Origin of the sequence: Bartonella raoultii (assembly GCF_019659805.1) — a bacterium.
Taxonomy (GTDB): domain Bacteria; phylum Pseudomonadota; class Alphaproteobacteria; order Rhizobiales; family Rhizobiaceae; genus Bartonella; species Bartonella raoultii.
In genome coordinates this window covers 1-174,123 of sequence record NZ_JAIFRO010000003.1, presented here as the reverse complement: position 1 = coordinate 174,123, position 174,123 = coordinate 1, and the positions used below count along the sequence as shown (strand labels likewise).

Annotated in this window: 160 protein-coding genes, 6 tRNA genes and 3 pseudogenes; 70 read left to right on the top strand and 99 right to left on the bottom strand. The window is 37.2% G+C overall.

The window, feature by feature from the left end:
* Positions 1-197, bottom strand: a pseudogene (locus tag K3248_RS08640) (PBSX family phage terminase large subunit); the annotation flags it as partial.
* On the bottom strand, positions 178-510 hold the full coding sequence (locus K3248_RS03555; RefSeq protein WP_220716903.1) for a hypothetical protein: 333 nt from the start codon (positions 508-510) through the stop codon (positions 178-180). The gene K3248_RS03555 and the pseudogene K3248_RS08640, both read right to left, overlap by 20 nt.
* A 202-nt stretch (positions 511-712) precedes the next feature.
* Between K3248_RS03555 and K3248_RS03550 the strand changes: the two genes are divergently transcribed.
* Entirely contained in the window at positions 713-1,219 is a 507-nt protein-coding gene (locus K3248_RS03550) for a hypothetical protein (protein WP_220716981.1), read from the top strand.
* A gap of 3 nt (positions 1,220-1,222) precedes the next feature.
* On the opposite strand, the gene K3248_RS03545 is transcribed toward K3248_RS03550, so the two are convergent.
* The 11 genes from K3248_RS03545 to K3248_RS03495 all read right to left on the bottom strand — a co-directional run bounded on the left by K3248_RS03545 (position 1,223) and on the right by K3248_RS03495 (position 8,324).
* A complete protein-coding gene (locus K3248_RS03545; protein WP_220716979.1) occupies positions 1,223-1,756 on the bottom strand; it encodes a hypothetical protein in 534 nt (177 codons plus the stop codon).
* 13 nt (positions 1,757-1,769) lie between these two features.
* Positions 1,770-2,207: a single-stranded DNA-binding protein gene (gene ssb, locus K3248_RS03540; RefSeq protein ID WP_220716900.1), complete on the bottom strand. Its 438-nt coding sequence runs from the start codon at positions 2,205-2,207 to the stop codon at positions 1,770-1,772.
* An 808-nt stretch (positions 2,208-3,015) separates the two neighbouring features.
* On the bottom strand, positions 3,016-3,681 hold the full coding sequence (locus K3248_RS03535; protein WP_220716977.1) for a hypothetical protein: 666 nt from the start codon (positions 3,679-3,681) through the stop codon (positions 3,016-3,018).
* 83 nt (positions 3,682-3,764) lie between these two features.
* Positions 3,765-4,475 (bottom strand): bactofilin family protein, encoded by a 711-nt coding sequence (locus tag K3248_RS03530; protein ID WP_246588257.1) that lies wholly within the window; start codon positions 4,473-4,475, stop codon positions 3,765-3,767.
* Between the two features lie 287 nt (positions 4,476-4,762).
* Complete coding sequence (locus K3248_RS03525) at positions 4,763-5,224, bottom strand: hypothetical protein (RefSeq protein WP_220716896.1); 462 nt, start codon at positions 5,222-5,224, stop codon at positions 4,763-4,765.
* A 186-nt stretch (positions 5,225-5,410) separates the two neighbouring features.
* Positions 5,411-5,905 (bottom strand): hypothetical protein, encoded by a 495-nt coding sequence (locus tag K3248_RS03520; RefSeq protein WP_220716975.1) that lies wholly within the window; start codon positions 5,903-5,905, stop codon positions 5,411-5,413.
* Positions 5,847-6,899 (bottom strand): DUF1376 domain-containing protein, encoded by a 1,053-nt coding sequence (locus K3248_RS03515; RefSeq protein ID WP_220716973.1) that lies wholly within the window; start codon positions 6,897-6,899, stop codon positions 5,847-5,849. The genes K3248_RS03520 and K3248_RS03515 overlap by 59 nt, the downstream gene beginning before the upstream one ends.
* Positions 6,889-7,254 (bottom strand): DUF1376 domain-containing protein, encoded by a 366-nt coding sequence (locus K3248_RS03510; RefSeq protein ID WP_220716893.1) that lies wholly within the window; start codon positions 7,252-7,254, stop codon positions 6,889-6,891. The genes K3248_RS03515 and K3248_RS03510 overlap by 11 nt, the downstream gene beginning before the upstream one ends.
* Entirely contained in the window at positions 7,236-7,721 is a 486-nt protein-coding gene (locus tag K3248_RS03505) for a crossover junction endodeoxyribonuclease RuvC (protein ID WP_220717144.1), read from the bottom strand. Before K3248_RS03505 ends, K3248_RS03510 begins: the two co-directional genes overlap by 19 nt.
* Positions 7,722-7,741: 20 nt before the next feature.
* Positions 7,742-8,062 (bottom strand): dATP/dGTP diphosphohydrolase domain-containing protein, encoded by a 321-nt coding sequence (locus tag K3248_RS03500; RefSeq protein ID WP_220716971.1) that lies wholly within the window; start codon positions 8,060-8,062, stop codon positions 7,742-7,744.
* 10 nt (positions 8,063-8,072) lie between these two features.
* The gene (locus tag K3248_RS03495; protein WP_220716969.1) at positions 8,073-8,324 is read right to left on the bottom strand and encodes a helix-turn-helix domain-containing protein; all 252 of its coding nucleotides are present in this window, start codon (positions 8,322-8,324) and stop codon (positions 8,073-8,075) included.
* Between the two features lie 91 nt (positions 8,325-8,415).
* On the opposite strand from K3248_RS03495, the gene K3248_RS03490 reads away from it, so the two are divergent.
* From K3248_RS03490 to K3248_RS03470, 5 genes are all read left to right on the top strand, one after another.
* Positions 8,416-8,718 (top strand): helix-turn-helix domain-containing protein, encoded by a 303-nt coding sequence (locus K3248_RS03490; RefSeq protein WP_220716967.1) that lies wholly within the window; start codon positions 8,416-8,418, stop codon positions 8,716-8,718.
* Positions 8,719-8,924: 206 nt separating this feature from the next.
* Positions 8,925-9,335 carry a hypothetical protein gene (locus tag K3248_RS03485; protein WP_220716965.1) on the top strand — a complete coding sequence of 137 codons (411 nt, stop codon included), beginning with the start codon at positions 8,925-8,927 and terminating at the stop codon, positions 9,333-9,335.
* A 96-nt stretch (positions 9,336-9,431) separates the two neighbouring features.
* Positions 9,432-10,253 carry a phage recombination protein Bet gene (gene bet / locus K3248_RS03480; RefSeq protein ID WP_220716888.1) on the top strand — a complete coding sequence of 274 codons (822 nt, stop codon included), beginning with the start codon at positions 9,432-9,434 and terminating at the stop codon, positions 10,251-10,253.
* A gap of 1 nt (position 10,254) precedes the next feature.
* The gene (locus tag K3248_RS03475) at positions 10,255-10,878 is read left to right on the top strand and encodes a lambda exonuclease family protein (RefSeq protein WP_220717142.1); all 624 of its coding nucleotides are present in this window, start codon (positions 10,255-10,257) and stop codon (positions 10,876-10,878) included.
* A gap of 82 nt (positions 10,879-10,960) precedes the next feature.
* Positions 10,961-11,236: a helix-turn-helix transcriptional regulator gene (locus tag K3248_RS03470; protein ID WP_220716963.1), complete on the top strand. Its 276-nt coding sequence runs from the start codon at positions 10,961-10,963 to the stop codon at positions 11,234-11,236.
* Between the two features lie 3 nt (positions 11,237-11,239).
* On the opposite strand, the gene K3248_RS03465 is transcribed toward K3248_RS03470, so the two are convergent.
* The 3 genes from K3248_RS03465 to folE all read right to left on the bottom strand — a co-directional run bounded on the left by K3248_RS03465 (position 11,240) and on the right by folE (position 13,416).
* Positions 11,240-12,412, bottom strand: a complete 1,173-nt coding sequence (locus tag K3248_RS03465; protein WP_220716961.1) for a tyrosine-type recombinase/integrase — start codon at positions 12,410-12,412, stop codon at positions 11,240-11,242.
* Between the two features lie 161 nt (positions 12,413-12,573).
* Positions 12,574-12,658, bottom strand: a tRNA-Leu gene (locus K3248_RS03460).
* A 137-nt stretch (positions 12,659-12,795) separates the two neighbouring features.
* Entirely contained in the window at positions 12,796-13,416 is a 621-nt protein-coding gene (gene folE / locus K3248_RS03455; protein ID WP_220716960.1) for a GTP cyclohydrolase I FolE, read from the bottom strand.
* 124 nt (positions 13,417-13,540) lie between these two features.
* Between folE and K3248_RS03450 the strand changes: the two genes are divergently transcribed.
* The 3 genes from K3248_RS03450 (at position 13,541) to thrS (ending at position 16,420) form a co-directional block, all read left to right on the top strand.
* Positions 13,541-13,969: an iron-sulfur cluster assembly scaffold protein gene (locus tag K3248_RS03450; protein WP_220716957.1), complete on the top strand. Its 429-nt coding sequence runs from the start codon at positions 13,541-13,543 to the stop codon at positions 13,967-13,969.
* Entirely contained in the window at positions 13,970-14,323 is a 354-nt protein-coding gene (gene yidD, locus K3248_RS03445; protein WP_220716956.1) for a membrane protein insertion efficiency factor YidD, read from the top strand. It begins immediately after the preceding gene.
* 120 nt (positions 14,324-14,443) lie between these two features.
* The gene (thrS, locus tag K3248_RS03440; protein ID WP_220716955.1) at positions 14,444-16,420 is read left to right on the top strand and encodes a threonine--tRNA ligase; all 1,977 of its coding nucleotides are present in this window, start codon (positions 14,444-14,446) and stop codon (positions 16,418-16,420) included.
* 43 nt (positions 16,421-16,463) lie between these two features.
* Here the strand turns inward: thrS and K3248_RS03435 are convergent, their stop codons facing one another.
* The 5 genes from K3248_RS03435 to K3248_RS03415 form a co-directional block, all read right to left on the bottom strand.
* Complete coding sequence (locus K3248_RS03435) at positions 16,464-16,967, bottom strand: MerR family transcriptional regulator (RefSeq protein WP_220716954.1); 504 nt, start codon at positions 16,965-16,967, stop codon at positions 16,464-16,466.
* Positions 16,968-17,138: 171 nt separating this feature from the next.
* Positions 17,139-17,462: an integration host factor subunit alpha gene (locus K3248_RS03430; protein ID WP_220716953.1), complete on the bottom strand. Its 324-nt coding sequence runs from the start codon at positions 17,460-17,462 to the stop codon at positions 17,139-17,141.
* A 77-nt stretch (positions 17,463-17,539) separates the two neighbouring features.
* Positions 17,540-18,514 (bottom strand): beta-ketoacyl-ACP synthase III, encoded by a 975-nt coding sequence (locus K3248_RS03425; RefSeq protein WP_220716952.1) that lies wholly within the window; start codon positions 18,512-18,514, stop codon positions 17,540-17,542.
* A 49-nt stretch (positions 18,515-18,563) separates the two neighbouring features.
* Positions 18,564-19,634, bottom strand: a complete 1,071-nt coding sequence (gene plsX, locus K3248_RS03420; protein ID WP_220717155.1) for a phosphate acyltransferase PlsX — start codon at positions 19,632-19,634, stop codon at positions 18,564-18,566.
* A gap of 150 nt (positions 19,635-19,784) precedes the next feature.
* A complete protein-coding gene (locus K3248_RS03415) occupies positions 19,785-20,342 on the bottom strand; it encodes a YceD family protein (protein WP_220716951.1) in 558 nt (185 codons plus the stop codon).
* Between the two features lie 281 nt (positions 20,343-20,623).
* Here K3248_RS03415 and K3248_RS03410 point away from each other — a divergent pair, with 281 nt between their 5' ends.
* Positions 20,624-21,043, top strand: coding sequence for an outer membrane protein assembly factor BamE (locus K3248_RS03410; protein WP_220717153.1), 420 nt, complete (start codon positions 20,624-20,626; stop codon positions 21,041-21,043).
* Positions 21,044-21,116: 73 nt separating this feature from the next.
* Here the strand turns inward: K3248_RS03410 and nusB are convergent, their stop codons facing one another.
* The 6 genes from nusB to glyA all read right to left on the bottom strand — a co-directional run bounded on the left by nusB (position 21,117) and on the right by glyA (position 25,644).
* On the bottom strand, positions 21,117-21,587 hold the full coding sequence (gene nusB / locus K3248_RS03405; RefSeq protein ID WP_220716950.1) for a transcription antitermination factor NusB: 471 nt from the start codon (positions 21,585-21,587) through the stop codon (positions 21,117-21,119).
* Positions 21,588-21,589: 2 nt separating this feature from the next.
* Complete coding sequence (locus K3248_RS03400; RefSeq protein ID WP_220716949.1) at positions 21,590-22,048, bottom strand: 6,7-dimethyl-8-ribityllumazine synthase; 459 nt, start codon at positions 22,046-22,048, stop codon at positions 21,590-21,592.
* 66 nt (positions 22,049-22,114) lie between these two features.
* The gene (locus K3248_RS03395) at positions 22,115-22,732 is read right to left on the bottom strand and encodes a riboflavin synthase (protein WP_220716948.1); all 618 of its coding nucleotides are present in this window, start codon (positions 22,730-22,732) and stop codon (positions 22,115-22,117) included.
* Positions 22,714-23,841, bottom strand: a complete 1,128-nt coding sequence (gene ribD, locus K3248_RS03390; RefSeq protein ID WP_220716947.1) for a bifunctional diaminohydroxyphosphoribosylaminopyrimidine deaminase/5-amino-6-(5-phosphoribosylamino)uracil reductase RibD — start codon at positions 23,839-23,841, stop codon at positions 22,714-22,716. The genes K3248_RS03395 and ribD overlap by 19 nt, the downstream gene beginning before the upstream one ends.
* Positions 23,834-24,316, bottom strand: coding sequence for a transcriptional regulator NrdR (gene nrdR / locus K3248_RS03385; RefSeq protein WP_220716946.1), 483 nt, complete (start codon positions 24,314-24,316; stop codon positions 23,834-23,836). Before nrdR ends, ribD begins: the two co-directional genes overlap by 8 nt.
* A gap of 14 nt (positions 24,317-24,330) precedes the next feature.
* On the bottom strand, positions 24,331-25,644 hold the full coding sequence (glyA, locus tag K3248_RS03380) for a serine hydroxymethyltransferase (RefSeq protein ID WP_220716945.1): 1,314 nt from the start codon (positions 25,642-25,644) through the stop codon (positions 24,331-24,333).
* A gap of 353 nt (positions 25,645-25,997) precedes the next feature.
* On the opposite strand from glyA, the gene argC reads away from it, so the two are divergent.
* Positions 25,998-26,933 carry an N-acetyl-gamma-glutamyl-phosphate reductase gene (gene argC / locus K3248_RS03375; RefSeq protein WP_220716944.1) on the top strand — a complete coding sequence of 312 codons (936 nt, stop codon included), beginning with the start codon at positions 25,998-26,000 and terminating at the stop codon, positions 26,931-26,933.
* A gap of 18 nt (positions 26,934-26,951) precedes the next feature.
* Here the strand turns inward: argC and K3248_RS03370 are convergent, their stop codons facing one another.
* The 4 genes from K3248_RS03370 to hfq all read right to left on the bottom strand — a co-directional run bounded on the left by K3248_RS03370 (position 26,952) and on the right by hfq (position 31,721).
* Positions 26,952-28,043 carry a COX15/CtaA family protein gene (locus K3248_RS03370; protein WP_220716943.1) on the bottom strand — a complete coding sequence of 364 codons (1,092 nt, stop codon included), beginning with the start codon at positions 28,041-28,043 and terminating at the stop codon, positions 26,952-26,954.
* Between the two features lie 110 nt (positions 28,044-28,153).
* On the bottom strand, positions 28,154-29,941 hold the full coding sequence (locus K3248_RS03365) for a hypothetical protein (protein WP_220716942.1): 1,788 nt from the start codon (positions 29,939-29,941) through the stop codon (positions 28,154-28,156).
* A 140-nt stretch (positions 29,942-30,081) separates the two neighbouring features.
* Complete coding sequence (gene hflX / locus K3248_RS03360; protein ID WP_220716941.1) at positions 30,082-31,428, bottom strand: GTPase HflX; 1,347 nt, start codon at positions 31,426-31,428, stop codon at positions 30,082-30,084.
* 53 nt (positions 31,429-31,481) lie between these two features.
* Positions 31,482-31,721, bottom strand: a complete 240-nt coding sequence (hfq, locus tag K3248_RS03355; protein ID WP_006589562.1) for an RNA chaperone Hfq — start codon at positions 31,719-31,721, stop codon at positions 31,482-31,484.
* Positions 31,722-32,383: 662 nt separating this feature from the next.
* Between hfq and K3248_RS03350 the strand changes: the two genes are divergently transcribed.
* From K3248_RS03350 to mazG, 8 genes are all read left to right on the top strand, one after another.
* The gene (locus K3248_RS03350; protein ID WP_220716940.1) at positions 32,384-36,934 is read left to right on the top strand and encodes a hypothetical protein; all 4,551 of its coding nucleotides are present in this window, start codon (positions 32,384-32,386) and stop codon (positions 36,932-36,934) included.
* Between the two features lie 855 nt (positions 36,935-37,789).
* Positions 37,790-40,123 (top strand): NADP-dependent malic enzyme, encoded by a 2,334-nt coding sequence (locus K3248_RS03345; RefSeq protein WP_220716939.1) that lies wholly within the window; start codon positions 37,790-37,792, stop codon positions 40,121-40,123.
* Positions 40,124-40,302: 179 nt separating this feature from the next.
* On the top strand, positions 40,303-40,587 hold the full coding sequence (locus K3248_RS03340; RefSeq protein ID WP_220716938.1) for an acyl carrier protein: 285 nt from the start codon (positions 40,303-40,305) through the stop codon (positions 40,585-40,587).
* A 10-nt stretch (positions 40,588-40,597) separates the two neighbouring features.
* On the top strand, positions 40,598-41,773 hold the full coding sequence (locus K3248_RS03335; protein WP_220716937.1) for a beta-ketoacyl-ACP synthase: 1,176 nt from the start codon (positions 40,598-40,600) through the stop codon (positions 41,771-41,773).
* 15 nt (positions 41,774-41,788) lie between these two features.
* Positions 41,789-43,063 (top strand): beta-ketoacyl-ACP synthase, encoded by a 1,275-nt coding sequence (locus K3248_RS03330; RefSeq protein ID WP_220716936.1) that lies wholly within the window; start codon positions 41,789-41,791, stop codon positions 43,061-43,063.
* 48 nt (positions 43,064-43,111) lie between these two features.
* Complete coding sequence (locus K3248_RS03325) at positions 43,112-44,140, top strand: zinc-binding dehydrogenase (RefSeq protein WP_220716935.1); 1,029 nt, start codon at positions 43,112-43,114, stop codon at positions 44,138-44,140.
* A 6-nt stretch (positions 44,141-44,146) separates the two neighbouring features.
* Positions 44,147-45,076, top strand: a complete 930-nt coding sequence (locus K3248_RS03320) for a lipid A biosynthesis lauroyl acyltransferase (RefSeq protein WP_220717151.1) — start codon at positions 44,147-44,149, stop codon at positions 45,074-45,076.
* A gap of 30 nt (positions 45,077-45,106) precedes the next feature.
* Positions 45,107-45,931, top strand: a complete 825-nt coding sequence (gene mazG, locus K3248_RS03315) for a nucleoside triphosphate pyrophosphohydrolase (RefSeq protein WP_220716934.1) — start codon at positions 45,107-45,109, stop codon at positions 45,929-45,931.
* Positions 45,932-45,989: 58 nt separating this feature from the next.
* Here mazG and K3248_RS03310 read toward each other — a convergent pair whose 3' ends face one another.
* The gene (locus K3248_RS03310) at positions 45,990-46,367 is read right to left on the bottom strand and encodes an iron-sulfur cluster assembly accessory protein (RefSeq protein WP_220716933.1); all 378 of its coding nucleotides are present in this window, start codon (positions 46,365-46,367) and stop codon (positions 45,990-45,992) included.
* A gap of 340 nt (positions 46,368-46,707) precedes the next feature.
* On the opposite strand from K3248_RS03310, the gene K3248_RS03305 reads away from it, so the two are divergent.
* Positions 46,708-46,784 (top strand) — tRNA-Pro (locus tag K3248_RS03305).
* A gap of 228 nt (positions 46,785-47,012) precedes the next feature.
* Here K3248_RS03305 and K3248_RS03300 read toward each other — a convergent pair.
* Complete coding sequence (locus K3248_RS03300) at positions 47,013-47,501, bottom strand: Hsp20 family protein (protein WP_220716932.1); 489 nt, start codon at positions 47,499-47,501, stop codon at positions 47,013-47,015.
* A 270-nt stretch (positions 47,502-47,771) separates the two neighbouring features.
* Here K3248_RS03300 and K3248_RS03295 point away from each other — a divergent pair, with 270 nt between their 5' ends.
* From K3248_RS03295 to K3248_RS03285, 3 genes are all read left to right on the top strand, one after another.
* Complete coding sequence (locus K3248_RS03295; protein ID WP_220716931.1) at positions 47,772-48,689, top strand: serine aminopeptidase domain-containing protein; 918 nt, start codon at positions 47,772-47,774, stop codon at positions 48,687-48,689.
* 360 nt (positions 48,690-49,049) lie between these two features.
* Positions 49,050-49,412 (top strand): cell cycle two-component system response regulator CpdR, encoded by a 363-nt coding sequence (gene cpdR, locus K3248_RS03290; protein ID WP_220716930.1) that lies wholly within the window; start codon positions 49,050-49,052, stop codon positions 49,410-49,412.
* Between the two features lie 97 nt (positions 49,413-49,509).
* Positions 49,510-49,584, top strand: a tRNA-Val gene (locus K3248_RS03285).
* Between the two features lie 100 nt (positions 49,585-49,684).
* Here K3248_RS03285 and K3248_RS03280 read toward each other — a convergent pair.
* Entirely contained in the window at positions 49,685-50,053 is a 369-nt protein-coding gene (locus K3248_RS03280) for a helix-turn-helix domain-containing protein (RefSeq protein WP_220716929.1), read from the bottom strand.
* Between the two features lie 206 nt (positions 50,054-50,259).
* Here K3248_RS03280 and K3248_RS03275 point away from each other — a divergent pair, with 206 nt between their 5' ends.
* Together K3248_RS03275 and K3248_RS03270 are read left to right on the top strand one after the other, a co-directional pair.
* The gene (locus K3248_RS03275) at positions 50,260-50,517 is read left to right on the top strand and encodes a type II toxin-antitoxin system RelB/DinJ family antitoxin (protein ID WP_220716928.1); all 258 of its coding nucleotides are present in this window, start codon (positions 50,260-50,262) and stop codon (positions 50,515-50,517) included.
* A gap of 1 nt (position 50,518) precedes the next feature.
* Entirely contained in the window at positions 50,519-50,791 is a 273-nt protein-coding gene (locus K3248_RS03270) for a type II toxin-antitoxin system YafQ family toxin (protein WP_220716927.1), read from the top strand.
* A 23-nt stretch (positions 50,792-50,814) separates the two neighbouring features.
* Here the strand turns inward: K3248_RS03270 and K3248_RS03265 are convergent, their stop codons facing one another.
* From K3248_RS03265 to K3248_RS03195, 15 genes are all read right to left on the bottom strand, one after another.
* The gene (locus tag K3248_RS03265) at positions 50,815-51,045 is read right to left on the bottom strand and encodes a hypothetical protein (RefSeq protein ID WP_220716844.1); all 231 of its coding nucleotides are present in this window, start codon (positions 51,043-51,045) and stop codon (positions 50,815-50,817) included.
* A gap of 116 nt (positions 51,046-51,161) precedes the next feature.
* Complete coding sequence (locus K3248_RS03260; RefSeq protein WP_220716843.1) at positions 51,162-51,389, bottom strand: hypothetical protein; 228 nt, start codon at positions 51,387-51,389, stop codon at positions 51,162-51,164.
* Positions 51,386-52,048: a gene transfer agent endolysin BgtA gene (gene bgtA / locus K3248_RS03255; protein ID WP_220716842.1), complete on the bottom strand. Its 663-nt coding sequence runs from the start codon at positions 52,046-52,048 to the stop codon at positions 51,386-51,388. Before bgtA (K3248_RS03255) ends, K3248_RS03260 begins: the two co-directional genes overlap by 4 nt.
* 74 nt (positions 52,049-52,122) lie before the next feature.
* The gene (locus K3248_RS08630) at positions 52,123-57,630 is read right to left on the bottom strand and encodes a phage major tropism determinant (RefSeq protein WP_246588254.1); all 5,508 of its coding nucleotides are present in this window, start codon (positions 57,628-57,630) and stop codon (positions 52,123-52,125) included.
* A gap of 34 nt (positions 57,631-57,664) precedes the next feature.
* A complete protein-coding gene (locus K3248_RS03245; protein ID WP_220716841.1) occupies positions 57,665-57,886 on the bottom strand; it encodes a hypothetical protein in 222 nt (73 codons plus the stop codon).
* 9 nt (positions 57,887-57,895) lie between these two features.
* Positions 57,896-59,035, bottom strand: coding sequence for a gene transfer agent tail collar protein BgtC (gene bgtC, locus K3248_RS03240; protein WP_220716840.1), 1,140 nt, complete (start codon positions 59,033-59,035; stop codon positions 57,896-57,898).
* A gap of 8 nt (positions 59,036-59,043) precedes the next feature.
* Positions 59,044-60,057 carry a gene transfer agent tail collar protein BgtC gene (gene bgtC, locus K3248_RS03235; RefSeq protein ID WP_220716926.1) on the bottom strand — a complete coding sequence of 338 codons (1,014 nt, stop codon included), beginning with the start codon at positions 60,055-60,057 and terminating at the stop codon, positions 59,044-59,046.
* Between the two features lie 7 nt (positions 60,058-60,064).
* Positions 60,065-61,072 (bottom strand): gene transfer agent tail collar protein BgtC, encoded by a 1,008-nt coding sequence (bgtC, locus tag K3248_RS03230; protein ID WP_220716925.1) that lies wholly within the window; start codon positions 61,070-61,072, stop codon positions 60,065-60,067.
* Between the two features lie 11 nt (positions 61,073-61,083).
* Complete coding sequence (locus tag K3248_RS03225; RefSeq protein WP_220716924.1) at positions 61,084-61,740, bottom strand: transglycosylase SLT domain-containing protein; 657 nt, start codon at positions 61,738-61,740, stop codon at positions 61,084-61,086.
* The gene (locus K3248_RS03220; RefSeq protein WP_220716923.1) at positions 61,724-63,841 is read right to left on the bottom strand and encodes a glycine zipper family protein; all 2,118 of its coding nucleotides are present in this window, start codon (positions 63,839-63,841) and stop codon (positions 61,724-61,726) included. Before K3248_RS03220 ends, K3248_RS03225 begins: the two co-directional genes overlap by 17 nt.
* 5 nt (positions 63,842-63,846) lie before the next feature.
* Positions 63,847-65,298, bottom strand: a complete 1,452-nt coding sequence (locus K3248_RS03215) for a hypothetical protein (protein ID WP_220716922.1) — start codon at positions 65,296-65,298, stop codon at positions 63,847-63,849.
* A gap of 59 nt (positions 65,299-65,357) precedes the next feature.
* Positions 65,358-66,203: a BaGTA-type gene transfer agent maturation protease BgtD gene (gene bgtD / locus K3248_RS03210; protein WP_220716921.1), complete on the bottom strand. Its 846-nt coding sequence runs from the start codon at positions 66,201-66,203 to the stop codon at positions 65,358-65,360.
* On the bottom strand, positions 66,193-66,630 hold the full coding sequence (locus K3248_RS03205) for a hypothetical protein (RefSeq protein WP_220716920.1): 438 nt from the start codon (positions 66,628-66,630) through the stop codon (positions 66,193-66,195). Before K3248_RS03205 ends, bgtD begins: the two co-directional genes overlap by 11 nt.
* Complete coding sequence (bgtE, locus tag K3248_RS03200; protein WP_220716919.1) at positions 66,630-68,090, bottom strand: gene transfer agent protein BgtE; 1,461 nt, start codon at positions 68,088-68,090, stop codon at positions 66,630-66,632. Before bgtE ends, K3248_RS03205 begins: the two co-directional genes overlap by 1 nt.
* Position 68,091: 1 nt before the next feature.
* Positions 68,092-68,799, bottom strand: a complete 708-nt coding sequence (locus tag K3248_RS03195; RefSeq protein WP_220716918.1) for a phage adaptor protein — start codon at positions 68,797-68,799, stop codon at positions 68,092-68,094.
* Between the two features lie 105 nt (positions 68,800-68,904).
* Here K3248_RS03195 and K3248_RS03190 point away from each other — a divergent pair, with 105 nt between their 5' ends.
* Together K3248_RS03190 and K3248_RS03185 are read left to right on the top strand one after the other, a co-directional pair.
* Positions 68,905-69,156: a type II toxin-antitoxin system prevent-host-death family antitoxin gene (locus K3248_RS03190; protein WP_220716917.1), complete on the top strand. Its 252-nt coding sequence runs from the start codon at positions 68,905-68,907 to the stop codon at positions 69,154-69,156.
* Positions 69,149-69,535, top strand: a complete 387-nt coding sequence (locus tag K3248_RS03185) for a hypothetical protein (protein WP_220716916.1) — start codon at positions 69,149-69,151, stop codon at positions 69,533-69,535. The genes K3248_RS03190 and K3248_RS03185 overlap by 8 nt, the downstream gene beginning before the upstream one ends.
* A gap of 11 nt (positions 69,536-69,546) precedes the next feature.
* Here K3248_RS03185 and K3248_RS03180 read toward each other — a convergent pair whose 3' ends face one another.
* The 5 genes and pseudogenes from K3248_RS03180 to K3248_RS03160 form a co-directional block, all read right to left on the bottom strand.
* Positions 69,547-69,927: a hypothetical protein gene (locus K3248_RS03180; RefSeq protein WP_220716915.1), complete on the bottom strand. Its 381-nt coding sequence runs from the start codon at positions 69,925-69,927 to the stop codon at positions 69,547-69,549.
* A 21-nt stretch (positions 69,928-69,948) separates the two neighbouring features.
* Positions 69,949-71,073, bottom strand: coding sequence for a BaGTA-type gene transfer agent major capsid protein (gene bgtG / locus K3248_RS03175; RefSeq protein WP_220716914.1), 1,125 nt, complete (start codon positions 71,071-71,073; stop codon positions 69,949-69,951).
* Between the two features lie 96 nt (positions 71,074-71,169).
* Positions 71,170-72,063 (bottom strand): hypothetical protein, encoded by an 894-nt coding sequence (locus tag K3248_RS03170; RefSeq protein WP_220716913.1) that lies wholly within the window; start codon positions 72,061-72,063, stop codon positions 71,170-71,172.
* A 13-nt stretch (positions 72,064-72,076) separates the two neighbouring features.
* A complete protein-coding gene (bgtI, locus tag K3248_RS03165; RefSeq protein WP_220716912.1) occupies positions 72,077-74,095 on the bottom strand; it encodes a BaGTA-type gene transfer agent portal protein BgtI in 2,019 nt (672 codons plus the stop codon).
* Positions 74,080-74,316, bottom strand: a pseudogene (locus K3248_RS03160) (PBSX family phage terminase large subunit); the annotation flags it as partial. The pseudogene K3248_RS03160 and the gene bgtI, both read right to left, overlap by 16 nt.
* Positions 74,317-74,481: 165 nt before the next feature.
* Between K3248_RS03160 and K3248_RS03155 the strand changes: the two are divergent.
* The 8 genes from K3248_RS03155 to K3248_RS03120 all read left to right on the top strand — a co-directional run bounded on the left by K3248_RS03155 (position 74,482) and on the right by K3248_RS03120 (position 88,119).
* Positions 74,482-75,648 carry a tyrosine-type recombinase/integrase gene (locus K3248_RS03155; RefSeq protein ID WP_220716911.1) on the top strand — a complete coding sequence of 389 codons (1,167 nt, stop codon included), beginning with the start codon at positions 74,482-74,484 and terminating at the stop codon, positions 75,646-75,648.
* Positions 75,649-75,857: 209 nt separating this feature from the next.
* Positions 75,858-76,058 (top strand): helix-turn-helix transcriptional regulator, encoded by a 201-nt coding sequence (locus K3248_RS03150; RefSeq protein WP_007347430.1) that lies wholly within the window; start codon positions 75,858-75,860, stop codon positions 76,056-76,058.
* 99 nt (positions 76,059-76,157) lie between these two features.
* Positions 76,158-77,051 carry a DUF7146 domain-containing protein gene (locus K3248_RS03145; protein WP_220716910.1) on the top strand — a complete coding sequence of 298 codons (894 nt, stop codon included), beginning with the start codon at positions 76,158-76,160 and terminating at the stop codon, positions 77,049-77,051.
* Positions 77,048-78,628 (top strand): YfjI family protein, encoded by a 1,581-nt coding sequence (locus tag K3248_RS03140; RefSeq protein ID WP_220716909.1) that lies wholly within the window; start codon positions 77,048-77,050, stop codon positions 78,626-78,628. The genes K3248_RS03145 and K3248_RS03140 overlap by 4 nt, the downstream gene beginning before the upstream one ends.
* Before the next feature lie 567 nt (positions 78,629-79,195).
* Positions 79,196-84,172, top strand: a complete 4,977-nt coding sequence (locus tag K3248_RS03135; protein ID WP_220716908.1) for a DEAD/DEAH box helicase — start codon at positions 79,196-79,198, stop codon at positions 84,170-84,172.
* Positions 84,173-85,727: 1,555 nt separating this feature from the next.
* A complete protein-coding gene (locus K3248_RS03130) occupies positions 85,728-86,465 on the top strand; it encodes an LbetaH domain-containing protein (RefSeq protein ID WP_220716907.1) in 738 nt (245 codons plus the stop codon).
* An 86-nt stretch (positions 86,466-86,551) separates the two neighbouring features.
* Positions 86,552-87,241, top strand: coding sequence for a hypothetical protein (locus tag K3248_RS03125; protein WP_220716906.1), 690 nt, complete (start codon positions 86,552-86,554; stop codon positions 87,239-87,241).
* 95 nt (positions 87,242-87,336) lie between these two features.
* Positions 87,337-88,119: a hypothetical protein gene (locus tag K3248_RS03120; protein WP_220716905.1), complete on the top strand. Its 783-nt coding sequence runs from the start codon at positions 87,337-87,339 to the stop codon at positions 88,117-88,119.
* A 1,411-nt stretch (positions 88,120-89,530) separates the two neighbouring features.
* Here the strand turns inward: K3248_RS03120 and K3248_RS03115 are convergent.
* Together K3248_RS03115 and K3248_RS03110 are read right to left on the bottom strand one after the other, a co-directional pair.
* A complete protein-coding gene (locus K3248_RS03115) occupies positions 89,531-90,703 on the bottom strand; it encodes a PBSX family phage terminase large subunit (protein ID WP_220716904.1) in 1,173 nt (390 codons plus the stop codon).
* Positions 90,684-91,016: a hypothetical protein gene (locus tag K3248_RS03110; protein WP_220716903.1), complete on the bottom strand. Its 333-nt coding sequence runs from the start codon at positions 91,014-91,016 to the stop codon at positions 90,684-90,686. The genes K3248_RS03115 and K3248_RS03110 overlap by 20 nt, the downstream gene beginning before the upstream one ends.
* 205 nt (positions 91,017-91,221) lie before the next feature.
* On the opposite strand from K3248_RS03110, the gene K3248_RS03105 reads away from it, so the two are divergent.
* Both K3248_RS03105 and K3248_RS03100 read left to right on the top strand, forming a co-directional pair.
* Positions 91,222-91,845 carry a hypothetical protein gene (locus K3248_RS03105; RefSeq protein WP_220717146.1) on the top strand — a complete coding sequence of 208 codons (624 nt, stop codon included), beginning with the start codon at positions 91,222-91,224 and terminating at the stop codon, positions 91,843-91,845.
* A gap of 111 nt (positions 91,846-91,956) precedes the next feature.
* The gene (locus K3248_RS03100) at positions 91,957-92,418 is read left to right on the top strand and encodes a hypothetical protein (RefSeq protein ID WP_220716902.1); all 462 of its coding nucleotides are present in this window, start codon (positions 91,957-91,959) and stop codon (positions 92,416-92,418) included.
* On the opposite strand, the gene K3248_RS03095 is transcribed toward K3248_RS03100, so the two are convergent.
* From K3248_RS03095 to K3248_RS03040, 12 genes are all read right to left on the bottom strand, one after another.
* Complete coding sequence (locus K3248_RS03095; RefSeq protein ID WP_220716901.1) at positions 92,409-92,936, bottom strand: hypothetical protein; 528 nt, start codon at positions 92,934-92,936, stop codon at positions 92,409-92,411. The two genes, K3248_RS03100 and K3248_RS03095, sit on opposite strands and share 10 nt — an antisense overlap.
* A gap of 13 nt (positions 92,937-92,949) precedes the next feature.
* Complete coding sequence (gene ssb, locus K3248_RS03090; protein ID WP_220716900.1) at positions 92,950-93,387, bottom strand: single-stranded DNA-binding protein; 438 nt, start codon at positions 93,385-93,387, stop codon at positions 92,950-92,952.
* Positions 93,388-94,195: 808 nt separating this feature from the next.
* Entirely contained in the window at positions 94,196-94,861 is a 666-nt protein-coding gene (locus tag K3248_RS03085) for a hypothetical protein (RefSeq protein ID WP_220716899.1), read from the bottom strand.
* A 104-nt stretch (positions 94,862-94,965) separates the two neighbouring features.
* Positions 94,966-95,697 carry a phage antirepressor KilAC domain-containing protein gene (locus tag K3248_RS03080; protein WP_220716898.1) on the bottom strand — a complete coding sequence of 244 codons (732 nt, stop codon included), beginning with the start codon at positions 95,695-95,697 and terminating at the stop codon, positions 94,966-94,968.
* 378 nt (positions 95,698-96,075) lie between these two features.
* On the bottom strand, positions 96,076-96,375 hold the full coding sequence (locus K3248_RS03075; protein WP_220716897.1) for a hypothetical protein: 300 nt from the start codon (positions 96,373-96,375) through the stop codon (positions 96,076-96,078).
* 287 nt (positions 96,376-96,662) lie between these two features.
* Entirely contained in the window at positions 96,663-97,124 is a 462-nt protein-coding gene (locus tag K3248_RS03070) for a hypothetical protein (protein WP_220716896.1), read from the bottom strand.
* A gap of 186 nt (positions 97,125-97,310) precedes the next feature.
* Complete coding sequence (locus tag K3248_RS03065; protein WP_220716895.1) at positions 97,311-97,805, bottom strand: hypothetical protein; 495 nt, start codon at positions 97,803-97,805, stop codon at positions 97,311-97,313.
* Positions 97,747-98,808, bottom strand: a complete 1,062-nt coding sequence (locus K3248_RS03060; RefSeq protein ID WP_220716894.1) for a DUF1376 domain-containing protein — start codon at positions 98,806-98,808, stop codon at positions 97,747-97,749. Before K3248_RS03060 ends, K3248_RS03065 begins: the two co-directional genes overlap by 59 nt.
* Positions 98,798-99,163 (bottom strand): DUF1376 domain-containing protein, encoded by a 366-nt coding sequence (locus K3248_RS03055; protein ID WP_220716893.1) that lies wholly within the window; start codon positions 99,161-99,163, stop codon positions 98,798-98,800. Before K3248_RS03055 ends, K3248_RS03060 begins: the two co-directional genes overlap by 11 nt.
* Positions 99,145-99,630, bottom strand: a complete 486-nt coding sequence (locus tag K3248_RS03050) for a crossover junction endodeoxyribonuclease RuvC (RefSeq protein ID WP_220717144.1) — start codon at positions 99,628-99,630, stop codon at positions 99,145-99,147. Before K3248_RS03050 ends, K3248_RS03055 begins: the two co-directional genes overlap by 19 nt.
* 20 nt (positions 99,631-99,650) lie before the next feature.
* Entirely contained in the window at positions 99,651-99,971 is a 321-nt protein-coding gene (locus K3248_RS03045) for a dATP/dGTP diphosphohydrolase domain-containing protein (RefSeq protein WP_220716892.1), read from the bottom strand.
* 10 nt (positions 99,972-99,981) lie between these two features.
* Positions 99,982-100,302 (bottom strand): hypothetical protein, encoded by a 321-nt coding sequence (locus tag K3248_RS03040; protein WP_220716891.1) that lies wholly within the window; start codon positions 100,300-100,302, stop codon positions 99,982-99,984.
* Positions 100,303-100,395: 93 nt separating this feature from the next.
* Here K3248_RS03040 and K3248_RS03035 point away from each other — a divergent pair, with 93 nt between their 5' ends.
* The 6 genes from K3248_RS03035 to K3248_RS03010 all read left to right on the top strand — a co-directional run bounded on the left by K3248_RS03035 (position 100,396) and on the right by K3248_RS03010 (position 104,228).
* Positions 100,396-100,707 carry an XRE family transcriptional regulator gene (locus K3248_RS03035; protein ID WP_220716890.1) on the top strand — a complete coding sequence of 104 codons (312 nt, stop codon included), beginning with the start codon at positions 100,396-100,398 and terminating at the stop codon, positions 100,705-100,707.
* A gap of 189 nt (positions 100,708-100,896) precedes the next feature.
* Positions 100,897-101,307: a hypothetical protein gene (locus K3248_RS03030; protein WP_220716889.1), complete on the top strand. Its 411-nt coding sequence runs from the start codon at positions 100,897-100,899 to the stop codon at positions 101,305-101,307.
* A gap of 96 nt (positions 101,308-101,403) precedes the next feature.
* The gene (gene bet / locus K3248_RS03025; protein ID WP_220716888.1) at positions 101,404-102,225 is read left to right on the top strand and encodes a phage recombination protein Bet; all 822 of its coding nucleotides are present in this window, start codon (positions 101,404-101,406) and stop codon (positions 102,223-102,225) included.
* A 1-nt stretch (position 102,226) separates the two neighbouring features.
* A complete protein-coding gene (locus K3248_RS03020; protein WP_220717142.1) occupies positions 102,227-102,850 on the top strand; it encodes a lambda exonuclease family protein in 624 nt (207 codons plus the stop codon).
* Positions 102,851-102,974: 124 nt separating this feature from the next.
* Positions 102,975-103,181: a hypothetical protein gene (locus K3248_RS03015; RefSeq protein ID WP_220716887.1), complete on the top strand. Its 207-nt coding sequence runs from the start codon at positions 102,975-102,977 to the stop codon at positions 103,179-103,181.
* A gap of 9 nt (positions 103,182-103,190) precedes the next feature.
* On the top strand, positions 103,191-104,228 hold the full coding sequence (locus K3248_RS03010) for a tyrosine-type recombinase/integrase (RefSeq protein ID WP_220716886.1): 1,038 nt from the start codon (positions 103,191-103,193) through the stop codon (positions 104,226-104,228).
* An 849-nt stretch (positions 104,229-105,077) separates the two neighbouring features.
* On the opposite strand, the gene K3248_RS03005 is transcribed toward K3248_RS03010, so the two are convergent.
* The 5 genes from K3248_RS03005 to K3248_RS02985 form a co-directional block, all read right to left on the bottom strand.
* A tRNA-Arg gene (locus K3248_RS03005) sits at positions 105,078-105,154 on the bottom strand.
* Between the two features lie 37 nt (positions 105,155-105,191).
* A complete protein-coding gene (locus K3248_RS03000; protein ID WP_220716885.1) occupies positions 105,192-105,497 on the bottom strand; it encodes an ETC complex I subunit in 306 nt (101 codons plus the stop codon).
* A 90-nt stretch (positions 105,498-105,587) separates the two neighbouring features.
* Positions 105,588-105,664: transfer RNA gene (locus tag K3248_RS02995), tRNA-Pro, on the bottom strand.
* A gap of 305 nt (positions 105,665-105,969) precedes the next feature.
* Positions 105,970-106,659 (bottom strand): DnaA regulatory inactivator HdaA, encoded by a 690-nt coding sequence (hdaA, locus tag K3248_RS02990; protein WP_220716884.1) that lies wholly within the window; start codon positions 106,657-106,659, stop codon positions 105,970-105,972.
* Entirely contained in the window at positions 106,656-107,867 is a 1,212-nt protein-coding gene (locus K3248_RS02985; RefSeq protein ID WP_220716883.1) for an AI-2E family transporter, read from the bottom strand. The genes hdaA and K3248_RS02985 overlap by 4 nt, the downstream gene beginning before the upstream one ends.
* A 164-nt stretch (positions 107,868-108,031) precedes the next feature.
* Here K3248_RS02985 and purM point away from each other — a divergent pair, with 164 nt between their 5' ends.
* Both purM and purN read left to right on the top strand, forming a co-directional pair.
* Positions 108,032-109,123 carry a phosphoribosylformylglycinamidine cyclo-ligase gene (gene purM, locus K3248_RS02980; protein ID WP_220716882.1) on the top strand — a complete coding sequence of 364 codons (1,092 nt, stop codon included), beginning with the start codon at positions 108,032-108,034 and terminating at the stop codon, positions 109,121-109,123.
* Positions 109,120-109,731 carry a phosphoribosylglycinamide formyltransferase gene (gene purN / locus K3248_RS02975; protein ID WP_220716881.1) on the top strand — a complete coding sequence of 204 codons (612 nt, stop codon included), beginning with the start codon at positions 109,120-109,122 and terminating at the stop codon, positions 109,729-109,731. The genes purM and purN overlap by 4 nt, the downstream gene beginning before the upstream one ends.
* A 281-nt stretch (positions 109,732-110,012) precedes the next feature.
* On the opposite strand, the gene K3248_RS02970 is transcribed toward purN, so the two are convergent.
* Positions 110,013-112,550 (bottom strand): ATP-binding protein, encoded by a 2,538-nt coding sequence (locus tag K3248_RS02970; protein ID WP_220716880.1) that lies wholly within the window; start codon positions 112,548-112,550, stop codon positions 110,013-110,015.
* 210 nt (positions 112,551-112,760) lie between these two features.
* Between K3248_RS02970 and K3248_RS02965 the strand changes: the two genes are divergently transcribed.
* A complete protein-coding gene (locus K3248_RS02965; RefSeq protein WP_220716879.1) occupies positions 112,761-113,300 on the top strand; it encodes a flagellar biosynthetic protein FliO in 540 nt (179 codons plus the stop codon).
* Positions 113,301-113,347: 47 nt separating this feature from the next.
* On the opposite strand, the gene dksA is transcribed toward K3248_RS02965, so the two are convergent.
* Together dksA and K3248_RS02955 are read right to left on the bottom strand one after the other, a co-directional pair.
* Positions 113,348-113,764 (bottom strand): RNA polymerase-binding protein DksA, encoded by a 417-nt coding sequence (dksA, locus tag K3248_RS02960; protein WP_220716878.1) that lies wholly within the window; start codon positions 113,762-113,764, stop codon positions 113,348-113,350.
* Positions 113,765-114,086: 322 nt separating this feature from the next.
* Positions 114,087-114,623 (bottom strand): flavin reductase family protein, encoded by a 537-nt coding sequence (locus K3248_RS02955; RefSeq protein WP_220716877.1) that lies wholly within the window; start codon positions 114,621-114,623, stop codon positions 114,087-114,089.
* 145 nt (positions 114,624-114,768) lie between these two features.
* On the opposite strand from K3248_RS02955, the gene rpe reads away from it, so the two are divergent.
* From rpe to K3248_RS02905, 10 genes are all read left to right on the top strand, one after another.
* Entirely contained in the window at positions 114,769-115,443 is a 675-nt protein-coding gene (rpe, locus tag K3248_RS02950) for a ribulose-phosphate 3-epimerase (RefSeq protein WP_220716876.1), read from the top strand.
* Between the two features lie 10 nt (positions 115,444-115,453).
* Positions 115,454-116,758, top strand: coding sequence for an adenylosuccinate lyase (purB, locus tag K3248_RS02945; RefSeq protein WP_220716875.1), 1,305 nt, complete (start codon positions 115,454-115,456; stop codon positions 116,756-116,758).
* Positions 116,759-116,837: 79 nt separating this feature from the next.
* Positions 116,838-117,386 carry an RBBP9/YdeN family alpha/beta hydrolase gene (locus K3248_RS02940; protein WP_220716874.1) on the top strand — a complete coding sequence of 183 codons (549 nt, stop codon included), beginning with the start codon at positions 116,838-116,840 and terminating at the stop codon, positions 117,384-117,386.
* A gap of 174 nt (positions 117,387-117,560) precedes the next feature.
* Positions 117,561-118,325 carry a phosphoribosylaminoimidazolesuccinocarboxamide synthase gene (gene purC / locus K3248_RS02935; protein ID WP_220716873.1) on the top strand — a complete coding sequence of 255 codons (765 nt, stop codon included), beginning with the start codon at positions 117,561-117,563 and terminating at the stop codon, positions 118,323-118,325.
* 77 nt (positions 118,326-118,402) lie between these two features.
* Positions 118,403-118,642 carry a phosphoribosylformylglycinamidine synthase subunit PurS gene (purS, locus tag K3248_RS02930; RefSeq protein ID WP_220716872.1) on the top strand — a complete coding sequence of 80 codons (240 nt, stop codon included), beginning with the start codon at positions 118,403-118,405 and terminating at the stop codon, positions 118,640-118,642.
* 11 nt (positions 118,643-118,653) lie between these two features.
* Positions 118,654-119,325, top strand: coding sequence for a phosphoribosylformylglycinamidine synthase subunit PurQ (gene purQ, locus K3248_RS02925; RefSeq protein WP_220716871.1), 672 nt, complete (start codon positions 118,654-118,656; stop codon positions 119,323-119,325).
* A 299-nt stretch (positions 119,326-119,624) separates the two neighbouring features.
* The gene (gene purL / locus K3248_RS02920) at positions 119,625-121,835 is read left to right on the top strand and encodes a phosphoribosylformylglycinamidine synthase subunit PurL (RefSeq protein WP_220716870.1); all 2,211 of its coding nucleotides are present in this window, start codon (positions 119,625-119,627) and stop codon (positions 121,833-121,835) included.
* Between the two features lie 37 nt (positions 121,836-121,872).
* Positions 121,873-122,106 carry a BolA/IbaG family iron-sulfur metabolism protein gene (locus K3248_RS02915; RefSeq protein WP_220716869.1) on the top strand — a complete coding sequence of 78 codons (234 nt, stop codon included), beginning with the start codon at positions 121,873-121,875 and terminating at the stop codon, positions 122,104-122,106.
* Positions 122,107-122,202: 96 nt separating this feature from the next.
* A complete protein-coding gene (gene grxD / locus K3248_RS02910) occupies positions 122,203-122,535 on the top strand; it encodes a Grx4 family monothiol glutaredoxin (RefSeq protein ID WP_220716868.1) in 333 nt (110 codons plus the stop codon).
* Between the two features lie 85 nt (positions 122,536-122,620).
* Positions 122,621-123,877 (top strand): multidrug effflux MFS transporter, encoded by a 1,257-nt coding sequence (locus tag K3248_RS02905; protein WP_220716867.1) that lies wholly within the window; start codon positions 122,621-122,623, stop codon positions 123,875-123,877.
* A 406-nt stretch (positions 123,878-124,283) separates the two neighbouring features.
* Here K3248_RS02905 and parC read toward each other — a convergent pair whose 3' ends face one another.
* A complete protein-coding gene (gene parC, locus K3248_RS02900) occupies positions 124,284-126,533 on the bottom strand; it encodes a DNA topoisomerase IV subunit A (protein WP_220716866.1) in 2,250 nt (749 codons plus the stop codon).
* A gap of 590 nt (positions 126,534-127,123) precedes the next feature.
* Positions 127,124-128,920 carry an aspartate--tRNA ligase gene (aspS, locus tag K3248_RS02895; protein WP_220716865.1) on the bottom strand — a complete coding sequence of 599 codons (1,797 nt, stop codon included), beginning with the start codon at positions 128,918-128,920 and terminating at the stop codon, positions 127,124-127,126.
* Positions 128,921-129,049: 129 nt separating this feature from the next.
* Between aspS and rnd the strand changes: the two genes are divergently transcribed.
* Positions 129,050-130,204 (top strand): ribonuclease D, encoded by a 1,155-nt coding sequence (rnd, locus tag K3248_RS02890; protein WP_220717140.1) that lies wholly within the window; start codon positions 129,050-129,052, stop codon positions 130,202-130,204.
* Between the two features lie 1,440 nt (positions 130,205-131,644).
* Here rnd and ppx read toward each other — a convergent pair.
* Together ppx and K3248_RS02880 are read right to left on the bottom strand one after the other, a co-directional pair.
* A complete protein-coding gene (ppx, locus tag K3248_RS02885; RefSeq protein WP_220716864.1) occupies positions 131,645-133,156 on the bottom strand; it encodes an exopolyphosphatase in 1,512 nt (503 codons plus the stop codon).
* Between the two features lie 6 nt (positions 133,157-133,162).
* Entirely contained in the window at positions 133,163-135,331 is a 2,169-nt protein-coding gene (locus tag K3248_RS02880) for an RNA degradosome polyphosphate kinase (protein ID WP_371875511.1), read from the bottom strand.
* Positions 135,332-135,666: 335 nt separating this feature from the next.
* On the opposite strand from K3248_RS02880, the gene K3248_RS02875 reads away from it, so the two are divergent.
* Positions 135,667-135,915, top strand: coding sequence for a zinc-finger domain-containing protein (locus tag K3248_RS02875; RefSeq protein ID WP_220716863.1), 249 nt, complete (start codon positions 135,667-135,669; stop codon positions 135,913-135,915).
* Positions 135,916-135,948: 33 nt separating this feature from the next.
* The gene (locus K3248_RS02870) at positions 135,949-137,190 is read left to right on the top strand and encodes an FAD-binding protein (RefSeq protein WP_220716862.1); all 1,242 of its coding nucleotides are present in this window, start codon (positions 135,949-135,951) and stop codon (positions 137,188-137,190) included.
* Between the two features lie 202 nt (positions 137,191-137,392).
* Here K3248_RS02870 and dnaE read toward each other — a convergent pair whose 3' ends face one another.
* Positions 137,393-140,881 carry a DNA polymerase III subunit alpha gene (dnaE, locus tag K3248_RS02865; protein WP_220716861.1) on the bottom strand — a complete coding sequence of 1,163 codons (3,489 nt, stop codon included), beginning with the start codon at positions 140,879-140,881 and terminating at the stop codon, positions 137,393-137,395.
* Between the two features lie 378 nt (positions 140,882-141,259).
* Here dnaE and recG point away from each other — a divergent pair, with 378 nt between their 5' ends.
* On the top strand, positions 141,260-143,368 hold the full coding sequence (recG, locus tag K3248_RS02860) for an ATP-dependent DNA helicase RecG (RefSeq protein WP_220716860.1): 2,109 nt from the start codon (positions 141,260-141,262) through the stop codon (positions 143,366-143,368).
* 524 nt (positions 143,369-143,892) lie between these two features.
* Here the strand turns inward: recG and glmS are convergent.
* The 5 genes from glmS to K3248_RS02835 form a co-directional block, all read right to left on the bottom strand.
* Entirely contained in the window at positions 143,893-145,716 is a 1,824-nt protein-coding gene (glmS, locus tag K3248_RS02855; protein ID WP_220716859.1) for a glutamine--fructose-6-phosphate transaminase (isomerizing), read from the bottom strand.
* Positions 145,717-145,893: 177 nt separating this feature from the next.
* The gene (gene glmU / locus K3248_RS02850) at positions 145,894-147,243 is read right to left on the bottom strand and encodes a bifunctional UDP-N-acetylglucosamine diphosphorylase/glucosamine-1-phosphate N-acetyltransferase GlmU (RefSeq protein ID WP_220716858.1); all 1,350 of its coding nucleotides are present in this window, start codon (positions 147,241-147,243) and stop codon (positions 145,894-145,896) included.
* Between the two features lie 14 nt (positions 147,244-147,257).
* Positions 147,258-148,046, bottom strand: a complete 789-nt coding sequence (locus K3248_RS02845; protein WP_220716857.1) for a cytochrome c biogenesis CcdA family protein — start codon at positions 148,044-148,046, stop codon at positions 147,258-147,260.
* A gap of 41 nt (positions 148,047-148,087) precedes the next feature.
* Positions 148,088-149,119 (bottom strand): RgsD C-terminal domain-containing protein, encoded by a 1,032-nt coding sequence (locus K3248_RS02840; RefSeq protein ID WP_220716856.1) that lies wholly within the window; start codon positions 149,117-149,119, stop codon positions 148,088-148,090.
* A gap of 1 nt (position 149,120) precedes the next feature.
* Complete coding sequence (locus K3248_RS02835; protein WP_220716855.1) at positions 149,121-149,444, bottom strand: HesB/IscA family protein; 324 nt, start codon at positions 149,442-149,444, stop codon at positions 149,121-149,123.
* Positions 149,445-149,556: 112 nt separating this feature from the next.
* Here K3248_RS02835 and K3248_RS02830 point away from each other — a divergent pair, with 112 nt between their 5' ends.
* From K3248_RS02830 to K3248_RS02820, 3 genes are all read left to right on the top strand, one after another.
* Positions 149,557-150,759, top strand: a complete 1,203-nt coding sequence (locus K3248_RS02830; protein ID WP_220716854.1) for a deoxyguanosinetriphosphate triphosphohydrolase — start codon at positions 149,557-149,559, stop codon at positions 150,757-150,759.
* Between the two features lie 30 nt (positions 150,760-150,789).
* Positions 150,790-152,547, top strand: a complete 1,758-nt coding sequence (gene argS, locus K3248_RS02825) for an arginine--tRNA ligase (protein ID WP_220716853.1) — start codon at positions 150,790-150,792, stop codon at positions 152,545-152,547.
* A gap of 158 nt (positions 152,548-152,705) precedes the next feature.
* Entirely contained in the window at positions 152,706-155,153 is a 2,448-nt protein-coding gene (locus K3248_RS02820) for an SPOR domain-containing protein (RefSeq protein ID WP_220716852.1), read from the top strand.
* 133 nt (positions 155,154-155,286) lie between these two features.
* On the opposite strand, the gene K3248_RS02815 is transcribed toward K3248_RS02820, so the two are convergent.
* Positions 155,287-155,619 carry a hypothetical protein gene (locus K3248_RS02815; RefSeq protein WP_220716851.1) on the bottom strand — a complete coding sequence of 111 codons (333 nt, stop codon included), beginning with the start codon at positions 155,617-155,619 and terminating at the stop codon, positions 155,287-155,289.
* A 299-nt stretch (positions 155,620-155,918) separates the two neighbouring features.
* Between K3248_RS02815 and K3248_RS02810 the strand changes: the two genes are divergently transcribed.
* Positions 155,919-157,025 (top strand): branched-chain amino acid aminotransferase, encoded by a 1,107-nt coding sequence (locus K3248_RS02810; RefSeq protein ID WP_220716850.1) that lies wholly within the window; start codon positions 155,919-155,921, stop codon positions 157,023-157,025.
* Between the two features lie 131 nt (positions 157,026-157,156).
* Here the strand turns inward: K3248_RS02810 and glpX are convergent, their stop codons facing one another.
* Entirely contained in the window at positions 157,157-158,143 is a 987-nt protein-coding gene (gene glpX / locus K3248_RS02805) for a class II fructose-bisphosphatase (RefSeq protein WP_220716849.1), read from the bottom strand.
* A gap of 114 nt (positions 158,144-158,257) precedes the next feature.
* Positions 158,258-159,568: a homoserine dehydrogenase gene (locus K3248_RS02800; protein ID WP_220716848.1), complete on the bottom strand. Its 1,311-nt coding sequence runs from the start codon at positions 159,566-159,568 to the stop codon at positions 158,258-158,260.
* A gap of 686 nt (positions 159,569-160,254) precedes the next feature.
* On the opposite strand from K3248_RS02800, the gene K3248_RS02795 reads away from it, so the two are divergent.
* Positions 160,255-160,329: transfer RNA gene (locus tag K3248_RS02795), tRNA-Glu, on the top strand.
* A gap of 100 nt (positions 160,330-160,429) precedes the next feature.
* Here the strand turns inward: K3248_RS02795 and K3248_RS02790 are convergent.
* The 10 genes from K3248_RS02790 to K3248_RS02745 form a co-directional block, all read right to left on the bottom strand.
* Complete coding sequence (locus K3248_RS02790; protein ID WP_220716847.1) at positions 160,430-160,798, bottom strand: helix-turn-helix domain-containing protein; 369 nt, start codon at positions 160,796-160,798, stop codon at positions 160,430-160,432.
* A gap of 111 nt (positions 160,799-160,909) precedes the next feature.
* Positions 160,910-161,179, bottom strand: coding sequence for a type II toxin-antitoxin system RelE/ParE family toxin (locus K3248_RS02785; RefSeq protein WP_220716846.1), 270 nt, complete (start codon positions 161,177-161,179; stop codon positions 160,910-160,912).
* Between the two features lie 2 nt (positions 161,180-161,181).
* Positions 161,182-161,427: a ribbon-helix-helix domain-containing protein gene (locus K3248_RS02780; RefSeq protein WP_220716845.1), complete on the bottom strand. Its 246-nt coding sequence runs from the start codon at positions 161,425-161,427 to the stop codon at positions 161,182-161,184.
* A 102-nt stretch (positions 161,428-161,529) separates the two neighbouring features.
* On the bottom strand, positions 161,530-161,760 hold the full coding sequence (locus K3248_RS02775) for a hypothetical protein (protein ID WP_220716844.1): 231 nt from the start codon (positions 161,758-161,760) through the stop codon (positions 161,530-161,532).
* A gap of 116 nt (positions 161,761-161,876) precedes the next feature.
* Positions 161,877-162,104, bottom strand: a complete 228-nt coding sequence (locus K3248_RS02770; protein WP_220716843.1) for a hypothetical protein — start codon at positions 162,102-162,104, stop codon at positions 161,877-161,879.
* The gene (gene bgtA, locus K3248_RS02765) at positions 162,101-162,763 is read right to left on the bottom strand and encodes a gene transfer agent endolysin BgtA (protein ID WP_220716842.1); all 663 of its coding nucleotides are present in this window, start codon (positions 162,761-162,763) and stop codon (positions 162,101-162,103) included. The genes K3248_RS02770 and bgtA (K3248_RS02765) overlap by 4 nt, the downstream gene beginning before the upstream one ends.
* A gap of 74 nt (positions 162,764-162,837) precedes the next feature.
* Positions 162,838-168,339 (bottom strand): phage major tropism determinant, encoded by a 5,502-nt coding sequence (locus K3248_RS08620; protein WP_246588251.1) that lies wholly within the window; start codon positions 168,337-168,339, stop codon positions 162,838-162,840.
* A gap of 34 nt (positions 168,340-168,373) precedes the next feature.
* Positions 168,374-168,595, bottom strand: a complete 222-nt coding sequence (locus tag K3248_RS02755) for a hypothetical protein (protein WP_220716841.1) — start codon at positions 168,593-168,595, stop codon at positions 168,374-168,376.
* A 9-nt stretch (positions 168,596-168,604) separates the two neighbouring features.
* Positions 168,605-169,744: a gene transfer agent tail collar protein BgtC gene (gene bgtC / locus K3248_RS02750; protein WP_220716840.1), complete on the bottom strand. Its 1,140-nt coding sequence runs from the start codon at positions 169,742-169,744 to the stop codon at positions 168,605-168,607.
* Positions 169,745-169,752: 8 nt separating this feature from the next.
* Entirely contained in the window at positions 169,753-170,040 is a 288-nt protein-coding gene (locus K3248_RS02745) for a hypothetical protein (RefSeq protein ID WP_246588250.1), read from the bottom strand.
* 204 nt (positions 170,041-170,244) lie between these two features.
* On the opposite strand from K3248_RS02745, the gene K3248_RS02740 reads away from it, so the two are divergent.
* The 5 genes and pseudogenes from K3248_RS02740 to K3248_RS02720 all read left to right on the top strand — a co-directional run.
* A complete protein-coding gene (locus K3248_RS02740) occupies positions 170,245-171,411 on the top strand; it encodes a tyrosine-type recombinase/integrase (RefSeq protein ID WP_220716839.1) in 1,167 nt (388 codons plus the stop codon).
* A 210-nt stretch (positions 171,412-171,621) separates the two neighbouring features.
* Positions 171,622-171,822 (top strand): helix-turn-helix transcriptional regulator, encoded by a 201-nt coding sequence (locus K3248_RS02735; protein WP_220716838.1) that lies wholly within the window; start codon positions 171,622-171,624, stop codon positions 171,820-171,822.
* A gap of 100 nt (positions 171,823-171,922) precedes the next feature.
* Complete coding sequence (locus K3248_RS02730) at positions 171,923-172,714, top strand: DUF7146 domain-containing protein (protein ID WP_220716837.1); 792 nt, start codon at positions 171,923-171,925, stop codon at positions 172,712-172,714.
* A gap of 251 nt (positions 172,715-172,965) precedes the next feature.
* Positions 172,966-173,358, top strand: a complete 393-nt coding sequence (locus K3248_RS02725; protein WP_220716836.1) for a hypothetical protein — start codon at positions 172,966-172,968, stop codon at positions 173,356-173,358.
* 427 nt (positions 173,359-173,785) lie between these two features.
* Positions 173,786-174,123 (top strand): annotated as a pseudogene (locus K3248_RS02720) (YfjI family protein); the annotation flags it as partial.

Sequence of the window (174,123 nt, the reverse complement as noted above, 5' to 3'; positions counted from 1 at the left end):
GAATTTTGAAACTGACGTGCACAAAGAATGGTCCCCGATATCCCTCCTATACCAAATTGATACCCCTTTAACGCTGCCATCAAAGCAAAAGATCTTGTCTTTCCAGACCCGCGTCCACCCCAAGCCGCTCTGACCAAAGCATCCCCTGCAAAAAGAGAAATAAGCTTTGGAACAATCTTAATCTGTCTTGTCGTCATTTAATAAAGGAGCTATTTCTACACGCCCTATGATCTTCACGGCTCCCCCATTCTCTCCTGTCACTTGCAAGGGCAAAATCTTCCCAAGCAGTGCTAAATAAGCCGCGGGGCAATCCATTGCCTGCTTTTCTAAATAAGACACCAAACCCTCATTGCCTATTCTATTACCAGCATTTTCTGCTGCCTTCAGTACTGCTTCTTTAAGAACACGCGTGATTTTATTAGGGACACCTTTTACACGCCCTATGCCTGCTCTTGGTGGAATACGTTTTTTTATGGGCTGTAAAACCTGCTCTGTGTTTTCGGATGTCATAAATTCCTCCCTCCAGATAATAAAAAACCCCGCATTTGCGGGGATTTAAACTGTACATCACCCTCATTTAGATACAATACACCTAAGTACAGTAATGTCATTAAATACAATTCGTTACAACTTGTCAACACAAAAATAACACATATTGATAACTTCAAGAGGAATCTGTTAGGTAGTTAAGATGTAAATTAAGGTAGAAACAATGTTTATAAAAAAAACTCTCTTTAGAAGCATATTAATTATCACACTTTTTACAACGTATTTTATATCCCCTTCAAATGGATACGCTAATCCCAATGAATTATTCTGTTCAAAAGAAATTATAGAACGAGAGAGAGCGCTCCGTAAATACATGTTTGATGTAGATAACTGGTGGGAAAGCGCTTTCCGCAACTCTTTATGGTTCGCAAATACTTCACGTATAGCAAAGCATAAACTTGAACAACATGCCAACATGATGCAACAATGGCACGATATAATTATAAAACGAATGCGTTTATCGCGTGTTTTAACCGAAGATATGACAAATGAAATAACGGAAATGAAAAATTTAATTAAGGCAAAACAATCTAAAAACTATATAGAAATATCAGAAATTTTGGAACGTCTTTCCGGAATTCGAAATTTTATGGATAGTAATAGGAAAGAACTTGAAAAACTAGACTATCAAATGGAAATACTATATAAACTTCTAAGGGATATCCGTTAATAATTACATGATTTTTTGAAAATACTTATGAAGCGCATTAAGAGCAACCTTTAGTGAGCTTACAAGATGTGGTAATTCTTGATCTTCACTAACAAGATACTGTAGCGCAGCGTAAAGATTGTGCTGTCTATAGAGATGTTGCGCTTCTTTTATTGCCTCTTGCATGTTTGCAAACTTCTCTGTTGCAAATTCTACCCATTTGTCCCTTGCCTTGTCATCTGCTGACGATGGCATTTCATCATAAATCGCGCTTGGCAAGCCTTTTGCACAAAGGTAATTATTTCGTATCTGTAAATATTTTTGAGCAGCATCATATTGCTCTTGAGTAAGCACGCCTTGCAAACAAAGCCGCCCTATGTAAGTACCAGAAAGTGGATTTTTCGCATCTTGTAAGCTTAAACCAAAGCGCTTTGCACGTATTTCTATTGCTAATTTATCAATAGCTTCACGAGGTGTTTTTGACCGTGATAGACGTCCATTGGCTTCTCTTATATGCCCTGTGATTTTAGGGCGTCCCCTCTTTTTATTTTTTTTCACTTATACCCTCTGTTTAAAAAGAAACGCCATCATTTGCTACTGTAGGCATATCAAGAGGTCTGTAAATGCTTCTCTCATAAGAAGAGGACTGCTCTTGATTATCATCATTTTTGCTATCTAAGAGCTTTAAATCCCCTTTGTATTTTGGTAAAATAACCTCTGTTATATAACGATCAACACCGTTTTTATCTTGCCATTTACGGGTTTGCAATTGCCCCTCTAGATACACTTTAGAGCCTTTGTGAAAATACTGAAGCGCTATTTTTACCAATTGTGAATTAAAAATAACAATGGAATGCCATTCTATTTTGTCTATTTTCTTATTACTTGCCTTATCGGTATAGCTTTCGGTGGTAGCTAAACGAAAACTCACCATTTCGCTACCAGTAGACATTATTTTACTTTCAGGATGAGAGCCAATATAGCCAATTAAAATCACTTTATTAAGCATTCGCTTTAGATCCATTAATAGGAATAACACATAACAATACAAAGAACGTATAACCAGCCATTATTATAACACATTATAGGCTATAGTTACAAACGAAATTATTATTATAAGCTATTGAATCTAAAGAATGAATCCCATTTTTAGTTTGCTTGATTTATTGCTTTTTTATACAAATTATGTATTATAGAGATATTCGTCTCATTAGGATGTCAAAAGGACATCACGCATTACAAAACAGAAGCCGTGTCAAAAGCAATTGATACGGCTTTGTTGCATTTGCATATAATTAAGAAAATCAAGATTTAAGATTATGATGATGTTAGATAAAAAGAAAACCCTTTCACGTAATACATGAGCAAGGGCTTTCCACTTTTTAAATCTGTATGTTGTATAGCAGATTATGAATAAATTGGCAATATTGAATTCACAATGATATCTTAAAACGAAGATTTGTTTTTTACTAAAAGGAAAACACTTAGAATAACGTCGCTATTAAAAGCAAGCATCATTTACTTTAAGAGCAATTTGATAAAAATTGTATTGCGTTTATACATAAAATATGTAATTTAGAACCATATCACTAAAGTGATATCTCCTTTATTGTTAGTTAGTTTTTCATATTTCTCTAGATTCAAAGCCGTATCATTTCATTTTGATACGGTTTTTTCTTAATCATGCTTGCCATTATACACAAAATGTGTAATATAGATTTGATGTTGATTAAATATTGTGTATTGCGTAAAAAGCCGCGTTCATTAAGGACACGGCTTTCTTTTTTCTGTTTAAGACCAGACCCCAAACCCCTTATTTATGCTGTTTTTTCTAAAGTTTCTTCACTAACATCAGTATCTTTATAAACTCTTTTATTGCCTTTAATAACGGCATTCCCAAAAACTTTTACAGAGAAATAAACCTTCACTTTTCCTTGAATGCACGCATTATCATAAATCTCCGCCTCGGGATAAATACAAGCCGACCCCGATATTTTTGCATTCCCATAAATAAAGCCACCAACACAAGCGCTATTCAAAATTTTTGCATTGTCATAAACCTTTGCTTCTGGAGATACCATGGCTTTATTACAAACAATGGCATTCCCATAAATTTCACCACAAATTGCTGCATTATCACATATTTTTGCATTACCGTGAATATAAGCAGTCTTTTCAAGAACCCGCGCCTTATCACTAACTACTGCATTTCCTGCTACCCTTGCTTCCATAAAAACACAAGCGTTATTACGTATTTTTGCATTTTCACTAACAATAGCACCATGTGAAACGGCGGCATTATCGTATATCCAACAATTGCCATCATGAGAGAGATTGCTTTCATTTTCAATAAAACCACCTAAATCACCAGCCTTTACACCATCAAAATCTCTTAATGCTCTAATTCGGTATAAAGTAATCCCTTCAATATCGTAAGTTTCATTAGTAAGTTCATATTTTTTAGATACATTTGTAGTGGTCATAGGTTGCTCCCTAATCTAGTATTCGTTAAATTGTGAATGGAAATCTTTTAAAAAGAGGCGCCCCCGCCGCGCCGTTGCTTTTTTTACGCGGCTTGCTCTGAAAGTTTTTTACGATCAGTAATCACAACATTGTCACTAACATTGTCACAAACGCTAGCATTTCCACAAATTTTTGCATTCCCATGTATCTTTGCAACGCTATAGACAGAAGCATTATCAAATACCTTTGCATTTCCAAAAACCTCTGCACTGCTTTCAATACTCGCATTGCCAAAAACATGCGCATTCCCATAAACCTTGCCATTTACCTCTGCTTTACCATAAACTTTAGCATTATCAAAAATACGAGTGGTGTAATTCGTTTGTACATCACCAAAAACCTCGGCATTCCCATAAACACAACCGTCTATCCAAGCCTTGTCATGTATTTTTGCATTATCGTAAACACGAGCGTCACCATAAATCCACGCATCACCAGCGATTTGCGCATTCCCATAAACACGAGCCCGCTGACAGACACGAGCATTATCTCTAACCCAGCAGTCACCATCATGTGAAAGATGTTCGCTGCTTTCTATAAAACCACCTAAGTCGCCTGCTTTAACATCTGCAAAGTCTCTAATAGCTCTAATGCGTCTTAATGTGTGAATACCTGCAACAATCGTCTCGCCCGTAAATTCATATTTTTTTGGAACGCCTTGCTTTTTAGGAGGAACGGGGCCAGTATCAGTTGCTCCCATGTTATCTGCAATAGCTTTAATAAGAGCGTGACGAAAACCATTCATATATGTCATGATATTTATCCTAGTTATTTAGAGTTTTTAATTGACAGCCCACAAGGGCGCCGGGTGCTAAAAACACGGTAACTAGTCCGTTGCTTATACTTTTCCCTCGCGAAGGGTCTTGTATAGTATAAACACACCCGACATAAATCATTATACGCCTTAACAAGCACAAAAGACAGCCAGTATTTTAAGAAATGGGAGAAACCTTATCGTGGTTTATCCGCTAGTTATCTCGTGGTTTTTAAACACTTGACGCCTTTCTAAACGAACCTGCCTTTAATGTCAATACGTATTTTTTATTTTTTGCATTTTTTCCTGTTTTGATATTTACCCAGTTGAATATCAAGTGCTTTTTCTAACTCGCGATCTATATCATCATCATAAGCTTGTGAATAACTCTTCTCCCCTTCATTGCTAATCTCACAAATCAAACGGTCTTTCATTGTGCGTTTTTTGATTTTCTTATTAACCTCATTAATCAGCGCTTCACAACTCAATACGCTTCTTGGCAAATCACCACCGTATATCCACGCTTTCACTTGCGCCTTGCTACTGTAATCTACAGTTTCAGGCATCTCATGATATTGGCCACCTTCAAATTCTTCGTATTCTCTCATTCCATCATCATATTCGTAAAGATTGTAAAAATATTCTGCTACTCCTAACCCCCACGGGGCATGCCCTCTTATCGTTGCAACAAACTTTTTTTGCATGGGCGGTTTATGATTTGTTAAGAATAAATGTTTAAAAAAACCCATATCTTTTAATTCCAGTTTGTATTTTGTCGCTATAGTCTATTTACCTTAAATTTAACTGTACAAAGCGTTTTGTAGTTTTTACGTATCATTATCAAAAAATTAAATAATCGCTTTGTACGGTGCCTTTTTATCGATTTAAACGTATATCCATACAAATAGCCTCTCTACTTTTCAACATTTTGCTAGCTAATCAATGGTTTTTATTATGCCTCCTATCCCACTTAAAACCTGTTCAAAATTGTGCTTTTGAATAATGCTAAGCGCTTTTGAAGCATCGCTTGCTTCTTGTGCTTTCAATGCCTTTTCACGGCTGTTCAAAACAGCTTTGCGTACAATATTGGCTTGTCTCAAAAGGTTATCTTCCAAATCACGACATAACCTCACAAGTTCACGCGTGCTCGGAAAAAACGTATCCGATAAACCGTCTATCTCATCACATAAAATCCGTTTAACTGCTGTCATTAGTGACCATGCTGAAACTTTTTCTAAAGCCATTCCATAGGTTAATGCCATTCCCTCATGATCAGATTGTTGCGATATTTTTAAACCACATGACAGCATGCGAATAGCTTTGCCTATATCCTCTTTGCTTGCTTTCACTGCGAATAGCTCCTGCAACTGATCAGCAGCCTCTAAAGCAATCGCTTCCTGCTGTTTTGTTAATTGGCTGCCATCCTTCAAAACCAATGGGAACTCCTGTGGTGGTATCATCGCGTGAATGTGCTTCAAAGTATCCTCGATTTCCGATATCAAGCAGGCTGTCTGCGATACGTTCCCCAATGCTTTTTTGCTTTTGAGTGTAATTTCCATAATTTTTACCTTGTTGATTGATTTCGTATTTTTTTGAATTTCTTACCCAGTTACGCCATGTCGCTTGCCAATCGGTTTTGGCTGCATTAGCACCCGCTTTTGAACGCCAGTAATCTCGAAATTTTGCAATTTCGACTTTCACACGCTCTGGAGGCAAACCCTCTGCAAGTGCAAAATCGTAATCCGGTTCGAAATCAGCAGGCAAGCGACAACCTCTATCGGTTTTAACCCGCTTGGCTTTCTTAGGAACGTTTTCTTGCTCGTGAATAGGAGGTTGGTTTTCTGATGATGTTGCGATTTGTTCTGATTGAACATCATCACACTCGATTGGCTCTCCAACCAAATCGCTTGTTTCTAAATCTTCAAAATCGATTTCTTTTTTTGATAAAACGATAGTTTTATTTTTTTTATTATATATGTTAATGTTATTGTTAATGGCATCATCATGCATTGCATATGCATTGCACGTGGATTGCATATGCATTGCACGTGCATCATGATTACTTTTATCTTTATTTTTATTCCATCTAGCTTTTGCTGCTTTTGAAGCTTTTTCTGAAGATTTATCTAAATTTTCATTACAGTTATTGAGTTCTTCCTCAACATCTAAATTCCATAAGCGACCATCTGCCAAACGAATAAGATATCCTTCTTCAAGCAAGACATTTAACGCTGCTTCAAACTTCTTCACTGAATAACCAGTGTAATGAGATAAAACTTTAATGTTATAAAAAAGAGGTTCACCAGTATGCAACATACGTAATCGTAATCGCATATAAATATTGCCCTCTACAGCAGGCAAATAATCAACAACCATTGCCCACCTGTCTGCGAAGAGCCTCGTCCATGGCAACTTAGTTGACATGCATTGCCTCCTCTCTTTTCCTACTCCATCTTATATTCGCTGCTTTTGAAGCTCTTTCTGAAAATTTACTGAGGCTATAATCAAAAGCTAATGACTTATGCCATAGGTTCCCATTCTCTAAACGCGTGATGTAACCAATGCTTATTAAAGTCTCTAAGGCCTTTTGAAACGTTTTTATTGAACACCCACACCAGCTTGATAAATAAGATGCATTATTGATAAGAGGCGCTTTCTTATCATTCATAAGCAACACAACGGTTGTATAAACTGCCTTCTCTGTTGCTTTTAAACCCATAAGCTCTTTTAAAAACTGATCTGAATTAAACTTTACACACTCTACTTTTTTACTGGGCATCGCTCTAAGATCTCCCTCTCTTTAATTAAATGTAAAATTGCTAAAGCATCCGCTTCATTATCATCACAAGGCGCATGCCCTTTTACACGCATTGCCTTAATCATCTCTTCTTTCGACGCATTCCCCTTGCCTGTCGTCGCTTTCTTAATTGTACAAACTGGAATGCCCTCATACGGTATCTGATGATGTTCACACCATGCCGTTAAGGTTGCTAATAAACCACCATAAACATGCGCCGCATCAGTTCCAACATGACGCCTTACCTCTTCAAAATACACCGCATCAATGCTCCCTGCTGTCTGCTTGATTTCTGTAAGCCATCTCTTAAAGCGTAAATAACGCATCCCACCGCCTTCAAATCGGCGTGATCTAAAATTAATGCTACCACTAAGGATACTCCCATCAGCACCACTTATCGCCCAGCCGGTCTTCGTTCCTAGATCAAAGCAAAGAATTGTATGAAGCATCCCAATCATCAGCCTTTACTTCACTTCATTCTGAGAGGACGGTCATCACAACCAATCTCTTTTGCCTCACATTCCATTAAAAACAGAATGCAACAAGCCGCATGTGCCAAGTGTGATAAACCACTCTCGCTATCCTTACCCTCTCCTCCAAACCATGCTAATAAATGACGCAACGCTGCACCGTGAAACCGGCTCCAATCCATACCATTACGCCAATTATTTGCTCCGTATTTCTTGGCCCCAAATTCTAAAACACGACCAATTTCTATAAGAGCTAAAGGCGGTATAAGATCTAAACGAGGCTTCCCATCATCATTCTTATGCGCTTCATTTACAGCCATCATCATCTCCTCAAGGCTGTAAAATGTCACACGCGCTATGAACGGGTGAGTTTGTGACAAATGAAGAAGAGTTCTCTTGATACCAATCACTAGGACTTACGTAATTACCTGTAACTTCTGCTATTTTTTGTATTATTCTAGGATGAGGAAACCTCTTTCTATTTATATAACGAGCTATTGATGTTTGAGTAACACCTACCAAAATCGCAAACTCAGCATAGGTAATGTTATTCTTTGATAAATATGATTTTAGCTTAGACATTCCTTCTTTTACCGTATTGGTATTATAAATGCAAGTTATTTTTACCACTTTGGTATTTGAAAGGATATTTTTTTTAATTAGGATAAGAATCATGAATAATTTAAAATTTTTCAGACAAAAAATAGGCTTAACTTCAAAACAATTAGCCGAGCTAGCGGGAACTAGTCAGCCACAAATTTTCCGTTTAGAAAATGGCCAGAGGAAACTAACGAAAGAGTGGGCTGTACGTTTAGCACCCCATTTAGAGGTTACACCAAAGCAATTGCTATTTTCAGGACAAGAGCTTAATAGCTTAGATGAACAAATTGAAGATATGTTAGAGCACCTAAGCTATGATAATAAGATTAAACTCCTTGATCTCCTTTCTTCATTTTATCAAGATAAAAAAGAATAAATTGTCTTTTTTCATCTTCTGTCAATTTGTTCCACAACTCTAGTATTCGTCTATTAATTGATCGTTCTTGATCCATTTTTTACCTTCAAATAAAATAAAATAAAATAAAATAACCATTTTGGTATTGACTAAATATTACCATTTTGGTAAAAATTGCCTCATATCTTATAAATTAACCATTGCCAATAGGCTCTATGGAGGCAGTTGTGGACAAACCAATCTTTATAAATTCTGATGAGATTCTTTTAGTCATGTGCGAAAATGAAGCACAAAATCTGGCAAAATCAGGACCTTTCTACGAAGAAAAAGACATTATCGACTTTATTGATGAAGCCGATAATGCCATCAAAATCATGCGCATCGAACCAATAAATAACAGATGTGAAGATATCTCTGAAGATCTTGCTGAGTTCTACATTAAAGAACGTGAAGAACAATGTTTTAACGACATTATACCTCATGACTTTGTAAAACATAGTTCTGCATATAGTTTTTTTTTAGATGAGATCAGACAGCAAGAATATGACGACAAAAGATACGGTACTTATGAACAGCAAAACCGTTTAACCTTTTGGGACGTTCTTCCAAACTACCCAAACTATACATGGCGTTTTTAAAAGCGCCTCTTTTCCTCAAATCATAACAGAACGCTTCTTTAAACACAGGCGTATTTCACGCAACGGGAAAGTTGCGTGCATTAAAAGGAAATACAGATGACAAATTCCCCTTTAACAACCATGGCAAGTAAATATGGGTTTTCTCATGAACAATTTCGAAAAACAATCATTAAAACATGTATCAATTATAACTTCTCTGATGAAGAATTCGCTGCTTTTATTTCGGTAGCCAATACCTATGGTCTTAACCCTTTAACCAAAGAGATCTATGCTCTTCCTAAAAGAGGCGGCGGCATTATTCCTGTCGTCTCAATCGACGGATGGATTAAGATTATTAAGTCTAATCCTCAATTTGATGGGATGACCTTTCAAGATCAACTTGATAAAGAGGGCAATATCATTGCTATCAAATGCGCTATTCGTCTTAAAAATATTAAAGACCCTATCGAAGTTACTGAATATTTAGCTGAATGCAAACAAAAAACTGATACTTGGCAAAAATACCCAGCACGCATGTTGCGTCATAAAGCAACCATACAATGTGCGCGCTATGCTTTTGGTTTTTCAGGTATTTATGAAGAAGATGAAGCCGCGCGCATCAATGAAGTAAACCAAAATATACAAGATAAAATGGTCTCTTATGAAACGCTTATGCAAATCAAACAATTAATGGACAGCACGCAAACAGAAGAAAACAAAATTCTCACTTATGCAAAAGCCAACACGCTTGCCGATATATCAGATGGACAAGCGCAAACCATTTTGCACCTTTTGAAAGAGAAACAACAAAAGCAAAGGATTGAAGCACAACACTCTTTACCAACAAAAGAGCAAATAGAGATGCCTGTACAAGAGGCAGAATATATTCATATCCAAGATATCGAATATGAACAAACGCAACAACAAACGGCGGTGTGAGATGGAACAAAGAACGGCAGAATGGTTTCAAGCAAGATTAGGAAAAGTCACCGCTTCTAATATTTACAACATACTGAGTAAAACAGCAAAGGGAACGCCTACAAGCAAATATGAAGACTACAAAATCAAGCTTATAACAGAACGTTTAACGGGAGAAATAAGCCCCCATTATGAAAATGAAGATATGAGATGGGGCATTGAACATGAAGAAAATGCCTTGCATGAATATAGCCTTATCCATGATGCGAATGTTACAAAATGCGGCTTTATTCAACATCCTACAATAGAAATGGCGGGGGCAAGTCCTGATGGGCTCGTTGATGAGCACGGGTTAATTGAAATCAAATGTCCTAGATCAACGACCCATATGCGCTTCTTTATAAATGATGAGATCAAACCTGAATATCATGCACAAATGCAATTTCAAATGGCATGTACTGGACGCAAATGGTGTGATTTCATCAGCTATGATCCGCGCTTTACGGGACAATCATCTCATTTACGCATGAAAATCAAACGTATCCACCGTGATGAAAAACATATTGAACAAATTAATCAGGCTGTAGAAGCCTTTTTAAAAGAAATAGAACAAGAGATCAAAAAGATTTCAACAAAAGCCGCATAAAGTTATGGGGGTGCTGCTGTCCACACATGCCTCCTAGCACCCCCACCCTTTCCTAATTCTATAAAGAAGAAAGACCACTTAAATGAAAGAAGAAAAATTATTAGCATCAATAGAAAAAATAAGTTTGTTTGAACAAGCGTTATTATCAATGCGCTTGCAAAGGCTCGTCAATATACAAGACCTATCGATTTATCTTGGAATGTCTATAACTTCTATTAGAGAGCTCGTAAAAGCTGGAGCTTTTCCTAAACCAATACAAGAAGGGCGATACTTAAAATGGGATATTGTTGAAATTGACCGCTATATTGAAAGTAAAAAAGCCGAAAGAGACGCTATACAATTAGCATCACTATCGTAACAATCAGCGCCCAGTCACAAAAGACGCCCACTCTTCTAAAAGAACACGACGCTGTTCCAAAAAATCAGTCCTCATATAGGCTTTTGTGACTGAATTTCCTACTGAATGAGACAACGTAAATTCCGCAATTTCAAATGGTGTTGACGTTGTCTCTGCTATCCAGTCACGAAGGCTAGACCTAAAACCGTGAGGACGATAAGCAAGCCCTCTATCTTTCATAAATTTAGAAAGCGTCATATCAGATATAGGCTGTCCAGAATTCCCAACAAACAAAAATCCATTTTTTTCGATTGCTTTTGCTTTTTCAATAATAGAAAGCGCTTCATCTGTAAGTGGTACACGAAAAGCAGAAACCTTTCCAACTATCCCTTTCATATTTTCTTTTGGAATCGTCCAGATTGATTGATTGATTTCCTCCAACCGTATATGCCGGATGGGCATTGAACGAACACCAGTTAAAATTAGAAGTTTTAAGGCTAAATTTGATACAATATTATCATTTAAAGATTGATAAAAATGAGGAACTTCTTTCCATGGCATAGCCGGAATATTTTGAACATTTTGAATAAATTTTCCCAATAAAGCTTTTGCTTTTGGTACCAATTGCATATCTACATCTATACCACGTGCTGCGGCATGTTTTATAGCAATATTTAAACGCGATAAAGCCTTGTTTGCTGTTTCATTTTTTGTTTTCCAAATAGGCGATAAGCACTCTTTTATATCAATCTGCGTCAATTCAGTAATTGCTATATCTCCAAGCTTAGGAAAAACATGCAATGTGAGAGGTGTTAACCACCTTGCTGCTGTTCCTTCATTTTTCAATTCGCTTTTTTTCGCTTCAAAAGCGCTTAAAACAATTTCTCGTAAAGAAATACTGTCAATCGACCGCTGTAATTTTTCATTGTTCCTTTTACGAATCGGATCAATCCCTTGGTTTAAAAGATCACGGCAAGAGATAGCCTTAAGTCTTGCTTCTTTCAAAGATACAACGCTACAAGAGCCTAACCCCATTTCACGACGTTTTTTATTGAAATCAAATCGAAAAACCCAACGTCCTTGATTCTGTGTTGTTTTAATAAGCCATAGTCCAGCTCCATCTGCATATTTACCTTTAGGCAAATTTTTTACAGATAAAGCAGATAATCTATCACGTGTTCTTGTTTTCCTAATCACTTTTCAAACCACCTTTTGAACCACCTTTTGAATCATGCTTTCAGCGGATTCATCAGATATCAAAACCGTATGTAAAAAACAATTAAGGAAATAAAAACAATCACTTATAATCGAAATGAGATAAACAACGATATCAAGTGATATTGTAGAAAATACTAGAGTGGTGCGGTCGAGAAGACTCGAACTTCCACGGGTTTCCCCACAGCGACCTCAACGCTGCGCGTCTACCAATTCCGCCACGACCGCACGTGGTAAAAACAAACATATTGGTTCACGGCTTTAACAAATCAAAAAGCGAGACACAAGTCTATTTTTATTTTCCCATAATTTATTTTGGTTGAATAATTTATAATTCAATATAAATCACGAAAATATAGGCTTTACTATGATCTTTCAACCATCGTCATAAAATGAGCCTGTGAATCTTGATTTTTTTCATAATAACCATGAAAACTTGTTGTAATTGTTGTAGAACCTTGCTTTTGAATTCCTCTCATAGCCATACACATATGTTCAGCTTCAATTAAAACCGCAACACCACGAGGCTTTAAATGCGCCTCTAAGGTATATGCGACTTGAGCTGTCATAGCTTCTTGTGTCTGTAAACGACGAGCAAAAACATCTACAATACGCGCAATTTTTGAAAGTCCAACAACTTTTTTATCAGGAAGATACGCAACATGCGCTTTCCCAACAATAGGAATCATATGATGCTCACAATGTGAATAAAAAGGAATATTTTTCACTATTATTGATTCATTATATCCTGAAACTTCTTCAAAAACTGCACCTAAGATCTCTTCAGTTGACTGATTATAACCAGAAAAAAGTTCACGATATGCCTTGGCAACGCGCTTTGGAGTATCTAAAAGCCCTTCTCTCTCCGGATCGTCTCCTATCCATAAGAGTAATATCCGAATTGCTTCTTCTACCTCTTCAACATTAGGACGTTTTTTTTTAGATAAAAATGAATTTACCGTACCTCCTTTACCAACATTTTGCATTTAAAAACTCCACGCTACCCTGTACAAAGCATTTGCCAGATATCCATTTTATCTTGTATAGTCTCTATATAGGAGAATGAAAAGCCTAAACAATCATAACTCTCAAAATTTCAGGCAATAGTGAATGATTGATAGCATCTATAATGATAAAATATTTGAATATGCTGCACATATAAGTAGGATTGGACGCCTTAATAATCCAGATGCGACATCAAAAAAATATGCACGTCTTTGTGGATCAACAGTTATTGTAGATCTCAAAGTAGAAAATGACATAATTATAGATTTCGCTCATGAAGTGCATGCATGTGTGTTAGGGCAAGCCTCGGCATCACTTTTAGCATCGCATATCATAGGACAAACAACACAAAATCTTAAAGTTTTACATAAAATTATCTATTATATGCTAACAAAAAATGGCCCCCCTCCTCAACCTCCATTTGCAGCATTTTCTTGCTTACAGCCTATTAAAGATTATAAAATACGACATGACTCAACAATGCTTCCTTTTGATGCAACTGTTGATTGTATTAAAAAAATCGAAGAAAAATAAATGCTGAAGTCCCAATATAAGAAAAAAGAAAAACAAACACGAAACTATACAGGTCCTTTGCGGAAAACACCTGGACGATTATTAGGTACTTTTTTAATACGTTTATACCAGATAACACTTTCCAGTTTTATAGGAAACCAATGTCGTCATGCACCAACCTGTTCAGAATATACTTATGAAGCGATTGTACGACATGGATTGTGGGCGGGGGCGTGGATGGGACTTTTCCGTATCATACGTTGTGGTCCATTTGGAACACATGGATTTGATCCCGTACCTATCTACCTTGATAGTTCTTGTTGTTTTTATAAACCTTGGCGCTACTGGAAAATTTCTACAAAACATAACAAATAATTCTTTTCTTTTTGCACATGTGTTGATAGAAAATAAGGCTATTAATCTTAACGTATTATAATTAAGTTTTCACGAAACCATCCGCAATCGTTAGCGGAATTGGATGAAAGGGTTATTTTCATGTCTCACTCTGTTTCTCTTTTTTTTCCCGACGGTTCAAAACGTGATTACCCTATAACCATGACCGGCTTTGAATTAGCTGAAACCCTTTCCAAATCACTCGCAAAAAAAGCAATTGCTTATAGTCTTAATGGAATTACTCGAGACTTATCAGACCCATTAGGACAATCTGGAAAAGTAGAAATTATTACGCGAGAAGATCCTCGTGCTCTTGAAATCATACGTCATGATTGTGCACATGTCTTAGCTGAAGCAGTGCAAGAGCTCTTTCCTGAAACACAAGTAACAATCGGCCCTGTTATTGAAAATGGCTTTTATTATGATTTTTCACGCCAACAGCCTTTTACGTTAGATGATCTAATAATCATTGAAAAAAAAATGCGTGATATTATCAAACGCAATAAGCCTTTTAAAAAAGAAGTTTGGTCTCGTGAGAAAGCCCGAAAAGTTTTTTCTGAAAAAAAAGAATTTTATAAGGTTGAGCTTATCGACAGCATTCCTGAAAATCAAGATTTAAAAATCTATTATCAAGGTGACTGGTTTGATCTTTGTCGTGGTCCACATGGGCAATCTACCGGACAAATTGGAAATGCCTTCAAACTAATGAAAGTTGCAGGAGCCTATTGGCGTGGCGATGCCAATAATCCAATGCTAACAAGAATTTATGGTACAGCATTTGCTCATGACAGTGACTTAAAAAACTACCTATACATGCTAGAAGAAGCTGAAAAACGTGATCATCGTCGCTTAGGGCGTGAAATGAATCTCTTTCACTTTCAAGAAGAAGGACCAGGAATGATTTTCTGGCATAAAAAAGGCTGGAAAATGTTCCAAAATTTAATCAGTTATATGCGTAGACGTCTAGATGACCATCAATATGAGGAAGTTAATGCACCTCAAGTTCTTGATAGGTCACTTTGGGAAATATCTGGGCATTGGGGATGGTATAAAGAAAACATGTTTAAAACCATACCAGCAGCTGAAGATTGGGATAGTGAAAATATTTTTGCTCTTAAACCGATGAATTGTCCTGGTCATGTGCAAATTTTTAAACATGGTTTAAAATCTTACCGAGATTTGCCCATGAGGCTTGCTGAGTTTGGTGTTGTCCATCGTTATGAGCCTTCAGGCGCTCTACACGGTCTCATGCGTGTGCGTAGCTTTACACAAGATGATGCACATATTTTTTGTACAGATGAACAATTGGCTCATGAATGTCTTAATATTAATGATCTGATTTTATCAACTTATGCCGATTTCGGTTTTAAAGAAATCAGTCTTAAATTTTCAACGCGCCCAGAAAAACGAGTCGGATCTGATGCCCTATGGGATCAAGCAGAAAATATTATGAAATCCGTTCTAGAAATGATCGAGACAAAATTTTCCGGACAAATAAAAACAAGTATTCTTCCAGGCGAAGGTGCATTTTATGGTCCAAAATTTGAATACACATTAAAGGATGCTATTGGCCGTGAATGGCAATGTGGAACAACACAATTAGACTTTAATCTTCCAGAACGTTTTGGTGCATTTTATATTGATAAAGATTCAGAAAAACGCCGCCCTGTTATGATTCATCGTGCTATTTTTGGATCAATGGAACGTTTTCTTGGTATATTAATTGAAAACTTTGCTGGACATATGCCACTTTGGCTTGCACCTGAGCAAGTTGTTGTAGCCACAATTACATCCGAAACTACCGAATATGCAAAAAAAATAATTGCAAGGCTTAAAACTGCTGGACTTTCTGTAATATCAGATTTTCGTAATGAAAAAATCAATTATAAAATACGAGAACATTCCTTACAAAAAGTTCCTGTCATTTTGGTATGCGGTAAACGTGAATCTGAAACAAACAGCGTGAATATGCGCCGCTTAGGAAGTACAGAGCAAATGTGCTTATCTATAGAAGAAATAATTAAGCAGCTTACCGATGAAGCAACACCTCCAGATTTACGTCGCTTAATCAACGCCTAAAAGGCGTTAAAAGTAAAGAATAAATACGTTGAAAGCACGAAGATTACCGTGCTCTGTCAAGCACACGTTTACATTCAATGAGCTCAAAAAGGGTTTCTTGCAATAAGGCCTTATCTGTTTTATCTTTATATGCATTCACAGATCCAATAGATGCGTGCTCCTCATTTTTCATAAAATTTAAAAGTCCAAAAGAAGATTTTTTGGGCTTACTACTGTTAGATTCAGAAGTTCTTTCTGCATGTTTTTTTTCCATTACAACATTCATAGCATCAAGATCACCGTTACCAAATCCAGTAACAAAAGCGACGCCATTTTCTTTTAAAAGGCGTTGAACACCTTTTATCGTATAACCTTGATCATATAACAACTGCTTAATAGCATTGAGCAAATCAATGTCACTTGGACGATAATAACGCCTACCGCCACCTCGTTTCATTGGTTTAATCTGTCTAAAGCGTGTTTCCCAGAATCTTAATACATGCTGCGGAAGCTCCAATAACTCGGCTACTTCGCTAATTGTGCGAAAAGCATCAGAGCTCTTATCCATTTTTCAACACCTTATTTAAAATACTACAAATGATTCTATAATAATTCATCGTGTTTTAATTTCTCAATAATATTCGTCAAAAATACGATTTACTTAACTACATTTAAAATAAAAAGCTTCTTGCTTAAATCTTTTTAAAAAAGGATATAGAATTTTATCTTATACTATTCTTTACGTGATATTATTTTTCTGTCTTGCACGATGTGAATCTAAAATTCTTTGTTTAAGTACATTTGCAGCTTTAAATGTCACTACACGTCGCGGCGGAATGGGCGCTTCAATACCAGTTTTAGGATTGCGTCCAACACGCTCATTTTTGCTACGGACTTGAAAAGTTGCAAAAGAAGACAATTTCACTGATTCACCTCTCACAAGTGAATTACAAATTTCATCCAAAACCAATTCGACCAAAGCAGCTGATTCAGTGTGTGACAAGCCCACTTTTCTACAAACTACGCTCGCTAAATCTGCACGCGTTACTGTCTTACTTGTCATTATAACTACCTATTCAAATATTTAAAATTACAAAGTGATTTATACGTTTTATTCAAATATGGTCAAGCGACTATAATCTACAAACGAATAAGAATAGCTCCCCATGTAAACCCTCCTCCCATAGCTTCTAACATGATGAGATCTCCTTTTCGAATTCTCCCATCACCAATAGCCGTCGCTAAAGCCAACGGAACCGATGCAGCAGATGTATTACCATGTTGATCAACGGTAATCACTACTTTATCTATAGCAATCCCTAATTTTTTGGCTGACGCTTCAATAATACGTTTATTAGCCTGATGCGGTACAAACCAATCTAATTGTGAAGCATTCATACCAGCAGCTGTAAAACAATCATCAACTACATCAGTAATCATACCAACAGCATATTTAAAAACTTCTCGTCCTTCCATACGTAAATGACCTGTTGTTTGCGTTGTTGAGGGGCCCCCATCAACGTACAACTTATCTGTATAAGCACCATTAGAGCGCAACTTTGCTGATAGTATACCACAACCAGAACGCATAGTATTCTCAAATTCTTGTGCTTCTAAAACAGCAGCTCCTGCACCATCACCAAATAAAACACATGTCGTACGATCTTTCCAATCTAAAATGCGGGAAAATGTATCAGATCCGATAACCAAAATCCTTTTAACCGCTCCACAACGTAGATAGGCATCTGCTGTTGTTAAAGCAAAAATAAAACCAGAACAAACAGCTTGAATATCAAAAGCAAATCCATGGCTCATCCCTAAAGCATACTGAATTTCAACGGCAGAAGCAGGAAAAGTACGGTTTGGTGTCGAGGTTGCTAAAAGAATACAATCAATATCTTTTATCGTAAGACCAGCATTTATAAGTGCTTTTTGTGCGGCTTCTACCCCTAAAGAAACGGTTGTTTCATTGTCATTAGCAATATAGCGTTGGCGTATGCCCGTACGTTGAACAATCCACGAATCTGATGTTTCAACAAACTTAGCCATCTCATCATTCGATAAGTTTTTTTGAGGCAAGGCACTTCCTACACCACACAGAACTGATCGAATCATTCGTATCTAACCTTTTCTTGAGACTTTTTACTTATATTAAAAAAAATTATCATATCATCTCCGTATTTATCATCACTTCATTATCTTGCTCAAAAAGCATTTCTTTATTTTCATGGAATTGTCTTAAATCAGCTGTAATTTTTTTCAAAAGCCCATTATTGACCATTTCATAACCTACGCGGATAGCAGAAGCAAAGCCATTAGCATTAGCACTTCCATGACTTTTTATAACAACACCATTCAAACCTAAAAGCACACCACCATTTACTCTATCGGGATCCATTTTATGTTTTAATATACGAAACGCACTCCGTGAAAAAAAATAACCAAGGGAAGCTAAAAAGGAGCTACGCATAGCAGAGTTTAAGATCTCTGCTATCTGGCGAGCTGTCCCCTCCGCTGTTTTTAAAGCAATATTACCAGAAAAACCCTCTGTTACAACAACATCTACTGTTCCCTTTCCAATGTCATTACCTTCAACGAAGCCTTTATACTCTAATCCTTCTAATTGTATCTCACGCAGTACCATTCCAGCCTTTTTGATAGCATCAAGCCCCTTAACATCCTCCACCCCCACATTTAAAAGCCCAACACTTGGCCTTTCAGTATGATACAAAGCGCGAAACATTCCCGCCCCCATAACAGCTAAATCAACTAATTGGCTAGCAGATGCACCAATCGTTGCTCCAATATCCAAAACAATACTCTCACTTCGAAGTGTTGGCCAAATACCTGCAATTCCAGGACGTTCCGCCTCTGCCATCATTTTTAAACAAAAATAAGACATTGCCATGAGTGCACCAGTATTACCAGCAGAAATACAAGCATCAGCTTCGCCATTTTTTACCGCTTCAATTGCATGCCACATGGACGATTTACCACGTCCATTGCGAAGTGCTTGGCTTGGCTTTTCATCCATACGTGTATAACTTTCTGTAGGAAAGAAACGTGATAAAGAAGCCAAACAGGGATATTTTTTTAAAACTGGTTTAACAACCTCATCTACCCCATAAAACAAAAAATAAATATTTGGCAAAGCTTTTTGTACAATTGCTGCTCCTGCAATAGTTGCTTCTGGACCATAATCTCCCCCCATAACATCCACAGAAATTCTAATCACGCTCGCATATCCCACATCTTTTCCTTTACGTTTTTAAACGCATATTATAATTTTTTGTTACTGAGTAAACCTGAAGCCAATTGTATAAATAGGCTTCGCAGAAAATATTGTTTTTATGATAACATCATCATAGATACTGTATTTTTATAATTACTTCCAATTTTTCAAAACAGAAAATGGTGATAATTTTTTTTCAGGTTCTTCTAAGTTTTTAATTATATTCATATTTGTTCCCTCTTTACGCGGATAATGATTAATGGATAATTCAAAAAATTCTTCCATAACCGCACCAACATCAATTTTATCACCATAAAACACTTCTGGTGTATCTAGCCCCTCCGCATCTAAAAATAGTTCACCTGTATTTTCTGATATTTTTGGCTTTATCAAATTTGAATCTTCAGGGACAAAAACAACCTCTATTTTTTCATAGAGAATATTCTCTAATGGCTCTAATGTAACAACACATAACTGTATTATACGCGCCTGCAATAGACCTTTTATACGAACTCCACGCTTTTTCCACGGAAAAATATGAAATTTTCCTTCACAAAATTTTACTTCAACTAAATCGTGATTTCTAGCTAAGTGTGCACACTCTTGTTCATCTGCACAAATATGAACCTTGAGCCCCTTAGCAGGCAATGAACGTACTGATACTGGATAAGCCATAGCAAATGTCATTTGAGAAGCATTTTGAACATTCATTGGCAACTCCCGAACATAAAATCATGTAATATACTGTATTTTGTTTAGTCAAAACATATTTTATTTATTTTTTTCTTTTCTAAAGAAACTCTGTATGGCATAATTCAACTTATAATGGGGAAACTCAATGTAAGCTATGATATATTTAAGTGAAAATAAGAAAAATTTGAGATTGCCTTCTTGTCATCTATCTATAAATAAGGGAGATATCATTGTTTCAGGAGTTCAACAAAAAAACCTCAATTAAACAAAACTTATTGATTGGTTTATTAACAGTAAGCATGATAGCAATTACGGGATGTAGTGTTCTTGATTCTTCAGGATCAAGTCAAATCTATAGAGAAGGCTATATTCTTGATAAAAATGCTCTTAATTCTATTTCTGTTGGATCAAGTCAAGAGCAAGTTATTTTAGCTTTAGGAACCCCCTCTCTCAAAACACAATATGATAATGAGGTCTTTTATTATATTTCACAAACACGCTACCGTGGTATGCAATTTATGAAAACAAAAATCGTTGATCGCAAAGTATTGGCTATTTACTTTAATAAAAATGATCAAGTTACAAAGATAGCCCATTATGGTCTACAAGATGGGCAGATATTTGATTTTATCACGCAAACAACGCCAACCGCAACAAAAGAACAGCCTTTTTTGATTCAAATTATCAAAGGTCCTGCGAATCTCCCAATACATAACTAAATATGTGAATACTTGATAAAACTAGATTTTAACGATTATAAAAACGAATAATCTAAAGATTGTAACACAATTTCTAGAGACGTATTTTTTTTGCCATCTTATCAAGAACAGCATTCACGAGTTTTGGTTCATCACTTTCAAAAAATGCTTTTGCTATATCAACATATTCACTTACAATAACTGCTACAGGAACATCTTGACGATTGACCAACTCCCATAAACCTGCTCGCAAAATCGCACGTAATATAGAATCGAGACGTGAAAGTGACCATTCGCTAGAAAGTTGTTGATGAAGCATGGGATCAAGCTGTTTTTGATCTCTTACAACACCAGTAATAATAGCTAAAAACCACTGGAAATCAGCATCAATATACTGATTTCCATCAATATCTTTTCCTAAGCGATAAGCCTCATACTCAGCTGCTGTTTCCATCACACCAGAACCTACAATATCCATTTGATAGAGTGCTTGGACTGCAGCAAGTCTTGCTGCTCCACGTTTGTTGGCTGAACGCGAAGAATATCTACCTTTTATATCAGCCATATTTAACGATTATCTCCAAATCTCTTTTTTAGAGCGATCATACATAAAGCAGCTTCAGCAGCAAAGCCACCTTTATTTTTTTTCTCCTGTTTTGCACGCTCCCATGCTTGTTCTTCATTTTCAACAGTCAAAATACCATTTCCAATAGCCAATTGTTTATGCACCGTTAAATCCATCAAAGCACGACAAGAATCATTAGCAACAATTTCAAAATGATATGTTTCTCCTCGGATAACACACCCAAGAGCGATATAACCATCATATGAGACTTTACTCTTATTTTCGGCAAAGGCTATTGCACTTGGTATCTCTAAGGCTCCAGGAACTGTCACAACATCATAGCTCACTTGAGCTTTTTGCAAAACATTCACAGCACCTGCTAGAAGAGCATCAGAAATCGCCTCATAAAAACGTGCTTCAACGATCAATACGTGCAACTTTTTACCTATTTCTTTTGCCATAACGGAATCTCATATAAATTAAGTTTATAAAACACAAAATTCTAAACATGAGAATAAAATTTTAACTTATTCATCGTTCATTTTAAAACCAGAAAGCTTAGCAACATAACGGGCAAGTTGATCAATTTCTAAATTAATTTTATCTCCAATTTTTGTTTTCCCCCAAGTTGTTACTTCAAGTGTATGGCGAATAATAAGAACATCAAAAATACAATCTTTAACACAATTAACAGTCAAAGATGTCCCATTAAGTGCAATAGATCCTTTGTTGACAATAAAAGGCACAAATCGTTTTGGAACTTGTAAAAAAAAACGAATGGCATCTCCTTCATTTTTCTGTTCAATAACTTCAGCCAAACCATCAATATGACCAGAAACTAAATGTCCCCCCATTTCATCACCCAATCTCAGAGAACGTTCTAAATTAACAAGAGTTCCTTTTGTCCAATCAGCAAGATTAGTCAAACGCAAAGCTTCTTCCCACGCTTCTACCGCAAACCAATTGGTCTTTTTCTGTTTTGATCCACACTCAACAATTGTCAAACAAACTCCTGAGCATGCAATTGATGCACCAATTTCTAAACTATCCATATCATAGCGCGTGGAAATATTAAAACGTACTCCTTGCTTTAAAGAATATATGTCTTCAATATAACCGATATCCGTTATAATTCCTGTAAACATAATGTCTTACGTCTCCATTTATAAAAACGATCATTTCCAAACATTCTCGTTTCAACTTCATGAAATTGAGAGAGGTAATTCTTAAAATGAGGCGCTTCAATACGGTTTTTGCCTAAAGTAATAGGAGCATAAAAGCATATTAAATTATCCACACAACCAGCATTTAAAAACATTTCTCCTGTCTTTACTCCCCCCTCTAATAAAACGCTATTAATTCCCTGTTTATAGAGTAGCTGTAAAATAGCAAAGGGTGACATATAACCATCACTGACTTCTACAGAATAGACGGATACACCATACTGTTCCAATGCACCTTTTTTACTTTTTTGTATAAAATTTGCATCACAAATGACCCATGTAGGAATCTTTTTTGCCGTTTGAACAACTTTTGCATCTAGTGGAATACACAGATCTGCATCTAAAATAACCCGTATAGGCGATCGATCTTCCATTCCTGGCAAACGACAAGTTAATTGTGGATCATCTGCTAATATAGTCCCAACACCAACAACAATAGCATTATTTTGAGCACGTAAAATATGCGTATGAGCATGCGAAATCATTCCACTAATTTGTATACCCCCCTGCCCTCTCTTTCCCACACCATTATCAGCAGAAATTGCCATTTTTAAAGTAACTGCACAGCGTTGTAACTTTCTTATACACCAATGCGTACATAATGATTCTAAAGCTTCTTCAGACAAAATGCCCTCAACAACCTCAATGCCAACCTTACGCAAAAGAGCAATACCACGACCATCAACCCTCTTATCTAAATCAGAAAGAGCAATAACAACCCGTGAAATACCCGAATCAATAAGTGCATTAACACATGGTGAAGTATTACCATAATGCGAACAAGGTTCTAAAGTAACATAGATTGTGGCCCCCTTTGCTAAAGAACCGGCCATGCGAAGGGCTTGCACTTCAGCATGAGGTCTTCCGTTTATGGCTGTCACACCATATCCAACAATAGAAGTTTCTATGCCGTTAATGTTTTGCACGATTAGTGCACCGACTGAAGGGTTTTCACCAGTAAGGCCTATATGACGTTCCGCTAAACGGATAGCTGCAGCCATAAACCGCTCATCTTGTACTTTTTTATTCATCAAAACAAGATTCTGTATCCGTTATATCCTTTGACAACTCATCAATAATATCGTGAAAATCACTCGCATTACGAAAATCTCGATAAACAGAAGCAAAACGAATATAAGCAATATGATCAATACTTTTTAACGCTTCCATAACAAGAAACCCTATTTTTTCTGATGCAATTTCTGGCTCTCCTAAGCTTTCAAGGCGACGGACAATGCCAGAAATTGCACGTTCAATATATTCAGGATCAATATTTCGTTTACGCACAGCAAGATCAACAGATCGCATTAACTTATCACGATCAAATGGCTCACATCGACCACTCTTTTTAGAAACTAAAAGCTCACGTAACTGAACACGTTCAAAAGTTGTAAAACGGCCACCACACACGGAACACACACGCCGTCGACGAATAACCGTCCCCTCTTCTGCAGGACGCGAATCTTTAACCTGTGTATCTTCATATTGGCAGTAAGGGCAGCGCATCTTTTTTGAGTTCCTCAACAACTACTAAGATGAGAGTAAAGAGGAAATTGTCTTGTTATCTCTTCTACTTTTTTCTTAACAGCCATTTCAACAGCACTATTATCTTCATCACTTTTTACGCTCCGAAGAGCATCAAGAACTTCTGAAATTAAATTACCAACTTGAATAAACTCTTTCTCTGTAAAGCCACGCGTTGTAGTAGCAGGTGATCCCAAACGAATCCCCGAGGCTATAGATGGTGTTTCAGAATCAAAAGGAATACCGTTTTTATTACAAGTAATATGGGCACGTCCCAAAGCCAATTCAGCACGTTTTCCCGTGACATTTTTGGAACGTAAATCAATCAACAATAAATGATTATCTGTACCACCAGATACAAGATCAAACCCATTATCCTGCAATGTCTTTGCTAAAGTTTTAGCGTTCGCAATAACATGAGCAGCATAATCGCGAAAGTCAGGTTGTAAAGCCTCTTCAAATGCAACAGCTTTGGCTGCAATCACATGCATTAAAGGACCACCTTGAAGACCTGGAAAAATTGCTGAATTAATTTTTCTAGCGAAAACTTCATCATTTGTTAAAATTAACCCACCACGAGGACCACGTAGCGATTTATGCGTTGTCGTTGTCACAATATGTGCATGCGGAACCGGTGAAGGATGAACACCACCAGCAACAAGACCAGCAATATGGGACATATCAACCATTAAATAAGCGCCTATCTCATCTGCTATTTCCCGAAACCGTTTCCAATCCCATAGACGAGGATAAGATGAACCACCTGCTATAATAAGTTTAGGTTTGTGTTTTTTTGCAAGCTGTTCAACTTCCTCCATATCAATAATCTGATCTTCTTTACGCACACCATAGGAAACAGCATCAAACCATTTTCCTGACATATTCACAGATGAACCGTGTGTCAAATGACCACCAGCATTCAAATCAAGCCCCATAAATGTATCACCAGGTTTGAGAAAAGCTAAAAATACAGCTTGATTCATTTGGCTTCCAGAATGAGATTGAACATTTGCAAAAGAAGCACCAAAAAGCTTCTTTGCCCTCTCAATTGCTAAATCTTCAACGACATCAACAAATTGACAACCTCCATAATATCGCTTGCTCGAATAACCCTCAGCATATTTATTGGTTAAAATAGAACCTTGTGCTTCAAGAACCGCTCTTGAAACAATATTCTCCGATGCAATGAGCTCAATTTCATGCTGTTGACGTTCCAATTCATCCTTAATTGCATTAAAGATTGCACCATCAATAGTTTGTAAAGTATCATTAAAAAAATGTCTTTGTGTATTCTCTTTTTGCTGAGTCATAAAACACATTCCCTAACATAAAAAATAAAGTAATAAACGATAACATAGCAAGTCAAGCAGACTAAATATTTTAAACAGCTTTCATTTAAAAATACCTGTCATATTTCTGTGCTGTACAGACAACAAAATCCCCCCCCATAATAAAATAAACCGCATAAAATGAGTAGCAAATTTTTACTCATATGCTTTTAACTTGTGGGATTTTTTTTAAAATTTTTCACAAGTAAAATGATCTACAGCCTCAAAAAATACAATAATTCCAGATTTATGATTTAAGTTGGTAATAATTTGAACTGATCTATAATATATTAAATTAAATATAGCAAAAAAAAAATAGATACAAGGCAAGTAGAATGGCAACAAAAGTCTTTATTGATGGTGAACATGGAACAACTGGATTACAAATACAAAAACGACTAGCCAACCGTTCTGATTTAGAGTTGCTCTCTCTTCCTCATACTGATCGGCATAACATTAATATGCGATACGATTATCTTTTTCAAACAGACATCGCAATTTTATGTCTACCAGATGATACGGCAAAAGAAACTGTTAACTGGCTTAAAAATAATAAAAATATTAGAGTGATTGATAGTTCAACAGCCCATCGTATTGCGCCTGATTGGGTCTATGGCTTTCCTGAAATGACAATAGGACAAAAACAACGCATCCAAGCAGCACGCTATGTAAGTAATCCTGGATGTTATCCCACAGGGGCAATTAGCTTAATTCGACCACTGCGTGAAGCTGGTCTGCTAGACGCTTATTACCCCATATCACTTAACGCAATATCTGGTTACACTGGTGGTGGTAAACAATTAATTGCACAAATGAAAAAGCAATCTCAACAAAATGATTTTTGTGAAAATTATTTTGTGTATGGACTTAACCTTCAACACAAGCATATACCAGAAATTAAAATGTATGGACAGATTAATTATCCCCCTATCTTCATACCAAGTGTTGGTCGTTTTCCTCAAGGAATGATTGTAAATCTTCCTCTACATCGTCATTTATTTACAAAATCAGCAAGTTGTTCTGATTTACGCGAAATTCTTGCAAGTCATTATGAGGGAGAAGATGTGATAACAGTTGCATCAAAAGAAGAAACTGATACACTCCAAAAACTCAATCCTGAATGTTTAGCACATAAAGATAGTATGAGGTTATTCGTATTCGGTAATGAAAATGAAGGTATTTTCAACCTATGTGCTCTTTTAGACAATTTGGGAAAAGGTGCATCCGCGGCTGCTGTTCAAAACCTCAACTTAATGCTTTCAGGACATTAATATTTTTTGCTTGAAAGATTATTCAAGAACACGATATGCCCCTTTCGTAGCACGCCAATGTGCAACAGAAAAACACAATATCACTAATGCAACACTTTGGTGAATAAGCCCTAAACTTATCGGTACTTCATGTAATAAAGTAGAAATACCTAAGAGTGCTTGAACAATAATCATAACACATATTAAAAATGCACGACGAGAATGGGTTGAATGTGGAAGATTCCTCTGTACATATAAAGCATGAATAATCACTGCAACAAATAAAAAATAAGCAAAAAAACGGTGAACAAATTGAACTGTTAAAGGATTTTCAAAGAAATTGAGCCAAACAGGTTTACGTTGTAATAAACCATCAGGGATAATTTGACCATCCATAAGGGGCCATGTATTATAAACTTTTCCAGCATGGATCCCGGCTACAAGAGCTCCAAAATAAATCTCCATCAAAATCAAAAAAACAAGCCACCCTGCAAAATATTGAACTTTGTGATTTGCAGGTTTTTCTGAATATTCTGTAAGTCCTCGAGATAAATAAGTAACAAAAATAATAACAAAACATGCTGTTATAAGATGAAATGCTAAACGATATTGGCTTACACTTGTCAGATTACTTTGGCCAATACCTGAAGCCACCATCCACCACCCAATAAAACCCTGAAAAGCAATAAGAATGGGAACAATGATAAGTGGAAGTAAAAGATTTTTTTCAATACGTTTTGTCATCCAAAACCAAATGAGCCCCAATAAAGCTATAAGCCCCACTAGACGCCCAAGAATGCGATGCCCCCATTCCCACCAAAAAATAACCTTAAATGCACTCAATGTCATATCACGATTAAGCAATTTATATTGTGCTATCTGTTGATATTTTAAAAACTCTTCCTGCCATTGTTTCTCACCAATGGGGGGAATAATACCATGAATCGGCTTCCATTCGGTTATTGATAGACCTGACCCTGTCAAGCGAGTAGCACCCCCAACTAAAACGATTGCCAAACACAGCAATAAAATAGTATAAAGCCACATTTGAATTTGTTTTCGATTTTTCTTTTGCCTTGCTGTCAAAACGCTTTCACTCAATCTTTTTACAGTCATCTCTGATTGCCCCACGTCTTTCTCCAACCACAATTTTTCAAAATTTAAATATTAAGTCCTAGCTATTTGGATATGTATTACAACTTTAGCACAAAACAAGCGATCTACATTTTCTTTTATGATCTTTATGATTCAACCAAACGATACACAGTCTTTGGAAATCTTTTTACCATCTGCATCATCCAATCCTGTTCATTTAAAACAACACTACAAATGTAATAATCTGTTAACTGTGCAAATTGTTCAAATCCATATTTGGGTTCACTCGACATTTCTAAAATGATAAAATCATAATCCTTTTTAAATTCCTGCAATATATGAGGGATATCATTTGAAAAATTCTGTGCTGAAACAGCACTTGTTAACCCTTGAGGAAGAATATCAACTCCCGTATCGTAATCACGATAAATAACATCATATAACTGAGCATTTCTCGTTAAAATATCACTCAATCCCCGATGAGGACCTATTACTTTCTCTATTTGTTGACCAGAAATATCTATCAAAAGAATTTTTTTATGTTCTTTGATGAGATGAAGAGATAATTTTGCTGCAGTACGCGCAGCTTCTGGACCAATTATTGAAACAACTGTTGAAGTACAGCATTTTAAAAAATCGGATAATCCTTCTATTGTAATAAAAATCTCAAGTTTTTTTTCATTCTGAGAAACGAGAAAGTCTTCATCATTCTTGTAAGCATTTTTTTTAGATTTTAAACCAGCATTTTCTAAATATTTTTTTTTTGTTTTAAAGCATTGATAAAACAACAAAACTCCTCCCAAAAAAATGATTGAGCTTAGAAGGACACCCATAATAATATTTTTTCCGTAAAGATCCATAAAAGAAATTGATACTAACGTTGTAGGTACAATGACATGAATTTTTGTCTTTTCTAAAAAAGAAATATCCTTCTCTAGCTCTTTGTTTTGCGCATTGACCACTATTTTTATTTTATTTTCTAATTCGTTAAACATTTGTGTCAAAGATTGGGATCTATCTTTTACAAAGTGGCTCATTCTTTTTTTGAGTTGTTCTTCAAATTCCGTTGCAATAATTTCATCGGAATGAATTTGATGAACAATCTGCAAAATTTTGTTTTCTAATTGGTGAGAAAGAACCTCCAGTTCCGCAGTCATGGCTTTAATTTGAGGATGTGTCCATCCCAATTGTGCGACCATATGTGCTCTTTGCATTTCTAAAATATTACGTTTAGATTCGAGTGCAGAAACCGATGAATTATTTGCAATAAACGATAAAGACAGTAATGATTTTCCCGTTTCACGCGTTACCTTAATTGCTGAATTCAAGCTCATTAAATGAATACGCTTTAAAGTTGCCTCCATTAATTGCGTAGAAAGATCATGAAGCTCTGTTTTTTTTATATCATGTTGAAAAAAAGAATCGACAGAAGAACGAAACCCCTGCACTATATTAAATAATGCAGCATTATCATAGTGTTGATCTTTTTGCTGTTTTATTAATAATAACTTTTGTTTCTGTTTTAGAATTTCTTGTGAAAGTGCAGAAAACCAAGTTTCTACCCCATGTTGAGCCGCTTCGGCTGTTTCTGCTTCAAAAATAAGATCTATAAGGTCACCATGGCGAGATAAACGGATATTCTCGCGAAAATCTTTCTCATGAGAAGAATCTGAAGAAAAATTCCGTAAATTTGAATTATTAAAAATAATAGATTGTGAAAACAAAAACGCAACGACATCATGCTGTTTTTCAATCGATAAAGGTTTTCCAACCGAATCAGATAATGAAAATGTTAAGGTAGCTCGGTAACCTCGTGGTTGAAAAAAATAATACAAGAAAATCAAAAATGAACAGAGCACCGCTAATAACAAAACGACCAAAACGTTTCGCGACACCGTGGGTATTAACAGCTCTTTATTGCACGTAAGACTCATCTTTATTTCAACCAGAAAAATACTTTATCTTTTTTATTAAGAGAAAGTAGTAACTATCCTCTTAACTTTAAGTATATTATTTTGAGAGAAGAAAAACGTAAAATTTAAGTATAAAAACTAAACAATAGATCAAAAAAACTTTAATTCATATTTTGTTTAATATGATCAAGACGTTTTTTTGCTTCAGAAGTGAGAACTGCTTTAATAGTGATAGAACCATCATCAAGACCTTCTTGCACCACTTCACCCGCATTGTCATAAAACCAATCAATAAGCGCCATTTCATGAGGTTTTAAAAGACATTCAATGCGCTGCATTTCTCCAAAAATTCGCTTTTCAATAACTCTTAGTAACTGATCAAGACCATCATTCATGAGAGCTGATACCATTACAGCAGGATTTAACTGTGTTTTTGCGCTTGTTTTTAAAACATTCAATGCATGCTTATCCAATAAATCAATTTTATTCCAAACTTCTATAATATGCTCTGTATCGTCAATATCGATAGAAAGACTTGAAAGCACTTTTAAAACATCTTGCGCGTGTGCACGATGATTAGAATCTGACATATCTCTTACATGAAGAATCAGATCAGCTTCAACAACTTCTTCAAGAGTTGCTTTAAATGCAGCAATCAAATTTGTTGGTAAGTGAGAAATAAATCCCACAGTATCCGACAAAAGAATCGTTTGCCCATGAGGAAGGGTAACTTTGCGCAAAGTTGGATCAAGTGTTGCAAACAACATATCCTTTGCTATGACATCCGCACCGCTTAAATGGTTAAAAAGAGTTGATTTTCCGGTATTAGTATATCCTACTAAAGCAACAACAGGATAGGATGTTTTTTTTCTTTTAGCTCTATGAAGAGCACGTGTTTTCATTACTGTTTCTAATTCACGGCGAATACGGGTAATTTTTTCTTGTAAAAGACGCCTATCTGCTTCAATCTGAGTTTCACCAGGACCACCTAAAAAACCGCGGCCACCACGTTGCCTTTCTAGATGTGTCCAGCTACGCACAAGCCTACTTTTTTGATAAGATAAATGCGCTAACTCAACTTGCAAAACCCCTTCTTTCGTCCGTGCACGATCTCCAAAAATTTCAAGAATCAAAGCTGTCCTATCAATTACTTTACAATTCCATAGCTTTTCTAAGTTACGCTGCTGTACCGGTGTTAAAAAATGATCTATGATTACAAGCTCAATGTGATATTCATTTATAAAATGAACAAATGTCTCTACTTTACCCTTTCCAAATAAAGTTGCAGGACGAGGTACCACAATATGAATTGTCTCATAGTGAACAACATTCAACCTAATAGCACGCGCTAGGCCCAACGCCTCTTGAACTCGAGAAGATACTGAACATCCGCTTGAAGTTATCGTTTCATTTTTGTTTTCTTGACAAATAGGCACCAAAACAAGCGCACGCACCTGTTTTTCAACCTGCGAAAAAAACCCCCTCACTTTCTCATTTTCATATACCATAGCAATCTAAGCACTTTTAAATGGAATAAGAGGTCTATCGTAAAGTGGCTTGCTTATTCAGAATTTTCACCTTCAAACATTTGTACAGGTTGTCCGGGCATAATAGTAGAAATAGCATGCTTATAAACCAATTGTGCATGTCCATCACGACGCAAAAGGACACAAAAATTATCAAATGAAGTTACAATACCCGTCAGTTTAACGCCATTTACAAGAAAAATTGTAAGAGAAATTTTTTGCTTACGCACCGTATTTAAAAATACATCTTGTAGGTGCTGTGATCGTTCTGCCATTATTCTTACACCTTCATCTCGAATTGCATAAAATATTCGTGCACGCATATCGACTGAAAAATATTAAATTGTCAACGTAGGAACTTCTAAAATTTAGTAAAAGATAACTTAATATTGAAAATATGGTTTTTAAAAAATATGCATCATCTCCCCATAAAAATTCTTTATATTGATTTTTTATAAATATTATTAATTACATATGTATCTTATAATCTATTACAAGCTATATGCTTTTTATTAAAGGACATAATAGATACTTTTTCATGAATATCAAAAAGAATAAGCATAATTTTTAGTATTATCAAAGGTAAGAGAAACATGTGTAATAATATATCTATACACTGCAAATCTTTTAAAACAGGGTATGTAACTTCATTAAATTGTTTTTAATGCACTAAACGAGATTCATAATTTTTCTTACAAACAAGATTTTTAAAAACTATAAACAAAATTTTTATTCTGATGACAGTCAAATACGACTTTGTTTTTATTATATTTTATAATATTTTGAAACAAAGAGAAAAAGCCACGTTAACTTTATCTTGATAAGTTTTTAAAATTTTTTGCAGAGCATATTCCTTTCTAAATAATTAACAGCTAGTATACCCAAATATCAGGAGGAGGACGTATCCCTTTTCTGTCTGTAAGAGTACGAGGCGAGTATGGCACGCAGAACCAAATTACAAGCATTTGAAGTCGAAGTTGAAGAAGCTCTCACAAAAGCAATGAATTTTGATTTTGATAACACTACAATTGACACAAGCTCATCTGGGAGTTCTGAAAATGTTGTTAATGTAGATGATTTGATTCAAAAAATTGCATTAGCAGAAGAAGAAATCTTTGCTGCAAATAATACTTCAAACCTTACTTCTAATATTCATGATAACGCTGTTATTGATGAATCGGTTGTTGAGCAGCTTTTTGCTCCCAAACCTACTCCTGAACTTTCAGGAGGGACAGTCCATAATACATTGTTATCTAAGGAACTTCTTCCTGCTAATGATGATATAACAACGCCTTTTAATTTTGAACTCTTAAAGCAAAATTCTCTCTCTCGAATCTATTGGTGCACCACAGCACTTAGTGCTTTATGGGTAGCAGGAGGTGCTTTTATTGCGCATAAACTAGCACCTGCTGGATTGAGTTCCTTATCAAATATCGCTACTTTTTTTACCTCACCAATGGGAATAGCTGTAGCAGCAGGAACAGCAGTCCCTATTCTTATGTCTTGGGGCTTTGCGCAATTAACAAAGCGCTCGAGTGAATTACATAATGTTGCTATCCTTATGACAAACGCAGCACAGCGCCTTAGTGAACCACAACATATCTCTGAAAAACAAGCAATCGCTATAGGACAAACCATTCGTGATGAAGTTGCAGCAATGAATGAGGGCATAGAGAGAACCCTTGGACGTGCTGTTGAGCTTGAAGCTATTATACAAGGTGAAGTTCATAATCTAGAACAAGCTTATGCTGAAAATGAATCGCGTATTCATACATTAATTAAAGAATTAAGTAATGAACGCATAGCTATTTTAAATCACGCAGATCGCGTACAATCAACAATTAAAGGAACGCAAGAGCAATTAAGTAATGAATTTGGCTTGGTTACTTCTAAAATTGTGACTAATGTTGAAAAACTTGCCCAGACGCTTTCTCAGACTTTGCAAAAACAGGGAGAAGATCTTGTTACCAAACTTTCCTATGCAGGAGACGGTGTAAAAAACAAGCTTGTTGAGAAATTTAACGAGACAACAACACAAATTCAGCAAAAAAACACAGAGTTTTTCCATAAATTAGGAAAAAACTTTGATGATTTTTCGCAGCGTTTTGACAATAATGAAAAACAAATAAATAAAACCTTTAATGAAACAGCAGCAAAAGCTGAAATGCATATTGCTAAAATTGCTACACATATACAAGAAGCAACAGATCAAACTTTGCATAGTGTTGACAAAAAATTTCAAAATTTGGATAAAGCTATTATTGATCGCAATAACCAATCTCTACGAAATTTTGATGAAAAAATTATACTTCTGGATGAGCATGCGCACAAACTTTCTTCTACATTTGATAATGTAACTTCAAAAGCTATTGAAGCCTTTGAAAAGCGCTTAACAACCGTTGATTTTTCTCTTAAAGAGCATAGTGATTCTATCATCGAATCCTTCATAGCACGCGGTCAGATCTTAGAAGATAATGTTGAAAAGCTTGGTAACTTTTTAGAGTCTCATGTCTTAAAAATTAATGCAAATCTTCAAGAAAGAACAACTGATATCACCAACGCATTTACAAACGGACATGAAACTATTCTTTCTGCAATCGATAAGAGTAAAGAAAGCCTGAGAGAAAAAATACAACATGTTGATAGTGCAATTTTAGATATCGTACAAGAACGTTCACAGGACTTAAAATTACAACTTTCTGATCAAAGAGTTCTCATGGCAGACATGCTCGATAATGAAAAAAATAAAATTGCTAATACGTTAAAAAGTCAGATTGATGTCTTAGCCCAAAATACTTCTAATATTGAACAAGCTTTAATAAATAATGTTCGGATCGTTGATCAGCATGCTGAAAATCATGTTGAAAATATAGTGCAATGCACAGAAAAGCTGCAAGAAGTCATTTCACAAAGCTGCAATACAACAAAAGATGCTTTAGAAGCACAAGCAAGAAATATTGATATACGTGCTGATGCTTTACGTGATTCTTTAGCTATTAATAGTTTTTCTCTTAATGAAGTTCTTGCCGATCAAGCACGCACACTCGAACAACGGATGGAAACGATCCATAACCTTATCGCTAAAAGTGATATACGTGTTGATGTTGCTTTAAAACAACAGATAGATTTGGTTGAAAATGCAATTGTTGCTAATAACAAAAATATTACTGAAACTGTTCAAGGACATATAAAAAATCTCGAAAATCATGCTGAAATTCTTAAAAATACGCTTTCTCAATCTAGCGGTACATTCTTTGAAGCTCTTGAAACACGTATAGAATCATTTGATGAAAATCTGGAAGTTCGTGCACATAAGATTTTTGATCGTGCCAGCACATTAGAAGAAACATTATCCGAGAAACTTGGTCAGGTATGTGAGACCCTTGAAATGCAAACATCTGCTTTTGAAGAGCGCTCTAACACATTAAAAACATCTATTCTTCTTAATAGTGAACAAAATCAGATCATTCAACAAGCGCTGGAAACAAGCGTTGATAATATGCGTCTTACATTAGAAGATTCCGTTAATACGGTCACAGATAAAATTATAAAAGTCTCTGATATTCTTTCATCCAGAGGGGAAGAGATACTTTTATCTGTCACAGATGTTGCAGAGAAAGCAGAAAATATTCTTTCAGAGTCTGGAAATCGTATTGTATCAAACGTTAAACAAACCGTTTATGATACGAGTGAACAAGTTCTTTCTGTTCTTTCTGAGCAAACGTCTCATACTGTTGAAGCCTTCACAACAGCCAGTCATAATGTTCGGGCATTGTTAAATGAAACAATTCAGACTTCAACAACTGCCATTGAACAAGTTCTTAATGAACGTTGTAATGTTCTTCACCATTCTATGCAGAATCTTCAAAATAATCTTGGATATCAGCTTTCTGATGTAAGTAGTCGTTTGGAAGATGCAACAAACCAAACAGCTACGCAAATTTCAGAACATGTTGAAAAAATCACAGAGTTGACAGGTCATTTAAATCAAGCAGCACAAAGCACAACTGAATCAATTGGTTATTTAACACAACATATCAGTGAGCAGCTCTCTCTCTCAACACAAGACGCTGAACAAAGAATTTATGCGCATAGTGAAACTTTAATGAATAGCTTGACACAAACAAACTCCGAAACACTTCAAACCGTTACTGCTATGAAGGAAGATCTTGTTAGTAAAGTTTCATCCATCTTGAAGCAATTAGATCAGTCAATTTATAGCTTCCATGAAAATAGTAATGTTTTATTATCAGCAGTTCAAAATATTGATGGTCAATTTAATGAAACTGCAAATAATTTTCTCCGCAACACACATCAAGTAACAGAGAATTTATCAGCATCAAATCAAGTGCTAAATAATAATGTAGAAGTTTTACAAGGACTCTCACAAAACACTTTTGAGCAAATTAGTCATATAACAAGCAGTTTTGGTCAACATGCCAAAACACTTTCTGAAACTATTCATGTTCTTGAACAATCTCAAAACTCATTAAATACAACGCTTGAAGAAAAACACGATACACTTTCTACATTAAGCAATGCACTCATTTCAAAATCTAATGAAATTAATAAACTCATTGAGCATTATGAAGATGTTCTTTGTTTAGCTCTTGAGCGCAGTAATAAAAATGCGCATCATTCTACACAGGCACTCCAACAATCGCTTAATCAGCTTATTAATGAAGCCTCAACACGTTTTTCAGGAGCAGCAGAAAATATACGTCGCTCAGCGGATGAAGTTCGGTTAGAGCTTTCAAAAATACATCACGATATTGATGAAAATGTTCAAAAACTTCCAGAAAAAACAAAGGAAACAACGCAAACAATCCGCGCTGCTCTAAATGAACAAATTACCGCATTAAACGACTTGGTAAATGTCATACAAAAAAGTGATCAAAAGAATGTAAAAGAATATTTAAAGTCGGCAACTCTTACATCATCAACCTTAAAAAAAGATGAAAGTGTTTCACCTGACATCATAAAGAAGATAGTACCACCTAAGCCTATTTTACAACAAGATAAAAGCAAAAAAAGGACCAATAAATGGGTCTCTAACCTCTTAGAAAGAGCATCACGTGAAGAAACTTTATATGATGAGATTCCTAGCAATACGACCTTTACATCCACAAAAACAAAACCACGTACTATGAGTGTATCTCTTAATTCGTTAGCAGCAGGTATAGTACGCGCTATTAATCATGATGCCGTTGTTGAGTTATGGGATCATTATCAACGTGGACAAAAAAACATCGTGACAGAACGTCTTTATACTTTAAATGGACAAAATATATTTGAAATGGTTAAGAAAAAATACATAAACGATGTCGGTTTTAAACGTTCTGTTAATCAATATATTGCTGATTTTGAAAAACTTTTACGTGATGTCTCACGCAGTTCTAGCTCTTCAAATTCAGTGCGAAAGTATCTGACATCAGATACTGGAAAAGTCTATACAATGCTTGCTCATGCAAGTGGCCGTATCCAATAAATAATTGAAAAGTAGAAAATAACTTTTTCTACTTTTCGTTTTTTCAATTCTGTTGATAAAACTGAAGGAAGAGAAAGAGAGGCTTGGTATTTCGTTTTCTATCGTATTTAAAGAAATATTATGCTTATAAAAAAACAGAATTAATCACAAAATAACACAGCATTTTAAAGAGATAAGCATTACGCTTTTCTCTTTTTATATAAACTTTTCATAACTTTATTTCTTATATACAAACTCTATAAAAAGCTAAACTTTCATTCTAAATCTTATTTATTAAAATACATATTATTTTCTTACATTCCAAATGCTTCATATTCATCAACACTAAATTCTATTTACTTAGTATATTATAGAATAATGAAATATAATACTGATCATAATTTTTATACCCCTTCAACGATAAATAATGTAACTTCTATTATTCGGTTTGAAGTCTTTTTTTAAGAATATGAAAAATTTAAAGCTTAAAAATATTAGTTTAGCATTTTCTCCTCCTTTTTATAAAGGTATATATAAATCAAATTGTTATAGCAGTTAAAGTAAATTTCTTGTGTTTTTTTCTATCTTGTAAGCATTGCAAAAAAAATAGTGGCTTGGTAGTGTAGTATCTTTATTTGTTTTTTTAAATAGATCAATTTCTGCGAATTTTGTTAAAGAGAAAAATAATCGTGCTGATGCTAATAAAATTATTAACAAGCGCATACAGAAAAACATATCAGACTGATCTTATGATCCAAAAAATTTGCTTATACTCATGCATTTTTGTATTCAGAGAAATTAGGATCTATCACTAGACAAGGCCTTATTCGTAGATGGAGCACCATACAAACCTATATTAACCTGGATATCAGAAACATGACTACAAAACGAAATAGCACTTTTAATTCACAAAAAGCTGAGCTCGATAGCGCCGCACTTTTTTATCATCAACATCCAAAACCTGGAAAATTAGAAATACAATCAACAAAACCTCTTGATAATCAACGTGATTTAGCTCTTGCTTATTCTCCAGGTGTTGCTGCACCCTGCCTTGCTATTAATAAAGATCCAAATCTTGCTGCTCGATATACCTCCCGCTCCAATTTAGTTGCTGTTATATCAAATGGAACTGCTGTCCTTGGATTAGGGAATATTGGTCCTCTTGCTTCAAAACCAGTTATGGAAGGAAAAGCTGTTTTATTCAAAAAATTTGCCAACATTGATGTTTTTGATATTGAAATCGATGCATCCAATATTGAAGAAATGGTCCAAGCAGTCTCAGCCTTAGAACCTACATTTGGCGGTATTAATCTTGAAGATATTAAAGCTCCTGAATGTTTTGAAATCGAAGAAAAACTTCGCTCTAAGATGAATATTCCAGTTTTCCACGACGACCAACATGGGACAGCTATTATTGTTTCCGCTGCTGTATTAAATGCCTTAAATCTTGCAGGAAAAAAAATAGAAAATGCAAAAATAGTTGTCTCAGGTGCAGGTGCTGCAGCTTTAGCTTGCATCAACCTTTTAGTCCGTCTTGGTGCAAAAATTAAAAATATTTGGCTTAGCGATATAGAAGGAGTTGTTTATAAAGGTCGCAAAACACTTATGGATCGTTGGAAAATCCATTATGCACAAAAAACTGATGCACGAACTTTATCTGAGATTATTGATAATGCAGATATCTTTCTAGGTGTTTCAGCAGGTGGAGTTTTAAAATCTGAATATTTGAAAAAAATGGCTCCTAATCCATTAATTTTAGCACTTGCTAATCCAACACCAGAAATTATGCCAGAAGAAGCACATTCTGTACGACCAGATGCAATGATTTGTACAGGACGCTCTGATTACCCTAATCAAGTCAATAATGTGCTTTGTTTTCCTTATATCTTTCGTGGTGCATTAGATGTTGGTGCAACTGCAATCAATGAAGAAATGAAAATGGCGGCAGTTCATGCCATTGCTGCTCTTGCCCGTGAAGAAACATCCGATGTTGTAGCACGCGCCTATTCAAAAGCTCCTCCCAGTTTTGGAGCAGATTATCTCATCCCCTCTCCTTTTGACCCACGCTTAATACTACGTATTGCTCCTGCCGTTGCTAAAGCCGCAATGGCAACGGGTGTAGCTCTTCGACCAATTGAAGATATGGAATCTTATTATGATACTCTCAATCGATTTGTATTTCGTTCTGGATTAACAATGAAGCCCGTTTTTGCAGCGGCAAAAACAGCAAAACGTAAACGCGTAATTTATGCCAATGGTGAAGATGAACGTGTGCTTCGAGCAGCACAAATTGTTCTAGAAGAACAAACAGCAATTCCCCTTCTCATCGGTCGTCCACATGTTGTAGAAGCAAGGTTAAAACGCTTTGGTTTAAAGATTCGTCCTGGTGTGGATTTTGAGCTTACCAATCCAGAAAATGACCCGCGTTTCCGTGATTATGTTAATTTATTTTTTCATTATACAGGAAGACGGGGGGTTTCACCAGAAGCCGCAAAAACAATCGTAAGAACATCAACAACAGCCATTGCAGCCCTAGCTGTCATGCGAGAAGAAGCTGATGCTATGATTTGTGGTTTAGAAGGACGCTTTGAGCGCCATCTTGAACTGATTGAACAAGTTATTGGACTAGATCCCCATGCGCACCATTTTTCTGCTGTAAGTTTGCTTATCTCATCACATCGTACGCTTTTTCTAACAGATACTTACGTCAATGAAGATCCTTCTGCAGAAGAAATCGCAGAAATGACGATTTTGGCAGCGCAAGAAATTGAAGCATTTGGTATAACACCCAAAGCAGCATTGTTATCGCACTCAAATTTTGGCTCAAAAAATACAGAAAGTGCACATAAAATGCGACGTGCAACAGAAATCCTCGCTAAATTATATCCCAATTTAGAAGCTGATGGTGAAATGCATGGTGATGCTGCACTTTCTAAAGTTTTTCGTGATCGTGTCTTTCCTGATTCCCGTCTTAAAGGCGAAGCTAATTTACTTGTCTTCCCTACGCTTGATGCTGCGAATATTACGCTTAATATCGTTAAAAACCTAACAAATGCACTTCATGTCGGTCCCATTTTGATCGGTGCTTCACGTCCTGCACATATACTAACACCTTCTGTTACTTCACGAGGCGTTGTTAATATGACAGCTCTTGCTGTTCTTGCTGCAAATAGAGAAAAGTTACCAATAAAACAAATAAACTTAAAATAAAATTTTAAAACTTTAAATAAACTTAAAATATTATTATTTCATAATCCGATAATACATTTTGTGTATTATAAATATAATATATATTCTTGAATAATTCTTTCTTTTTTAGGAAAAAAAAGCTAGAAGAGTAATATTCAACTATATTCTCAATTTATAAATTCATCATAAGGAACTATACATTGCCCTCTACGTTTGATAAAGTTGCAGATATCATAGCAGAAATTAGTGAAATTGATCGCAACACAATCACACCTGAAAGCCACACAATTGATGATTTAGGAATCGACAGTCTCGATTTTCTAGATATCGTTTTTGCTATTGATAAAGCCTTTGGAATTAAAGTTCCATTAGAGCAATGGACACAAGATGTTAACGAAGGTTCAGTTGCAACTGAAGAATACTTTGTTCTTAAAAATCTTTGTGCAAAAATTGATGAACTCGTTTCCTTAAAACAGGTAGAGTAATTTTTTCATCATGCATGATCAAGCTGTATTCATCACTGGTATAGGTCTCATAACATCTCTAGGTGAAGGTGTTGACCATCATTGGAATCTTTTAAATGATCCTACAATCACGCCAAATCTTGATTGTACAACGTTTAATCCCTATACCGTTCATAAATTACCAGAAATTGATTGGAGTTTACAAATTCCCAAGAAAAGTGATCAACGTCAAATGGGAACGTGGCAACGTCTTGGTACCTATGCTGCAGGCCTTGCTCTGGATGATGCAGGCATTAAAAATAATAAACAATTAACATCAACAATGGACATGATTGTTGCCGCAAGTGGAGGAGAACGTGATATTACTGTTGATACACAAATTCTCTCACAAGCGCGTAAAGTAGCCAATCATGATTCTATGTTAAATTCAATCCTTTCGACTGAACTTCGTCCAACTTTGTTTTTAGCACAACTTTCAAATCTTTTAGCTGGAAATATTTCAATTGTTCATAAAGTAACAGGTTCCTCCCGTACTTTCATGGGAGAAGAAGGTAGTGGACTTTCTGCACTTCAAATTGCTGCTGCCCGTATCCGATCAGGACAAAGTACCCATGTATTAGTAGGAAGCTCCTATAATGCAGAAGGCTATGATATGTTATTAGCTCATGAACTCGGCGGTCTTTTAGCACAAGATGGATGGAAACCTGTATGGGATCGTAAAAATTGCTTTGGCGGTGGTCTTATCACGGGTTCTGGCGGTGTCTTCCTTGTTCTTGAAAGCGGAGAACACGCAAAAAAACGGAAAGCACGCCCTTATGCTGAAATCAATCAAATTATTACAGATCAAACCAACAGACAAAAAACATCATTAAAAAAATCAATTGCAAAAATGTTGAATACAATAAAAACACAGCCTGCTTTAACTATTTCAGCGACCTCAGGTTTTCATGAAGTAACAAAAGCAGAAAAAAGTGCTCTTGATGATGCTAATATAGTTTATCGTGGTATTACCACATTATTCGGTTATATGCGAGAAGTACAATGTCCCTTAGCGCTTGCACTTGCAGCTATTACAATTGAAAAAAAACGCAGTTTTCCAGTATTAAGTATTCATGAAAAGCCTTTTTCTAAAGAAGTCCATGAAGCATGCGTTACAACCATTGGTATCAAAAGAGCTGAGGGTATAGTACATCTCACTGCGGCTTAGGGGGAAATTTTAATAATGGAATATAACGATTATTTTGGACGTCCGCTTGTCGCAATAACTGGAGCCGGCGTTGTGACATCGCTGGGACAAGGCAAACATAAAAATTGGCAAAAATTGATCAGTGGTGTAAGTGGAATCCATAAAATAACGCGTTTTTCCGTTGAAAAATTAAATACATATATTGCTGGAACAGTAGATTTTCTGAAAGAAAGTACACAAGGGGCTTTTACGCTTTCCAAAAAGCTCGCAGAACTTGCGGCAGAAGAAGCTTTAGAGCAGGCAGCCCTTGACAAAACAAACTTCAATGGACCGCTCTTTTTAGCTGCTCCTCCTGTTGAACTTGAGTGGAAAGCGCGTTTTACTCTTGATCGAGAAAAAACCTTCAATACAGAATCTTCCTATGCGCATCTTCTTGAAATTTGCCGCCATAAACTCCATGATACATTCTTTGAAACCACGCAATTTGGTGCAATTGCAGAAAAACTTCAAAAAAAATTTGGAACAACAGGACTTCCTGTTACGCTTTCAACGGCTTGTGCATCTGGTGCAACAGCGATTCAATTAGGTGTTGAATCTATTCGACGTAGAGAAACAAACCGCGCACTCATCATTGCTACAGATGGTTCAGTTTCAGCAGAATCTCTTATACGTTTTTCTTTATTATCTGCTCTTTCAACCCATAATACCCCTGCAGAAAAAGCAGCAAAACCTTTTAGTCGTGATAGAAATGGTTTTGTTATGGCTGAAGGATCTGGTTCTCTTGTCCTTGAATCTCTTAAAAGTGCATTAGATCGTAACGCAACAGTTTTAGGCATTTTAGCAGGATGCGGAGAAACCGCCGATGATTTTCACCGCACCCGTTCAAAACCCGATGCATCACCGGCAATTGAATCTGTCCGTAAAGCTTTAAATGATGCAAAAATAACTATTAATGAAATTGACTATATTAATGCACATGGAACATCAACACCTGAAAATGAAAAGATGGAATATCTCGCATTATCAACAGTCTTCGGTAATGTTTTAGAACATATTCCAGTTTCTTCTAATAAATCAATGATTGGACATACACTAACTGCTGCCGGCGCTATAGAAGCTGTTTTTTCACTTTTAACAATTCAATCAGGGATACTTCCTCCAACTATAAATTATGACGAGCCAGATCCTGCTATTCCTTTAGATGTTGTTCCAAATCATAGCCGTCAAGCCTGTGTAAATGCAGTTTTATCCAATTCATTTGGGTTTGGTGGACAGAATACGAGTCTTGTTATTACAGCATATAAAGAATAACTTTTAAATTGTAACACCTAATCTATCATATATAAATGGGGAACGATAATGCGTGCATTACAACTTTTCAATGAACGTCAACTTAAAATTAGCAATATTCCTCCCCCTCCCCCTCCCTCTATCGGTGAAGTGACAGTACGTATAAAAGCCGTTGCGCTTAATCATATCGATGTATGGGGATGGCGTGGTATGGCTTTTGCTAAAAGAAAAATGCCAATCATAATTGGTGCTGAAGCTTCCGGTGAGGTTTTCCAACTCGGAAATGGTGTTGAAAATTTCAAACTTGGGCAGACCGTCTCAATTTATGGTGCACAAACCTGTGGCGTATGTCAAGCATGTCGTGAAGAACGTGATAATCTCTGTAGTGCTGTAAAAGGAGTTTATGGTTTCCATCTTGATGGATTTGCCTGTGAATTTGTTAATTTGCCAGCACGTTTATTGGTCCCAGCTCCTTTAGAAGGCAATATACTACAAGCAGCTGTTGCTCCAATTACTTTTGGCACCGTAGAACACATGCTTTTTGATAATGCAAAACTACAAGCAGGTGAAATAATCTTAATACAAGCAGGTGGTTCTGGTATCGGCTCAGCAGCCATTCAACTTGCAAAACAAAAAGGATGTATCGTTATCACAACAGTAGGTTCCGATGAAAAAATTGCAAAAGCACAATCGCTGGGTGCTGATCACGTTATTAATTACCGGAAAGACCGTTTTGAAGGTATTGTCCGAAAATTAACTAAAAAACAAGGAGTTGATGTTGTTTTTGAACATGTAGGGACTGATACATGGAACGGTTCTCTATTATCTATGAAACGAGGAGCACGCTTAGTCACCTGTGGTTCAACTTCTGGAGTTACAGCACCACTCAATCTTATGCATCTATTTCAACAACAACTTAAAATATTCGGTTCTTTTGGCTGTCGTATGAAAAATATGCAAAACGCCATGCAAAAAATGGCGCAAGGCATTGTCCACCCTGTTATTGATACAATTGTTAGATTTGATGAAATTGATACAGCTTTAAAACGAATGGAAAGTCGTGATGTTTTTGGTAAAATTATTCTTAAAGTTGATTAGACTATGATAAAGCCTTATATTAAAAGTTGTATGAATCATATTAAAATTCTAGCAAAAAAATCATTTTATTTTTTGTGGGGATATTTACTCATTGGTTGTTTGTCTATTTTAAAACATTTTCCTGTCAATATTGGAGTATCTTTCTTTTCTTGGTTAGCAAAAACATTTGGTCCCCTTATACATCGTCATAAAATCGCTCTTGCAAACCTTAGAGCTGCGTATCCAGAAAAAACTGAGCTAGAACTCCAAGAAATTGCAATAGAAATGTGGGAAAATATAGGACAGTTCTTAGCTGAATACATTTTTCTGGATAAAATTTTTGATTTCGATCCTCATGCAGAGCAGCCAGGTTTTATCGAAGTTAAAGGAGCTGAAATATTCCAGAGATTAAAAAATGAAAAAAAACCGCATATTTTTTTCACAGCTCATACCGGAAATTTCGAACTGCTCCCTATATGTGCTCAAAGTTTTGATCTTAATGTTACAGTGTTATTTAGATCCCCTAATAATCCCTATATTGCAAAACGCGTTCTAAAAGCCCGAAAAACTTCTATGGGGCATCTTGTCCCATCTAAAGCCGGTGCAACTTGGGCATTAGCAGCAAAATTAGCAGAAGGTAAAAATGTTGGTATGCTTGTTGATCAGAAGTTTCGCCGTGGTATTTTAGGAACATTTTTTAATAGACCATTGAAAACTAATCCCTTAATTATCAAACTTGCACGACAATATAATTGTGATATTTATCCAGCGCGTTGTATCCGTTTAGCCGGAGGACGTCACCGTTTAGAATTATACGAACGTATAAAACTTCCACTTGATGAAAAAAACGAAATAGATATCACCGCATCTACACAAAAATTGAATGATATTGTTGAATCTTGGATTCGTGAATATCCTGGACAATGGATGTGGTTACATAGACGCTGGGACTGCTAATATAGCTACATGAAAATAGAGAAAATAAAAGTGTTTGCCTCAAAAGATATAAAAGATCTTATTGCAATTATTACAGCATTACGGAATCGTGATAGCGGATGTCTCTGGAATATAAAACAAACTTCTGAATCCCTTATACCTTATATGCTTGAAGAAGTTTACGAAGTAATTGATGCTATTGAACGAAAGAACTGTATAGATCTTTGTGATGAACTTGGTGATCTTCTTTTACAAGTAGTCTACCATGCAACGATTGCACAAGAAGAAGGAAGTTTTACTTTTGAAGATGTTATTTATGCAATCACTGCAAAAATGATTCGTCGCCATCCTCATGTTTTTGGAAATGAAGAGCAAAAAAAGCGTGGTTTTATAAAAGAAGAATGGCAAAATATCAAAAAAAGAGAACAAGCTGAAAAATACAAGTTGTGTAAAAAAGAAGAATTATTACACGATACTACAACAAAAAATATCCTTGAAAAAGTAAAAAAAATCCAACCCGCAGATCAAGAAGCACTCGCTTTACAAAAAGAAGCTGCTAAAGTTGGATTTGATTGGCATAAGGATTGTGAAATTTTTGCAAAAATAGAAGAAGAGCTTAATGAACTTAAAGCAGCAATTAAAAATAATAATACTTCAAATATAGAAGAGGAATTTGGAGATCTCTACTTTATCTTTCTTAATCTCTCACGCCACTTAAATGTTGATTCACAAAAAGCATTAAAAAAAACAAATACAAAATTCCGAAATCGTTTTAGCTATATTGAAGAACAGCTCTCTAAACAATCTAAAACGCTTGTTGAGGCATCTTTAAATGAAATGGAAAATCTTTGGAAAAAAGCTAAAAATGAAAGATGAAAAAGATTAGCCTTCATAAAGCAAAAAATGTAATGTACGGAATATAATTTTACTAAACTTAGTTGACTTTGTGGGTTTTAGTAAGCAAATCCTGCGAAGCAGGACGAAGCTCTACCGATTCACCACACCCACACGCTGAAACTTGATTAGGATTTTTAAAAACAAAGCCAGAACGAAGTTTTGTCACTTCATAATCCATCTGTGTTCCTAATAAAAATAATACAGCATCGCGTGCTACAAAAACGCGAGCACCATTAACTTCAACAACATCAGCATCTTGCATTTCTTCCTCTACAAGAGTAATTGTATATTCCATCCCTGCACATCCCCCTTTTTTAATACCAATTAAAATACCATGCGCATTTTTTGTATCCATAATCGTTTTAACACGATTTACTGCAGCTTCCGTTAAATTTATTATTGAAAAACGACTCATCGCTTATTTTTCCTGCTAAAAAACACAATATCTGTCTAAAAATTTTATTATATTGATGAATATAACCTCATATACTCATCATGAAGTAAATAGTCTTATCTTCTTTTGTTATAATTCATGTAAAGCCATCTAAAATATTTATAGAGCTATATAATATAACTGAAAGTCAAACTCTTGACAGTTTTATGACTTACCCTTAATCACTAGAAAAGCATCTAAATAAAAAGTTTCATTTTATTTTTGTAGATTCTTTTGAAAAGTGTAAGAGCATTATAAATTTTACGCGACTTATTTTTCTCTTGCCTTTAAAGAGGCTGTCGTTTAGTCGTTTTATACAAATCGGAGCGTAGCGCAGCTTGGTAGCGCACTTGACTGGGGGTCAAGGGGTCGTGGGTTCAAATCCCGCCGCTCCGACCATTTTTAAAATGACATATAAGGAAATAAAAAACATAACTAAACATTTTTTGAACAGAGTACTTTAAAAACAACCTCTTCTCTTTTCATCTAAAACAACGAAAAGCAAAAGCATTACGCTCATAAACTTTAAAACGCTATCCTTTATAAAAAGAACTTATCAAACATGCAAAACGCGAGGCCAAGGTCTCGCGTTACTTTATTCTTTAAAAAGTTTGATAAATATTCAGTTTACAAATCTTTCAAATTTTCTTTATCGATACCGCGACTATTGTCATTTTTTGAAACCGATGATGACATTTGAACAACTATCTTTTTAGGTTTTAGTTCAGCTGGCATTTCCCTTTTTAGCTGAATATGAAGCAGACCATCTCCAAGTTCTGCTCCAATAACTTTAACATGATCTGCTAAATGAAAACGCCGTTCAAAAGCACGTGATGCTATACCTCGATAAAGGAACTCTCGTCCTTGATCATCATTTTCAGCTGTTCTCTCTCCTTTAATAATCAACTTATCGCAATGTATTTCAATATCAATTTCATTCTGAGAAAAACCTGCAACAGCCATAGAAATTCTATAAGAATCTTCAGTTAAACGCTCAATATTATAGGGTGGATAAGAAGAGACATCATCCGGTTGTGTTCTAGAATCAAACCAGTTAAAAAGATGATCAAAACCTACTGTTGAACGATAAAATGGTGAAAAATCTACTTGACGCATAATATTGCCCTCCTTTAGAGCGACTTATAAATTAACTCACAAAATTCTCAAATGGCAAAACTTGCCTGTGAGCGAGCGGTCCCGTATTGGCAACCGTATCTCTTATTTGGTAATTATTTCCTCCCATTTCAACTCTTTTGTGTTTCAATTTATCAAACACATAAAACAACATAACTGTTTCTTAACCCTTCTTCATCATTACTGAATATAGGTTCTTTCTTTATCTCACCTTGCACCTTAAGTTGCAAAATACATCATAAAGGATGTCAATTGGAAACACCTCTTTATCCAACACACTGGAGTTCCCCTCCTCCAAATCTCTATAGTAGCTCCCTTAAAATAGCACCTCATCATGAAATTCGTTTTGCAACCACACATCCTGAAGAAAAAAACACACAGGGAACAGTTGTTATCCTCGAAAGCTATGCAAAAGCTCTAGAAGAATATTTTTTACCAATGCATGAAATCTCTAACCGTGGTTTTTATACAGCAATATTTGACTGGTCTGGACAAGAAAAATCTAAGATTCATAAACAAAAAAAACTTAGACATCATTATTTTGATATTAATAGAGATCTTAATGACTTAGATAAATTTCTAAAGAACGTCGTATATCCTGACTGTCCACCACCTTATTATATGCTTACCTACGGAATGGGTGGATTAATAGCACTAAGTGGGTTGGATATCCTTAACCCTAAATTTAATAGAATGCTTTGCATTTCTCCACTTTTTGCTCCATTTGGTAATAATGTAAATGGTTTCCAGCATAAGTTATCGCAATTTCTTTCGGATATAGGGCTTGGATTTTTACCAGCTAAAAGTAGAAAAAAATTAAAACAAGAAAATACGCAATTTTTAGATACCCATAAAATCCTTTCATCCCCCACCTTTTTTATAAAACCTCCTACATTTCAATGGATGGCATCTGTATTCAACACAATTGATATTATGAAGAAAAATATACTAAATGGGCATTTACAAATTCCAACATTGTTTATCCTTGCCAATCAAAATAATATTATTAACAATATCGAAATACGGCAATTATGCCAACAGACACATCTAACAGAGAGCCTTACAATTACGGGCGCTAAGCTAGATACAATTATGTATGAAGAATCTTACAAACAACAATTTTGGGCTGCATTTGATGCATTTATTCCTAGAAAAAGAATCATAAAATAATGTCTTTTAATAAGGCTATCCAAAAGTGTCATACAAAATAATGATTCTAACTCTTTTAAAGAAAATTCTAAAAATAAGCTGATGAAAGCAACAATGCACATTCGTAAAAATGTACGAAAAAAAACAGAATCTGTATTTAATGGCATTTTTATTATTTATGCAGCTTTTTTTAGTCACATACATTTCGAATTTAATAAAGTTACAACAAATATTCTTTATTTTAGGAGATAATATATAAGAATTAACCATTTTGTCATTCATTCGGATTATAAAAGTTTTACCATCTTTTTTATAAATATTCTCTATTGTATAATCTAATGTGGCAAAAACTCTGATAAATGGAGCAATTGGAACATAACCATGAAACGAATCCTGCTCGCAGAAGATGATAACGATATGCGTCGTTTTTTAGTAAAGGCTTTAGAGCGTGCTGGCTATGAAGTTGCTGACTTCGATAATGGCGCTAGCGCATATGAACGTTTACAAGAAGAACCATTTTCTCTTCTCCTTACTGATATTGTCATGCCAGAAATGGATGGAATAGAACTAGCACGACGTGCAACAGAAATTGATCCTGATTTACGCGTAATGTTTATTACCGGTTTTGCGGCAGTCGCGTTGCATTCAAATAGTGATACTCCTCCGGATGCAAAAATACTTTCTAAGCCTTTTCATTTGCGTGAACTCGTCAATGAAGTTGAGAAAATACTAATAGCTGCCTAAAGAAATATTTTTTTATTTACTTATAGCGAGTTAAAGAGAAAATAAAATGAGGTATTGACCTTTATCATTCTATATGGTGTATGCAACATTATTAAACGGGCGTGTAGCTCAGCGGGAGAGCACTACGTTGACATCGTAGGGGTCACAGGTTCAATCCCTGTCACGCCCACCATTGCATTTTGTATTTCTAATAAATTATTGATTCTTCATACTTTTTTTAGGGTTAGGAGAGATAGAATAAAGGTGCGGAAATAGAACTTTGCAACATACCTCTATAGGACCTCTGTTTTTTTGCCAATTTTCTCCAATAATTTTTTAAATTCTGCTAAGTCTTGTGATGAAAAACTCTCTAAACTTCTAACCAACATACCAAGAATTTCAGAACGAAATGAATCAGAAGATTTAATGGTAAAACTCTTACGACAAGCATCAGCCTCTCTTCTTAAGAGACTAGCTCTCTCTTGATCCAAGCTATAAAGCTCTATGATCTTCTCTTCCATTCCAATAGGTACTGATTTTTTGCCAATTTCTACAGAAGATAAAAACACTACAGATACACCTAATTTTTTAGCCATATCTAAAAGGCGTTCTGAGTGATCAATACGAAGTTTTCGTAAGGTTTTACCAAATGGTGTAACCATCTAAAAAGTCCTGTTAGAGAAGAAATATTTCTGCTGATTCTAACAAATCTTTTCGTAACTTTCTTCAATTATTGCGAATCAGAACTTCTTTTCGAGGAATTTTTTTAGCCTTACCAGATGTCCAGAGGGTCTCAACTTCTAAAAAAATAACTTGAAGCTACAATGTGGCTACATTATAATAAAAGTTATAAATGGAGGTACTAATCATGAAAACCGATTCTGTTGTTCGTGCTCGCATTCCTGCTGAAATGAAAAAACAAGCTATGATTACTTTAGAACGCATGGGATTAAGTGCATCAGACCTTATCCGCATAACATTCTTGCGTGTCGCTGAAGAAGGTTGTTTACCTTTTGAGCTTAAAGTACCTAATAGTGTCACACGTAAAGCTATAAAGGAATTAGACGAGGGTAAGGGTGAAACATTTAAAAATGCTGATGCTCTTTTTAAGGACTTAGGTATTTAATATGCTGATACCTGTTCGCTCACGACAATTTAAACGTGACGTGCGCAAAGCGGAAAAACGCGGTAAAAATATGAATAAGCTGCGTATACTGTTAAGTCTGCTAATTGAAGAGAAGCCATTACCAAAGCATTATTGTGATCATCCACTAAAGGGTGATTGGGCGGGATGTCATGATAGTCATATAGAACCAGATTGGCTACTTATTTATCGAATTGAAGGAGATAAATTACATCTTATTCGCACTGGAACTCACTCTGACCTTTTCAAAGAATAATTGTATGAAAAATTAAAAGTACTCTAACTTTTTGTTATCCATCTTTTTAAGTGTGAGAAACTATTTTCTATGGCATCTATGAAACGGGAAAAATCCATGACAAAGATAAAGACAGCAAAGGCCCCCCATTTCATAAGACGTGACATCATCTTTAAGCCTTGATAGGTCTCCAGCATCTCAAGGAGCAGTTGGCGTTCTTTTTCTGTTAAATCTTGTTCTTTTCTGCTTTGTTTCTTAACCATCTTGCCAACCACACACGTGAGCCCCCTGTTGATTATGCTTTAAAATATCCCTTGCGAGGTGAGAACTGATGACCTGAACATCCTGTTGATCTAAATAAATGGGCAACCAACCAACACAAGAAACTGATCTATTTGTCCCGCATCCAACGAGACAGAGCAGCACGCACACCACTATCACTTTTTTGATTAACTTCATTTTCAACCTCAAAACGTGTTGTCGCTCTCTTTAATGCTGTCTCTACCTGCTTTTGACGCTCGCTCTTCTTTCCAAGGTGAAAGGCTTTAGCCAAAGCTATAAAAAAAACGGCTATAGCCGTTAACAGAAAAGACAGATTTCTTTTAAGATATAAAATCATAACCGCTGTTCCTTAAAGCGTTTTGTGACTATAAAAACCCCTGTTACAGCAGCTAGAACCATCATCCCTGCCAAAACCCATTGGATAGGACCATTGCCTGCAAAAAGCCCTCCAAGCCCTGAACAGGACCCTATAATCGGTGCAAGCGCTTCTATCTTGAACAAACCGCTCCTCTCTTTCGTTTCTACCTTTTGATAATTGGAACAAACATAAGATCCCTTGGCCCATAACCCTGCTTCAGCGGCGCGACGATTGACTAATCCTTGAAGCGGTTTACCTCCTACCTTATTCCATTTCTGTAATTCTGTAGGAACAGCTTCATAATCCCCTTTATTGAGCTTTTTTAATAAGGTCGATTGGCAAAAGGCGGTTGTGCCTACATTATAACAAAACGACACCAATGCCGCGAATTGCGCATCCGTTAACGAAACCATGACAAACTGCTCTACCGCATGCTCAAATTGCTCTAAATCTTTACAAAGTATCTCTTCGGCTTGTTCTTTCGTAATACACATGCCCTTATGCACCAAAGGTTTGCCCGCATAACTGGTGTGACCATAACCAATCGTCCACACACATGCCTCATCTCTATAAGCCTCTAAGCGTAAACCTTCCCATTGTTTAATAAGCTCTAAACCTTCCTTCGATATCTTGCGCATTTGCTCCTCCATAAAAAAAGCCCCACAAAAGTGAGGCTGAATAAAAATGAGACTGGATCCTTCTATGAAGTTTCTCAAATAAAACGACGTGGACGACAGCATCCACGCGCTCCTACCTTCTCATCCGTAAAATTACGAGAATGCACGCTCTGACGAAAAAAACTACCGCATTCTGCTCCATCCTGCCAACTCCCACCACCAATCAAAACATGCATATCACTCTTTGAAGGATCACTTTGATTGGGAACGGGGAAAAACTCTGATAAATATTGCGAAACATAACCATAACCATCCTCACAACCAATATGCGAGATCATACGACGTTCTTGTGTATCCTTATGACCTCCTGAATGCTGTGCTGTAGGCGCTTGTTGTCCCTCAATACTGCTATTTTCATTGCTTCCATACATCGCTGAAAGAAAATCCTCATGACCCAATAACCTTTTCTTTACCTGCATCATATCCTTGGCATGATCTGTATAAGAACGATTGCTGGTGATCGGAACACCATAGGCTGATTTGGTATCTTCCCCCTTACCGGATTGAAGATAGATATCCACCCAAAGATCTCTTCTAGGATCGTAGACCATACCTTCTGGGGAACAATGCGGGCGATGATTGAGACACCAAACAGAACGGGGTAAAATATCCCCTGCTTTATAACCGGATAAAGGATGATACGCAGAATAGCCAACATCTGCACAAAGCGTATGAAAACCGCCTATCTGCTTCCAATTATATGTTGAAATGTCTGCATCACGGGGAGAACTTTTATACTCTGACACAATCAGTTTTTGGTCCTCTCTCCCCCCATTCACCAAATAGACATAATAATCCTTACCGGCTGAAAGACCTGAAGAAGGAAGCGCGACCTCTGTAGAACTGCTCGTAAAACTGACCAGCTGTATATCACTCCCATCCTTGACAGAAATATGCGTTTCTCCTTCTAAAATGAGCCGTTTGGTTATATCTGTCTTCAGAAATGGCGTGGACTGGGTAAAAACATTCCAACTTAACTTTTTGAGAAGATCAGAAGCGCTACGTTCACAAGCCGTTTTGAACTCTTGTGCTAATGTTTTTGCTTCTTCCACCTTCGTTTGGACCGTACGGATGTTATTAGAGACGTTGCTCACAGAAAGATCCATATCGTCTAGGTCTTTTTCTAATTGCTCCGTTTTTTGGAATGTCTGTGTGAGCCATCTCTTCGTACTATTATTCTCTCGTATTGCATGACTCGCGCTTTGCTTGGCTTCTTCGATTTCTTTCTTCGCTTTTGTAATTTCTTCCTTCACTTCCGCGATTTTTTCCTGCGCATTCTTGGCTTCTTCCTTCGCATTCTGCGCATTGCGATCGGCTCTATCGGCTTTTATATCCGCTGACATGGCTTTCAAGCGGGCATCATAAGCAACTGTTTGCGCATCGGACGCTATGGCCATCGCTTCATCATCTGCCGTTTCGCTTATTTCTTCATCTTCCTCAACATCTGAACCTTCTGAGGCGGCTTTGACTTCTTTGGCTATACGAAGGGCTTCAGAGGCATTCTCTTGTGCTTGCTCTGATGTCGTTTTTAATGTCTCTAAACTACTTTTTACCCCTTCTGCTGTATTCTTGGCTTCTTGTGCCAAACTCTTGGCTTGGCTTGCTTGTTGGGTCGCTTCTTCAGCCTTGTTGCTCGCTGTTTGTGACGATTGATGCGCTTGTTCTACACTTTGTTGAAGCGCATTAACCCTTTGGCGCATTTCCGATAAATTCAGGGAATTGAGCCTGCTCGTGGCTTGCTCGGCAAGTGTCTTGGCTTCATTGGAGGTGGTGTTTGCCAATTCAGCATGGCTCTTGGCATCTGTCGCTTTCGTGAGCGCCTCATCTGCTGTCGACTTCGCATTCTTGCCTACTTCTTGCGCTTGACTTGCCTCTTCTTTCGCAGCTGAAGCGGCTGTTTCTGCCTTTTGCGCTGTTGACAAGGCTCCTGATGCATCCGTTTTTACCAAATCAAGTGAGGCTTTGAGCGTCTCTATAACCTGTTCAACATCATTGATTTTATGACGTGCTCCATCCGCCGATTGCTTGGCTTCTTCTGCTGTTTGCCGCGCTTGCTCTGCATCATCTTTCGCATTGGAAACGCTCTCTTTTATAGTCTTTACAGAATCTTTGGCTTCATTGGCTTCTCTCCACGCTGAACTTGCTGATTGCTTGGCTTCTTTTGCTTCCATTTCTGCCAAGCTCGCTTTTATACTCGCTCCATGTGCTGCTTCCTTGGCTTTACCCGCCTCATCTTTCGCGGCATAAGCTTGTGATAAAGAAGAACCGGCGGTTTTCTTGGCTTCTTCCGCTGCACTCTCTGCCAAGCTGGATTTTATTCTTGCTCCATTCGCTATTTCCTTGGCTTTATCTGCTTCATCTTTGGCGGCATAAGCTTGCGATAAAGTGGAGCCGGCGGTTTTCTTGGCTTCTTCTGCTGCCATTTCTGCCAAGCTCGCTTTTATACTCGCTCCATCCGCCGATTGCTTGGCTTCTTCGGCTTTATTTAAGGCTTGATAGGATAAATTCTCTGAACTTTGCGCCTTCTTTTGTGCTTGATCGGCATCATGTTTCGCATAAGAAGCCGCTTCTTTGGAGGCTGTAGCCGTTTCTTGCGCTTTTTCTGCTAATTGCTCTATCTTATCTATTTTGCTCTGTAATTTGTCTGAAACACTCTTGGCATCTTCTGCTAAACTCTTTGCTTCTGTAGCCTGTTGAGAGGCTTGATCTCCCGTGGCTTTTGCTGCATTCGCTGTCGATAATGCCAAGTCTGATGACGTTTTTAATCCTATAAGCTCTTGCTTTACTTCTTCTGATATTCTTTTTGCTGCCTCTACTTGCTCTTTTACATCCCTTGTTTCTGTAAGCGCGCTTGTCAAGGTTTCCTTGGCTTGTGTAGCCAATTGCTTTGCATCACTGCTCATACTCTTTGACGCTTCTGAGAGGGTCTTGGCTTCTTCTGCCTTACTCTTTGCATCATTCGCTGTATTTACCGCTGTTGCTGATTCACTCCTTGCATGATTAGAAGCTAGCAAGGACTGTGAAGCGCTCTCTTTTGCTTCTGAAGCTAAACTTTCTGCTGTTTCTGCTTTCTTCTTTACCTCTTCAACTAAACTTTTGAGCGCTTCTCCCCCTCGAAGGGTTTCTCCATCCGTAACAACAGCCCGTTCTGCAACTGCTTTTGCTTCTAAAGCGACCTTTGAGGCTTCTGACGCTGCCTGCTCTGCTTCATTCGCTTTCCTACGAGCAGTCTCTGAGACACTTTTCGCTTCCTCTGATAAAGCCTTGGCTTCAACAGACTTCGTCAAAGCTTCTGAAGCTTGCTTGCTTGTCTCTTCTCCTGTTTGTTTGGCCGCATTCGCTGTGGAGAGAGCTGTATCTGAAACTTCTTTGATGTCTTCTATCTTTTGTTGAACGCTTTCAAAACGCGCTTTGCTTTCTTGCGCTAAGCTCTTTGCCTCTTCCGATAGACTGTGTGCACGCTCTGCTATGCTTTTCGCATCATTGGCTGTTGTAGATGCCAAGCCTGCTGTTGCTTGCGCATCCAGAGAAGCGGTTCGTGATGCCTCCGATGCCTGTTGGGCCTCCGTAGAGACCTTGATTGCTTTATCGGATAATGCCTTAGATTCTTCACAAACACTTTTGGCCTCTTTAACGAAAACAACAGCCTCAGAAGCTTGCTGCTTCGCATCACTGGAGGCTGTAAGCGCGCTTGTCGACGCCTGCTTGGCGGCGCTTGCATCCAAAACCGCTCTATCAACCAAAGATTTTGCTTCATTCGCTATACCTGCAACCTCTTCACTTTTCTTTTGAGACGCTAGGGAAGCTGTCTTCGCATCATGGGCTGTTGTAAGCGCCTGTGAAGAATGCTCCTTGGCATCCCTAGAAGAAGTGAGGGCATTGGTGGAGGCATCCTTCGCTTCCAATGCTAGCTGTTTTGCTTCTGCTGCTTTACTCTTGCCATCTGCTGCTTCTGAAACTGCTTTATCAACACTGCTTTGTAGAGAAGTTACTGTTGCTTGCACTGTTTCACTTATCTGCTTGGCTTCTAAAGAGACTCTTGAGGCTTCACCCGATGCGGCTTCGCATTCTTCTGCTTTCGATAATGCTTTTGAAGCCGTAGCTTGTGCTTCTCCAGAAAGACTTTGGGCTCTCTCTGCAAGCGATCGTGTTTCTTGAGACAGACTAACGGCTGTCTCAACAGAGCTTGCTACCTGTTGAGCGGTCTTGGTGACCTCTGTGACTGAACTGACCGCTTGCTCTGCTAAACGCTTCGCTTCTGTCGCTACCTGCTGAGCACTGTTGCTTGAAGATTCTGCTTGATGAGAGCTCCTCAAAGCTCTTTCACTTGCCTCCTTGGCTTCATTGGCTGTACGAGATGCACCTTCTGCTACACCCTTAAAAGATTCTGCTAACTCCTTCGCTTCTGTCGCTACCTGCTGGGCTGTTTCTGCAACACTCTTGGCTCTCTGAGAAACTGTCTTAACTTCATGACATGTTGCAACGGCTGTGGCTGCGACTTGCGTCGTCTCTGTCGCTGTTTGTTCCGCTTGCATTGCTACTTTCGAAATCGACGAAACCTCTTGCTTAACTTCTCGTATGCCTTCTGTCGCTATTTTCTTGGCTTCCTCCGACAATGCCCGTGATTCAACCGACTTGCTTAAAGCTTCTGAGGCTTGCTTGCTGGCCTCTTCACTGGCCTGCTTGGCTTGTGTCGAAACCAAGAGTGATTGATCTGAAGCCGTCTTAGAAAGTTCTGACAAAGTCTTGCTTTCTTCTGAGAGAAGTTTTGCAGCATCAGCTATCTGTTTGGCTTCTAACGCTCCATTCTTTGCTATCAGAGAAGATTGTTCGGCTTCTCTAGCACTGGCTTCTGCTCGTTGTGAGACTGTCTTGCTTTCTTCTGAGGTCGACTGCGCTAATCCTGAAGCTGTTAAGGCTTGTGAGGATTCCGCCTTGGCTTCTCTTGCTATACGCAATGCACTCTCACTTTCCTGCTTGGCTTGTGTAACTGTTGCCAATCCTGAGCTTAATAAACCTTTCGCCGTATCAACTTCTGATATGTTCTTCTCAACAGCTGCTTGCGCGCTTTCCGATATTCTCTTGGCTTTTGAAGCTATCGTTTGCGTTTCTTGCGATAATCTTTCTGCTGCCTCCGATTTAAGCTTGGCTTCTGCCGAGACCAATTGTGCTTCTGCCGCTGTTGTTTTGGCTTCTGAAGCTGTCTGCTCTGCTCTTCCTGCACTCTCTTGTGCACTGTTTGCACGCGTGAGCGCATTGCCAACACTTTCAACCGTTCTTTGCACCTCTGTAAGCGCCTGCTCTGATAGTCTTTTGGACTCTTCTGCCTTTTGTTGGGCGCCATTTGCACGGGCGGTTGCCGTTTCTACTTCTTTCCTTACATCGACAACCTGTTCTAACGGCGCAAAAGTTTCATAAGAATAAAGGCAAGCCGTCCCTAACAACTTGGGAACAACAACCGTATCTTGCGAACGCCCCTCTATTATCTCTTCTTTGGTTGCCGTTGGGAGATAATATTCATGGGTATGGTGGGGTATACTCATTTCTTGCTTCCTTACATCAACTCTTCATAAAGCCTTAAAATAAACACGCTTTCAATTCTTCCACTTCATCCCTCAAAGCTTGTAATTCAGTTTCTAAACGCTTGAATGAAACGGAAAGCTCTGAGTGCAAAGCAGCTTTCAAAAGATCACTAACCCCATTTAACGGGGCGTGCACAAAGCGCTCACCGGAATACAAAACAACCCGTACTTGAGACGGGTCACTTAAAGCTGAAATCGCAAAGGGTTTTGATAACATCGCATAACCTCATGTCTTTATGCCAAATACAACCGATACATTGACTGGACGCGTTTCCTCTCCACCAAAACTGTCGATAAGAAATCTATGTTCATGAGGAGCAAGACGATCCAAACCCTCTTGTAACGGCGTAGAAGAGATTAAAAAATTGGCAAATGGAGACCGAATAAACCAAGGTAAACGGGGCGGTTTATCCGATTCTGTAAACCAAAAGGGAACCTCTGGAGCCGCTGGAACGCCCGCTCTTTCATCAAATTCTTGATTACACTTTTCCAAGGCATCCCCGCTCAATCCTAAACATTCCTCATCGCTATCAAGAGAACGCTTGCTTCTTTTTAAAGCATCTGAAGAAGAGACATCACGCTTCTTACGGGAGGCGAGAGAATGAGGGGCTATAGAACCGATAAAATGATCATGGGCTTTTAAAGAATGCTCTTGCTGGCTTGCAAAAGAACGCCAAGGATCAACATTGCGCCCTTCATCAAGACCCCGTAAAAACATCCCACGCAAATCTGGAACATTAAAGGTTCTTACACCATCTCCCTCCCCCCAACTCGTCCCTATCTTCGAAAAAAGAGACCTATAGTGTAAACGACTATAAGCCTGACCATCACACAACAACCAACCAGCCGGTAAATGGCGCATGGCAAAAGGACCGATTAAACCAGTCGGTAATGTTTTTGACGCTGGAACTGGATCACGGGTAGGATTGAGAACTTGCCAACCTGAAAGCGCTTCATCATACACAAGGCTATAAACACACCCTTCTTGGAACTCACCACCTGATAAAAGCGATAGCCCTTTATCTGTGGCCTTATAAACAGGCTGGCTGGTTAAAGTATTAACTGAAACACGCGTCGCGCCTCTATTGTGACCACGTGAGACAAAACGTAAATGAAGACCGTCCCTATAAGCAGGATAAGCCAACCTACTTTGCAAATGAACCGACGTTGTGCTTTGTCCTTCATCATATACAAAAACACTCTCAATAACCCCTCCCGTATCTAAGAGATACTCTTTGATCCGTTGCATCATCATACGGGCGCTGTTGTTGACTGTACTAGGAGGCTGACCCTCTGACCAATTGATCAAAGCATCCGCATTGCCATTCTCTAAGGCTTTTAAAGACCAATCATAAACCGTCGACATAAAACCCCTCACGTCTTAATTCCAAAGCGTACAGCTATATTGACAGGACGTGTTTCCCCCGAACCGGAACCCTCCAAAACAACATCATGCATATGAAGATGAGAACGGGGAAAAGCTATCTTATGGTGAACACGTATATCCTCAACCCGAACACCAAGCCGTTCTGCAAGTTTGGCTCTTTGCTGCTCATTGAACATATAGCCCCAAATAATCGTGCTATAACCATACCAACTTTCGCTATCCCCTTCGTTATTCAAAATAGAAAAACTGCTTCCTCCATGGCTATGGATCTTCATCGAATCCTTCTGTAACGTGCCTAGAATACGAAAAGGATCAATGCTACGCTCATCATCAACACAGCGTAAAAACATCCCACGCAAATCAGGAACATTAAATTTGGTCCAACTCTCACTCCCACCCCAGCGCGTGCTTATCGCTTCAAACAAAGCGCTATACTCACTGCGTAAATAGGCTTTGCCATCACACAACAACCAACCTGAGGGAAGATGTTGCATGCCAAAAGCACAAATACTGCCGGTCGCATAACGAGAAAAATCGGATAGTTTGGGTAAGGAAGCGGGGGTAGGATTGAGCAAATGCCAAACACCATCACGGTACACCAAGCTATAGATACACCCCTTTTGTATCTCTCCACCTGTTAAAGGATGCACCCCTAAAGCACTTGCTTTGTAAACCGCTTGGCTTGGCAAATCATTTAAGGAAATCCTCGTCGCGCCTACATTCTTCTCCTTCGCTTTAAAACGGAAATGGATACCATTCTTATAGGTGAAAAATTGTGATGGGCTTTGTAATTGAATAGATGTTGTCTGCTGTCTTGCATCAATTGTAAATCTATTCTCAATCATACCGCTCATGTCAAAAAGATATTCCCTTACACGTTGCATCATCATACGTGCACTGTTATTGACACTGCTGGGGGATTGTCCTTCTGACCAATTGATAGCATCATCACAACGGGCATTCTCTGATGCCGTCAAAGACCAATCGTAAATCGTCGACATAAAACCCTCATGTCTTTATGCAAAAAAGGACAGACATATTGATCGGGCGCGTTTCCCCTTCACCCGTTCTTTCAAGATTCACATCAGGACTATGATCAACCGAATAAGGTTCTATCAAATAGCCGTCAATATACTCGCTCTCTACCCCTGTAAAATTGGCGAGTACACCACCCTCAAATAAACGAAGCTTATAACCTAAAATATCCGTCGTATTCCCATCCCAATAATGTTCCTTGTCGAGAAGATGCTCGGTTGAAAGCGTTTGACCCTTATGTTGGTGCGCATGCATTAAATCCTTTTGTATGCTGGCAAAATCACGCTGCGCATCAATATTACGACCACTGTCTAAACCGCGTAAAAACACACCACGCAAATCAGGAACATGAAAGGTAGAAAAGCCATCCCCTGCTCCCCAAGCCGTTCCTATCGCTTCAAATAAGCTTCTATAAGTGATGCGTGAATAGGCTTTTCCATCACAGATCAACCAACCATCCGGAATATTGCGCATTGCAAAGGTCCCTATAAAACCGGAAGGATAAAGACTGATATCTGTAGACTCTCTCTGTACTACTGGTGTAGGATTTAACAAATGCCAAGCATCTTCTCTAAACACCAAGCTATAAAGACAATCCCTTTGGATTTCGCCTCCTGTTAAAGGAACCGCCCCTAAGGCTGTTGCCTTATAAACGGTTTTACTCCCAAGTCCATTTAATGAAACACTGGTCGAACCTACATTCTGACCGCGCGATAAAAAACGCAAATGGATACCGTTTCTATACTCTAAAAACTGACAATGCGTTTCTAACCTGATCTCTGTCTTTTGTTGCGTTGCATCAACCTCAACAATCCCTTCAAGCGCTCCACCCGTATCTAAGAGATACTCTTTGATCCGTTGCATCATAACACGTGCACTGTTGTTGACCGTACTGGGAGCTTGACCTTCTGCCCAATTAATCAAAACATCCGCATGCGTATTCTCTGACGCCTGATGCGACCAATCATAAATCGTTGACATGTTGCTCAATCCTAAATGCCGTAAAATGCCCGCATCAATTGCCCCATAAAGGGCTGTTCGTAAGCAGCAGAAGCTTCGCTCTCATCTTCTTCTGAAGGCTCTTCTTGTGAAGCCTGTGAAGCCAATAATGCCCGTAAAACCTCTAACAAATGCGTCCTATTGTCATAGCGACCTTGTACAAAAGGACTTCTATAAGATGGCTGTCCACCATACATTTGAAACACGCGATTGATAAAGTCACCAGCACGCATCGCATTGTTACCACTGTTCAAACCAACTGCATTGCTGCCAACCAATTGGGCCGCATTGGCATGAGGATTTTGTAAAAGACGCGCTGCACCCCTTGCCCCTTGTTGATGCGCTAAATACAATTCTGCCTCTGTTGGCGCTCTTCCCAACACACGGCTTAAATGATTGCGATTATCAAGGGTAAGTCTACCCATCGCATCGGCTGCTTGTACGGGATCAAAACGGTCCTGCAAACCATATTGCTTGGCTGTGCTGTCTATAAACTGATACAAACCACCAGCAGAAGAGCGTGGATTCCTTGCATTGGGATTGCCTCCACTCTCCACTTGCGCAACACGGTATAAATAACTTTCAGGGATCCCATAACGTGCCGCTGTCTGGCGGATCGCTTGAGCGACATGGCTATTGTTGTGGAGCATGAACTTGACTCCTTCCCCATCTTCCCACTTCACCCATCAGTGCCGAAACAATGATATGCGCTCTCTGCTCATTCAAAACTCCTCTTTTATGCCAGTTTATGAACTTTTGTAACATTTGAGCAACCTCCTGTTGACTCATACCTTCAATGCCAAAAGTTGATAACTTTGCCATATCACGTTCAAATATTTGTCTTTCTTTTTGAGGTAACTTTCTAATCGTATCAGATAACATATTTTGAATAACTTTTGCCGTTTCATGGGCTGCACTCACTTTTCCGTATGGTATATTAATACCTCTTAAAGAAGAAACCTCTGGGGTCCCTTGAAACGACTTTAATGCTCTTTTGGCTGCATCTTCATAAAATTTTTCATCATCTACAGCTTTTCTAAACACTTTAAGATTTTGAGGGTTTAAAGATCTGCCTAGATTTTCGGACATACGACCCGTTTGTAAAATATTCGAAAGTCTATTAATAGGGCCAGATCTTTTTAATATCTCATCGATATAGTCCCTCATCCCTACGCGATAGGTATTAAGACCATCCGGCATTGCTCCTTTACGAAGACCTTCTGCAATCCCTTCTCCTGAAACATCTCTTTCTGCAATTTTTTTGCCTTGTTGTATCGCTTCTTCAAAACCTTCATATTTTGCTACACTACCACGTGCTGCTTTATAAGTAGGAGAAATTTGATCCGCTATCTCTACTAAGTCTTTCTTAAGAGATTGATATACAGAAGCCATTTGATTATCGCCCACATTATGATATTTATTGCGAAGGTAATCGAGGGACTTCTTCGTTTGATCTAATAACTCCATCGTAGGCTTATAGTTAATATGCCTAAAATCTTTCGAAGAAAACATTTCTGGTTTTGCATTACGACGATCCTTTTTTAAGACTTTAACGGCTCGCTCGACTGCTTCTTGAAATGCTTCATTTTCAAAAAGCTCATTAAGAGCTGCATAATGTTCTTTTCCTACTGGAGTACGATGCACTTGTGCATAAAGTGGGTCATACTCTCTTTTTCCTTGCTCTTGAAGAGACCTTTTTAAAACTTTCGTATCTTGAAGAGGGGTAATGTTTTCATCTGCTGATTGACCAAGACGGCGGATAGCATTCTGCACCCTTTCCCCATGAGCATGTTTCAAAAGTTCAGAAACGCGCGTATTTGTTTTCCCCATATTTGCAAGTGATACTTCTAAATTCGGACTAATATCTGTCAAAAATGCGTGACGTGGTGCACTGGCAAGACGTTCTGCAACATTCTCGACACCATCATCATATAATGTTTTGGCAACTTCCCTAACGGCTTTAGTTTGAACGTCTTTATAAGCAGGATTAAAATGCCCTCTTACAAAAGGAACATGTTGCAATCCATGTCCCGCTTTTCTTAATCCCCAAGAAACTCCTGTACCAGCAAGAGAACCAACAGGTGCTGCTACTGCGCCAGTAACACCACCAATCCCTGCCGAACCAAGACGACCATAAAAACCGTCTCCTGCTCCAGAGCCATGAAAAGCACCAGAACCCGCTCCTAAAAGCGCCGCTCTACCAAGATTACCAAATGTTATACCAGCTCTTGCTGCTCCTAGCATAGGAAATAATAAAGATAATATTGTCGGTATAACCGCGCCAGCAAAATAAGCAGCATTAGAGACATAAGGATGTTTATTTTCCAAGGCTTTTAAATAAGCTCGTTCTTTTGCTAAGTTTTTTTCATAGATTTCTTCTGCCTCTTTATCTCCACTCCAATAAGCGACGGGTCCTGCTTTTAAAACAGCTTGCGCTTCATCACTATACCCCCCAATCAAACCAGATGCGATATTGTTCAAAAATGCACGCAACCTAGTCCAATCTTTACCATCAAGAGCAGTCGAAGCTATGGTATTTTGCTGGTCTCTGTTATCTTTAAAATCTGCAAAAAGTGAAGTATTTGGAATAGTGTCAATTAATTTGTATTGTTTTAGCCAATCCGGTATAGATTGAGTTTTATTGTCAACCAAATCCGTAGAACTTGAAGTATTTGGAATAGTATCAATTAATTTGTATTGTTTTAGCCAATCCGGTATCTGGTTGCTGTGATTTTCAAGAGAAGACGTCATACAACTTACCTTTCATAAATCTTTATGCCGTTGTTAGTAAGAAAGGCAAATTTTGATCCTTTAGGAAGTTTTTGTACCTCTTCGTTTGTAGTAATAAATGATACGCCCGCATACTTTCCCGTAAGAGTTGGCGAATCTATAGAATGCTGTGCTTTACTTCCAAATGCTGCAAGTATATCTGAAGGTGAAATATTATCATTAATCAAAATAGATAATTGAGCATTTGTGACTTTACTGTAAATTTCCTGTAAACGTTCCAAATTTCTTATAAGCTCTTTAGGGTTATTACTCTGTTGTATACTCAGATAAACATTTTCTAGTTTCACACCTTCTTTATCAGATAAAGGACCTAATCCCGAAGCGCCAGTACCTGATATTGACCTAATCAGGGCTAATTTCTGAAGCATCACTCCAGATCTGATAGATTCAAGATGACCTTTCAAACTTGCTGCTGGTGTGTTCCACAAATTTTGCAAAAATTGCCCCATTTTCCCTGCGGCTAATTCAGGACTTGTTTTAAGAATTTTGATTGCTTCATTTATCGTATTTTTCATGCTCTCTTTCATAATTTGAGCATCTACTATTTGTAATTTTTTCAACTGTTCACGCTGTTGTATTTCGTCATATGTCTTACTTCCCTTAATAATCTTTGCTTCATACTCTCCAGTCTCAGGATTGGTAATCAATTGGTAATCAACAGAAAGTTTAGGTTTATCACCACCTGTTAGCAGTGCACTAAGCATTTGAGGATTGCTTGCCATAACCCGCGCTTCTTCTTCACTGTAGCCTTTAGACTTCAGGTATTCGACAGTTTGGTTAACTTGATTGCTTTTTTCTCTTTCCATATCACCACGACGAAGATTCATAGCTCCACTCGCTAAGCTTTGTGCTACCGTCCCATCTGATAAGGCATAACCAATTCCATAATCCGATAATCTTTGTAAAAACTCTCGACTCCGTAGATGATCCCAAAAACTCTGTTGAAAACCAGCCGATTGGTTAGGAATGACACCTTGTTGTGGCGGTACAGACTTTTGTGGTTCTTTCGTTGAAATAGGTTCTGGAAATTGGTTTTGTTTTATTTGTAATAATTCCGGTTCAGAACTTGCATCGGGTAAAGGCGACATATCTTTAGGTAAACTTAAAGGATATGAATAAGAGTCAACGTTCGTTACAGGTTTTAAAGATGTAGAAAATGGTAAATTTCCTTTTATTCCCTTCAAGGAACTTACATCTGGTAAGGGAGGAATATTTTTAGCTAAACCTAGAGGATTTGCTTGCGAACCAAATGTAGCTATAGGTGAAGAGGGCATACCATAAGGCAAATAATTTGCTTTTTGTTTTGCTTCCTCTCGTGACAAACGTGCATTATTCATGATTACACGTGACGCCAACGGATCCATGGCGTACATGGTATCAACCATTCCTATTAAAAGATCCTTGAATTTATTTGACATTCCTATACCCTTTTCATTTTAAACCGAACTTGTTATTATCTTCATCATCACCTCTCTCATTATTTTCCTGTATAACGTGAAGCAAATTGACCAAGGCTAGCTAAAATCCCTATAGCGTTCTTCCAAGGGTCGTTGCCTTGCATCTCAGAACCTGTCATATTATTCATAGTCGTACCATAATTTCCTGCAAAACCATGCCCCGCATTCATTAACATGTTCAATCTATTCCAACCGCTATTGTCTTGCTCCATCCAACGTTCGCGGTTGGCATCAACAACTCTCTGATTGTAATTATCAAGCACACCTCCACCCTGTATGGCATTAGAATAAGCATTGCCATAACCTTGTAAGAAATTATTCGAAGCACCCAACTGATTTTGGTTAGCTTGGTCAATCATTGCATTCGCTTGCATCATATTTTGTACATCTTGATTGTATTGGTTCGCTGTAGCACTTGTAGACAAAGCTCCAAGTTCATTTGCCAAAACACCCGTATGTGCACCGGACCCATAACGACCTGCTCCTGCAAAAGAGCTATGAATAGTATCTCTTGCACGGTCTAAACTCTTTTGAAGAGCAGCATTAAAAAAGGGATTTTGTCCAACCAGATCACCAGAAGCCATTCTTCCAAGATTATTTGCTGCTGATGTTGGATTGTAGACTGTATTCATCAAAGAACGATTTTGGTAATGGCTAGGAATACTCCCAAGTCCACCAATGGCATAGCGCGTCTGATCACTTAATGGCGCAACACGAGGTCCACCATAAACATTCCCACCCATCCCTGTATTATACATTTGATAAGCATCCGCACCACCACGCTTAAAGACATTCTCCATCCAAGCAGGAGGGGCGCTTGTTTGCACCTGCTTTTGTTGTGTTTCTGTTGGGCTCCTACTCCCCATGTCTCAAATCCTTCCTATAGTAAAGCATATCTATCTCATAACCCTGTTTGCTGAGTGCTCGTTTCCAACCAAAACGCCCTAAAATCTCCAGTTCTAAAGCACCATTCTCAACTGCCCAATCCTCTATAGAGTGCAAATTCTCAATAAGACCAAGAACACCCTTGCCACTACATTCACAAATCAAGGCACGCTTCTTTCCTAAAACGGTTTCTTGTATCTGGGTCGTAACTGCTGCTAAAAAGCGCTCGTCATCATCCAAAACAAGCCATAACTGTTTTTTGCCCGTGCAAATGGCTTCAATGATTTCTTGCAACGTAACTTCATGTTTGAAACGCTCTACATACGCACTCAATGACGCAAGTATCTCTTCTAGATAAGGCGCTATACGCTCCATATCCCAAGAACTGGTCAAATAGACTTTTGCCATTATCCCCTACCTAAAGGACGTAAATCCGCATTAAAGCCAGTAATCATCGTCCAAAGTTCATGTTCGGGAATACGCAATTTAAAGCGGTGATAACGATTGCGTGAGCGACCATGATAAGCGCCCGTAATATAAGAACACCCCCTCTCCTTGTGCCATGTAATCGGCGTATCATGATTACGCAATCTTCTCTCACCTATGCTTAAAAGACCTTGCGTTGTATCAACCTCTGCAAACATCTTCGTGATAAAGCTAAAACTTCCATCCGGTGCCCCCATCTCTTGCGATACAAGAGTTGCCTCCATCGGCGCTCCTGTAAACATAACAAGATGATTTTGTTCATTAAAAGCCCCAAGGATAGGTGCACCACTTTGCCAACGGGGGCTGTCTAAAGAAGCCGGCAAGGACTCAAGATTTATTGAGATCTCATCCAACTGTTCCAAAGTATAACCTGTCGTAAACACTGGAAACAACGTGAAAGGCTTGCCCTGTATCGTCGACCATTTCTGCAAACCCCAATCATAAACAAAGGTCGTTTGCTCGTTATTGCCTTTCTTTAAGGACCAGTAAATCCGGTTATCAACGGGGTCTATCACTCCTTGCATCTCATCAAGGGCAAGTTTATCAAAGTTTTTAAAAACCGTTCTATCAACCTTTTCAAAGCCTATCGGCAAAAGTTGTCCATCCAAACGCATCTGATAAAAGCCACCATCACCGGCAAAAAAAGCATCACTGCCTCGACAAGCTATAGAAGCTGCACTGCGTACTCCTCGCTTGTCTTGGATCTTTTGAAACGTAAACACTATCTTAGAACCCGCAACAAAAGTTCCTGCATAAACAGCAGAACGCATAAATATGAGCGGATTGGTAGATTCCGTTGCACCCTGTACATATTCTCCATCCGGAAAATCCTGAAAATCGCAATTTTTCTGCTTAACGGTCCAATGGGTTGCATCTTCCAAACCAGACCAATGAATGCGATTGGGGTGATCTGTGAGTTGCATCAGACAAACAAAAGGTCCCCAAACCTTCACCAACCCTGCTTTCGGTGGATTGCCGTCTAAATCTTCAAACCGTTCAGAACTATGGGCATTAAAGACTTGCGGTTTATCATTTTTATTGACCGCAATAACTCTTTGACCAAACAAAGCAAACGACCATTGATTATCTTCATGCGCATGATACATCACACCACTTTGGCTTATATCTTTCCAACCCTGCGTTTGACTATCATAACTATAAAGCTTTTGCTTGCCTCCTACGATGATCTTGACACCATTGCCACTTCTAAAGGCGATACAACCCAACGGCTTCTCTGCCAAAGGCAACTTAGAAACAACCGTTGCACTAGGCATAGGAATGTAGCCACCATCTGCCGGTAAAACATTCACAAGTGTATCTGTAAAGCTGCCGTTGACAACCGCAACATCTGGGCGGTAATCCGCAACTGGAAAAAAAACCATGTTAGAAATCCGTTGGAATGATTCTGATATCGTTATGACGTTTTGACGTTTCTGCACGCAAGGCATGCAACTGTTCGTTAAAATCATTATAAGCCGCGGCTGCACAATCGGGCTCTTTAAGGATATTCTTGTACAATTCATATTTTGCACGCGCCTTAATCAAATCAAACGCGTGCACAAACCATGGATGTTCTTGATCCGCATTCTCTAATTCTTCCAAGCGCATTGGAGAGAGAATAAGTTGAACCTGATAGGATTGATCCGGTGTGGGATAAAGATGCAATTTCCTATCAAAGTAACTGTAACAAACAGGTCTTCCTTGCTGTGCTGAAGAAAGCGAAGCTTCTAACGCAAAAGGACTTCTCTGTTCTAAGGCAACCTTGTGATATTGATCTGAAGAAAGATAAACGCTTTTGATTTTGACTGCCGTTTCAAGGTGGGGGGTATCACTTGCATCATAAAGAGCTTTTCCCGCTTGTGTATTAAACACAACATCACGGCTTTCGTTAAAGTAAAAACTTTCCCGCTCGCAAAAACGAATAGCAGCAAAAATACTCTCTTGGATTTGCCCAATATATTCATCCGTGATGTCATCGATTTCGTCTTGAATAACAGACACAAGATGAGAAAGGGTTCTTCTATGACGAAAAACATCCTGCCTCTCTTGGACAGGACCTCCCGTCTTAATCCTTATATAATGACGTGCCATCAAAATACCTTTCAATGAAAAATTTTCTTGACATTACTCTTACTTGCATAAAATACATAAAGTATGTATTTTATGCATAGTGCATATTAGCGTAGGAGTATTTTTATGAAAAAGTATAGTTTTACAGATATAAACCGCGGAACTGGTGATATCTTAGATGAAGCTATGTCCATACCTGTAGCTTTAACGAAAAGAGGACGTGAAAAAATTATCATGCTTCCTATCGATTTATATAAAGAGTTGATAAAATCTCGTTCCAGTACACAAGTATTTTCTTATATGGATGCACCAAAAGATATATTAGATGACTTAGACCGCGGCTTAGATGACCTTTTAAAAGATGACAAAAATGTTTAAGGTAGGTGACGTTATTAGATATTATTACTTATGGCATGAACAATCCCAAAAGGGCGAAGATTCAGGTCGTAAATCACGCCCTGCTTGTGTTGTCGTAAAAACAGACACTCATTTCTTTTTATTCCCCATCACTTCACAAGAACCTCATAATTTGCAATTCAGCTTAAAAATCCCTGAAACAGAATGCAAGCGTGCAAAGCTAACAAAAGATTCTTGGCTATGTGTTGATGAATTTAACGTTACTCCTTGCAAAGATTTTTTTGATTTTGAATCTATAAGACCACAAGAATGTTTTAGCATTGCCTTTATGCGTAAGATTGCACTTAAAATTAAGGAAGTTAAAGCAACAAAACTTCTTAAAAAAGTTTCTAGGCATTAACCCCCTTAATTTCAGTGATTAGTCACGAACTGCACAACCACAACACATTCACCTGCTGCTGTGGCTTTGTCGCGGGTAGCGTAAAGAGTCGTTTCCTTATCATCTCCAACAAAAACTTTCTGATCTGTGGGTGTAAAGTCTTGTGTGCTTTGGGTCTTGATCTCTTTCTCACCAAATTCACTTCCCCCATAACTGCTGCCTATCTTCAACTTGGCTTCCGAAAACGCTGTCTTCACAAAGGCTTTGATCGACGTAATCACAGCTCCACGCGGTAAAATCCCTATTCTCTCCGTAAGGGACTTCTCTTTATGCGAGATATTTAAGCGTAAAAAGCTTACCTGTTGCGTATGAAGATTTCTCCCCTGTAATGGGGCGGGTAAATGATCTGCCATCTCTTGTTTCCTCCTTTAAAATTACGCTGCTTCACCACTGTAGGTGGGGATAACTATCGTTCCAAAATCTTGGGCTGTTTGTGCACTACCAGGCATCTGGAAACGGGTTTTCTTCATGCCAATAAGCGTCTTGGCGGCAACGCCAAATTCACGTTCATAATCAAAATATTCTTCCTTGAGGGTGTAATGGGTTGCACTATGATTTTGTCCAAAACCGATCACAGCACTTTGCGCTCCTAAGAACACAGCACGACGAACGCTTTTTACGGCTGTAGAATCTGTCGATTTAACACCATGGGTCACATGGATAGCTTCCCGTAAAACAACGCCATTATACATACCTAAAGATCCATCAAAGATTGGGTTCTTTGCACGTGAGGTTGCATAAACTGATTTTTGAATATCTAACCATTCACCAGCGGCTGTATTGGTGCGCAATTGCATCACTTGGGTAGGGTGCAAATACAAAACATACACATCATCACCATTGACGTGAACAGGAGAGATTTGCGGATTGGCAAGCTTTGCTTGTTTAACCGCTTCATCAATCAATTTAAGGCTAAAGCTATGTTTGGCTTTATCGGTAAGTTCTTCATCTTTGGTTTTGCCATCGGGGCGGATAATGCGTTCACTGCTGGGCGCCATGATCGGATTAAAGCCGTAATGAACCGGTTTAATATAAACTTCTCGACCATCAACACTAAGCGTGCTTGCTGTATAACCACACACTTGAAGAAAGAACATGATGCTTAAACGATTAGCATACCAGCGAACCAAACCTTCCTTGGCCTTTTTGCGCAAATTCGGTAAGACTCTCTGTTGATCAATCGAATCCGTATTGGCAACACGCGCTGCATGTAAGAGCTCGTTAATGACCAAGCGGTCATTCATAAATTGAAGCGCTTCTTCATTGCCCTCTAAGGTTTCCCCTTGCGTGACACCATCTCCAAACAAATTAACCAGCAGGCTAAAGGTAACGCTATCCCCTGCACTCTTATGGGTTTCATTGTAAAGCTGGATAATGCTGTTTGAACTTTTCCCTATCAAGGGGGCGATTTTCGTCGCCTTCAAAACTTCATTGCCTAATTTCTGTGACCACAATTTTACCGCTTGCGGATCATGGGTCCCTATATGTGTTGTTGCCATTTTTGATTTCACCTTTCTTTGCTGTAAAAAAAACCGGCTGAATAAAGCCGGTGGAAAACCCGCATCAAAGGCGGATTATGTGGAAAAACCTCTTACCTAATCAGGATCTACACCCATAATTTCATAAAAACGTGCTTCATTCTTTGGATTGGATATCCACGCATCAAATTCTTTCTCTGACATATTCGCAAGAACTTCCTTGGTCATAGGACCAACACGGCCTCCACCACCAGAGCCCGTTAATGTCCGCGCTGAATTCTGACGATTCTGGAGTGCTGCAATTTGATCATTGGCTTGCACGGCTTGCTTTTGATAGCCAAGATTTTGCGCGATCCTATAAAGCTCTTCTGCCGGATTAACCCCCTTTTGTGCGCAAGTGGCTACTATCGTTCGCAACTCATCTCCTATAATCGCATCGATCGTGCTCTTCTGGGCATAAGTGGGATAGATAGAAGACCATGCATTCAATTGCTTGGCGCGCGTCTCATAGAGAAAATCTGCCGCCGCATCAAAATCACTGTATTTATCTTTGACCGAGGTAACGGAACTTTCTAAAAACTGATTTAAATGCCCATTAAATTCTTGGTATTCTAACGCTTGCCTTTGCACATCTTGCTGCGCTCTAATATACGCATCCTGCTCTTGAAGCTTTTTGCCCATCCACCCCATATAACCAATAATATCTTCACTAGGATTGGGAGGCGTTTCCTTGCCATCAACCTGAGACATCTGGGATTGCGCTTCATAAAACTTCGTAAGTGCTTCACGGGCTTGATTGGCTTGTTCTACAGCACGTTGCTGTTCTCCATTAGGGATAGTAATCTCTGAAGGCTCTTGAACAGGCTTTGCTACAACCGGCTCTGAAGAAGAGACATCATCACTTTCAACCGCTCCTCTATCATGAGCGCTCTCAAAAGAACCCTCATCATCAAAAACGGATGCCTCTGTTCCATAATCTTCATTCAGTCCTTCATTCAGTTCTGCATTCATTCTTTAACCTTTCTCAAATGCTTCTTCCTCTATAACTGGCCGCTCTTTCTCGCATGATCTGATTTTGCATCTGCTCATTGTAAATGCGTTGCCGTTCAAGTTCATGGCGCTGTTGCATCAATTCTGCTTCCAATTCCGCTCTTTTTTGACGCATGAACAATTCAATCTGCTTTTGTTGTAAATCCATCTGTTGCATTTGGGTTTTCGTCGCCATGTCTTGCTGCTTTTCTTGCAACTGCATTTCCTGCTCTGGATTCATCTGTTGTTGCGCTTGTTGTGCCATTTGTTGCTGCTGTTGTACCTTCTCACTTACACGATTAAGCAGAGAGGCCGGCAAGGGAGAATAACGAAGCAAATCAAGCATAATATCCGGTGTAACCGCATTTTGAAGCAACGGTAACAATTGCGTGATAATACCAAAGGTACGCTCTTTCTCATTAGGACTGGTGGGCGCATCATCAACAACAATATCGTAATCAACATGCATCACAGCTTCACGGGTTAAGGGAATATATTGCGCATTCTCCTCTCCTGAAATCCGTACCAAGCGACCATCGGATAAATAATTCTGGATCAAGTGCAAAATAAGCTTCCCTTGACGCTTGCGATACAAACGTAAACCATCAAACAAACAAGCAAGCAGATTGAGACTGGATTGGCGCCTTTGTGCTTCCAAAATCCCTGCTTGTGAAACTTCTCTCGTCCCTATAAACTCAGGCGATAAACCCGTGACCTGATTAATCGCTTCTTTCGCCTCATTAAACAGTTGGAAAAAGCCTGTTGGAAACTGAGTGACCGGTTTGGGTTGGATCTTTCCACCCGCAAGCGCTCCTGATTTAAGCACCGTGATACTATCAACTCTGCTCCAACTCCTTACCGCTTCCCTCTCATCTTCAAATGCACCTCTTTCTGCCATTATCCCCCCTTTGGATTGGCTATTGAGAATATGCATCACTTGACTGAAATATTTATTTGCCCAGCGTTGTGGATCTTTGGTCGGGCGAACAACCCCATAAAATTGACGCTCTATCTTATCAAAATACCCCGTTATACATTCCCAACCCAATTGACCGGCGGGAACCAAAGGCTGGTCTGGACAAAGCAAAATTTTCCTGCCTAAAAAAGCGCGCTTAACCACCTTTTTATGAAAAGCAGCTCCTTGAATATCGGGCATCATGCACTGAAGTTGCTTAAATTCTTCCTCGCTATAATCACGAAGTTCACCCGTTTCTAAATCAGGCGCTTTATAATATCTCTCACTTTCAAACCAACGACATTCAACTAGCGTGACCATCCGGCGGCCATTTTCAACATCAATACCCTTCTCATCATCATAAGCTTCAAAAGCATTGTGATGAACCCCTTCATAAGAACTCCCATCACGCGCCCAATCCGCACTTAGTTCACTCCAATGCGCTTTGGGAAACATTTGTCTTGCAACTTCCAAAGGTTTACGGTCTACATACCACAAACGTTGTGCATCGGTTAAATTCGGTTGTATGGCCGCGCTGTCCCAAACCATCTTTAAGGGGTCTAAACGTGTAATAACCGGCTCCCCATCTAGACTACTCTCATAATCAAGCCTTGTATCTGTCCAGCCCATACCGCAAATGACAGCATCTTGGAAAGCATCTGAATCCGCATATTCCGCATGGGCCATGTCGCGAAACCATTCTGCTGCACCAGTGAGCAATTCGCTAGGCAAGGCCTTGCCTATTTGACGAGGAATAAACTGCACTTCTCTCTTATTATTGCGTTCAGATCCAACAACCGCATTCACAAGTGGAGCAATGCGGTTAAACGTCATGACAGGACGGCGTTGTTCTTTTAAAGCGGCTAAATCAGTCTCATTCCACTGGTCGCCATTGTAAAAACGAAAATCTTCACGCGCTTGCTCACGCCATTTGTTCACATGCTCTACATCTTCTTTGTACCAGCTTAAAAGCTTACGAAACAAACCTTCCATTGAGAAATCTGAAACCTGACTTTCTTGCTCTATATGCTCTTCATCATGCATCATTGTGCCATCCATGACGTACTCTCATAGGCTTCTCTATCGCTATAAGCTGCTCTCTTATGTTTCTGTATCGGCTGCTCATAACCCACACACATCAATCCAAAGGCATCGGCCCCATGACTCGACCAATCATGCTCTGCCCCTAACCCTATATTCCGCTTCTCATCCCATTTCTCGTGATACCAATTCAGTGCCTTACGACCCGCTACGGTCGTCTCTTCATTAGATAACACATTGATTTATAATGATAATCTAGCGTTGTTCATATTGAATGAGAGTCCCGAATAACGTAAGATTCTCTCATTTCAAATCTGTTTATCTTGAATCAATCAAAACCACCCGTTTGCACATCACAAGCGGGATGAGTGTGTGGATCAAACTTGTATAAGAAAGGAGTAAAAATGGCTCTTATGAACCGTCTTAATGCAAGGTCTGTCGCAACATTGGGGGCTGGCAAATATAATGATGGTGCCGGCTTGCTTCTTCACAAACGTAAAGATGGAGGTGCTCAATGGATTTACCGTTATACCATTCACGGGCGGCGCCGTGAAATGGGATTGGGTGCTTTAAGAGATGTCTCTTTAAAACAAGCGCGTGAATTGGCAAATGGGTGGCGTTCTGTTTTGCATGAGGGTCGTGACCCCATTAAAGAGCGCAACAAACAAAAGCGTGAGGCAATAAGTAATCTCCATTATTTAAAAGATATTGCTCTAGATGCTTTTGAAAGTCGTAAAGCTGAATTAAAAGGAGATGGTAAAGATGGGCGTTGGTTTTCGCCTTTACAACTTCATATTCTCCCTAAATTAGGTTGCCTCCCCGTTTCAGAAATTACACAAACAGAGATACGCAATACCCTCGCTCCTATTTGGCATACAAAAGCTGCAACAGCTAATAGAGCTCTTACCCGTCTTAATCTTTGTTTCAAACATGCGGCTGCATTAGGATTGGATGTTGATTTACAAGCAACAGAAAAAGCACGCGCTCTTTTAGGTAAACAACGCCATAAAACACAAAACATACCGTCAATGAATTGGAAAGATGTGCCCGCTTTTTATAAAATGCTTTGCCAAAAAACAACGATGACACATTTGGCATTGCGCTTGCTTATCCTTACAGGTGTCCGTACCAATCCTTTGCGTCATATTCGTGAAGATCAAATTGAAGATGATATCTGGACCATACCTGCTGAAGGTATGAAAGGTAGACGTGATGCTACAACAGAATTTCGTGTGCCTCTATCATCAGAAGCATTAGAAGTGATTAAAGAAGCGCGTCCTTTGTCTCGCAATGGTTTCCTTTTTTCTGCTACCGGTCGAGGTCCTCTTGCTGTAAATTGTATGGCTCAATATATGCAACAGACTGGGCTAAACGCATGCCCGCATGGATTTCGTTCTAGTTTACGCGATTGGCTCGCTGAAACAACCGATGCCCCCTATGAAGTCGCTGAAACTATTCTAAGTCATACGGTTGGGGGTAAAGTAGAGCGTGCCTATCGTCGTACTGATTATTTAGAACAGCGCCGTGTCTATATGGATAAATGGGCGGCGTATGTCACGGGTCAATCTTAAGATATGGGGTGCATAACCCCATGATCTGTGGATAACTTGCTCTCTCTCTTCTCTCATTTCCTTTCAATAATTCTCATAAATTATCACATGAGAAAATGTATGATAAAATACTGTTTTCTATAGACTAAATACCTTTCCAATGATTCCAAAATGTGCTTAATAAATGGGCATGATTTGTTTCTATTTTTTACTCTTGAAAGGATTTTAATATGACAGAAAACGATATTCTTTTAACTGACCGTGAAAGTGCAAAATTACTTCATATGAGTGTTTCAACATTCCGCCGTCATGTGACCAATGGCTCTCTCCCAAAGCCTTTAAAATTTGGTTTCTTATCGCGTTGGTTACAATCAGATCTTTTGAATGTAATAGAGCAAGCAAAACAGCAACGTTATAACGACGTCGCATAAAAGAAAACCTTGTCACGTAAGGACAGACAAGGCTTTCCATTTTCACTCAAAGAATGAATAGAAAAATCCGTTCTGTGACGCAAGTAACAGGACAATAATATGTTTTATGAAAATTCTCAGGGCATCACAAATGCCTTGCGTGGGGTTTGGCATGGGCATTATGGAAGTGCCCGTTGTCCAGCCCATGATGATCAATTGCCTAGCTTATCTCTTTCTAATGGACATGATGGGCGTCTCTTACTCACTTGTTATGCTGGCTGCTCTTTTAAAGAGATCATACAAGCGCTTAGAAGAATTGGCTTGCTTGGGAAACAAGCCTTTTTTGATAAAGCTTATGATCATAGGCTCTCTTTCTCAAAACAGTTTTCTGCTGATCTCAAAGAAACAAAACAGAAAGCAGAGAGAGCAAGAGAGATTTGGCAACAAGGTCAACCAATAAAAGATACTTTAGCAGAAATCTATTTACGTATGCGGGGGATTACTTGTGAATTGCCTGCTGATTTACGTTTTCACGACAAATGTCCACACCCATTAGGGATAACACTGCCCGCGTTGGTTGCTCTTGTTAAGGGAGCTGGCTCTTTTGCCATTCATAGAACCTTTTTACAAACCAATGGCTGCAAAACAGATCAGAAACCAGCAAAAGCCATGTTGGGTTCTGTCATGGGTGGTGCTGTGCATTTAAGCCAAGACAATCCAAAACATCTTGTCATTTGTGAAGGCATTGAAACCGGTCTCTCTCTGCTGTCTGGTTTGTTATCAGAGCCCGTGAATGTATGGGCGTCTCTTTCGACTAGTGGCATGATGCGTATGAATTTACCCCTGATAAAAGCACGTCTGACAATCGCAATGGACGGCGATGATGCGGGTCGTAAAGCAGGTTTTACCCTTGCAAAGCGTGCTTATAGCCAAGGCTTTGAGGTCTTTATCATGCAAGCTCCAAAAGGAATGGACTTTAATAATGTATTACTTTCTCAAAAGAGGGAACTATGAAAGAGTGTAATTTACAAAACAACAATGAAAATACCCCCGTCAATGATAACGATAATGCTTGTTTAAAAGCCATTCCTTATGAACAAGCCTTGCAACAAAATGGTTGGGGGGAATTAAAACCCATTGCTACGGCTCTTTTACCTGTCGAACCTTTTAATCCATTACAGCTCCCAATCCCATTCATGGACTATATTTATGACGTTTCAGAGCGTCAACAAGCCCCTCTCGATTTTATTGCTGTCTCTGCTTTATGTGGCTTGGCTGCTGTCATTGGCAATGGCGTGCGGGTTGCTCCAAAACAATATGATGATTGGACAATTGTTCCTAATCTTTGGGGCGCTCTTATTGGTCAATCATCAACATATAAAACACCAGCCATGAAAGCCGCTTTAGCGCCTATCACGTGCCTTCAAAAGCAATGGTATAAAGAGTGGTTAAAACAGAAAGAAAAACAAGAAATTGAAAAGAGATTAGAGAGTTTAGACAAACGAGAAAAAGAAAGACAAGCCAATAAAGCGCTTAAAAAAGGAGAGTGTGAAACAGCCCGTGCTCTGTTGTTTGAAACGCTCTCTAAAGACAGTGCTCATGATGATGAGGTCTCTCGTTTTATCGTCAATGATGTCACGGTTGAAAAGCTTGGGGAATTGTTAAAAGAAAACCCTCGTGGTCTTTTGATGGTTCGTGATGAATTATCTGGTTTTTTAACCAATCTAGAGAGAAAGGAATATCAAACAGACCGTTCTTTCTATTTAACAGCTTTCAATGGAGATGATCAATTTACCTATGACCGTATAGAGCGTGGAACCATTTTTATTCCCCATGTAACTTTATCAATGATTGGAGGCATTCAACCTTCACGAATTATTCCTATCATTCAAGCAATACACCGTGGAATAAACGATGACGGTTTATTACAACGGTTTCAAATGCTGGTGTGGCCCGATGAAAATCAAGAGTGGCAATTGGTTGATAGACCGCCCAATCAAGAGGGCTGGCAAAAGTATGAAAGCGTTTTTCGTTCTTTTCGTGATAAACGGCTAGGTTCTCCAGAACAGCCCATTACCATGCGTTTTATACCAAAAGCACAAGAGAAATTTTATGAATGGCTAGAAAATCTTCATAGAGAGGCAAAAAGTGGTTGTTTCTCTGAAAGCTTACAATCACATCTTTTGAAAATGCCTAAGACCATAGCAAGCCTTGCGTTGATTTTTGAACTTCTTGATAGTGGTGGTTTTGAAATTGGTCTCTATGCCATCACAACAGCATTGCGTTGGGAAAAATATCTGATAAGTCACGCAAAACGTCTTTATACGGCTGGGGATACATTAACAGCAGAGCGTGCAAAATTGATTGTTGAACGCTGTGATTGTTTGCCCGATGTTTTTACTTTACGTGATATTCATCAAAGAAGTTGGACGCATTTAAAAGACAATAGAGCCGTTAAGCAAGCTTTAGAGCTTTTATGTCGTTGTAACTATATTCGCGAAATCTCTGGAGACAATAACTCCAAAAGCGGTCGACCTACTATACGCTATGAATGGCATCCTTTAGTGAAAAGTGATAAGATATCACAATAGGCAATCTGAAAATCTTATAAAACACTAAACTTTATAACCTTTATTTGTGTCATGAACCTTCAAAGTCTTTTTATCTCTTAATTTCGAGGATTTTGAAGATTTTGAGGGTTCCTTTTACGCCCCCTTATATATTTTTTTCAATCAAAAAAAATAAAAGTTATTATATTTCAATATGTTATTATTTTAATAATACAACCTATATCGACAAGATAACCCTAAATTCAACCCATAGTATATTTTTGAAGGTATTTTGAGGGTTTGAGAAACCTTCAAAACCTCTCTATAAAATTTGTAATAAAACCTATCAAAATACTCATTCTGATGTTTTTAAACACGTATTGCATTTGTCTTGATTAACACGTCAAACGATAAGCAAATTTCACTTCTTTGCTCATCTGGCTTGCGTCATAGGCTGTGGATAAAGTGCCTTTAAAACCCCTTTTGAAAAAATTATCCGCTTTTTCTGCATTTTTTTCTCATTTCGTTCAAAATGGATTTAATAAACCTCATTTTGATTCTTTTGAAAAGAATTAACCCTCTCATCTCAAAATGGAGCTCTGTTGTAATATGCTGCAATCTATTAAGCCTGATCATGAACACGTCTCTTTACGCTCTCTCTTAGAATTCTACCGTCAACAAGCAAAATCACCCCGTGAATTGGGAACGCTGTTTGAAAACCTTGTGAAGGCTTATTTATCTGAAGACCCTTTACAAAAGCAGGAATACGAAAAGGTTCAGACTTATTCGGAATGGGCTAAGGAACATGATGAAGATGGGCGTGATATCGGTATTGATCTGGTCGCTACAATCCGTGATGAGGGAGGTTATGCGGCTATTCAATGTAAATGCTATGATGCTTCTCACATCATTAAAAAAGAAGATATTAATAGCTTTATTGCTGCTTCTGGCAAAAAGATCTTCACGCGTCGCATTCTGGTTGATAGTACTGAGAGCAATTGGAGTGATAATGCTAACAACACGTGTGATGGACAAGAAGTTCGTATTCAACAGATTAATCTGTTTGATTTAGAAAACAGTCAAATTGATTGGGGGGCTTATAAAGAAAGAGGACAAGCCGTCCTTAAAGAACAACCGAAAAAAAAACTTTTAGATCATCAGATAGAAGCGCTTGAGAAAGTTTGTGAAGGTTTGCAAGAAGCAGACCGTGGCAAGCTTATTATGGCATGTGGTACAGGGAAGACCTTTACTAGTCTTAAGATAGCAGAAACCATAGCAGGAAAAGGCAAGCGTGTGTTGTTTCTGGTACCCTCCCTTGCTTTGATGTCACAAACAATTCGTGAATGGACCATTGATACAGAAATCCCCTTGCGTTCCTTTGCCGTGTGTTCGGATACACAAGTGGGCAAGCGTCGTAAAGGGAAACATGATGATGAATCTGGTCTTGATGCCTCTGATCTTGTCTTACCGGCGACAACGGATGCTGAAGAGCTTGCACGTAAAGCTAATAAAACCTCTCTTGATGTGATGACCGTGGTCTTTTCGACCTATCATTCCATTCAAGTGATTTCCGATGCGCAAAAGGAATATGATTTACCCGAATTTGATTTGATCATTTGTGATGAAGCACACCGTACAACTGGGGTTGTATTAGGAACAGACAAGCATGAATCTGAATTTATCAAGGTTCATGATAACAGCATCATTCAAGGCAAAAAACGCCTCTACATGACAGCAACCCCTAAGATCTTTGCTGATAGTGCCAAAAAGCAAGCCCATGAGATGAATGGTATTCTGGCGTCTATGGATGATGAAGCACTCTATGGGAAAGAGCTTTACACCTACACATTCTCTAAAGCCGTGAAGAATGAACTCTTAGTTCCTTATAAGATTATTGTCTTAGGTGTTAATGAAGAGGAAGTGAGTGAATCCATTCAACATCTGATGACCGATGAGAATTATGAACTTACCCTTGATGATAAAACCAAGATCATAGGCTGTTATCAAGCCTTGAGTAAAATAGATCTGAAGGTTGATTTAAGTGATGACCCCAATCCCATGCGGCGGGCTTTGGCTTTTTGTAAAGACATAAAAACGTCTGAACGTATCCGTGATACATTCAACTCTCAAGAGATACAGAAAGAATTGTATGGTATTCATAAGCTCTATAAAGAGAGCCCGCCTCTTCAATGTAGCTTTGCCCATATTGATGGAACACAAAGTGCCAAGAAACGCAATGAAGCCCTTGATTGGTTAAAGGAAGATGCGGGGGAAAACACTTGCCGTGTGCTCACCAATGTACGCTGTCTTTCTGAAGGTGTTGATGTTCCTGCTCTTGATGCCATTATGTTTTTACACCCGCGTAAAAGCCAAGTGGATGTGATACAAGCGGTGGGGCGTATCATGCGCCGTGCCAAAGGCAAGAAGAGAGGCTATATCATTTTACCCGTTGGGGTACCGGCTGGGATTTCTGCTGAAGAGGCTTTAAAATACAACAAGAGATACAGTGTTGTTTGGCAAGTGATCAATGCTTTGCTTTCCCATGATGAGAACTTTGAGGTAACCCTTAACCAGATGATTTTAGGTCAAGACGTTAGTCATACTTTAGAGATTGTAGCCTTAAAGAGTATGACGACGGTTGAAGATAAAATCCATGTTTATGAGAAACCAGAAAGCGCGGGGCTTGATATTGGAAAAGCAGCCTATGAACCACAAAAATACATTCATAGCGTAACAGGAAGATTACCCTTTTATAAAGAGTTTCCTAATGCCCTTAAAACCCTTTTGGCTAAGAAATTTACCCTTGCGGATTATTGGGGCATCTGGGCTGACAATGTCGCTGAAATTGCACAAAACCATATCAATCGTCTTAAAGATATACTTTCTGATAAAACCAGTGAAGCTTATCATGCTTTTGAGAACTTTCATAAAGAACTAAAAAACAACTTAAACAGCGATATCAAACAAGAGGAAGCGCTTGAGATGTTAGCACAACATCTTGTCACGCGCCCCGTGTTTGAAGCTTTGTTTGACGGCAATGAATTTGTCCAGAACAATAGCATCTCGCAAGCCATGGAAAAGATCTTAGCTGAATTGGATAAAACCAATATCAAACAAGTATCAAAAGAATTACAAGAGTTTTATGACAGTGTAAAATTCCGTGCCTCTGGAATTACTTCCCCCCAAGCAAGACAAAACCTTATTATTAAACTTTATGAAGACTTTTTTGCCAAGGCATTTAAGAAAACCACGGATAGGCTTGGGATTGTCTATACCCCCGTTGAGGTTGTGGATTTTATCATTCACTCTGTTGATGATGTTTTACGCAATGAATTTGGAAAAAGCCTAGGATCACGTGGTGTTTCTATTCTTGACCCTTTCACTGGAACTGGAACCTTTATCACACGGTTGTTACAATCAAATCTTATAAAACCAGAGGATATGGAATATAAATACCGTTATGATATCCATGCTAATGAGATTGTTCTTTTAGCTTATTACATAGCAGCCATTAACATTGAATCGACCTATCATAGTCTTATGAAAGGAGATTATATTCCCTTTAAGCATATTGGTTTGACTGATACATTCCGGATGCTTGAAGAAAAAAGTCTGCTACAAAAATTATTTAAAGAAAACAGTGAATATTTAGAACACCAGAAAAATCTGGATATCGAAGTTATTTTTGGTAATCCTCCTTATTCGGTAGGACAAAAAGACGAAAACGACAACGCAAAGAAGAGTCCTTATCCAATATTAGATAATCGTATCCGTGAGACCTACGCTGCTCAATCAAAAGCGAATCTATTGCAAGCACTTTATGATAATTATATCCGTGCTATTCGCTGGGCTAGTGACCGTATTAATAATGCGGGGGTAATCGGTTTTGTTTCTGGTTCTGGTTATATAGAAAAATCGACTATGGATAGTTTACGAAAATCTTTGGCTAAAGAATTTACGAGTATTTACGTGCTTAATTTACGGGGAGATATTCGTAAAAATATGATGAATAAAAATAATTCTCAAGAAGGAGAAAATATTTTTGGCAATGGAAGTATGACGGGTATCGCCATAACACTATTTATCAAAAATCCCAATATTTCTGGAGAGTGTAAAATTTACTATCACGACATTGGCCATAATCTCACGACAAAAGATAAACTTATAGCTCTCAAATACTTTGGTAGTGTGGGTGGCATTTCACGGAGTAAACAAGGTTGGCAAACGATTACACCAAACGAGCATGGGGATTGGATTAATCAACGTGATAACAGTTTTGCTAACTTTCTAACCTTGGGTGATAAGAAGGGTAATAATAAAAAGCTCTTTTATACCTATTCTTGTGGTCTAAAAACCAATCGTGACGCTTGGGCATATAATTCAAGTCATGCATCTTTATCAAAAAATATGTACAATATGATTGCCTTTTATAACAGCGAAGTTGAACGTTTTAATCATGCCTATTCACACGCTGACCATAAAACACGTATCAACATTGTAGATAATTTCGTCAATTCAGATGCAAGTAAAATTAGCTGGAGCCATAACATTAAACAAGAGTTGGTAAAAGGAAAGTTTTTTGAATTTGAAGATAAATGCCTTATTCAAAGTCTATATCGTCCTTTTACACAACACTGGCTTTATTATAACCGAATTTTCAATGATAGAGTCTATCAAATGCCGCGGATATTTCCTATGGGAAAAGCAGCTGAAAATAAGGTGATTCAAGTTGCTTCTGTAGGAACTATGAGTGGTTTTTCTGTACTTATGGCGAAGAATCTGCCTAACCTTCATGCAATAGATACAGGTCAATGCTTTCCACGCTATATTTATGAAGATACTACGGTTTCAAAAAGTAAAAGTGAAAAACAATCCCATTTATTTGCAAATACTACAGAAAATAGCAAAACGGCTGGTTTACAGAGGCGTGATGCCATTACTGATGAAGGGTTAGCACATTTTAAAGCTGCTTATCCGAATGAAACCATAACTAAAGATGATCTATTCTATTATGTTTACGGGCTCTTACATTCAGAAGATTATCGTGCCCGTTATGCTGATAATTTATGCAAAGAACTCCCTCGCATTCCTTGTGTAAAGAGTGCTGATGATTTTTGGATGTTTGTTACAGCAGGGCGTGAATTGGGTCATTTACACGTAAATTATGAAGATGTGGAACCTTATCCAGTAACCTTTAAAAAAGGCAATCCGAAACAAACTGATATCTCTAATCCAGAAAAGTTTTATTATGTAACTGAAATGAAATTCGCAAAAATTAAGGATAGTAAGGAAAAGGATAAATCGACAGTTATTTATAACAGCAATATCACAATAACAGACATTCCTCTTGAAGCTTATGAATATATCATCAATGGCAAGCCTGCTCTTGAATGGGTTATGGGACGTCAATGCGTTAAGACTGATAAAAAGAGTGGTATTGTGAATGATGCCAATCGCTATGCTGTTGAAACCATTGGAAACCCTGCATATCCATTGGAGTTATTCCAAAGGGTTATTACCGTAAGTTTAGAAACCATGAAAATCGTTAAAAACCTACCAAAATTAGAAATAAGAGAAACTGAATAAACTCATAAAGCATGCTCACATAATGGGCATGCTAATTTTATAAGGGGTATAGGGTCTTATAACTATAGATTTATATCCCTTTTATAAATTGCTTACATACAATCTTAAAAGGAATAATTTATCATGCGTTATTCTAAAAAGAAAAAACTTGCACTTTTAAACACCCTTATTTGGATTGCCTTTAAGAGATTATACCGTAATCTCAAATGAGTGCTTTATTGTTTTTAAAAGCCTTGTTTAAAGAGAGATTTGTATATTCATTTTCTTATATTACTTATAGGTTTTGAAGGTTTCTCAAACCCTCAAAATACCTTCAAAAATATACTATGGGTTGAATTTAAGGTTATCTTGTCGATATAGGTTGTATTATTAAAATAATAACATATTGAAATATAATAACTTTTATTTTTTTTGATTGAAAAAAATATATAAGGGGGCGTAAAAGGAACCCTCAAAATCTTCAAAATACTCAAAACTCATAACCATAATGATCTTGATAGCATTTCTTATGATTATACCCCCTTTCTTTTGAAAGGCTTTAAAAGATCACATGCTTTCATAAGACGTGTTTTAATCATTCTCTAAGATAATCATTTTGTCGGTTCAATTTACTGACAGATAACTGACAAATATATATTTACAGCTGTATTTAAGGTTGTATTGTCGATATGGGTTGTATCATTAAACTACTAACATATTGAAATATAATGTTTTTAATTTTTTCTCATTAAAAAAAAATAATATAGGGTCTAAAAAGAACTGACAAAAATGATAAAAGTCTATTAAAAGCGATTTTGCTAATCTCTATAGTTATCAATCTTTCTTTAGATGTTTTCATAACAGACTATAAATAACAATTATCCTTTCTCTTATGAAAATGAAAAATGATGCTGTGGCTATAAAGAATATAACAGCTATAGAGAATGCGTGAAAAAAGCAGGTTTTTATAATCACAATGCAAATGAAAGCGTTTTTATAAAGACAGTTCCTATAAAAGGCTGTTAAATTGCAAATGTGTTATAAAAGAAATTAACAGAAATCTTAAAAACCATTTAGTAAAAAAATAAGATAGGTTATAAAGATAAAAATACGCATAATGAGAGCGTTTCTAAATATTATAAATGTATAGATTCAAAAAAGAACGCTATCGTTTAAGAAAGTCCATAATATAGCTTTAAAAGACTATAATACAAAAGAAGCAATTAATAAGCATATAAATAATATTTACACACAATGAATTAAAAAAATCATAAAAAATATCAAAAAAGTTCATAAATTAATTGACAATAAATACGTATTTTGTTATATAAATAATCAAGTGATGAAAACACTTAACCGTAAGCGAATGGGTTGCGATAAACCTAATTCCCATTATAAAAACTGACTATCTTTTATGCTATGATTAGCATATATAACGATTTTGTCGGGTGTGGCTATGTTATACAATACCCTTTTATGGGGAAGGCATAGCAACGGACTTACGGCCGTGTTTTCAACACCCGGCGCCTTTATAGGCTGTCAATTGAAAACAATATTAACCCGTAAGGATTTAATTATGAAAAATATTTCAAAAAACACCCCCGTTATCTCTAAAATTGCTAATAAAACTGTACCTGCTAACAAACAAGAGCCTGCAAAAAAATACGAGTTTATTAATGACGGTGACTATGTAGATGGTCATTTCTTAACGCGAATTAGAGCTTTAAGAGATTTTGATGATGTCAAAAAAGGTGACCTCGGGGGGTATATTGAAAGTGAAGATAACCTATCGCATGAGGGCAATTGCTGGGTGTATAACAAAGCACGGGTTTTCCAAAATGCACGTGTTTTTGGTAATGCAAAGGTAAGAAGCTTTTTTGTAGACGTTTATGGCAATGCGCAAATTTATGGTAATGCTATTTTTGAAGGGATGACATTAAAGGACAATGCAAAGCTGTCGGGCAATGCACAAATTTATGATAACGCCCGTGTCACTGACCATGCTCATATTTCCGATAATGCTGTCATTTGTGATGATGCTCATGTTGGTGGCAATGCGAAAATAAGTGGCTCTGCTTATATCTGTGATGACTCGCGTGTTTTTGATGATGCGATTGTTTGTGATGCTCTTATCTCTGGCTCTTCTTATATTCATAGCAATGCCTTTTTAGAAGCGAATGAAGATATCTGTGATAATGAATATCCCGAATTTGGTAGCGAAGATGATTATTATCGTCATGAATATTATGCTGATTTTGAAGGCTATTATGATAATGATGATGATAACAGCGAATATGAAACTGATGCTGCTTAAATAAAGCGCGGGCGCGGCGGGGGTGCCTGCTTTTTAACCAAATTCTTTCATTCAAAAATTGAATCTTCTTATAAAGGAATTGTGCTATGCAAAAAAAGTTTGCACTCACAAATGAGACACGTGTATTAAATAATCAAACCCTTTATCGCATTAAAGCATTAAGAGACTTTGCTGATGTAAAGGCTGGGGATCTCGGTGGTTTTATCGAAAATGAAAGCAATCTCTCTCATGATGGCAATTGCTGGGTATATGATAATGCTTGTGTTGTAAAATCTGGTCGTGTTTATGAAAATGCAAGGGTCTATGGCAATGCTGCCATTGGTGGTTTTGTTTATGGCAATGCTCATGTATGTGATAAAACCCGCGTGTATTTTGAAGCTCATGTTTATGGCAATGCTCATCTTTCTCATAATGCTTGGATTTATAATAGTGCAAGGGTTTATGGGAATGCAAAATTATCTGGATGTGCACGTATTCATAGCAAGGCTGAGGTTTATGACAATGCTGTTGTGAGTGGTGCTGCAAAAATTTATGGCAAGGTTTATGACAATGCTAGCGTGGGTGGGTATGTTAAGGTCTACGGCTCTGTTTATGGGAATGCAAAAGTGACTGGTTATCACACCATTAGAGGTTTGGTACATGGCAATGCAAGATTAAAAAGAGATGGTTATTCATATGTTGAACAAAACATTTACTATGCATATGGGATTCCCGAAGATTGTGAAATTTATGAAAGCGATCACGTTGTAAAAATTATTGAAAACAAAGCAGCATAAATAAAAGCAGCGGCGTTGCGGGGGCGCCCCTCTTTTAAATTTTCCATTCCAAATTTTATCAACTCTTTATCACATTAGATTGTGAGGGTATCCTTATGTCTCAAAAATATAAGTTAACCAGTAAAATCAAAAAAATTAAACATGATGTTACAAGAAAAACTATCATTCTTTATCGTATTAAAGCATTAAAAGACTTTTCTGATGTTAAAGCAGGCGATTTAGGGGGCTTTATTGAAAAGGAAAGCAACCTTTCTCATAAGGGCAATTGCTGGGTTTACGATGAGGCATGTGCTTATGGGGCTGCATGCATTTATGAAAATGCAAAAATACGTCACAAAGCTCATGTGTGTGGTTATGTTTATGGTAACGCTGAAGTCTATGGAAAGGCTTTGGTATCTCAATATGCACAAGTTTACGACAATGCTTGTATTTATGATAACGCGCGCGTGTATGGTTTGGTTTATGGCAATGCCCATGTACATGGTAGTGCACGCATTTATGTTGATGCGCATATTTATGATCATGCCCATGTTTCTTACAATGCTTGGGTTTATAGCTATGCAAGGGTCTATGGTAATGCCAAGGTTTCAGGATGTACCTGTCTTTATAGCCATGCCAAGATATATAACCATGCGATTGTTCACGGTCGCACAAAAATTTATGGTTCTGTTTATGGGAATGCTCATGTGAGTGGTCGTGCTGAAATTTATGGCTCTGTCTATGGCAATGCCAAGATCTCACATTACGCTAAGGTTTGGGGAAAAGTTTATGGCAAGGCAAGGTTAAACAAACCAAATAAGGTCGCTGTAGTCCTTAAAGAATGTGAGGTTTACGAAAAAGATCATATTATAGATTTATCAAAACAAAATGATAATTAACAGGTGTGGGGGGCGCCTTTTTACCATTAACCTAACATAAAAGAGACAATGTAAAAAGAAAGCCGTGTCATGTAACGTGACGCGGCTGATGAATCAAGTGATGAGTGTAAAAATATGAATAACAGAAACCCTATATACAAAACCTATATTACACAAGTTAACCATTCTCTTTATTAAAACTTATCCAAAAGAACCTTATATCAAGCATTTGAATTATAGAGACTGTAAATGCTTGTTATAGCTATAACTGATTAATAATCCTCTCTAGGTAAAATATCCATTTGAAACAAAGCACAATCATCAAAATGCTTGCTAGGTTTATCAATACAATCAAAAGCAAATGTGTATTAAGTGAATGTCTGTAAAAACGTTCTTTTAAAATTTGTGAGGGCTATGTTTAAAAAGCAGTTTTTCATAAGACAAATAAACAACCGCTTTTATAAAATGAAGGTTTTTAAGATTTTCTCTGTTGTGAAATCTAGATCTTGTTTTTCGTAAATGAAACGTTTTTAAAAACAAATGATAACTATTATAAAACATCAGTTTCAAACGATTAAACGTTCATTTAGAAATGCTATGCATATTTTCACTTTTCTTTAAAATCTAATTTCTTTAAAAATTAGCCGGCTCAAATTTGAGTTGGCAATATTAACCATCCCAATTCTGGGGGGCGTTAACTTTAGAATAGAGCATTCTTTAAACAATATCGCTTTTGACTCCAAAATTGAGTAAAATCCCATGCCTTTATGATGTTACAATGATTTTGAATTTTGCTTGCTTATCTTAAAGAGCTGCCCCCAATTTTGGGGTGCCCCCATTTGGCTTCGTATTCTTAAACGATAACTGTTAAAACGTTGTTTGATAGCTTGCTTGCGTTATATCATTCAAAGGCTTTTGATTTCATATGACATAACGTTTTGAATTTCATACCTGCTATGTCTTACTCCGGTAAAAAAATACCGCGGTTATAAAATCGATCTTGTCTTTAAATCCTTTTATGCAATCTTATAAATGAAGCCTATAAGCTTATGAAAGTTTCAAAGGATTACTCTCTTATAGGATACTATAAGATCTTTAGATTTTGCGCTCCCCAATTTTGGGGACCGTTAATTTGTTTCTGTTTATACGATTAACAATCCAATCTTTAAAACAAGCTATGACCTTTAAACGTATGTTATTGAAAATTTCAAACGATTAAATTTTAAAACAGTGCGATTTTTGAGTGATAAAAACGTATCATAAAATTTATGAACTGTTATGAATGATAACTGCTTTTCATTTCATTTGAATACACACATGCGTTATAATATTTGCATCATGATTTGCTTTTTATGCTCTATTCATACGTGACAATCTTATCTAAAAAATGATCAAATGAATCACGTATAAAAGGATGGATTCTTAAGTGGATTCATATAAAATAATTGAACGCAACATATTGACTTTGTTGTATTTTTAGGTATACTGTGGTCTCTTCGTTAAACCATACAGAAGGTAAAATACGCCGCACCGCCTCTATACGCATTTTGACAGCACCAGCCCCTTGATTAGGGATCACTTGCGTTTCAAAACCTGCATCACTTAAAGCACTCTCAAAACTCACATTGTGTACACGGTCTCTCGTTGCACCATCATGGGGCAAAACCATCAATGCCTTCTCATAACCATTTTGACGCAACCAACCGATATGTTCGGATAACGGCTGCCCTTGTGCCTCATAATAATCCAGCACTCTGATCTCTCTGCCAATAAATTGCGCTATCCAAATCGCCGTTGCATCTGCCTTGGCTCCTGTCCCCCCAATATCCCAAAAGGCGCGTATCTGCATTAAAGGATCACGTGCAACACGCCCTATCCGCCCCTCCTGTTCAGCTGCTAACATCTCCTTTTGGTAATAAGCACCTTGAACGGCTGTAAGGTAAGCTCCCTCCCAAATATGCTTATAGGTCTCTGGACGGTTTCTCAAATCATCAAGACGCGCTTCATTCAAGATCTTAGGAAACTTGGGATTATCTGACCAATTAACCTCAACACGCTTAATCGCTTCATTGTCTGAAAAACGAAAGCGCCTTTCAACCGGGGCATTCTCCCGTAATGGGTTCCATGTTACCCATAATTCTGCACGCCATCCATCCCCTTCTTCACGCAACGTCGGTATAAGCGTCTGCCAAGCGGTCTCTGTGACAGGCTCTGCCTCATCAACCCAACAGAGCAAAATACGCCCCATCGACTTGATACTCGCAATATTACGGTCTAGTCCAGAAAACTGAAAGGCTATACGCCCATCATTTGACTTAATTGAAGATTCCCCAACCCTGTAATAATCCTTTAAAAAGTCATGGGCTTCAATAGCACGCTTAATCTCTTCCAAGGAACTTTCCGCAAGCGAATTTTGAAACTGACGTGCACAAAGAATGGTCCCCGATATCCCTCCTATACCAAATTGATACCCCTTTAACGCTGCCATCAAAGCAAAAGATCTTGTCTTTCCAGACCCGCGTCCACCCCAAGCCGCTCTGACCAAAGCATCCCCTGCAAAAAGAGAAATAAGCTTTGGAACAATCTTAATCTGTCTTGTCGTCATTTAATAAAGGAGCTATTTCTACACGCCCTATGATCTTCACGGCTCCCCCATTCTCTCCTGTCACTTGCAAGGGCAAAATCTTCCCAAGCAGTGCTAAATAAGCCGCGGGGCAATCCATTGCCTGCTTTTCTAAATAAGACACCAAACCCTCATTGCCTATTCTATTACCAGCATTTTCTGCTGCCTTCAGTACTGCTTCTTTAAGAACACGCGTGATTTTATTAGGGACACCTTTTACACGCCCTATGCCTGCTCTTGGTGGAATACGTTTTTTTATGGGCTGTAAAACCTGCTCTGTGTTTTCGGATGTCATAAATTCCTCCCTCCAGATAATAAAAAACCCCGCATTTGCGGGGATTTAAACTGTATCTCACCCTCATTTAGATACAATAAACCTAAGTACAGTGGTGTCATTAAATACAATTCGTTACAACTTGTCAACACAAAAATAACACGTATTGATATTTTTAAAACGAATCGATTAAACAGCGCTTATGAATAATTAAGGGTTCAAAATGATGAAATCATTATCTATAACACGCATCATAACATTTATAGCTTTCTTTTCTATATCAGCGCTACCCGCATCAGCATCATTTGGATTTATAGACAAATTGACGCGTATGTTTACAAGTGTAGATACTATAGAGAAGTATAATCAACTTTACGACAAATACGCGAGTGAAGAATATACTGGCTTTACGCATTTTAATAAGCTAAACCAAGCACAACAATTTGTATACAGCCGTGACTATCAGAATATATCTCCCAAATTTGATACTGTATTGCATCGTCACATACTCGTTATTTTATGTGGACGCTTTGTGAATTTATTACGGGGTGAGTATAATGAGGAAATGTCATGGGCAATGCTACCCAATGTAATAAGTCGTTTACGTTATGAACATAATTGGAGTGAAAGAGATTTTATGTGGGCATACAACGAATCCAATAACAGCAAAAATCCAATGATTTATTATGCAAAAAAATTTCTTAGTAATCCGACTGGAAGTGGCATTAGCCCCAAGACACAAATGATAGTTGTAGTATCTGACGTGAGTACCGGTGATTATGAAAACACTAAACGAGTCGCTAGATTTTGCAGAGACTTACCAACGATATATGATATAATGAAACCGTGATAGAGATTATCATTTAACGATTAAAATACTTCTGAAGCGCATTAAGAACAACCTTTAGCGAACTCACCAAATGCGGTAATTCTTGATCTTCACTAACAAAGATAAAGTCTGATGTTAATACCATATTTAAAGAAAATTGCCTTATTCGGAATAATAAGTATCTTTTTCACCGGTCATGTAAATAGCCAAACGTCAATAAAAAATAGTTATGGGGACAGACTACAAAATATGTGCATAGATGGCCAAATTCCTGTTTTGCGTGATGTACAAAATCCAGATTCTTTTATTACTTGTGTTTCAGAAGAAATATTGGGAGATACAGGTTTACCTAAAGACAAATTCAAACTAATTGCTACTAGCGAAGACAATTATAATAAAGCAATAAAAAGTCGTTTTAATAGAGATAAAACAATAGAGTGGTTCGTAATAGGCTTCGTAATGACGATTATAATTGCTATAATGTCTATTCTAATTAGCCTACTTTGGCGTTTTAAGTTCAAGATTTCCGCATATTTATTTGGAATAGTCACTCTATTATCTGTTATTGCTGTTCCTTTTATATTTTATTTGTGAAAATACTTATGAAGCGCATTAAGAACAACCTTTAGTGAGCTCACAAGGTGTGGTAATTTTTGATCTTCACTAACGAGATACTGTAGCGCGGCGTAAAGATTGTACTGTTTATAGAGACATTGCGCTTCTTTTATTGCCTCTTGTGTGTTTAAAAACTGCTCTGTTGCAAATTTTACCCATTTATCTCTTGCTGTATCATCAGAAGATGACGGCATTTCATCATAAATCGCGCTTGGCAAGCCCTTTGCACATAGATAGTCATTTCGTATCTGTAAATATTTTTGAGCAGCATCATATTGCTCTTGAGTAAGCACGCCTTTCAAACAAAGCCGCCCTATGTAGGTACTTGCAAGTGGATTTTTCGCATCTTGTAAGCTTAAACCAAAGCGCTTTGCACGTATTTCTATTGCTAATTTATCAATAGCTTCACGAGGTGTTTTTGACCGTGATAGACGTCCATTGGCTTCTCTTATATGCCCTGTGATTTTAGGGCGTCCCCTCTTTTTATTTTTTTTCACTTATACCCTCTGTTTAAAAAGAAACGCCATCATTTGCTACTGTAGGCATATCAAGAGGTCTGTAAATGCTTCTCTCATAAGAAGAGGACTGCTCTTGATTATCATCATTTTTGCTATCTAAGAGCTTTAAATCCCCTTTGTATTTTGGTAAAATAACCTCTGTTATATAACGATCAACACCGTTTTTATCTTGCCATTTACGGGTTTGCAATTGCCCCTCTAGATACACTTTAGAGCCTTTGTGAAAATACTGAAGCGCTATTTTTACCAATTGTGAATTAAAAATAACAATGGAATGCCATTCTATTTTGTCTATTTTCTTATTACTTGCCTTATCGGTATAGCTTTCGGTGGTAGCTAAACGAAAACTCACCATTTCGCTACCAGTAGACATTATTTTACTTTCAGGATGAGAGCCAATATAGCCAATTAAAATCACTTTATTAAGCATTCGCTTTAGATCCATTAATAGGAATAACACATAACAATACAAAGAACGTATAACCAGCCATTATTATAACACATTATAGGCTATAGTTACAAACGAAATTATTGTTACAAGCTATTGAATCTAAAGAATGAATCCCATTTTTAGTTTGCTTGATTTATTGCTTTTTTATACAAATTATGTATTATAGAGATATTCGTCTCATTAGGATGTCAAAAGGACATCACGCATTACAAAACAGAAGCCGTGTCAAAAGCAATTGATACGGCTTTGTTGCATTTGCATATAATTAAGAAAATCAAGATTTAAGATTATGATGATGTTAGATAAAAAGAAAACCCTTTCACGTAATACATGAGCAAGGGCTTTCCACTTTTTAAATCTGTATGTTGTATAGCAGATTATGAATAAATTGGCAATATTGAATTCACAATGATATCTTAAAACGAAGATTTGTTTTTTACTAAAAGGAAAACACTTAGAATAACGTCGCTATTAAAAGCAAGCATCATTTACTTTAAGAGCAATTTGATAAAAATTGTATTGCGTTTATACATAAAATATGTAATTTAGAACCATATCACTAAAGTGATATCTCCTTTATTGTTAGTTAGTTTTTCATATTTCTCTAGATTCAAAGCCGTATCATTTCATTTTGATACGGTTTTTTCTTAATCATGCTTGCCATTATACACAAAATGTGTAATATAGATTTGATGTTGATTAAATATTGTGTATTGCGTAAAAAGCCGCGTTCATTAAGGACACGGCTTTCTTTTTTCTGTTTAAGACCAGACCCCAAACCCCTTATTTATGCTGTTTTTTCTAAAGTTTCTTCACTAACATCAGTATCTTTATAAACTCTTTTATTGCCTTTAATAACGGCATTCCCAAAAACTTTTACAGAGAAATAAACCTTCACTTTTCCTTGAATGCACGCATTATCATAAATCTCCGCCTCGGGATAAATACAAGCCGACCCCGATATTTTTGCATTCCCATAAATAAAGCCACCAACACAAGCGCTATTCAAAATTTTTGCATTGTCATAAACCTTTGCTTCTGGAGATACCATGGCTTTATTACAAACAATGGCATTCCCATAAATTTCACCACAAATTGCTGCATTATCACATATTTTTGCATTACCGTGAATATAAGCAGTCTTTTCAAGAACCCGCGCCTTATCACTAACTACTGCATTTCCTGCTACCCTTGCTTCCATAAAAACACAAGCGTTATTACGTATTTTTGCATTTTCACTAACAATAGCACCATGTGAAACGGCGGCATTATCGTATATCCAACAATTGCCATCATGAGAGAGATTGCTTTCATTTTCAATAAAACCACCTAAATCACCAGCCTTTACATCATCGAAATTCCTTAAAGCACGAATGCGGTATAAAGTAATCCCTTCAATATCGTAAGTTTCATTTGTAAGTTCATATTTTTTAGATACAGTTGTAGTGGTCATAGGTTGCTCCCTAATCTAATATTCGTTAAATTTTTAAATGAGATGTTTTAAAGGGGGCGCCCCCGCCGCGCCCGCGTGCCATTTACGCTGCTTTATTTTCAAAATTACTGCATATTTCCATGGATTTGCTCTCTTAAATATGCTAGTCCTTTAGATGTTATCTTTGTTGATGGTACTGTCTTTTCTGTACCATCATTTTTTTGAATAGTGATAGTTGTGCAATCCATAAGACCTTTTTGTATTTTATCTTGATATGGTAATAATGGACCGCTTGGTACTCTTTTGTAAACCCAACCATATCTTCTTAGGTAATCTGATAAATCTTTAGGTCTTACTTCTAAGATTTTCGCAGCATCTATAATACCAAACAAGCCATCCGAACGTGTTAAACCTTCAAGAGCTATTGCTTTCGGTTTTAATTCTGCAATGACATGATCTTTCTGTTCGATTTGACCTTGCAAGTAATTTAAAAAACCAATCATCGCTTGTGGACTTGAGTAATCGATTTGTGGTGTTGTTACTTGCTTTGCACGCCGTTCGCATTCGATAAAGTATTCTCTTGCTTCATGCCCTTTATCATTACGCTCTATCATTGAAAGGTGTTTTGCCATGTCTAAGGTAATGTAATATTCTTTCATTTGCGCACCCCGGTAAAAATTTACCGCGGTTACAAAATCTATATTTTCCCGAAACTTACATTCTTTAATACGATTTTTTATCCAGTTTCTAAATTCAGATTTTATCTCTAAAAACGCATGCAAATCACGTGCATTTACTGTTTGAACTAATTCATTATTAATTTCGGTTTGATTGATGTCGATTAAATATTGCGACATAGTATTGTCTCCTGTGTAAAATTAAGTTGCTTCTATTGACACACAATAAAGAATGCCGGGCGCTAGAAACACAGTACACAGTCTGTTGTTACGCTTTTCTCATAAGAGTATTGTATGGCATAACCACACCCGACAATCCCCTCTATATGCTATAAAGCATACTTGAGTCAAAACTTTACACGTTATGGAGGCAAGATTGATTATAAAACCCATCCACTATGTACTTTTAATGTTTCTAGCACTTACTGATTCGTTTAACAGAGTGATTCGATTTATGTCAATATGTATTTTACTATTTTTTAACTTTTTTTATTTCGATACTTACATCATTGAATCTAAAGTTAAAAAGCAGGCGCCCCCCACGCGCCCGTGCGTTATTTAAGCTGCCTCATTAATGCTATGTACATTATCAAAATTAGGTTTGTAGGCTTTCAAAAGAGGAACTATTAATTGAATTGGTTCAGAATGACCAAACTCTGTAATGATTGCTAAGATTTTTGTAAAATTAGGCATTTCGTTTTGTAATTTTAAAACCAAAACTTTTTCTAGAACAACCATCAGTTTCACTAAAGATTCACTATATTCGTCTTCAGTATAATCAGTGTTAGCTTCTTTAAACACTGCCATCCACAAATCACATAAGAAATCAGTGGTTATTTGGATCTCATTTTTTGTCATAATAAATTCTTTCTATTGGTTAGAAGTTTTTAATTGACAGCCCATAAGGGCGCCGGGTGCTAAAAACACGGCCAATAGTCCGCCGCTATACTTTTCCCTCGCGAAGGGTATTGTATGGTATAGCTACACCCGACATAAATCGTTATATGCTAATGAAAGCATAAAAGAAAGCCAGTTTTTTTAAATAGGAGAAACCTTATCGTGGTCTATCCGCTATTGGATTCGTGGTTTTTAAGCACTTGCCAATCTCTTTAAACAAACCCGCCTTTAAAGTCAATACGTATTTTTTATTTTTTGCATTTTTTCCTGTTTTGATATTTACCCAATTGAATATCAAGTGCTTTTTCTAACTCGCGATCTATATCATCATCATAAGCTTGTGAATAACTCTTCTCCCCTTCATTGCTAATCTCACAAATCAAACGGTCTTTCATTGTGCGTTTTTTGATTTTCTTATTAACCTCATTAATCAGCGCTTCACAACTCAATACGCTTCTTGGCAAATCACCACCGTATATCCACGCTTTCACTTGCGCCTTGCTACTGTAATCTACAGTTTCAGGCATCTCATGATATTGGCCACCTTCAAATTCTTCGTATTCTCTCATTCCATCATCATATTCGTAAAGATTGTAAAAATATTCTGCTACTCCTAACCCCCACGGGGCATGCCCTCTTATCGTTGCAACAAACTTTTTTTGCATGGGCGGTTTATGATTTGTTAAGAATAAATGTTTAAAAAAACCCATATCTTTTAATTCCAGTTTGTATTTTGTCGCTATAGTCTATTTACCTTAAATTTAACTGTACAAAGCGTTTTGTAGTTTTTACGTATCATTATCAAAAAATTAAATAATCGCTTTGTACGGTGCCTTTTTATCGATTTAAACGTATATCCATACAAATAGCCTCTCTACTTTTCAACATTTTGCTAGCTAATCAATGGTTTTTATTATGCCTCCTATCCCACTTAAAACCTGTTCAAAATTGTGCTTTTGAATAATGCTAAGCGCTTTTGAAGCATCGCTTGCTTCTTGTGCTTTCAATGCCTTTTCACGGCTATTCAAAACAGCTTTGCGTACAATATTGGCTTTTCTCAAAAGGTTATCTTCCAAATCACGACATAACCTCACAAGTTCACGCGTGCTCGGAAAAAACGTATCCGATAAACCGTCTATCTCATCACATAAAATCCGTTTAACTGCTGTCATTAGTGACCATGCTGAAACTTTTTCTAAAGCCATTCCATAGGTTAATGCCATTCCCTCATGATCAGATTGTTGCGATATTTTTAAACCACATGACAGCATGCGAATAGCTTTGCCTATATCCTCTTTGCTTGCTTTCACTGCGAATAGCTCCTGCAACTGATCAGCAGCCTCTAAAGCAATCGCTTCCTGCTGTTTTGTTAATTGGCTGCCATCCTTCAAAACCAATGGGAACTCCTGTGGTGGTATCATCGCGTGAATGTGCTTCAAAGTATCCTCGATTTCCGATATCAAGCAGGCTGTCTGCGATACGTTCCCCAATGCTTTTTTGCTTTTGAGTGTAATTTCCATAATTTTTACCTTGTTGATTGATTTCGTATTTTTTTGAATTTCTTACCCAGTTACGCCATGTCGCTTGCCAATCGGTTTTGGCTGCATTAGCACCCGCTTTTGAACGCCAGTAATCTCGAAATTTTGCAATTTCGACTTTCACACGCTCTGGAGGCAACCCCTCTGCAAGTGCAAAATCGTAATCCGGTTCGAAATCAGCAGGCAAGCGACAACCTCTATCGGTTTTAACCCGCTTGGCTTTTTTCGGAACGTTTTCTTGCTCGTGAATGGGAGGTTGGTTTTCTGATGATGTTGCGATTTGTTCTGATTGAACATCATCACCCTCGATTGGCTCTTCAACCAAATCGGTTGTTTCTAAATTTTCAAAATCGATTTCTTTTTTTGATAAAACGATAGTTTTATTTTTTTTATATATATTGTTAATGTTATTGTTAATGGCATCATTTCGCATTGCGTTCGCAGTGCGTTCGCAGTGCGTTTGCATTGCACTAACATCATCATCACTTTTATCTTTGTTTTTATCCCATCTTAATTTTGCTGCTTTTGCTGCTTTTGAAGCCTTTTCTGAAGCTCTATCTAAATTTTCACTACAGTTATTAAGTTCTTCTTCAACTTTTAAACTCCACAAACGACCATCTTCTAAACGTATGATCTTCTCATCACGTAATAAAATGTCTAATGTCTTTTTTAGAATCCTCTCTGAACAACCTGCCCATCTTGCTAATTTGGGAGCATCTTCAATAATAGGACGGCGCTCTTCATACATATATAAGACAAGAGTCATATAAAGACCCTTTTCCACTATGCTCATGCCACTAACATCTACAATCCATTGTGAAGAAAAAAGCCTCGTCCATGGCAACTTAGTTGACATGCATTGCCTCCTCTCTTTTCCTACTCCATCTTATATTCGCTGCTTTTGAAGCTCTTTCTGAAAATTTACTGAGGCTATAATCAAAAGCTAATGACTTATGCCATAGGTTCCCATTCTCTAAACGCGTGATGTAACCAATGCTTATTAAAGTCTCTAAGGCCTTTTGAAACGTTTTTATTGAACACCCACACCAGCTTGATAAATAAGATGCATTATTGATAAGAGGCGCTTTCTTATCATTCATAAGCAACACAACGGTTGTATAAACTGCCTTCTCTGTTGCTTTTAAACCCATAAGCTCTTTTAAAAACTGATCTGAATTAAACTTTACACACTCTACTTTTTTACTGGGCATCGCTCTAAGATCTCCCTCTCTTTAATTAAATGTAAAATTGCTAAAGCATCCGCTTCATTATCATCACAAGGCGCATGCCCTTTTACACGCATTGCCTTAATCATCTCTTCTTTCGACGCATTCCCCTTGCCTGTCGTCGCTTTCTTAATTGTACAAACTGGAATGCCCTCATACGGTATCTGATGATGTTCACACCATGCCGTTAAGGTTGCTAATAAACCACCATAAACATGCGCCGCATCAGTTCCAACATGACGCCTTACCTCTTCAAAATACACCGCATCAATGCTCCCTGCTGTCTGCTTGATTTCTGTAAGCCATCTCTTAAAGCGTAAATAACGCATCCCACCGCCTTCAAATCGGCGTGATCTAAAATTAATGCTACCACTAAGGATACTCCCATCAGCACCACTTATCGCCCAGCCGGTCTTCGTTCCTAGATCAAAGCAAAGAATTGTATGAAGCATCCCAATCATCAGCCTTTACTTCACTTCATTCTGAGAGGACGGTCATCACAACCAATCTCTTTTGCCTCACATTCCATTAAAAACAGAATGCAACAAGCCGCATGTGCCAAGTGTGATAAACCACTCTCGCTATCCTTACCCTCCCCTCCAAACCATGCTAATAAATGACGCAACGCTGCACCGTGAAATCGGCTCCAATCCATGCCATTACGCCAATTATTTGCTCCGTATTTCTTGGCCCCAAACTCCAAAACACGACCAATTTCCATAAGAGCTAAAGGCGGTATAAGATCTAAACGAGGCTTCCCATCATCATTCTTATGCGCTTCATTTACAGCCATCATCATATCCTCAAGGCTGTAAAATGTCACACGAGCTATGAACGTGTGAGTTCTTCACAAATCGTGATATCGAAGAGCTTTCTTGCTCTTGCATTAATCTTTGCAAGCGTTCTGGATAAAAGAAATCATCAGGACGTAAATCTATTCCATGATCTCGTGCATAGTTTAATAATTGCGCTTGATAAATTGAAGGGAATAATCCATTAGCTCCCCCTTTTCTCTTAGAATAAGTAATACGATAAACAGCGCCCTTACTTTTCTGTAAAATGCGCGAAACGTTCATCACACCACCTAAGTATTTTATTATAGTAAATGCAGGTTCTTTTTTCATAAAGATAAAATTTCATATTTTATGAATTTTATCAAGATAAAATTTCATATTTTTTCTGTTGATTTTTCATTTAATATGAAAGAAGTTTACCTTATGGAATCAGATAAGTTAAAGGTATGGCTTAGTGAGCAATTAGCTAAAAATGGGCATGGCAGTAAGAAAATGCTAGCTAAACATTTAGGGGTATTGCCATCTACTTTAACTAGCATGTTGCATGATTCAGGTACAAAAAGATCGATAAAAGCAAGCGAATTAATAGAAATTATCAATTTTTTTGGTGAAATCCCCCCTTTTTTAATCAAAGAGTCCGAACAGTTTATTCAACTGTATTATCAAGCAAAGCCCGAAGTTCAGAAAGCTGTTTTAACGATTCTTCAGAATTCTTGCTCCTTAGATAAAAAATAATAGCGGCCTTGACTTTATTATCTCCACAATTCCAAAGTTTTTCTAATATTGCTGTATCCATAGTTGACCTCTGCTTTTACAATATTTCATATTTTATGAATTTTTTTATTGACACTTTTCATAAAAAATGAAATACATGCCTCATATCCTATAAATTAACCATTGCCAATAGGCTCTATGGAGGCAGTTGTGGACAAACCAATCTTTATAAATTCTGATGAGATTCTTTTAGTCATGTGCGAAAATGAAGCACAAAATCTGGCAAAATCAGGACCTTTCTACGAAGAAAAAGACATTATCGACTTTATTGACGAAGCCGATAATGCCATCAAAATCATGCGCATCGAACCAATAAATAACAGATGCGAAGATATCTCTGAAGATCTTGCTGAGTTCTACATTAAACAACGTGAAGAACAATGTTTTAACGACATTATACCTCATGACTTTGTAAAACATAGTTCTGCATACAGTTTTTTTTTAGATGAGATCAGACAGCAAGAATATGACGACAAAAGATACGGTACTTATGAACAGCAAAACCGTTTAACCTTTTGGGACGTTCTTCCAAACTACCCAAACTATACATGGCGTTTTTAAAAGCGCCTCTTTTCCTCAAATCATAACAGAACGCTTCTTTAAACACAGGCGTATTTCACGCAACGGGAAAGTTGCGTGCATTAAAAGGAAATACAGATGACAAATTCCCCTTTAACAACCATGGCAAGTAAATATGGGTTTTCTCATGAACAATTTCGAAAAACAATCATTAAAACATGTATCAATTATAACTTCTCTGATGAAGAATTCGCTGCTTTTATTTCGGTAGCCAATACCTATGGTCTTAACCCTTTAACCAAAGAGATCTATGCTCTTCCTAAAAGAGGCGGCGGCATTATTCCTGTCGTCTCAATCGACGGATGGATTAAGATTATTAAGTCTAATCCTCAATTTGATGGGATGACCTTTCAAGATCAACTTGATAAAGAGGGCAATATCATTGCTATCAAATGCGCTATTCGTCTTAAAAATATTAAAGACCCTATCGAAGTTACTGAATATTTAGCTGAATGCAAACAAAAAACTGATACTTGGCAAAAATACCCAGCACGCATGTTGCGTCATAAAGCAACCATACAATGTGCGCGCTATGCTTTTGGTTTTTCAGGTATTTATGAAGAAGATGAAGCCGCGCGCATCAATGAAGTAAACCAAAATATACAAGATAAAATGGTCTCTTATGAAACGCTTATGCAAATCAAACAATTAATGGACAGCACGCAAACAGAAGAAAACAAAATTCTCACTTATGCAAAAGCCAACACGCTTGCCGATATATCAGATGGACAAGCGCAAACCATTTTGCACCTTTTGAAAGAGAAACAACAAAAGCAAAGGATTGAAGCACAACACTCTTTACCAACAAAAGAGCAAATAGAGATGCCTGTACAAGAGGCAGAATATATTCATATCCAAGATATCGAATATGAACAAACGCAACAACAAACGGCGGTGTGAGATGGAACAAAGAACGGCAGAATGGTTTCAAGCAAGATTAGGAAAAGTCACCGCTTCTAATATTTACAACATACTGAGTAAAACAGCAAAGGGAACGCCTACAAGCAAATATGAAGACTACAAAATCAAGCTTATAACAGAACGTTTAACGGGAGAAATAAGCCCCCATTATGAAAATGAAGATATGAGATGGGGCATTGAACATGAAGAAAATGCCTTGCATGAATATAGCCTTATCCATGATGCGAATGTTACAAAATGCGGCTTTATTCAACATCCTACAATAGAAATGGCGGGGGCAAGTCCTGATGGGCTCGTTGATGAGCACGGGTTAATTGAAATCAAATGTCCTAGATCAACGACCCATATGCGCTTCTTTATAAATGATGAGATCAAACCTGAATATCATGCACAAATGCAATTTCAAATGGCATGTACTGGACGCAAATGGTGTGATTTCATCAGCTATGATCCGCGCTTTACGGGACAATCATCTCATTTACGCATGAAAATCAAACGTATCCACCGTGATGAAAAACATATTGAACAAATTAATCAGGCTGTAGAAGCCTTTTTAAAAGAAATAGAACAAGAGATCAAAAAGATTTCAACAAAAGCGGCTTAACCTTATGGGGGTGCTGCTGTCCACACATGCCTCCTAGCACCCCCACCCTTTCCCTATAACAACTTGCAAAAAAATGCGTGATTCACGACACGGGTGAATTGCACTTCAAATGAGGAGAACAGATATGGCGCATCGCCTAGCTACCATAACACAACCAGCCATTGCACGGGCTTTAAGAGAAGCAAAAAAGCAAGGATGCGAACTCATAGAAATCAAACCTACGGGGGAACTGCTTATCTATCTCAAATCCGATATCCCATTACCAAATGCAAATACTCATCCTGATAAATTGTGGAATTTATCATCTGATGATTATGATATCGTCTTATAGAGTTTCATCATGCCAAAACCACGCCCTCCTTATCTTCTCAAAGAAATCACACGCCATGGTAAAATTGTGTGGTATGTACGTATTGGTTATGGAAGACGCATTAGAATCCGCGGAACCTATGGAACGCAAGAGTTTGTTGATAACTACAAAAATGCTCTTGCCGAATTACAAGGGATTATACCTCCTAAACCTAAAGTCGGTAAACTCACTGAAGGTTCATTTGCATGGCTGCTTAAACAGTATTTTAACAGCTCTGATTGGTATTGCCTTGCTAAAGCTACCAAAAAACAAAAAGAACTCATTCTTATGAAAGTATGCGATAGCGTAGGAAACATGCCATACCAAGCGATTGATAAGAAACATATCATAGCTGGTGTTGAACGACGTAAAGAAACACCGGCAATGGCTAGAAATTTTCTGAAAGCACTGAATGGACTTTTTAATTGGGCAATTGAGCAAGGTCTTTTGGAAACTAATCCAACAGTAGGAGTAAAAAGACCAGCTCTCAACAATAAAGATGGATTTGCTGTTTGGACAGAAGAAGATGTTGAAAAATATTATCAACGCTGGTCACATGGTACCCATGAACGTGTTTGGATTGATGTTCTTCTTTACACAGGCTTGCGTCGTGGTGATGCTGTTCGCATTGGTTGGAAAGATGTTAAAGATGATATCATTCATCTCAGAACAGAGAAAAGTAAATTCCAAACAGATGTTTTTCTTCCTATTTTACCCGAATTAGCAGAGACACTTAAAATTGGTCCTGTTGGAGAAGAAACATTCATCTGTAGTAAAACTAATCAAAAATTTATCAAAGAAAGTTTTGGTAATGCATTTAGAGATGCTTGTAATGCGGCTGGAATTAAAAAATCAGCACACGGTTTGAGAAAATTAGCCGCAACACGCGCCGCTAATTCCGGTGCAACAGTCTCACAATTAAAAGCAATTTTTGGCTGGACAGAAGATAAAATGGCATCTCTGTATACAAAGAGCGCAGATCGTAAAAGGCTAGCATTAGAAGCAATAAAAAAGCTCCAAAAAAGTTAGGGATAGAGCCCAAAAAACATAATAGAATCAGGATTCATCAATTCCCTTATATTCAATATAACTTTTTGATTTTATTTGCTTTCTTTTTGCCTGTCACGCCCACCATTATCTTTATGTTGCACTATAATCTATTAATTTTTTATATGTTTTCAAATATAAGGTGCACTAAAAAAAGTGAGACAATAAAAACTTTAAATAAGAATTTACAAAAAAGCATATTTTCTTATCAACTTTCTCTTTTTATTCTTAAAGCTTTTAGTAAGTTTTATTATCATTTATCTAAATTATACTTCTAATAGTCTTTTCTTTAGGTAATAGTCTTTTCTTTAGGTTTCTGATAAAATAACTTAATTAAAATAAAAATATAAGAATCTGATAATAAAAGAAAAATAAAATTTCTTAAAACTGATATATCTAACCAGCCTCTATATTACAACTGCTGATTTTAAAAAGATATCACCAAACTATTGCATACTCCTCTGTTAAAGGAACTTTAAAAAAAGAACATAAGAGATTAAATCCTACTTTAGATACAAAAGAATATTCCCTAATGTCTTTAAGATTTTCTAGATATTTTACTATAAAAACAATCGTTAACTGGTTATTTTCATTCTTTTAAGAATACTGTAGTTGGAAATAAGATAAAATCGTATACTATATTAAAGAAAAGAATCCCAAAGATTAAAAGTCCCTGAATTCATCTCTTCAAGACCTAAAGGTAAAAATATTCCTCATCCAATCCAATAAAAAATTCAAAAAGATTTGAAACACCATATAGAAAAAAGTTAATAGAATCAAAAGAATATAAAATTTAAAATTTTTATATAATCTATTAATTATATGGAAATTTGGCGATCCCGACAGGATTCGAACCTGTGACCCACGGCTTAGAAGGCCGTTGCTCTATCCAGCTGAGCTACGGGACCAACTGATTATTTCTCAATGTACAACAGCATCCTCAACTTAATGCGTCCAAGATAGCTGCCGATCATTACGAAAATTATCAGCATAAGATACAACACGCCGAATCGGCTTATGTATCTTTTCTATACGATAAGGAATGGCGTTCTTAAATGCAAAAGCAATCGCCTCTTCTTTACTATCAAACCGAATCCTTATCTGATTATTCATATCAGATGTTGCCGTATACCCCATAAGAGGCTCAAGCGCTTTTGCTTGTACCGGCTCATACTGTAAAATCCAAAAACCAGTATTTGCCCTTCCTGACTGCATAGCTGTCTTGGCAGGACTATAAATACGTGCGATCATGGTTATTTTCCTTCAGATTATATAACACTTGAATAATAATTTCTCACCACACGCACCCTATTGGGCTATTATCATAAATAAAACAAAACATGGTCGGAGCGATAGGATTTGAACCTACGACCCCCTGATCCCAAATCAGGTGCGCTACCAAGCTGCGCTACGCTCCGCCATTTATATCTGTTTTGATTTATACTCCCTAAAATTTTCATAACAGAAGTGCAAGTGAAAAACACATTTTTTTTAAATTTTATTACATTTTTTCATAAAAAATTTTTTAAAAGTTTTTCCACAAAATGATATAGCATATCGATAAAAGTAGAAAACATCATCCATAAAAGAATAAGCCTTCCAATTCTTTGAATTATGCTAAAATATTATAAAAGAAGATACTATCATACGAATTGGTGAAAAACAAAATAAGATATAAGCCCACTTTCTTCTCAACAAGGTAAATCATATTTTAAAACAGTATTTAAGATTTTTTTAAGTGAAGAACTTCATTAATAATGGCACGTGTTATCTTGCTTTTTTTTTGCAATGCCAACTGATCAATCGAATCAATAACACACTTCAATGAAAATAAAGAACGCTCACAGCGACTTACAAGATAGTGTACAATGTCAGAATGAACAATAACTTGCTTATCAGAAAAAAGTTTAAAAGCCACAGCTGTTAATAATGCATCATCAGGCTGATGAAGAGAAACTAACATAACTGAATTAAGACGACTTTTGAGATCATTTAACTTTAAATTCCAAGCTGAAGGTACTGTCCGTGCAGTTATCAATAAAGTAGCTTTACTTGAATTAAGATTTGCTTGCTTAATACTGTTAATTAAATGAAATAGTCCTGTCTCATTCATTTCTCCAGCATCAATATCTTCAATTAAAAATGCTTTACCTAAAGCAGCTATAGCAATAGCCTGATCAATTTCATTGCATTGAATATTTAAAGCATCAGCTTTTTGTGTCCAAACACGAGAAAAGTACGTTTTTCCAGATCCTTCTTTTCCAATTAAAACCGCAACAGGTAAGCTCCAATTTGGCCAATGATCAATAAGTTGAAAAGCCATACGATTGCTTTCTGTCACTACTAAATCATCAACATGAAAAACCGAATTATCAGAAAAGGTTAAAGGTAATTGTGTTTCAAGTTTATTCATTCTAGTGGCTCCGAATTTCCACTTCGTGAATACATTTGAGAATTAAGATAAGTATGAAGAGCAAAACGCACCAAAACACCAACAGCTGCTGCTGCCGGAACGGCAACAAGCATACCAGTAAATCCAAAGAGTGAAGAAAAAGCAAAAAGTGCAAACATCAACCACACTGGATGAAGGCCTACTGATGACCCCACTAACTTCGGCTGAAGAATGTAACCTTCAATAAATTGACCAACTAAAAAGAGAACCATAACGACGACAATTCCCCACCAATTGCTGGGATAAAATTGAACCCATGCAACACCAACAGAAAATATAAACCCACTCATTGTACCAATATAAGGAACAAAACTTATAAGGCCAATAAACATACCAATCAAAAGGCCAAAATTAAGTCCTGTGATTGTCAAACCAACAGCATAATACCCACCTAATATGAGACAAACTGTTCCCTGCCCACGAACAAATCCAGCGATAGCTCTATCCATTTCGTGAAAAATACTGCGAACAGTTTCAAGATGATCGCGTGGTATCAACGAATCAATTGCTGTCACCATACGCGGCCAATCTAATAACATGTAAAATGCCACCACAGGCGCCACGACAAATAAGCTGATAATATTAACAATAGATTTTCCTGATTTTAAAAGTGAATTCAAGAGAGACGTAATAAAATCAGAACTTTTTCCCAAAAGTCCTTTAATATTACTTTGTAATTCATTTGGATCACTCCCAAAATAGTGTCTTACCCAATTAAAATCATGCTCAATAAAAAAAGTTTGAATACGATTAATATAAACAGGTAAACCATCACTAACAAATTGCTGTATTTGCCCACTGATAAGAGGAATTAAAATAATTAAAGCAGCAACGAGAACAACACCAATAAATAGGGTAATAAGAATAGTTCCCAAAACACGACAAATACCAAATTTTTCTAGCAATTGAACAATGGGATTAAGAAAATAAGCCAGTACAATCCCTGCTACGAAAGGAAGTAAAATAGATCCAAAAACAAACATAAAAAGCACAAAAAAAATCAGCGTACCAAGCCAGAAAAAAATTTGCTTTTTCATATTATTGGGTAAAGGTACTTGCGTATAAGCTGGTACATAAGTTTTATAACGATCACGTGATCCATTTTCACTAACTTTCTTTTTCATAAGCTGCCAAGAAAAATGTCCGTGATTACCTGATATCTTTTTCATAAAATATCCTAAAAAAACGCTTTATAAAGATTATAAATTTCTTCAACTCGGGTCAAGAAAAGTTCTTATGTTAACATAAATATTAATATCTCTTGCAGAAACAACTCTATCATGGCATTGCATAATATAACGTAAAAACCTGATTTTCCATGAGGAAAGCCCTAATGAGCAAGCACAATTTAATAAATGATAAATCCAATTGTGGTCTTACCTATGCAAAAGCTGGTGTAAATATCAATATGGGAAATGCTTTAGTAGAAAAAATCAAACCTCTCATACGCACAACAAAACGAGCAGGAGCAGATGCAGAAATTGGTGGTTTTGGTGGCCTTTTTGATTTAAAAGCAGCAGGATTTGTAGATCCAATCCTTGTCGCTGCCAATGATGGTGTAGGAACAAAATTAAAAATTGCCATTGAAGCAGGTATCCATGACACTGTTGGTGTTGATCTCGTTGCTATGTGCGTTAATGATTTGCTTGTACAAGGCGCTGAGCCCCTCTTTTTTCTCGATTATTTTGCAACTGGCAAGTTGAACCCTCAACAAGGTATCGCAATCGTTTCTGGTATTGTAGCAGGATGTAAACAAGCAGGGACAGCTCTTATTGGAGGAGAAACTGCAGAAATGCCTGATATGTACGCAGCAGAAGACTATGATTTAGCAGGCTTTGCTGTAGGGGCGACTGAACGTAATGCATTGCTTCCTTCAAAAAAACTTGCAGAAGGTGATATTATTTTAGGACTTAGCGCATCTGGAGTTCATTCCAATGGCTTTTCACTTGTTAGACGAATCGTCCAACAAAATAATCTCAAATGGAATGATCCTGCTCCCTTTAATCCCCAAATGAATCTTGGCACAGCGTTGCTTACTCCAACACGCATTTATGTAAAATTACTTCTTCCTATCATACGAGGTTATAAAGGAATCAATGCTCTTTCCCACATCACAGGGGGAGGCTTTTCTGAAAACATTCCACGTGTACTTCCCTCTTCTCTCTGCGCTGAAATTAATCTTTCTAACATTCATGTGCCCCCCGTCTTTTCATGGATTGCTAAACAAGGTAGAATAGAAGAAACAGAAATGTTACGAACATTCAATTGTGGTATTGGTATGGTTGTAATTGTAGAACAACATGCAGCTGAAACAATTACACAAGCATTAAAAATGCAAGGAGAAACTGTCACTTCCCTCGGCATTTTAACAAAACGCCAAGAAGAAGATAAAGCAATACTTTATAAAGGTGCACTTCATTTATGAAAAAAAAAGTCGTTGTTTTTATTTCTGGTAACGGATCCAATATGGTTGCCCTCGTCAAAGCGAGTAAACAACAAGAGTATCCTGCTGAAATCATCGCTGTTATTTGTGATAATCCTCATGCTAAGGGCATTGAAAAAGCTCAAAACAGTAACTTGCCTGTTCATGTGATTGCTCGCAAAAGCCATCCAACAAAAGAAGCACATGAAGAATCTATCTTTACAGTTTTGTCGCAATACCAGCCAGATCTTATCTGCTTTGCTGGTTATATGCGCCTTATTTCATCACGCTTTGTAAAACTTTATGAAGGACGTATTCTAAACATTCATCCTTCTCTTTTACCTTCATTTAAAGGTTTGAAAACACATGAAAGAGTTTTGCAAGCAGGTGTTAAAATCACTGGTTGTACTGTCCACCTTGTAACAGAAGATATGGATGAAGGAAAAATTCTTGCCCAAGCAGCTGTTCCTGTTTGTCATAATGATACTACTGAAAGCCTAGCACAAAGAGTTCTTAAAGCTGAACATAAACTCTATCCTGAAGCTTTAAAAGCTTTTATTGATGGAAAAGACAATATGATAGATATGCAACAACAACTTTTATCCTTTTGAATAGCTCAATACACGCTTTTCAAGAGTGTCTCTAAAATGATCCTTACATGTCTCTTGTGTAGACTGTATGATTTTTTACATAATAAGAAATATAAGAAATTTCTATGACATAAATCTCTTTGTGCAAAAATGCAAGCCTATTCTTATTGTAAATTTTCAAATGTCATTTGCTTATTGGATTTACTAATCTTAGATATCCTCTCTTTACTTTTCTAAGAATGCGTATTTTTCAACCCTAGAATTTTTAAAGATATAATTTTTTACTTCATAATTTTTTTATTTTATTCTGCAAGTGTTTCTTTAACTGTTAGAGCTAACTGTTTGAGTGTAAATGGTTTTGATAAAAAACCAAAAACGGCATCTTGAGGAAGGTTTTTAGAAAAAGCATCTTTTGCATACCCTGAAACAAAAAGAAATTTTATATTAGGATAGCTTTTATGTACTTCCTTAAGCAAAGTTGGTCCATCCATTTCTGGCATTACCACATCAGAAACAATAATATCGATATCTCCCTTATTTTCCTCAAGAAGAGTAAGTGCTTCTACTCCACTTGCTGCTTCTAAAACAGTATATCCTCTCATTTGAAGAGCTTTTACTCCACCCATTCTGACAGAGTCTTCATCTTCAACCAATAAAATCGTCGCTGATCCTGTTAAATCTGTATTTTTTTCTTTCTCTTCACCTTTTTCAATTTGCAGAGAAACTTCTTGATTATTATGAGAAATATAACGTGGAAGAAAAATATGGAAAGTTGCTCCTTCTCCTTCTCTACTATCGCAGTAAATGTACCCACCTGTTTGTTTGATAATTCCATACACCATTGATAGGCCAAGACCTGTTCCTTTTCCTACTTCTTTTGTTGTAAAAAACGGTTCAAACATTTTTTCTTGTATTGCAACAGGTATACCGGTTCCCGTATCTGAAACCGTCAATTGCACATATTCCCCAATTGCGAAACCAACATTATCATATTCAGCACTTTGTTGTTTTGTAATATTGTTTGTCGCAATAGTAACAATTCCCCCATCTTCCATAGCATCACGTGCATTAATAACCAAATTCATAATAACACGCTGAAAAGATGCTTGATCAACTTCAACGCTCCACAAGTCTCTTCCATGAATAATTTTTAACTGAATATTATTACCTAAAAGAGGCAAAATAAGATTGCGAATGTCTGATAAAAATTCTGTAAAATCAACTTTTTCAGGTCGAAGTGTTTGCTTTCTAGAAAAAGCAAGTAACTGCTGCACAAGTGCAGCTGCGCGATTAGCATTATTTTTTATATTGATAAGATCAGCATGAGCAGGATCAGAACTACGATGGATATTTAAAAGGAGGTCGCATGACATTAAAATTGCTGTTAGAACATTATTAAAGTCATGGGCAATGCCACCTGCCAATTGTCCAACAGCTTGCATTTTTTGACTTTGCATCATTTTATCTTCAAGCGTTTTCTGTTCTGTTATTTCTACAACAGAGATAATAACCAAATCTTGCAATACATCATCATAATATGGAGGAAAAGAAACAACATGGAGACGTAAATGGCGTTCTTCATTTTTCTCTAATACTGTTTCTAATGAAACAGAATAATTTTTATTTTTCGTAACTTTCTGAAATGCACGCTCTAGCTGCACACAATCACGCTGAAGTATAACTTCATAAAGATTAAGTGTTTTACCTATACATCCCATAAGTGATGAAAAGACTCTATTCATATGAAGAACGTATCCATTCACATCTGTCACGGCGATTGCAAAAGGACTCGCATCAAAATACTCTATCAACAAATGTGGTAATTGTGATTCATCATTTTTTTCTTTTTGTTGTAACTGATGTGGGATTATCACAATACGATAAATATGTTCATCCTCTAAAGAAGAAGACATAAAACAATTCAATCTTTTCGTAACACCGCTTTGTAAATTTAAATATAACGAAAATATATAAGGCCAAGAATAACCTAAACTTTGATATTTCTCACTCTGTAAATAAATATCATTCCAAGCATTATTGGTTCCAACGCTATTAAATAATTGATCAAAATGATATTGACCAACAATAAAGTTTGCCAAATCAATTGAAAACCATTCTGCAAAAATTGTATTAGAATAAAGAATGCTCCCTTGTGCGTTAACAGATAAAAAACCAATAGGCGTTTGGTTTAAATGATTAGCAGCTTCTTGAAGGTTTGAGACAAAAACTTCACGATTCTCTTGTAAATGCGAAATATCAGCAATACGCCAAAATAAAAGCTTTTTTCTCTGTTTTTCAATCGGTTGAACAGAAATATGATACCAAGCAGATTTTTTTTGTATAGAGTATTTAAAAATCGGCTGCTCAACCTTTAATTCTTCTTGTGCTACCAGATTCTTACATGCTGCCACTTTTAAGCGATACGCAATTGCACCAGCTCCTGGAAGAGCAGCAATTACCATATAACAAGAAGATTCAGGCTTATAGGTAACAATTTTTTGATAGTTTTGATTAGAATAATAAACAAAACCTGAAAGATCTGAGACTATAATTACATCATCAATGGTATCAAAGAGACTAAGATCAAAATCTTCACGCCGCTGCGCAGTATAGTATCTAAAAGTACCCATTGCTATAAAAATAAGTGTAAAAGCTCCTATAACTGCTAAACTCAAAAAAGAAATTAACATAAGCTTTTGCAAAAAGCTTTGCGGATTTAAAGAAACAAGAAACCCTACACAAAATAAAAAAACTATAAAAAAAACAACATTAAAAATCACAACTCCCCGATACAGAGAAGAAGACCATGATTTTTCATGATTCTCAAAACCTTTATCCATCTCTCTTTACCTTGATTATGGTCATTTCTTATACCACAAATTTCCTCCATAATCATTGTTATGAGGGATATACCATGATACTATATCTCTTAGCAAAAACACTTAACGTTAAAAAGATCTTGTCTATATTTAAGTAAAGCTTTTAAAGATATATTTATAAATTAAACACAATAAAAAATAATATTTTGATTCTAAACTGAGAGAAATTCTATGTATGTCTGGTTATCCAATAAAATAGATACATCTGCAGAAAACATAACAATAAGCTTGATATTTTTTATAATAACAATCGCCGCCATTACTATAATTATCTTACTTTTACGTCGTTTAAATGCAAGAAGATTTAGAGCTAACAGAAAAAAGAATCTGCCACGCTTAACCCTATGCGATAAAATTGCTATCAATCGTACACATCAACTCGTTTTGGTACGTTGTGATGATACAGAGCATTTACTTCTTATTGGTGGATTAAAAGATGTTGTAATAGAATCGACGATTATCAATACAAACATCAGACAAAAAGCTGGATATCAACAAAAAAAGGAGATGCAAACAATACTAACAACAACGCAAACCAATCCAAATCCAAATTTTACCGAACAAAGATCTTTTTCCGTAAATGAAAAAAAGAATCCGCAAAGTAATACTCCATCCTCTTTTATGAGACAACACATGGAAGATTCAGCGATCACCGCTGAAATCGAAGGACGACAAGAGCCATCTTTATCGATTCCTCCCCTTAAAAAATAAAATATACGTTTCTTAGATCTGCATTTCATTCATGATCGCAATTCATTTTAATCGTCACGATAAACTCTTTCCCGCCGTTCATGGCGTTCTTGTGCCTCTAATGATAAGACAGCGATTGGACGAGCTTCAAGACGTTTTAAACTAATAGGCTCACCAGTTTCCTCACAAAAACCGTAAGTACCATTATCAATACGTTCCAAAGCAGCATCTATTTTTGAAATAAGTTTTCTTTGGCGATCACGAGCACGGAGTTCAATTGTACGATCAGTTTCACAAGATGCTCTATCTGTCAAATCAGGTTGACCAACATTTTCTTCTTGTAAATTTTCCAAAGTTTCCCGTGCTTCTCTTAAGATATCATTCTTCCATGAAACCAATTTAGCACGAAAATACGCCTTTTGTCTCTCATTCATAAAAGGCTCATCTTCACTAGGGTGATATTGACCATCAATCTCTTCACTCATGCCACCAAAACCTCCACATATAGACGTGCAGTCTATATATTGTGCAATATCAAATCAACGCAAGTGGAAAATACTTTTTAGCGCACCTTATAAATGTGTTTACAGCCACCATAGTTTTATTTATTTTTTGTATAGTATAATTTTTCTTAACAATTACGTGCCAAGGATCTCAATAGATTTTTTTTCTAAGTTATGCTTTAAAAACTATAAAAGCATAAAAAAATAGATTCAAAATCATACAAGCATATTCCTTAGACCATTATTAAGCTCATATTTTAACATATCGACAATGTATTGTCTCATAATGCAAAAAGAATAATTTTTATAAAGGCAGAGTATGATATTGACGATTTAAATACATCAAAGCATCATTGTCTTGATTACGCTTTATAGCAAGAACTTCTCCAATCAAAATACAATGGGTTGCATGCTCGTGCCAACAAATTAAACGACAATCAAACGATGCTAGAGCATCTAAAAGACTAGGAGCTCCAGTTTGTAAAGTTCCCCATTGTGCTTCATCAAAACATTCCGCTTGTGAATCATTATTGTAACGCCGAGAAAAAATATCTGCTAATAAACGATGCTTTCCTGCCAAGCTATTAATGCAAAAATTTCCATTTTCCACAAATAATTGATTCTTAAGATTATGACGCATAAGGCAAACAAGAAGTGTTGGAGGATTATCAGATAAAGAACAACAGGCCGAAACAGTAACCCCACGCTTTCCTTTAATACCACTTGTTGTAACAATATGCACAGCCCCTGCAAAATGGCTCATAGCATCTCGATATTCTTGCGAAGAAACAGTAACAATATGTTGAAGTTTAGGCATTACAGATATTGTATGATTTGACATATCTCTCACTTATACAGCTTTTAAATTCCAAGTGATATTCCCCAGAAAAAACGATCATATGTACCCTTTCTTTTAGGTCATACCATAAATAATATTTATGTATACACAACAACATGCTACTAAACAGCCTACCAAGGAGATCATAATGCCTCATTCTCATCTCATTTCACCTTCACTCTTGGCTTCTGATTTTTCCAAACTTGGACAAGAGGTCTTGGATGTCATTGATGCTGGTGCAGATTGGCTTCATCTTGATGTTATGGACGGCCACTTTGTCCCTAATATTACGTTCGGTCCCGATATCGTCAAGGCTCTTCGTCCATTAACCAAAGCAATATTTGACGTCCATTTAATGATTGCACCTGTCGATCCCTATTTGGAAGCTTTTGCAAAAGCGGGTTCTGATATCATAACCATTCACGCTGAAGCAAGCTCTCATCTTCATCGTTCACTACAAACAATCAAAGCAATGGGGAAAAGAGCTGGAATTGCAATTAATCCAAGTACCCCAGAATATATTTTGGAGTATTTGCTTGATCAATTAGATCTTATCCTCATCATGACAGTCAATCCTGGTTTTGGTGGACAAAGTTTTATTCCAGCAATAAAAGAAAAAATAACACGCGTTAAAAATATGATTGCACATCGCCCTATTGATCTTGAAGTTGATGGTGGTATCACCGTTGATACAATCGGAATAGCAGCAAAAGCTGGTGCTAATGTTTTTGTCGCAGGCTCTGCAATCTATAAAAATGGAAATAAAGAGCTTTACAAAGCACGTATTCATGCATTGCGCCAAGCAGCATTCCTCTCAAAATAAGGAAAAAATTATGATAGAACGTTATTCTCGCTCTGAAATGGTCGCAATTTGGTCTTCTAAAACGAAATATCGTATTTGGTTTGAAATTGAAGCGCATGCTTGTGATGCGCTCGCCAAATTAGGTGTTATTCCCAAAGAAGCAGCAAAAGTCATTTGGGAAAAAGGAACAGCGGCAGAATTTGACGTCAATCGCATTGATGAAATTGATGCAATCACTAAACATGATGTTATAGCATTTTTAACCCACTTAGCTGAATTTATTGGACCAGAGGCACGTTTTATCCACCAAGGTATGACATCATCAGATATTCTCGACACAACATTTAATATTCAATTAATGCGTGCCAGTAATATTTTGCTAAAAGACATAGATAAACTTCTTGAAGCATTGAAAAAGCGTGCTTTTGAACATAAAGAAACAATTACCATTGGACGTAGTCATGGTATTCATGCTGAACCAACAACATTTGGAGTTAAATTTGCTCTTGCATATGCTGAATTTTCCCGCTGTCGTAAACGTCTTCTTGCAGCACGTGAAGAAATTTCTACTTGTGCTATTTCAGGAGCTGTAGGTACTTTTGCAAATATTGATCCACGTATTGAAGAACATGTCGCAAAAGCATTAGGATTGCGCGCTGAACCAATTTCTACTCAAGTTATACCACGTGATCGTCATGCTATGTTTTTTGCAACGCTTGGTGTTATTGCTTCATCCATTGAAAGACTTGCCATAGAAATACGTCATCTACAACGAACCGAAGTTCTTGAAGCCGAAGAGTATTTTTCACCTGGACAAAAAGGTTCATCTGCAATGCCCCATAAACGTAATCCAGTTTTAACAGAAAATTTAACAGGATTAGCACGTATGGTACGTGCCTTTACAATTCCTGCTATGGAAAATGTAGCGCTTTGGCATGAACGAGATATTTCTCATTCATCTGTTGAGCGTTATATTGGTCCTGATGCTACCATTACGCTTGATTTTGCCCTTGCTCGCCTCACATCCGTCATTGAGAATTTAATTGTTTATCCGGAAAATATGCAAAAAAATCTTAATAAATTTAGAGGTCTTATTCATTCACAACGCGTGCTCTTAGCACTCACACAAGCTGGAATAAGCCGCGAAGACGCCTATAGAATTGTACAACGAAATGCAATGAAAGTTTGGGAACAAGGAAAAGATTTTTTAGAAGAATTACTCCAAGACAAAGATGTTACAAAAGCTTTAAGTGAAAAAGAACTCCGGGAGAAATTTGACCTTTCCTACCATACAAAACATATCGATACAATTTTTAAACGTATCTTTGAACTATAATACAAGAAATTATATACAAAATAAATTTCTTTTCACTTAATTTTATCCCCTAATGCCCTTATCATGAAGGAAGCAATTCATGAAAGCAAATCAACTGGATATTCTTATTGTTCCTGGCTATAAAGGATCTGGTCCTGATCACTGGCAAACACGCTGGGAACAAAAATTATCGACAGCCCACCGCGTTAAACAAACCCATTGGTCAAAACCTGTTTGTGAAGAATGGGTTAACGAAGTTAAAAGTGCTATTGCATGTGCTCAAAAACCTATTTTTATTATAGCCCATTCGTTAGGCGTTCCTACAGCTATTCATGCAGCTGTACAAAATACAGAAAAAATTCGTGGTGCCTTTTTTGTTGCACCTCCAGACGTAGCTAATAAAAAAATACGTCCTAAACATTTAATGACATTTGGTCCTTATCACCGCAAAAAGCTCCCTTTTCCATCTGTGGTCATCGCTAGCCGCAACGATGAATTTTGTCAATTCTCCGTAGCAAAAAGTCTTGCTACGGATTGGGGAGCCTTCTTTGTTGATGCTGGACAATCTGGTCATATTAATGCAGAATCTGGACACGGACCTTGGCCTGAAGGACTTATGGTTTTATCCCACTTTCTTGCAAAAATTTGATCCAGAGGATAATTTTTTTATTTGACCGATACCCCCTCACCGCTCCTCTCTGATGGAGTTTCAATGAGAAAAATTGTATGAAGTTTTATAGCAGTCATTGAGAATTTTTATCAACTAGGATAATATTATAATTTCAATACTATTTTAAAGCTCTCAAATATATAGAGAATCACAATGAATCGTCGCCACCGTATTTATGAAGGCAAGGCCAAAGTTCTATATGAAGGACCTGAACCAGGCACTTATATTCAATTCTTTAAAGATGACGCAACAGCCTTTAATGCCAAAAAGCATGAAATTATCGATGGAAAAGGAGTTTTAAATAACCGTATCTCAGAACATATCTTTAGCCATCTTAGCCGTTTAGGTATCCCAACACACTTTATTAAGCGTATAAATATGCGCGAACAACTCATTAAAGCTGTTGAAATTATTCCATTAGAAGTTGTTGTTCGTAACGTTGCTGCTGGCTCTCTTTCTAAACGTTTAGGATTAGAAGAAGGAACCCCTCTTTCGCAATCCATTATTGAATTTTATTATAAAAACGATTCTCTTGATGACCCAATGGTAACAGAAGAACACATCACGGCTTTTGGATGGGCTGTTCCACAAGAATTAGAAGATATTATGCAACTTTCAGTTCGCATTAATGACTTTCTTTCTGGATTATTTGCAGGTGTTAATATTCAACTTATTGACTTTAAAATGGAATTTGGACGTTTATGGGAAGATGATACGATGCGCATCGTTCTTGCTGATGAAATTTCTCCTGATTCTGCTCGATTATGGGATATGCAAACACGAGAAAAAATGGATAAAGATCGTTTCCGCCATGATATGGGAGGACTTATTAATGCCTATCAAGAAGTAGCAAAACGTCTTGGTATCATCAATGAAAATGATCCTCCACGACCAAGTGGTCCCGTTTTAGTAAAATAAAAAAGTAGTATAATATAGGCTTCCTTGTATTAAGGATACCTCTTCAAAAAGATACTTTTAACAATAGGACATAAAAAATGAAAGCACGCGTTACAGTTACTCTAAAAAACAGCGTTCTTGATCCGCAAGGAGAGGCAATTCTTGGTGCTTTAAAGAGTTTAGCTTTTAAAGGCATTCATTCTATTCGCCAAGGAAAAGTTTTTGATATTGTACTCGATAATCAATCTAGTGAAACCACAAAGCAAGAACTTGAAAAAATGTGCAAAGAGTTACTCGCAAATACTGTTATTGAAAATTATACAATAGAACTTCTTTAAATGGAGTCCCCATGAAAACCGCCATTATTCAACTCCCTGGATTAAATCGTGATCGAGATATGATTACAGCGTTACGTCATATCACGGGAATTGAGCCATTGAAAATTTGGCAAACAGAATCTACAATCCCTGATGTAGATGTTATTATTATTCCTGGTGGTTTTTCTTATGGTGACTATTTAAGATGTGGTGCTATTGGTGCACGAACTCCAGTCTTGCAAGCAGTCCGTGAAAAAGCACAAAAAGGTATTACCATAATAGGTATTTGTAACGGATTTCAAATTTTGATAGAAGCTGGTTTATTGCCTGGCACTTTAATGCGTAACACTTCATTAAAATTTGTTTGTCGTGAAATAAAACTTGAAGTTATGAACAATAAAACAAGGTTTTCTCGTTATTATTCCAAAGGGCAAATCATTCGTTGTCCTATTGCACATCATGATGGAAATTACTTTATTGATACTGAGACACTCAAAAAAATGGAAGATAATGAACAAATTGTTTTCCGTTACACAGAAAATACAAACCCTAATGGCTCAATGAAAAATATTGCTGGTATTATCAATGAAACAGGTAATATTCTTGGTATGATGCCACATCCTGAAAATTTTATTGAAGATGCACATGGAGGTAGTGATGGTCGTTTACTTTTCCAAAGCGCTTTAGACTTTGCAAATGGATGATAAAAAAATCCTATACCCCCACCTTAGTTTAAAAATCAAAAAGCAATATCATTTTTTACGCAGTAAATTTACAAACTAAGTGTTTTACAGAAAAAATAAATATGATTTCCTAAATACATGAAGATCAATTATAAAATAGCTTTTAGACTTTGAAAGCCTACAAAGAAAAAACCGTAATTGCATCTGATAATTTATAATTAGTTGTAATGGATTAATCATACAACCATTTAAAACCTAAATTGCTAGATTTTAAATAATAAAAATGCTAAATTTTGATCAGTTTTACGGATAAAATACTCATGAATCTTTGCAATAATATTGCCATTACTCCAGAATTAATTGCACAACACGGCTTAAAAGATGATGAATATCAACATATTATAACATTAATTGGTAGAGAACCGACATTTACTGAGCTGGGAATTTTTTCAGCAATGTGGAACGAGCATTGTTCTTATAAGTCCTCTAAAAAGTGGCTAAAAACACTCCCTACAAAAGGAAAATGTGTCATTCAAGGTCCTGGTGAAAATGCTGGTGTCGTTGATATTGGTGAAGGTCAATGTGTCGTTTTCAAAATGGAAAGCCACAACCATCCTTCTTACATTGAACCTTATCAGGGTGCTGCTACAGGTGTTGGCGGTATTTTACGCGATGTCTTTACAATGGGAGCTCGTCCTGTCGCAGCAATGAATGCTTTACGATTTGGAGCTCCTCAGCATCCTCGTACACGCCATCTTGTCTCTGGTGTTGTTGCGGGCATTGGTGGCTACAGTAATGCTTTTGGCGTTCCAACTGTTGGTGGAGAAGTAAATTTTGATGAGCGTTATAATGGCAATATCCTTGTTAACGCTTTTGTAGCTGGCATTGCAAAGACGGACTCCCTTTTTTATTCTAAGGCACAAGGCATAGGACTTCCTGTTGTTTATCTTGGGGCTAAAACAGGACGTGATGGCGTTGGTGGAGCAACAATGGCTTCTGCTGAATTTGATAATGCAATTGAAGAAAAACGTCCAACCGTTCAAGTAGGTGATCCTTTTACAGAAAAGTGCCTTCTTGAGGCATGCTTAGAACTTATGGAACTGAGAGCTGTTGTCGCTATTCAAGATATGGGAGCAGCAGGTCTAACATCTTCTGCCGTTGAAATGGGCGCAAAAGGAAATTTAGGCATACAGCTTAATCTCGATAAAGTTCCTGTTCGTGAAGAAAATATGACAGCCTATGAAATGATGCTTTCTGAAAGCCAAGAACGTATGCTCATGATCCTTAAACCAGAGCTAGAAAAGCAAGCAGCTGAAATTTTTCATAAGTGGGGACTTCATTTTTCTATTATAGGAAAAACAACAGATGATTTACGCTTTCGTGTGTTGCACCAAGGAGTAGAAGTCGCTAACCTTCCCATTAAAGAGCTCGGAAATGAGGCACCTGTTTATGATCGCCCTTGGAGTGAACCAGCAAAAAAAACTACGCTCAAAGTAGAAGATGTAAAAAAAGTTGAAAATCTTGGTGAAGCATTGCTTACATTATTAAACTCTGCCAATCAAAGTTCACGACGGTGGGTTTATGAGCAATATGATACAATTATACAAGGAAACAGTCTTGTTTGTCCTGGCGGCGATGCTGGAATAATACGGGTAAACAATGACGATAAACGTGCTCTTGCTTTTTCTTCCGATGTAACACCACGTTATTGTGAAGCTGATCCTTACGAAGGGGGAAAGCAAGCTGTCGCAGAATGCTGGCGCAATATCAGTACAACCGGCGCCATCCCTCTCGCTGCAACAGATAATCTCAATTTTGGTAATCCTGAAAAAAATAACATTATGGGACAATTGGTTTTGGCTATTAAAGGTATAGGTGAAGCTTGTAGAATTCTTGACTTTCCTATCGTTTCAGGAAATGTCTCTCTTTATAATGAAACCAATGGTGAAGCAATTCCTCCAACACCAACAATTGCTGGTGTCGGCCTTCTTGATGATTGGTCTAAAATGGTAACAATTAGTGGCATGCAAAATGGAGATAGTATTATTTTAATTGGACCTTGCGGTTCACATTTAGGACAATCAATCTATGCCCGTGATCTTTTGAAAATTGATGCTGGTGCGCCGCCTCATGTAGATTTGCAACTTGAAAAAAAGCATGGTCAATTTGTTCGCGATGTGATTAATCGTGGTCTTGTTCATGCCGCTCATGACCTGTCTGATGGTGGATTAGCCATTGCACTTGCTGAAATGGTGATCAAAGCAAAAAAAGGAATTAAAGCAAAACTCACTAACAAATTACCCTGTCATGCAGAACTTTTTGGAGAAGATCAAGGACGCTATCTGTTAGCAGTAAAACCTTGTGCTCTCAACACCTTTAAAGAACTTGCACAAATAAATACAGTTCCCTTAACAGAACTTGGAAAAGTTGAAGGTGATTCCCTAAATATAGATGAGGTCTTAACGCTTTCTATAAAAAAACTTACACAAGCTTATGAAAGCTGGTTTCCGCAATTTATGGATAAAGAATAAAAAATCGTTTCTCTTAATCAAACTGAGGAGAATTATCATGGCAATGAGTGCCCATACAATTGAAACACTTATTCGCAAAGGTATTCCTGATGCAACTGTGATCATTCGCGACCTTGCTGGAGACGGAGAACATTATGCAGCAGAAGTTATTTCTGAAAGTTTTCGCGGTAAAAGCCGTATTCAGCAACATAAAATGGTTTATGATTCTCTGAAAGGCAATATGGGCAATGACCTTCATGCCTTAATGTTACAAACACATATTCCTAAATAATCTGAAATTTCTTCTTGCATTCATTATCTCAATACGATTAGAAAATAACATTAGAGTAAATGCGTACTTGCAAATTTGTAATATCGAGGAATAGCAATGACCACTGTTCATAATTTTATTGATAACGAAATTAAAACAAATGACGTCATTTTATTCATGAAAGGAACCCCTGAGGCTCCACAATGTGGATTTTCAGGGCAGGTTGTTCAAATCCTTGACTATTTAGGAGTAGATTATAAAGGAGTGAATATCCTAACTTCTAATGAGTTACGCCAAGGAATTAAGGAATATTCCAATTGGCCAACAATTCCGCAACTTTACATCAAAGGTGAATTTATTGGTGGTTGTGATATTGTTAAAGAAATGTTTCAAAATAATGAGCTACAAGAACTGCTCAAAGAAAAAAATATTCCCTACAATAAAGCGTAGTATCTTTTATTGTATTCACCTCTTTACGACCCTTTCTGCTTATAGGGAACAGTATTGAATTTAAAATTTTATTTCAAGGATGCATATGTCATACTCTGTTGATGAACAAAAGCATAGAGATGCAATTAAAGCAAAAGTTGGTTATAAAGAATTTGTAATTATCATTGCTGCACTTATGGCCGTTAATTCCATAGCTGTTGACATTATGCTACCAGCTATGCCTGATATCTTGAATAGCCTTCATGTTCTCGATGAGAATGATCAGCATTATATTATTTCTGGTTATCTTATCAGTTACGGCATCACACAGATATTTTTTGGTCCAATAAGCGATCATTATGGACGACGTAAACCTATTCTTATTTGTCTTGCTATTTATTCATTTTCAGCAATTTGTTGTGCCTTTATATCGAGTTTCTCTTTATTGCTAATTTTGCGGATCTTACAAGGAGTAGGTGGCGCTGCTATGCGCATACTTACAGTTTCTGTTGTACGTGATCTTTATAGTGGCCGAGAAATGGCAAAAGTTATGTCTATTGTCATGATGGTTTTTCTTATTGCTCCAATGATTGGGCCTGCGACAGGGCAAGTTATTTTACTGTTTGGACATTGGCAATTTATTTTTATATTCATGGCAATAATTGGTTTTGTGTTGATGCTTTGGATTCAATTGCGCTTACCTGAAACTCTTTATACACAACGTTCTCTTTCCTTTTCTTCAATCAGACATAATTTCTGGTTAGTTATAAAGAATCGTACAACAATTTGTTATACATTGGCTGCTTCTATTGTTTTAGGCTGTATTTTTACCACTGTTAATACTTCGCAACAAATATATGAGGGAATCTATAATCTTGGACTCTGGTTTCCAGCGGCCTTTGCAACAGGAGCTGCATTCCAAGCTCTTTCCTCATACTTTAATTCTCGACTTGTTGGACAGATTGGCATGCGTCGTATAGCACACACTATGCTTTTGCTTTTTTGTGCTACCTCATGTGTTTTATTTATTGGATCTCTCTTCACAAATGGCGTCATCCCTTTTTCCTTCTACATGTTATTATACTGTATACTTATGTTTTCTTGTGGTGGCATGATGGCCAACTTTAATACACTTGCTCTCGAAACTGTCGGAGAAATAGCTGGAACCGCATCTTCTATATCTGGTTTTCTTCAAACATCTATCGCTACAAGCCTTAGCTTTTTTATTGCACAACAATTTAACGAGACCATCATACCTAATTCAGCAGGTTTTTTCTTCTCTGGCCTTATCGCCATACTTCTTATCTTGTGGGCTGAACATGGACATCTTTTTAGGCAGCATCACCATAATCTTTATAAATAATATTCTAAAAAAATGAAAAATACTTTTATTTATTATATTAATATATTGATTTATAATGATAATTTATGATTATCCCAACTTTAAAAGTGAGTATCGTAAAATGCTCCTATTTTAAATAGTCCTTTATGGTAAAGCAATTCAAATCACTTTTCTCACACGCCACAAGCAGGATCATATGTGGGGAACAATACCTTTAGAAAAGAAGAAAATTTCTTCTTATAAATTAGAATCAATGTATGGACTGTTGTAATATTAATGACTGAAAATAATAAAAGAGTTAAATTATGTTTTTAGCAACATAAAGAGTCGTTATAGTACATTTTTACCATATCGCTTACAAATGCAGTTCTGAGATGTACTGAAAAGCATTGAAAAATACTCTCAATAAAACAATTAACGATACAATTCAATTAACAAATTTTCCTGATTTTGGAAAACCTTTTGGAACCAAACGTCCTACCCCAGCACGTATTCCCATCCATTCAATAAGATCATCAGCTTGACGGTTAAAACAACGTTCAGCTGTATCTTGCCAACTTAATCCTTCTGATAAATTAAAGGTTTTAGCATCAGCAATTCCTCCCTCTTTATAGCGTTGCAAACGTACACCTTTACCGCGATTCATTTCTGGTATTTGTTCAAGAGAAAAAATGAGCATTTTGCGATTTTCACCAATTACTGCAACATGATCGCCTTTAACTGGAACACAAAGCTTTACTTGATCAGGAGATTTCACATTCATAACTTGCTTTCCTTTTCGTGTATTTGCGATCACTTCGGTTGCAGGAACAATAAACCCATTCCCATACAATGAAACTAAAAGTAGTTTTTCTTGCGCATTATGTACAAAAGCTGTCAAAACATCGTGTCCATCATCCATATCAACTAAAAGACGAATGGGTTCTCCATGCCCTCGTCCTCCAGGCAAATTATTTGCACCAATAGAAAAAAATTTTCCCCCAGTATTTATAAGAACAATCTTATCTGTTGTGAATGCAGGAAATGCAAGCTTTAAGCAATCTCCTTCTTTAAAAGCAAGTGCTTTGTAATCATTTAAATGTCCCTTTAAAGCACGCATCCACCCTTTTTCAGAAATAACAATCGTAACGGGTTCTTTTTCAATCATCGCCTGATGAATATCATCAATATCATGCTGTGGTGCTTCTTCAAATGTCGTACGCCTTTTTCCTAAAAAGGTTTCAGGACCAAAGGCTGTACGAACTTTTATTATTTCCTCTGAAATTATTTTCCATTGCTTTTTAGGAGAGTCTAATACATTTAGTATCTTTTCTTTTTCAGCTTTCAAGGTGTCAAATTCCTTCCGAATTTCAAATTCCTCAAGTTTACGTAGAGAGCGCAACCGCATATTAAGAATAGCTTCAGCTTGATTTTCTGTTAATTCAAAATGCTTAATCAGTTCTTTTTTGGGTTCATCTTCTTCACGGACAATCTGAATAACCTCATCAAGATTCAAATACGTGATAAGATATCCTTGTAAAATTTCTAATCGAGCATCAATTTCACCAAGCCTATAATGAGAGCGGCGAATAAGAACTTCTTGACGATGCTGAAGCCATTGCTGCAAAGTTTCACGTAAAGAAAGAACATTTGGTATTTTTCCTAAAGACAAAACATTGAGGTTAAGAGGAAATCTCACTTCAAAGTCAGTCAATTTAAAAAGAGATTCCATAAGAAGTTCAGGGTCAACACTACGATTCTTAGGCATAAGAACAATACGAATATCTTCTGCCGATTCATCTTGAATATCTTCAAGCATTGGTAAACGCCGTGCAAGCAATAACTCAGCTGTTTTTTCAATAAGCCGTGATTTTTGAACTTGATAAGGAATTTCTGTCACGACAATCACATAAGAACCACGGTTACCAACCTCCTTATGCCAACGCGAACGCAAACGAAAGAATCCACGCCCTACACGATAAGATTCTTCTATACTCTTTTTAGGTTCAATCAAAATCCCACCTGTTGGAAAATCAGGCCCGAGTACAAATTGATTTAATTCTCCATCATTTGCATTGGGATAAGCAATTAAATGTAACGCAGCATCACATAATTCAGCAACATTATGCGGTGGAATAGAAGTTGCCATACCAACAGCAATACCTGAGGAACCATTGGCTAAAAGATTAGGAAAAGCCCCCGGTAAAACAACGGGTTCTTCATCCTCCTCATTATAGGTTAAACGAAAATCAATAGCGTTTTCATTAATCCCTTCAAGTAACAATGCAGCCACTTCCGTCATACGTGCTTCCGTATAACGCATAGCAGCAGCATTATCACCATCAATATTACCAAAATTGCCTTGTCCATCAACCAATGGATAACGAACAGCAAAGCTCTGAGCTAAACGCACCAACGCATCATAAATAGATGCATCACCATGCGGATGAAATTTTCCCATAACATCCCCGATAATACGAGCACATTTCGCATAAGACTGTCCGGGATTCAGTTTCAGAAGACGCATTGCGTGAATAATACGCCGATGTACAGGCTTTAACCCATCACGCACATCAGGCAATGCACGATGCGTAATAGTAGAAAGTGCATAAGCCAAATAACGCTCCTGCAAAGCAGAACGTAATTCTATTGGTTGAATATGTTCTTTATCAAAAGGTAAGTTCATTTCATCAGACATAGTGTTAACATAAACAATTTCCCCAATAATGAGAAATTATTCTATAAGAAAGCTTTTAAGTACAATGTTTTATGAATCGACGACTTTTTATAAAAAAAATCGACTATATAAAAATAAATATTCTGATTAAAACATGAACAGAAAATTATATCAATTTGAAAAATTGTGCACAGCTGTATTACATTTTGGCTTTAAAAGGTATGGAAATCCTTAATACATTAATCTGAAAAGTCTTGTTTCGAAATTTAATACAAAGAACCAAAGAAAATAAAAAATACATCCATCTTTAAACTTAGCAATCAACACCTTTAGATTTTTCATAAAAGCACATATTAAAATACATGCAGTTAAAATCCACCTTGATGAAGCATTTAAAGCTCACAAAGCGCAAATTTTTCAAAAACAGCCTCATATTAAATAATATTTTCCCCTATTCTATAATATAGAAAAAATATCTATTTTTTTTACAATACGTAAAAACTGAAAGAAAATATGCCATCTAAGAGCTTTTTTATTAGCAATACATACATCTCATGCAATTAAAGACATACAAGCTATAAATTCATAAGAAAGTGAAACAAACAAGTAGTTTATGAACCACTTTTTCTAGTAAGAGGAGCAATACGGATCCCTAAATCATGTAATTGTGCAGCAGAAACATCAGATGGAGCACTCATTAAAAGATCAAGAGCTTGCTGATTCATAGGAAATAAAGCAACCTCACGCAGGTTTTTGACACCTTGCAAAAGCATAATAATACGGTCAACACCTGCTGCCATACCACCATGCGGTGGAGCTCCATAATGGAATGCACGATAAAGACCACCAAAACGCTCTTCCACAACTTCTTTAGAAAGACCTGCAAGGTTAAAAACCTGGAGCATCATTTCTGGTGAATGGTTACGAATGCCCCCCGATGCAATCTCATAGCCATTGCAAACAAGATCATACTGAAAAGCTTTAAGAGTAAGAGGATCTTGACACGTAAGAGCCTTTTGCCCTCCCTGAGGCATAGAAAAAGGATTATGTGCAAAATCAAGCTTTTTCTCATCTTCATTCCACTCAAAAAATGGAAAATCAACAATCCACGCTAAGGAGAAACACTCTTTATCGATAAGGTTTAACTCTTCCCCTACCCGTGTGCGCGCTGCTCCAGCAAAAGATGCAAATTTCTTCGGATCACCTGCAACAAAAAAACAAGCATCACCACTTTTAAGTTTAAGCTGCGTACGGATTTCTTCAGTCCTTTTCTCACCAATATTTTTAGCAATAGGCCCCGCACCTTCAAATTTTCCTTCTTCCTCACGCCAAAAAATATAGCCAAGTCCTGGTTGTCCCTCACTTTGAGCCCACGCATTCATACGATCACAAAAAGCACGACTTCCGCCTGTTTTCGCCGGAATAGCCCATACTTTAGCATTTTTATCATTTGCTAAAATCTGAGCAAAAACTTTAAAACCAGAATCACAAAAATGCCAAGAAACATCTTCCATAATGATAGGATTACGCAAATCAGGCTTATCAGATCCATATTTTTGCATTGCTTCGTCATAAGAAATACGAGGAAAGCTTTGCGTTACAGACTTTCCATTTGCAAATTCTTCAAACAAAGAACGCATAATAGGTTCCATTGTCACAAGAACATCTTCTTGCTCAACGAAACTCATTTCAACATCTAATTGATAAAATTCACCTGGAAGACGATCTGCTCGTGGATCTTCATCTCTAAAACAGGGAGCAATTTGAAAGTAACGATCAAAACCCGACATCATCAATAACTGTTTATACTGCTGAGGTGCTTGTGGCAGTGCATAAAACTTCCCCTGATGAATACGGCTTGGAACCAAAAAATCACGTGCTCCTTCAGGCGATGATGCTGTCAAAAGCGGCGTCATAAATTCTGTAAAACCATTCTCTTGCATAGACCGTCTAATAGCAGCAATAATTTCAGTACGACGCATAATATTTTTGTGCATAGTTTCCCGACGTAAGTCAAGAAAACGATATTTCAATCGAATATCTTCTGGATAATCAGGTTCACCAAAAACAGGTAAAGGAAGCTCATGAGACTTTGAAAGAATTTCTACTTCTTTCACAAAAATTTCAATCTCACCTGTCGGAAGAGTTGTATTAATAACTTCTTCAGAGCGTGCACATACCTCTCCATCCACACAAATAACCCATTCAGAACGCACGTCTTCAATAACTTTAAAAGCTGGCGAAGCAGGATCAGCAACAAGTTGTGTAATTCCAAAATGGTCACGTAAGTCTATAAAGAGGATACCTCCATGGTCACGAACACGATGAACCCATCCAGAAAGACGAACCTGTGTTCCTACATCACATCTACGAAGGGCAGCGCAATTATGACTGCGATAACGGTGCATAGTTTTTACCTTTGATTATAATATTCACATGCGCTAAAAACGCTTTTTAATCACCATTTGTCAAGATATGAGAATAAAGAAACAAAAAAAATAAATAAAAACAACTTTTAATTATCCAGCTATAGTAGAATAATGAATCTTATTACACAAACCACAGATCTTGAAATTGCACTTTCCTCTTTATATACCTCTGATTTTGTAACAGTTGATACTGAATTTATCCGTGAAACGACCTTTTGGCCTCAACTATGCTTAATTCAGCTTGCATCACCAAATACAACAATTCTGATTGATCCAATGGCACAAGATATTAATTTACAGCCATTTTTTGATCTCATGAAAAATCCAAATATTGTAAAAGTATTTCACGCTGCACGCCAAGATATCGAAATGATTTATTATCTTGGAGGAATCATTCCTACCCCTCTCTTTGATACACAAATAGCGGGATCAATCTGCGGATTTGGTGATTCTATTTCCTATGAGCAAATTGTACAACGTTGTACCGGTCATCAAATTGACAAATCATCCCGCTTTACCGACTGGAGTTATCGCCCTCTTTCTGAAAAACAATTACTCTATGCGCTTGCCGATGTAACTTATCTAAGAGACGTTTACTTCTTCTTGAAAAAACAACTCGAAAAAAACAAACGTATGCATTGGATGGATGACGAAATAAAGATTCTATCAACCCCCCAAACCTATGATATGCCTGAAGAAGAAGCATGGAAAAAGGTAAAAGGAAAAGTTAAAAAACCGCGTGAACTTGCTGTGTTACAAAAAATAGCCGCTTGGCGTGAACGTCAAGCGAAAAAATATAACATTCCACGCCGTCATATGATGAAAGATGAATGCCTTATCGAAATTGCAATCCAACAACCAAAAGATGAAATAGCATTAAAACATTTGCGTGGTCTTAACAAAAAATGGGATAAATTTTCAATTGCACAAACATTAATAGAAGCTATTCATGAGGGGTTAGAAGTTGATCTTGCTACATTACCAACTCTTCCAAAATATAGTCCACTTAATGATACAACAATAGCTGCCATTGATCTTCTCAAAGTATTATTAAAACTCGTTGCAAATGAAAATGGTATTGCTCCTAAAATTATTGCAACAACGAATGATTTAGAAAAAATAGCCAATGGATGTATAAAGAAAAATATTCCCGCTATGAATGGTTGGCGCTACGAAATATTTGGTCAAAAAGCTGAACAAATGCTAAAGGGAAAAATAGGATTTTATTTTAACAATGGAAAAATAAGTACCAAACAACTCTAAATTAACCAAAAAATGATAATACTCTACATGAGTAAAATTTGCACGACTAAAACCTTTTAAAAAGAAAGACTGTGTGCGTTCATATAAAAATGTCTAAAATACAGTTTACAATGTCGTACAGAAAAGAATAACCAACATCTGTTATAACTATGGCAATCTCATCTATAAGCTCCCAATAAAAGCTGTCCCTGTATTTCATCATAATCAAGAAAATGAATTTTATGGTCTTAATAGGCGATCATTCATATTGCTGCCTATTGCGATTAAAACAAATTCCACCTCTCCCCTTGTATCAAGAGATAGTAACTCATTGAAAAGGATTAAATAAATTTTTAAACATTCCGTATTTTCAATAAAATATTAAATCCTTATAATTTTTTTATTCCCAACATTCTCCAATCATTTTAACCACTATACCTTTCAAAAAAAAATATATATATATAATTTTGTGAAAAATTATTTCATATATACTATAATAGAGCTCAATATGAGCTACTTTTTTATCATATAAGAAATATATCTTTCTATTTTCTGATTCAGAATAAATTCCTTCCAAATAATAAAAATATCAATATACGTATTAAAAAAATACAAGATTATATTGAGATCTAAAGTAATGAATAAAGCAATATTTTTACATATATTGTGTTATTCTATACGCAATAATATAGTACATATTGAAGTATTTATATCTTCTTTCTTTATACTAGTATTGTTGGGCTGTACTCGAGTAGATACTCTAGAACAGTATAATAACCTTTATAAACAATACATAAGTGAGAGAGATATATCATCTGAACATTTTATAAAGCAAGAAAAAGCAAGAAACTATGTATATAGCCACAATTATCAGGATATATCCCCAAAGTTTGATATCATTTGGCATCGCCACATTCGTGTTGTTCTCTGTGGGCGCTTTATGAATTTATTACGCGGCGATTATAATGAAGGGATGTCATGGGCAAAATTACCAAATATAATAGACAGATTATACTACGAGTATAACTGGAAAAAAAATAGATTTCATTTGGGCATATAATTTATCTAATAACTCTAAAAATCAAATGATCTATTATGCTAAAAAATTTCTGAATTCTCCAAGTGGAAATGGTATTAGTCCCCAAACACAAATGATTGATCTCGTATCTAGCGTAAACATTGCTTATACTAAAGATCATGATACAAATATAAAAAAAATAGCACGATTTTGTAGAAATTTAGAAGTGATATACAATATAATGGAGCCTTAGAGAATCTTCCTATCTCACTGAAATAAAATAAAAACTTATTAAATATAAAGATCTAAAATCTTATAAATCAAAACATCTTATCATAGAATAACAGTATTTTAGCTCAATTTCATCATGGATATAGGTAAATGAAAATTGAATTATGAGCGAACTTAAAAACAGAAAATTTTTATAACTTAAGTTCAAAAAATCAGAATGTTTCAAAGGCAAGAGGAAATTTTATTATTTTTGATAATTTTTTCAACCGAGTGAGAGGGCGCTCTCCTAATAAATCAGCATAACAACTTGGAATACATAATGCAATGTAATCTGTTTTTTTTTGCCATGAAAAATGTGGTAGAATTCCTACTGTAGAAGCACTAAAAAGATGTGCAATACGCATAACTTCACCAAGAATACGTGCTTTTTCAATGATATTTTGGGTTGCTAATTGAAAAATAGGAAGAGTTTCTTCATCAAATAATGAACTTGTATTGCGAAAAAAAGCAGCAAGGGCTGCATAAAGACGTCCTTCATGAGAAATTCCTGGATAAGATCCTAACGCTATCTGATTAGCCGCCTCATTACCGCGATAATCTGGATGTATACGCCAGCCAATATCCGCAAGAAGGCAAGCTGCTTTACGATAACGGCATTCATTTTCAGTTTCTGAAATCCCAAAAGCTTTAAAAGCACTTGTTGTAAAATCAATAAGTTCTTCTGCCTGTTTGGGTGAACGTGACCGTAGAATAGCCATTTCCGTACATGCTGCAATGAGAGGATCTGAATGACGAATTGCCTGCGGTAATCGTGAATAAAGAAAACCTTCACGGACTCCTGCTCCAGAAAAAATTATCCTTTCGAACCCTATACACTGAATAAGTTCAATAAGAACAATTGCCCCATAAGACAAAAGTTGACGACGATTTTTTGAAACAGCCAATATCCCTTTCATATTATCAATATTGCCACTTGCTACAAGATGCAAAAAATCTTGCATTTCGACAGTATCAACTTCATAACCATGCATGACAGGTAGCCGATAATGTTTTGTTACCATATAAAGTTTTGCTAAATTACGCCAAGTTCCTCCTACAGCATAAAAACAACGTGCCATACCTTTACGAAAAATAGCAGATTTATCAAAATGCTCATGTACAATTTTTGTGGCTACAGAAATGTCATTATTGGACATATACCGTAGCTTTAATCCCCCTAATGGCAGAGTTATCCCTTCACCTACATCAGAATTATCAATTGCGATAAGTTCAAGACTTCCGCCACCAAGATCTCCAGAAATACCCTTTGGTTGATAAAAAGTAGACATAACTCCATAGGCTGAATATACAGCCTCTTCATGTCCTGAAAGAAGGTATATTTTATTTTGCAAAACATTTTCAGCATTTTGAATAAATTCTAACCCATTTTTTGCTTCTCGTGCTGCTGCTGTTGCTAATACATAAATTTCATCTGCTCCAATTTGTCGACAAAGCGCACGAAATCGTTTCAGAGTTTGCAACGCCATTTTCATTGATTTTTCTTCTAAAAATCCATTTTTTGCCACCCCTTGACCAAGACCACAAAGAATTTTTTCATTAAATAAAACTGTCAGGGAACGAACAAGACCTTCATAGATAACAAGACGAACAGAATTAGATCCAATATCAATAACAGCAACAGGCTTACAGCCTTTTATCCGACCTTGAGCATTTATATATGTCATTGTATTTCAATCTTTACACACTTCAGCTTGCTGCCGGTGCAATGCAACCAGATGCGAAGCAGAAGATCCAAAAGATTTTTCCCATCCCGCAAGGCCTGCATTGGTCATAAAATACTCCTGCGCATTAAATGGACTTTCATTTTCTTTCGGTGTAATACGCTTAGATATTCCATCACTGAGTATATCAAAGCTTTGTTGATTATCAATAATATTAGCCAACATAATTTGTAAAAGGATCTGTTTACGAACTGTTTTATTAAAAATAGGAACCAATATTTCAACACGATAATCCAGATTACGGGGCATCATATCAGCAGATCCCAAGTAAACAAGCGCGTTCTCATTCGGTAAATCTTCGCCATTTCCAAAACAAAAAATGCGGCTATGTTCAAGAAAACGCCCTACTATTGATTTTACGCGAATATTATCTGAAACTCCTAGTATAGCAGGACGTAAGCAACATATACCACGCACCACCAAATCAATCTGTACACCTGCTTGACTGGCACAATATAGAGCATCAATAATTTCAGGGTCAACCAGTGCATTAACTTTCATCCAAATAGCAGCAGGTCTTCCTTGCTGTGCATTGGTAATCTCTCCTTCGATATGCTTCAAAATACGACTGCGCAACGTTAAAGGAGAAAAAGCAATTTTCATTGCTTCATTTGGACGCTCATATTGAGCAATATAATTGAATAGCAGCGCAACATCATGAGCAATATTATTATCAGTAGAAAAAAAAGAAAGGTCAGTATAAGTTTTAGCATTCACTGGATGATAATTTCCTGTTCCAAGATGAACATAAGAGCAATGATACTTACCTTCACGCCTCACAACAAGTGACATTTTAGCATGTGTTTTTAATGTAATAAAACCAAAAATAACTTGAACACCTGCACATTCAAGATCACGTGCCCAACGAATATTTGCTTCCTCATCAAAACGCGCTTTAACTTCAACCAAAGCAGTCACAGACTTCCCCCGTTTAGCAGCTTCAATCAAAGCACTGACAATGGGACTATTATTGGATGTACGATAAAGAGTTTGTTTAATTTCTATCACATCAGGATCGCAAGCAGCTTGATGTAAAAATTGTACAACAACATCAAAGGATTCATAAGGATGATGAATCACAAGATCATTTTCACGAATAGCCGCAAAACAATCCCCCTTATGCGCACGAATAGATTCAGGCAAACGAGGCGTATAGGGAGTAAATTTAAGATCATCGCGTGGAATAGAAACAATTTCTGAAACCATATTAAGCGCTAAAAAACCCTCAATAACACTGATACAATTATCAGGAACAGCAAGGGCTTTTGTTATAAATTTCTGCAAATTCTCTGGCATCTTCGCATCAAACTCAATTCGAATGACCTGACCGCGACGACGCCTTTTAAGGGCTGTTTCAAAAAAATGAACGAGATCTTCCGCCTGTTCTTCTACTTCAATATCACTATCACGAATAACTCTAAATATACCAATTCCCTTAACATCAAAATCAGGAAAAACATGATTTATAAAAAGCTTTATAACGTCTTCATACATGATAAAGCGAAAATTATTTCCTTTTTGAGGAAGCAGAATAAAACGTTTTAAAGACATTGGCAGTGGCAACAATACTGTATATGCATGTTGATCACCCTCCTTAGATAATTGAAGAGCAAATGAGAGCCCTAAATTAGAGATAAAAGGAAAAGAATGAAAAGAATCAACAAATAAAGGCTTTAGAACGGGAAAAATTATATCAAGAAAATATTTTTCAAGCCACAGTTTTTCAATTTCTGAAAGTTGATCAAGACAAATAATTTCAATATCATGCCGTTTTAATTCGTAACGTAAAAGACTCAATTCTTGCAGTTGATACATTTGTAAATTTGAAATCTCTGCTAACACAAAATCTAACTGTTCTCGTGGTGTATGCCCATCTGCACTGCATCTAGTAACATGCGCACGAATTTGGGCAACAAGGCCAGCAACACGAACCATAAAAAACTCATCAAGATTTGCTGCTGAAATGGAAAGAAATTGTACTCGCTCTAATAAAGGATGGTTTTGATTAGCAGCTTCCATTAATACACGATGATTAAATTGTAACCATGAAAATTCTCGATTAACAAACCGCGCTGGATTTTCCATCGTTATATTTGATAGAGAAATTTTATTTATCACCCTCTGTTCCCCATATTATAATTAAAGTTTTTTTATACTTTAAAAAACTTATTTAAAAATATCACATATAACATTTTACAAAATGTTACCGTAATCATCATATATCAATGAGTAATTTTTCTTATATTAGTCACATTACATATTTAAAAATACTTGAAACTATTTCTATACATAAAATTTAGAAAAACACGCTAACAGACCTGTGAGGCATAAAAGAGAGTTCGTTTATCTTAAAAGCACCTTGCATTATTATAAGCTTTATTACAAACTAATACCCATAGAAGAGAAGATCTAAAGCATATCTTTTCAAATAATACACTCGGAGTTTATACAGCATGGCTGATCACAATATTCCCCATTTCCAAAATGACCTTGGATATAAAATAATCGAAATTGGTGTAAAAGAATTTATGTGCGTGGGTGCAACACAACCCTTCGATCATCCCCATATTTTTATCGATATGGGAGCCGCAGATGAAAAAGTTTGCCCTTATTGTTCAACGCTTTATCGCTATATTCCCTCATTATCGCATAATCAAACAAATCCAACAGGATGCTTATATCATCCAAACAATGCAGTATAATGTATTTTCTTCTGATAAGATCCAAAATCACTCATGAATCAATCACCAATTATTGTAGGAGGAGGAATCGCAGGCTTGAGTTGTGCTTTAGCGCTAGCACATAAAGGAATGGCAAGCACTCTTATTGAAAAATGTAAACAGCTTGAGAATATAGGTGCAGGTATTCAGCTCACGCCAAATGCAACACGTATCCTTGCACGCTGGGGAATTCTGAACAAACTTACCGAAGTGGCTATAGTACCACAGTTTCTTGAATTAAGAGATGGCATCTCTTTAAAAACACATCTACGTGCTGATCTTATCAATCTCTCAGAAAAAAATTGGAAAAAACCCTATCTTACGATTCATCGTGCTAACTTACAAAAAATTTTACACAATGCCGCTGTTAAAAACCCTCTTATCACATATAGAATAGGAGAAACTCTTGTCGATTCTACCCAAGCGACAACAAATAAGATACATATCAAAACAATAAAAACAAATCCTTCCACAAAAACAGAACAACACCAGCTTTATACAACACCTCTCCTCATTGGATGTGATGGAGTTTGGTCCACATTACGACAATTGGCTCCTTTTCATGAAAAAGCGAATTTTACAGGATTTATTGCTTGGCGTGCAACAATAGAGTTTGAAAAGCTTCCTAAAAATTTTTGTTCTTTATTACAAAATACGGAGACAATTACGGCTTGGATGGGGCCCAAAAATCATCTTGTTGTCTACCCTATTCAATCATCAACAAAAGTTTTTAATTTTGTTGCTATTACACATGGAGAAAATTCAAAAGAAGGATGGGCACATAAGGGAAATAAAGAGAAACTAAAAACACTTTTTAAAGATTGGAATTTTCAAATCTTGCAGATTTTTGATCACAGTGATGAATGGAGTTACTGGCCCATCTTTCAAATGAAACAAAATCGCTTTTTAGGCTTAGAAAGACAAGTCTTTGTTGGTGATTGTGCACACGCAGCCCTTCCCTTTGCAGCACAAGGTGCAGCGATGGCAATTGAAGACGCTGCGACATTAGCAGAAGTGCTTTCTCTTAAAGATATTCCATTAACAAAAGCACTTTCACTCTATGAAAAAACACGCTCCCCTCGCATTACAGCCGTGAAAAAACGTGGCGATTTTAATAAAATGGCCTATCATGCAACAGGCCCCATAGCAATTGCACGTAATTTCATCATGAAAATACGTACACCCGAGAGTATCATGTCGAGTCTACACTGGCTATATATGTATGACGCTATGAAACTCTCTGAAAGAGATGATTAAAACTGGTAAAATTTTCCTCAATCCCTTTGATTATATATCGATAAAAGCTTTATCTTCTTAACTTTTTCTGCAAAAAATTCTGCACTATAGTTTTCCCAAAAAGCAAGAAGCTTCAGCATTTACAATTCAATGCGAAGCTATATTTTAAGTTACCATGAAAAAACACTCTCAAAATCAAGTTACAAATCACGCAATTCTTGATCTAACTCAATTCTACATCGACAACGCCCTGTATTAATTTCATAGCACTTGCAACATGTGCATTGACTTTATATCGTTTGGGGAGCGTAATTTCAACTTCCCGCAATCCATTATCTTGAATCAGAATAATTCCTACCTCTCCATTCCCATTAAGATTTAAATTTTTTTCAATTTCTGCAAGCATATCAACTGTTTTTATAAAGAGTCGCATCATTTTGTGATGCTGTAAAGCTTCCTTTTCTAAAGATTGTACTGTTTCAAGTCGTAAACTGATACCCTCAGAACGGTTTTCAGCACTTACAGTAATGATAAAAGATTTTCCAGGTTCTAATAACTCCTCATAATCTGAAAGTGCCTGAGAGAAGAGAACTGTCTCATATTGTCCACTCGTATCAGAAAAATGAATAATCCCCATTTTTTTACCAGATTTTGTTTTACGTACTTGTTTTGCCACAACAGTTCCAGCAAGCCTAGCCGCATTTGCTCCTCCTTTAACAGCATTGGCAAAAGTAACCCAAGTTTGCACACGTTTTTTAGCAAGAATAGCTTGATACTCATCCAATGGATGCGCAGAAAAGTAAAAACCTATTGCTTGAAACTCTCTATAAAGTTTTTCAGTCAGTAACCAAGGAGACGCTTGCGATAAAATGAGAGGCTCTTTTAACCCGCCAGTCATCCCAAATATATCAATTTGTCCACTAGAATTATTCTCTAAAATACGAAGTGCACGTGCATGAAGTATTCCAAGACTCGCTAATAAAACCTCACGTGCAATATTAAAGCAATCAAAAGCACCAGCACAAATCAGACTTTCCATCGCCCGCTTATTAACAATACGCGGATCAATACGCTCGCAAAAATCTTCTAGATCTTTAAAAGTTTTCTTTCCACGACACGCGACAATATGGTCAACAACGGCTTCTCCTACACCTTTAATGGCCGCAAGAGAATAATAAATACAGTTATCACCAACCTCAAAAACACGGTGTGATGTCTGCACACAAGGTGCAATAACTTTAATACCTAACCTTAATGCTTCACGCCGAAAATCATTTAACTTATCTGTATTTGTCATATCATATGTCATTGAAGCAGCTAAAAACTCAACAGGATGGTGTGCTTTCATATAAGCTGTTTGATAAGAAACAATCGCATAAGCGGCAGCATGAGATTTATTAAACCCGTAATCTGCAAATTTTGCTAAAAGATCAAAAATGATATCGGCCTGCTCCTTATCAACACCACCAGCAACAGCTCCATCTACAAAGCGTGTACGCTGTTTTTGCATTTCTTTGTGAATCTTTTTTCCCATAGCACGGCGTAATAAATCTGCTTCTCCAAGCGAATAACCAGCAAGCACTTGAGCAATCTGCATCACCTGCTCCTGATAGACAATAACCCCCTGTGTTTCTTGAATCAGATGATCAATTTTAGGATGGATTGATGCAATTTCCTCTTCTCCATGTTTGCGTGCATTATAGGTTGGGATATTCTCCATTGGGCCAGGGCGATAAAGTGCGACAAGAGCAATAATATCTTCAATACGATCTGGCTTCATCCCTATCAGCGCTTTACGCATACCAGAACTTTCCACCTGAAATACACCTACTGTTTCACCACGTGCCATCATTGCGTAGGTTTTTTCATCATTTAAAGAAATATGCGACAAATCTATTTTATGACCCTTTCTGCTAACAAAATCCACCGCCATCTTCAAAACAGTAAGGGTTTTTAATCCAAGAAAATCAAATTTTACTAAACCAGCCTGTTCAACATATTTCATGTTAAATTGTGTGACAGGCATATCAGAACGAGGGTCACGATACATTGGAACAAGTTCTGACAGTGGTCGGTCACCAATAACAATTCCCGCTGCATGGGTTGATGCATGACGATACAACCCTTCTAACTGAAGTGCTATATCTAATGCATGTCCAATGGCTGGATCTTTTTTCTTTTCTTCTTCAAATTTAGGTTCATCCTTGATCGCATCGGCCAATTCAACCTGACTGCCTGGTGTAGCAGGCACCAATTTTGTTAGATAATCCACTTGACGATAAGGAAGCTCTAGAACACGTCCAACATCACGCAACACAGCACGTGCCTGTAACTTTCCAAAAGTAATAATTTGAGCGACTTGATCACGTCCATATTTTTTTTGAACATAATGAATGACTTCTTCACGCCGTTCTTGACAAAAATCAATATCAAAATCTGGCATAGAAACACGATCTGGATTGAGAAAACGTTCAAAAAGAAGAGAAAAACGCAAAGGATCAACATCCGTAATAGTTAATGCATAAGCAACAAGCGAACCAGCACCAGAACCACGCCCTGGACCGACAGGAATATCATGCGCTTTTGCCCATTTTATGAAATCTGAAACGATCAGAAAGTAACCAGAAAATTGCATACGTGTAATAACAGAAACCTCATAATCAAGCCGCTTCTCGTAATCAGCAATCGTATATCCTTCGGCTAATCCAATTGTTTCAAGCCGCATTTTTAAGCCAGCTTTAGCCTGACTTAACAATTCATTATCTTCTTTTTCTAAAGTTATATTTGGCTCAAAAGACTGCTCTATAAAACGAGGCAAAATAGGTTTTCGAATTGGCGTAGCAGTATGACAACGCAATGCAATTTCAACACTGTTTTCTAAAGCTTCTGGTAAATCAGAAAACAGCGCGACCATTTCATCTTGTGACTTTAAATAATGATCTGGTGTTACACGTTTACGATCTGGATTAGAAACAAGTTGTCCTTCAGAGACTGCCATCAGCGCATCATGCGCTTCATACCCTTCCCTATTTAGAAAAAAAGCTTCATTGGTTGCAACAAGAGGAATTTCATACGCATAAGCTAGCTCAACAAGCGCCGCTTCTACTTTGCGGTCATAAGACCCGTGGCGTTGTAATTCCACATAAAGACGGTCCCTAAAAATTTCTTTCAAATACATTAAGCATTCAACAGCACGTTCTTGTTTTTCTTCTGCCAGAAAAAAATTAATCGGTCCTCCTTTACCACCAGTTAAAGCAATAATCCCTTCACTGTGTGATGACAACCAATCAGCTTTGATATGAGGAGGTTCAGTATCGCATTTATCAAGATATGCACGACTAACAAGACGCACTAAATGAGCATAACCAATATCGCTTGCAGCCAACAAAACAAGAGAAAAAAAATCAGAAGGTTGGCGTCCTTTCTCTAAACGAGTATTATCATTTTTATCTTCAAAATCAACTGTGAGTTGACAGCCAATAATGGGTTGAATACCATGTGAAAGACAGTGTTGCGAAAACTCCAAAGCACCAAATAAATTATTCGTATCCGTAATTGCAACTGCTGGCGTATGATCTGAAATTGCCTGTTGGACAATTTGTGGAATTTTTAAAGCCCCTTCGAGCAATGAATAAGCTGAATGCACTCTCAAATGAATGAAACGAGGAAGAGAGTTTTTATCATCTCGAATTTTACTTTTATCTTTTGCCACGCTTAAAATTTCCTACTATAAAGTAAATATAAAACATCCCATATCTCTCTTAATTAAAAGAGAAGCATTAAGCTTATCATATCCTAAAACTTATAGATTCACCACTCTTCATATGGGCAAAATATCTTAATTTTATCGCTATTTATAAGAAACTTTTAATAAGAAAATCCCTCTTTAAAAGCAAATAAATACATAAAAAAGGAAACACTTTTATAAAATGAGAAACATAAATATACTCTTTTTATTTATTCTTTCGAATCTTGATTTTTTTGTTTAAGATTCAAAGTGTAAATAAAGCAACCTCTACATATAAGACTTATCCCCAAAACTCTTTGATAAAGTACTAGAAAAAATGAAACGTGCAGGGTAAATTTCCTTATGCCTCCAAACTCCATTGCTCCTCTTTTTAATTCTATTCGGACCCTTTCTGGGATAACACCGAAAATATACAGCTTACTAGCAAAAGTCTTAAACATCAATTCAAGTCAACGTGAACCAACCCTTATTGATCTTCTTCAATTAATGCCTCATTCCGTTATAGACCGCAGAATGTGTCTTAGCATCACATCAGCACAAGAAGGAAACACTGTAACACTCGAACTTGTTGTTGACCAACATCAACCTCCTCCAGTAGGCCGTCGTAGAACTCCCTATCGTGTTATCGCACATGACCACACAGGAAAAATAAATTTAGTCTTTTTTCATACACAACGTTTTTGGTTACAAAAACAACTCCCAGAAGGAAGAAAAGTTATCGTTTCAGGAAAACTAGAGCGATTTAATGGACAACTTTCCATGGTCCATCCTGATCATATCGTCGCAAATGACCAATCAAATCAAATTCCCTTAATTGAACCCATTTACCCTTCTACCGCAGGATTATCAGCAAAAACACTAAGACGTGCTATACAAAATGCTCTCGATTATATTCCTCTCTTACCTGAATGGATAGAAGAAAATATTAAAAAACAGCAAAACTTTTCTTCTTTTTCCGTTGCACTACGCCGTATACATACCCCCATTGATCCCAATGATGTCTCTCTAGAAAGTACAGCACGAAAACGTCTTGCCTATGATGAATTGCTTGCTTGTCAATTGGCTCTTGGCTTAGTACGTTTAAAAACAAAATCTCTTGTTGGAGCTTCTCGACCATTAACAGGAACTTATACTAAACAACTGCTGAAAAATCTTCCCTTTCAACTTACAAAAGGGCAAACGAAAGCAATAAGTGACATTAGCAATGACCTTGCTTCATCAGAACCTATGCTAAGGCTTCTGCAAGGTGATGTTGGAGCAGGAAAAACTGTTGTTGCACTAATGGCAATGACACAAATTGCTGAAAATTCAGGACAATCAGCTTTAATGTCTCCAACAGAAGTTTTGGCTCGGCAACATTTTGCAACAATTGCACCTCTTGCCGAAAAGATTGGATTACAAACAGTTCTTTTAACGGGACGAGAAAAAGGCAAAGTACGCACAAATATTTTAAATGCCATTCACTCAGGCCAAGTGTCTTTTATTATTGGAACCCACGCACTCATACAAGAGAGCGTTTCTTATCATAATCTTTCTTTAGCCATTATAGATGAACAACATCGTTTTGGTGTACATCAACGTCTTGCTCTTACAGCAAAAGGACATAAACCTGATATGCTGGTAATGACTGCTACCCCAATTCCGCGCACTCTCGTCTTAACAGCTTTTGGAGATATGGATGTCTCTCAACTCACAGAAAAACCAGTGGGACGACAACCTATTACAACAGCAACACTCTCTTTGAAACGTATTCATGAACTCATAGAGCGAATTGCAATCGCATTAGAAAAAGGAGAAAAAATTTATTGGATTTGTCCTTTAGTTGAAGAATCAACAACTCTTGAACTCACATCCATTGAAAATCGCTTTGCTATTCTCAAAAAACAATTTGGAACACGCGTTGGTATGATCCATGGCAAAATGTCTACAGTTGAAAAAGACGCAGCTATGACATCTTTTAAATGCGGAAATATACAGATTTTAGTTGCAACGACAGTCATTGAAGTAGGAGTAGATATTCCAGATGCTTCCATTATCATCATAGAACACGCGGAACATTTTGGCCTTTCACAGCTCCATCAATTGCGTGGACGTGTTGGTCGAGGAGAAAAAAAATCTTCCTGTATTCTGCTTTACAAGGATCCTCTAACAAAAATGGCAGCAAAACGCCTTAATATTATACGCAATACAGAAGACGGTTTTAAAATCGCTGAAGAAGATTGGCGCCTGCGAGGGGAAGGAGAGCTTTTAGGCACAAAACAATCTGGCATGCCTGAGTTCCACATAGCAAATCTTGCTGTACATAATGATCTTTTATCAATAGCAAGAAGAGATGCACGTTTATTCCTACAACGTGATCCGCATCTTTCTTCAGAACAAGGACAAGCTTTACGTTTACTACTTTATCTTTTCGGACGAGACGATGCTACACGTCTATTACGAGCAGGATGATAATAAAAAAGAAATGAAATAAAAAGCATTCGTTAGCTATTGCAAATACTTTATGATAACTTTTATCTTTTCATTAGAATTAACATAGAATAAAGTATAGATAGATTTATATAATTAATATAAGTAAAGTTGTTATAAATTACTTACGAAATAAATAAATATTAAAATTTTATTATAAAATATATGTATTATAAATGAATTAAAATGATTTTTTATAATAAAAATTAATATTTTAAATTATTATTCAGCTAAATTTTTATATGTACACAATATTACTTTTATTTAAGGTAAAAAGTACAATACTTTTCTATTGTTAATACTGATTTGTATTATCATATGATGCAGTTATATAAGCGAATTTACCATAAAGAAGATATTTATTTATAAAATATAGTTTTTTTCTTTCAAACATCTAATTCTCTAACCACTCTTCTTTGTCTCCTGTACTTCTTTTATTTTTCTATAAGATTTCTCTCTAATGCTGTTGATTTAGATCTTTATTTTCATTTTACAAAAACAAGTCTCTATTCAACAGTAACTGATTTTGCCAAGTTACGGGGTTGATCAACATCTGTTCCTAATAAAACTGCCGTATGATAAGCAATTAATTGAATAGGCAAAGCATAAATAATAGGCGCAATAAATTCTGGAACATCAGGTAAAGTTAGAGATGACAAAGTATTAAAACGCGCTACCTCTGCCCCTCTTTTATCAGTTATTAAAATAATACGGCCATTACGCGCTGCTACTTCCTGCATATTAGAAAAAGTCTTTTCAAACCATCGATCATAAGGTGCCACAACAATTACTGGTATTGTCTCATCCACCAACGCAATTGGCCCATGCTTCAATTCACCAGCCGCATACCCCTCAGCATGAATATAAGAAAGCTCTTTCAATTTCAGTGCTCCCTCTAAAGCGATTGGATAAGAAGTACCACGCCCAAGATAAAGGACCCCTTTTGCATGTACTAAATCACGACAAATATGAGCAATTTGATCATCAAGCTTTAAAACGTCATTTAAAATACGTGGAATTTCTGCTAATTGCTGAACAAAATGCTTTTCTTCCTTCTCTGAAAGAGTTCCACGTTGCTTTGCAGCACCAAGCGCAATCGCAGCAAGTGTTGCCAATTGGCAGGTAAAAGCTTTTGTTGAAGCCACACCAATTTCTGGTCCAGCAAGTATTGGAAGAATAAAATCCGCCTCTCTTGCCATTGTAGATTGTTCAACATTCACAATTGTTGCTGTTTTTACACCATGCTCACGACAATAACGTAAAGAAGCCAATGTATCGGCTGTTTCACCAGATTGAGAAACAAACATAGATAAAACATCAGAGCTTATAGGTGGTTCACGATACCGAAATTCCGAGGCAACATCATTATCAACACTTAAAGCAGCAAAACTTTCAAACCAATAACGAGCAACTAAAGTTGAATAATAAGCTGTTCCACAACTAGCAAAGAAAAGCCGATTAATATTTTTCCAGTCAATCCAATTTTCAAATGGACGAACAGTATAATTGCCAAGATCAAGATAATGCGCCAAATTATGAGAGATCACTTCCGGCTGTTCAAACATCTCCTTATGCATAAAATGACGATGATTACCTTTAGAAATCAATAAAGCTTCTTCCCAAAAATTTACAATAGAACGTTTTACCGGTTGATTATACGTATCATAAACAGTTACCCCTTCGCGTGTTAAAACAGCCCAATCTCCATCTTCCATATAACTAATACGGTCAACAAATGGAGCTAAAGCAATTGCATCCGATCCAACAAAAAATTCATCCTTTCCATAACCAATTGCTAGTGGTGGACCAGAGCGGGCAGCAATCATAAGATTATCTTCACCTTCAAAAATAAGAACAATAGCGAAGGCACCCTGCAACCTCTTCCAACTTGTGCGCATTGCTTCCTGGGGAGAAAGTCCACTTTTTAATGCGCGCGTAATTAAATGTGCAATAACTTCTGTATCCGTTTCTGTTTCAAAGATATAACCATCTTGTATGAGTTCTTTTTGTAATTCTACAAAATTTTCAATAATACCATTATGAACAATTGCAAGCTTTTCAGTTATATGAGGATGTGCATTCCGCTCCACAGCAATTCCATGAGTAGCCCAACGTGTATGGCCAATCCCTAAATTTCCCTGCAGAGGAGCTTTTTTTAATTTTTCTTCTAAGTGAATGAGCTTACCTTCAGCACGCGTACGACAAAGATGTCCATTATATACTGTCGCGATACCAGATGAATCATACCCTCTATACTCAAGACGCTTTAAACCATCAATCAAAGAAGGAACAACACATTTCTTTCCAAGAATTCCTATAATTCCACACATTTAAAAGCTCCCACTCACATCCCAAATTTCAAAAATTCCATAAGATAATCCAATATCTTTTATTCAAAAATTTTAAAGTATAAAATAAATTAAATATGGAGCATGACAACCTTTAAGAAAATAAACCTCCTACGCAATCGATTGATTATCATAAAGCATAGAAAAGACCTAAAGTGATCATTTTTTTTGTTTATTTTCTGATAAGCGCGCACGCAACTTTATTGCATAATCTTCTTTTATTACTTGTCGTGCACGCCCAAAAACCATACTATTTATAGGAACATTTTTCGTGATAACACTTCCTGAAGCAATATAAGCGCCCTCCCCTATCTCCAATGGAGAAACAAGTGCTGAGTTAGATCCAATAAAGGCATTATTACCAATCGTTGTTTTATATTTGTGAAATCCATCATAATTGCAAGTAATAGTCCCTGCTCCAATATTGGTATATGCACCAATTTCAGCATCACCGATATAACTTAAATGATTAATTTTTGAAGCCTCTCCTACCTTAGCTTTCTTAACTTCACAAAAATTTCCAATTTTTACTGATCTTGCCAACTCTGTCCCAGGGCGCAAACGTGCATAAGGACCAATCTGCGCATCCATACCAACCACTGCTCCTTCTAAATAACTAAATGCATGAATAATCGCACCAGACTGCACTTTTACTCCCAATCCAAAATAAACATTTGGCTCAATTAATACCCCTGGCTCAATCTCTGTATCATAAGAAAAATAAACAGTTTCCGGTTGAAGAATTCTAACACCAGATAACATAAAATCACGTGCTTTACGCTTTTGCCATAAAGAATCAGCCTCAAAAAGCTCAAGACAAGTATTAATCCCTACAACATTATCAAAAGGCACCTCAACGATTCGAATATCTAATCCTTCCTGCGATGCAATAAAAACAATATCTGTTAAGTAATATTCCTGTTTTGAATTATTATTACCAATCTTTTCTAAAAGAGAGAGCGCATACTTCCCATTAAGAGCCAATATTCCACCATTACAGAAAGAAATCTTTTTTTCTTCATCACAAGCATCTTTTTCTTCCACAATTGCAATTAGCTTACCATTCTTCTCAAGAAGACGCCCATAACCTGTAGGGTCTAGAGCATGAAAGCCAGAAACAACAACATCCGCTCCATCAGCAAGTTGCGCCCGAATTTTTAACAATGAATCCTTCTCAATTAAAGGAGTATCACCAAAAACAATAAGAACATCATCAACCTCTTTTTGTAAAGCTAAACGAGCAGACAAAGCAGCATGAGCGGTCCCTAAACGTTCTTTTTGTTCAAAAATCATTGCTCCTTTTGCAAAAGATTGAACAATTTCTATAATATTTTCCGCGCCAAACCCCACAACAACTGCTAATTGAGAAGTATCTATCAATTCTATTTGTCTTATGACATGACATATAAGGGGTAATCCAGCAATTTTATGAAGTACTTTAGGAAGAGACGACTTCATACGCGTCCCTTCACCCGCTGCAAGAATAATAGAAAGACAATTTCTAACCATAAAAACACATAAAATTAATGAGAAAATCCAAAAAAGTTTGTAATACGATGCCAACCAATACCTTCAACATCACTCAATAAAGGATATTTTTCTAAAAGCCAAAATGATAAACTCTGCATAGTCCCTGTTAAAAATAAGAGACCTGTAAGAACGAGAAAAATACCAATAATTTTTTCAACTTTTCCTAAATGAATACGAAAAGCTCCTAAGAATCTCATAAAATGACTCGAAAATAAGGCTGCTAAAACAAAAGGTACACCAAGACCTAAAGCATAAATACCTAAAAGGAATGCTCCCTCACCCACAGTTTCTTTTGTTCCGGCAAGAGTTATGACAGGTCCTAAAATTGGACCAATACACGGTGTCCAGCCAAATGCAAAAGCTAAGCCAATAATATACGCTCCCAAAGGACCAGTAGGCGCTTTGTGCGTTTGAAAACGCGCTTCACGAAATAAAAAAGCAATCTTAAAAAGACCCAAAAAATTTAAACCAAAAATAATAATAATAATCCCAGCAGCAAGGGCTAACCAATCACGATAATAACCAATAAACCTACCAATTGTACTTGCACTCGCACCTAAAATAACAAAAATAGTTGTAAAACCAAGAACAAAAGCAAATACAGAAAATAAAAGTGCTCGCTGTACAAATACCTTCTCATGACGGTTTTCTGAACGAAAATCATCAATACTAATACCTGCCATGTAGCACAAATAAGGTGGAACTAACGGCAAAACACACGGTGATAAAAAAGATAACGCACCGGCAAAAAATACACTTACTGTTGAAACTTCTACAGCCAAAACCCTTTATCCATTACATTTTACAGTTCATAAACAAACTTTCAATCTATTTCTTCATCAATTTGTTGCATATTTTGTGTATTTGCTACCACACTAATATCTTCATCATGACCAGAAACAACTGAAAACACTTTTTGATAAATTTTATCTTTATTTTTAGCAATTGCAATATACTCCCCCTCCGCTAACACAAGCGAAACGTAAGAACCAACCGTTTCATAAACAATATCACCAGAATCATTTGTGATAGACCAACTTGTATCAGCAAGCGCTTCACCTCCTTCTTGCCGTACCAGCTTTAATATGATTTGGGCTGCTTGATGTTCAAGGGTAATTTCAGTGATTTTACCTGCCTCTACTTGAATATCCGAACGAACAGTCGCATTAATAGAACCATAATGGGAAGCAACATGATAGCGTCCTGTATTCAAACGTATCATAGACTGAGGCTTAACATTTGATAAAATTACACCAGTCTCATCATTTTCCTTCTCATCTTCATAGATAGTAAAACGTAATTCTTTTTCATCAATTTTACCATTTAGCAGTGTAGAATTTAAAATAACAACACCCGCATTAAGATTAAAATTTTTAATAAGACTCTGCCCATTTTCTAAACTAACATGACGCACTGCACTGGCATGGCCAAATGAAACATGAACAAGATAACTTCCTGGTTCTAAATCAAAATGTGCACTCCCCCCTTCATAAATTGCAACTAACGGTAATTTATTATCAATCCCTAGGATAGGCGCATAAACCCGCCAGACAAGCCCCTTCACGATATTTTCACTACTATTTGTTAACCGAGCATGCAATATGAGCTGAGATTTAGAAATGATGTCTTCTTCTTTTTCACGATTTTGAGACTTTAAAATAAAACTTTTTAATTGTCCTTGTTGATGATCTTGCCCCCTCTCTTCTTCAGCAAAAGCACAGTAACTCCAAATCAACAAAGTAAGCAACGCTCCTAAACATAAATATCGGCGCAATATTTTTATAAGAATGCCCATTCCCCTATTGTTGATCAAAGTCATATTTTTTGCAATAAACAATATCACTAAAGTCACCATTCTAAATTGAAAAACTCACACCACACCCACATGCTGAAACAGCATTGGGATTATGAATTTGGAAAGATTGCCCCATAAGATCATCCACAAAATCGATTTCAGCCCCTTTCATGAAGGGAAGTGATAGTGAATCAATCAAAACAGTTGCTCCATCTTTTTGAAGAACGAGATCATCTTCACACGTTTCAGAAACCAAATCATATTTATAAGAAAAACCTGAACATCCACCACCTTCTACAGAAATACGTAATCCTATTTTATCAGGTTCATTTAAAAGTATCTGCGCAATCCGCTTAGCAGCAACATCTGAAATATTTACACACATTTTATATATCCTTGCATTTAACCATCAAGAAAGAGTATTTAAAATAAAAAATCAAAGAGAAGTTTATAATCATACGGCAATCTAACTTTAGGATGAGAATGGACCGCTTGCAATGGATATAAGCAATATCAACTTCAATTACCAATCTCGAGCAATCTATAGTAGTAACCCGCAAACTAGCCGTGGTAGATTATTCTATGAACCTATCAACATCACACGCTCACCTTTCCAACGAGATAGAGACCGTATTATCCATTCTAATGCATTTCGACGCCTTAAACATAAAACCCAAGTTTTTATTGCAGATGAAAATGATCATTACCGTACACGATTGACTCATTCGATAGAAGTTTCTCAGATTGCACGAACATTAGCCCGTACGCTCTGCCTAGACGAAGATCTTGCTGAAGCCATTGCCCTTGTGCATGATTTTGGTCATACACCTTTTGGCCATGCAGGAGAAGAAGCCCTTAATGAAGCAATGGCCCATTATGGCGGTTTTGATCATAACGTACAAGCACTACGCATTGTTACGCATCTAGAACAGCGCTATGCAAATTTTGATGGACTAAACCTTACATGGGAGACACTCGAAGGACTTGTGAAACATAACGGCCCCCTTTTAGGTCCTTACACAAATAATAAAGATATTCCTATCGATATTTTACAATATAATACAAAGCAGGATCTTCAACTCGATTGCTTTGCTGGATTAGAAGCACAATGCGCCGCTATTGCTGATGATATTGCTTATAATGCACATGATATTGATGATGGATTACATGCGCATTTTTTGACACTTGATCAGTTTCAAGAAGTGTCTCTGACTGCAACATTATTAAAAGAAATACAAAAGGAGCATCCACATCTCGACCAAAATCGGCTTGGCTACGAGCTGGTACGCAGACAAATCACAACAATGGTGAATGATGTGATCGAACAGTCACAAAAAAACTTGGCACAACTCAAACCAACAAGTATAAACGATATTTACCAAGCAAAACAAACCATCATCACCTTTTCCCCTACAATGACCCTCCACGAAAAAGAACTAAAAGACTTTCTATATAAAAATCTTTATTACCATGATCAAATTCTCAATCGCCGTAATACAGCAAAATGCATTGTACAAAAATTATTTGACTGTTATTATAATAATCCAAATAAAATGCCTGAAAGTTGGCACAACAAAATAGCACACCGAACACATCAAGAGTTAGCACGTCTCATTGCTGATTTTTTATCGGGTATGACCGATCACTATGCTCTCCGTGAATATCAACGTTTATTTGACCACACAGATAATTTCATTTAATTGTTTTTGAATACGTAATGGAAAATAAATATGAATGTCTTTAAAAAGATTGAAAAAAAAATAAAAGATTCAATTGAATTATCTGATATAAAAGGAAAAAATGGAGAAGAGCTAGATTTATCAAAAATCACTGTCGATCCTCCGCGCGATTCTTCACATGGCCATGTATCAACCAATGCTGCTATGGTTCTTGCAAAGTCTATCGGGCTTAGTCCACGTATACTTGCAGAAAAAATTATCGAACTGCTCAAAAATATTTCCTCTATTGAAAGTATTAATGTTGCCGGCCCTGGATTTATCAACATCAAACTTACCAAATCTTTTTGGCAAGATATAATAAAATCTATACTTGAAACAGGAACATCTTACGGTCGTGTTCCCATAGGACAAGGAAAACGCATCAATGTTGAGTATGTATCAGCAAACCCTACAGGACCAATGCATGTAGGACATTGTCGAGGTGCTGTTGTTGGAGATGTTCTTTCCAATTTACTACAATTTGTTGGTTATAACATTACAAAAGAATATTACATTAATGATGCTGGTAAACAAATTGAAGTGCTCGCACACTCTGTCCTTTTACGTTATCGTGAAGCTCTTGGAGAAAACATCAATGAAATTCCAGAAGGGCTCTATCCTGGTGAATATCTGATCCCTTTGGGACAATCACTTGCCCAAAAATTTGATGACCAATTACTCACTATGGATAAAGAAGAGGCTTTATCTATAGTGAAAGAACACGCAATTTGTGCCATGATGGCAATGATTAAAGAAGATTTGGCTACTCTTAATATTTATCATGATATCTTTTTCTCTGAACGAATGCTTTATGCAGATAATGCGCGCGCTATTCGTAATACAATCAATGATCTCACGTTAAATGGTTATATCTATAAAGGAAAACTTCCTCCCCCAAAGGGAAAAGACATAGAAGATTGGGAGCCTAGTGAACAAACTTTATTTCGTTCTACAGATGTTGGAGATGATCAAGACCGTGTTTTGGTTAAATCTGATGGCTCGTACACTTATTTTGCCGCTGATGTCGCATATTTTCGTGATAAATTTAATCGTCATTTTGATGAAATGATTTATATTTTAGGTGCGGATCATGCAGGTTATGTAAAGCGGTTAGAAGCAATGGCAAAAGCAGTTTCTGGTGATAAAGCCAAATTGAGCGTTTTTTTATGTCAATTGGTAAAGCTCTTTCGCGATGGACAACCTGTACGTATGTCAAAAAGAGCAGGATCATTTGTCACTTTACGAGATGTTGTAGAAGAAGTCGGCCGTGATCCAGTGCGTTTTATGATGTTATACCGTAAATGTGAAGCACCTCTTGATTTTGATTTTGCAAAAGTAACAGAACAATCAAAGGATAATCCTATCTTTTATGTCCAATATGCACATGCACGTTGTCACTCTGTTTTTCGACAAGCGCAAGAAAGTCTGTATATCAAAAATCTTTCAAATGATGCAATGATTGCGCACCTTAACCGTCTAACAGACGATCATGAAATATTCTTAATACGCAAACTTTCCGAATATCCACGTATTATTGAACAAGCTGTCGTTCATAAAGAACCACATCGATTAGCTTTTTATCTTTATGACCTTGCTTCCAACTTTCATAGCCATTGGAATAAAGGAAATGATAATCTCCATTTACGCTTTATTCAACCTGATGATAAGGATCTTTCTTTTGCTAGATTAGGACTCATACAGGCTATTATAAATATTTTATCATCAGGGCTTACAATTATTGGAGTTGAAGCGCCAATAGAAATGCGTTGAAAAAATTCTATAAATACGTAAAATAAGTACTTTATTGATAAACTTTTTTGTATATCCTGTTATAGGAGGGGGAAAATTTGTAATCTTAAATTATAAAAAATCAAATTTAACCATTTATTATATTGCACCTAGATGCAAACCATCATGTGAGAGAAGCTATGAGCGATAACGATCGCAAAAATCCGCACGAAACAAAACAAGATCATGAGCACCATGATCCCTTGGCGAGACTTAGGCAAATTTTTAATCCAAACATACAAAGCAAAAAACAAAATGATCAATCAATATCTCAATCTTCTAAGCCTTCATTTCATGACGATGATTTTGATTTATCCTTTTTAGAAGCAGAGTTTGAAAATAATTTAACAAATAACACATCAAGTGATGCTCAAAAAAAACAAGAAGACTTACGCGTAACCAGCGGCGTACAAACTGCAGATGCCACGCCAACTACTATTTTTGATCCTTCAGAACAAAATAATGTTTTATCTGAAGAGGATACTTCTGCACTTATCGCGCACGATGAAGAGCAAATTTTAGATGCGCTCTCTCCACTCCCTATTCAAAAACGTCAAACAGCACAAAAGGCAACAACGAATAATCCTGATTCCTTTTTTGAAAAAAGTGATTTTAATCCACAGTTAGAAAATTTCTTTTTTGATGAATCTGATAGACAAATCAACGATAAATTACAAACAGAAGCTACTGAAAAAAATAACTATTTTTCACAAACAGCCACCCACAAATCGCATACTCCAGATAGGCAACAAAATCATGATCGGAATCAAAATACCTATGAGTCTCCCATAAATCATCCTTATAAAGTTTCCGCTGATCAAGAAAATTGGATTGAAGAATATTATAGTGATATCTCAAATCCTTCTACGGAAACAGAGACTTTTTTTTCATCTTCTCATCCTGCTTCAAAGGAAAAAAGTACAACAGAAAATGAAACAACAAGTACCTTTCCTTCATCTTTAGATTCAACGCAAGCTAATAAAACATCTGATTTAGCAAACTTTGCACATGAAAGCTATACGACTGATTATCCTCAGTTTTATGAAAAAAACACTTTAGAAGAAAAAAAATATGCTGCAAAATATCATAAAGAAGTTGCCTCTAATCAACATAATTTAAATAAGAAGCCCTCCGCATCAGAGCCTCTACATACAGGACAAGAGAAGCATTCTGTTTCCCATAATTATACCCAAAGAGATTCTTCTCCTCCCAATATTGATACTTATCAATTTGCGGAAGAAACGGTAGAAAAAACAGGACCAATCATGGTTCCAGAAATCCCGTATGAAGCTCCCGAATATGCTGTATCAACGGATGGTTTAAAAGAAGAATTTGCAGATGTACTCAATGTAGGGAGTACTCACATGGAAAGTTTTTCGCAGCAACACCAGCATAATGAAACTTTCAATGAAATCTTTCATCAAACTACACATTCCCCAAAAGACGAAGTCTATATAAATTCCCACGAGCAGAGTGCTAACTATTCTCCCTCTGCTAATATGGAATATGATACCTCTTCTTTTACTGAAAATTCGCCATACAGAACCACAGAAAAAATACCTTCTCATTCATCAGTCATATCGAACTTAAAAAATTTTATTTTTGGTAGTTTTTTCGCTAAAATCGTCGTTTTTCTTATCTTAATAGCTATTGGTTTTGTTGGGTATTCTCATTTTTTTATGTCATCACAAAAAAATGGAGATACGCTCATTATCCACGCTGACAATACACCTTTTAAATTTAAACAAGAGAAAACTGAAGCCGAAAATGATATTACAAGTAATTTAGATATTTATAATCAAGAAATTGAACAAAATGAAAAACAAGATAATACACAACAATCTCTTATCGATAACTCTGAACAACCAGAAGATTTAGAAACATTAGATCAGCAGGGATCAACAAGAATTTCCTCCTCTTCCCTTGATGAATCTGATGTTGAACATGCGGTAACAGAAGCTATCAATCACACTATTCCAACACAGGAAGTACAGACCGTCGTTGTAAACCAAGATGGTACGATTGTACTCTCTCCGCATCATACAGAAAGAAAACCTACTAATGAACCTGAAGAAATAGTTGATCAAGCAAGTAGAGGTCAAACTCAAAATTCTTCTTCAATTTCTTCTCAGTCTTCTGATAAAAATAATAGTAAAACTGAAGACAATATTACGAATAATATTGATAAAATAATCGCTGAAAATACTTCTAATTCTGATATTGAGGAAAAAACAAAGCTTTCATTTATACCTGTTCCATCCTATGCAAAAAAGAATTCAGAGCTACAAACACATGTTGATACACGCTCACTTCCACAAAGCAGCGAAACAAGCGTACAAAATTCAGAATATTATTATGTACAGCTGGCATCACAACCAACACATGCGCTCGCTACAGATACTTTGAAACATATGAAGTCTAGATTTGGATTTCTTATTGGTACGCGCCCTGTAAACATTCAGTCTGCTTTTATAGCTGGCAAGGGAACCTATTACCGTGTGCGTATTCAAACACAAAACCGCAACGAAGCCATAATACTTTGTCAGGATATCAAAAGCTCTGGGGGGAGCTGTTTCATAACACGTTAAATAAATAATGCAACGGTTTTCAAAACCGTTGCATTATTCAATTTAAACAGATAGATGAGCTAATCTATAAACTTTAGCAATTAAAATTATTTCAAATTATTTAAAGTGCATAAATTTAAAATGATGTTACTTCTTAATTTCTTTCTGAAGAGGGGATTTTATCTGAAGGATTATACTTATAGGGTAACGTTGATGTTGTATCTTTATAAGTATAAGGTAGTGAAGGTGTTGAATGTAAACCTTTTTTCGGATCTGTTATGGTTTGATTTGATTCTGTTTTATTATAATGAGATGTATGTTCCGAAGACTTCGTAAAAAAAGATCCCAAAAAGCCAAAAATAAACCAGAGAATAATGAGTGCAAGGATAATAGTAAAAAGACCTTTACCAATCGAATAACGTCGTTCTCGATCGATCTTTTCTGCAGCCATACGTTCCTCATATGTTTGGTAATTTCTATCAATCATAATGAATTCCTTTTCTCAATTCCCCTACCTTTATGTTATTAAAAGATATGCATATACAAAATGGTTTAGGCACTTATTCCAGAAAACGATAAATATTTATAAAGGTTCCAGATTATTTGATAAAATTGAGAAAAAGATTATGAAAATAGAAACAAATATCTTTCAATGTTTTCTATAATCTATAATAAAACATTGACATGAAGGATTTGCTAATAATAAAGTTATAATAAAAATATAGCATTTCTTTTGATTATAAATAAAATCCATAATATTCAAGCTTATCCTCAAAGGTCCTTTTTATGAAATCTTTCACAACACCACTTCCCTTTAAAATAGAAAAACATCCATCTCCTCTGTCCGATGAAAATCGTGAAGAAATACTCAAAAGTCCTGGCTTTGGTGAATTTTTTACAGATCACATGGGAATTATCCAATGGACTCAAGATAAAGGTTGGCATAACGCTACCATCTCTCAATACAAATCTTTAGAAATTAATCCAGCAAGTTCCGTTCTGCATTATGCACAAGAAATTTTTGAAGGATTAAAAGCATATCGTGCAAAAGATGGGCGTATTTTATTATTTCGCCCTGATGCCAATGCACAACGTTTTATAGAATCTGCGCAACGACTTGCTATGCCTGAATTACCAAAGGATATTTTTTTAGACGCTGTTCACCAATTGGTAAAAATTGACCACAAATGGGTTTCTGGACATCCCAATGCTAGCCTTTACATACGTCCATTCATGTTTGGCAATGAAAACTTTTTAGGAGTTCGCCCTTCTAAAAAATATATTTTCTGTATCATAGCATCTCCTGTTGAATCCTATTTTAAAGGAGAAGAAAAAGCTGTCAACGTATGGATTGAAAAAGATTATAGCCGTGCTGGTCCAAGAGGAACAGGTGCCGCTAAATGTGGCGGTAACTATGCAGCCAGTTTACTTGCACAAAAAATTGCAACTGAAAACAACTGCAGCCAAGTGCTCTTCCTTGATATGATTGAACATAAATGGATAGAAGAACTTGGTGGTATGAATGTTTGCTTTATTATGGCAGATAATACACTTGTAACACCCGCCCTTAATGGTTCTATCCTTCCAGGAATAACACGTCATTCAATTTTACAGTTGGCAAAACAAATGGGATTGACAATAGAAGAACGGCCTTATTCTTTTGAATCTCTCAAAGAAGATACAGAAAATGGTTATCTCAAAGAAGCCTTTGCTTGTGGTACAGCAGCTGTTGTTACATCAATCGGTTGTTTTAAATATCAAGGTGGTGAAATTGTTATTGGAAATGAAATGATTGGGGAAGTGACAAAACAGCTTCGCACACAACTCGTTGATCTTCAAAAAGGGGATCGAGAAGATAAAAATGGCTGGGTGCATTCTGTTGAGATTTCATAATAAGAAGAAATATCTCTAAGTACAGTGATAAAGTATAAAAGCTTCCATGAATATATCTCTTAAGTCTTTCATGGAAGCATAGTTTTTAACAACACATTTTTCTATTTTTCATAGCACGAGAAAAAACGGCATTAATCAAATTTTGAATAATCTCTATGTTGTGCTTTAATATTACGGATTGTACCGGTATGTGAGCGCATTACAAGAGTTTCTGTTTGAATATAACGAGAAGTAAATTTAACACCAGAAAGCATATTGCCATCCGTTACACCTGTTGCAGAAAATAAAACATCACCCTTTGCCATTTCTTCCATTGTATAAGCTTTATTGGGATTGTCGATTCCCATTTTTGCAGCACGTATAATTTTTTCTTCTGTATCAAGCTGTAAACGTCCTTGCATTTGCCCACCAATACAGCGTAAAGCAGCAGCAGCTAACACTCCTTCTGGAGCTCCACCAATACCCATGTAAATATCAATACCTGTTTCCTCTGGATCTGTTGTATCAATAACAGCCGCGACATCTCCATCGCCAATTAAGCGAATTGATGCACCTGTTGCTCTTACTTCATTAATTAGTTTTGTATGGCGAGGTCTATCCATAATACAAACTGTCACTTGATTAACAGCTACTCCTTTAGCCTTTGCAAGAGCATGAATATTATCAGCAGGACAAGCATCTATATCAACTACTCCCTTTGGATAACCAGGACCAATAGCAATTTTTTTCATATAAACATCAGGAGCATAAAGGAGATTACCCTTTTCTGCAAAAGCAACGACAGCTAAAGAATTGGCAAGATTTTTAGCACAAATTGTCGTCCCTTCAAGCGGATCAAGAGCAATATCAATCGCCATTCCATTTTGAAGACCTACTTTTTCTCCAATATAAAGCATAGGAGCTTTATCACGTTCACCTTCACCAATTACCACTGTACCATCAATAGGCAAACGATTAAGTTCTTGACGCATTGCATCTACAGCAGCTTGATCAGCAGCTTTTTCATCACCACGTCCACGCCAACGTGCAGCTGCAACAGCAGCACGTTCGGTTACACGTACCAATTCAAGAGTTAGAATACGATCAAGTACATTTAAAGTTTTGTGAGTTATGGACATACGAAAAATCCTACCAAATGAAGCACTAAAAACATTTAAAAAAGAATTTTTGGCAAAAATGAAAACTTTTCACAAGAGAAAAAACTTATATTTTTTTCTTTGTTATTATTAACTCTATACCATAGGTTCGATACGAATAAATTGAGATTTTGCAACAAGGTGCCCATCTTTTTCAATAGCCATCAATGCTTGTTGTACATTCACTTCTGTTGTTTCATGTGTTATTAAAATAATTGTTTTTACACTCTGACTTTCTACAAAAGGTTTTTGAACAATTGACTCTAATGAAATATGATTATCGGCCATATGCCTTGCAACCGCAGCAAAAACACCAGCACGATCATGAACATTCAAACGAATAAAGTAACCACCTGCATGGTGAGAAATACGCGCTTTTTTGTGAGGAGCAAGTTGCAATGCTGGGCTTCCTAAAACAGGTGCATACTGAAAATGAGACCGTACTTTAGCTATATCAACCAAATCACCAATAACCGCAGATGCTGTTGCTTCTCCTCCAGCTCCTGGACCAGAAAACAGCAGTTCACCTAATAAGTCACTTTGAATTGAAAGAGCATTTGTCACGCCATGAATCTGTGCAATCATTGATGATGCCGGTACCATTGTTGGATGAACACGCTGTTCGATTCCAGAATTGGTTTTTAACGCAACCCCTAAAAGCTTAATCCGATACCCCAATTCATCGGCTGCACGGATATCAATCTGCGAAATATTGCTGATTCCTTCGACATAAATATCATCTAATGAAACGGTTGTTCCGAATGCCAAACTTGTCAATAAAGCTAATTTATGAGCAGTATCATTTCCCCCAATATCAAAAGTTGGATCAGCTTCAGCATAGCCAAGCCTTTGTGCATCTGCCAAACAATCTTTAAATGAGAGACCTTCTGTGAACATACGCGTTAATATATAATTACAAGTTCCATTAAGAATACCATATATTCGCGATATATGATTACTAACAAGTGATTCTCTCATAGCCTTGATAACAGGAACACCTCCTGCAACAGCAGCTTCAAAATGAAGAAAAACACCTTTTTTTTCTGCATTTATTGCCAGTTCCACGCCATGTCGAGCAAGAAGAGCCTTATTGGCAGTAACTACGTGATGTCCTACTTCCAATGCCTTTTTAACAGCTGTATGCACAAGATCTAATTCGCCCCCAATGAGCTCAACAAAAACATCAATCTCATCAGAAGCAGCCATCTCTATAGGTGAATTAAACCATTTGACATCACTCAGATCTATACCACGATTACGGTCTTTATCACGCGCACTGACAGCAACAACCTTAATCAATCGTCCACATTGGCCCGCTAAGCTCTTTTCTTTATCATGTAAAATGCGAAAAACTGAAGCCCCTACTGTACCAAGTCCTGCAATGCCAACTTTTAAAGTTTCTGTCATTATCTAATTACTTATCCCTCTTTTCATAAAAAAACGTTTAAATGATGCATCAACTAACACCAATAAAGCTAAAGCACCCCTTCTCTACTTGTCTTGATCTTTTCTTAGTATAATAGCAACTCTTTATTCAATCAAAATTTCCAAAGCATACAAATATTCATATTTATTAAAATAAAGAATGCTCTAAAATTAATGAACTTAGACATTACAATTGACCAATGAGTGCATCACATAACTTTTTAGTTGTAAACAACACAGTTTATTTCATATCGCTTTCAAACAATAGGGATATAAAGAAGAATTATTTTTTGATTTATAATCTCTTGAAGAGAAATTTCATAAAAGCTCTTTGAGAGTGAAAAATTTAAAAAAAAATTATCATCCATTCATCTCATAATTTGTCCCAAATGATATAAATAGCATTCAACTCATTTAAATTACTGATTTTATCCTGTACAGCTACTTCTGTAATAAGGAATCATAAAAAATATTATTCAATTTTCATAATCATCACATGAAAACTTTCTTTCAGAGTCTCTAACTCTGCTTTCTATTTTTTGCAAAAACTCGAGAAAATAAAAAAAGAAATCTCCAAAGAATGCATTTAAAACATGTTTTTTTAAAAAAAATTGCATAGAGGGCTTGCGAAGTAAAAAGATCCTCTCTATAAGCCTGATCATTGGTTTGCGCCCATCGTCTAGCGGTTAGGACATCGCCCTTTCACGGCGGAAACAGGGGTTCGATTCCCCTTGGGCGTACCATAACCTCTTCTTATATCAATAACATATTGATTTTATTTATATAAATAACAATAAGGGATGCTAGAATAACAGTATGGGAATAGGATTTTCGAATATATAGCTAAAAAGCACTTCCTTTTTTGCTAACTGTCTCCAAGAATTTTTTAAATTCTACTAAGTCTTGTGATGAAAAACTCTCTAAACTTCTAACAAACATACCAAGAATTTCAGAACGAAATGAATCAGAAGATTTAATGGTAAAACTCTTACGACAAGCATCAGCCTCTCTTCTTAAGAGACTAGCTCTCTCTTGATCCAAGCTATAAAGCTCTATGATCTTCTCTTCCATTCCAATAGGTACTGATTTTTTGCCAATTTCTACAGAAGATAAAAACGCTACAGATACACCTAATTTTTTAGCCATATCTAAAAGGCGTTCTGAGTGATCAATACGAAGTTTTCGTAAGATTTTACCAAATGGTGTAACCATCTAAAAAGTCCTGTTAGAGAAGAAAGATTTCTTCTGATTCTAACAAATATTTTCAAAATTTTCTTCAATTATTGCGAATCAGAAATTTTTTGAGAATTCATAATTGACTTTTTACTTAAATAAATCTGAGTGCGTACCTGTCCTATCAAAATGGACACGCTCTTCATCAACTATATGAATTAACAACCAATCTGGCTCTATATGAAGGTCTCTACGAGGCTTCCAATTGCCTTGTAATGCGTGATCATTTAAAATAGTCGGCAATTGCTGCTTATGAATTAGAAGTTGCATAACTTCTATAAGCTTTTGCATATCTTTTCCACGTTTTTTTGCCCGTCTTACATCCCTTTTAAACTTTCCTGAATAACTCACTGAACGCATAATTAGATGTCCAGTTGCTTCATCAAATCAGCAATATTTTTAGCATAAAAAACATCTTCATTTCTGTCTGTTTTGTGAAAAGTTTCAAGCGTTTCCTGATTAGGTATTTTATTATTTTCAACGTAAATACGAATCAGATCACGTAAAATTTGAGATGCTGGACGATGTTTTCTTTCAGCTATAGCCATAAATGCGCTTTTTAGATTTATATCTACTTTAGCTGCTATAAGTTCACTTTTTACACTCATAATGTCTCCTCTCTAAAATTTGAGTGATTATATATTGTATAACACAGTTAAACATAGTTTAACTTATGATTAATATCAATCTCTTTTTTAAAGAAGAAATATCTAACTTTTTGTTATCCATCTTTTTAAGTGTGAGAAGCTATTTTCTATGGCATCTATGAAACGGGAAAAATCCATGACAAAGATAAAGACAGCAAAGGCTCCCCATTTCATAAGACGTGACATCATCTTTAAGCCTTGATAGGTCTCCAGCATCTCAAGGAGCAGTTGGCGTTCTTTTTCTGTTAAATCTTGTTCTTTTCTGCTTTGTTTCTTAACCATCTTGCCAACCACACACGTGAGCCCCCTGTTGATTATGCTTTAAAATATCCCTTGCGAGGTGAGAACTGATGACCTGAACATCCTGTTGATCTAAATAAATGGGCAACCAACCAACACAAGAAACTGATCTATTTGTCCCGCATCCAACGAGACAGAGCAGCACGCACACCACTATCACTTTTTTGATTAACTTCATTTTCAACCTCAAAACGTGTTGTCGCTCTCTTTAATGCTGTCTCTACCTGCTTTTGACGCTCGCTCTTCTTTCCAAGGTGAAAGGCTTTAGCCAAAGCTATAAAAAAAACGGCTATAGCCGTTAACAGAAAAGACAGATTTCTTTTAAGATATAAAATCATAACCGCTGTTCCTTAAAGCGTTTTGTGACTATAAAAACCCCTGTTACAGCAGCTAGAACCATCATCCCTGCCAAAACCCATTGGATAGGACCATTGCCTGCAAAAAGCCCTCCAAGCCCTGAACAGGACCCTATAATCGGTGCAAGCGCTTCTATCTTGAACAAACCGCTCCTCTCTTTCGTTTCTACCTTTTGATAATTGGAACAAACATAAGATCCCTTGGCCCATAACCCTGCTTCAGCGGCGCGACGATTGACTAATCCTTGAAGCGGTTTACCTCCTACCTTATTCCATTTCTGTAATTCTGTAGGAACAGCTTCATAATCCCCTTTATTGAGCTTTTTTAATAAGGTCGATTGGCAAAAGGCGGTTGTGCCTACATTATAACAAAACGACACCAATGCCGCGAATTGCGCATCCGTTAACGAAACCATGACAAACTGCTCTACCGCATGCTCAAATTGCTCTAAATCTTTACAAAGTATCTCTTCGGCTTGTTCTTTCGTAATACACATGCCCTTATGCACCAAAGGTTTGCCCGCATAACTGGTGTGACCATAACCAATCGTCCACACACATGCCTCATCTCTATAAGCCTCTAAGCGTAAACCTTCCCATTGTTTAATAAGCTCTAAACCTTCCTTCGATATCTTGCGCATTTGCTCCTCCATAAAAAAAGCCCCACAAAAGTGAGGCTGAATAAAAATGAGACTGGATCCTTCTATGAAGTTTCTCAAATAAAACGACGTGGACGACAGCATCCACGCGCTCCTACCTTCTCATCCGTAAAATTACGAGAATGCACGCTCTGACGAAAAAAACTACCGCATTCTGCTCCATCCTGCCAACTCCCACCACCAATCAAAACATGCATATCACTCTTTGAAGGATCACTTTGATTGGGAACGGGGAAAAACTCTGATAAATATTGCGAAACATAACCATCCTCACAACCAATATGCGAAATCATACGACGTTCTTGTGTATCCTTATGACCTCCTGAATGGGCTGGTGTAGGCGCTTGTTGTCCCTCAATACTGCTATTTTCATTGCTTCCATACATCGCTGAAAGAAAATCCTCATGACCCAATAACCTTTTCTTTACCTGCATCATATCCTTGGCATGATCTGTATAAGAACGATTGCTGGTGATCGGAACACCATAGGCTGATTTGGTATCTTCCCCCTTACCGGATTGAAGATAGATATCCACCCAAAGATCTCTTCTAGGATCGTAGACCATACCTTCTGGGGAACAATGCGGGCGATGATTGAGACACCAAACAGAACGGGGTAAAATATCCCCTGCTTTATAACCGGATAAAGGATGATACGCAGAATAGCCAACATCTGCACAAAGCGTATGAAAACCGCCTATCTGCTTCCAATTATATGTTGAAATGTCTGCATCACGGGGAGAACTTTTATACTCTGACACAATCAGTTTTTGGTCCTCTCTCCCCCCATTCACCAAATAGACATAATAATCCTTACCGGCTGAAAGACCTGAAGAAGGAAGCGCGACCTCTGTAGAACTGCTCGTAAAACTGACCAGCTGTATATCACTCCCATCCTTGACAGAAATATGCGTTTCTCCTTCTAAAATGAGCCGTTTGGTTATATCTGTCTTCAGAAATGGCGTGGACTGGGTAAAAACATTCCAACTTAACTTTTTGAGAAGATCAGAAGCGCTACGTTCACAAGCCGTTTTGAACTCTTGTGCTAATGTTTTTGCTTCTTCCACCTTCGTTTGGACCGTACGGATGTTATTAGAGACGTTGCTCACAGAAAGATCCATATCGTCTAGGTCTTTTTCTAATTGCTCCGTTTTTTGGAATGTCTGTGTGAGCCATCTCTTCGTACTATTATTCTCTCGTATTGCATGACTCGCGCTTTGCTTGGCTTCTTCGATTTCTTTCTTCGCTTTTGTAATTTCTTCCTTCACTTCCGCGATTTTTTCCTGCGCATTCTTGGCTTCTTCCTTCGCATTCTGCGCATTGCGATCGGCTCTATCGGCTTTTATATCCGCTGACATGGCTTTCAAGCGGGCATCATAAGCAACTGTTTGCGCATCGGACGCTATGGCCATCGCTTCATCATCTGCCGTTTCGCTTATTTCTTCATCTTCCTCAACATCTGAACCTTCTGAGGCGGCTTTGACTTCTTTGGCTATACGAAGGGCTTCAGAGGCATTCTCTTGTGCTTGCTCTGATGTCGTTTTTAATGTCTCTAAACTACTTTTTACCCCTTCTGCTGTATTCTTGGCTTCTTGTGCCAAACTCTTGGCTTGGCTTGCTTGTTGGGTCGCTTCTTCAGCCTTGTTGCTCGCTGTTTGTGACGATTGATGCGCTTGTTCTACACTTTGTTGAAGCGCATTAACCCTTTGGCGCATTTCCGATAAATTCAGGGAATTGAGCCTGCTCGTGGCTTGCTCGGCAAGTGTCTTGGCTTCATTGGAGGTGGTGTTTGCCAATTCAGCATGGCTCTTGGCATCTGTCGCTTTCGTGAGCGCCTCATCTGCTGTCGACTTCGCATTCTTGCCTACTTCTTGCGCTTGACTTGCCTCTTCTTTCGCAACTGAAGCGGCTGTTTCTGCCTTTTGCGCTGTTGACAAGGCTCCTGATGCATCCGTTTTTACCAAATCAAGTGAGGCTTTGAGCGTCTCTATAACCTGTTCAACATCATTGATTTTATGACGTGCTCCATCCGCCGATTGCTTGGCTTCTTCTGCTGTTTGCCGCGCTTGCTCTGCATCATCTTTCGCATTGGAAACGCTCTCTTTTATAGTCTTTACAGAATCTTTGGCTTCATTGGCTTCTCTCCACGCTGAACTTGCTGATTGCTTGGCTTCTTTTGCTTCCATTTCTGCCAAGCTCGCTTTTATACTCGCTCCATGTGCTGCTTCCTTGGCTTTACCCGCCTCATCTTTCGCGGCATAAGCTTGTGATAAAGAAGAACCGGCGGTTTTCTTGGCTTCTTCCGCTGCACTCTCTGCCAAGCTGGATTTTATTCTTGCTCCATTCGCTATTTCCTTGGCTTTATCTGCTTCATCTTTGGCGGCATAAGCTTGCGATAAAGTGGAGCCGGCGGTTTTCTTGGCTTCTTCTGCTGCCATTTCTGCCAAGCTCGCTTTTATACTCGCTCCATCCGCCGATTGCTTGGCTTCTTCGGCTTTATTTAAGGCTTGATAGGATAAATTCTCTGAACTTTGCGCCTTCTTTTGTGCTTGATCGGCATCATGTTTCGCATAAGAAGCCGCTTCTTTGGAGGCTGTAGCCGTTTCTTGCGCTTTTTCTGCTAATTGCTCTATCTTATCTATTTTGCTCTGTAATTTGTCTGAAACACTCTTGGCATCTTCTGCTAAACTCTTTGCTTCTGTAGCCTGTTGAGAGGCTTGATCTCCCGTGGCTTTTGCTGCATTCGCTGTCGATAATGCCAAGTCTGATGACGTTTTTAATCCTATAAGCTCTTGCTTTACTTCTTCTGATATTCTTTTTGCTGCCTCTACTTGCTCTTTTACATCCCTTGTTTCTGTAAGCGCGCTTGTCAAGGTTTCCTTGGCTTGTGTAGCCAATTGCTTTGCATCACTGCTCATACTCTTTGACGCTTCTGAGAGGGTCTTGGCTTCTTCTGCCTTACTCTTTGCATCATTCGCTGTATTTACCGCTGTTGCTGATTCACTCCTTGCATGATTAGAAGCTAGCAAGGACTGTGAAGCGCTCTCTTTTGCTTCTGAAGCTAAACTTTCTGCTGTTTCTGCTTTCTTCTTTACCTCTTCAACTAAACTTTTGAGCGCTTCTCCCCCTCGAAGGGTTTCTCCATCCGTAACAACAGCCCGTTCTGCAACTGCTTTTGCTTCTAAAGCGACCTTTGAGGCTTCTGACGCTGCCTGCTCTGCTTCATTCGCTTTCCTACGAGCAGTCTCTGAGACACTTTTCGCTTCCTCTGATAAAGCCTTGGCTTCAACAGACTTCGTCAAAGCTTCTGAAGCTTGCTTGCTTGTCTCTTCTCCTGTTTGTTTGGCCGCATTCGCTGTGGAGAGAGCTGTATCTGAAACTTCTTTGATGTCTTCTATCTTTTGTTGAACGCTTTCAAAACGCGCTTTGCTTTCTTGCGCTAAGCTCTTTGCCTCTTCCGATAGACTGTGTGCACGCTCTGCTATGCTTTTCGCATCATTGGCTGTTGTAGATGCCAAGCCTGCTGTTGCTTGCGCATCCAGAGAAGCGGTTCGTGATGCCTCCGATGCCTGTTGGGCCTCCGTAGAGACCTTGATTGCTTTATCGGATAATGCCTTAGATTCTTCACAAACACTTTTGGCCTCTTTAACGAAAACAACAGCCTCAGAAGCTTGCTGCTTCGCATCACTGGAGGCTGTAAGCGCGCTTGTCGACGCCTGCTTGGCGGCGCTTGCATCCAAAACCGCTCTATCAACCAAAGATTTTGCTTCATTCGCTATACCTGCAACCTCTTCACTTTTCTTTTGAGACGCTAGGGAAGCTGTCTTCGCATCATGGGCTGTTGTAAGCGCCTGTGAAGAATGCTCCTTGGCATCCCTAGAAGAAGTGAGGGCATTGGTGGAGGCATCCTTCGCTTCCAATGCTAGCTGTTTTGCTTCTGCTGCTTTACTCTTGCCATCTGCTGCTTCTGAAACTGCTTTATCAACACTGCTTTGTAGAGAAGTTACTGTTGCTTGCACTGTTTCACTTATCTGCTTGGCTTCTAAAGAGACTCTTGAGGCTTCACCCGATGCGGCTTCGCATTCTTCTGCTTTCGATAATGCTTTTGAAGCCGTAGCTTGTGCTTCTCCAGAAAGACTTTGGGCTCTCTCTGCAAGCGATCGTGTTTCTTGAGACAGACTAACGGCTGTCTCAACAGAGCTTGCTACCTGTTGAGCGGTCTTGGTGACCTCTGTGACTGAACTGACCGCTTGCTCTGCTAAACGCTTCGCTTCTGTCGCTACCTGCTGAGCACTGTTGCTTGAAGATTCTGCTTGATGAGAGCTCCTCAAAGCTCTTTCACTTGCCTCCTTGGCTTCATTGGCTGTACGAGATGCACCTTCTGCTACACCCTTAAAAGATTCTGCTAACTCCTTCGCTTCTGTCGCTACCTGCTGGGCTGTTTCTGCAACACTCTTGGCTCTCTGAGAAACTGTCTTAACTTCATGACATGTTGCAACGGCTGTGGCTGCGACTTGCGTCGTCTCTGTCGCTGTTTGTTCCGCTTGCATTGCTACTTTCGAAATCGACGAAACCTCTTGCTTAACTTCTCGTATGCCTTCTGTCGCTATTTTCTTGGCTTCCTCCGACAATGCCCGTGATTCAACCGACTTGCTTAAAGCTTCTGAGGCTTGCTTGCTGGCCTCTTCACTGGCCTGCTTGGCTTGTGTCGAAACCAAGAGTGATTGATCTGAAGCCGTCTTAGAAAGTTCTGACAAAGTCTTGCTTTCTTCTGAGAGAAGTTTTGCAGCATCAGCTATCTGTTTGGCTTCTAACGCTCCATTCTTTGCTATCAGAGAAGATTGTTCGGCTTCTCTAGCACTGGCTTCTGCTCGTTGTGAGACTGTCTTGCTTTCTTCTGAGGTCGACTGCGCTAATCCTGAAGCTGTTAAGGCTTGTGAGGATTCCGCCTTGGCTTCTCTTGCTATACGCAATGCACTCTCACTTTCCTGCTTGGCTTGTGTAACTGTTGCCAATCCTGAGCTTAATAAACCTTTCGCCGTATCAACTTCTGATATGTTCTTCTCAACAGCTGCTTGCGCGCTTTCCGATATTCTCTTGGCTTTTGAAGCTATCGTTTGCGTTTCTTGCGATAATCTTTCTGCTGCCTCCGATTTAAGCTTGGCTTCTGCCGAGACCAATTGTGCTTCTGCCGCTGTTGTTTTGGCTTCTGAAGCTGTCTGCTCTGCTCTTCCTGCACTCTCTTGTGCACTGTTTGCACGCGTGAGCGCATTGCCAACACTTTCAACCGTTCTTTGCACCTCTGTAAGCGCCTGCTCTGATAGTCTTTTGGACTCTTCTGCCTTTTGTTGGGCGCCATTTGCACGGGCGGTTGCCGTTTCTACTTCTTTCCTTACATCGACAACCTGTTCTAACGGCGCAAAAGTTTCATAAGAATAAAGGCAAGCCGTCCCTAACAACTTGGGAACAACAACCGTATCTTGCGAACGCCCCTCTATTATCTCTTCTTTGGTTGCCGTTGGGAGATAATATTCATGGGTATGGTGGGGTATACTCATTTCTTGCTTCCTTACATCAACTCTTCATAAAGCCTTAAAATAAACACGCTTTCAATTCTTCCACTTCATCCCTCAAAGCTTGTAATTCAGTTTCTAAACGCTTGAATGAAACGGAAAGCTCTGAGTGCAAAGCAGCTTTCAAAAGATCACTAACCCCATTTAACGGGGCGTGCACAAAGCGCTCACCGGAATACAAAACAACCCGTACTTGAGACGGGTCACTTAAAGCTGAAATCGCAAAGGGTTTTGATAACATCGCATAACCTCATGTCTTTATGCCAAATACAACCGATACATTGACTGGACGCGTTTCCTCTCCACCAAAACTGTCGATAAGAAATCTATGTTCATGAGGAGCAAGACGATCCAAACCCTCTTGTAACGGCGTAGAAGAGATTAAAAAATTGGCAAATGGAGACCGAATAAACCAAGGTAAACGGGGCGGTTTATCCGATTCTGTAAACCAAAAGGGAACCTCTGGAGCCGCTGGAACGCCCGCTCTTTCATCAAATTCTTGATTACACTTTTCCAAGGCATCCCCGCTCAATCCTAAACATTCCTCATCGCTATCAAGAGAACGCTTGCTTCTTTTTAAAGCATCTGAAGAAGAGACATCACGCTTCTTACGGGAGGCGAGAGAATGAGGGGCTATAGAACCGATAAAATGATCATGGGCTTTTAAAGAATGCTCTTGCTGGCTTGCAAAAGAACGCCAAGGATCAACATTGCGCCCTTCATCAAGACCCCGTAAAAACATCCCACGCAAATCTGGAACATTAAAGGTTCTTACACCATCTCCCTCCCCCCAACTCGTCCCTATCTTCGAAAAAAGAGACCTATAGTGTAAACGACTATAAGCCTGACCATCACACAACAACCAACCAGCCGGTAAATGGCGCATGGCAAAAGGACCGATTAAACCAGTCGGTAATGTTTTTGACGCTGGAACTGGATCACGGGTAGGATTGAGAACTTGCCAACCTGAAAGCGCTTCATCATACACAAGGCTATAAACACACCCTTCTTGGAACTCACCACCTGATAAAAGCGATAGCCCTTTATCTGTGGCCTTATAAACAGGCTGGCTGGTTAAAGTATTAACTGAAACACGCGTCGCGCCTCTATTGTGACCACGTGAGACAAAACGTAAATGAAGACCGTCCCTATAAGCAGGATAAGCCAACCTACTTTGCAAATGAACCGACGTTGTGCTTTGTCCTTCATCATATACAAAAACACTCTCAATAACCCCTCCCGTATCTAAGAGATACTCTTTGATCCGTTGCATCATCATACGGGCGCTGTTGTTGACTGTACTAGGAGGCTGACCCTCTGACCAATTGATCAAAGCATCCGCATTGCCATTCTCTAAGGCTTTTAAAGACCAATCATAAACCGTCGACATAAAACCCCTCACGTCTTAATTCCAAAGCGTACAGCTATATTGACAGGACGTGTTTCCCCCGAACCGGAACCCTCCAAAACAACATCATGCATATGAAGATGAGAACGGGGAAAAGCTATCTTATGGTGAACACGTATATCCTCAACCCGAACACCAAGCCGTTCTGCAAGTTTGGCTCTTTGCTGCTCATTGAACATATAGCCCCAAATAATCGTGCTATAACCATACCAACTTTCGCTATCCCCTTCGTTATTCAAAATAGAAAAACTGCTTCCTCCATGGCTATGGATCTTCATCGAATCCTTCTGTAACGTGCCTAGAATAGGCAAGACATTGATTTATAATGATAATCTAGCATTATTCATATTGAATGAGAGTCCCGAATAACGTAAGATTCCCTTATTTCAAATCTGTTTATCTTGCATCAATAAAAATCACTCATTTGCACATCACAAGCGGGATGAGTGTGTGGATCAAATTTGTATAAGAAAGGAGTAAAAATGGTCCTTATGAACCGTCTTAATGCAAGGGCTGTCGCAACATTGGGGGCTGGCAAATATAATGATGGTGCCGGCTTGCTTCTTCACAAACGTAAAGATGGAGGTGCTCAATGGATTTACCGTTATACTCTTCATGGGCGCCGCCGCGAAATGGGCTTGGGTGATTTAAGAGATGTCTCTTTAAAACAAGCCCGTGAATTGGTAACGGGGTGGCGTTCCGTTCTTCGTGAAGGGCGTGACCCCATTAAAGAACGTGAAAAACAAAAACGTGAAACAATAAGCAATCTCCATTATCTAAAAGATATTGCTTTAGAGACTTTTGAAACTCGTAAAGCTGAATTAAAAGGGGATGGTCAAAATGGAAGTTGGTTTTTACCATTACGCCTTCATATTCTCCCTAAATTAGGCTGTTTGCCCGTTTCTGAGATTACACAAACAGAAATACGCAATACGCTTGTCCCTATTTGGCATACAAAAGCTGATACAGCTCGTAAAGCACTGAACCGTCTTAATCTTTGTCTTAAACATGCGGCTGCTCTGGGATTGAATGTTGACTTACAGGCAACAGAAAAAGCACGCGCGCTCTTAGGTAAACAACTCCATAAAACCACTAATAGATCAGCAATGGATTGGAGAGATGTTCCTGCTTTTTATCAAACGCTTTGCGAAGCATCAACCCTAACACAACTAGCATTGCGTCTGCTTATTCTGACAGGTGTTCGTACAAATCCTATACGCCATATTCATAAAGATCAAGTTGAGGGGGATATATGGACTATCCCTGCTGAAAATATGAAAGGAAGGCGTGATACAACAAAAGAATTTCGCGTGCCTCTATCATCTGAAGCATTAGAAATCTTAAAACAAGCACGATTGCTTTCTCGTAATGATTTCTTCTTTTCTGCAACCGGTCGAGGTCCCCTCGCTGATAAGTGTATGGCTCAATATATGAGAGACAATAAACGTGATGCCTGCCCCCATGGATTTCGTTCTAGTTTACGCAATTGGCTTGCTGAAACAACCGATGCCCCCTATGAGGTCGCTGAAACTATTCTAGCTCATACGGTCGGCGGTAAAGTAGAGCGTGCCTATCGTCGTACGGATTATTTAGAACAGCGCCGTGTCTATATGGATAAATGGGCGGCTTATGTCACCGGTCAAGCTTAAGATATGGGGTGTAATACCCCATTATCTGTGGATAACTTGCTCTCTCTCTTCTCTCATTCTTTCTCAATAAGACTCATAAATTATCACATCAGAAAATGTATGATAAAATACTGTTTTCTATAGACTAAATAGCTTTCCAATGATTCCAAAATGTGCTTAATAAATAGGCATGATTTGGTATCATTTTTTAATATTTGAAAGGATTTTAATATGACAGAAAACAATATTCTTTTAACTGACCGTGAAAGTGCAAAATTGCTTCATATGAGTGTTTCAACATTCCGCCGTCATGTGACCAATGGCTCTCTCCCAAAACCTTTAAAATTTGGTTTTTTATCGCGTTGGTTACAATCGGATCTTTTGAATGTAATCGAACAAGCTAAACAGCAACGTTATAACGACGTCGCATAAAAGAAAACCTTGTCACGTAAGGACGGACAAGGCTTTCCATTTTCACTCAAAGAATGAATAGCAAAATCCGTTCTGTGACGCAAGTAACAGGACAATAATAATGTTTTATGAAAATTCTCAGGGCATCACAAATGCCTTGCGTGGGGTTTGGCATGGGCATTATGGAAGTGCCCGTTGTCCAGCCCATGATGATCAATTGCCTAGCTTATCTCTTGCTAATGGACATGATGGGCGTCTCTTACTCACTTGTTATGCGGGCTGCTCTTTTAAAGAGATCATACAAGCGCTTAGAAGAATTGGCTTGCTGGGGAAACAAGCCTTTTTTGATAAAGCTTATGATCACACGCTTTCTTTCTCAAAACAGTTTTCTGCTGATCTCAAACGAGTAAAGCAGAAAGCAGAAAGAGCACAAAAGATTTGGCAACAAAGCCAACCAATAAAAGATACTTTAGCAGAAACCTATTTACGTATGCGGGGGATTACTTGTGAATTGCCTGCTGATTTACGTTTTCACGACAAATGTCCACACCCATTAGGGATAACACTGCCCGCGTTGGTTGCTCTTGTTAAGGGGGCTGGCTCTTTTGCCATTCATAGGACCTTTTTACAAACCAATGGCTGCAAAACAGATCAGAAACCAGCAAAAGCCATGTTGGGTTCTGTCATGGGCGGTGCTGTACATTTAAGCCAAGCTAATCCAAAACATCTGGTTATTTGTGAAGGCATTGAAACCGGTCTTTCCTTACTGTCTGGTTTGTTATCAGAGCCCGTGAATGTATGGGCGTCTCTTTCGACTAGTGGCATGATGCGTATGAATTTACCCCCCATAAAAGCACGTCTGACAATTGCAATGGACGGCGATGATGCAAGCTCCAAAAGGAACCTATTTTAATGATTTTCTATCTAATGCCCCTTTAAATAAAAAAATCGGCATTCCACATTACACAACGCTATAATTACATACAATACAGATAAATAAGGATAAAACTGTATATAATTTTATCCCCTATTATCACTACAAAGTTGTTTATTATATCATTTTTCTAATAATAAAATGGATATTACGCCTAAATATAATACATATTGATATAATAAAAGGAATCATTCATAAGCTCCATGAATAATCTAACGAGTTAAGAGAAAATGACACCTATAGTAATATTGATAGCTATAATACTCTTTTTATTTTTAGCTTTTTGGCATTATTTTGGATTTAAAGAGTGGGCGTTTTTTCCATCTTTATTAATAACTTTGGGCGGTACTACAGTATTCTTTCTTTTAGCACCTATGGATGGATCTTGCGAACCAGCTCGTCTAGGACGTGGTCGTACTTCAAATCTTCATTGCATTATTGGAGAAAACTATCCAAATTTTGTTTATGCTTTGAAAGAAGGATATGCTGCTGCACTCGTAATTTCTTGTTTAGTGATTTCAATTATATGTCTATGTGAGAGATTTAGGGAACAAGATATGGGTCGTGATAAAGAAAGCGATAGTTCAAAATACAGCAATGACTATAGTGGTCCATGGCAATAATTTTCTTAAACTACGTAATCGCATGCTTTTACAAAAAATACTTATGAAGAACATTAATAACAATATGTGATGAATTTACAAAAATGGTTATGCTTATTTCACTACCTTTTATTGTGTTAAAAAGCTATTCGGTTGCAAATTAAACCTATTTATCTCTTTCCTTCATAATTTGTTTCTATCTCTATATAGAGTTTATCTATGATTATCGCTAATAGTGTTCGCATAGCTTCAAAATAGAATGATGATTGGAGAATTGTTCCAATCTCTGTATCGCTCATTATTGGAAAGCATTTAGCTATGGGACATCAGCTATTCTCCTATAGTTTTTAAAAGAAATAGTATCAAAAATGGAGCAACTAGAAAAAACAAACCTACAAAATATTCAAAAATAAAAACGATGAATAAGCCCTTGCTATTCTCTCTAAGTCTTTTGAAGATGGATAAAACTATTCCAACCCTTGCGTTGATTTTTGAACTGTGTGAAGGAGGGCGTTTTGAAATCAATAGAAATGCCCTTGAGAAAGCCTTGTATTGGGAAAAATATCTGATAAGTCACGCAAAACGTCTTTATGCGGCGGGGGATACATTAACAGCAGAGCATGCAAAATTGATTGTTGAACGCTGTGATTATTTACCCAATGTTTTTACTTTACGTGATATTCATCAAAGAAGTTGGACGCATTTAAAAGACAATAGAGCCGTTAAGCAAGCTTTAGAGCTTTTATGTCGTTGTAACTATATTCGCGAAATCTCTGGAGACAATAA

Excerpts from the sequence above, each read along its gene's own strand:
- K3248_RS03555 (WP_220716903.1), bottom strand. The coding sequence starts at position 510 with ATGACATCCGAAAACACAGAGCAGGTTTTACAGCCCATAAAAAAACGT.
- K3248_RS03550 (WP_220716981.1), top strand. The coding sequence starts at position 713 with ATGTTTATAAAAAAAACTCTCTTTAGAAGCATATTAATTATCACACTT.
- ssb (WP_220716900.1), bottom strand. The coding sequence starts at position 2,207 with ATGCTTAATAAAGTGATTTTAATTGGCTATATTGGCTCTCATCCTGAA.
- K3248_RS03535 (WP_220716977.1), bottom strand. The coding sequence starts at position 3,681 with ATGACCACTACAAATGTATCTAAAAAATATGAACTTACTAATGAAACT.
- K3248_RS03530 (WP_246588257.1), bottom strand. The coding sequence starts at position 4,475 with ATGACATATATGAATGGTTTTCGTCACGCTCTTATTAAAGCTATTGCA.
- K3248_RS03525 (WP_220716896.1), bottom strand. The coding sequence starts at position 5,224 with ATGGGTTTTTTTAAACATTTATTCTTAACAAATCATAAACCGCCCATG.
- K3248_RS03515 (WP_220716973.1), bottom strand. The coding sequence starts at position 6,899 with ATGTCAACTAAGTTGCCATGGACGAGGCTCTTCGCAGACAGGTGGGCA.
- K3248_RS03510 (WP_220716893.1), bottom strand. The coding sequence starts at position 7,254 with ATGCCCAGTAAAAAAGTAGAGTGTGTAAAGTTTAATTCAGATCAGTTT.
- K3248_RS03505 (WP_220717144.1), bottom strand. The coding sequence starts at position 7,721 with ATGCTTCATACAATTCTTTGCTTTGATCTAGGAACGAAGACCGGCTGG.
- K3248_RS03500 (WP_220716971.1), bottom strand. The coding sequence starts at position 8,062 with ATGGCTGTAAATGAAGCGCATAAGAATGATGATGGGAAGCCTCGTTTA.
- K3248_RS03495 (WP_220716969.1), bottom strand. The coding sequence starts at position 8,324 with ATGTCTAAGCTAAAATCATATTTATCAAAGAATAACATTACCTATGCT.
- K3248_RS03490 (WP_220716967.1), top strand. The coding sequence starts at position 8,416 with ATGAATAATTTAAAATTTTTCAGACAAAAAATAGGCTTAACTTCAAAA.
- bet (WP_220716888.1), top strand. The coding sequence starts at position 9,432 with ATGACAAATTCCCCTTTAACAACCATGGCAAGTAAATATGGGTTTTCT.
- K3248_RS03475 (WP_220717142.1), top strand. The coding sequence starts at position 10,255 with ATGGAACAAAGAACGGCAGAATGGTTTCAAGCAAGATTAGGAAAAGTC.
- K3248_RS03470 (WP_220716963.1), top strand. The coding sequence starts at position 10,961 with ATGAAAGAAGAAAAATTATTAGCATCAATAGAAAAAATAAGTTTGTTT.
- folE (WP_220716960.1), bottom strand. The coding sequence starts at position 13,416 with ATGCAAAATGTTGGTAAAGGAGGTACGGTAAATTCATTTTTATCTAAA.
- K3248_RS03450 (WP_220716957.1), top strand. The coding sequence starts at position 13,541 with ATGATTGATAGCATCTATAATGATAAAATATTTGAATATGCTGCACAT.
- yidD (WP_220716956.1), top strand. The coding sequence starts at position 13,970 with ATGCTGAAGTCCCAATATAAGAAAAAAGAAAAACAAACACGAAACTAT.
- thrS (WP_220716955.1), top strand. The coding sequence starts at position 14,444 with ATGTCTCACTCTGTTTCTCTTTTTTTTCCCGACGGTTCAAAACGTGAT.
- K3248_RS03435 (WP_220716954.1), bottom strand. The coding sequence starts at position 16,967 with ATGGATAAGAGCTCTGATGCTTTTCGCACAATTAGCGAAGTAGCCGAG.
- K3248_RS03430 (WP_220716953.1), bottom strand. The coding sequence starts at position 17,462 with ATGACAAGTAAGACAGTAACGCGTGCAGATTTAGCGAGCGTAGTTTGT.
- K3248_RS03425 (WP_220716952.1), bottom strand. The coding sequence starts at position 18,514 with ATGATTCGATCAGTTCTGTGTGGTGTAGGAAGTGCCTTGCCTCAAAAA.
- K3248_RS03415 (WP_220716951.1), bottom strand. The coding sequence starts at position 20,342 with ATGAATGTTCAAAATGCTTCTCAAATGACATTTGCTATGGCTTATCCA.
- K3248_RS03410 (WP_220717153.1), top strand. The coding sequence starts at position 20,624 with ATGATAGCAATTACGGGATGTAGTGTTCTTGATTCTTCAGGATCAAGT.
- nusB (WP_220716950.1), bottom strand. The coding sequence starts at position 21,587 with ATGGCTGATATAAAAGGTAGATATTCTTCGCGTTCAGCCAACAAACGT.
- K3248_RS03400 (WP_220716949.1), bottom strand. The coding sequence starts at position 22,048 with ATGGCAAAAGAAATAGGTAAAAAGTTGCACGTATTGATCGTTGAAGCA.
- K3248_RS03395 (WP_220716948.1), bottom strand. The coding sequence starts at position 22,732 with ATGTTTACAGGAATTATAACGGATATCGGTTATATTGAAGACATATAT.
- ribD (WP_220716947.1), bottom strand. The coding sequence starts at position 23,841 with ATGAATAAAAAAGTACAAGATGAGCGGTTTATGGCTGCAGCTATCCGT.
- nrdR (WP_220716946.1), bottom strand. The coding sequence starts at position 24,316 with ATGCGCTGCCCTTACTGCCAATATGAAGATACACAGGTTAAAGATTCG.
- glyA (WP_220716945.1), bottom strand. The coding sequence starts at position 25,644 with ATGACTCAGCAAAAAGAGAATACACAAAGACATTTTTTTAATGATACT.
- argC (WP_220716944.1), top strand. The coding sequence starts at position 25,998 with ATGGCAACAAAAGTCTTTATTGATGGTGAACATGGAACAACTGGATTA.
- K3248_RS03365 (WP_220716942.1), bottom strand. The coding sequence starts at position 29,941 with ATGAGTCTTACGTGCAATAAAGAGCTGTTAATACCCACGGTGTCGCGA.
- hflX (WP_220716941.1), bottom strand. The coding sequence starts at position 31,428 with ATGGTATATGAAAATGAGAAAGTGAGGGGGTTTTTTTCGCAGGTTGAA.
- hfq (WP_006589562.1), bottom strand. The coding sequence starts at position 31,721 with ATGGCAGAACGATCACAGCACCTACAAGATGTATTTTTAAATACGGTG.
- K3248_RS03350 (WP_220716940.1), top strand. The coding sequence starts at position 32,384 with ATGGCACGCAGAACCAAATTACAAGCATTTGAAGTCGAAGTTGAAGAA.
- K3248_RS03345 (WP_220716939.1), top strand. The coding sequence starts at position 37,790 with ATGACTACAAAACGAAATAGCACTTTTAATTCACAAAAAGCTGAGCTC.
- K3248_RS03335 (WP_220716937.1), top strand. The coding sequence starts at position 40,598 with ATGCATGATCAAGCTGTATTCATCACTGGTATAGGTCTCATAACATCT.
- K3248_RS03330 (WP_220716936.1), top strand. The coding sequence starts at position 41,789 with ATGGAATATAACGATTATTTTGGACGTCCGCTTGTCGCAATAACTGGA.
- K3248_RS03325 (WP_220716935.1), top strand. The coding sequence starts at position 43,112 with ATGCGTGCATTACAACTTTTCAATGAACGTCAACTTAAAATTAGCAAT.
- K3248_RS03310 (WP_220716933.1), bottom strand. The coding sequence starts at position 46,367 with ATGAGTCGTTTTTCAATAATAAATTTAACGGAAGCTGCAGTAAATCGT.
- K3248_RS03300 (WP_220716932.1), bottom strand. The coding sequence starts at position 47,501 with ATGCGTCAAGTAGATTTTTCACCATTTTATCGTTCAACAGTAGGTTTT.
- cpdR (WP_220716930.1), top strand. The coding sequence starts at position 49,050 with ATGAAACGAATCCTGCTCGCAGAAGATGATAACGATATGCGTCGTTTT.
- K3248_RS03280 (WP_220716929.1), bottom strand. The coding sequence starts at position 50,053 with ATGGTTACACCATTTGGTAAAACCTTACGAAAACTTCGTATTGATCAC.
- K3248_RS03275 (WP_220716928.1), top strand. The coding sequence starts at position 50,260 with ATGAAAACCGATTCTGTTGTTCGTGCTCGCATTCCTGCTGAAATGAAA.
- K3248_RS03270 (WP_220716927.1), top strand. The coding sequence starts at position 50,519 with ATGCTGATACCTGTTCGCTCACGACAATTTAAACGTGACGTGCGCAAA.
- K3248_RS03260 (WP_220716843.1), bottom strand. The coding sequence starts at position 51,389 with ATGATTTTATATCTTAAAAGAAATCTGTCTTTTCTGTTAACGGCTATA.
- bgtA (WP_220716842.1), bottom strand. The coding sequence starts at position 52,048 with ATGCGCAAGATATCGAAGGAAGGTTTAGAGCTTATTAAACAATGGGAA.
- K3248_RS08630 (WP_246588254.1), bottom strand. The coding sequence starts at position 57,630 with ATGAGTATACCCCACCATACCCATGAATATTATCTCCCAACGGCAACC.
- K3248_RS03245 (WP_220716841.1), bottom strand. The coding sequence starts at position 57,886 with ATGTTATCAAAACCCTTTGCGATTTCAGCTTTAAGTGACCCGTCTCAA.
- bgtC (WP_220716840.1), bottom strand. The coding sequence starts at position 59,035 with ATGTCGACGGTTTATGATTGGTCTTTAAAAGCCTTAGAGAATGGCAAT.
- bgtC (WP_220716926.1), bottom strand. The coding sequence starts at position 60,057 with ATGTCGACGATTTACGATTGGTCTTTGACGGCATCAGAGAATGCCCGT.
- bgtC (WP_220716925.1), bottom strand. The coding sequence starts at position 61,072 with ATGTCAACGATTTATGATTGGTCGCATCAGGCGTCAGAGAATACGCAT.
- K3248_RS03225 (WP_220716924.1), bottom strand. The coding sequence starts at position 61,740 with ATGCTCCACAACAATAGCCATGTCGCTCAAGCGATCCGCCAGACAGCG.
- K3248_RS03220 (WP_220716923.1), bottom strand. The coding sequence starts at position 63,841 with ATGACGTCTTCTCTTGAAAATCACAGCAACCAGATACCGGATTGGCTA.
- K3248_RS03215 (WP_220716922.1), bottom strand. The coding sequence starts at position 65,298 with ATGTCAAATAAATTCAAGGATCTTTTAATAGGAATGGTTGATACCATG.
- bgtD (WP_220716921.1), bottom strand. The coding sequence starts at position 66,203 with ATGGGGAGTAGGAGCCCAACAGAAACACAACAAAAGCAGGTGCAAACA.
- K3248_RS03205 (WP_220716920.1), bottom strand. The coding sequence starts at position 66,630 with ATGGCAAAAGTCTATTTGACCAGTTCTTGGGATATGGAGCGTATAGCG.
- bgtE (WP_220716919.1), bottom strand. The coding sequence starts at position 68,090 with ATGGTTTTTTTTCCAGTTGCGGATTACCGCCCAGATGTTGCGGTTGTC.
- K3248_RS03195 (WP_220716918.1), bottom strand. The coding sequence starts at position 68,799 with ATGGCACGTCATTATATAAGGATTAAGACGGGAGGTCCTGTCCAAGAG.
- K3248_RS03190 (WP_220716917.1), top strand. The coding sequence starts at position 68,905 with ATGAAAAAGTATAGTTTTACAGATATAAACCGCGGAACTGGTGATATC.
- K3248_RS03185 (WP_220716916.1), top strand. The coding sequence starts at position 69,149 with ATGTTTAAGGTAGGTGACGTTATTAGATATTATTACTTATGGCATGAA.
- K3248_RS03180 (WP_220716915.1), bottom strand. The coding sequence starts at position 69,927 with ATGGCAGATCATTTACCCGCCCCATTACAGGGGAGAAATCTTCATACG.
- bgtG (WP_220716914.1), bottom strand. The coding sequence starts at position 71,073 with ATGGCAACAACACATATAGGGACCCATGATCCGCAAGCGGTAAAATTG.
- K3248_RS03170 (WP_220716913.1), bottom strand. The coding sequence starts at position 72,063 with ATGAATGCAGAACTGAATGAAGGACTGAATGAAGATTATGGAACAGAG.
- bgtI (WP_220716912.1), bottom strand. The coding sequence starts at position 74,095 with ATGGATGGCACAATGATGCATGATGAAGAGCATATAGAGCAAGAAAGT.
- K3248_RS03155 (WP_220716911.1), top strand. The coding sequence starts at position 74,482 with ATGGCTCTTATGAACCGTCTTAATGCAAGGTCTGTCGCAACATTGGGG.
- K3248_RS03150 (WP_007347430.1), top strand. The coding sequence starts at position 75,858 with ATGACAGAAAACGATATTCTTTTAACTGACCGTGAAAGTGCAAAATTA.
- K3248_RS03145 (WP_220716910.1), top strand. The coding sequence starts at position 76,158 with ATGTTTTATGAAAATTCTCAGGGCATCACAAATGCCTTGCGTGGGGTT.
- K3248_RS03140 (WP_220716909.1), top strand. The coding sequence starts at position 77,048 with ATGAAAGAGTGTAATTTACAAAACAACAATGAAAATACCCCCGTCAAT.
- K3248_RS03135 (WP_220716908.1), top strand. The coding sequence starts at position 79,196 with ATGCTGCAATCTATTAAGCCTGATCATGAACACGTCTCTTTACGCTCT.
- K3248_RS03130 (WP_220716907.1), top strand. The coding sequence starts at position 85,728 with ATGAAAAATATTTCAAAAAACACCCCCGTTATCTCTAAAATTGCTAAT.
- K3248_RS03125 (WP_220716906.1), top strand. The coding sequence starts at position 86,552 with ATGCAAAAAAAGTTTGCACTCACAAATGAGACACGTGTATTAAATAAT.
- K3248_RS03120 (WP_220716905.1), top strand. The coding sequence starts at position 87,337 with ATGTCTCAAAAATATAAGTTAACCAGTAAAATCAAAAAAATTAAACAT.
- K3248_RS03115 (WP_220716904.1), bottom strand. The coding sequence starts at position 90,703 with ATGACGACAAGACAGATTAAGATTGTTCCAAAGCTTATTTCTCTTTTT.
- K3248_RS03110 (WP_220716903.1), bottom strand. The coding sequence starts at position 91,016 with ATGACATCCGAAAACACAGAGCAGGTTTTACAGCCCATAAAAAAACGT.
- K3248_RS03105 (WP_220717146.1), top strand. The coding sequence starts at position 91,222 with ATGAAATCATTATCTATAACACGCATCATAACATTTATAGCTTTCTTT.
- K3248_RS03100 (WP_220716902.1), top strand. The coding sequence starts at position 91,957 with ATGTTAATACCATATTTAAAGAAAATTGCCTTATTCGGAATAATAAGT.
- ssb (WP_220716900.1), bottom strand. The coding sequence starts at position 93,387 with ATGCTTAATAAAGTGATTTTAATTGGCTATATTGGCTCTCATCCTGAA.
- K3248_RS03085 (WP_220716899.1), bottom strand. The coding sequence starts at position 94,861 with ATGACCACTACAACTGTATCTAAAAAATATGAACTTACAAATGAAACT.
- K3248_RS03080 (WP_220716898.1), bottom strand. The coding sequence starts at position 95,697 with ATGTCGCAATATTTAATCGACATCAATCAAACCGAAATTAATAATGAA.
- K3248_RS03075 (WP_220716897.1), bottom strand. The coding sequence starts at position 96,375 with ATGACAAAAAATGAGATCCAAATAACCACTGATTTCTTATGTGATTTG.
- K3248_RS03070 (WP_220716896.1), bottom strand. The coding sequence starts at position 97,124 with ATGGGTTTTTTTAAACATTTATTCTTAACAAATCATAAACCGCCCATG.
- K3248_RS03060 (WP_220716894.1), bottom strand. The coding sequence starts at position 98,808 with ATGTCAACTAAGTTGCCATGGACGAGGCTTTTTTCTTCACAATGGATT.
- K3248_RS03055 (WP_220716893.1), bottom strand. The coding sequence starts at position 99,163 with ATGCCCAGTAAAAAAGTAGAGTGTGTAAAGTTTAATTCAGATCAGTTT.
- K3248_RS03050 (WP_220717144.1), bottom strand. The coding sequence starts at position 99,630 with ATGCTTCATACAATTCTTTGCTTTGATCTAGGAACGAAGACCGGCTGG.
- K3248_RS03045 (WP_220716892.1), bottom strand. The coding sequence starts at position 99,971 with ATGGCTGTAAATGAAGCGCATAAGAATGATGATGGGAAGCCTCGTTTA.
- K3248_RS03040 (WP_220716891.1), bottom strand. The coding sequence starts at position 100,302 with ATGAAAAAAGAACCTGCATTTACTATAATAAAATACTTAGGTGGTGTG.
- K3248_RS03035 (WP_220716890.1), top strand. The coding sequence starts at position 100,396 with ATGGAATCAGATAAGTTAAAGGTATGGCTTAGTGAGCAATTAGCTAAA.
- bet (WP_220716888.1), top strand. The coding sequence starts at position 101,404 with ATGACAAATTCCCCTTTAACAACCATGGCAAGTAAATATGGGTTTTCT.
- K3248_RS03020 (WP_220717142.1), top strand. The coding sequence starts at position 102,227 with ATGGAACAAAGAACGGCAGAATGGTTTCAAGCAAGATTAGGAAAAGTC.
- K3248_RS03015 (WP_220716887.1), top strand. The coding sequence starts at position 102,975 with ATGGCGCATCGCCTAGCTACCATAACACAACCAGCCATTGCACGGGCT.
- K3248_RS03010 (WP_220716886.1), top strand. The coding sequence starts at position 103,191 with ATGCCAAAACCACGCCCTCCTTATCTTCTCAAAGAAATCACACGCCAT.
- K3248_RS03000 (WP_220716885.1), bottom strand. The coding sequence starts at position 105,497 with ATGATCGCACGTATTTATAGTCCTGCCAAGACAGCTATGCAGTCAGGA.
- hdaA (WP_220716884.1), bottom strand. The coding sequence starts at position 106,659 with ATGAATAAACTTGAAACACAATTACCTTTAACCTTTTCTGATAATTCG.
- K3248_RS02985 (WP_220716883.1), bottom strand. The coding sequence starts at position 107,867 with ATGAAAAAGATATCAGGTAATCACGGACATTTTTCTTGGCAGCTTATG.
- purM (WP_220716882.1), top strand. The coding sequence starts at position 108,032 with ATGAGCAAGCACAATTTAATAAATGATAAATCCAATTGTGGTCTTACC.
- purN (WP_220716881.1), top strand. The coding sequence starts at position 109,120 with ATGAAAAAAAAAGTCGTTGTTTTTATTTCTGGTAACGGATCCAATATG.
- K3248_RS02970 (WP_220716880.1), bottom strand. The coding sequence starts at position 112,550 with ATGGATAAAGGTTTTGAGAATCATGAAAAATCATGGTCTTCTTCTCTG.
- K3248_RS02965 (WP_220716879.1), top strand. The coding sequence starts at position 112,761 with ATGTATGTCTGGTTATCCAATAAAATAGATACATCTGCAGAAAACATA.
- dksA (WP_220716878.1), bottom strand. The coding sequence starts at position 113,764 with ATGAGTGAAGAGATTGATGGTCAATATCACCCTAGTGAAGATGAGCCT.
- K3248_RS02955 (WP_220716877.1), bottom strand. The coding sequence starts at position 114,623 with ATGTCAAATCATACAATATCTGTAATGCCTAAACTTCAACATATTGTT.
- rpe (WP_220716876.1), top strand. The coding sequence starts at position 114,769 with ATGCCTCATTCTCATCTCATTTCACCTTCACTCTTGGCTTCTGATTTT.
- purB (WP_220716875.1), top strand. The coding sequence starts at position 115,454 with ATGATAGAACGTTATTCTCGCTCTGAAATGGTCGCAATTTGGTCTTCT.
- K3248_RS02940 (WP_220716874.1), top strand. The coding sequence starts at position 116,838 with ATGAAAGCAAATCAACTGGATATTCTTATTGTTCCTGGCTATAAAGGA.
- purC (WP_220716873.1), top strand. The coding sequence starts at position 117,561 with ATGAATCGTCGCCACCGTATTTATGAAGGCAAGGCCAAAGTTCTATAT.
- purS (WP_220716872.1), top strand. The coding sequence starts at position 118,403 with ATGAAAGCACGCGTTACAGTTACTCTAAAAAACAGCGTTCTTGATCCG.
- purQ (WP_220716871.1), top strand. The coding sequence starts at position 118,654 with ATGAAAACCGCCATTATTCAACTCCCTGGATTAAATCGTGATCGAGAT.
- purL (WP_220716870.1), top strand. The coding sequence starts at position 119,625 with ATGAATCTTTGCAATAATATTGCCATTACTCCAGAATTAATTGCACAA.
- K3248_RS02915 (WP_220716869.1), top strand. The coding sequence starts at position 121,873 with ATGGCAATGAGTGCCCATACAATTGAAACACTTATTCGCAAAGGTATT.
- grxD (WP_220716868.1), top strand. The coding sequence starts at position 122,203 with ATGACCACTGTTCATAATTTTATTGATAACGAAATTAAAACAAATGAC.
- K3248_RS02905 (WP_220716867.1), top strand. The coding sequence starts at position 122,621 with ATGTCATACTCTGTTGATGAACAAAAGCATAGAGATGCAATTAAAGCA.
- parC (WP_220716866.1), bottom strand. The coding sequence starts at position 126,533 with ATGTCTGATGAAATGAACTTACCTTTTGATAAAGAACATATTCAACCA.
- aspS (WP_220716865.1), bottom strand. The coding sequence starts at position 128,920 with ATGCACCGTTATCGCAGTCATAATTGCGCTGCCCTTCGTAGATGTGAT.
- ppx (WP_220716864.1), bottom strand. The coding sequence starts at position 133,156 with ATGACATATATAAATGCTCAAGGTCGGATAAAAGGCTGTAAGCCTGTT.
- K3248_RS02875 (WP_220716863.1), top strand. The coding sequence starts at position 135,667 with ATGGCTGATCACAATATTCCCCATTTCCAAAATGACCTTGGATATAAA.
- K3248_RS02870 (WP_220716862.1), top strand. The coding sequence starts at position 135,949 with ATGAATCAATCACCAATTATTGTAGGAGGAGGAATCGCAGGCTTGAGT.
- recG (WP_220716860.1), top strand. The coding sequence starts at position 141,260 with ATGCCTCCAAACTCCATTGCTCCTCTTTTTAATTCTATTCGGACCCTT.
- glmS (WP_220716859.1), bottom strand. The coding sequence starts at position 145,716 with ATGTGTGGAATTATAGGAATTCTTGGAAAGAAATGTGTTGTTCCTTCT.
- glmU (WP_220716858.1), bottom strand. The coding sequence starts at position 147,243 with ATGGTTAGAAATTGTCTTTCTATTATTCTTGCAGCGGGTGAAGGGACG.
- K3248_RS02840 (WP_220716856.1), bottom strand. The coding sequence starts at position 149,119 with ATGGTGACTTTAGTGATATTGTTTATTGCAAAAAATATGACTTTGATC.
- K3248_RS02835 (WP_220716855.1), bottom strand. The coding sequence starts at position 149,444 with ATGTGTGTAAATATTTCAGATGTTGCTGCTAAGCGGATTGCGCAGATA.
- K3248_RS02830 (WP_220716854.1), top strand. The coding sequence starts at position 149,557 with ATGGATATAAGCAATATCAACTTCAATTACCAATCTCGAGCAATCTAT.
- argS (WP_220716853.1), top strand. The coding sequence starts at position 150,790 with ATGAATGTCTTTAAAAAGATTGAAAAAAAAATAAAAGATTCAATTGAA.
- K3248_RS02820 (WP_220716852.1), top strand. The coding sequence starts at position 152,706 with ATGAGCGATAACGATCGCAAAAATCCGCACGAAACAAAACAAGATCAT.
- K3248_RS02815 (WP_220716851.1), bottom strand. The coding sequence starts at position 155,619 with ATGATTGATAGAAATTACCAAACATATGAGGAACGTATGGCTGCAGAA.
- K3248_RS02810 (WP_220716850.1), top strand. The coding sequence starts at position 155,919 with ATGAAATCTTTCACAACACCACTTCCCTTTAAAATAGAAAAACATCCA.
- glpX (WP_220716849.1), bottom strand. The coding sequence starts at position 158,143 with ATGTCCATAACTCACAAAACTTTAAATGTACTTGATCGTATTCTAACT.
- K3248_RS02800 (WP_220716848.1), bottom strand. The coding sequence starts at position 159,568 with ATGACAGAAACTTTAAAAGTTGGCATTGCAGGACTTGGTACAGTAGGG.
- K3248_RS02790 (WP_220716847.1), bottom strand. The coding sequence starts at position 160,798 with ATGGTTACACCATTTGGTAAAATCTTACGAAAACTTCGTATTGATCAC.
- K3248_RS02785 (WP_220716846.1), bottom strand. The coding sequence starts at position 161,179 with ATGCGTTCAGTGAGTTATTCAGGAAAGTTTAAAAGGGATGTAAGACGG.
- K3248_RS02780 (WP_220716845.1), bottom strand. The coding sequence starts at position 161,427 with ATGAGTGTAAAAAGTGAACTTATAGCAGCTAAAGTAGATATAAATCTA.
- K3248_RS02770 (WP_220716843.1), bottom strand. The coding sequence starts at position 162,104 with ATGATTTTATATCTTAAAAGAAATCTGTCTTTTCTGTTAACGGCTATA.
- bgtA (WP_220716842.1), bottom strand. The coding sequence starts at position 162,763 with ATGCGCAAGATATCGAAGGAAGGTTTAGAGCTTATTAAACAATGGGAA.
- K3248_RS08620 (WP_246588251.1), bottom strand. The coding sequence starts at position 168,339 with ATGAGTATACCCCACCATACCCATGAATATTATCTCCCAACGGCAACC.
- K3248_RS02755 (WP_220716841.1), bottom strand. The coding sequence starts at position 168,595 with ATGTTATCAAAACCCTTTGCGATTTCAGCTTTAAGTGACCCGTCTCAA.
- bgtC (WP_220716840.1), bottom strand. The coding sequence starts at position 169,744 with ATGTCGACGGTTTATGATTGGTCTTTAAAAGCCTTAGAGAATGGCAAT.
- K3248_RS02745 (WP_246588250.1), bottom strand. The coding sequence starts at position 170,040 with ATGAAGATCCATAGCCATGGAGGAAGCAGTTTTTCTATTTTGAATAAC.
- K3248_RS02740 (WP_220716839.1), top strand. The coding sequence starts at position 170,245 with ATGGTCCTTATGAACCGTCTTAATGCAAGGGCTGTCGCAACATTGGGG.
- K3248_RS02735 (WP_220716838.1), top strand. The coding sequence starts at position 171,622 with ATGACAGAAAACAATATTCTTTTAACTGACCGTGAAAGTGCAAAATTG.
- K3248_RS02730 (WP_220716837.1), top strand. The coding sequence starts at position 171,923 with ATGTTTTATGAAAATTCTCAGGGCATCACAAATGCCTTGCGTGGGGTT.
- K3248_RS02725 (WP_220716836.1), top strand. The coding sequence starts at position 172,966 with ATGACACCTATAGTAATATTGATAGCTATAATACTCTTTTTATTTTTA.